The sequence below is a fragment of the Hymenobacter lucidus genome (assembly GCF_020447265.1).
GTDB classification, from domain to species: Bacteria; Bacteroidota; Bacteroidia; order Cytophagales; family Hymenobacteraceae; genus Hymenobacter; species Hymenobacter lucidus.
Genome location: NZ_JAJADR010000003.1, coordinates 345,540 through 576,225 on the forward strand (window position 1 = coordinate 345,540; position 230,686 = coordinate 576,225).

The following is a 230,686-nucleotide window of genomic DNA, read 5'->3' on the forward strand; positions in this document are numbered from 1 at the left end:
AGCGCAAATACCTGCACAGCTACAAGGAGCTGGCCGCTGCCTAGCAGCCCAAATTGAGTAAGTAAGGAAAGAGTGAAAGGCAAAAAGGCCGCCGTCATTGCTGACGGCGGCCTTTTTGCCTTTCACTCTTTCTCCTTTTTTGCTCTACTCTTTACTCTTATTCTTATTTTCTTACACCAGCTCCAGACTGTGGCTCAGGGCTTGATAGTCGCCGCGGAGAGCTTCCACGCCGTGGCGCACCGCGCTGGAGAAGGTGCCCACCTGCCGGCGCGTAAACGTCGAAATATCGATGCCGCGCTGCCGGAGCGAGTACTTGGCCGCAATGGGATACACGTGGTGCATCACGTCCATGTTGCGGATAAAAAACTGCTGCACCTCGGCCACCTGTTCCTGCAGCTGGGGCTGGTCGTAGTTGTCGCAGAGCCACACAATCAGCTCGGGGAAGAAGTTGCCCTGAATGCAGGACAAGCCTGCCGCCCCGGCCCGCAACGACTCCACCGCGTGGCCCATGTAGGCATCGTAGAGGCCGAAGGGGTGGCCCTGGGCGGCGGCCAGCTTGGCCCGCACCTGAGTCATATCGAGGCAGGTATCCTTGTGGTAAATCACGCGGCCGGTGTGCACAAACTGGCCCAGCTGCTCGGCCGAGAGCAGACGCTTGTAGGGCTCGGGGCACTCGTAGAAGCCCAGCGGAATGCCCGGCGTCCAGTCGAGCAGCCGAAATACCCGCTCGTTGAAGACGGCATCCGACTCACTCTGGGTTGCCAGCAGCCCGGTGATGACGATGACAGCCTCGGTGCCTGCCTCGTACACTTGCTTCACGAAATCGGCCTGCTCGGTGAGGCTGCCGGCGAAGGTGCCGGTGGCTACCACGGGCACCGCGCCGCCCACTACGTCCACGATATGGCGGATGCTTTGCAGGCGCTCCTGGGCGCTGAGCTCGAACATCTCGCTCGACAAACAATTGGCAAACAGCCCGGACGCACCGGCGCGTAAGTACAGCTCCGTCAGGCGCGTCAGCGCCGGGTAGTCGATTTGCCCATCGTTTTGAAAAGGCATGAGCATGACCGGGACAAATCCTTTGCGTGATTTTTCCATCTTCTTAAATCCAGACTTGATAGGCAGATATGACAGCCACAACGGGCTGCTTCGGGGCCGTTTAGGGGCGGCTAATACACGGAATGTTCGGCTGATTTCAGAGCTTCCTTCGCCTCAACTTTCGAGCGGCGCAGGCGCGTGAGTACCAGGCCCACCAGGAATATCGTGAGCGTGCCGACCACGATAATCATACTCTTGTGCAGCGGGTTGCGGAACGTGGCTAGCTCGTCGGGCAGCTTACCCGAAAACGTCATCCAGAGAATAACCAGCACCCCGATGATGGTGGCCGTGAGGGCCTCGTGGTTGCCGGTTTGGCGGCTGATGACGCCCAGCAGGAACAAGCCCAGCATGCCCGCGGCGAAGATGCCCGACAGCTCCCACCACACGTCCAGCACGCTTTTCACGCCAATCATGGCAATACCGGTGCCCATGCCCAGCAGGCCCACTACCACTGTGCCCAGATGCAGCACGCGCATGGTTTGGCGCATGTTCAGGTTGGGCTTGAAATACCGCTCGTAGATGTCGGCGGTAAACACGGTGGCCGAGGCGTTCATACCCGAGCTGATGGTGCTCATAGCCGCCGACAAGATGGCCGATACAATGAGCCCCACGAAGCCCGTCGGAATCTTGGTGACCATAAAGTGGGGCATTACTTTGTCGCCGTAGTCGGCAGGCAGCAGCTGGGCGGCGGCCTGGCTGATCTGGGCGGCAGTGGCGGTAAGGGGCAGCTTCTCGGCGGCCACTTTCAGCTTCACGGCCTCGATGAGCTCGGGGTGCACCTGGTAGTAGGCAAACAGCGCCGAGCCGATGACGAAGAACAAGAGCGAAGCCGGCAGATACAGCCACACGCACAGCCAGATAGACTTCGAAGCCTGCTTGGCCGAGGCCGCCGTGTGGTAGCGCTGCACGTAGTTCTGGTCGACGCCGAAGTTGTTGAGATTAATAAAGAAGCCGTAGAGCAGCACCACCCAAAACGTGGATTGGGTAAAATCCGGCAGGAAACCGCCCAGGCTGAACTTGTCGTGCTGCTGGCCGATGGCTACCACGTTGGGCAGGCCGCCGGGCATGTTCTGGATAATCAAATACAGAATCAGCAGGGCCCCGAAGGTCTTGATGACGCCCTGCACCACCTCAGTCCAAATAACGGCCTCAATGCCGCCCAGCACGGTATAGACGATGATGCAGATGCCGGTGCAGAGCATAATCATCTCCATCGAGAAGCCGGTGAGAGCCTGCAGCGTGAGGGCAATGCCGAAGAAAATGGAGCCGATGCGGGCCAGCTGCGTGAGCAGAAAACACACCACGGCGTAGGTGCGCGCCCAGCTTCCGAAACGGTGTTCGAGGTGCGTATAGGCCGATATTTCGCCGGTGCTACGGTAAAATGGTACGAAGTAGCGCGCCGCCACCCAGGCCGCCAGCGGCATGGAAAGGCTGAAGACAAAGGCATTCCAGTTGGTGCCAAACGCCTTGCCCGGCACGCCCAGAAACGTGTTGCTGCTCAGAAAAGTAGCGTAAATACTCAGCCCGATAGCCCAGCCCGGAATGGAGCCCGAGGCGCTGGAATATTGCTCCGGATTCACGTTTTTCCGGGCGAAGTACACCCCCACGGCTATCATGGCCAGCAGGTAAAAAGCAATAATGGTCAGATCGAGAACCCGCAGATTGTTCATGGGACAAACATTGCCAAAATGCCGCGAAATCTCGCCTCTTCTTTCAGTTGAAAACCTGATAGCAAATGTATTAGCCAGCGCGCCCGGGTACGTGTATCATCTTCCCCTACTATTGTAGCATCTTGACTTTTGGGGAGTTAATTGTTAGGGAAAGAACTTCATGTCGAGCAAAGCGAGACATCTCGCGTGCAATAGTATTGTCCTGCTGCGCTTGTCGAAGCATCTCTCCCGCAGTAGCAACTCATTGACTTTGACGGAGAAGATGCTTCGACAAGCGTAGCAGGACATGCTTTTCCATGACGTTCTGTTTCCAACAACATCAGCCCGCGAGATTCCTCGACAAGCTCGGAATGACGTTCTTTCTTAACAATCAACAATCAACAACCACCCTACTGCACTTCCAGGCCCGAGACACTCAGGCCGGCCGCGTCTACGGCCGTGATGCGTACCCGGTAGCTGCCCGCATTAATCATTGTGCCGGTGGAGGAGGCCAGGTAATTCCACTTGCCGGGCTTGGAGGGCAGCAGCTCCACGGCCTCTTCGCGCAGCTGCGTGCCGTCGGCGGCCAACAGCGTGAGCCGGGCCCGGAGCGGCCGGGTCAGCTGGTTGGCGTAGCGCACCGTGAGGGAATAAGTGTCGGCCACGCCCACCTGGATGGTCCACTCCACGGCTCCGCCAGCAGCTTCTTTGAACGTGAGGCTTTCTTTGGTATGCACGGTTTCCTTCACTACGCCCGGCCCCGAAACCCGGGCCGTGGCCGGCTTATAGCCCGTTATGGCTTTCAGATCATAGGCCGGCTCGATGGTGGTAGCGCGGCCGGCAGCCACTAGATATGGCCCGCCCGTGCCCAGCTCTACAACTGCGCCGGCCGCAAACCGGCGCCGAAACACGCGGAAAATCCGGCCGCCGCCTTCGTTGGTGCTGAGCGTCGTTTTGGTGTCTTCGTATTCCTTTAGCCAGGCCGGAGCTGTCTTTTGGGTTTCATTCAGGCTGACATACACATCGGCGGCAGTTGTGACCCGAAAACTGGCCGCCGGCTTCGTGGAGGCAGTGGCCAGCTGGTGCGGCATCTGCAGCCACTCGGCCCCGTAGAGCGCCGAGGGCAAGGCACTAAAAGCCACCGGCGAATCGGAGTAGGCCGGGTTGCCGGTATCAAGCCAGGTTTGGGCCGAATACTGCGTAGCGGCAGCCGGATTGGCTACGCGCAGGTCGCTGATGACCGATGGCGGCGCGGCGGCGGGCCTGATACCGGCATCGAGGCTGGCAATAGCAATGGCCGAAATCAGAGCCTGGCCCGAGGCAATGTGCGGAAACGATACCACCAGCTGGCCGTCCGTTACGCGCACTTTCACCGTTTTCTTCAACGCCTGGTCGTGGCCGGCTTCCCGCCAGATGTCGAGGTCTTTGAGCACGGTTTCGTTGTTCACCGCCACATCAAACAGTCGCCAGCCAGTGCAGTCCATTCCGCCACCGGTGCCCAGCCAGGGCTCGGCGAAATACAGCTCCACCAAATACTCGCCATCGGCCACCGGGAAAGTGTAGCGCAGCTTCTCGCGGCCGTAGCGGAAGCTCTGAAACAGAGGCCAATCGGTAGTACCGCGAATGGGGTCAAAGGTGCGGCGCTGACTGGCGAAGAAGGGCGAGAGGCCGGCAAAGTCCCGCGTCCACGACTCCGAGCCCCAGGTTTCGGGGCCGGTGCGGGGCTGGTCGGGCAGCCACTGGCTGCCGTGGCGGTCCTGGTAGGCCGGGCCGCCGCAGTTCACGCGGTAGAGGTAGTTGTAGCCAGCTTGCGGGGCAGTAATAGGCTGCGCACCGGTCAGCAGCTGAGCGAAGTTCGGCGCTTGGGGCAGGTGGTGCAGCACGATGACGTCCTGGGCCACGGCTTTCCCCGCCACGTAGCCCACGGCGTAGAGCACGTTGTAGCGCACCTGGGCTTTATCCCACTGAAAATGCGTGCCGATACCCTGGCGGGTGCGGCGGCCGAGCGAGGCGTTGTTCACGTCATTGAACAGCTCCACTTCGTCGCAGTTCGAGTACACAATCAGGCTGTCCTTTCGGCCGGGCGTCAGCCACCGGTCGGGCCAGGTATGGGAGTTGATGTACACCATCGGTTCGGTGGCCTTGGGCGCGTAGTTGGCCCGGAACATATAAAATGCGTCCGTGGGCTCTTCCCAGGGCGTGAGCAGGCCTTTGTAGTTCACCGGCCCGATGCGGTCCAGCTCCCGCTGCCCTTCGCCGCCCTGCACCCGGCCGGGGTTGTCGTGTGAGGTCAGCAGCCAGAAAAAGTGGCCGGCGGTTTTGTCGCGGGCCGATTCGGCCAGCCGCACTTTCAGCTCCATAAGCTGGGTAAACCGGTCTTCGCTGAACGGGCCGGAGTTCAAAGCGGGCGGACCTTCGCGGTGCAAGTCGAGGGTGCGCCAAGCGCCGTACTCGCCGATGAGCACCTGCCGCTCCACGTCGGCCGCGTACAGGTTCGGGTCGCCGCCGTAGGTGCCGGTCCAGTTCTGGGGCACGTCCCAATCGGTGCCCTGGCCGCCGTTGCAGGTTGTTACTTTTCGCTCGCGCGAGGCCGTGGGGTCGAGCTGGCGGATGAGGGCGGTGCATTCCCGGGCAAAGTCGGCGGGCAGCGTGCTTTCGTTTTCTAGCCCCCAGAGCACCACCGACGGACTATTGCGCCGCTCCTTCACCCACTCGGTGAGCAGGGTTTTGAAATTCTGGCGAAACTGGGGCGTATCGTACCAGACGTGGGCTGCCAGCTGGGGCCACCACAGCCAGCCCAGCGAGTCCCAGTTGGCCTGGTAGCGCAGGTTGTGGGGCTGATGGGCATCCCGAAAAGCGTTGAAGCCGGCGGCGCGCATCTGCTGCACCCGGGTGCGCACCTGGGCGGCCGAAAAGGCGTGGCTCTGGCCCAACAGGTGCTCATACTCCGCAATTCCATTGATAAAAACCGGCTGCCCATTGAGCAAAAACTGCTTCTGCCCCGCCGCTGCCGCCCGGCCAATCGGCCAGCTGATCCAACGGATACCATAAGGCGTTTCCAGCGCATCCACGGCCCCTTTGCCCAAGCTGATGCGCGTTACGAGTCGGTACAGGTACGGGTCGGCCAGGTTCCACAAGTGCGGCTGGCTCAGCTGGGGCAGCTGCTGCTTTACCTCTGCCGTCTGGCCCGCCGCCAGCTTCTGCCGGCTCTGAACTTCGGTCACTACCCGGCCCTGCCGATCAAGGAGTTGGTTGACGATGCTGAGCGTCTGGGCTTTGGGGCCGTAGTTTTTTACTTCCGTCGTCACCTGCAGCCGCGCGGCCTGGGCCGTCAGCGTCGAATCGGCCCAGACGTGCACGCCGAAGGGCTCGATGCGCACGGCGCTGGTGGTGACCAGCGTAACGGGCCGGAAGATGCCCAGCGGTTGGGAGCCTTCGGAAAATCCGCGCTCCTCGGAGCAGCCGCCGCACACCCAGGGCAAATCCTGAATACCGGCCGGGTGGTCGGCGCGCACGGCCAGCACGTTGGGTTTCCCATCGGGCCGCAAGGCGTCGGTTACGTCGAGCGTGAAGGTAGTGCGGCCGCCGGCGTGGCTACCCACGAGCTGGCCGTTCAGCCACACGGTGGCGTAGGAGCCCACGCCTTCGAAAAACAGAAAGCTGCGCTGCCCGTTTTTGCGGGGCGCAGCACTAAAGGTTTTGCGGTACCAGGCGTAGCCGTGGCGGTTGCCGTGGCGCTGGCGACGGTAGCCCTCATAGGCGTCCCAGTTGTGGGGCACGGCCACGGTTTGCCAGCTTTGGTCGTTGAACTCCGGCTGTTCGAAGCCGCTGTAAGCCCGCTGGTTCCGGTCATCAGCGGCCGTGCGCCAGCCATCAGTCAGCGCAGTTTCGGTACGTAGTGCCGATTGGCCCGAAACGGCGGTAGCGGCCAGCAACAGCGGCCACAGGTAGAATATCAGGCGCAATGGGTTTGGCATGGAGAAAGAATTCTGTTTTGACAAAACGTCGTGCTGAACGCCGCCAAAGTAGCCTGATGGTTGCTCGTCGGTTTTACAGCGGCTGCAATTGCCTATTGAGCTGGTAAGTTTTTCCGGCTTTGGTGGCCAGACTCACCTTCTTGTCCGCGTAGCGCACCTCGCACGGGCGGCCGGCTTCCGAGGCTATTTCCACCTGCTCCAGCTCACCGTTGCGCCAACGCAGGTTCACGACGAAGCCGCCCCGGGCGCGCAGGCCGCGCACTTCGCCGCTGGGCCAGGCTTTGGGCAGGGCGGGCAGCAGCTCGAGGTAGCCTGCGTGGCTTTGCAGCAGCATTTCGGCCATGCCGGCCGCGCCGCCGAAATTGCCGTCGATTTGGAAGGGCGGGTGGGCATCGAACAGGTTTTTGTAGACCCCACCCTGCTCACTGCCGGTGGCATTGTCGGCGGGGGAAAGCAGCTTTTCCAAGATGCGCAGGGCATGGTCACCGTCGCGGAACCGGGCCCAGAGGTTGACTTTCCAGGCCAGACTCCAGCCGGTGCCTTCGTCGCCGCGCTGCAGCAGCGAGGTGCGGGCCGCCTGCAGCATTTTGGGGTCAGCCGCCGGGGTAATTTCGGTGCCGGGAAATACGCCCCACAGGTGCGACACGTGGCGGTGAGTATCGGCCGGATCGTCCTTGTCTTCCAGCCACTCCTGCAGTTGGCCGTGCTTGCCAATCTGGTTGGGAGCCAATTGGCGGGCTTTTTCAGTCAGCACCTGCTGAAAATCAGCGTCTACGCCCAGCACCTGGGCGGCGGCGGTAGTGTTGCGAAACAGCTCCCGGATAATTTGGTGGTCCATGGTGGGGCCGGCCACCAGGCCGCCGTGCTCGGGCGAGTTAGACGGCGTACTGATCAGCCAGCCGGTGCGCTCATCCTTCACCAGAAAGTCGACGAAAAACTCGGCCGCCGCTTTCATTACCGGGTATTCGCGGCGCAAAAATGCCTGATCCTGCGTGAACTGGTAATGCTCCCACACCGGCTGCGTGAGCCAGGCTGCACCCGTTACCCAGATGCCGTGGTTGGCGGCGTTGATGGGCGCCGTGCCGCGCCACAAGTCGGTGTTGTGGTGCAGCACCCAGCCGCGGGCATTGTAGTGCTCCTTGGCCGTACTCTTTCCCTCATCGGCGGCCTCGTTAATCAAGCTGAACAGCGGCGTGGCGCAGGCCGACAAGCCCAGCATTTCGGCCGGCCAGTAGTTCATCTGCAGGTTAATGTTGGTGGTGTACTTGCTGCCCCACGAAGGCGTGAGCGACTCATTCCAAAGGCCCTGCAAATTGGCCGGCTGCCCACCCGCCCGCGACGAGGAAATGAGCAGATAGCGCCCATACTGCATATACAACGCCAGCAGCGCGGGGTCGGTGGCGGGGCTGAACTGCCGGATGCGGGCGTCGGTAAACAGCTTTTCGCCCGGGGTGTGGCCTAGGTCGATGCTGAACATGTTGAAGAGTTGCTGGTAGTCCCGAACATGCTCGGCCTTCAACGACTCGTAGCTTTTGCCGGCCACTTTTTTCATGGCTTCGGCGGCCCGCTTTTCCGGGTTGGCGGCGGCGTCCTGGTAAGTATTGAAGCTGGTAGCTGCCGTGAGGTAGAGCGTTACTTCGTCGGCATTTTCTACTTGCAGCTGGCCGTCGGTTACCGTCACGCGGCCGCCTTTGGTTTTCACCCGCAGGTAGCTCACGCCGCGCAGCCCTCCGTCGCGCACCTGCACGGCCAAAGCCAGCGTGTGGTCGTCGACGCGGTAGGTTCTGAAGTTTTTATGGGGGCTGTGCAGCCGGGCCGAGAAGGTGATTTTGCCCTTTCCCGCCGCCGATAAGCGTGATACGACGGCCTGGTGGGGCGCGCTGGCAAAATACTCCCGAATGAAAGGCACATCGTTGTGCTTGTACTGCGTCAGGGCCACGGCTTGGCCGATGTCGAGCTGGCGCTGATACTGCGTCACGCCGCTAGTGTGGGGGAAATCCAGCAGCAAATCCCCGAACGGCTGGTACGACGCCTGGTAGCTGGGCGCCAGCGGCGGCTCCTGATCCTGCACCCAATACTGCCACGCCGGATTCAGAGCCACACCGGTTTCGGGGGCAGCCCCTTCGGGATACACGACGAATACCGGCTGCTGCTCCTTGACCCCAATCAGGCCACCCTTATCCGCGTAGTTGAGTACCTGGATGCTCAGCTCGTTGCGGCCCGGCCGGAGCGCGGCGGCCGGCACCCGGTAGCGCCGCTTCTTGCTGATGCCTTCGTCGGTGCCCACCAGCTGGCCGTTTACGTAGGTTACATCCTGGTCGCGGATGCGGCCCAGGCTGAGCATGAGGTCTTTCCCGGCCCAGGCGGCGGGCAGCTCGAAGCTGGTTTTGAACCAGACCACGCCGTCCATTCCTTCCAGGCCCAGCCCGGCGCTTTCCCAGCCATTGGGCGTGGGCACCGCCAGCGGCTGCCAGCCAGGCGCGGCCGTAGCTTGTGCCACGCTCACAGCCCGAATTTTCTGCAGCCAGGCGGCTTTTTCGGCGGCGTAGGTTTCCTCATGGTCGCGCAGGCCCATGAAGTGCTGCTCGGCCAGCTGCTCAGCCTCGGCCCGCCGGCCCTGGGCCAGCAGCTGCCGGATCTGGGGCAGATATTGCGCGGCTCCCGGCCGGGCATAGGTCCGCGGGCGGCCGGTCCAGAGTGTGGCCTCGTTGAATTGCAGCCGCTCGTGTTCTGCGCCGCCAAAAATCATGGCGCCCATTCGGCCATTGCCGATGGGCAGCGCATCGGTCCACTTCTCGGCCGGCTGACTGTACCAGAGCTTCAGCGGCGCCTGTTGCTGTTGGGCCACGCCGGATCTGATGGTCAGCCAGCTGAGAAGCAGAAGAAACACGAGGCGCGGGTGAAGCATTTTGGGGTTTTTAGGGCTAAGGCTAGTCGAGTTCCCCTCCTTCCTTCAAGGAGGGGTGGCCGAAGGCTGGGGTGGTTTGCTAGAGCTAGAAAATTAGAATTAGTTAATCATTCAACTAAACAACGATTGACCACCCCGCCCTTCGGGCACCCCTTCTTAAAGGAAGGAGGGAAACTCGACTAGCTTTCTAGTTCTAGTCTTTCTTCAATTCACCACTACTTTTTCCTTCACCGCTGCCTCCTGCACCACCGGATTTTTCACGGCTTTGAAGTGGTTGTTTTGCAGCACGATGTTGCGGGTTTTGGCGCCTTTGAGCGTGAGAAACGTCTCGGTGCCGGGCGTGGGGAAGGAGTTGTACATAAACGCGTCTTCCACATTGGTCAGCTCGACGAGCGACGTGGTAGTGGCGGGCATTTGGCTGCGCAGGCCGTCGAGGCGCAGCTCCCGCACGTTTTCGGCGCGCAGGGCCGGGCCGGTTTGCGGGTTTATCTGCACGTTGTGGAAGGCAATGTTGCGCGCTTCCTTCACCGTAAAGCCTTGTTTGGCGTCGATGTTGATATTGCTGAACGTGACGTTTTCGATGGGCATTTCGGCCAGGCCATTCAGCAGGCCGGCCTGGTTGCCCTCGGCCGTGATGTTGCTGAAGTGAATGTTGCGGAAACGCGGTGTGCGCTCCGACACGGGCTCTTGGGGCGCGTTGGCGTACTGCATATCGAGCACGATGACCTGCTCACGGATGTTTTTCATCACCACGTTATCCACCCGGATATCCTCCACGACGCCACCCCGGCCGCGGGCCGTTTTGATGCGGATGCCCCGGTCGGTGCCGTCGAAGATGCAGTTGCTGATGGTAATTTTCTTCACCCCACCCGACATTTCCGAGCCAATAACCACGCCGCCGTGCCCGCTGAGCATGGTGCAGTTGGTAATGGTGTAATTCTCGGCCGGCACGTTCATCTGCCGCCCCGCGCGGTCCTTGCCCGATTTGATGGTGATGCAGTCGTCGCCGACGCTGATGTGGCAGTCGGAAATGTGCACGTTGCGGCAGGATTCGGGGTTGATGCCGTCGGTATTCGGCGACTTGGGGTTGTTGATGGTAACGCCCGTAATGGTCACGTTTTCGCAGAACTCGGGGTTCACCGTCCAGAACGGGGAGTTGCGGATGGTGATGCCCTCGATGCGCACATTCTTGCAGTACATAGGCTGGATGAAGGGCGGCCGCAGAAAGCCCCGCTCCACCACGCCGGGCAAATCGGGCTTGAGAATGTTCTGGTTGAGGCGGAAAAACTCCTGCTGCCACTTCGAATCCTGGCTTTTGCGCGACTGACCCTCGGCGTAGTCCCACCACTTCTTGCCCTGCCCGTCGATAGTTCCCCGGCCCTTAATCGTGATATTCTCGGCCTTGTAGGCATAGAACAGCGGCGAGAAGCTCATCACGTCGGTGCCCTCGTAGCGCGACTGGACCATGGGCAGGTAGTCGTCGAAATTGTCGCTGAAGTAAAGCACAGCCCCGGCTTCGATGTCGATGGTGATGTTGCTGCGAAGATGAATAGGGCCAGTACGGTACTTGCCGGCCGGAAAATACACCGTGCCGCCCCCGGCTTTACTGGCGGCGGCAATGGCTTTTTCAATGGCGGCCGTGGCCAGCTTCGTGCTGTCGTTGCGGGCCCCGTACTTAAGCACGTTGTAGGACTGCTGGGCGTGGGCGGCGGAGGTAGTCAGCAGTAAGAATAGCAACGCTAGCAGACGGAGCGCCTCACCCCCCGGCCGCATCTGCTTGAAGCGCAGAGTCTCCGCAGGAAAGGGGGAGCCTGACGATTCGTTTACAACGGTTATAGCAGCTTTTGTCATTGAAGCAGGTACTTTATGTGCAATCATTGAACGCACCCCTCTCCTTTTTCGGAGACTCTGCGCATAAAGCAGATGCGCCGGGGGTGAGGTGCCCACTCGCCCTACAGCTTGGCTGTAACGCGCTGGAGCTTATCGGCCCGGCCGATTTCCTTGCCGTCGGCAAAGATGCGCAGGCCTTGGCCCTTGCCGTATTTCTGGCCGGTTTTGTCCCAGAGCACCGTGAGCTGGCGGCCGTGGTAGCGCACCTGGTCGAGGCAGAAGTAGTCCCACTGGCCCTGGGGCACGAGGGGAAATACTTCCACCACGTTGTCGGGGCGGGGCTTGAGGCCCACGAGGCCGGTAATGATGAGGTCGGCGAAGCCCGAGTGGTTGTAGTAGCTGCTACGCGGATTGTCGCCTTTGAGCCACTCGCCGTTCTTTTCATCCTGATACTCACCCAGGTAGGGCACGCCGTTTTTCTGGTGCGAAAGGGCATATTTGCGCAGCTCGTCGTAGTACACCTGGGCGCTCATGCCGTCGTGGTGCTTGTACTCGGTGAGCAGGTTGGCCAGGCCCTTCAGGGTTTGGGTGGTGGCGTAGGGCCACACCGCGCCGTCCCACTCGCAGCCGTGGCCCGAGCCGTGGGTACGGAAACCCGGGGCGCGCCGCTCGGCCGTGGTCAGGCCCCAGGGCGCTTTGAAGCCGCCTTCATCGGTGAGCTGCTCCCACTGCTTGGCGTACTTGGGCTTGTCGGCGGGCAGGGAGAAGTACCACGGGATGTAGCCCAGCTCCTCGCGCCACTCGCAGAGGCCGCCTTTCTCGTATTGCACCTTGAAAAACGCGGCTTTTTCGTCCCACAACGTGCGTTGCACGTCAGTGCGGAGCTGCTTGGCTTTGGCGGCGTACTTGCGTTGCAGCGTGTCGTTTTTGGTCAGCTTGGCCATGGCCGTCAGGGCTTTAGCGTTGCCGTACATATAGCTATTGATGGTGGGGCGCACGTTTTTCACCTTCCGGCCGCCGCTGATGGATTCTTCCATGGCGTCCTTCACGTCGTACTGCCAGAACATGCCAGAAGGCAGCATCCGCTCCTTTTCCCAGAGCCGGTAATCGACATTGAGAGCGGGCAAAAGCTCCTGCACCTGCTGCTTGTTTTGCTGCACCAGATACAGGCTGTACACCGCGTCTTGGAGCCAGCTGCTGAAGCCGTGGAGCTTAGGCGCGGCGCGCTTGGCATCGGCAAACAGCCAGAACCGGGTGTACTGGTCGATGTACTGCGGGTCGTGAAGCCAACGGCCTTCGTTGAGGTGGTGGCCCAGGGCGCTGCTGATGGTGTTGTGGCTGCCGGCGTGCTTCATCGGGGTGATGAACTCGGTGAAGACGAAGCCGTCGGGCGTCTGCTTGAGGTGCTTGCGGTAGGTCCACCAGCGGTAGTAGTAGGTTTGCTGCAGGGCCGAATCGGGACACTCAAACAGCGGCACCTGCTGCGCCAGCCAGTCGGCGGCCCGCTCGTTGGGTATGTGGTTCACTACTGTTTCCTGGTCCATGCTATTAAACCAAGCCACGCTGCTGCGCAGCTTGTCGGTACTCAGCACGAAGGGCGCGGGCTGCTGGGCGCGGGCCAGGCCGGCGCTGCAGAGCAGGCCGAGAAAAAGGAAAAAGCCGATGGCGGGAATTTTCATAGGGAATTTTCAGCGCGGTTATTCAAACAGCCAGTCTACTTCCTTCACTGGCCCGCCGGCGGCGCCTATGCCCGCATTGTACGTCGGCAGCGGCTGCTTGGCGTCCACGAAGCCCAGAATCAGGCAGGTGCCCCGGCTTAGGTTGAGCGTGTGCGTGCCGGGCTTGAAGGAAAAGGTATGCACGTTGACCGGCGGCTGCCCGGCCACCGCCACCGCGTTGGCAATTTTGATATCAGCCTGGCCATAGTCGTTGGCGCTGGCGTCGATTTCGAGCTGGGGCGCGGGCAGGTAGCGCGGGTTTTTCTGGTTGAAATAGCCTACCAACAGCTGCACGGGCCGGGTGGTAGTGAAGCGTACTTCCGTGCCGTCTTTCAGCTGCCGCGCCTGGCTCAGCCGCAGGCCTTTCAGCCCCGCCAACTCGGGCGCCAGGGCCGAAATTGCAGTGGTGGTATCGGCAAAAACGGGCTGCCCGGCTTTGAGCGGGTAGGTGCCGGCTTTGGTGAGCAGCGTTACTGGTGCGTTGATCAGCGCCTTTTTCTTCTGCACTGCGGGCACGATGCGCACCTGCTTGAGCGAGTCGAGGTTGTGGCGCAGGTTGGCCAGTTCCTTTTGGTAAACCGGCAGCATTTCGGCCCAGGTTATGTAGGTGGCATCCACGCCGCGCATCGGAATTTTGCGCTGGGCGGTTTGCATGCTGTTGGCGTAGAGGTAGGTGTCCTTGGTTAGCGCCACCATGCGCTGCCAGTGCTGCACGCTGCGGGCCAGCAGCGGCACGGCCGCCTCCAGGTCGGCCAGGTTGCGCGAGTGTTTGTAGCGCAGCGCCAGCAGCGCGGCCTGCACTTTATCGGCGTAGAAATTGGCCAGCGCGTCCTGGCAGTACATGTCGTTTTTGAGGCGGGCAAACTCGGCCTGGTTTTTCGTTACGGAGGGCGCGGCCCGCTCGATGGCCGCCACGGCGGCGCGGCCGTGGGCCACCACTTCGGCCGCCACCTGGGGCGGGGTTTCGCCGATGTGCGGCAGGCCCTTGGCTTCCTTTTCGGCGTATTCAATAATCATCTCCCCTTCCGGCGCTTCCGACTCGTAGAGCAAGGTAAACAGCCCGTAGCGCTTAGGGTTGATAAGCTGCGTCATCAGCATGCCCAGGGTCAGGGTCTGGCGGTTGCCGTCGGTGATGCCGTAGCGGCGCAGCAGCTTGGGCTCAATTTCGCCGGCCTGCTCGTAGGCTTCCAGCACCTGCTTGCCGGCCGCTACATCGGTGCCGTACATCGAGCCCAGCTGCTGGCCCCAGTAGTCGATTTCGGCGGGCCGGGGCCGGTCGGCGTGCCAGGCGTAGCGCGACCAGGCCTTGTACCACAGCCAGTCCCTATCGACTTGCAAGAGGCGCTCGGGGGTTTTGTCGGCGGTGTAGGGCCAGTCCCAGTACGAGGCTTGCGGGTAGAGGTGCAGACCGTTGGCGCCGTATGTGTTGTGCATGGCCTGCACCGATTTCTGGATAAAATCTGCCGAGCCGTAGCGGAACGGCTCCAGGTTGGCCAGGATATGCACGTTCTCAATGTGCACCGAATTCATGCCGCTGAGCGTGCGGTGCAACTCGGCCCAGGAGCCGCGCGGGGTGTAGGTCGTCAGGGCCTCGCCGTTGAATTTGGCCTCGGTATACAGGTTTTTGTAGAGCGGCAGCGCGGCTTTTATCACGCTCGGCGCGTCGGTGTCGTGGGCCCGGAGTACGATGGGCGGCAGCTCAGTTTGGCCCAGGGCCTTGAGGCCGTCCTGCACGCCGGGAATGATGGTTTTGGTAAACCAGTCGATATCGTCCTGGCCCACGCCTTCCATGGCTTCGCCCAGGGCCACCATCAAACCCACGTTGGGGTATTTCTCCACGAAGGCCGCAATGGACTTGCGCGTATAGTCGCTCAGCAGGGGCGTAATGGGCCGGGCGCGGTCCTGGGTTTTAATGCCGTGGTGCTCGGCAAAGGGCTTGGAGACGATGATGTTATAAAACATCTGAATCACCCAGATGCCGCGCTTATCGGCCTCCTCGGTCAGGAAACGGTACATTTCCTCGTTCTTCTTAAACGTCGCGTCGTCTACTTCCACCGCGTAGGGGTAGTCCTTGAGGCGCACCAGGGACGCAAACGGGTGGCCGTTCCAGAGGTAGAGCGAGTTCATGCGGTTGTCGGCCAGCATGTCGAGGTATTTCACCCACAGCGCCTTATCGTAGAGCCAGGGAAACACCTCGGGCGTGTAGGGATATTCGTACACGGTGCGGCCGGGCAGATAATATGGCTTCTGCACCCCGATGCAGGCCCCGCGCAGCACCATTTCGGGCTGGTCCGTCAGGCTGATTTGCTCCCCGATTTTTCCCTGGCGCTGCACCTGCTCGGCCAGCTCCAGGCAGCCATAGAGCGCGCCGGTATTGTCGGCCCCGCTGATAAGAATCGTGTTTTTATCGGCCGAAACGATGGAAAATCCCTCTTTACCGGGTGCTTTGGCCGCTGCAGCGTGGTAGGCGGTGGCGGCCTGGGTCAGGAGCGCGTCGGTGGCGCGGCCGATGATGATGGAGTTGGGGCGGCTGGTTTTGGTCTGCTCTGTAATGGTGGTCTGGTAGCCCGCAGCCCGCAGGGCAGTGGCCAGCCGCTCGGCGCCGTAGCGCAGGCGGGGCGCGGCGTTTTTGGGCAGCACGATGGTGCGCGAGTCCGGCTTCGGAGCCGCGCCGGCCGCACCCACAAAACCCAGCAGCACGCCGAGCAGGAAACAACTTGTAAGAAGGTATTTCCGCAGGCAGTGGCTCATGGGGGGGGGCTTGGTTGGGGTGGTTTTACAGCTCACCAAAGTTACTGGCGCCCACCTCCCGCACCTTATACCATCTTCTCCGGCTCTTATAGCATGTTGCCATCGGCCACGACAGCCACCAAATCCAGTTCTACAGAGAGGTGGTCGGGATTTCCCAAGCTGAAGCGCGGCTTGGCAACCCGTGGGATACGCAGGGGCAGCGTTAACCTTTCCGCCCGCCAGAGCCGAATTTCACCCCTCCCGCCCCGGCTACTTATATATGGTGTGCCGGCCGGCCCGGGTCGGGTCTGCCGCCGGAGCCAAATCACCTCTGCCGGGCGCGTATTTCGGCCCCGACAAGCCGATTACGAAGCACAACCGGCCCGAATGATAACATCCTACACAGGGTCGAAAAAATGGTATAGGTAGCGGCTCCTTTTGTCTTGTTATTTAGCTGCGGTTAAAACCCCACCGACCCCATGAAAAAATACGCTGGTTCTCTTCTCGGTTTGGCCGTCGTTTTGTCGGCCCACCACGCGGCAATGGCGCAGTATCCGCAAATTCCGGCCGACGTGCAGAAGGCCAGCAAGGAAATGATGGACGAGGCCCTGCGCCAGTCCGATATTGCCTGGGCTAAGGCCTACCCCATCATTCAGCGCGACAACCAAAACGGCAAGCCCTACATTCCGTGGGCGGCCCGGCCCATCGATTTGCCCCAGTCGCCGGTGCCCGCCTTTCCGGGCGCGGAAGGTGGCGGCGCATATTCCTTCGGGGGCCGGGGCGGCAAGGTATACGTGGTAACCAGCCTCGACGACCGGGGCCCGGGCACGCTGCGCGAGGCCTGTGAGCAGGGCGGGGCCCGCACCATCGTCTTCAACGTGGCCGGTATCATCCGCCTGAAAAGCCCGCTGATTATCCGCGCCCCTTACATCACCATTGCGGGCCAGACCGCCCCCGGCGACGGAGTGTGCGTGGCCGGCGAGTCGGTGTGGATTAATACCCACGACGTGATTATCCGCTACATGCGCTTCCGCCGGGGCGAAACCAACGTGGGCCGCCGCGACGACGCCATCGGCGGCAACCCCATCGGCAACATCATGATTGACCACGTCTCGGCTTCGTGGGGGCTCGACGAGAATATGTCGATGTACCGGCACATGTACAACGACAGCACCGGCATTGCCGAGCAGAAGCTGGGCACGGTGAACATCACGATTCAGAACTCGATTTTCTCGGAGTCGCTCGACACCTGGAACCACGCCTTTGGCAGCACGCTGGGCGGCGAGAATTGCACGTTTATGCGCAACCTCTGGGCCGATAACGCGGGCCGCAACCCCTCCATCGGCTGGAACGGCATCTTCAACTTTGCCAATAACGTGATGTTCAACTGGGTGCACCGCTCTACCGACGGCGGCGACTACCGGGCCATGTACAACATCATCAACAACTACTACAAGCCCGGCCCGCTCACGTCGAAAACCGCGCCGGTAGGCTACCGCATTCTCAAGCCCGAGTCAGGCCGCAGCAAGCTCAAGTACCAGGTCTACGGCCGGGCCTACGTGAATGGCAACATTATGGAAGGCAACGAGAAGGTGACCAAGGACAACTGGGACGGCGGCGTACAGGTGGAAGAGCTGGCCAACGCCGGCCCCTACACCGCCGACATGCGCGTAAATGCGCCGCTGCCCATGCCCAACATCACCATTATGCCCGCCGAAAAAGCCTTCGGCTACGTGCTCGAAAACGCCGGCGCCACCCTGCCCAAGCGCGACCCGGTGGATACGCGCATCGTGAAGCAGGTGCGCACCGGTAAAATCGAGTACCTGGAAGGCGTGAAGCTGCCCGAAACCCAGTTCAAGCACCGCCGCCTCCCCATCGACTCCTATAAGCAAGGCATCATTACCGACATCAGCCAGGTGGGCGGCTACCCCACCTACGCCGGCCAGCCTTACCAGGACACGGACAAGGACGGCATGCCCGACCAGTACGAGAAGAAGAACAAGCTTAACCCCAACGACGCCTCCGACGCCAGCAAATTAGCCGGCAAGGACGGCTACACCAACATCGAAGTCTACCTCAACAGCGTGGTGCCGGTAAAGGAAGTGAAGCCGTCGTGAGCGGGGCCTTACGGGCGCCTCACCCCCTAGCCCCCTCTCCGAAAAAGAGAGGAGGGACTAGTTGTAGAGCATATAGCTCAGGCTGTTCCTTTAATTTTGCCTACCAAACAGCATGAGCAGCTAATAAATAGGTAAGGGAGTAGCGATACTCATGTGTAAAGTAGGGTATGCATACGCTCGGCTCCCCCTCTCCTTTTCGGAGAGGGGGCCGGGGGGTGAGGCGCCCACCAGAACAATTTCTTTCAACGCTACCCTGTTGCGCCCAGTGCCCACTCCCCGCCTCCTGCCCACCCTGCTCCTGCTAGTAGCAACCAGCACCGCACTGGCGCAGGGCAGCAAGCCGCCCAAAAAGCCGGTTCCGCCCCCACCCGTAGTCGCCGACAAAGAAGGCAAGCTCATCTACGCCCCCGACTCGCTGGGCAACCGGATTCCGGACTTCTCCTACTGTGGCTACCGCGCCGGCGAGCAGGCCATTCCGCTGGTAGCGGTTAAGGTGCTTGTACCGGCCCAGGCCGGCGACGCCACGGCCCGCATTCAGGCCGCACTAGATTATGTGGCCAAGCTGCCGCTGGGCAAAGACGGATTCCGGGGGGCAGTGCTGCTGGGCAACGGCCGGCACGAGGTAGCCGGCCGCCTGCTCATCCGCGCTTCGGGCGTGGTGTTGCGCGGCAGCGGCATGGGCGACGACGGCACGACTATTATCGGCACCGGCTACAGCCGGGAAAATCTGCTAACCCTGGCCGGCCGCAACGACCGGCAGCTGGCAGCCGCCCAGCCCGTTACCGACAGCTACGTACCGGTTAATGCCCGCGTGCTGCATGTTGCTACGCCGGGCGCCTTCAAAGTCGGGGACCGGGTGCGGGTGCAGCGCCCCAGCACGGCCGCCTGGATTCAGACGCTGGGCACCCAAAGCTTCGGCGGCGGCGAGTCGGCGCTGGGCTGGAAACCCGGCCAGCGTGACCTGTTCTGGGACCGGCAGGTGGTGGCCGTCGATGCCAACGATATTACGCTGGACGCTCCTATTACTACCGCATTAGACCAGAAGTACGGCGGCGGCACCGTGGCGCGCACCACCTGGCCGGGCCTGATTTCGCAGGTCGGCGTGGAGAACCTGCGACTAGAAGCGTCGGTGGCGGCAGGCAACCCCAAGGACGAGGACCACCGTTGGATGGCCGTGGTGCTGGACAACGTGCAGGACGCCTGGGTGCGGCAGGTTGCATTTCGGCACTTTGCCGGCTCGGCGGTATTGGCCCACGAAACCACCCGCCGCCTTACCGTGGAAGACTGCATTTCGACCGAGCCCGTATCGGAAATCGGTGGGGAGCGGCGCAATACCTTTATGACCAAGGGCCAGCAGGGTTTGTTTCAGCGGCTCTATGCCGAGTCGGGCTACCACGATTTTGCCGTGGGCTACTGCGCCGCCGGCCCCAACGCCTTCGTGCAGTGCGAGGCCGAAGATGCCTACAGCTTCAGCGGCGCCATCGACAGCTGGGCTTCGGGCACTTTGTTCGACATTGTGAAAGAGTACGGCCAGGCCCTGCGCTTCGGCAACCGGGAGCAGGACGGGCAGGGCGCCGGCTGGGCCGCGGCCAACAGCGTGTTCTGGCAGTGCACCGCCGCCCGCGTGGACTGCTACCAGCCGCCCACGGCTCAAAACTGGGCTTTTGGCACTTGGGCGCAGTTTGCCGGCAATGGGCACTGGGACCAATCCAACGAGCACATCAAACCCCGCAGCCTCTACTACGCCCAACTCCAGGACCGCCTCGGGGCCGGCGTAGCCAGCCGCGCCGGGCTGCTGCCCATTTCCACTGAAGCCTCCAGCAGCCCACCCGTGGCGGTGGCCCAGGAGCTGACGAAGCTCTCGGTGCAGCCCGCGCCTACCCTACTGGCCTTTATCCAGGCCGCTGCGAGTCGCCAGCCGATTGCCACCCAAACCACCGCGCCGAGTATTGATAAGCTGAAAGTGAAGCCGGCCCCGAAACCTGCTTACGCCGCGCCGCTCCAGGTTTCGCGCGGCGTGCTGGTGCGCGGCAACTCCCTCGTAACGGGCCGCCGCCAGGACGTGCCCTGGTGGAATGGCAGCGCCCGGCCCCACGGCCTGCGCAGCCCCAAAGCCCACATTACGCGCTTCGTGCCCGGGATGAGCGGCCCGGGCCTTACGGATGATTTGCCGGAAATGACCGATTCGCTACGCCTCGACAACGTGGTGGCGCTCAGCCATAACTACGGTCTGTGGTACGACCGGCGCCGCGACGACCACGAGCGGATCAAGCGCATGGATGGGGAGGTATGGGCCCCGTTCTACGAGCTTCCCTTCGCCCGCAGCGGGCAGGGCACCGCCTGGGACGGCCTCAGCCGCTACGACCTGACCAAGTACAACAAGTGGTACTGGAGCCGCCTGGCCGAGTTTGCCGACTTGGCCGACCAGAAAAGCCTCGTACTGCTCAATCAGCACTATTTTCAGCACAACATCATCGAGGCCGGGGCGCACTACGCCGACTTCCCCTGGCGCCCGGTCAACAACATCAACGGCACCGGCTTCCCCGAGCCCGCACCCTACGCCGGCGACAAACGGATTTTCATGGCCGAGCAGTTTTATGACGTGACGGATGCCACGCGCCGGCCGCTGCACCGGGCCTACATCCGGCAGTGCCTCAATAACTTCGTGGGCAAAACCGGCGTCATTCACCTCATCGGGGCCGAATACACCGGACCGCTGAGCTTCGTGCAGTTCTGGCTCGACACCATCAAGGAGTGGGAAACGGAAACCGGGCAACCAGCCACCATTGCCCTGAGCACCACCAAAGATGTGCAGGACGCCATCCTGGCCGACCCCGCCCGCGCCGCCGTGGTCGACGTTATTGACATCAACTACTGGCACTACCAGGCCGACGGTAGCGCCTACGCCCCACTGGGCGGCCAGAATCTGGCCCCGCGCCAGCATGCACGCCTGCTCAAGCCCAAGCGCAGCTCCTTCGAGCAGGTGTACCGGGCCGTGCGCGAATACCGCCAGCAGTTTCCCGGCAAAGCCGTGCTCTACTCGGCCGACGGCTCCGACGCCTTCGGTTGGGCTGTTCTGCTAGCCGGCGGCTCGTTGGCTAGCGTGCCCCGCGTGGCCGATGCCCGCTTTGCCGCCGCCGTGGCCGGTATGATACCGCTCGATTTGCCCGGCAAGCCCGCCAGCCAGTGGGCCCTGAGTGACGGCAAAGCTGGTCTGCTGGTGTACCGCGAAGGCCCCGCCCCACTCCAGCTCGACTTATCGGCCTTGAAAGGCACGTTTGCCGTGCGGCGCATTAACCCCAAAACCGGCCAGGTCACCGACGCGAAAGAAACCGTGAAAGCCGGGCAGTTGGTAACCCTGCCGGCCGGCGCGGTCGGGGCCGAAGTAATTTGGCTGCTGAAGAAATAACGATGAAAACCGGACTATTTGCCCTGCTGCTGACGCTGAGCGGTGCTTTTTCGGCGCAAGCCACAGTCATGCTGCCCCGCGTGCTGGGCCACAACATGGTGTTGCAACGCAGCCAGCCCGTGCCCATCTGGGGTACGGCCGCGCCGGGCGAAGCCGTGGTGGTGCAGTTTGCCGGCCAGCAGTTACGCACCGCCGCCGATGCCGCCGGGCACTGGCGCGTAACGCTGCAGCCGCTGCGCGCCTCAGCTACTGGGGCTGAGCTGGTGGTTGCCGGCTCGAGTACCATCCGACTGCGCAACGTGCTGGTGGGTGAGGTGTGGCTGTGCTCGGGCCAGTCGAACATGGAGTACACGATGCGCAAGAACAGCAAAGTCACGATTCCCGCCACTGAGGACGCCGGACCGCTGACGGAGCTGGCGCGCGCCCACAACCCGGCGCTGCGCATTTTCCTGGTAAACCGCAAGGAGCTGGTGAAGCCCGACTCGCTGCACCGGGGCTGGAGTGTGGCCCAGGATTCGGCGCTTCGCTCGTTTTCGGCCCCGGCTTATTTCTTTGCTAAAGAGCTCTATGAGCACCTGAAAGTGCCGGTGGGCGTTATTTCCTCGGCTATTCCCGGCAGCCGCATCGAGCCCTGGATTGCGGAGGAAGCCTTCCGCCAGGATTCGTATTATGCCAACCAGAAAGTAGACGGCGACCCGGGCAAGTTCTACGAGCCGATGATCCGGCCGCTGGCGCCATTTGCGGTGCGCGGCTTCCTATGGTACCAGGGCGAGTCGAACTGCTTTCTGGGCGAAACCACCACCTACACTCACAAGCTCCAAACGCTAATTCAGAACTGGCGCGCGACTTGGCAAAACGAGGAGCTGCCGTTCTACTTCGTGCAGCTGGCCCCGTTCAAATATTCCGAGTCGAAAGACCCCAAAGTGCCGCTGACGCCCGAAACGCTGCCCCAGTTTCGGGAAGCCCAGGCGGCCGTGCTGCAGGTGTCCCACACAGGACTGATTGTGACTACCGACCTCGTTACCAAGCTCGACGATATTCACCCACCCTACAAGTGGAAAATCGGGCAGCGGCTGGCCTGGCTGGCCCTTTCCGACACCTACCGGCACCGGAACGTAGCCGGCCAGGGACCGGTATTTCGCAGTCTGGCGGTGAAGAAGAATAAAGCCGTAGTTTCCTTCCAGCCTTTCAAAAGCCGCTTGGTCAGCAAAGATGGAAAGCCGCTCACCGACTTCGAAATTGCCGGGCCTGACGGCGTGTTCGTGCCCGCGCAGGCCCGCATCCGAGGCCGGCGCGTGGTGGTGGCAGCGGCCGGTGTGCCACAGCCGGTGGCGGTGCGCTTTGGCTGGCACGAAGCGGCTACGCCCAATTTATTCTCAGCCGCCGGTCTGCCCGCCCGTCCGTTTCGCACAGCTGTGCCGGCGGTAGTAAGTAGTCACTAACCTGATATATAGATGAGCCACTTGCTGTTTTCCCGTCGGCAGTTTCTTCAGGCCGGCTCGGTGCTGGCGGCCGGCTTGCTGCTGCCTGATCTAGCCGCTGCCTGGCCCGGCAAAAAGCTGACCTACAAGATTGCCGTCGTGGATCTGATGATTCTGAAGCGGCAAAAGCTGGGCGCGCTGCCGCTGACCAAGGAAATCGGGGCCGATGGGGTGGAAGTGGACATGGGCGGCCTGGGCCTGCGCGACACCTTCGACAACCAGCTGGCCAATCCCGAAATCCGCCAGCAGTTTCTGGCCAAGGCCCGAGAGCTGAACCTGGAAATCTGCTCGTTGGCCATGACGGGCTTCTACGCCCAGTCGTTTGCAACCCGCCCCACCTACCAGCGCATGGTGCAGGATTGCCTCGACACGATGAAGCTCATGAACGTGAAAGTGGCCTTTCTGCCGCTCGGTACCCAAGGCGACCTGGCCCAGAATCCGGAGCTGCGCCCCGCCATTGTGGAACGGCTAAAAGTAGTGGGGCGCCTAGCCGAAAAGGCCGGCGTGGTGGTGGGCATTGAAACGGCCCTCGACGCGGCCGGCGAAGTAGAGCTGCTGCGCGAAATCGGCTCGAAGCACATCCAGATCTACTTTAACTTCTCCAACCCCCTCAAGGCCGGGCGCGACCTGCACGCCGAGCTCAGAACCCTGGGCCGCAAGCGCATCTGCCAGATGCACTGTACCGACGAAGACGGCGTGTGGCTGCAGAATAACACCCGCCTGGATATGCGCAAAGTGAAGCAGACCCTGGCCGACATGAACTGGGAAGGCTGGCTGGTGATTGAACGGTCCCGCGACGCCAACGACGCCCGCAACGTGCGGAAGAATTTCGGGGCCAATGCTGCCTACCTAAAGTCCATTTTTCAGGCCGGCTAAAAGTGGGCCGGCAGCTGGCGCAGATTACGCTTGCGGCGGCCGAACACCGGCGCAGAAGTGCTTTACTGCGGAGCTTACCCAACGGCGGCTGTACTGCTCAAAACGCCCTTTCGGCGCAACTGGCCCATACTTTGGCTAAAGCGCTGAAACGCACATGCTAATATTGTATAATAAGTTGGCTAAAAGCTGGAGATACGCCCTGTAGAGACTATGTAAATTGCTTCACCTTTAAGCAGTTACAAACTCACCCATGCAGCCCTCCTTCCGCCGATTTTTGTTAGCCGGGTTTTTAGCCACCGCCCCCTGCGGCTGGGCGCTGGCCCAAACGGCGACGACAGCAGCCCAACCCGCCGAAACCAAGGAAGCAGCCTACACCCGCGCCATCACCGAGCGGGCGGCCAAAATCGTGGAGAAGCTCGGTATTCCGGAGCCCACCAAAGCCGGGCAGGTCCGCGACATTATTGCCGACCAGTACCGGGCGCTGAACGAAATTCACGAGCAGCAGAAAACCCAACTAAGCGCCCTCAAGGCCCAGCCCAAAACCGAGGCCACCGCCGCCGAAATGAAGCTGGTGGAAGACAAAACCACCGCCGCGCTGGCCAAGCTGCACATCAAGTACCTGCGCAAGCTCAACCAAAAGCTCACGCCGGCCCAGGTAGACCAGGTGAAGGACGGCATGACCTACAGCGTGCTGCCCAACACGATGCGCGCCTACCGGGAAATGCTGCCCAGCCTGACCGATGCCCAGTACGCCCAGATGCTGGCCTGGCTGACCGAAGCCCGCGAAAAAGCCATGGATGCCGGCACCTCGGAGCAGAAACATGCCTGGTTTGGCAAGTACAAAGGCAAAATCAACAACTACCTCTCGGCCGCCGGCATCGACATGAACCAGGCCGGCAAAGACTGGCAGGCCCGCATAGCGCGCGAAAAAGCCGACGCGCAGAAGTAGCCTAGGCCAGGCACATTTCCCGGTAATTCCCTGAGCACGCGTTTTCCCACCAACCCATTGCTATGACCCGTCGTCTACTCCTACCCACCTGTTCACCCGGCCTGCGCCACGGCTCGGCCTACACGCTGCTGCTGAGCGCCTTGCTCAGCGCCGGCCCCGCCTGCGCGGCCCCGGCCGCCGCTGCCCCGCCTGCCGCCCGGGCCACCGCGCCCTTCTTCATGAACGTGACCGGCACGGTGCGCGACACGAAGGGCGAAGGAATTCCGGGCGTGAGCGTGGTACTGAAAGGCACTACCACCGGCACCACCACCGATGCCAAGGGTGTGTTTCGCATCAACCTGCCCACCGGCAACGAGGTCCTCGTGCTCAGCTCTATCGGCTTCAAGAAGGTGGAAATAACCGTGGGCGGGCGCAGCAACGTGGACGTGACGCTGGAAGACGAAACCTCGGCCCTGAGCGAGGTAGTGGTAGTAGGCTACGGCACGCAGTCGAAGGTAAGCCTGACGGGCGCGGTGGCCAGCGTGGATATGAAAGCCATTGAGGAGCTGCCCGTGGGCAGCCTTTCCACGGCGCTGGTGGGCCAGAACCCCGGCGTGAGCGTGAGCGGCGGCACGGGCCGCCCCGGCGACAAAGGCCAGATTACGGTGCGCAACCCGATTATTCTGACCAAGGACGGCGGTACCACCCGCCCGCTCTACGTTATCGACAACGTGGTACGGACCGAGGAAGACTTCAACCTGCTCGATCAGTCGGAGGTAGAAGCCATTTCGGTGCTCAAGGACGCGGCGGCCGCCATTTACGGGGCCCGTTCCAACCAGGGCGTGGTGGTAGTAGCTACCAAGCGCGGCAAAGCCGGTCCGCCCAAATTCTCCTACAGCGGCTCGGTGGGCCAGGCCGACGCGGTGCGGCTGCCCACCATGATGAATGGCGTAGAGCAGGCCTCCTACCTCAACGACTACAACTTCTACCGGGGCCGGGCCGCTACCGACGCGTCTATCTACACGCCCGACGAGCTGGAGTATTTCGGGCGGAACAACTTCGACTGGCTGCGCGAGGCCTGGAAGCCGGCCACCGTGACGCGCCACGCTCTGAACGTGAGCGGCGGCACCGACCGGGCCACGTTCTTCGCCGGCATGTCGTACAACTACCAGAACGCCAACCTCGACAACATCAACGCCAACAAGTGGACGTTCCGGGCTAGCACCGACGTGAACGTGGCCAAGGGCCTGAAGGCGGGCCTCTCGCTCAGCGGCGACTTGTACCAGAAGCGGATGTACTACCTGAAGGTGGGCGGCGAAAACGCCGAAAACGACGTCCGCTCGCTGATGACGACGCCCATGTTCAACCAGCCCTACGTGAATGGGCTGCCGGTGCAGCTGGGCGCCAACCTGGACTTCAGCTCGTTCCACTTTTTCGAGATTCAGAAGTCCGACAACTATAGCTCTCAGCGCAACACCGGCCTGAACGTAACGGCCAACATCGACTACGAGCTGCCGTTCATCAAGGGCCTGAAAGCCCGCATGCTGTATAGCCGCACGATGGACAACAACTTCGGCAAGCAGTACGGCACCCGCATTCCGGTGTACCAGTTTGCCATGCTGGGCGAGCATAAGCACATCTACGGCGGCGCCGTTACCAAGCAGAACTTCATCAACAACGGCGACATCGTGCGCCTGGTGCCCAGCTACACCAGCAGCTACCAGCTGAACGGCTACCTGAACTACGACCGGCAGTTTGGCCGCCACCAGGTGTCGGCGCTGGCCTTCTTCGAGCAGTCGGAAACGTTCTTCGACGAGGCCGAAACCTACAAAACCAGTCCCATTCCCGGCGCCATCGACAACGTGCGCTTCGCCACGGGCAGCACCTATTCCTACGAAAGCCAGTCCGAATCGGGCATTCTGTCCTACGCCGGCCGCCTCAACTACAACTTCGCCAGCAAGTACTTTCTGGAGCTGGCCGTGCGCTACGACGGTTCCACCAACTTCGCCCCGGAGTACCGTTGGGGTCTGTTTCCCTCGCTGTCGGCCGGCTGGATTCTGTCGGAGGAGAAATTCTTTCCCGTCACGCCCCAGATCAGCTTCCTGAAGCTGCGCGGCTCGGTGGGTATGCTGGGCGGCGACGCCACCCGGGCCTACAACTGGCAGGAAAACTACAAGATTGAAACCGGCAAGGGCGCCGTATTCGGCGGCAACTCCGACCGTACCCTGACGGCCACGCCCAACAACGCGCTGGCCAACCGCGCCGCCCGCTGGGACGACAACACCAAGTACAACGTGGGCATCGATGCCCGCTTCCTGAAAGATCACCTCACGTTTACGGCTGATGGTTTCTACGACCACCGCTACAACATGCTCACGGCCCTCACGGCCTCGGCCCCGCTGCTGATTGGGGCGGCGCTGCCGTCGGAGAACTTCTCGACCGTGGACGGCTTCGGCTACGAAGTGTCGTTGGGCTACAACGGCAACATCACCAAGGACTGGTCGTTCCGCCTGAACTCGTTTTTCTCCTGGAATGATAACAAGCAGATCAAGGTGGACGTGGAGCCCGGCAAAATCGGCCAGTGGGACGACCCCACGGGCCACTCCACCGACCGGGGCGTGGTGGGCTACAAGTACCAAGGCATGTTCCGGACTCAGGACGATGTGGCCAAGTACCTGGAAACCTACCCTAACTACACCCTGTTTGGCGACGCGCCCAAGCCCGGCATGCTCTACTACCAAGACATTCGCGGCCCCAAGGACGCTTCCGGCCAGTACACCGCCCCTGATGGCAAAATCACCGAGGACGACCAGACCTACCTGACCAAGAAGGAAAGCAACCACTACGGCCTGGGCCTCAACCCGAGCATGACCTACAAGGGACTGAGCCTGCAGATGACAATGGGCATCTCGTTTGGCGGCCAGGCCACGGTGGAAAGCGCCGCTCGCAAAGCCGCTACCGCTACCTCCAACCGGCCCGAGTTCTGGACCGACCACTGGACCCCGGACAACCCGAACGCTGCTTACCCCGCGCCCTTCACTAGCAACAGCTACGACCGCACCTCGGAGTTCTGGTTTAGAAGCTCTACCTCGGTGGGTATCCGCAACGCGACTATTTCCTACAGCCTGCCCACCACACTCACCGGCCGCGCCGGTATCAGCAGCGTGAAAGTGTACCTGGTGGCCGTAAACGCCGTCAACTTTTACAATCCCTTCAGCTACAAAGTGTACAGCGGGGCCTTTGATTCCTACCCCACCCTGCGCTCGTTGTCGCTGGGTCTGAACGTTGGCTTCTAATCGTTGGATGACATGAAATTCCCTCGCATCACCACCCTCCTCGCCTGCTGCGCCTGGCTCATGCTCACGGGCTGCAAAGACACGCTGGACAAAATGGACCTGAGCGCCGCTAGCGAAGATTTGATCTTCCAGGATGAGTCGCTGGCCAACCTGAACCTGAGCTACATCTACGACCAGAACCTGCCCACCTGGTTCGGCATTTCCGGCACGGGTTTCGGGGCTACCAACCCCAGCATTCTGTCCGACGAAGTGTATGGCGAAAGTATCTTCCTGGAAGGTACCGTGCAGCAAAACAGCGTAGTCGACTTCGGCACCACCCTCGATGCCAAGAACAACTACGGCAAAATTCGCACGATTAACACCTTCCTGAAGGCCGTCAACAACTCGCCCCTGCCCAAGGAAGCCAAAGACCGGCTTCGGTCGCAGGCGCTGTTTTTCCGGGCCTGGCGCTACTTCGACTTCGTGCGCCTCTACGGCGGCGTACCGCTGGTGCTCGACCCGCTGCAGGCAGTAGGGGTAGAAGCCAAAGCCGCCGCCTACCTGCCGCGCAATAGTACCACAGCTACCTTCAACCAGATTGTGGCCGACCTGGACACGGCCATTGCCTACCTGCCCGGCAAGTGGGCCAGCCCTTCTACCGACTGGGGCCGCATCCATAAAGGAGCCGCCGCCGCCTTCAAGGCCCGGGTGCTGCTCTACGCGGCCAGCCCCCAGTATACCGCCGACGACGCGGCCAAGTGGCAGGCTGCTTTTGCCGCCAGCCAGCAGGCCAAAGCTATTCTCACGGCCAACAGCTTTGGCCTGCACGCCTCCTTCGACCAGCTCTGGTTTGAGGAAGCCAGCAACAAGGAAGCGGTATTGGTAACGGGCTTCAACACGGCCGCCGCCGACCCGCTCAAGAAGAATAGCAGCTACGACAACGGCTCCCGGCCGGCCTACACCGGTACCGGCGGCGGCGCCAACCAGCCTACCTGGGAGCTGGCCAAAGCCTTCCCGATGCTGGACGGCAAGAAGCCCGGCGAATCGACGAAATACGCCTATTCCGATAAGCTGTTCTACAAAAACCGGGACCCGCGCTTCGGCAAAACCATTGCCTACAACGGCGCCCTGTGGCCTCTGAACGGCAACGCGAACTACCGGCTCTGGACCTACTACAAAGGCAGCACCACCACCGAGCCCACCAACAGCCCCAGCCGCACCGGGTTCTACGCCCGCAAGGCCGTGGATGTGCGCCTGGCCGCCAGCCAGGCCCAGTACGCCGGCACCGACTGGATTGAAATTCGCTATGCCGAAGTGCTGTTGAACCTGGCCGAAAGCGCCTGCGGCGTGGGCAACCTCACCGAGGCCTACACCCAGCTCAAGGCCCTGCGGCAGCGGGCCGGCATCGAAGCCGGTGATGGCAACTACGGCCTGCAGGCCGGCATGAGCCGCAGCCAGATGTTCGACGCCATTCTCTACGAGCGGCAGATTGAGCTGGCCCTGGAAGGCAAGCGGTTCTGGGATTTGCGGCGCTGGAAAAAGCTGGAAAGTGTCCTCAACACTACGGTAAAGCGCCGGACCGGCATTACGCTCACGCTGACGGCCAACGCCCCCGCCGATTTTGCCACCACCCGCGAAAGTATGGACATCGACCAGGCGTATAACTACTTCACGTTTGCCACCAAAGTGCTCGACACGCGCTACGCCCTGAACTGGAAGCCCGAGTACTACTTCTTCGCCCTGCCCCAGCAGGCCATCGACAACAACCCGACCCTGCTGCAAACCAAAGGCTGGGGCGGCAATTTCGACCCGCTGCAATAGCGCAACAGCATACCAATAACTACCCATTTTCGCGGCTGCCCCACACACCAGTCGTTGCAAATCAGGAAGCCGGCCGCGGCGTGGGAACTGCGGCCGGTTCCGCAAGGCCTACTGGAGAGGGGCCGATTTGTAGCGGCTGGTACCCGGCTGCCACCATTAAGCGGGTATCATTTTCGAGGCGTTGCCGGCAGTCAGATTTCTGGCTGCCGGCAACGCCTCGGCCGTTGTAAGAATACCTGGGGCCCGTGGCGAAGAATGGGTATTTTGCCGCCGCTATGAACCGCTTCGACCGAATTACCGCCATTCTGATTCAGCTGCAGGCCCGGCGCGTGGTGAAAGGCCCCGAGTTGGCCCAGCGTTACGCGGTAAGCCTGCGCACCATCTACCGCGACCTGCGCACCCTTGAAGAAGCCGGCGTGCCGCTCTGCGGCGAGGCGGGCGTGGGCTATTCCCTGGCCGAAGGCTACCGGTTGCCGCCGGTCATGTTTTCGCGGGAGGAAGCCACGGCCCTGCTTACGGCCGAAAAGCTGGCCAGCCAGCTCACCGACGCCCACACGGCCCACATCAGTGGGGCGGCTATGGACAAGCTGCGCGCCGTGCTGCGCCGCACCGACCGTGACTACCTGGAAGAACTGAGTCCGCGCATCACCATCCTGAATACCGGCCGCCACCACACCACGCCGCACCCGCCGGCTGCCAACCTGCACCAGCGCCTGCTCACGGCCATTGCCGAAACTCGCGTAGTAAGCATCGACTACCGGGCCGGCTACCAGGGTACGCCCACCCAGCGCGAGCTGGAGCCCATCGGGGTGTATTTCGGCTTCTACTGGCACGTGGTGGGCTTCTGCCGTCTGCGCCAGGAGTTCCGCGACTTCCGCCTCGACCGAATCGTGGACCTGCACCTGCGCGACGAGCAGTTTGCGCCCCGCCCCGACACGCTGCAGTCGTACTGGGCGCAGCAGGACCGGCGGCGGCCTACGCTGCCGGCCGTGGTGCGCTTTGTCCCGGCGGCCCTGTCGCGCGTGCACGAAACCAAGTACCACTTTGGCGCGGCCCGGGAGCTGACGACTACCACTGGTGAAGTGGAAATCACCTTTCTACCCGCCTGCTTCAACTCTCTGGCCCGTTGGCTGCTGCTGTTTGCCGGACAGGCTACCGTTGTGTCGCCGCCCGAGCTGCGACAGCAGCTGCGGGAGCTGGCCCGGGAGGCTTACGTGTGCTTCGGCGCAGCCGACTAAGCTGGCGGGAACCTGGATAAACTTTCTGAAAAATACTGCGCCCCTGCTGACATAGGGCTGTCAGTGGGCGGCGCTAGGTTTGAGACATCATTCATCCCAAACCTATTTCCTGTATGTTGACGGCCACTCTTGCCCCCATTGCCCAAACCCTGCTGCCCGAACTTGACCACGAATTGCTGCTGACCCGCCGCATGCTGGCGCGCCTGCCCGAAGAGCAGTTTGGCTGGCAGCCTCACCCCAAATCGATGACGCTGGGCCACTTGGCCAGCCATGTGGCCGACCTGCTCGGCGGCATCGACACCACGCTCAAAACCACCGAGCTGGACCTGGCTACCTACGACAACCCTACTCCCGATGCCAGCAGCCGGGCCGAGTTGCTGGAGCGCCTGACGGACAATGGCGTGGCGGCCAGCACGGCACTAAGCAACGCAGCGGCCGAAGACTTCGACGTACTCTGGACGCTGCGCTACGGCGAGCAGGTGATTCTGAGCCAGTCGCGGGCCGACATCATGCGCCACCTCATCAGCCACATGATTCACCACCGGGGCCAGCTCAGCGTGTACCTGCGCCTTCTCGACGTGCCCGTGCCCTACATCTACGGTCCTTCGGCCGATGAGGCGACGGAAAACTAAGGCGGACGTTTTTTCCGTTTCTGGTACATACCAAACCGCCCGGCTATGCTATAGTCGGGCGGTTCTGTGCGGGGGTGAATTGAGAGTTATGCTCCGCCGCCGTGCGTGATGGGCAGGGCGAGGCGCTCCACGGTTTCGCCTTCGAAGTCGAATTCGATAAGCACGGCGGGTTCGTCGCCTACCACCCAGCCGTCGTGGCCCGGCTCGATGGCTACGGCCTGCGGGGCCACAAACGCATCGGTGGTACCATCGGCATACTGAATCGTAATCTGGCCCTGAGCCAGGAAGCCCACGTGTGCGTGCATGCACAGCGGCGTGCCCACCACCGCCTTCAGATCTTTGGACCAGCGGAAGCCCACCGGATAAATGATGCGCTTTACCCGCGCGGCCCCGGTCCGCACTACATCAACCATTAACCCGCCTATTTCGCGGTGCTCGGTGTTTTTCATGGGCTGCAACAATACGTTGGCTTGGTTCATGGCGTAGCGGGTTGGGGTAAACGAATGAGAGTGAAACGGGCCGACGAAGCCTTGGCTAAATATAGAAGTTTGGCGCATACTGGCTCGGCTGACCGACAGTGAGCGGCACCGCTAAAAGCGCCACAGGCTCCCGCAGAAGCGGGAGCCTGTGGGATATTGCTACCCTTGTGGGCCGCAGGGCATATACCTCGGCCTACTGGGCCTGCCGGGCCGCCCGCAGCCAGGCCTGGGCCTCATCGGCATTACCAAAGGTTTTCATCTGAAAATAGGTACCGATGCTGGTGTGCATGGTCTGCGCCGACAACGCGGCCAAAGACTCGGGGCTGACGACGTGGGCAAAATGGGTGAGGCCGCCGGCAATGGCGCGGGGCGTCCAGGCAGTGGCAATCCACTCCACGGCATGGTCCCAGGGGCCTACCACCAGCGTATTATCGTTCAGTAGGTACGGGCAGCCGGCCTGTTGCAGCACTTCCAGGCAGGCATTGGCGCCGGTTACGATGCCAGCATGGGTCTGGTAGCCAATCCAGTTGTTGTAGACCAAGTGCTTTTCCGCGTTGTATTCTATGGTTAGATAGACCTTACCGAAAGCATTGCTGATTTCTTTTTTCATTGCCCGCAAGATACCATTCTGCTGAGCTATTCGGCTACGCCGACAGCACTATATGTTGGCTTGCTGATGCCTCAACCCCACCCCACAACGTTGGAAATTGAGCTTAACCGGAGCAGTGCTGTACTACGCCGCGGGCCCGGCCCTTGCCTGCATGCAACTGGCTGACTACTATTCACCACTTACAAAAAAGCCCCGCTCCGGTACCGGAGCGGGGCTTTTTTGTAAGTGGTGAATAAGCAGGCGTTATTTCTTAACGACTGGCACTACGCTTACCACGGCATTGGCGGGCAGTGGTATTTCGCGGGAGGTTTGGAATTCGGGGGCCTTGTCGGCCTGCTCTTCCACTTTGCGCTGCACGATGCGCAGCAAACGGCCGCCCACGTTCATTACGGCTAGGTCGTAGCTGGTGCCCGAGCCGGCATCGTAGCTGCGGAAACCCATGAGCATGTCACTGGGGAAGCCGGCCAGCTTGGCTTTTTCCTTGTCCACTACATCCGGCTTGCCACCGAACTGCCCCAGGTCGATGTCCTGGTCCTTGGCACCTTTGAGCAGCAGATGGGTGCTGGTTTTGCGGTCTTCGGCGGGCTTGAAGCGGAAGCCCACGCTCACGTTGGCGGTGGTGCTGGCGGCTGGTGCAGCGGCCGCCGGAGCAGCGGCCGCTACCGTGGTATCAGCGGCGGCAGGGGCAGCAACGGCAGTATCGGCAGCGGCGGGGGCATCTGTAGTAGTGGTGCCGGGCTGCTCGGTGGCGGGCGGCGTTTGGTTGCAGCCGCTCACGAGTAGTACGGCGGCGAGCAGGGTCAGCGGAACGAGTTTCATCGAATGTGAGGCAATAAACGGGGAACAGAAAATCGGTTTGGAAGGATAAGAATACGCATTATTGCCGGGCAATGCACTGCGCTGGGCCGGCCAAACTTGTATTTTTCTTTGCTCACCGGTTATTTCGGCAGCAACGCAGCTACCTCTTTCACCCGCCGAAACCGCAGCATATTGCCCCTGGCCGTATAGCTCAGCGTCAGCACGGTGGGCGAAACATCGACGACGCTATAGCACAGCGGCTCGTTGCACCGCATATCCACCACGCTCAGGTACTCCCCTTTAGGCACCGTGTGGGCCGGCAGCGTGGCACAGGTAGCGGCGCAGGTATCCGTTACCTGCACCTGCAGCAGATCATCGTCGGCGCTGGTGCCGCTGGTCGCGTAGCGCATCGTCAGGCTATTGCCTTTCACAATCCAGAATTCCCGCTTATCGTCCACTGACTGCCACTTGCCCTGCAGCTGGGCCAGCGAAATGCGCAGATCGGGCAGCAGCGGCGTGGCTCTGTTTACGACGGGCTTAGAGGATAGACGGGCGTGTTTGGCGCCTTTTTTCTGGGCCAAAGTGGGCAAACTCAATAGGCAGAGCAAAGCCAATAACAGGGAATACGAGTACTTTATCAAAGCCAAAATCGGGGTTAAAACGGTCAACATTAAGACATAAAGCGAAGCCTTGCGCTACGAAATACTTCCGGGGCAGCGTTTTTCCGGGGCAGCGTTTTACAACGGGTGAGCGTCGTTGTTGGAGCTGGCTCCGGGGTCGGTCAGATCCTCGTTGCTGGTGGGCTGGCCGTCGTCGGGCGTGGTGTCGGTGGCTACGTCTTCCCGGTCGGCGGGCTCGGGCGCGGCCGGGGTAGCAGCAACTGCCGGGGAAGCCGGGGCCACCGGCGCGGGGTCGGGGCCGGGGTCGGTGGGGCCGGGCTGGGGCTCGGGCTTGTCTTTGGGGCCGGGAATGGTACGCGGGTCGGATGTGGGGGCGGCGGTTTTCATAGCTATGATACGGGAAGCAAGGGTGAAAGACGGCGGCGCAGTCGTGGCTGAGCTATCAACGTAAGTGCCGGCGCTTAGTTGAGCTTGCCGGTGATGGCTGTTTTCGGCTGCAGCTTGGCTTCCTTGCCGGCTCACGTTATACTTGCTGCGGTAGCTAAGTGCCGGGCTTTTGCGTATCTCCCGGTACTTCCGCCCCAAACCCAAGCCGCAGGCCTGTGCCGCGCACCCGGAATCAGTGGCCTGCCTTATGAAATCGTTGCTTTTCCGGCGCATCCTGCCGGCCGGACTCTTGTTGTTGCTCCTGGTGCTGGGCCTGGCCGCCTGGCTGCTGGGCACGCGCTGGGGTAAGCAGCAGTTGGAGCAGTGGGTACGGGTGCAGCTCACGCGCAACTCGGAGCTGGTGCTGGCACCCTTCGACGTCACGATTTCGCCCTGGCGCGACTTTCCCCACCTCACCGCTTCCATCCGTCATATCAGCCTGACGGACACCTCCTTTCGGGAGCAGCACCCAGTGTTGCGCGTGGGCCGCGCCGATATGCGCCTGGAGCTGAGCAGCCTGTTGCGTAAGCAGCTGCGCATCACCCGGCTCACGGTCTGGAATGTCGATTTTCTGGAGCGCGTCGATTCGCTGGGCCGCAGCTGGGGCCTGCACGGCAAGCGCCGCCACACCAGCAAAGGCGCCGGCCCACCCCTCGACGTGGCCCTGGACTCCCTGCTGGTGTACAACTTCCGCATCCAAACCCGCAACGACTTTGCCCACAGCGCCTTTGGGGCCGAGGTGCAACGGGGCCGGCTTTCGGCCACCATCAGCCAGGGCGTGCTGCGGGCCCATGGCACGCTGGCCGGCGAGCTGAACTACCTGCGCAACAGCCGGGGCACGCTGTTTCAGAATAAACCCGTGTGGGCCGCCGTGAATTACGAGCTGGTTTTCAAGAAGCGTCAGGGTACGCTGCGCAACACCCGGGCCACGCTCAACGGCGACACCATCCGCATTCAGGGCTCCCACACCACCATTGCCAACCAGCCGGGCACAGAACTCAACTTCCAGTTCGACGGGCAGCAGCCGTTGATGGAAGTGCTGCACGCGGCCCTGCCCCCTACCGTGCTGCCCTTCATCAAAGGGGCTACCAGTCCCAGCAAGGCCCGCATCCACTACACTATTTCGGGCCTCACCAGCCCCACTACCCGCCCCCGCAACATCCTGACCTTTAAGCTGCGCCGCGCCAGCCTGCGCTGGCCCGACGCCGCCCGCCACATCAACCACTGGGATTTGCAGGCTACCTACGACAACGGCCCGGCCCACAACTCCACCACCACCGAGCTGTCGGTGCAGCACTGCCGGCTCTACTCCTCGGCAGGCCGGCTAAACGTGGCCCTGCGCATCCGCGACTTCACCAAGCCCTTCGTGAGTGGGCGTTTCCGGGGGCGCACCGAGCTGCCCCAACTGGCGGCCGTGCTGGCGCCCGGCCAGTGGCGGGCCCGCCACGGCACGGCCGAAATGGACATCCGACTGCACGGCCTGCTACCCCCCACCGACGATGGCACCACTCTGCTGACCGAGCCGCAAAAGAGTTTGTCGGTGCGGGGCTCCATTGCGCTGCGCAACGCCTCGTTTCTGGTACTCGACCGCCAGGCCGACTTCTCCGAGCTGAATGTGCGCCTCGGACTGCAGGACTCCGTCTGGACCCTTTCCCAGGCCTCGGGCGTACTTGACCGGATGCGGTTTCAGGCCTCGGCTACCACCGTCAACCTCTTCGACTACCTCACTGGCCAGCGCCTGGCCATGCAGGTCACAGGCAATTTCGCGGTGGATGAGCTGCGCGTGCAGCGGCTGCGCGAACTACTGCGCCCCCCAACGGCCACCAGTCGCCTGGTAGCCCGGCAGCGGGCAGCAGCAGCATCCACGAAGATTGCCACACTCGGCGGCAGCCTGATTCCGCCGGGCGTGCGGCTACACGTGGGCCTACGCTGCAACCGCCTGATACTGGCCGCCGATACGCTGCAGCAGCTGGCCGCCACCGTGCTCCACGACGGCCAGCGGGTGGAGTTGCAGCGCCTGGCCGTGCGCGTGTGGGATGCCGATGTGCGCGGCCGGGTGTCGTGGCCCACCGATACGCTGCAGCAGGTGGCGCCTATTCAGTTCGACTTAGGCGTGCATTTCGATACGATAAACTACCGCCGACTGGTAGCCCGCCTTTCCCGCCCGCCCAAGCGCGCGGCCAACGCCCCGGCGAGTCCGGCCCTGCGGGAACTGCTGTTGGCGGCCAACGGTCAGCTCACCTGCGACATTACCACACTACAGCTTAATGGGGGCGAAAACCTGCGCAGCCTGCAGTTCCAGCTGTTCAAGAAAGGCCCCGAGCTGCGCCTGCCAGCCCTCGATTTTGCCACTACCCGCGGCGGCTCGGGCCATGCCTCGGTGGTGGTGCAGCTGGCCGGCATCCAGCTCACGGCCGCCGACGTCGACCTGAACCTGCATTACTCCACCCTCGATATTCAACGCCTGCTGCTGCTGCTGGCTAGCCTCAACCCGGAAGACAAAACCGTGCCCCTGCCCCAGAGCCGGATTGCCCGGCGGGCCGAGCGCCGGGCCCGTCGGCAGCAGACGGAAGGTGGCTCTATTCTTACCAACGGCATCCTGCGGGCCGTGGTACGGGTACGGGCCGACCGGGTAAACTACGGCGCCGTGCGGGGCCGCAGCTTCGAGCTGCTCTCCCACCTGCGCGACGGCGCGGCCCGGGTCGACAACTGCTCGTTGCGCGCTTTCCAGGGCCTGGTGGAGCTGCGGGGCGGCATGCTGCTCAACGTGGACCGCCAGCACCACCCGCTGCACGTGCAGATGCGGCTGCAGGACGTGGACCTGTCGGATCTGTTTTCGGCCGGCACCTCCATTGGCCTCACCGTGCCCGACCGGAAGAACATCAAAGGCACGATGCGCTGCGCCACCGACCTGCACACCGACCTGGATTCGACCTTTCTGCCCCGCCTCGACCAAACCCTGGGCTACCTCAAAGCCGACCTGCGCGACCTGGAGCTGCTCAATGTGGAGGCCCTCTCGCAGGTACTGAAATTTATGCGCGCCGAGCGGACCAATCACCTGTTTTTCGAGCCGTTCAGCAGCCAATTTCTGCTCAATCGGGGCCAGCTGCTAATTCCAGACCTGGACCTGAACAGCAACCTGAGCAACCTGGAAGTCAGTGGCTCTTATTTTCTGGATGGCCGCGCCAACCTCTACGTGGGCCTCAACCCGATGCAGGCCCTGTTTGGCGACAATGAGAAGCGCATCGAGCGAATTCAGCAGAGCGAGCCGCTACGCCGCCCCAACCACCGGCTAACCTATATCAACCTGCAGCGCCCGGCCGCCGGCAGCCGCTACTCCGTGCGCCTGTTTAAGGGCCAGGAGCAGCGCGAGCAGCAAGCCCTGCTGCGCCGGCAAATGCGCGAACTGCTCATCACCCAGGGCCTCGATACCACGCTGCGCCTGCTGCGCTGAAGCCATTTTTGCCGCCCGCCATGCAGAAGTATAGCGAAGCATCTTGTGTGGTGTCGTTGTTGAAAAAAGAACCTCATTCCGAGTTTGCCGGGGAATCTCGCGTGCTGACGTTGTTGGGACCAGAACATGCTGCTCACTCTATCGGCCGCTTGTCGATGCATCTTGCGTGCATTACCATTGCACGCGAGATGTCTCGCTAAGGCTCGACATGACAGGCTTTTTGCCTTAATCCACTGCTTTACTCTATAATGACTGAACCTGAAATCCTTGTTATCGGAGCCGGGGCCGCGGGGCTGCTGGCGGCCCGGGAGCTAAGCCGCGCCGGCCGCCACGTGCTGGTACTCGAAGCCCGCCCTCGAATCGGAGGCCGGATTCATACGTTCAACGGCGCGGGCTTCAGTGGCCCCACCGAAGCCGGGGCCGAGTTTTTGCACGGCGAAGTAGCTCTCACCCGGGAGCTGCTACAGGAAATTGGGGTAGCCACTCACGACACAGCCGGCACTACCTACGAAGTGGAAAACGGCTTGCTACAGACGGCGGAAAGCTTTCTGGCTGAGATGCCCTTGCTACTGGCAAAGCTTCATGCCCTGCCCCACGACCTGCCGCTGGCCGATTTTCTGACCAAATATTTCTCCGAAGACGAACACCAGCCACTGCGCGAAACCGTTACGCGCTTTGCCGAAGGCTACGATGCCGCCGATGCCCGCCGCGCCAGCTCCTTTGCCCTGCGCGACGAGTGGTCGGGCGGCGGGGCCGAAGACTCGCCCCGGCCCGCGGGCGGCTACGGGCCACTTATCCACCATCTGGCCCAGCAGGTGCAGGCTGCGGGCGGCGTTGTTCAGCTCTCCACTATTGTGCAGCAAATCCGGTGGCGACGCGGGCGGGTAGAACTCCGTTGCGACCAGAACCGGCGCTACTCAGCCGCGCAGGTGCTGCTTACGGTGCCGCTAGGTGTGCTACAGGCCGAAGCTGGCACGCCCGGCCACCTGGCATTTGAGCCCGAGTTGCCGGCGCCGCGCGCCGCGGCGGCAGCCCTGGGATTTGGCCCGGTTATCAAGATTCTGCTCGAATTCCGAACTAGTTTCTGGCAGTATACCGGCCCCGAAATCCGCAATGCCGCGCCTGAGTTGGGGTTTCTCTTTTCCGATGCGGCCGTGCCAACCTGGTGGAGCCAGCTGCCCGAGGAACGACCATTGCTCACCGGCTGGGTGGCCGGCCCCGCTGCCGATGCGCTTCGTAACGCCACCGATGAAGAAGTATTCACCCAAAGCCTGGCGGCGCTGGCCTACCTGTTTGGCGCTACTGCTGAGTTTCTGCACAGTCAGCTGGTAACCTGGCGCGTCGTCAACTGGGGGGCCGACCCATTTGCCCGCGGAGCCTACGCCTACGCCACCGTCGACTCGGCCGCGGCCCGCCGGGAGCTGGCCCGGCCGCTGGACGATACGCTGTTTTTTGCCGGGGAAGGGCTCTACGAGGGCCCGGCAATGGGCACCGTGGAAGCCGCCTTGGTAAGCGGGCAGCAAGCGGCACGGCAGCTGCTGGCCGCCTCCCGAACGCTGTAGAGATGCATAGTTGCGTCTCCTCGTTGAACGATTGTCGGTTGGGATTAAAGCAACGTCAACAACGAGTGAGACGCAACTATGCGTCTCACTCGTTGTTGACGTTGCTTTTCTCAGGTCACATTTTACAGGACATATTCGGACCATAAGCCCAGCTTGAATTGTAGCTAACCCACACAAAACAGGACTCTTACCCTACCCTGTTCACAGCCGTGGTTTTTCGGGGCGGGTGGCTTTTTTTCTGGCGCGAAAGCCCGGACATTTGCCTTCTTGTCTCCTCTCAATTTCCACCTGCAATGCAACACGCTTACCGCCGTGCCCGCCGCTGGCTACTCGTCACGGCCCTGTATTTGAGTGCTCCTACCCTGCTTTTCGCCTGGGGAACCTGGGGTCATGAGCGCGTCAACCGCGCCGCCGTGCTGGCCCTACCGCCGGCTTTGCGCACGTTCTTCTACAACCACGTCGACTTCATGGTGCAGGAATCGGTGGTGCCCGATCTGCGCAAGTACACCCTCAGCGACAAAGCCGAAGGCCCGCGCCATTTCATCGACCTGGAAGACTACGGCGACCAGACCCAAATACCCCAGACTTCGCAGGAAGCCTACGCCAAGTACGAACCGGCTTTCCTCGATAAAAACGGCCGCCTGCCCTGGTTTATTCAGGACATGTTGGGCAAGCTGACCCAGGCCATGAAAAACGGCCGCAAGGAAGACATCCTCTTCATTGCCGCCGACCTGGGCCACTACCTCGGCGACGCTACCCAGCCTCTGCACACCTCCCAGAACCACGACGGCCAGCTCACCGGCCAGAAGGGCATTCACGCCTTTTACGAGTCGCAGATGGTGGAGAAGTTCGGCAAAGACTACAACTTCAAGCTCAAGGAGCCCCAGCTGATTCAGGACCCGGTGGCCGAAACCTGGCGCATCATTGCCCAGGCCCACGCCTCGGCCGATACACTGCTCACCATCGAGAAAAAGCTGCAAACGGAGATGGGCACGACCAATATGCTGGAAGTAGACGCTCAGGGCCAGCCGAAAAAGAACGTCTTCAACAGCAATATCCGCACAGCGGCCTACACCGCCGGCTTCCACGCCGCCCTCAAGCGCATGGAAGAGCGGCAGCTGCGCATTGCGGCCCAGGCCGCGGCCAACTACTGGTACACAGCCTGGGTGAATGCCGGCAAGCCCGACCTTACCAAGCTCGACACCGAATATACGACCCGCAGCAGCCAGGCCAACCTGAAAGAGGAGCTGCGCCTGCTCCAGACCGGCAAGCTGGTCGACTTTTCCTCGTTTATGGAGTTCTAGAATCCTGCCGTAGCGGGTAGCGCCAAGCTACTTTCGCCACGCTCAAAGCCTGTTTGCTCCGCCTGATTTTGGGCGTTGCAAACAGGCTTTTTGCTGGGCTTTACCTTTTGGTAAGTGTTTACTCACTTCCGGCGTCCAAATTATCTTTCGCCTGATTTCCATAATCTTAACTATCGGAACCGATTGCGCGGCATATCACAAACGTTTGCATCGTTTTTCTACTAAGCAGGTGCTTTTCAAGGCATTGCTACGCTTGATTCGACCTCTATTTTTAGCACCGGAGAGTGGTATAATAGCACTTTTACTATTCTCCCAGGCCTTTCTATCATCTAACCCCTACTCTCTTCCCACATGAGTAAACACCGACCCATTCTGTTATCAGCCGCCGTGCTGCTACTGGCCAGTGCCGCCACTGTGCGCGGCCAAAACACGCCCGTGGTGCAGCAGGCCGAAGCCGGCACGCTGGGCGCCGACTGGACTAGCCCCACCCAGGCCGGCGTGCAGTACGTTTCCGTGGTGCCCACGGCCACTATTGCCAGCCAGAACCCCGGCACGGCCGCCCGCGTCATCACCTACAGCGTCACCTTTCTCGGGGCCGGCACCTACGACCTCTACGCCCGGGTACGGGTGGGCGCGGCAGCCGCCAACGACGACAGCTTCTACTACGGCAACGGCTTCGGCACCAAGTCGCCCACCGACGACAACGACTGGATTACCATCAACCAAGTAGCCGGCGTGGGCTACACTACCGGCTCTCAGGCGGTAGACGGGGCCGGTTCGGCCCAGAGCGGCGTGTGGAAGTGGGTGAACATGTCGAAGATTGGCGGCGCCGAAACCCCGATTTCCTTTACCGTGCCCGCCAACAGCCTCACCCAGACGTTCCAGCTCGGTGCCCGCGAAGACGGCTTCGACATCGACAAAGTGGTGTTTGGAGCCACGGGGCTGTATTTCACCGTCACCAACCTCGACAACGGCCAGCAGGGCTCCGTCAATCCGCCGCCCCCGCCTTTCACGCCGGTAGGCCCGCCCATGGCTACGGGCAAGCCCAAGTTTCTGGGCGGTGTGTACAGCACCCCGCAGCTACCCAACTTCACGGCCTACTGGAACCAGGTGGTACCCGAAAATGCCGGCAAGTGGGGCTCAGTGGAGGCCACCCGCGACGTGATGAACTGGACCGAGTTGGACGCGGCGTATAACCTGGCCCGAACCAACGGCTACCCCTTCCGCATGCACGTCCTGACCTGGGGTAGCCAGCAGCCCACTTGGATTGAAACCCTGCCTGCCGCCGAGCAGCTGGCCGAAATCCGGCAGTGGTATGCCGCCGTGGCCCAGCGCTACCCCACTATCGACTTTCTGGAAGTAGTAAACGAGCCCACCCACCAGCCCCCGAATACCACTGGCGGCGGCGGCAACTACATCAACGCCCTGGGCGGCAGCGGCACTACCGGCTGGGATTGGGTCATCACTTCCTTCCAGCTGGCCCGGCAGTATTTCCCTACCACCAAGCTGATGCTGAACGACTACAGCGTGGAAAACACGGCGGCTAGTGCCCAGCGCTACCTCGACATCGTGAACCTGCTCAAAGCCCGCAACCTTATCGACGCGGTGGGCATTCAGGGCCACGCCTTTTCCACGCGGGGCCTGCCGGTAGCCAACCTGACGACTAACCTGAACACGCTGGCCTCGGCCGGATTGCCGCTCTACATCACCGAACTGGATATCGACGGCGTGAATGCTCAGAGCCAGCTCGACGACCAAGTGCAGCTAACCGAATACCAGCGCGTATTTCCCGCCTTCTGGGAGCATCCGGCCGTGAAAGGTGTTACGCTGTGGGGCTACCGGCCCGGCCACTGGCGCACTGCCCAGGGCGCTCAGCTAGTCAACGAGGACAACACCGAGCGTACTGCAATGGTGTGGCTCAAAAACTACGTGAAGACCACCGTGCTGGGCACCGCCAAAGCTGATAACGCCGCCGTAAGTCTGTGCCCCAACCCGGTAACGAGTGGCTATTTCACCCTGAAAGGCACGGATAATCTTACCACAATTCGGGTGGTGGATATTCGGGGCCAGCTACTGCGCGAAATAGCTCTTCGCAACCAGGCTTCCGTTGATGTAAAGCTGGATTTACGGCCCGGCATGTACGTTTTGCAGCTCTTGGATGGCAAAACCATTTCATCAAAGAAACTGGTTGTTGAATAAATCAGTTAGCCTCTTTTTTAAAACCACTGCACTAATTTCTATTTAACCAGCACAAAAACATATAATTAATGCGCTGATTTTTTCAGCAGAAATAGCCGTGCAAATTGCTTTGCACGGCTATTCTATTTTTCAGCGTCTCTTAATTACAGCAGCTCAATTCCGGCGGCGGCCAATTCCTGGCGGACGGCATCGGGCCAGATGCTGACCTGCACCTCCCCGATGTGGGCTTTGCGCAGCATAAACATGCACACCCGCGACTGGCCAATGCCGCCCCCGATACTCTGCGGCAGACCGTCGGCGAGCAGCAGGCTGTGGAAGTGCAGGTCTTTGCGCTCGGGGCAGCCGCGCAGCTCCAGCTGCCGCGTCAGGGCCGCTTTATCTACCCGGATACCCATCGACGACACTTCGAAAGCCGTTTCCAGTACCGGGTTCCACAGCACGATGTCGCCGTTCAGGCCGTAGTGGCCGGCTTCGTTCTGGGTGCTCCAGTCGTCGTAATCGGGGGCGCGGCCGTCGTGGGCTTCGCCATGGCTCAGTTCCCCACCAATGCCGATGAGGAAAATAGCGCCGTACTGCTTGGCGGCTTTGTGCTCGCGCTGCTTGGGCGTGAGCTCGGGGTACTGCTTCAGCAGGTCTTCGGCGTAGATGAAGGTAATAGCTTCGGGCAGCACTGGCTCAATCTCGGGATATTGCTCAGCTATCTGCTGTTCAACGACTTTCAGCGCAGTATAGATTTTTTCTACCGTGCTTTTCAGAAACGGAATCGTGCGCTGCTCGGGGGCAATGTGCTTTTCCCAGTCCCACTGATCCACGTAGATGGAATGAATTGGCGAGTAATCTTCGTCGGGACGCAGGGCGCGCATATCGGTCAGCAGGCCCTTGCCCGCCTCGATGCCGAGCTCCTGCAGGCGCAGCCGCTTCCACTTGGCCAGCGAGTGAACTACCACGGCGCGGCGCTCATCGAGGGCCTTTACCGGAAAATGCACGGGGCGCTCAATGCCGTTCAGGTCGTCGTTGATGCCAGTGCCATCGAGTACGGCAATGGGCGACGATACTTTCGTGAGGCTAAGCTGGCGGCTCAGCTCCCGGGCGAAGGAATCCTTGACGAAACCAATAGCTTCTTCGGTCTTCAGTAGGTCGGCAGGCGTTAGCAAGCGGGAGGTGGTGAGGGTAGTTTCCATCTGTAAAAAAGGGGGTGAAATGAGTTGATTCGGTGGAGCTTCAGGACGGTAAAGGCAATAAGGTGCCGGCCGCCTGAAAGGCAGTTTTTATTTTCGAGAAATTCCCGTTTGGGTGGAAAAGGCAAAAAAAAAGCCTTCCGAATCACGGAAGGCTTTAATTCAATTGTTGTTCTTTTTTCCTTTATATGAACAACAGCCTTCCAATCACGAACAAATTATTGTTCGAGTTATTATTGAAAAGCACGTTGTTGAAAAGTTGCATGACTTGCGCTGGGTGACTTCGTGTTGCCAAATAGGAAATTAAAATTTAAATTTCCAAATCCAGCTCGGTATTTAAATGCATATTTTTTTACTCGCTTAAATTCTACTAACAATTGTTAGTGGCAAGAAACGCGGTTTCCGGCTAACCAGTCAATCCTTCGCGCAGCTCGCGCACGGCCTCACTCATATAGGTGGGCACCTCAGCTTCGGGCAGCAGCAACCGGAGTAAGCGCAGGTATTTGGCCCGGCCTTCTTCCAGCATAGTGAGCGGCACCTCCACCGTAAACAGACTGAAGGGCTCCACTTTCTGCACGCCTACCAGCAGAAACCGGTCGGCCTGCAGGGCATCGAGGTAGAAGGCGGCCTGCCGGTCGTAGTCGTAGCCGCTGCACTGAGCCAGGAAGTGGTTGTAGTCGCGGGCCATCGTAGTTTTAAAGTCGATGATGGTGTAGCCGCGGTCGGTGTTGGGCGCTACCAAATCAGCGCGCAGCTTGCAGACGGTGCTGGTCGTGGGCTCAGTGAAGATGCAGCTGGGCTCGGGCGTGCCGTTTAGCAGCAGCTCATTCAGGTACGGGTCTTGCTTGACGCCATCCACCATCCACCAAATGAGCGTGTCGTTGATGCCGGGCAGGCCAGGCTCGTAGAGTTCGGGCTCCAGCAGCGCCGTGTGGAAGGCCGTGCCCAGGCCCAGCGCCCCACTGGCGGAACTTGGCTTCTGGTAGCGGCCATTGAGGGCATCGCGCAGGCGCGACAGGTCGGAGTTGGCCACGGCGGGCAGGGCGCGGTAGTCGTCGTAGGGCAGCCGCAGCAGATCGGGCCGGCGGAAAGGGTCAGGTAGAGGCATAGATACCAGGCAACAATCGGAACAGCAGCATTGTCTCCGCTTACCTACGATATTTTGCAAAGTAGAGTAACTATTGGACTCCGACTTTGCTTGGCCAATGCCAGCCCGAACTGTTGCAGGATGAGCCAGCAAACTTACCCTACTGCAACCCCTTCAGCATTTTATAAAAGGCTTCAGCGTACGTATCACTGATGGGAATAATTTGGTCGACAATCTGAATCCGGTTTTTCTCGATGTGGTCAATCTTGTGGATGGCAACCAGAAAGGACCGGTGTACCCGGGCAAAATCCTGGGCGGGCAGCAGCTCTTCCAGTTTGGCAAAGCTCAGGAGCGTCATAATTTTCTCTTCGGTGGTATGGATTCGTAAGTAGTCTTTCATGCCTTCCACGAAGAGAATGTCGCGAGTAGCTACTTTCTGAACACGGTGGCCCACCTTGAGAAAAATATACTCCGGCTCTGGCTTGGTTTCCACTTTTTCTTCCTTCTTTTCCAGAAACTGCCGGGGGCTTTGCTCCTGGTACAGGCGCAGTACCGCTTTATAGAACCGCTCGAATGTGAAGGGCTTCAACAAGTAGTCCTTCACCTCCAGGTCGTAGGCCTTCAGCGCGTACTGGTCGTAGGCGGTAGTGAGAATAATCATCGGTTTGGGATTCAGCATCGGAATGAAGCTGAGCCCATCCAGGTCCGGCATGTTGATATCCAGAAACAGCAGGTCGGGCTGGTCTTCGGCCAAATGAGCGGCGGCTTCCAAGGGACTCACAAAGGTGCCTTTCAACGCCAGGAAAGACACTTTTTGGATGTACTCTTCTAGTATTTCCTGGGCCAGATACTCGTCCTCAATGATGTAGCAGGTAAGCTTGTCTTTCATAAGCCGGTGCATGTAGACCGTGAATGGTAAGGTTGACGGTGAAGGTGTCGGCAGTATTCTGAATGGTGAGCGTGTGCTGCTCAGGATACAATAAAGCCAACCTTTTCCGCACGTTGGGCAGGCCAATGCCACCGGGTTCCTCCAGTGGGTTAGCCGACTTTTTTGCTATTGGGTTCTGTACGCTGAAGGCCAGGGCGTCTTCTTTTACCTCCACGCTTACTTTCAGGTCGCCGGGTTCCAGGCGGGCGGGGCTGTGCTTGTAGGCGTTTTCCAGCAGGTGAATGAACAGCAGAGGAGCAACGAAGCAGGAGGCCGTATCCCCCGCTATTTGCAGGTCGACCACCGGGCTGTTTTTGTAGCGTAGCTGCTGCAAACTCACATAATCCCGCAAGTAATCCATCTCCCGGGCCAGTGGCACCGTGGCCGCGTTAGACTCATATATCATATAGCGCATCAACGAGGCCAGCTGCATAACGGCTTCCGGGGCGGCCGGGGCCTGTTTGTACACCAGCGTGTGAATGTTGTTGAGGGTATTGAACAGGAAATGCGGGTTAATCTGCGACTTCAGGTAATACAGCTCGGCTTCTATGGCCTGCTTTTCCAGCTGCTCCTTCTGGATGGTATTGAGCACCAACGTCTCCGTAACCCGGGCCAGCCAACTCAGAAAGAGAAAGATGGGGACCGTCGCAATCAGGTGCATCATGTAACTCCCAAAATCAAACGGCTTTTGGTGGAACTGCAAAAACGGCAAAGGTCCCGTCAGCACAATTGCCGCTAGCTTGAACCAGTAGTCTCTTCCTTTCCTCTGGCCGGCGTACTGGGTTAATAAGTAGAAATGCGCGTAAAAAACGTACAAACAGGTTGCTATAAACCCCGCGGTGGTGCTACGCCAGTAGGCATCGGCGTCATTGCTCAGCTGCAAGACGACCAACAAGGTGAACAGGACCCAAACGACCAGGTGAATCAGCCAGAAGATTTTTTTGACGCGCTCCATAGCACAAAGGTGGGTTTTCTGGTCCTACTCCGGCCAGCGTTTCGACCAGTTGGGAAGGCTACTCTACGAGCGGCGAAAAGGAGCCTGCCAGTGCTTTGGCAGAAGCAAAACCATCTTTGGTCGAATACTTCCCCGCATCAGCATATCGGTTTTCGCGGTTCGGTTGGGCAGTAATTGCTTCGCAGTGAAATACAGAAAGCAGGCATCGGTGTAGGTGCCTGCTTTTCCTCATGCGAAACGATTCACCGAAGCCAAACCGATAAAATGGGAAAGCACCCCTTGGGCCTAGCCATCCGCAACGTCTCCAAAAGATATGCGAATGGCGTGCAGGCATTGCAGAATGTATCACTGGATATTCCGCCGGGCATGTATGGGCTGCTGGGTCCCAACGGCGCGGGCAAGTCCACGCTCATGCGCACCCTGGCCACCCTGCAGGAGCCCGATGCGGGCAGCATCTTGTTGGGCGACATCGACGTGGTACACCAGAAGGAAGCGGTGCGCCAAACGCTGGGCTACCTGCCCCAGGAGTTCGGGGTGTACCCCAAAGCCAGCGCCGAAGAGCTGCTGGACTATTTCGCGGTGCTCAAAGGCATTACCAACCGGACTGTGCGCCGGGCAACCACCGAGGCCCTGCTCAAGCAAACCAACCTCTGGGACAAGCGCCAGCAGAAGCTGGGGGGCTACTCCGGCGGCATGAAGCAACGTTTCGGCGTGGCAGTGGCCCTGCTGGGCAACCCCCAACTGCTCATTGTAGACGAGCCCACGGCGGGCCTGGACCCAGCCGAGCGGGTCCGTTTCCTCAATCTGCTAAGCGAACTAGGGGAAAACAGCGTCGTGATTCTCTCCACCCATATCGTGGAAGATGTCGCGGAGCTATGCACCAATATGGCCATCATCAACAAAGGTCAGATTCTGCTGGAAGCCCAGCCCCTGGAAGCCGTGGCCGCGCTCAAAGGCCGCATTTGGCGTAAACTGACCGATAAAACTACCCTGCCGGCGCTGGAGCAGGAATACCGGGTTATTTCGGCCAAACTACTGAGCGGCCGTACCCTGGTGCATGCCTACAGCCAGGATAGGCCCGGCAACGGGTTTGAGCCGGTGGAGCCGGACCTGGAGGACGTCTATTTCAGTGCCATGACGGGCTGCTTCAGCCAAGCTAGCCAGCAGCCGAAAGCGGAGGAAATAGCGTTATGAAGCTCCAACGAATTTTTGCGCTGGAATTCGGCTACCAGTTCCGTCGGGTTGCCACCTGGCTCTACTTCGGAGTGCTCTTGGCCATCGCCTTTTTGATTGTCATTGCCAACTTTGCCTCCGATGCGCGGGACGGGTATTTTCTACTCAACGCGCCCATCGTCATTGCGGCAGTCGCGGTTATATGCAGCGTGAAGTGGCTGCTGGTGGGCGCCTCCGTGGCAGGCGATGCCGCCGCCCGCGACGTGCAGACCCGCATGCATTTGCTTACGTACACGGCTCCAACCGACAAAGGTGCTTATCTGGGCGGGCGGTTTCTGGCCGCCTTTGCGCTGAATGTTATTTTGCTACTGGCCATTCCGGTGGGCATTGTGCTGGCCATGCATTTTGCCGGGGTCGAGGCCGAGATTCTGGGGCCGTTCCGGGCGGCGGCCTACCTGACGACCTTTTTCTACATCCTGTTGCCCAACGCTTTTTTTGCAACGGCCATTCAGTTCTCGCTGGCGGCGCTCAGCCGCCGGGCCATGGCCAGTTACCTGGCCGGGGCAGTGCTGTTCGCGGCGGCCTACCTAGTTGGGCAGGGCTTACAGGATGCGGGCGAATGGGGCAATCTGATTGACCCCACGGGTTTCACCCCGGTGCTGAGCCACCTGTCGAACGACTGGAGCCCACTGGAGAAAAGCACGCGTCTGTTTCTGCTGGAGGGCTCCTTTCTGACCAACCGCCTCCTGTGGCTCGGCATTTCACTGAGCCTGCTGACGTTTACCTACTTCCGGTTTCAATTCATTCTACCCGAAACCAGCCAAAAACGAAAGCCTGGTAAACAGCCCAAGCCAGAGGCGGTAGCCTCCCGGGAGCCGCTGAGCTGGGAAGCCGGGGGAATACTGCCGCCGGCCACCGGAACCTATGGCTGGGCCACACAGCTGCGCCAGTTGCGCCTTATCACCTGGCACTCGTTTTTGCACCTTGCCAAAAGCAAGGCCGGGCTTTCCCTGCTGGCCGCGCTGGCCCTGGTGGTGGGAGTAATTATACCTGCCAACCTGGAGGGCCGAGGTGAGCCCCTGCTGCCCCGAACCGACTTTGTGCTGGATTATCTGACCGCGCCCCTTGCGCAACCGGAGCGTTTCTGGAGTATCATTGCCCTGCTCACCATCTTCTACGCCGGCGAGCTGGTGTGGCGGGAACGGGATGCGGGCCTGAATGAAATTGCTAACGCGGCGCCGGTGCCGGAATGGGTGCTGTTTCTGAGCCGGTTTCTGGCGTTGAGCCTAGTGCTGGTGGGGTGGCTGGCCTTCCTGATGATGGCCGGAATAGGGGCGCAAACGGGCATCGGCGGTGCTACTCCCGAAATCGGGCTCTATCTGCAAATTCTCTTCGGACTGCAGTTAGTGGATTGCCTGCTCTTTGCCCTGCTGGCGCTGCTGGTACACGTGCTGGTCAATCAGAAATTCGTGGGCCACTTGGTGGCGCTGTTAGCTTATGGCTTTATTGCATTTGCTCCGAAACTGGGCATTGAGCACAAGTTGCTTCTATTTGGCACCAGTCCGAATTGGACGTATACCAGTATGGCTGGCTTCGGGCCCACGCTGGCACCCTGGCTGTGGTTCAAGTTTTACTGGATAGCCTGGGCACTGCTGCTGGCGGTAGTGGCGGCACTTTTCTGGGTGCGAGGCCGGGAAGGCCGTTTTGCCATGCGGCTCCAACTGGCCCGCCAGCGCTTCACGGGTGCCACCGCTGGGGTTTCGGCGGCGGCCGGGGCGGGCATCCTGTTGTGTGGCAGCTTTATCTTCTACAACACCAACGTGTTGCATGACTACACCAGCGCCGCAGAGGCAACGGCGCAACGGGCTGCCTACGAGCAGCGCTACCGCCGGTACCTGCACCTACCCCAGCCCCTGCTAACCGGCGTAAAACTGCAGGTTGAAATATATCCTCAGAAACGGGCAGTGGAAATACAGGGCACTTACCTGCTCGTGAATAACAGCCCGGCGCCCATCGACTCCATTCATCTGGCTACGGGAGCCGGCGTTGAAACCACTGCAATTCATTTTGACCAACCGGCCAAGCAAATTCATCTGGACGCGGTGCATGGCTACCGTATTTACGCCCTGGCGCACTCCCTCCGCCCCGACGACTCGCTGCGCCTGAGCTTTCAGGTAGACCATCGAGCAAGTGGCTTTTCCAACAGCGGAGCCGACGCGCAGGTGCTGGCCAACGGCAGCAGCTTCCGGAACCTGGAGTGGCTGCCAGTCCTCGGGTACCAGCCCTACCGGGAGCTGGACGAGTCCGGCGCCCGCAAAGCGTATGGCCTGACCCCGCGGCCCGCCACCTACTCGCTCTACGACGTAGCGGCCCGCCGTTATGCCCCGTTTCCCGAGCAAATCAGCTTTGAAGCCATTGTGGGTACCGATGCCGACCAGATGGTGGTAGCACCGGGCACCTTGCGCCGGACCTGGACCACAGCGGGCCGCCGCTACTTCCACTATGCCACAGATGCGCCCATCCGGAATGAATACACCTTTTTCTCGGCCAACTACGCAGTACAGGAAGGCAAGTGGCGCAACCCGTCGGCTAGCTCGCAACAAGAGGTTACCATCCAGATTTACTACCCTCCTGGGCTCACGCAAAACCTGGCACGGATGGTCCGCAGCGCCCAGGCGTCGCTAGACTATTACGCCAAACAGTTTGGGCCCTATCCGCACCGGCAGCTCCGCTTTGTGGCCCATGCCAGCTACGCCTTTGGCCACCACGCCGCGCCCATTGATATCACGGCAGAAGAAGGCTTTTTCCTGCTGAACCCGAAGGCGGATGAGCGGGGGTTCGACCTGGTGACGGCCGTGGTAGCACACGAGGTGGCCCACCAGTGGTGGGGCAACCAGCTCAAGCAAGCCTACGTGGAGGGCGCTGGCCTCATTACCGAAAGCCTGGCCTGGTACTCGGCTATGGGCGTACTGGAAGATAATTACGGGCCGGCGCACCTACAGGCGCTCCTGAGTTTCCTACGTGAAGAGAATGAAACCCCGCGCACCCGCGCCGCCTTGCCACTACTGCAGGCCGACGACTGGTACCAGAATTACCGCAAAGGCCCCCTGGCACTGTACACGCTGAGCCAATACATGGGCCGGGACCGGGTAAACCGGGCCCTCCGGCAGTTGTTGGCGCACCACCGCCCCGGCACGCTGCCCCGGCCTACTTCCTTGGACCTCCACCAGGAGTTGCAGACAGTCACGCCGGACTCGCTGCAACCGCTGCTGCACGACCTGTTTGAGGCCAACACTTTTTGGGAGTTGACGACGGAAACTGCCACCGCCCACCAGACTACAGCAGGCCCCTGGCAGGTCACGCTCACGCTACAGGCCAGCAAGCTGGCAGTGGATAGCGCCGGCACCGAGACCAAGCTACCGATGAAGGAATGGGTGGAAATCGGGGTTTTCGCCCCTGCCGAGGCAGGAAAGGTGACAGGCAAGCAGCTCTATCTGCATAAGCACCTTATCAAATCCGGCAAGCAAACAATTGTGCTGACGCTACCCGACCGACCCGCTAAAGTAGGCCTTGACCCACGCCAGTTGTTGATTGATTGGAAGGTAGAGGATAATTTCAAAGTAGTGAAGTAAACAAAGCGCCACCAGGATTAGTCGAAAGAGGGTATTGAAATGCCAGGCGCAACGTCTATCGTTTCAGTACCCCCTTTCGCCATTGCTGAAATCAGAAGTGCGTGTCTTGACGCAAGTAGCTAGTTTCAACTCATTGATAGCAGCTGAATACACACTCATTGCTTACTAGGCATACGTCTGTTTATGGCCTCCTAAATCATCATCTGTAAGATCTCAGCATCATCTTGGCTCCGTCAGCAGAGTCAGCCTCTGGATGGGTCATTACCCGTTTTTTATAACATTTGTCCTTTGTATTAGCGTTTCCTGAGCTCACTACCACCCAAACCGGGAACACCTCTTGCATCTTGCATCCATACTTTTGCTTTACCAACCCAAATGGAATATAGCCAACCCACCACCTACGGGACTATCTTAGTCGACTATGAAAATTTCTATTATTATTTCAAAAACAACTACCCTAGTCTACCCGATCCACAGGAGTGCGTTCTGGAGGCCATTCGGGGGCTGCGAGAGTATCTGCGGAAGGAGTTGAAAATAGAGCCAATCATCTTGAATGCGTATGCCGATTTTGAACGCATTGGTCCGGCTGCACAATTAGGAGACCTTTATTTGCTCGGCGCAAACACGCGCAATGTGCTTGGAACCCAGCACAAAAATGCCGCCGACATGCAGCTGTGCATCGATGCGTTAGAAGTTCTCTATACCCGATCCGATATTCAGACATTCGTGTTCATGGCCGGCGACCGGGACTATATTCCCGTGATACAGCATCTGCGGCGCCAAGCTCGGCGAGTTGTAGTCGTGGGCTTTCGGGATTCCACCTCGGGGGGGACTTACTCCAGATTATCGGAGAGAATAGCCTCATCGATCCGCAGCTGTTACTCTCGTCGGCGCGCCGGGAAGCCTTGAAAGTATTGCGTCGTCCAACTTCTGCTGCACAAGCGCTAACTACGAAAGCCCAGGCCACAACCCCGGTGCAGGAGGGGCTAGTCACTAGCCAATCGGTGGTGAGCCCCGCCTTCCAGCCGGTTCGACCGCTCACTGATGGCGCTGTGCTGCGCTGTCTGCGCTTTCTGCTGGAGGAAGCGCAAGCCTATAGCGCACAGGAAGTTTGGCTGACGCCATTCTTTCGCAAGCTAGCCGAGGAGATGAATGAGCTAGCTGAACCCGAGCGGCGCACGCTGGTGAGTGAGCTACAGAGTGCCGGCTGTATCCGCATCGAGAAGCGTGAAGCGCAGCCACATCCTTTTTCGGTTATTATAGTCAATTACAGTCACCCGGATGTGCAAAAGCAGGGGGAGCTTTCCGGGTCAGAGGAGTGACGTAGACTAGTGCTCAAGGCCGTCGAGAACCACAAAGAGCACCAATGATTATCTCACCCCAGTGCCCGAGCATAGGTCATATTTACCGGCTTACCGCGGTTTGCTGCCCTGCATTTCCCGTTGGCGCATGGGCATAGCGTCAATCGTCGTAAAAAGAGAGGACGGGGTTACCGGCTCGGTTTCGCGGCGCTTGGAGCCCCCATCTTTCCCCAACAGCACCAGCGTGAAGCCAGTGGGTGAAACACGGAGCGTTTCGGTGAGGTAGTTACGGTCGGCCGCCGACAAAGCAGTGAACAGTACTTCGCGTACCAGCAGCTCGCGCGCTTCAAGGCCGGGAGGGTCAGTGGCCAGTAGTTGCCGCTGGCGCCGCAACGCGGCGTTGTCGGAGGTAGGCGCACAGAGCAGCAGCACGCGTTTCTGCCAGCGGCTGGCCTTCAGCGAGGCCGCCAAGGATCCACCTGACTGGGCATTTACGACAGTAGACCAGAGAAAGAAGCCACTCAGCACGAGCAGCCCGCGCAAGGCAGAAGGGCACATAGTCGAATGGGATGACAAACGAATCTGTAACGTGGCACGCGGCTGATAAGATATACCCCAGCGTTTTGCCGTACGCGCTACGGCATCTACAACAAAAACGAGGGACGCCGGCAGCAGAGTACGAGTGGGCGGGCATCAAAAAGCCAAGGACTGATTCTAACTACCCGGGGCTGGGGAAGCGTTGAGCTAATCTTGGTTGGCAGCCCGTTGATAGACTGATATACCAGCCGGTTCTTACTTGGCGGGCGCTACGCCGGTGAGGGTTTGCACGATGGGTTGGATGGTGCCGTCCGGGTTGTAGCGCAGGTAGTCCACGCAGATGGAGCGCCGGTAGCTGCCGCCGGTGGGCAGGGCACCGTTGTGGTAGAAGAAGTAGCTCTTGTCCTTGTAGTCGGTGATGCCGGGGTGCGTGGTAAAGCTGTTGGGCACATTTTCCTGAATAATTCCGCGGTACGTCCAGGGACCAGTGGCGCTGGTGGCCGTGCAATACTCTATCATTTCGGGCTTGGTGCCGGCGCTGGCGTACACGAGGTAGTACAGCTTTTTGCGCTTGTACACCCAAGGGCCTTCGATGTAGTTTTTGGGCGTAATGACGTTGATGGGGCCGGCCAGCTCGGTCATGTTGTCCTTGAGCTTTACCCAGCGGCAGCTTAAGTTGCCCCAGTACATGTACACTTGCTTGTCATCGTCCACGAAAACCGTAGGGTCAATGTCGTCCCAGGCGTGGGGCTTGTCCTTGGTCATCTCATTCACAATGAGCGCCTTGCCAATAGCATCCTTGAACGGCCCAGTAGGCCGATCCGACACGGCTACCCCGATGGCTGCGCCGCCTTGGCTGTTGTCGTCTTTCTTATGGAACGTAGACACAAACCAGTAGAACTTGCCATTGTGGTAGATGCACTGCGCCGCATACGCATCACCGGTAGCCCAGGCAAACGTGCGCGGTGAGAGGCGCATGCCGTAATCTTTCCAGTGCACCATATCGGTGGTGGAATAGATACGCCAGTCGGGCATTTTGTAGTTGGTTTCCTGCACCGAAGCTGTATCGTGGCCGGCGTAGAGAAACAGCGTGTCGCGGTATACCAGCGGCGCCGGGTCGGCTGTGAATACGTCTTTGATAATCGGGTTTTGCGCCTGCGAAGGCAGGTAGGCCACCAGGGTAAGCGGGGCTATAAGCCAGGTCTTTTTCATAGGGGTCAGGTAGTGGATGGGAATACTATATAGGCTCGTTAGGGCCGCGCGGCTGGTGAACCGCCTAAAATAGACGTTGGGCAAAGAGGTATAAATCGTGGCGCCACACGGGCCAGGTATGGCCGCCGGGGTACTCACTGTACACGTACTTGATGCCCAGCTCATCCATCTTGGCCCGCATTACCTTGTTGTTGGCGTAGGCAATGTCTTCGGGCCCGCCCATCGAGAGCCACAGCTGCTTCAGGTTGGTATTGATGGTGCCGGCATTGGCTTTCATAAACGCATACTGCGGATCGGATAAGGCTGCATTATTGGCAAAGAAGCCCGAGCTAAATACTCCTAGATGGGCAAACATATCCGTGTTCTTGATGCCGGCGTAGAGCGTTTGAAGGCCACCCATGGATAGGCCTGCCAGAGCCCTATTATTAGCCCCCGCCGCCACCCGGTAGTTGCTTTCCACTACCGGTAACACGGTTTGCTTCAGCTCGTCTTCAAAGCGTTTCAGCGTACCCTCGTTGAAGCCCGCTAGGCCACCCGGGCCACCCATGTTGCCGTCTAGCATCACCACGAGCATGGGTTTGGCTTTTTTGTCGGCAATCAGGTTGTCCAGAATCACGTCGGTTTTGCCTTGCTTGGCCCAGCCGGTCTCGTCTTCGCCGCCGCCGTGCAGCAGGTACAGCACCGGGTATTTAGTGGCAGTATTGGCATCGTATCCAGCTGGCGTGTACACGAAAAACCGCCGCCAGGAGTTGGTGACTTTCGAGAAGTACCGCCGCTCCCGCACCTCGCCGTGGGGCACGTCGCGCAGGGCGTAAAAGCTGGTGCCGCGGCCCGGAATCTCGATGCCGCTGGCCATACGGCCCATGCCGTAAAAGGTGTCGCTGGCCGGGTCGGCCACGGGCAGACCGTCGAGCACCAGGGAGTAGTAGTGCAGGCCCCGGCTCAGCGTGTCGGTGGTCACGGTCCAGGTGCCGCTGCTGTCCTTCACCATGTCGTACTTGCGGCCCAGGTCGAGTTGGGCCTGCTGCACGCCGGGAGCTTTCAGACGAAACACGGCGCGGTTATCGGGCAGAATTTGGGGGTACTTGGCGTTGCGCACGTTGGTAGCGGCCGGTGCGCCCAGCACCGTGTAAGTAGGCAGCGCCGCCACATCGACGGGCTTGAAGAGGAACTGCGAGAACATATACAGCCCGTTTTTCCAGACCTTAAAGTCGTGCCCACCAGCCTCTAGGTAGTACACGTGCGGCACCCGGTGCTCGTAGAGGTAGTCGTGGGTGCGCTGGCTGATGGGCAGCAGGCCGTCCTGGTCGCCGCACGAAATCCAGAGCAGCTTGAGCTGCTTGGTGGCTTTGGCGGGGTCAGGCACTAGCTGCTCGGGTAGTTTAGTGTTGGGAGCCGACGAGAAGCCCCCTACCCAGGCAAACTTATCAAGGTTACCCAGCCCGAAGTTCAGCGACTGCCCCCCTCCCATCGACAGGCCAGCTACAGCCCGGTTCTCGCGGTTCTTAAGCGCCGGATACGTCTTCTCGATGTAGGGAATGAGGTCGGTCAGTAAGTCTTTCTCGAAATTGGCAAACGCGGCTACCTTATCCGGCCCGTAGATATTGCCAACGGGTCTGTCATCTTTCATGGCCCGGCCGTTGGGCATCACCACCAGCATAGGTTTGAGCTTGCCCGCCGCGTACAGGTTATCCAAAATCACCTGCGGACGCCCTCCTTTGAGCCACTCTTTTTCGTCACCGCCAATGCCGTGCAGCAGGTAGAGCACCGAGTACTTTTTCCGTTTGGAATACCCCGGCGGGGTGTACACTAGCGCCTTCCGCACTGTTCCCACGGTTTTCGAGGTGTAGCTGATGCTGTCTATTCTGCCAGCGGCAATACCGGCCGTGGGCTGGTCGAAGCCCTTAGGAGCTTCCATGGCCATTTTTTGGGCAAACGCGCTGCTCACACTCAGCACCACAACACTCAGGATGGCGGGGACTATGTTTCTCATACCTTGGATAATGGCCTAGCAGGCCAGATAATTGGTGGGAATATCAGACGGTTTGCAAGCGAGCAGCTTCTTTACCCCTTAGTCAAACTTGACCCAGTCAATAGCCACGGGAGTATTTGTTTTGGAGGAAACGACCAATGCATGGGTGCCGGGCTTAAAGGCTGATACAGGTGCTTTCACCTCCTGCCACTGGCTGCCTTTCGGCACGGTTACTTGGGCTAGCATCGGGCCCGTGACCCCGTCGGTGCGCAGCTGCACCGTGGCGCCTGCGGCGGCCTGCACGCGTAGCGTCACTGTTTTGAGGGCCTGTTTGCCAAAGGCTACACCGTTGTACTGCACCCAGCCCTGATTATCGGCCAACACGGTTTTCCAGCCTTGGAAGGTGTTGGCCGTATCCAGAAAGGCAATGGAAACGCCGCGGCTGCTCAGGCGGCTGTAGCGGTCTAGCTGTATTTTCTGGCGGGCGTCGGTGAGGCCTACGCCGCGCAGGGTGGGCACCACTTTGCGGATGGCCCCATCAGGCTCGAAAAACAGGCTGTCCATGCGAACCGAGCGGTTTTTGTCAAAGTTAGGCGACAAGTCATTGTGGTGATAGAACAAGTACCATTGGTTCTTGAGCTCCAGCAGGGAGTGGTGGTTGGTCCAGCAGCCGGTCGGCGACTCGTCCATGATGACGCCCTTCACCGTGAACGGGCCTAGGGGGCTGGTGCTGGTGGCGTATTCGAGGCGCTCCGTCTTGTTCTCCACGTGCGGATACGTGAGGTAGTAGATGCCCTTGCGCTCAAACACATACGGTCCTTCTTTCAGGCCTTTAGTGGGCAGCTCGCCCAGCGTAACGGGCTCCGAGGCCAGCTCCAGCATGTTGGGCTTGAGCTTGGCGGCGTAGATCTCGCCCTGCGACCAGTATAAGTAGGCCTGCCCATCCTTGTCAATCAGCACATTAGGGTCGATGCCGCGCACGCCCTTGATGGGCTGGGGCTCCGGCACGAAGGGGCCGGTGGGCTTATCGGCCACGGCCACCCCTACCGTGAAGCCCTTGATGCTGGTGGTATCCTTGGGAGTTGTGGGGAAGTAGAAATAGTACTTGCCGTTGCGCGCAATGCAGTCGGGGGCCCACATGCTGTAGCTGTTGGGCTTCACCCAGGGCACTTTGTTTTGCGTGACGATGACGCCGTGGTCGGTCCAATCGGTGAGGTTAGCGGACGAAAACACGTGATAGTCCTCCATCACAAACCAGCCGGCCCGCCCCCGGCCGGGTGCGGCCGGAATATCGTGCGAGGGATACACGTACACCCGGCCATTGAACACCCGCGCCGTGGGGTCGGCCGTAAACTGATTGGTAATAAATGGGTTCTGAGCCTGCGCAGCGCTTCCCAGCAGGAAGGCCAGTCCGCTCAACAAATACGGCAGCTTAAGATATAGCATGGGGCTAGTGGTTTACTTGGTTCCGGTAATGGTATCCGCAATGCGGAAATAGTCGAAGTCAGCGTAGCCGCCGGCCGTCTTGGTGGCATAGTTGAACAGCCCAAACCGGTAGCCCATAAAATGCGGCAGCGTGTAGGCCATCTTGAGCGGTGCCCCAATGGCCTTCCAGGCTTTCCCGTCGAGGCTATAGTAAAACGTGGCCACGTCCTTGCGCTCCGTAAAGTCACATTCCGCCTTGAAATAGACGGTGTTCTGCGTGAGCGGCAGGCGTTGCAGCTCCACGGGCTTTTCCGTTTCGGCGCTAACCATGACGATAGACTTCGCGCCGTTGCGGTAGTCCACTCCCACCAGGCCGTACCGTTTTTGCAGCAGGGCTAAGCCAGCAAAATCCCCCTCCTTGAGGTGCGACACATCCAGGGCGGTGGTGCCAGCACAGGTGGGCCCGAAGGTGCGCTGCGTGAGGGTATTGCGGGCCAGCAGGAACGTGGTGTCTACGCGGCCGGTTTTCAGGCGCAGGTAGCCTGCCCGGTCAGTGAGCGACCAGAGCGAGTTTTCGGGATTGTGGTTCCACTGCCACACCAGCGGCAGTGCGGGCTCACCCTTTCGCCGACTAAACTCATCTGAGGCTACTAGGCCAGGTATCAGGCCTTTGCTGGGCGGTAAGGGCAGTGTTTGGGGCACCTTGCCGGCCGGGCTACCCAGCACCGGCCAGCCATCAATCCACGTCACGGGGACCAGGTACGGGATGCGGCCCACGGCGCCGTAGTCGCGGAACAGGTAGGAAAACCACTGGCCATCGGGCGTGTCGATGAGGCCGCCCTGCGCTACGCCCAGGTCTTGCAGCGCCACCCGACCTTCGTAGGGCCCCGTGAGTTTGTCGGCGCGGTGCACCACCACGGTGCGCATGCCGTCCTTGGGCCACACAATATTGAAGAGGTAGTACTTGCCCTTGATTTTGAACAGCTGGGAGCCTTCCGCTGGCAGATTAATGTTGGGGCCGGCTGGGGCGCTGGCATTTTCAATCAGCACCTGCTCCGTGGCCCCGGGCTTCACACCGGAGGCATCGGCCCTCAGTTCAATCAGGCGCAGCTTGCCGGCACCATACACCAGGTACACGCGGCCATCGTCGTCAAAAAACAAGGAATGGTCGTGGTAGCTGGGCTTAAACGACGCGACTTTCCAGGGGCCTTTTTCGATATTCTTGGTGGAATACACGTAGGTTTTGCCGGTCGTTTGAGCGAAGGTCGAAACGTAGTACGTGCCCTGGTGAAACCGCAGGCTGCTCGCCCACGAGCCCCGGCCGTAGGTGCTCTTGCCGTTGCGGAGCGTCAGTTCAGGGAGACTCCCCAGCGTGTCGGAGGCATAGCCGACCAGCTGCCAGTTCACCAAGTCCGTAGACTTCATAATGGGCACGCCCGGACTCATGTGCATGGTGGTGCTGCTCATGTAGTAGGTCTTGCCCACCCGAATCATGGCCATATCCGGCACATCGGCGAAGATGACCGGGTTTTGCGCCTGCTTCACTTGCGCAGCGAGCGGCAAAACAGCAGTTGTGGCAAAGACTAATCCGAGGACAAAAGCACTTCGCTTTAGGGAGTAAGGCATGGCGGGAATTACCGGGGCAAGTGGGTTAGTGGCGAGGCGCATGCTCAGAAACTAGGGCTGGACGACAAAGCCGCCCCGCGCCGGGAGCGTCACGCTGATGGTGGAGCCGGCCACAGCCTGGGTGCTGAAGCTGCGGTTGGTGGCGCCATCGGTGATGAGGGTGCCCTTTTGCAGGCCTAGCTGGCTGAGGTCGAGTTGGATGGTTTTGGGGGCGTCGGTACCGTTGATGCCGGCCACGTACCAGGCGCCGCCGGGTGCCTGGCGGGCCAGCACGGCGTACTGGCCGGGGTAGCCCGCCAGAAACTTAACATCGGCCCAGCGTGGGGGGAGCTTCTTCACAAAGTCTTGCACGTAGGCCGGCTGCGCGGCCATACCCTCGGGCACCTCTGCGTAGTGCTGAATGCCCGACTGAAACAGCACCGACAAGGCCAGCTCAAACGCATTGGAGGTGCGGCGCTGCTTGCCCCTGATTTCGGAAAACGCCATGGGCGTGAAGTCCATCGGGCCCACCGCGTTGCGGGTGAAGGGCAGTACGGCGCAGTGCGTGGGTTCCTGGTCGGTGTTGGCCTGGTCGAAGGTCAGGAACTCGAAGCCGCGCACGGCTTCCATCGTCATCAGGTTGGGGTAGGTACGGTTCCAGCCCCTGGGAATAGTGGCGCCATGAAAGTTAACCAGCAACCCGGCTTGGGCCGCATCGGTGAGCAGGTCGTGGTAGTAATTCATAAACGACTGCCCATCCCCACCGAAAAAGTCGATTTTTACCCCCACAACTCCCATTTGCTTGATGCGGGCAAATTCCTTGCGGCGGCTTTCGGCCTCAAATAGCACATTGGTGGGAGTTTGCGGCGCCTCGTTCCAGCGGCCATTGGAGTTATACCACACCAACAGGCCGACATTTTTGCTGCGGGCGTACTGGGCCAGCTCCTGCATTTTGTCGTAGCCAATCTGCTTGTCCCAGAGGGCGTCGACGAGGCAGTAGCCCCAGCCCATGCCAGCCGAATAGTCGATGAAGCGGCGCTGCACATCGTAGGTGGTCTTATCGTCGCCGAGCAACACCCACGACCACGACGACTTACCGGGTGCAGCAGGCAAAGCAGCCGACTGGGCCGGCGCACTCACGTCAGTAGTCAGCGTTGATTCCACGATGGGCCGCAGCGAGTTGCCCACCACCAGCACGCGCCAGGGTGTACGCCACGGCAGCCGGCTTTCGGGCAGCAGCGCGGCCTCGAGCGTGGTGCGCTCCGGGGCCTGCGGAAAGGCAATGCTGTATTCCGCATCGGGTGCGGTGTGGGCCAGGTGGGTGCCGCTGTAGGTACGCCCCATGCCGGCCTCCGTGAGCAGCATCCAGTGCCCGCCTACTTCAAACAGCGCCGGAAACGACCACCCCTGCCCTATTGTAGAGGGCGTGCCGGCCGCAATACCACGTTGGTAGTACTCCTCATACGAGGGCTGCGTATTGGCAAAACCAGTCTGGGCTTTAGCGTGCGGGTGCAGCCAGCCTTTGGCACTGGTCGGCAAGTGAAACGTAGTGGCTTCCGCCGAAATGCGCTGCACTTCCTGGCTGTTGCCTTCCACCACGTACTGAAACGCTACCCCATCGTCGGATACCTGAAACACCACGCTCAACTGCGGCCCATTGCCTTGGCGCTGGAAGTGCACCACGCGCCGGTTAGCCCGGTAGCGGCAGTTGGCCCGCTTGTCGGTGGCAAGCTGGTAGTCATCAGTTACGGTAGTTTGCTTGTCGGCTTTCGTCAGCGTGAGGCCCTGCGTGAGGTCGGCGCTGGCCAGCTGCAGGCCCAGGCGCGAGGGGCGCAGCAGCTCGGCCTGCCAGTAGCGCACGGCGTAGGTTGGCTGGCCCTGGGGAGTTATATCTACGGTTACCTGCACCGCCCCATCGGGACTAGCAATACGGATGGGCTGGGCGGCCTGAGCCGCGGCGAGTGGTAGCACGAGCAGGCAAATGAGAGGGTATAGTCGCATAAAAGGAGGATGAAAGCGTAGCTAGCAGGCCGCGGATTACTTCTTATACATGGGGTCGTGCCCCTCGTACTTCAGCCACTTGAAGGAGGCGGTGTTGGTGGTAGGCTGCCCGGCCGATGTGCCGTACATGCCGTAGAGGCAACCGATAAAGCCTCCTGCTACCTGCGTGCTCAGGAAGCGCGCATCTACCTTGTCTTTCAGCACCGTATAGTTCTTGCCATCCTCCGAAAAGCGGAAGCTGTAGGTGTCACCGTCGGCATTGATGCGCAGCTGCACCTTGCCGGCCGCCGCCTTCAGAGGCGCTTTTGCCAACAATTCCGGGTTCTTAGCGTCAGTTGTGCTCTTGAGAAGCTGAACAACCGGCTTGCCATTCTCGACCGATTTGCAGAGGTAGTAGAAGTGCTTCTCATCCTGAAACGCTACTAGGCCGGCCGTTTCATTCGCCGCCTTAGCCGCAAAGGTCAGCTCGGTTTCGGCGCTGCCATACATATGCTGCTGGCGCTTGCCGATAAAGGCCGGGTTGCCGGTTTCGGCAACGGTTTCGGGCTTCAGCTTCAGGGTGAGGCCTTTCGCCTTGCTCAGGGAGAAATTGGTGCTATCCACGGTGCGCAGGAACAACAGCGCCGGGTCCAGTTGCTTCTCGAAGGTGAGCGTGTAGCCAAAGTTGCCGCTCTGGGGCCGGGCGCCGGGCTGCTTCACCTCGGGGAAGTTGGCTTTGTAGCTGTATTGTACGCCAGCAGGCCCCGGGTCCATGACGGGCCACTCGTCTTTCCACACCACAGGCACAATAAAAGTCTCGCGTCCCGTATTGTAGAAATTCCCCTCGTAGGGTCGCACGGCTAGGAAAATGGCGTAGGTCTTCCCATCCGGCCCTTCCACAAACTGCGCGTGCCCGGCCGAGGTGATAGGGTCTTTGCGGTCTTTGGGCAACTCGCGTTGCGAGAGGATGGGGTTTTTCTCGTAAGGCACAAACGGTCCTAGCGGCGCCTTGCTGCGGAATACCACCTCCGTGTGGTTCACCGACGTACCACCCTCCGCGGCATAGAGGTAGTACCAGTCGCCGCGCTTCATCAGGTGCGGGCCTTCAATCCAGACGGGCTTCTTGCTCAAGTCCACGCCCCCATTCACCACAATTTTGGCTTCGCCCACGGTCTGCAGCGTTTTTGGGTTCAGCTCAATCATCTTGATGGAGCGGTGCCCGTCGTAGAGTGGCTTGTTATCCGGCGGGTCGCTGTTGTAGATGACGTAGGCCTTGTCGCCCTCGAAATACAGCGAGGGGTCGATGCCCTTCACTTCGGGCAGGAAAATAGGGTCGCTCCAGGGGCCGGCAGGGTTCTTGGCCGTCACTACGAAATTGCCCTTGTGGTCAATCAGCGTGCAGGTGACGTAGAACGTGCCGTTGTGGTAGTCAATGGCCGGGGCAAACAACCCGCGGGTCATCCGGTCGCCCAGAAAGTTCATCTGTGAGGGCCGGCTGATGACGTTACCCACCTGCTGCCAGTTTTTGAGGTCCCGGCTGTGCATCACCGGGATGCCGGGAAAGTAGGAAAACGTGGAATTCACCAGGTAGTATTCCGGCCCCACCTTCACGATGCTGGGGTCCGGGTAGAAGCCGGTCAGGATGGGATTAACCAAGTCAATCGATTGTGCAAACAGCCCCGCGTTTTGCAGCAGTAAGGTGGCCACGACAGCCAAGAGTTTTTTCATGTGCGTTACTTTCATGCTTGTCGAGCGAAGATACATTTTGCGGGCTGTATATGCAGCCCTTGGCCTCTACGCTTCATTATCTGGGATTATCATCGGTTCTGGTTGCGGCCCGCCGGCCTGGGACTGTGCACTCACCAGAAAGCCGGCCCCCACCTTGAAGAAGGCAGGAACCGGCTTTTTTGGAGCTCTCAGGAGTTAGTAGCCGGGGTTTTGCGCCAGCTTCCAGGTTTGCGCATCATTGAGAGAAATGGGCAGCAAGGGTGTAGGATTCACCGACGTTTCCCTGGCGATGTGCGACATGGCCCGGGCCCGGACATCAGCCGGCAGAACGCCCATGTAGCGGCCCGTACGAATCAAATCCCACAGCCGCAGCGACTCTTCCCCGAACTCCACCCGGCGCTCGTGCCAGATGGCGTTCAGCAGGGCTTGGCCCGACAGCCCGCCGGCCAGGTCGGGCAAGGTACCGGCGGGGGTGTTGGCCGGTTCGTAGGCCAGGGAGCCCAGCGTGGTGCCTGGCGGCCGGGTCGAGTTGCGGGCCCGCTGCCGCACCTGGTTGACCAGCGCTACTGCCTCGGAGGGTTTGTTGAGCTGGGCGGCAGCCTCGGCTTTCATCAGCAGAATGTCGGCGTAGCGCAGCTTACGAATGTTCTGCGGGCCCGACTCCGGGGCGTTGGGGGCTATAATGGCCGCCTTGCGGTTGAAATAGCCCGTGGCATTCTGCGTCAGGTCCACGGGGTTGAGGATGCCCAGCACGATGTCGTTGTTCTTGATGACGGTGACTTCCCGGCGCGGGTCATTGGGCTCAAACTCGTCGACCAGGTTCTGCGTGGGGTTGTTGAAGCCGTAGCCGAAGGTTTTGCGATTGTTCTGAAAAATGTTGCTGGTGGTGCCCACCGAGATGGGGCCGTAGCCGTCGTTGGAAGTGGCAAACTGAATTTCGAACAGCGACTCGCTGCTATTCTCCCCTATTTCCTGGTGAATGGCCGCGTAGTTGGCCAGCAGGCTGTACTGGCCAGAGGTGATGACGGTGCTCGTTAGGTCGTACACTTCCTGCCAGGTGTGGTTGTTGCCATTCACGGTGCCCAGCTGGTACATGATAACGCGGGCCAGGTAGCCGTTGGCCGCGCCCTTGGTGGCCCGGCCGTTGTCGGCGGCGGCATAGGCCGTTTTCTCGGGCAGCAAAGCAGCCGCGGCCTTCAGGTCCTTTTCGATGAATGCGTAGGTCTGGGCAATGGTGGCGCGGGTTACGTTGGGCGCCTCGGTGGGCGTCACGGCTTTCTCAAACAGCGGCACCCCGCCAAAGCCCTTCACTAGGTTGAAGTAGAAATACGCCCGCAGAAACAGGGCTTCGCCCTTCAGGCGTGCTTTCAGGCCCGAGTCGATGGTGCCCGCGTCGATGTTGTTAATGACCGTATTAGCCCGGGCAATGCCCGTAAAGCTGTGCACCCACAGCGTGGTCACGGGTGGGTTGGAGGGCGGAATGTTCCAGGTTTTGAGCTCAATCAGGGACAGGAAGTCGCTGGGCGAGCTGCCGCCTTTTTCGGCATCATCGGTCATCAGGTCCCCAAACATCCATTCGTAGGTCTGGGCCACGTACTGGCCGGTGGGGTCGCCCCACTTGGGGCCCTGGTCCCAGGCGGCCACGTCGTACACCGCATTAACGGCCTGCACGGCATTGGTCGGGTCCCGGAACAGGTTGTCTTGGGTGGTAGTGCCCAGAGGCTCCTTGTCCAGAAAGTCGGAGCAGCCCGGAGCTACTGCGCAGGTAAGCAGCAGGCCGAGCAAGAAGGTGGCGCGGGTGGGTTTCATAGAAAGCAGGTAGGACATAGGAAATTAGAACTGCAGGTTGAAGCCCAGGCGGTAGGTGCGGGCCTGCGGGTAATTGCCGTAGTCCACGCCGTAGGCCAGGGGGTTGTTGTAGAATGCCGAGGTCGATATCTCGGGGTCGTAGCCCGTGTACTTGGTGAGAGTAAACACGTTATCAACCGAAACGAACACCCGGGCGCCGGTTACCTTCACTTTGCCCAGCAACGACTGGGGCAAGGTATAGCCCAGCTCCATGTTGCGGGCGCGCAGGTAGCTGGCATCTTCCACGTAGCGGCTGCTCATCCGGTCATTGCCGTTGGTGTCGGTCGAGGTCACGCGGGGTTGGTTGCTATTGGGGTTGCTGGGGGTCCAGCGGTCCATGCGGCTGGCGTAGAAGTTGCTCCACACGCCCACAAAGTCAGCCGACTTATTCAGGTTGAAGGCCGCCCCGTTCAGGGCTTCGGCGCCCTCTACCCCGTAGAGCAATACCTTGAAATCGAGGCCCGAATAGCTTAGGCTCAGCGAGCCGCCGTAGCTAAAGTCGGGGGTGGCGCTGCCTAGGTACGTGTTGTCGGCGGCCGTAATTACGCCGTCGCCGTTGGTATCCTGGTAGCGCACGTCGCCGGGTTGGGCGCCGGGCTGCACCAGGGTGCCGTTGGAGTTTTTATACGCATCAATCTCGCCCTGATTGTGAAACACGCCCTGGGCCTGCAGGCCGTAGAAAAACGCAATTTCGCGGCCTACATCGGTGAGGGTAGTGTTGTTGATTTGGGTAAGCACGTTGCCGCTGGCAATGGGACTAGCCCCGCCCAGGCTGGTTACGACGTTGTTGATTTTGGTGAAGTTCAGCCCCACATTGTACTGAAGCTTGCCCAGCTCGTTGCGGTAGTTCAGAGCTAGTTCCAGGCCGCGGTTGCGCAGGGCGCCCACGTTGGCGCTGGCCGGGGCCTGCCCCACGTAGTCGGGCACGGGCAGCAGGGCAATCATGTCCTGGGTGCGGCGCTCAAAGTAGTCGGCCGTCAACGTCAGGCGGCTGTCGAAAAACTCGGCATCCAGCCCCACGTCGGTAGTAATGGCCGTTTCCCACTTCAGGTCCGGGTTATTGATCTGGCTGATGGCCAGACCGGGCGCGGCCACGCCGTTAAAGGAGTAGGTCTGGTTGTTGCTGGCCACCGAGGCATAGCCGTAGTTGGGAGCCGCGTTCTGGTTGCCCACCTGGCCGTAGCTGGCCCGCAGCTTCAGCACCGACAGGTAGCTGATATCCTTGAGAAACTGCTCGTTGGAGATATTCCAGGCCGCACCCACCGACGGAAAGTAACCCTTGCGCACGGGCCCCAGAAACTTCGAGGTCTGGTCCAGGCGCAAAGTACCCGTCACCAGGTACCGGTCCCGGAAATTGTAGTTGACACGGCCGAAGTACGAGGACAGGCTCCCGTCGTACTGGGAGCTACGCACCACGTTGCCGGTGCTGCGCGAGGCCGACGCGTACTGCAGCGAGGCATCGGCCGGCACGTTGAAAGCCGTGATGGAAATGCCATTACCGTAGCCGCGTTGGGCTTCCTGGCCCAGAGTAGCCGAGAAGGTGCTGTTGTCGGCGAAGGTCTTGGTGTAGTTGGCGTAGTTCGACCACACCCACGAGACATTCTCGTTGCGTGTTTCAATCAGCGCGCTCTGGGCCCGCTGGTCGACCGGGCCGATGTAGTACTGCGGCTGGTATACCTTGGGGTGGTTGTTGAAATAGTTGATGCCAAACGTGGAGCGAAACGAGAGACCCTTGAACAACTCTACATCGAGGTAGCTGCTGCTGAACAGGTTGTTGTTCTGTATTTTGTTCAGCTTTTGCTCGTCGAGGTAGCGCGGCACGTTCAGGGCGTTGCGCGTGATATTGTCCTCATTGTAGGTGCCGTTGGGGCCGAACGGGTTGAGAACCGGGTTCGTCTGCAGGGCATATTGCAGCACCAGATAGGGCTGCGAGCCGCCCTGACCGTCGCCGCTGCCCGTCTGGTTGTTGTTGGTAAACGTGGCCGCCACGCCAGCCTTGATGCGCTTGGTGAGCACAATGTCGTCATTGACCCGAATCACGTACTTTTTGAAGCCCGAATTCTTGATGATGCCGTCCTGCTGAAAGTAGCTGCCGCTCACCAGGTAGCGGTTTTGCTCGGTGCCGCCCGAGGCCGACAAGCTGTAGTTAGTAATCAGGCCCTTCTGCGTCACCAGGTCTTGGTAGTCGACGCCTTCGGCGTTAGTAGCAATGGCCTGCTGCAGCAGCGGGGCGTAGTCAGGCAGGGCTTTGCCGGCGTTGGTGAAGGCCTCCAGCACGAGCGTCGAGTACTGGGCCGCCGTGGTCAGGGGCAGCGTGCGCCGAATCTGCTGGAAGCCCGTGTAGCCCGACAGGTTGAACTGCGTGGCGCCGGCCTTGCCGTGTTTGGTAGTGATGAGCACAACGCCGTTGGCCCCGCGCGAGCCGTAGATGGCCGTAGCCGAGGCATCCTTCAAAATCTCCGTCGATTCGATGTCGGCAGGCAGCAAAAAGCCAATATCGCTGGTCTGAATGCCGTCTACCACATACAGCGGGTCGCTGTTGTTGATAGTACCCACGCCCCGCACCCGAATGCGGGTGCCCGAGCCGGGTTGCCCGCTGTTGGAGGTCACCTCCACGCCGGCCACGCGGCCCTGCAAGGCCTGCACGGGGTCGGAAGTGGCCACTTGGGTCAGCTGGGTTCCGCTCACGGAAGCCACCGAGCCCGTCAGGTCACTTTTGCGGGCCGTGCCGTAGCCAATGACCACTACTTCGCTCAGGGCCTGCTTGTCTTCGCTCAGCGTCACGCTCAGGGAGGTAGTGGCTCCCGTTACGGGCACCTCCTGGCGGGAGTAGCCCACGAAGCTAAATACCAGTACGCTGTTCTCGGGAGCTTGCAACGTAAAGCTCCCGTCCTGGCTGGTGCCGGTGCCAATGGCCGTTCCTTTCACGACCACCGTCACGCCGGGTATACCGTCTCCTTTCGCATCGACCACCCGCCCGGAAACTGTGACGTCCTGGCTACCGGAATCGTTTGCGGAACTGAGCCGGGAAGATGCGCGTAGAACCACGCGCTTGTTGGCTACTTCATACTGAATCTTGAGCGGCGCCAACACTTCGTCCAGCACGGCCAGCAACGGCGCGTCCTGGGCGTTAATAGTCACTTTGCGGTCGGCACCTACTAGCTGCTGGCTGTACACAAACCGGATATTGGCCTGCCGGGCAATCTGATTGAGGGTTTCCTTTATCGTTTGTGCCTCTACCTGCAGGGTTATCTTTTGCTCAAGTACTCCTTGCATCAAGACCAGGCGCGATGCCGCAGTGCCCTCAGCAACGGGACGCGCGCTTGCTGCTGCTGCCGGCAAGCATACCATTGCCGTTTGCAGCAGGATAGCCTTCACCGCTGACCGGGCAGGCGGTGGAAACTGTACAGTTTTTTTCATGGAAAAGTAGATTGTGGGAATTTGAAAAAGACGGGAGCAGAGGAAGTTATCTTCGCAATCGATTGAGTTAGTTGACAGCAGTGCTTAAGTGCTTATCCGATAGCCCGGTGCCAGACTCGTGGGTGTAACTGCTGGCCGCGCCTAACCGCCTAGCTGGCCTTGGCAACCCTCACTGTGAATGATAATATTCGCGTCGGAAAGCGTGTAGTAGGCACCCAACGACTTGCACAACAAGCCCAGCTTTTCAAACAAAGGCTCGTCGTAGAAGGTGATGCTGACAGTGCAGTTGGCCAGCTTAGCCTTGTCATACACAATGGCAACGCCGTAGGCTTTTTCCAGCGCCCCCAGCACTTCGGCCACGGGCCGCGCCTCAAATTCGAAGGGCTGGGGCGCCAGCACCACCGGCCGGTCTACCAGCTCCTTCTTCAGCCGCCGCCGAGCCGCCGAGTACACCACCTGCTGGTTGGGCAGCAGCAGCACTCCCAGGGCCGCCGGGTGCGCGGGCGAGGCATCGAGCTGCGCGCCCTCCCGGGCCTGAACGGCCACCTTGCCTTCCAGCACTGCTACCGAAGCATCCTGGCCGGCTGTGTAGGCTTTCACGCGGAAGCTGGTGCCGAGCACAGTCGTAACCACCTGTTTGGTGAACACCAGAAAGGGCCGCCGGGGATTTTTGCTGACCTGAAAAAAGGCTTCGCCCTCAAGGTGTACTTCCCGGCGGGCACCCGCCAGGGCCGTGCGGTAGCGCAGGCTGCTGCCCGGGTGCAGGCTGATGCGGCTGCTGTCGGGTAGCCGGAAGTACTGGACCTGCCGGGTCTGGTTGGTTTGCTGCAGCCACCCGTCCACAGAAGCCACCGGGGTGCGTTGGGCGGGCACCGGCAACCGGTTGGTCGTCAGCATCAGCAGGCCAATGCTAACTGCAAGCAGCACCAGGGCCGCGGCCCAGCGCAACGGCGACGATTGCCACATCGGCACCACCCGAGGCTCGGGCTTGGCTGGGCGCCGGTTTTGCATCAGCCGCGCCCAGATGGCCTGTTCCACCTCTGCCTGGTTTTGGGCACGCAAGGCTGGTCCTTCCGCTTGTTCCAGCTGGTTGTACCAGTGCTCGACCAATCCCTGTTCCTCGGGCGTACACTGACCGATGAGGTAGCGTTGGAGCAGCTTGTGAAATTCGGATTCCGTCACGGGGCGATGGGTTTGGCGGGTTGCTGACTAGGAAGTCACCCAAGCCGCCGATTACCCTCAACCTAACCGCATTTATTTTTCACGCACGCAGCATACCCCAGCTAATCATTTTACTGACAGCCGTTTATTTATTTTATAAAAAATAAAAAAGGCCACAGCAACGACAGAAAATGGCGCAGGTAGTGTCGCATTAGCTTGAGCGACTTCCGCAGGTGATACTCCACCGTTTTCTCCGACAAGTTCACGCGCACCGAGATTTCAGGGATGGTATATTGCTCCAACCGGCTCAAGCGAAAGACCTCCTGGGTTTTTTCGGAAAGGTGCTGCATGCCCGCGGCCAGCGCCTCGTTCAGGTCATTGTGTGCCACGGTTGCTTCCGTGCCCGTGTCGGCATTGGATTGGTTGAGGCGGCAGAAAAGCTCGTAGCTCGTGCGGACCTTTTCCGATTTTATGTAGTTGATGATGCGGTAGCGAATGGCCGAAAATAAGTAGTGGCTCAGTTGCTGAATGTGAGCGTCGCTGCGTTTGCTCCACAGGGTTTCGAACAGATCCTGCACCAGCTCCTCGGCAACCTCTCTATTTTTCAACTTCCCGTAGGCTAGGTTGAAGAGTTGATAACTGTACCGTTTATATAGCTCTTCAAAAGCTGTTTCGTCGTCCGCCTGCATTGCCTCAAGCAAGGCCGCATCCGGCCGGGAAGCATCATTTGGTAGAGCGGCAGACTTCACGTGAATTAAAAATTAGCAGATACTACAAGTAGTAGCGAATATACAATTGAATACCAATTAATTCCACTGGTAAGGTCTTCCGCACCTCTGCCACTTGCCGGGGTTGCTGCAATTGTAAGTGGTAATGCCGCTCTACAATAAAATGTTTTATCTATTGCTGCTTTACAGGCCCTAATCCAAAATCCAGTATGTATGGTGCTCTTCCACAGTAGGCTTGGTGGCTTGCAGGGCGCTGTCTCAGGGCTCCTTTACTAGCTTACCTGAGACAGTTCAACGGCTTTATTAGTTGCTAAATCGTTGGCGCAACGGCACCGTTTGCTTTCAACGCCTCCTCGAGGCCGGCTCCACCGGGCTATTTTTGCACAAGCAGAACCAGCTTAGCCAGCTGCCGGTAAAGGGTATGGGATAGGAGCCAAAAACGCGTCACGGCTTTGTCAGTGAACTCCTCTCCGCCTTGCATCTTCCTGCTACAAACACAGGAACGGGCCCAAACTTCCGCAACAGCCACGACCGTTTGACTGAACCGCATCTTGTCAGGGGTTGCATAACTATAAACTGGTTTTAGTTGCCATAACAGAAGAAATACGCATGCTTCCTCTATCTGCTTTACCTAGACTACCTCACCATTGTTGCTGGATGTTAGTTGAACCATTACCTTCAGCGGCATGAGACAACCACTCTATTCCGCTGCTGTGCTGCTCGCCGGCCTCCTTTCAAGTACATCTAGTATGGGACAGGCACCCACGAAGCAATGGGATAAAACCTATGGCGGGAATCGGGAGGACCGCCCTTACGTGCTTCGCGTAACAGCCGATGGAGGCTCCATTATTGGCGGCAGCTCGGACTCTACCCCTAGTGGAGACAAGACGGAGAATAGCATTAACTCCGACGTATGGGTTCTCAAACTGGATGCTGCGGGTAACAAAATATGGGACCGTACTGTGGGAACAAGTTCTCCCGATAACTTCCAGACCCTTTGCCAAGCCAGTGATGGCGGCTATGTACTAGCGGCCAACTCGAACGGCAACGCTCTTGGGGATAAGACCCAGCCCAGCAAAGGAGGCCTTGATATGTGGATCATCAAGCTTGATGCAAACGGGACCAAGCTGTGGGACAAGGTATATGGCGGTACTTCCCACGATGTGGTGACAAAGATGGTCCCAACCCCCGATGGGGGCTTTCTATTGTGTGGCTATTCCGAATCGGGTATCAGCGGCGATAAAACCGAGGCCACTAAAGGAGGTATGGATTTCTGGGTAGTTCGGATTGACGCCAACGGGACCAAACTCTGGGACAAGACCTACGGTGGTAGCGGCTACGAAGAACTACGGGGAGCTGCCTTGACCAGCGACGGGGGCTTCGTGGTATGTGGAGGATCTGTCTCGGGCATCAGCGGCGATAAGAGCCAGGGGACCCGTGGCGGAGTTGATTTCTGGGTTCTTAAGCTCGATGCGGCTGGCACAAAGCAATGGGACCGAACCATCGGTACGGGTGGCGATGAACAGGCTTTGGATATAAAGCAGACCGCTGACGGCGGGTATGTGATGCTTGGTAATACGGGTGCTGGAATCAGTGGCGATAAAACCCAGCCGAGTAAGGGCGCTTATGATGCATGGGTTGTAAAAATCGATGCTTCAGGCAATCTACTATGGGATAGATCATTAGGGGGACTGGAGGAAGATGGAGCCTCTTCACTCCTTGTTGCTAGTGACGGTGGCATTCTGGTCTATGCTAACTCAAACTCTAGTACCAGCGGTGATAAAACGCAGGACAGCAAGGGCTCTTACGACCTCTGGCTAGTCAAACTCGCGTCAGGAGGTGCCACCCAGTGGGATCTGACGCTGGGAGGCTCCGCTAGAGACTTTGCAACGACTGGAGAAGGCATGCAAGTAACTCCGGATGGCGGATTGCTCCTGACCGGCCAGAGTTATTCACCCGTTAGTGGCGATAAGACGCATCCTAATCGTGGAGATAGTGATTATTGGATCATGAAGCTTGGCAGCGCTATAACGGGCACTCGGCCAGCACTCGCCGACCAAAAGGTGGGCGTCTACCCTAACCCGGCCAAGAATTACATATTACTACACCTTGCGGACCACACTCCGCGCACGGGCCTGCGCCTTGCCCTGCTCGATGCGCAGGGCCGCACCGTGTATAGGCAGCCTGTGGCTACCACTACCAGCACGCAGGTGCCCATCGCCGTCGGCCAGCACCCACCTGGCGTGTACTTGCTGCGTTTGGAGGGCCCTGATGGGTATGTGGCCACGCAGCGCGTGGTACTGGAGTAGCTTCTGAATAGGAATCACCTACTATGCCTTCCGCGTCCTGTCAAAAAACGTGAACCGGCATGAGTTTCGCAAACTCCTGTGCCTCCAAAAAACGTAGTTAAAAAAGGCCCCGAAAAACGCTGTTTTCGGGGCCTTTTGCGTGGGTGGGAAACCCCTCCAAGAAAGGACGATTTCATTGAACACGAGGACTTTACTCTGTTCTGTGCTTAGATACTCCATACTTTGCTACAAACTCCTTCGCATCCCGCAAATTTTCAGGGTACTGCACATAGTTTCCGAACTTAGTGGTGGCCCATTCCGGAAAATGGCCCGGGGCGAGGTGCTCGTAACAATAGCCGTGCTCTACTAGGTAGCGAGCGGTTGCCCATTTGTTCTCTTCACGTTTTTTAGGCGGCCGAAAGCGGTGGGGCAACACCACCAATTCAGCCCCGTAATCCGTGCACCGTACTGGACCTGTGGCACCATAAGGCACATTAACCGCTTTGCGGCAATCGAAGCACACGTGTTTAGCTCCCATAAACAAACGTAACGCTCGTTTACTTGAACATAGTGTTCAGTGAAACGAGCGAAAAGTTTATTCATTAGCTGTAAAATGGTGCGAAAGGGACATGCACACCGTCACTAACAGGCACTCCCTCCACCGCATCGTCTGATCCTGCTTACTCCACGGGGGCAGCGTTCTGGCTCGTGGTACCCCGAAAGGTCACCTTGTCAATATTCATCAACTCTTCCGACGTGGTACCGGAAAACCGCAGGATAACGTCGTGTACGCCGGTAATCTTGGTCAGGCGGCAGGAGGCGGTCGTCCACACCTCGGCTCCTGCGGTAGTAGGAATGCTACAGTTACCGACGGCCTCTCCCGCTACGTTGTCCAGCACAATCTCGATAGTTGATCCTTTGCGGATACTGGCTACCTGGGCTACAAACGTGAGGGCACCCGCGTCACCGAAATCCACGTTGGCAAACTGGATGTAGTCGAAGTTATTGCAGGAGGTAACGTACGATTCACCCGTCGCCGCCCGGGCTACGCGCGTACCCGCCGACTTGGTGGCCGCCTCGGCCTCTAGGACGGAGTAAGCACTATTTTTTGCGCCCACTACGGCCACCACCGAACCAGCCGGAGTCGGTTTTGGGGGCAAGGCCGGCGGAGCAGAACCAGCATCGCCACGGACCACGATGTGAAGGCCTTTTTTGCCGATTCTGCCGTTCCACTGCACCGCCAGTTCTTTGGCGTACCCCGTGCCGGTGCGCGCAAACGGATAGCGTTTGTCGTTGATTGTCACCGTTACATTTTGCCCGAAATTATCGGCTAGATGCAGCGTGCTTACCGCCACCGGCTTATCCGTTTCTACGACAATGCCCTGGTTTTGAAAGTACTGCCCGCTTTCGGTGCAGCTGACCGTGCCATAGCCTTCCGGCGAGACAAACAAGGCCTTTTCCAGGCGGTGGTTGACCTCGGCTGGCAGCACGGGGGTAATCCAAAGTTCCTTGGTGCGTTGGTCGCGGTGATACCCCGTAATGTCGTAGTAGTTGCGCCACAGGGCCGGCATGCTGATATATTGGTTGCCACTGCGGTAATTGGTGGCAACCGGCTTTTCTTCCTGGATGTCCGGCAGAATGTTAAGCGGGTGGTCAAACACTAGGTTGCGGTTCCGATACTGCCGGGTATAGGCATCTTTCTGCATGACGCTCCATTGGTTTACGCGGCGGGTGTTGAGCAACAAGCCGGCGTGGTGCACCAGAATGTAGGGCGTCCACTCATCGTAGGTTCCCTTGGCGTTGCTGAGCCCGTTGTAATAGGGATGGTAGTAACTGTCCAGCTTTGCTAACACGAAGTCCGTCTGTTCGGCACTCCAGATTTCGCCTAGTTTCAGGTGCAGCGCCAGCCATTGCCCGCCGAAGTAGGATTCGCTGTGTTTGCCCAGCTTGAAATTTGCTTCGTTCAGGTATCGGGCCGCAAATGAGCTCACGACGGTATCGTAGGCCCGCTGATAGGTAGCGGCCAGCGCATCTTCCTTTTTTTCCTTCGCCAAGATCGTCATTACCTTATAGGCCACGGCCGATAGGTTTGCGTTGAACGGATTCGGGTCTCCACCCGCATCGTAGGAGTTTTCGGAGTGCGTGAAGGTGTAGGGATATTCCTTGCTGCCGTATTGCGCTACCTGGTCGAGAATGCGCTGCCCCGCCTTTTGCAGATAAGGCCACAGAAACTCAAACTGGGCCCGGTCACCGGTCAGCTGGTAGAGCTCGTAGGTCGATACAATCATGGCGCAGTTCAAGTCGACCCACTTGTCAATTTTCCGATAGTCGGTATGCTCGGTGTCGTCCCAGCTAACCAGCACCGAGCGTTTTTCCCGGACCGGTCCCACGTCCATTTTGTTGAAATCATGGTGAATCTGGCCGTTCTTCATTTGGGTGCGTGCCCAGTAGCGCAACTCCTGCCACGCGTAGAACGGCACCAATTGGCCAATAATCTGCCGGGCGTGCCACATCTGGTCCATGGTCCCAAAGCATGTCCACTGGCCTTCGGCAAAGGCCACCCGCCCGTCCTTTTTGTACATGGAGTTGGTCGAGAGGTTGACCAGCGTATTCAGCGTTTGATTTTTTAGCCAATCGGGCAGGTTCGACGCCCGCAGGCGGCTCACTAGCTGCTCAGCACTGGTGTGCAGCTGCTCGAACTGCGCCAGGCCCTGGGTAGCCACGGCCACCGGTGTTTGATACAGGTTCTTGTAGTAGGCAATATCCGGATCGGTGTGGTCGTACCAAGCCAGTACGAAGCGTATCGTCTTGGTTTCGTTGGCGGCCAGCTCCACTCGTACCGCCACTTTGCCCTGACTACTGCTCCCGGCGGTAGTACACCGGCCACTGGTGAGAAACTCCTGCTCCGTCCCGTCGCCCGTGCTAACAATGGCCTTCCGGTCCTGGCTGGCTGCCAGCACAGCCCAGGATTTACTAGCCATGCCTTTTCCCGCCAGATAGGAAAAGGCATCTGGGCCCGAGTCCCACTGCAAGGCCAGCGCGGCGGTGGCCGCCGTTGCGGCCGTATTCGTCAGCCGTACCTCATAAAAGGCATACGGCAAGCTCATGTTGTCATAGCGACGGTTATCCAGGGGTGAAAATCCCGTCAGGTTTACCTGAATATTGTTTAGCAGGCCGAAGTTTACCTGGTGCAGCGGCCAGATAGCATCGTCATCAGGCCGACCATTTACGGTGTGGGCCTTGAGCGTTTCAACCGCTTGAGTGGTACCGGCGCGCTGCGAAAAGAATTGAAAACGCGTATTGCTAACCGGCTTGAAATCATAGGCATCGGCCGGGGGCTGCGTCATGGCGGCAAATTCACCAGTCGCCGCGTTGAATTTTACCGCCCCCGCCCCGAAGCCCCCAAGTGGAGTGCCGGTAGTGCCGTTCACCCTACTTTGCCCTAGGGCAGGCGCCGTAAAGGCGTTGATGCCGAGAAAAAGCAGGTAGCAAAACAGGGTGTGTAGGCGAGTAGCACCGGAGGTAGTCTGGTTCATATCTTAAGTAGTAGGAGCATCAAAGTGGGTCACTGGCAGTAATTTTTCGCCGAGCGCCCCGACTGATTTTACAATCCTGCTTGGCAGGGAATAAGCACTGAAATGGGCAGCCCTGCCAGATGCTGGATGCGGCATCCTACAAGACTGCCCAAGGCGGCGTCGCAAGGTTCCCACTCCCTGGCGCCCGCCAGTATCATAGCGGACTAATAGCCGAAGTTCTGCTTTAATCCCGGGGTGGTATCTAGGATACTTTGCGAGTAAGGAAACAACTCGTCGCCCGTGCCCGACACGTAAAAAGTAGCCAGCCCATCAGCAGTGGCGGCGTTTACGGATTGTCGCCAGTTCACACGCTTGGCAGCATACGTTCCCCCGCCCACCGTCACGTTGAAGGTAGTAGCCGTGCTCGGAGCGGGCCGGTAGAGTGAGCGGGCATAGCGCAACTGCTCAGGGCCCGTGTTGTATTCGTACAGATACTGGGGCAGGCCGGCGTACGCGCCAGTACCGGCCCCAAAAGCCAATAGATTGGCTTTGGCCTCAGCAATTTTGGCACCTAGCAAGTTCCAGCGGATCAGGTCATACTTGCGGATACCTTCACCCCCGAACTCCAGTAGGCGCTCCTTTACTAGTGTGTTGAAGAATGCCGTTTGCGAACCGACCTGACCCGCAGGAAGGGCCTGGTAGCGGGCAGCTGGAAAGGCGCGGCGGCGCACTTCCTCCAACGCCTGCACGGGCGTAGTACCATTGTATGCCGTGCTGGGGCCAGCCAACTCATTCTGGGCTTCGGCAAACATGAGCAGCACGTCGGCAAAACGAATGACTGGCCAGTTCATGCCCAGGTTCTGGATACTGCCCGACAGCAGCGGCACGCGCCAGTCGCGGCGCCACTTGCCGTCATAAATGCCATTGGCCGGTACACTGACCAGCGTATTTGGAGCCGCGTCGACGGAACGGTACAGGGTACAGGTTACGTCGCGGCGGGTATCGGTAGAGTCGAAGGCGTAGAAGTAGGTGGGCAGCAGGATGATGCCCCCACCCGACTGCCCCCAGCGTGACTGCGCCGAGAAGCGGGGTCCGTTGTTGTAGCCCAGCTTGCTGTCGGAGGCCGCTGAGCCCGAGCCCATGGCTATTTCAAACATGATTTCGCCGTGCTGCGTGTCGAACTTCAGCTCGTTAATGTTGCGCCAGATCTGCTCAAAGCTGGGATTGAGCCGGTGCTGCGTGCGGTTTTGCAGGAGCGTATCGCACTCGGCCCGCGCAATCTCGTAGGCACTCCGGTAGTCGGCAGGGCGCTCCATGGCTCCGTTTTCCGAATTGGAGCGGTAGCCGCCACGGTACAGGGCAATGCGCGCCCGTAGCGCCTTGGCCGCGCCTTTGGTGAACCGCTCGTAGGCGTTATAATCGGCCTGATTGCGCCAGGGCAAGTAACGCGAAGCCAGCGCCAGGTCGGTCAGCAGCTGGTCGTAGATGGTGTTGCGGGGCACGTTGGACAACGTCAGATCGCCGCTTGTAGGCGTGGGCGTAAACCGGATGGGCACATCGCCCCAGTGGCGGGCCAGATCCAGGGCATACATGGCCCGCAGGCACAGGGCCTCGCCCAGCATGCGCCGCAACTGCTGCTTTTCCTGCGGCGTGCCGTTGGTAAACAGCGGCATCCGAGGAATCTGCTCGATGCAGATGTTGGCCCGCTCCATGCCCTGGTACATGGTCGTAAACTGGGTTACGATGCCGGTCGTGCCGCGCGTCATGCGGTAGCGGTTCACGTCGCGGCCGCCGCCGTCGGGCGCGCCGGGGCGGTTCTGGCCCTCGTCGGTATCGTAGCCGAAGCCGGAGAAGGCCACGCCGTAGCCACTGTCGCCGGAAAGCGGGTCATACCCGCCAATCAGCACGCTGTTCACGTTGGCAATGCTGCTGAAGGTAGCTTCGTTGGTGTATGTGGAGGCTGGCAGGGCATCCAGGTAATCTTGGCAGGAAAACGTGCCGGCTAGGCTGGTCACGATAGCCGCCGCCAGCGCCGGGCGAAATAGAAGGCGTTGTAGGGTCAACATCACGGGTGGGAGTGGCTTAGAGAGAAAGGTTAAGACCGAACAGGTAGGCGCGGCTGCGCGGGTAGGCCGCGTAGTCGACGCCGGGCGTGAGCGGGGTGCCGCGCCGGGTGTTTACCTCGGGGTCGTAGCCGGAGTAATTGGTGAGCGTGTAGAGGTTGTTCACCGTCACGTAGAAGCGCAGCTGCTGCACTTTAGCCCGCGTGGTCAGGACTTTGGGCAGGGTGTAGCCCACGGTCAGGTTGTTGATGCGCAGAAACGAGCCGTCCTCAACGGCCCAGGAGTGCAGCAGGTACCGGCCCCGGGTAGGCGCCCAGATCTGGGCATCCTTGTTCAGCTCGCGCAGCTGGTCGGGGTTGGTTACCACCTGGCCCTCGGCGTTGATGCTGCGCCACCGGTCCCGCATCAGGCCCAGCACGTTCTGGTTGGGCAGGTAGGCGCTGGTGTACTCGATGCGGTTGGCATTGTAGATGTCGTTGCCATACACGAAGTTGAGGAACACGCTGGCATCGAAGCCCTTGTAGGCAAACTGCTGGTTCAGGCCGCCCGTAAACTTGGGCGCAGCCTGCCCGATAACGGTGCGGTCGTCGGTGTTCACCAATCCGTCGCCGTTGATGTCCTTGAACTTCATCTCGCCGGGCGCCGGTGTGCCAATGGCGCTGTTGTTGGGCACGTCCTTGTTCAGGGTGTAGCTCCAGGTGCCGTTGGCCGCCTGGGTGAAGGTGAAGTCATCCACCGTGTAGAACCCCTTGCGGCCGTTGTCGAAGTCGGTGATGTAGCCGTACATCTGCCCTACGGGCTGGCCGGGAGCCACCCAGTAATCGGTGCCCGTGTCCCGGGTCCAGTCAGCATTGATGCCGGGCAGGTAAGGCTGGCCACCCAGACTTTCCACCCGGTTGCGGTTGAAGGCCAAATTGCCGGTAACAGTCCAGTTAAAATCCGGCGTCCGGACGGCCGTGCCGGTCAACTGAAACTCCAGGCCGCGGTTGCTGGTCTCCCCGATGTTGCGCTGCTGCGAAGTGTAGCCGTTAATGGGCGAAATCGGCTGGGGCAGCAGCAGGTCATAGGTAGTGTTGAAGTAAGCATCGGCCGTAAACTGGATGCGGTTGTCGAACAGGGCCAGGTCTAGGCCCAGGTTACGCGAAAGGGTGTTTTCCCACACCAGGCCGCTGTTGGGCAGGGCCGGCGAGGCCAGGCCGGGCACGCGGCCGTCATTTTCGGCGTATTCGATACCACTGGGGCTAAAGAAGCGCAGGTACAGACCATTGCCAATGCGGTTGTTGCCGGCCAGGCCGTAGCTCAGGCGCAGCTTCAGGTCGTTCACGGCTGTGAGCGGCTGCATGAAGTTCTCGCGGGAAATCCGCCAGGCCGCCGACGCAGCCGGAAAATAGCCCCAGCGCTTGTCGGCGGCAAACCGACTCGATCCGTCGGCTCGGAACGTGGCCGTCAGCAGGTACTTGTCGTCGTAGCTGTAGTTGACGCGGCTGAAGCCCGAGAGCAGGCGGTTGGGGTTGTCGCTGGTGGTGGGCGCCGCTTGAATGTAGCCCGCGGGGGCCTGGGCCTGGTTGAAGCTGGAAAACGCGCTTTCCGGGGTGATGTCGGTGGGCAGGTAGGCCGTGCTGATGTTGAGCGTGCTGGCCTGGGTGTAATATACCTCGTGGCCCAGCAGGGCATCGACGTGGTGCTTACCGAAATTGTTGTTGTAGCTCAGTACGTTGGAGTTGTTAATCGTCAGCTGCTGACCGGTATTGAGGGCCGCCGTGGGCTTGCCGCCCAGGCCGCGGGCCGCGCTGGAGTTCTTGTTGTTGAATATCTCGCCGCGGGTATTCAAGTAGTCTACGCCCACAGACGAGCGCAGTGATAAGGCCTTGAAGAAGGTGTACTGGGCGTAGGACGTCGCGTTAGCGAGCCGGCTCTTGCTGCGGCGGTACTCGGCCTCGGCCACCACTACCGGGTTTACCAAGCCGCTGCTGCCGCCGCTGAGGAAATAGTATTCTTCGTCGGGTTCGGTGGGGTCGATGGCCACGCCGGTACCCAGGTTGTTGATAAAGGGGCGGTACTGTACCGAGTTACGCAGGCGCGAGGAGCTGCCCAGCCCGCCGCTGGCCGTACCCGCGCCGAGGGTGGCCTGGTCGTTGGCCCGCACGTTGAGGCCCAGGCGTAGCTTGTCGTTGGCCTTGTGGTCAAAGCGGAAGTTGAGCAGACGGCGGTTGAAGTCCGAATTCACCTGAATGCCCTGCTCACGGTTGTAGGTCAGGCTCAGGGCAAACGTGGTACCCTTACTGCCGCCCGACACTGACAGGTTGTGCGTCTGTTGGAAGGCGTCGCGGCCGAATACTTCCTTCTGCCAATCCGTAAACGGCGACTGCCGGGCCCGGGCCAGTGTATCGCCGGTGAAGTCGCGGGAGCCATAGGCATTTTTGAAGATGGCCAAATCTCCGCTGTTGCGGGCAGCGCGCTCGTACTGAAAGTCCAGATACTCGCCGGGCTTGAGCACATCCAATGTTTTACCGATGCGGCGCACCCCGGCAAAGCCGTTGTAGGTAACCACGGTGCGCCCCTCGAAGCCCTTTTTAGTGGTTATAATCACGACGCCGTTGGCACCCCGAGCCCCGTAAATAGCCGTGGCCGCCGCGTCCTTCAGCACGTCGACCGACTGAATATCCTGGGGAGAAATGACGTTCAGCGCGTTTTCCAGCTGAATGCCGTCTACTATGTACAGCGGCGAGTTGTCCTGGGTGATGGACGTGCCGCCGCGCACCAGAATGCGAAAATCCGACCCCGGCTGACCTTCCGACGTCGTAATCTGCACGCCCGCCAGGCGGCCAGTCAGGGCTTCGGCGGTGGAGTTCACCGGCGTGTCCTTAATCTGCTTGGCACTCACCGACGACACCGAGCCGGTCAGAGCTTCCCGCGGCACCTCCTGGTAGCCGATAACGACCACGTCCTCCAGCTGCTTGTTGTCGGCTTCCAGGGCAATCTGCACGGCGGTCTGGCCGCTGCCCACGGTTATGCTCTGGGCAATAAAGCCGATGGAGCTGATGTTGAGCACCACCCCGCCGGAGCCGGCCGGCAGCACCAGGCTAAAGCGGCCGGAGGCGTCGGTGCTGGCTCCCATATTGGTGCCTTTCACGACCACCGTGGCCCCTGGCAACGGCTGTTTATCGGCCGTCACGGTACCCTGAATGGTACGGGCCTGCTGGGCCTGGGCCGAAAGAATCGGCACGCTAAGCCCGAGCACGAGAAAGGGTAATTGCTTTATCATACGAGTTGCACGAGGGGAATTTTGGATGGAACAGGCGCAAAAGGGCGTGGACGCTGCCAGTTGAGCGTCCACGCCCGGCGGCTCTGATTATTGCTTGCTGATCGGGGTGGTGAACTGCTCCGTGGCCGTGGAATAGCGCAGCACGTACTGGCCACTGCTCAGCCCTTCCAGGTTCACCAGCGTCTGGCGCGAGCCGGCAGCGCAGGGCTGCACCCGCACCCGTTGCCCGAGGAGGGTATAAATGGCCACCTCCGCAACGCCGGCCGCGGCCGGGTGCGTGAGCGTGAGCTGGTCGGCCACGGGGTTCGGATACACTTGCAGGGCACCGCTACGGGCCTTCTGGGTGCTGGTCACCACGCCGGCTTCGCCCCGGATAATAACGTTGCGCAGGGTAGCAAAGCGCGTGGCCGCGGACGTAGAGCCGCAGCTGAAATACAGGCGGAAAGTGAGCCGCTGGCCCGGCTGCAGCGTAACACCCGCGGCACCGGCCAGCGCCAAGCGGTAGGTGCTCAGGGCGCCGGTGGTAAAAATGGGCGTCGTGAAGCCGCCGTTGGCCGTGCTGAGCAACGTGCCGGCCGGTCCCCGGCCGCCGGTTACGTCGGCCGAATCGGTGGCAAAGCCGCTGCGGGACCAAACCAGTGCCAGCTTGGTGTTGCTGGTCGAGCCGGTCACGAAGGCATCGAGCAGCACGGAATCGACGCGTACGGTGGTGCCGGCAGTGCCGGTTACGGTGAACTGCTCGTAGTACGTGCGGTTCAGGTTGGAGCCGTTGCCCCCGTTCGACGACAGCCAGGAGCCGGTGGCAATGGGCGCAAACGCCTGGCCGTAGCGGGCCGAGTAGGGCGGAATCGTGGCCGTAGCCGAGCCATCGGACAGCACAAACTTGCGGAACGTGGGCGTGCTGGCTACGAGGCGGGCCGAGCGCACGGCCACGCTGTCCTGGTTGTTACGCGTCATGGGCCACCACTGCAGGTTAGCCGACTGCGGCAGGGCCGCGGCCTGGGTGGTGCCCGTTACCGGCAGGCTGGTGGCTACGGCGCCGGTGCTGGTCAGGGTAAGGTTGCCGCTGTAGGTACCCACGCTGGCCGCATTCAGCCGCACGCTGATGGGCGTGCTGGCCACCGCGCCGGTGCTGGTGGGCGTGAGGGTAAGCGGGGCAGTGCTGGAAAACCAGGTGCTGCCATCGGCCGATACCTGGAAATTCGCCGGGGGCGTGATGATGAGGCCCGCCGTCAGGTTTTCACCTATTACCTGAAACCGCTGCGCGGCTGAGGGCTGGCCCCCACCCTGCAGAAAGCTTTGCAGCGCCCCGGTTACGGTAACGGTGGGCGTGCTCGAAATCTGGAGCGTATCGGTGAGGTGCGTGGCCAGGCCGGTTTTGCTGGCCTGCACGTAGTAGAAGTACGAGTTGCCGGGCGTCGGAATGGCATCGGTCGTTGCGAAGTTTACGTCAGTGGCATTGGCAGCGGTAGTCGTGTACAGCGGCGCGTAGGTGCCGCGGCGCGTGGTGCTGCGAAACACCTGGTACTGCACGCCGGCAATGGGCCAGCTGGCGTTCCAGCTCAGGGCCGTGGGCGTGGTAGCGGCGCCCTTTACCCCCATAAAGTTGGCTACGGCAATGCTGGCCGGCTGGCTGGGACAGAAGTTGGCGTAGGCAGCGCAGGGGTTCCAGTCGCCGAGCACGGCGGTGCGCGAGTACAGGGCCGTATCGGCCTCGGTCAGCTGCTTCGACCACGGCACGCGCTGGCTCACATCCACCAGGTTGCCGCTCACGTCGCGGCTCTTGTACTCGGCGTAGGTGATGACGCTGGTGTTGGTGCCGGCATCCCAGGCGCTCCAGCCCTCGGGCTTGATGATGTTCGGGCCCATTACGGCCGAAATCCACACGACTTTATTATGGGCCGGGGTGGGGTTCGGCGTGCCCGAGTTCTGCCAGGGCCGGCCCATCGTGTAGGTCGTCAGGCCGCGGTTGGCCGGGATGTAGCACTTGCGGAACACGTAGCCGTAGGTCTGCCCCTGGGGCGTATTAGCGGCCGTGATGTAGCCGCCGTTGCCGCCGTCGCGCCGGGTTTTAGGGTAAATAATGCAGCCTTCAAACAGGGCCCGGGCTCCGCCGAAAATGAAGTCCACGGTGCCGTCGATGTAGCAGTCCTTGAAGTACTGGCGGCCGCTGCCGTTGGTCAGCACCGTATCCTGGCCGCCCAGGAAGCGGCAATTCTTAAACGCGGCGCGGTCGGCACTCACGTTGATGGCCAAAGCCTGGGGCGAATCACCGGTGGTATTCTCGAAGGTGATGTTCAGGGCCGAGAAGTCGGTGGCATTAATGGTTACCGAGGCCGAGTTGGACGTGCCAAAGGTGCCACCGGCCGGGTTGGGCTTGCCCGAGAAGTCGTCGTAGGTCAGGATGGTGTTGGCTACGCTCTGGCCGATGAGCTGCAGAAACGGCTTGTTGCTCGGCACACTGATCTTCTCCTTGTACTTGCCGTTTTTGATGTAGATGGTGTAGGCCGTGGTGCGGGCCGTAGGCGCCGCGTCGATGGCGGCCTGCACTGTGCGGAAGGCGCCCGAACCATCTTTGGCCACTATGGCGTCGTACGTTTGGGCCCGGGCCACGAAGGCCAGCAGCAGCAGCAGCAGGGTCGCGGCAAGGCGCGAGAGTTGGGAATACACGTGCTTCATAAGGGTAGGAATTGGGTAGGAATTGGGTAGGAATTGGGTAGGAAAAGGAATGCGGGTCCGAGCGGCTTTTTTGGGAAGGCCGCGGGCAGAGAATTCGACGATGGTTGGCGCTTAGTCGCGCAGCAGCTTGCTGGTCAGCTGGCCGGCGCTGCTGGTGTAGCGCACCAGGTAGAGGCCGGCGGGCAGCGTTGCCAAAGGCAGGCGCGTTTCGGCAGTGCCGGCGGCGGCTGGCAGGCAAGCCACGCGGCGGCCGTCGTGGGTAAAGATTTCCAGTAACCCAGCGCGGTTGGTACTCGGGTGCGTAATGGTGGCCTCGTGCCGGGCCGGGTTCGGATACACTTCCAGGCCGACGGCCGGCTTCGCTTTGCTGGCACCTAGCACCACGGTGGTCAGGCTATTAAGATAACTCTCTAACATGGTATACCCCTGGGCATCCCGCTGGTTGCGGTCAGCGGCATTGTTGGGGTTCAGGCCCCGGGTTGTTTCCCAGGTGTCGGGCATACCGTCGTGGTCGGTATCCGTGGGGGCCGGGCCGCAGGTGAGCACCGGCCAGGCCGTCTGGGAGGTGGTGTAGGGCGTGCCGTGGGGGTAGCCGCCCTGCACATCTATGAGGCCGCCGGTGCGGTTGCGCACGTCATTCACGATTCGCTGATCCAGTGCGTCGCGGGCGGGCAGCACGCAGCCGGCCTGGGCCAATACGGCGTTGTAGGCCTCCTGCGCGGTTTGGGTCGGCACGGCCAGCGCGGCAAATGGTGTGGTCACCTTAATGCGGACCGTATCGGCGCGCGGAGCGCTGCCGGGTGCCACGCCCAGCCAGTTGTTGCTGCTCACTCTGGGGTAGCCGTCCACGTAGTTGCCGCTCATGTACACCTGCGGAAACGGCAGCGCGGCGTTGTAGAAGGGGTACATAATCATGGACTTGATGGCCACGCCGCTGGTGCTGCCCGAGGAGGTAGCCGGTCCGGATTTGTAATAGTTATTCACCATGTTGTAATAGCCGCCCTCGCCGCCATTGGTGCTGTAGGAGCCCCAGTCGTAGATAACGTTGTTGCGAAAGTCGCCCTTCTCGGCGCCGGGCACGGACGGCGTCAGGCCGCCGCTGCCCGAAAAGCGCGGCATGCGCCCTTTGCAATGGGCGACCAGATTGTGGTGAAACGAGCCGTTGCGGGCCCCCCACACCCCGCCGTAGCCGTGCTGCTCGAAATCGGTGTCGCCTTCTTCGAAGTGGTAGGAATAGTTCAGCGGCTCACTCACCAGGTTCCACTGCAAGGTGGTGCTGTCGCCCTGGTAAAAGCTGAAGGCCTCATCCGTGCTCCAGCTCATGGAGCAATGGTCGATAATGGTCTTGACGTTATAGCGCCCACCAAAGGCGTCATCGTCGCCGCTGCCGGGCACTTTCCCCGCGTTCTGGTACCGGTCGCCGAGGCGGAAACGCATAAACCGCACGATGACGTTGTTGCCGTTCACGGATACTTCCTGATCGGCCAGGCAGATTCCTTCACCCGGGGCTGTCTGGCCCGCCACGGTGGTATTGGCCGGAATGCGTAGGCCGGAGGTCAGGTGAATCGTGCCGCACACGCGAAAAACCACCGTGCGGTGGGGTGCGGCCGTAGCCGATTGGCTCAGGGCGTAGCGCAACGTACCCGGCGTGTTGGTATCGGCCAGCGAGGTCACTTCAAATACAGTGGTGGGCACTGCTAGCGTCCCACGGCCACCAGAAGTGTATTTGCCCGCACCCTCGGCTCCGGGAAAGGCTACGAGCCGTTGCGCAGCTCCGGTGTGCGTTAGTAAAAGTGCCGTAGCGCTGGCCAGCAAGCCGAAAGCTCTCGGAAAAAGCGCCGTAACGCCACGAGTAAAGGTTCGCATTATAGGGGATTTGGGTGGGGAAGGGAATGGCGAGGCAGGAGGCCGATTGTAGCGTTTCATAAACACTTCAATCGATTAGATGATGTAAGGTGAATAGTACTTTGCTAATTCCCAAGCTATACACATAAATAAGTATCGGTATCGTTACCGGGAACGTTCCCGAACCAATAAATCAGCAGCATAGACCAGCAGTCTGTCATTCATAACTGACAATATCTCCTGCTAAAGCACAATTGTCCTTCGAAAAGAAATATCTCACAATCAGATTAATTGTATTAAATATTTGATTAACAGCTCATTAATAGTTTACGAAACAATTAACTATAGGTGTATGACTTGTTAAAGCGCAATGCCGTTTACTTCGGAGCACTTTTGGTAAAATAGCTACTACCGGAAACGATACCGAATAGCACACAATTAACATTAATCCTTACCTTTCAGCCGGAAATGCTATTTGCTTCGCCTCAGAAGCGGAATTACCTGATTTCACGCAATGCATTATTCTTTCCTTCAGCAGCTTTTTCCTGCTATTCTCCCAACTGTTCCGACTTCCTGGCGTCAATGGAGTACAGCGTTGCTTCTGGCCGCGTTGTTTTCCCATGGGGCAGTGGCGCAGTCAAGCTCCACGCCTTCGAAAGTGTGGGTGCCGGATCTGGGCAATGGCACCTACAAAAACCCGGTGCTGTACGCCGACTACTCCGACCCCGACGTGGTGCGCGTGGGCGACGACTTCTACCTCACCTCATCGAGCTTTAATGCCGTGCCCGGCCTGCAGATTCTGCACTCCAAGGACCTGGTCAACTGGACAATTATCGGGGCCGTATTTCAGGAGCAGCCCCCGCTGGCGCGCTACCGCGACGTGCAGCACGGCAACGGCGTGTGGGCCCCGGCCATTCGCTACCACAACAAGGAATTCTACATCTACTACCCCGACCCGGACCTGGGTATCTTCGTGACCAAGGCCAAAAACCCGGCCGGGCCGTGGTCGGCGCCGGTGTGCGTGAAGGAAGCCAAGGGCTGGATTGACCCCTGCCCGCTCTGGGACAAAGACGGCAAAGCCTACCTCGTGCACGGCTTTGCTGGCAGCCGGGCCGGCATCAAAACCATTCTGGCGGTGAGCTCCATGAGCCCCGACGGGCAGCGCCTTATCGGGCCCGACGCGCTGGTTTTCGACGGCCATGCCGCCCACCCAACCTTGGAAGGGCCGAAATTTTACCAGCGCCACGGCTACTACTACATCTTCGCGCCGGCCGGCGGGGTGCCCACGGGCTGGCAGCTGGTATTGCGCTCCAAAAACGTGTACGGCCCTTACGAGGAGAAAATCGTGATGGACCAGGGCAAAACGCCCATCAACGGCCCGCACCAGGGCGCCTGGGTCGATACTGATACCGGGGAGGACTGGTTTCTGCACTTCCAGGACCAGGGGCCCTACGGCCGGGTGGTGCACTTGCAGCCCATGAGCTGGAAAAACGACTGGCCCGTCATTGGCGAAGACCCCGACGGTGACGGCAAAGGCCAGCCGGTGCTCACGTACCGCAAGCCCAGAGTCAGGGCCAAAGCCCAGCCCCTGGCCACGCCCGCCACGTCCGACGAGTTCAGCACCAACCAGCTCGGCCTGCAGTGGCAGTGGCACGCGAATCCGCAGGACTACTGGGCCTACCTCAACGGCCCCCAGGGCTATCTGCGGCTGTATTCAGTGGCCTTGCCCGAAGGCTTCAAAAACTACTGGCAGGTGCCCAACCTGCTCTTGCAAAAGCTGCCCGCCGAGGCGTTTACGGCTACCACCAAGCTTACTTTTAATTCCCGCATTGAGGGCGAAAAAGTGGGGCTGCTGATAATGGGCCTCGATTACGCCTACCTCTCGCTCAGCAACCAGGGCGGCAAGCTCCAACTGAGCCAAACTGTGTGCGCCGACGCCGACAAGGGCAAACCCGAAACCACCTCGGCCCCGGTGGAAATGCCGGCCGCCCAGGCCAAGCAGCCCATTTATCTGCGCGTGGCGGTGAAAGCCGGAGCCAAGTGCCAGTTCAGCTATAGCTTCGACGGCCAGAGGTTCCAGCCCCTGGGTACCGAGTTTCAGGCCCGGGAAGGCAAGTGGATTGGGGCCAAAGTCGGCCTGTTCTGCTCGCGCACGGCCCGGTTCAACGACTCCGGTAACGCCGACATCGACTGGTTCCGCATCGAGTAAAGCGGCCGCCGGCCCCTACCCTTTCCCCTGTTTTCCACCCTTACTACTCACGCTATGCTGCTCCTCGGAATAGATCTGGGAACCTCGTCCGTCAAGGTTTCCGTCGTGGATGCCGCCACCCGGCAGTGCCTGGCCTCGGTCAGCTACCCCGACGTGGAGCGGGAAATTACGGCCCGGCAGCCGGGCTGGGCCGAGCAGGACCCGCGCCAGTGGTGGCTCGACGTGCGCCAGGCCATTCTGCAGGCCCACGCCACCCAGGCCTATGATCCACAGGCAATTGGCGCCATCGGCATTGCCTACCAGATGCACGGCCTGGTGGTCGTGGATGAGCACCGGCACGTGCTGCGCGACGCCATCATCTGGTGCGACAGTCGAGCCGTACCCCACGGCGCGGAGGCTTTCGAGGCCATTGGTCCGGAGCGCAGCCTGGCCCACCTGCTCAACTCGCCCGGCAACTTCACCGCCGCCAAGCTGGCCTGGGTGAAAGCCCACGAGCCCGACGTCTACGCCCGCATTGCCCAGGTGCTGCTGCCCGGCGACTTTCTGGCGTTGCAGCTCACGGGCGCGGCCACGACCAGCATTTCGGCCTTGTCGGAAGGCATCTTCTGGGACTTTGCCGAGCAGGAGCTGTCGGAGGATGTGTTCCGCTTCTTCGGCTTCGACAAAAACCTGATTCCGCCGGTGCAGCCCGTCTTTACCGCCCACGGCGCGGTGCTGGCCGCCGTGGCCGAGGAGCTGGGCCTGCGGCCGGGCATTCCGGTAACCTACAAGGCCGGCGACCAGCCCAACAACGCCCTGTCGTTGGGGGTGCTGGAGCCGGGTGAAGTGGCGGCCACGGCTGGCACCTCGGGCGTGATTTACGCCGTCACCGACCAGCTGTTCGTCGATGCCCAGTCACGGGTGAATGCCTTTGCCCACGTCAACCACACCGCCGACCAGCCCCGCCTGGGCGTGCTGCTGTGCATCAACGGCACCGGCAGCCTCAACCGCTGGATGAAAAGCGTGGCCGGGCCCCAGCTGAGCTACCCCGAGATGAACGAGCGGGCCGCTATCGTGCCCGCCGGCGCCGACGGCCTGCTGTGTTTACCCTTCGGCAATGGTGTGGAGCGGATGCTGGCTAACGAGCCGGTGGGCGCCCATCTGCATAACATCGACCTGAATGTGCACACGCCCGGCCACCTGCTGCGGGCCGCCCAGGAAGGCGTGGCCTTTGCCTTCCGCTATGGCCTGGACATTATGCGCGAAAACGGCCTGCACCCCACCGTGGTAAAGGCCGGCAAAACCAACATGTTCCTGAGCCCGGTTTTCGCCCAGGCCTTTGCCAATGCCACCGGCCTCACTGTGGAGCTCTACCAAACCGACGGCAGCGTGGGCGCGGCCCTCGGCGCCGGCATCGGTGCCGAAGTGTACGCTACGCCCGCCGAGGCCTTTGCCCGCATGGAGCGCCTCCAAACCATTGCCCCCGACGGCGAAACAGCTATTTACGAAGCCGCTTACCAGCAGTGGAAAGAACTGTTGCTGAGCCGGCTACAGTCGGGCAAAAAACTGGCCGCTCAACCAAGAGAAGGTGATGCTCCATCTGGCGTCCGCTTTGTCGAGGCATTTCTACCGCAGCAGTAATCAATACCTGTTACAACGTCAGCCCACGACATGCTGCCTCCGCATGACCGGTACAACCAATCAAGAACGAACCCTTTTAAAACACCCCGCATATGAGCCTCCTCACGAGCGAAAAGACCCTGTTCTCCAGCATTCCCGACATCAAGTTTGAAGGGCTGGAATCCGACAACCCGCTGGCCTTCCGCTGGTACGACGCCGGGCGCGTGGTAGCCGGCAAGCCCATGAAGGACTGGCTACGCTTTGCCGGCGCCTACTGGCACTCCTTCAACGGCAACGGCGCTGACCCTTTCGGCGAGCCGACCCACCTATTTCCCTGGGATTCGGAGCGCGACCCTATCACCGCCGCCAAAGCCAAGATGGATGCCGCCTTTGAGTTTCTGACCAAGCTCAGCCTACCCTACTACTGCTTCCACGACGTGGACGTGGTGGACTACACCAACGACGTGGCCGATAACGAGCGGCGCCTGCAGACGATGGTGGAATACGCCCGGCAAAAGCAGCAGGAAACCGGCCTGAAGCTGCTCTGGGGCACAGCCAATCTGTTTTCCCACCGCCGCTACATGAACGGCGCGGCCACCAACCCCGATTTCCACGTGCTGGCCCACGGCGGTGCCCAGGTAAAAGCCGCCCTCGATGCCACCATTGCGCTGGGCGGTGAGAACTACGTATTCTGGGGTGGCCGGGAAGGCTACATGACGCTGCTCAACACCAATATGCAGCGCGAGCAGGAGCACTTCGCCAAATTCCTGCACACCTGCAAGGACTACGCCCGCCGCAACGGCTTCACCGGCAACTTCTTCATCGAACCCAAGCCGATGGAGCCCACCAAGCACCAGTACGACTACGACGCGGCCACCGTCATCGGCTTTTTGCGCCAGCACGGCCTGCAGGACGATTTCAAGCTGAACCTGGAAGTAAACCACGCCACGCTGGCCGGCCACACCTTCCAGCACGAGCTGCAGGTGGCCGCCGATGCCGGCATGCTGGGCTCCATGGACGCTAACCGCGGCGACTACCAGAACGGCTGGGACACCGACCAGTTCCCCAACGACATCTACGAGCTGACCGAGGCCATGCTGGTGGTGCTCGAAGCCGGCGGTTTGCAGGGCGGTGGCATCAACTTCGACGCCAAAATCCGCCGCAACTCCACCGACGTGCAGGATTTGTTCCACGCCCACGTGGGCGGCATGGACCTCTTCGCCCGGGCCCTGATTACGGCCGACAACATCCTGCAGAAGTCGGACTACAAGCAGATCCGGCAGCAGCGCTACGCTTCCTACGATTCGGGCGTGGGCCAGGCTTTCGAGCAGGGCCAGCTCACCCTAGAGCAGCTGCGCGACTACGCCGCCGAGAACGGCGAGCCGGCCACTATCAGCGGCAAGCAGGAGTACCTGGAAAATATCATCAACCGCTTCATTTAAGTTGTGTGTACGGTATAGCCCGTCATGCAGAGTGCAGCGCAACATAACGGGCTGTACCTAACAACGGCAGCCGCCTATCGAAGACCTCACAGCTTTCCGCATCATTCGAAAAGTTGTGAGGTCGTTCTTTGCCCCAGCCTTTACGCTCCCCCGAACGCGCCCGGTCCTCCCGCCTCACTCCACCTGGCGGCCGTTCTTTCCCCTGTTCTTATGACCCTTCTTCCCTCCTTTCTGCGCCGCGTGCTGCTGGCTGGTCTGTGCAGCCTTACCCTGAGTGCCCAGGCCCAAACCGAACCCGGCCGCTTCGTACAGAACTTATCCGGCCAGGACTGGCGCCTATGGCTGGACCCGGCCGCGCCCTGGGTGCAGGACCGACTGTATGCCTCGCCCGTAGACGTGGCGCGGCTGCCAGTACACCCGCCCACCGGCGGCTGGGTGGCCCTGGCCAAAAACGAGGGCAAAACCGTGCATCTGCCTGCTACCGTGGAGCAGTTCCACTGGGGGCAGAACGGCAATTTGTTTGGGCTGAGCGGCAATTACCTGGGCGTGTCGTGGTTTACGACCCGGCTGGCGGTGCCCGCCGCGCTGCAGGGGCAGCGGGTGGTGCTGCGTTTCGAGAGCGTGCGGTTTCGGGCCGAGGTGTTCGTGAATCAACAGCTGGCCGGCTACGACTTGATCAGCGGCACACCCTTTGAAATCGACGTCACCAAGCTGGTGCGCTACGGGCAGGACAACGAGTTGGCCGTGCGCATCACCGACCCCAACGGCAACTTCGACTGGCGCGATTCCCAGAACTTTATGTGGGGCAGCTACCGCACCCAGCCCACCCACGGCTTCGGCGGTATCACGGGCAAGGTGGAGCTGGTGGCCACGCCGCCGGTATTCGTGCAGGATGTGTACGTGCAGAATAAGCCCGCCCTGCGCGAGGTAGACGTGCAGGTAACTACCAATAACCAAACTGGCCAGCCCAGCAGCGGTACCCTGCGCCTGGAAGTAAAAGAACACGGCGGCACCCAAAAAACGGTGTTCACCCAGGACGTAGCCCTGGCGCAACTGCCCACGGGCCCGAGTACCAAAACCGTGACCGTGAAGGTGCCCGAGGCCAAGCTCTGGAGCGTGGAAAGCCCGAATCTGTACGAGGTAACGGCCACCTGGACCAGTGCTGACCGCAAGAGCGACACTTACCGGCAGCGCTTCGGGTTTCGCTGGTTTGAGGTCCGCGACGTGGCCGGCGGCGACCGGCAGTTTTTCCTCAACGGCAAGCGCATTGTGCTGCGCACGGCCATATCCTGGGGCTTTTGGCCGGTGAACGGCATTGCCCCGAGCAACGCGCTGGCCCGCAAGCAGGTGGAAACGGCCAAGGCGCTGGGGCTGAACATGCTCAACTTTCACCGCACCATCGGCCAAACCAACGTGCTTGACTACGCCGACGAGCTGGGTTTGCTCTACTTTGAGGAGCCGGGCGGCAACCAGTACCCGGCCAACCTGATGAACGCCACCGACTCGTTGGGTAAAAAGCAGGCGGACTTCTACCTGACGGCCCGCACCGAGAAAGTGCTACGCATGGTGCGCCGCGACCGGAGCCACCCTTCGCTTATCATCTACAACTTCCACAACGAGCGGGGCGCCCCACCCGAGCCCCAGGACCGTACCGAGATGAGCGCCGCCCATCAGCTCGACCCCACCCGCCTGCTCACCTACAACTCCTCCAACGGCGACCCCACGCTCAAGCCCAACCCGCGCTTTAAGCTGCACCTGCGCCCCTACGACCAGCAGTTTTACGACTACGGCTGGTTTGACCAGCACCACGCCGGCGGCCCCGGCGTGTACAACAACGCCTTATACTCAGGGCCCAACAAGTACCTGCGTTATACTGACCACAAGGACGAAATCATCTACTGGGGCGAGGACGGGGCCATCGGCACGCCGCCGCGCCTGCAGCTGATCCGGGACGAAATCCTGAAAGCCGGTAAGGACATCGGCTGGGAAAGCACCAGCTACCTGCAGTGGTACGACGCCTACGACCAATTCCTGACCAACACGCCCGGCTTCCGAGCCGCCTTCCCTACCGTGGATGCCCTTACCACGGCCATGGGCAACACGGCCTACTACTACCAGGGCCGCACCATCGAGAATATCCGCCTCAACAACACCACCGACGGCTACGCCGTAAACGGTTGGGAGAGCATGATGCTGGAAAATCACTCCGGCATCGTGGACAATTACCGCAACCCCAAGGGCGATGTGCAGCTTATTGCCCGCTACAACCGCCCCGTGTACGTGGCCGTGAAGCTGCCCCGCAAAGTGCTGGGCGTGGGCGACACCTGCCGCGCCGACTTTCACCTCATCAACGAAGTTGACCTCAAAGGCAAGTACAAGCTGCGCGTGCAGGCCACCGACGAGCAGGGCAGGGTAGTATTCACTAAAACCGTAGCGGTAAAAGCCACTGGCGGTACCAGATACGGCGAGCTGCTCGTGACCGGGCTGCCCATCGTGCCGGCCAGTGCGGGCTACACCACCGTGCGCGCCGAGCTGCTGCGCGGCACCACCGCCGTAGCCTCGGGCGACGACCAGCTCTACGCCGTGCGCCTGAACACGGCCGGTATTTCCGCCCAGGGCATGGTGGCCGATACCAGCGGCGTGCTCAGCGGCTACCTCAAATCGGTTGGTGTCAACTCATTTAAAGAATTCAAATCGGGGCGGCCGGTGGGCGACTACCTCCTCGTGGGGGCCTTCAACCCGCAGCAAACCGGCAACCCGCTGGTCACCGACATTCTGGAGTGGGTAAACGAGGGCCACACGCTCATTGTGGTGGGTAACATCGACAAGTGGGCTACGCATTTGGGCCGCAAGGAAGTGGTGGATTACCGTGGCTTCAAGGAGCTGGGTACCAGCTGGTACGGCGGCAATTACTTCGTCAAAAGCCACCCGCTGTTTGCCGGCCTGCCCCAGAACTGCGTCTTCAACTGGGAATACCAGTGCTTTGCCACCTACGACCGGAGCCGTCTGGGCCTGCGCCTGTTCAACGGCGAAACCATCGTGGGCTGCGTGTCCGACCACAAAAAGGAAGTCTACTCGGCCCTGAGCGTGGTGCCCCACGGCCGGGGACGCATCATCCTCTGCGCCCTGGATATGTTCTCGACCCTGCGCGGGGTGAAAGCCAGCAACAAGGCCGAGGGCGACGGAGAAAACGCCGCCCTGACTTCTCTGGATACCTCGCGCGGCAACCGGGCTAACCTGGTGGGCCAGCAACTGCTGCTGAACATGTTGCGCTGGTCGGCGGCCCAGCCTTAGTCGGCTCAGAGCCCGGGCGGTGGGCCGTTGATAGCCTGGGCAGCGAAAGCCGGCTGCCCGTAAAGCGAGGAGCCGCGCACCACGAGCTTGGGCTTGAGCACGATGCGCTGCCCGGTAAACGTGTCAGAACGTTTTTGCAGCTGCAGAAACAGATGCACCGCCGCCTCTCCCATTCTTTCCCCCTGCTGGTCGACCGACGTGAGCTGGGGCTTGACCATGGTCGTGAACGGCTCGTTGCTAAAGCCGGCCAGAGCCATGTCCTGGGGCACCCGGATACCACGCTCCTCCAGTACCTGTAACGCGCCGGCAGCGGCAAAGTCGTAGGCGGCAAAGACGGCATCGGGGCGGATGCGGCCGTCGAGCAGCTGGCGCATGGCGGCAGCCCCGGCTTTTTCCCGGGAATTGGCTAGGGGCACCACTAGCTGCTCGTCGTAGGGCAGACCGTGGGCCAGCAGGGCATCGTGGTAGGCCTTGTGCCGATTATAGGTGATGTTCAAATGCTGGGGACCGGCCAAGTGGGCAATGCGGCGGCAGCCCTGCCCGATGAGGTGCTCCATGAGCTGGTAGGCACCCCGGTAGTCGTCGGCTACCACCCCGCACACGTTCGGCATCTCGGGCATCCGGTCGAAAAACACCAGCGGAATTCCTTTGCGGCGCACCTGCTCGAAATGGTCGTAGTCGCGGGTGGTGTTGGACATCGACACGAGTACGCCGTCCACCTGGGCCTTGAGCAGGGCTTTGATGTGGGCCACCTCCCGGCCCACCTCCTCGCTCGACTGGCAGATCATCACGTTGAAGCCTGCTTGGCTGGCTAGGCGCTCAATGCCGTGCACCACGGCCGGAAAAAAAGCGCCGTTGATGTGGGGCACAATCACGCCCAGGATGTTACTGCGGCCACTGCGTAGGGAGGCGGCCATGCTGTTGGGCTGGTAGTTCAGCTTCTCGGCCAGAGCCCACACCTGCGCCTTGGTCGCGTCGCTGACGTCGGAGGCATTGTTCAGGGCCCGGGAAATGGTGGAAACCGATAACCCCAACTCCGCCGCCAGGTCGTGAATGGAAATTCGTTTATTGCCTTTGGCCATGATTGTCGCTCCAGATTTCGACGCGCGTCCTGACCCTGGGGGCAGAGTGACCCGTGGTAGCAGGTCTCTGTAGCGTTGGGTAAGCGCGTCGATCAACTGAGCACAGTGGCCCTTGCCAGAACTACGCGTAGCCGCTCGTCGTCAGCGAAGCTACACCGTTTACGCGGATGCCTAAAATTTTAGCTCCGTAAATACGACTCCAGAGGTATATCCTGAAGCAGGAAGCCGGTCAGGCAGAACGTTAGCCCGGGAAGCTCCTGTTCTTCGGTAAAGCGAATTGGTCAGGACGCGTAGTAATCGGCTCATGATAGAAAAACAGAGGCGGACCTAGATGTCGCTCCGTAGGCCAGCGGCATCAGGCAGACTGTGGTGCCGCGCACCCGCAAGGAACAGGTGCCGGAAGTCAGTGGTTTAACACCCTGTCTAATTCCCAACCGGGGCATTGCGTAGGCTCCCATACCACTTGCTTCCTGCTCATGGCACCACTCCCTGCCTCGGTCGGCTCTGGCCTCTGGGTACAAGCTAGAATACGCCCTGCCTCTCTTTCTCGTCGGCACCTCTCCTCGTTCAAGCGCTGCTCTAAGTAATCTGCAGCGCCTCTGCAACACTCATTTGCTTGGCCGTTCCTCGCTTACCATCGTGGAGCTTCAACAGCATCCGCGGGCAAGGGAAGTTAGCATTCTCAGTATTCCCGGTCTAGTCAAAAAGCGCCCTGGTCTCACTGGCCACCTTGACGGTGACCTGTCCGATGCGGGCCGCGCGCCGCTGGCTGCTGGGGGCTGAATAGGCAGCCCGAATGCACAGGCCCGGGGAGACCTTGCCCCGCCGGCGCCTGTGCTTTTTACAAAATCGCTGGTCGCGCGGGGGCTACGTTATGAGGCCTCAATAAAGGCCAGCATGTCGGCGTTGATCGTCGCGGCTTCGGTAGCGGGCATGCCGTGGGGAAAGCCGGGGTAGGAAATCAGTTGGCCGTGTTGCAGCAGTTTAATGGACTTGGCACCGCTGATGGCAAAGGGCACGATTTGGTCATCCTCGCCGTGGAGTACTAGCACCGGCAGGTCCACGCTTTTGAGGTCGTCAGTGAAATCGGTTTCCGAGAAGGCCGCAATGCCAAAGTAGTGCGCATTGGCTCCACCGCTCATGCCCTGCCGCCACCAGTTGTCACGAATGCCCTGCTTCACTTGTGCCCCCTCGCGGTTGTAGCCGTAGAACGGGAGCGTGAACTCCTGAAAGTACTGCGCGCGGTTGGTGGCCGTGCCTTCACGAATTTCATCAAATACGGACATGGGCACGCCGTCGGGATTGGCGGGCGTTTGTAGCATCAATGGCGTAACGGCACTGATGAGCACCACTTTGGCCACGCGGCCTTTGGCAGCGCGGGCAGCATAGCGGATGGCGACGCCCCCTCCCGTCGAGTGACCAATGTGGACGGCATTGTGCAGATCGAGGTGGTCAGCTAGCTCCAGGATATCGGCCACATAGGTATCCATGTCGTGGCCGGTTGCGGTTTGTGACGAGCGGCCATGTCCCCGGCGGTCAGCTGCAATAACCCGGTAGCCCTTGTTCAAGAAAAACATCAGTTGGGCGTCCCAGTCATCGCTCGATAGCGGCCACCCGTGGTGGAATACGAGCGGCTGGCCCGTGCCCCAGTCCTTGTAGTAGATTTCAGTTCCGTCCTTTACTGTGACTTTTGGCATACCTCGTTGCTTTAAAGTGAGTTGAACAATAAAAAAATCAAAAAGGAATCGATTCTTCGCAGAGCCCAGTAGTAGAAGGCGTACGTCCTGCTGTGGCTGCTCTCGGGCGAAGGCCGCGCCCAGGCCGGGGCAAGCATCCAGGGGCCCTCATCATCAGCCGCCAGAGGCCAGGCGCTGCGCAATATACTGGCTTAGCTCGACGCTACCTAGTAGGGTACCGGCCGGTAGGCTACCCTGCCTTTGCCGCTAGTATCTGCTCCTGGTGAGGTTGAGTACCTCGTCTTTGCCAATGGCGGGTAGTTCGTTGCCCAATCACACCTTGGGTGAGTACCAGTACAGCACACGGCAAACTGCTGCCCAAAGGCCCAGTCATCATTGAGAACTGCTCAATGAGTACCCCTGCCTGACCAGATGAACAGGTCTGCTATTGGCTTCAAATGTAGAAGGCCCCGGGCAGGATAAAAGGGAACGCAGGCAGAGATTACAGAAACTTCATACTGGCGTAATACATCGACAAACTAGTTGAACCGGATATAGGGGGCTCCTGCCTTCTGGCTTCAGGAGAATCAGCGGCTGCTTTGGCCACCTGCTGTAGCGCCTCGGTGGTGGCTTGGCTATCACTCTTACATCCTGTAAGTACTACGCCTGTACCGATCAGGCTGAAAAGAAGCTGTCTCATGGTAATAAGTGGTTAGCGCCGCCGGCGCGTGAGCGTGCTCGAATCGCCGGGGGACATGGTGGGCAAGACTGACGAAGCGGAAGGAGCCGAAGCGCCGCCGGCTGACCCGCTGGGGCCACTACTTCTTTTATCTGGGCCAAAACCCATTTTGCGACCCAGCGCGCCACTGGCCCCACCGCCGTAGGCACCGGGGAACACGCCGCCGCCTACGGCGCCGGCCGCACCGGCCACCGCCCCACTGAACACCCGAAAGCTTTCGGACCGGGCAACCTTCGGTCGGGTCCATCGACGCGCTGGAAGAAACGCAGGTGCTGCTGTGGTCGAAAGAGAACTGGGACCGGGTGAAACGGGAAGTACCGGCTTTCAACGCCCTGGAGAATCAGTTGGCGGGCTGTAACCTCGACGCCCAGGTGAACCGGCTTTACGCGGCTATCAGCCATACCGCCGAAGAGCGTTACCACGCCTTTGTGGCGGCCTTTCCGGATTTCTACCGGCGCATGCCCCTACACATGATTGCCTCGTACTTGGGCGTATCACGCGAAACGCTCAGCCGCATCCGCAAGCACACCGGGTTATACTAACTACTGCACAGGGGCGAAGCGAATGCCGGTTAGCTCTTCGGATAAGGCCCACAGCCGTTGCGCCGCGCCGGCATCGACGGCATAGGGCATGACGCCGGCGGACTGCACGCCTTGGGAGAATCCCTCCCCAGGCGCTAAGCGGGCTACATCCACGTCCTCGCAGTACACCCCGCCGAGGTCGTTCAGCAAGGGGCTCGTCGCGCACCACACCGTGGTAGCGGCCCCCTGCGGAATGGTTTTCAGCGCGGCAATAACTTCCGGCACCTCCTGGCCCTGGGCATCGTAGAAGCCGAACTGCTGTAGTATTTCCAGGGGAGTTTCGCGCAGCAGCTCGATGCCCCAGATATTGCCTGGGTGCAGCGCGTACGCCCGCACGCCCGCGGCTTTGGCCCGATTGTCCAGTTCCAGGGCAAACAGGTTGAGCGCAGTTTTGGACTGCCCGTAGGCCCCCATAGTTTCGTATTCCCGGTGCTCGAAGTTGGGGGCATCAAAGTGCACGGGGCCAAAGTGGTGCCCCAGCGAAGAGACGTTGACCACCCGGGCCCCGTGGGCCTGCTGGAGCGCCGGCCACAGCCGCGCCGTTAGCTGGAAGGGCGCCAGGTAGTTGGTAGCCAGCTGCGACTCCATCCCGCGGCTATTCCGGCGCAGCGGCACGAACATGATGCCCGCGTTGTGGATGAGCAGGTGCAGCGGCCGGCCCGAGGCCAGGAAGCTTGCGGCAAAGGCGTCGATGGAATCCGGCTCCAGCAGATCCAGTTCGGCCAATTCTACATTAGCCACGCCCTTCAGGTTTTCCCGGGCCTTGCCCAGGCTGCGGGCCGGCACGATGACGGTGGCGCCGGCCGCGGCCAGCGTTTTGGTGGTTTCCAGGCCAATGCCCGTGTACCCGCCCGTGACGATGGCCACTTTGCCGGCCAGGCTCACGCCCTGAAGGACCTCGCTGGCCGTGGAGGTGGCCGTGAATCCCGAGCCGATGGGCGCTTGCAGCGCGCCGTTGTTATTGTTCTGTTCCATGATGTTCAATGATGTGTGTTGTTGGATATTAAAGCCCGTAAATGCCGCCGGAAACGGCTATTTTCTCCCCCGTAATCCAGGCCGCATCTTCCGACGCCAGAAACACGGCCACTTTCGCTATGTCCTCCGGCTGCCCCGTGCGGCCCAGGGGCGTCGTGGCCACCAGGCGGGTTTCCGCCTCGCTGCCGATAAAGCCGCCGCTGCGCGAGCCTTCCGTGTCCACCACGCCCGGCAAAATTGAGTTGATGCGGATGTTGCGGCCGCTGAATTCCTTCGACAAGGCCGTGGTCAGGGCATCCAGCGCAGCCTTGGACGCCGAATACACCGCCCCGGTGGGCAGCGGTGTTCTACCGGCCTCGGAGCTGATGTTGATGATGGTGCCGCCGGCCGCGCCAAATAGCTTCAACGACTCCTGAATGGTGAGAATGGCCCCCAGCACGTTGAGGTTGAAGTGCTGCTGGAACGTTTCCCGGGACACGTCTTCAATCGGTTCGTACAGGCACACTCCCGCGTTGTTGACCAGGATATCCAGGCGGCCGAGGGCCTGCTCGGTTTCCTGAAACAGCCGGCGTACTTCGGCTTCCTGCGACACGTCGGCTTGCACGGCCAAAGCGGTGCCACCCTGGGCGGTAATGGCCTGCACCACGCGGTCGGCTCCGTCCTTGCTGGCGGCGTAGTTCACCACCACCTTGGCGCCTTCGGCGGCATACAAGGTGGCAATAGCCGCGCCGATGCCCTTGGAGGCCCCGGTAACGACGGCGACTTTGTTCTGTAACTTGTTCATGGTTGGTTGAGAAATTGACCTCTCTGCCCGGTTCGCTGGGTCGGGAGATGATTAAGAAGCCTTCAGGCTTAGCGAAAGGTGGGCGGGTGAAGCGAGTCAATTGGGCCGCAGCAGGTAGAATGAACCTGCGCAGTTGCCCAGCCAAGTTTTCGCCGGATGACTTCCCCCTTGGCGCGGCCATTTGATAAGGCAAAATTGGCATGGTACCAGGGGCAAAACGAGGACATTTGTCACCGAATTCGCCGCTCTCGCGGCGGGCGCTTGGGTACCAGATTCCGCCGTTCCTTCGGCTGGCTCGGATAGGCGCGAAATGAAAAGTCCTTCCGAGGGGAAGGCCCGTGTAGATGGTCTGTTTACCAGCATAAAAGACCAATCAGCAGAAGCGGCCGACTGCGCTGCGTGGCACCTGCGGCTGGGCAGCTGCTCACGAGACTATGCTAAAGGTGTCTGGGGCCTACAACTTGAAAATGCTACTCAAACACGGGTCACAACTCGCAACTAGCCAAACCCCGCTGCCGGAGCAGTTGCTGCGCCCAGCTGTCTGGTCACATAAGTAGCTGACGTGGGGCTGGACAACGGGCTGCACTATCCCAAGCCGGTGGTAGCTGTTGCAGAACTCGGCGTAACAAACTGAAAAGTCAATTGAGCGGGCACCAAGTGAATGAAATGGTGCGTGAAGCGCTATTTCCGGGCTGCTATAAATTCCCACAACCTATTGGCGCGGCCTAACCCGAGTTCTGCAACAGCTACAGTCCTTTCGCTTTTCGGATAAGAACCGTTCTTCCTGAATGATAGGGTCGCCTAACGGACGCGGTTGCTCAGCCGCAATGCCATCCGACAAGGTGAAGTCGTGGTGCCCCTAGCATGTTGATGTGTTCGTGTAGCAGGTGCGAAAGCTAGATGGCTTGGCCCAACTCCGGCGGTTCGGCTAATATCTGGCATTGTTTTCAGCGCTTGCTGCTGGCAGCGCGTGAGCACATTGGACACTAGGCCACGGGCACCCTGTCTATCTTCCATGCCCCGCAACAGCACTGGCTTAGTATGATGCTCGGCAGGTGGACACTATCGCGACGGTCGGCAAAATCGGCTTGCGTATGGCTGATGACACTCTGGGCGGTATCCACGGCCAGACTGCAGAGGTAATTCAGGGCCCGAGCCTTGCTCGGTTTGACCGACACGCGTGCATCGGGGTCTGTCGTACTGTAGTGGGTCTTATTACTAAATAAGCGCGCTTTGCTGTGGGTCGAGCCGAATGCCCCGGCGACGGTCTGGAGCTTGGCTTGACGAAGACCACCGGGTCGAGCGAGGGCTGGCCCGTGTGGCTGTGGAGCGCTGTTGTCTCTTCGTAAAGAAAACCCCAGTCGACCAACTCAGCCAGCTGGCGGTACAAGTTATGAGGCGGGACTCGCTCGGAGAGCCGAAAGTGGGTCACGGCTTTGTCAGTGACATCTTTCTTGCCTTGCATCCTACTGCTACGAAGTCAGCAACTTGCAGGCCAATACTTCTGCAACAGCCACAAGCGTCATTCTCTCCCTTGAAAATCACCTTCTGCCCAGTTTTGCGCAGTGGCAATCTGCCATTATCAACTACTTACCACTGACCGACCAACAGACTTCCTACGAGTGGTTGGCGCCCCCAGAATCAAAGTGGGTAATCTAGCACGTCTCAAGTTCCGGGACCAGAGTTGATTTTCACAGGCCGCACGTGCCGCTGCTGTTTTTGGCCGGCTGCGCCAACCGAATTATGCTGGCTAGACTCAACCGCGCCAACTCCCGACGCTATATCACACAGGATACGTTACCGACCATTACGAGCTGTCGGGCCGCAGCCATGCCCTGCTGGGCCAACCCACAGAGCGCGAAGATACAGCCTATGTACCGCCATGGTAACGAAGCTGAGGTAGTGCTCTTTCGCTGAACACTATGCAGAAAGGGCAAATACAGCCTTAATTAGCTGCCCTAGCTCAACTGCGCCCAATAAGCCAGCCAGAACCATTTTAACACGCTACCGGTTACAAAACATTAACCCATGCGCATGGGTTTAGAACATTGCGTACCTTTGTCTCCTATGGATACCAAGTCCCTCGTCAAATTAGCCAAGTCGCTGAGCGACCCCACCCGTCTTCGCTTGTTGCAGGAAATTGCAAAGGGGGAAATTACGGTGTGTGCTGACTTGTTTCAATACGTGCCCATCAGCCAACCTTCGATGTCCCAGCACCTCAAAGCCCTGGCAGATGCGGGCTTGATTGAGTCGCACAAAGAAGGCCGCAATATGTGCATGTCCATCAATGCGGAAAAGCTGAAGGAGTTGGAAGACTTCCTGCAACTGCTTAAGCCGGCTGCTGTTAAAGCTTAATGAATCCCGTGGCCCGCTGGCGTTATCGTCAGCGGTTTTTACGTATTTAAAACATTATTGATTGCTTATGCATTTATGGGTGGTACCTTTGCTGCAACTTCGCACGAAGGGTGCCCGCTGCCAACACGCGCCTTTGCCCGGGCTTTTTTTTGCTTTGTTACATAATCCCATGCTTATCAGACAATGTATTAGAGCCAATTAGTATCCTTCCAACGCACCTAACACTTCCACTCACTTCCCTTCTCTGGGCCGCTTCTTTTCATGAAACTATCTTCTCTTTTAGCCGGCAGCGTGCTGCTGGCGAGCTGCGCGGAGCATCAAGCCCCGCAACAGGCCCTGGCCCCGCCGGCCCTACCGGTACAAGCCCTGCATACCGGCACCGAAACCACCTACCAGGATTACCCGGCCTCCATTGAGGGCGTCGTCAACGTGGAGATTCGGCCGCAGGTAGCGGGAATGCTGGAGCGCATCTTGGTGGATGAGGGCGCGGCGGTACGGAAAGGCCAGCCCCTGTTCAAAATCAACGACGCGCCCTTCCGCGAGCAGTTGAACAACGCGCTGGCCGCCCAGCAGGCGGCAGCCGGGGCCGTGGTCAGTGCCCAAGTAGAAGTCGACCGCTTTGCCCCGCTGGTGCAGAACAAGGTTGTGTCGGAGGTACAGTTGCAAACGGCGCAGGCGGCCCTCACCGTGGCCCAGGCCAACCTGCAGCGGGCCAAGGCCGCCGTCAACAGCGCCCGCATCAACCTGGGCTACACCACAATTACTGCACCAGTGAGCGGCTACCTGGGGCGGCTGCAAACCAAGCAAGGCAGCTTGGTGGGTCCCATCGATGCCCAGGCCCTGACGCAGCTCTCCGACGTGCACGAGGTGCACACCTACTTCGCGCTGGGCGAGGACGACTTCATCACCTTCCGCAACCAGTACGCGGGCCGCACCTTGCAGGAAAAGCTCCAACACCTGCCCCCAGTGGCCCTGGTGCTTTCCGACCAAAGCACCTACCCGACGCGGGGCAAGGTGGATGTGGTGGCCGGGCAATTTGACCGCACCACGGGCTCGGTCACGCTGCGCGCCACTTTCCCCAACGCCGACGGCCTGCTGCGCTCGGGCAACACAGGCACCATCCGCCTGGCCCTGCCGCACCCCAACGTGCTGCTGGTGCCGGCTGCGGCCACCGTCGAGATGCAAGATAAGGTGTTTGTGTACGCCGTCGGCGACAGCAACCGCGTCCGTCGCCGGGCCATTACCATTCAGGGCAAGAATGGCGCGAATTACCTGGTGAGCGAGGGCGTGAAAAACGGCGACCGGATTGTGCTGCAGGGCGTGGACCACTTGCAGGAAGGCCAAATCATTCAGCCCACCGCGCCGGCTCCGGCCAGCGTCAGCCTCACCACGGGCAAGGCCGCGGCTTCCTCTACTTTGTAATAAGCTACTCGTCTCATGTTTAAGGTATTTATTGAGCGGCCCGTCCTCTCCACCGTCATCTCCATTTTGCTGGTGATTGTGGGGGCGCTGGCTTTGTGGAAGCTGCCCATTCAGCAGTTTCCCGACATTGCGCCCCCCGCCGTGCAGGTCACGGCGCTCTACCCCGGCGCCAACGCCGAAACCCTGCTGCGCTCGGTGGCGCCCTCGCTGGAAGAAGCCATCAACGGCGTGGAGCACATGGTATACATGAACTCGACGGCCAGCAACGACGGCTCGCTGGTGATTAGCGTCAACTTCCAGCTGGGCACCGACCCCGACCAGGCGGCCGTGAACGTGCAAAACCGCGTGGCCCAGGCCACCAGCCAGCTGCCCGCCGAGGTGGTGCAGCAGGGCGTGACCGTGGCCAAGCAGCAGAACAGCTTCGTGATGCTGCTCAACCTCTATTCGGACGACGCGAAGCAATACGACCAGACGTTTCTGGACAATTACGCCCAAATCAACCTGGTGCCCGAGCTCAAGCGCATTCCGGGCGTGGGCTCGACGGTGCTGTTCGGGGGCAACCGCGCCTACTCCATGCGCATCTGGCTGAAGCCGGCCCAGCTGGCCAGCTACAACCTCACCCCGGGCGAGGTGATGGCCGCCATTCAGGACAAGAACCTGGAGGCCGCCCCCGGCCGCCTGGGCGAAAGCAGCCAGGAAGCGTTTGAGTACGTCATCAAGTACAAGGGCAAGCGCAGCCAGCCCCTGGACTACGAAAACATGATTATCCGGGCCAACGCCGACGGCTCGATGCTGCGCCTCAAGGACGTGGCGCGGGTCGAGTTGGGCTCGGCCTCCTACAACAGCAACGTCCGCATTTCGGGCAAGCCGGGCATCAACATCGGCGTGTTTCAGGCCGCCGGCTCCAACGCCAACGAGCTGCAGATTGCCGTGGGCAAGGTGATGAAAAAGCTAGAAAAGAACCTGCCCGCCGGCGTGAAGCAGCAAACGATGTACAGCACCAAAGTGGCGCTGGACTTGTCCATCGAGCAGGTCGAACACACCCTGGTCGAGGCCTTCATCCTGGTGTTCCTAGTCGTGTTCATCTTCCTGCAGGACTTCCGCTCCACGCTGATTCCGGCCATTGCCGTGCCGGTGGCCATCGTGGGCACGTTCTTCTTCATGCAGCTGATGGGCTTTACTATCAACCTGCTCACCCTCTTTGCCCTGGTGCTGGCCATTGGCATCGTGGTCGACGACGCCATTGTGGTCGTCGAGGCCGTGCACAGCAAGCTGGAAGAAGGTACCCACTCGGTGAAAGAAGCCACCACCAGCGCCATGAGCGAGATTACGGGGGCCATTATTTCTATTACCCTGGTCATGGCCGCCGTTTTTTTGCCGGTGGGCTTTCTGGAAGGCTCGACGGGCGTGTTCTACCGGCAGTTTGCCTTCACCATGGCCATTGCCATCGTCATCTCGGCCGTGAACGCGCTGACCCTGAGCCCGGCGCTGGCGGCGCTCTTTCTCAAGCACACCCCGCACGACCACGACGACGAGCACCCCGCGCCCAGCACATTTAAGACGCGCTTTTTTGCGGGCTTCAACCGCAGCTTTGAGCGGCTGACCGCCCGCTACGTGGGCAGCATCCGGTTTCTGGTGCGCCACAAGTGGGTGGGGCTGAGCGGCCTGGTGCTGGTGGTGGTGCTCACCGGCTGGCTGGCCAAGCGCACGCCCACGGGCTTCATCCCATCCGAAGACCAGGGCTTTATCGCCATTTCGATGGCGCTGCCGGCCGGCTCGTCGCTGGACCGCTCCAACCACATTGCCCAGGAGATTGAGCAGCAGCTGCAAGCCATGCCGGCCGTGGATAAAATCAACCTGCTCAGCGGCTTCAACATTCTGACTTCCTCCAGCAGCTCCTCGGCTCTTACGCTGTTCGTCATCCTGAAGCCCACGAAGGAGCGGGGGGCGGTGCAGGACATCAACGCCATCATGGCGACGATGCGCGAGAAGGCGGCCACCATCAAAGGAGCCGATACCTTCGTGTTTACCACGCCCACCGTGCCGGGCTTCGGCAACGTGGAGGGGCTGGAAGTGGTGCTGCAGGACCGCACCGGCGGCTCGCTGCCCAAGCTCGGGCAGGTGGGCCGGGAATTCATCGGCGAGCTGATGAAGCAGCCGGCCATCGGGGTGGCCTTCACCTCGTTCCGGGCCGACTACCCGCAACTGGAAGCCGAGGTAGACGAAGTGAAAGCCGCCCAGCTGGGCGTGAGCGTAAAAGCGGTGCTGCAAACCATGCAGGCGTACTTCGGCAGCGCCCAGGCCTCGGACTTCAACCGCTTTGGCAAGTACTACCGCGTCATTGTGCAGGCTGACCAGGCCAACCGCGCCGACCCCACGGCCCTGAACGGGGCCTTCGTGAAAAACGACCGGGGCGAGATGGTGCCCCTGCGCACGCTGGTGCGCCTCAAGCGGGTGTTCGGCCCCGAGACGGCCTCGCGCTTCAACCTTTTCAACTCGCTCACCATCAACGCGACGCCCAAGCCGGGCTACAGCTCCGGCGACGCCATCAAGGCCGTGGAGGCGGTGGCGGAGAAGCACCTGCCCTCGGGCTTCACCTACGAGTATTCGGGCCTGACGCGCGAGGAAATTTCCTCGGGCAGCCAGTCCACGGTCGTGTTCCTGATGTGTATCGTGTTTGTGTACTTCCTGCTGGCGGCCCAGTACGAGAGCTACATTCTGCCGTTTGCCGTGCTGCTCTCGCTGCCGGCGGGCATCTTCGGGGTGTTCGCGGCCATTGGCCTGGCGGGCATCACCAACAACATCTACGTGCAGGTGGCCCTGATTATGCTCATCGGCCTGCTGGCTAAAAACGCCATCCTCATCGTGGAGTTTGCCTTGCAGCGCCGCCACGCGGGCGAGCCGCTGGTGCGGGCCGCCCTCAACGCCTCGGCCTCGCGCCTGCGCCCCATCCTCATGACCTCGCTGGCCTTCGTGGCCGGCATGCTGCCCATGATGGGGGCGCAGGGCCCCTCGGCCCTGGGCAACCATTCCATCAGCATCGCGGCCGCGGGCGGCATGCTCACGGGCGTGGTGCTGGGCTTGTTCCTCATCCCGCTGCTGTTTGTGATTTTTCAACGCTTGAACGAGCGCCTCAGTGGCACGTCTCAGCCCGCCCCGGCCAAGCCGGCCCGGGTGCCGGCCCACGCCACGGTTAGCTAACATCCATGACTACTCTTAAGAATACCCCCCGGCGCCGCCTGGCGCTGGGGCTGGCTACCCTGCTGGTCGTTGCCTCCTGCAACGTGGCCAAGAACATTCCGCTGCCCACGCTGCCGCTGCCCGCCACCTACCGCACGGCCCCCACCGCCGATACGGCCTCCATCGCGGGCCTGCCGTGGCGGAGCTTCTTTACCGAGCCCGCCTTGCAGCAACTGCTCGACAGCGCCACCGTGCGCAACAACGACCTGCAGCTGGCCCTGCGCAACATCGCCTCGGCCGAGGCCACCCTCAAGCAGGCGCGCTGGGGCAATATCCCTGCCGTGAGCTTGCAGGCGGGCGTGACCACCAACCGTCCGTCGGGCAACAGCCTGAACGGCATTTCCCTCAGTCAATTCCTGGGCACCAAGCACATTGAGGACTACAACCTGGCGGCGGCCGTGAGCTGGGAAGCCGACATCTGGGGCAAAATTCGCAACCGCACGGCCGAGGCCGGGGCCGCCTACCTGCAGAGCCAGGAAGCACGCAAAGCCGTGCAAACCCAGGTGGTGGCCCAGGTAGCCCAGGGCTACTACAACCTCTTGCTGCTAGATACCCAGCTGGCCGTGGCCCGGCGCAACTTCGCCCTCACGGACAGCACCTTGCGCTTTACCCGGCTGCAGTTCACGGCCGGCCTGGTCACGGCGCTGGCTGTGCAGCAGGTGGAGGCCCAGCGCCTGCTGGCGGCCGGCCTTATCCCGCAGTTTGAGCAAGGCATCACGGTACAGGAAAACGCGCTGAGCATCCTAGCCGGGCGCCTGCCGGGCGGCATTAGCCGCAGCGGCAACCTGCTGGCGTTGCAAGTGCCGGTGGTGGCGGCGGCCGGTGTGCCGGCAGCCCTGCTGGCCCGGCGGCCCGATGTGCGCACCGCCGAGCTGGCCCTCGACCGGGCCAACGCCGCCGTGGGCTACACCAAAGCCGCGCTCTACCCCACGCTCTCCATCACGGCCCAGGGCGGCCTCAACGCCTTTCAGGCCAGCAACTGGTTTACCGTGCCGGCCTCCCTGTTCGGGACGGCGTTTGCGGGGCTGGCGCAGCCGCTGTTGCAGCGGCGCGCCCTGCGCACGCAGTACGAACTGGCCCAGCTAGACCGCGAGCGCACCGTCATTCAGTTCCGGCAGCAGGTGCTGGTAGCAGTGGGCGAAGTCTCCGACGCCCTGGGGCAGGTAGCGCGCACCCAAACCCAGCAAACCATTGCCACCGACCGCGTGCGGGCGTTGCGCCTGGCCACCACCAGCGCCGGCCAGCTCTTCCGCAGCGGCCTGGCCAGCTACCTCGAAGTCATTACGGCCCAGAGCAACGCCCTGCAAAGCGAGCTGGAGCTAGCCTCCTTGAAGCGCAGCCAGCTGGAAGCCAACGTGGAGCTGTACCGGGCCGTGGGCGGCGGCTGGCAGTAATAAGCCTTTATCCGGTCTACTCGCCCTCCCTCCTTCGACCAGCGAATGCTAGGCAACATCCTTCTATTCCCACCCCAATTCCCATGGATACCAAGTCCCTCGTCAAGCTAGCCAAGTCGCTGAGCGACCCGAACCGCCTGCGCATGTTGCAGGAGATTGCGCGGGCGCAGCGGCTGGGATGCGCCAATCTGTATGAGTTTGTGCCCATCAGTCAGCCCTCCATGTCGCAGCACGTGAAGGCCTTGGTTGATGCAGGGCTGGTGAATTCGTGCAAGGAGGGCCGCAACATGTACCTAACTATCAACACGGAAAAGCTGCAGGAGCTAGAAAGCTTTCTGCAGTTGCTGAAGATGAGCTAGCTCTTTTGCTGCAAGTCACTGCTTAACCATGCGTTTCCAAGCCGGACCGAAGCAAGGCCTCGACGGGAAACGATAAACCACTCTATCCCCATCCCATGAAAATCGGAATCATTGGTACCGGCCCTGTCGGCGGCTCCCTCGCCAAAAACCTGTCCGCCCTCGGCCACCAAGTGAAAGTGACCAACACCCGCCAGCCGGCCGAACTGGTCCGCAAAGCCCAGGAATTGGGGGCTAGCCCCGCCACCCTGCAAGAGGTGGTGCAGGACGTCGACCTCGTTTTTATCGCCGTGCCTTTCAAGGTACTTAATGAGTTTCCCAAAGACCTGTTCCGGTCGTTGCCTCCCGAGGTAATTGTGGTGGATACCGGCAACTACTACCCCTTCCGGGACGATAAAATCGAGGCGCTGGAGCAGGGCCAGCCGGAGAGCGTGCTGGCGGCCGAGCAACTGGGTCGTCCCACTCTGAAAGCCTTCAATAACCTGCTGGCCGAAACGATTGCCAGCGGCGGTACCGCGCCCGGCACGCCCGGCCGCATTGCCCTTTCCATTGCGGGCGACGATGCGCGCGCCAAGCAAGTCCTATCCGACCTCTGCAACGCCCTCGGCTTCGACGTGGTGGACGGGGGTAGCCTGGCCGACTCGTGGCGGCAGCAGCCCGGCACCCCGGCCTACTGCACCGAACTCACGGCCTCGGAGCTGACCCAGGCCCTGGCCAACGCCGTGCCCGGCAAAGCCCCGCAGATACGCGACCAGATTATCTCGGAGCTGCTGCAACGCGCAGCGTGGCCTACGCGCGAAGAAGTAGTGGCCGGCAACCGCGCCCAGCAGCTAGGTAAGGCTTAGCCAGTCGAGGCCCTACCAACTGAATACAACTTCAATACAAACTCACATGGAAAACCAGCAACACCCGACCGTCCTTGTTTTGGGCGCCAGTGGCACTATCGGCCGTCAAGTGGTAAAAGACCTGGAAGGTCAAGCCGTCAACGTACGCATCACGTCGCGCAACCAAGAGACAGTGGAACAGCTTCGCCGCGAAGGCAAAGACTGCCACTACCTGGACCTGGATGACCCCAGAACCTTCGCACTGGCGCTTGCCGGGGTGGACCGGGTGTTTCTGCTAACCGGCTACACGGTGGCCATGCTCACGCAAAGCAAAACCCTGGTGGATGCGGCCAAAAAAGCCGGCGTCCGCCATATCGTGCACGTGGGCGTGTTCGCGGAGTGGGACACGACCGATGCGCACTTTGCCTGGCACCAGCTGATTGAAAAGTACATCGAGGCCAGCGGCATCGCCTGGACCCACCTTCATCCAAACATGTTCATGGAGGTATTCACCGGGGTGTACATCCCGAAGAATCTAACCTACACCAGCTACTGGGACGATAGACGAGTCGGCTATATAGCCTCCAGTGACATTGCGGCGGTGGCCGCCAAAGCTCTCGTCGATGGGCCAAAGCGGCACGGCGGTCAGCACTACTGGCTAAGTGTGGAAACCTTCAACGGCCAAGAAATTGCGGCGCTGTTGAGCGAGGTGACCGGCCTAAAAATAAAGCACGAAGACAAAGGGCTGGAAGGCTTTAAAGAGCTGATTCAAACGTTGCTGGCCAATGGGGCGGAGAGCTGGTACGCCAAGGCCAACATTGACTTTGTGACGCAGATGCTCGACGGCAGAATGTCTTACATGTCCATGGTGCAAAACGATATTCCCTACGTGCTCGGCAGACCGGCCAAGACCCTTCGGGAATTTCTGGAGGAGCATAAAGCGGCGATTGTGGCGTCAGCAAAGGCCCTGTAAAGGACATGCAGGTGCTGCATAGCATCGGCCGGGCCCTAGGCTTGCGCAGAAGATTCTGCCGGGGCGAAAGCACGCATTCATACTTCAAGTGATGAACAATAGAAAAACGTTAAAGCTGGCCGCCGTCATCGATGGGCCGGGATGGAATTTTTCCTCCTGGCGCCACCCCGCCATGCCCGCCGACGCCGGCGAAAACATCGATTTCTTCATTCAACAGGCGCAGCTGGCGGAGCAGGCCAAGTTCGAAACCCTGTTTTTGTACGACGTGAGCCACGTCGGCCCCGGCAACATCCCGTACTACCTGAGCATGTTCGAGGGCGGGACGCTCATGTCGGCCCTGGCCATGAAAACGGAGCGCATCGGCCTCTCGCTGACGGCTTCTACCTCCTACACCGACCCCTACAACCTGGCCCGGCAGGTCTTATCCTTGGACAAACTCAGCAAGGGTCGAGCCTCGTTGAATGCCATCACTTCCAACCCGGGCGGGATGGTAAACTTCAGCCGGGGCCACCTGGGCAAAGCCGACCAGTACCCCATGCACGAGGAGTTTCTGGAAATTCTGCTGAGCCTGTGGGACACGTACGAGGACGACGCCTTTCCCCGCGATAAGGAAAGCGGCGTCTTCCTGAACCCGCGCAAGATGCACCCCATCAACTACCGCGGAAAGTACTTCTCCGTGGATGGCCCGCTGAATCTGAGCCGCTCGGTGCAGGGCCGGCCGGTGTTGTACATGGCCGGCAGTTCACCCACCTTCGTGGACCTGGCCACATCCTACACCGACGGCGTCTTCATGGCGGGCAGTTCCTTCGAAGAAACAGTATTGCTCGCCAATGCGCTGACCGCGAAGCTGGTTGAAAAAGGCCGGCAGCCGGCAGACTTCGTGCGCTCAGTGGCGCAAAACCCCATCGTGGGCCGCACCGATGCTGAGGCCTACGCGAAGTACCAGGCAATCCGCGCCCTAGGTCCTTATTCGCACCGACCGGTTCCCTTATTCATGGGCTCCGCCGAACGCATTGCCAACGAGATACAGAAGTGGTATGAGGCCGGAGCAATCGATATGCTGATGGTTCAGCAAGACCATCCGTATGGGATACAGGACTTTATCGAGCTGGTGGTGCCCATTTTGCAGGAACGTGGCCTCTTTCATACGGAGTACGAGGCCGAAACCCTGCGGGGAAATCTCGGCCTGTCGAAACCCGCGTTCCGAACCATTTAACCCACGCTTCCCTTCTCTTTCCTGCTATTCAAGCCGCTGGACGGCCAACCCCAGCGGCCACTAATCTAAAGAAGCCATGCCTACGCCTGTTCACGAGTCCAGCCGCCCAGAAAAGCCGCCGGTCGCCTATTCCATCCTAGACCTAGCCATCGTGTCGCAAGGCCGCACGATACAACAAACCCTCCACGACTCCCTGGCCTTAGCCCAGGAAGCCGAAGCACATGGCTACCAACGGTACTGGCTGGCCGAGCACCACAATTCCGATAATATCGGCAGCAGTGCCACCTCTTTGCTCATTGGTTACGTCGCCGAAAACACGGCCACCATTCGCGTGGGCTCAGGTGGCATCATGCTGCCCAATCACTCACCCTTGATTGTGGCCGAGCAGTTCGGCACGCTGGCGCATTTGTACCCCAACCGCATCGATTTGGGCCTGGGCAGAGCCGCCGGTACCGACTCGCAAACCGCGCAGGCCATCCGCTCGGATTTCATGCAGGCGGCCCACTCTTTCCCCCGCGAAGTCGGAAAAATCCAGGAGTACTTTTCGCCGACAAACAAGCACGCCGCCGTTCGGGCCCCGGTGGCCGAGGGCACCGACGTGCCCCTGTACATTCTGGGTTCCAGCACCGACAGCGCGCATTTGGCGGCCAAGCTGGGCTTGCCGTACGCGTTTGCCAGCCACTTTGCCTCCACCCACCTGCTCGACGCTTTGCGGATTTACCGCGCAGAGTTTAAGCCGTCGGCGGCGCTGAGCCAACCGTATACCATCGTAGCCATCAACGCCTACGTGGCCGATACCGACGAAGAAGCCCAACGACAGTTCACGAGCGTTATCCGGATGTTTGTCGGAATGTTGACGGGGAGAACGAAAGAGCCCATGCAGCCGCCGACTGACATGACCGAAGAACTGCAAGAAATGTGGCAGCACCCTGCCGTCTACCAAATGCTCAAGTACTCCTTCGTCGGCAGCAAGCAAACCGTCAAGCAACAGCTGCAAGCATTTCTGGTCGAAACGCAGGCCGATGAACTCATCACCGCTTCCAGTATGTACGCGCTAGAGGACCGTCTCAAATCCATCCGGTTGTTTGGAGAAATTATGAGGGAGTTAAATGAGCACAGCTGACAGGCAACAGGGGATTCAACGCCGCCTTATGAGAGTCTGCCTAGCCCCTTCTTGCACCCGACAAGGAGCGAATGAGAGGATGTTCACGAAGCAGTAACTTGCTTTAACCGAACAACGATGCAAGAGCTAATCCAAGGCCTATGAGCATCAGTACGGCATGCGACATGGTGTCCCAATTGCTGCCGGAGTCCATGACAACACCAAACAGTGGCTTGACCGGGGCGGCGCTGAAGCTGGGAGTATCGGATGAGAATAGGTACTCAGGGCAAGCTCTATAAATAGAGTTGCGCAGCCCCGGGTGAGCGAAAAAACGTGGTTTCAGGCTTAGTCCCGGGCCAGAACCCGCATTCGGACAGCCGGCAGCTGAGCATTCTGGCTATCAGCGCTCAAGCAGAATGTCTACCCCCAGAATCACCAGGTCTACCCGGCCTTTCAACGTCTGGTCGATGAAGGGCGTGTTCTGGGATTTCGATTTCATGAATTCCCGCGTGAAGGTTGTTTCCGCTTCAGTATCGAACAAGACGCACTCGGCTTGTTGGCCGACTTCGATGGCGGCTACTGGCAGGCCCATCAGGCGGCGGGGCTCCGCCGAATAGCGCTTCACCACCAGGTCCCACCCGAACTTTCCGGGCTCCACGAAGTGGTGGTAGAGCGAAACCAGGGCTGTATCCAGGCCGGTGATGCCGTTGGGCGCGCTGATAAAATCCTGGGCTTTTTCGAACGGCGTGTGCGGCGCGTGGTCGGTGGCAATGAGGTCGAATACGCCTTCTTTGAGCCCTTCGAGCAGGGCATCGCAATCCGCCTGGGTCCGCAGCGGCGGATTCATCTTATAGTTCGTGTCGTAGTCGCCGATGTGCTCGTCGGTGAACATCAGGTGGTGCGGAGCCACTTCGGCTGTGACTTTCACATCGCCGCGGGATTTCCACCAGCGGATGGTTTCCATGCCGAGCTTGCTGGACACGTGCTGAATGTGCACGTGCGCACCCGCCGCCCGGGCCAGGCGGATGTCGCGGTCGATGATGATTTCCTCCGCGCAGGCCGGCGAGCCCTTGATGCCGAGCCGGTAGCTCATTACCCCTTCGTTGAGGGCGCGTGGGCCAGCCAGTTCTGGTACCTCGCAGTGGCTGGCGAAAAACATCCCAAACTCAGTGGCATACTGCATTGCCCGCAGCAGCACGGCCGGGTCGGCGGTGGTGTCCCCGTCGTCGGTGAGCATCTTGACCCCGAGTCCGCGCATGCCTTCGATTTCCGCCAGTTCCTTGCCCTCGCGGTTCTTGGTGACGCAGCCGGAAGTGTACACCGGAATGCGGGACCGGTGCTTGGCATTTTCCAGCACGGTAGCTATTGCGGTGGCTGAGTCGAGGGCCGGGCGGGTGTTCGGCATCATCACCACGCCGGTAATGCCGCCGTTGATGGCCGCTTCGCTCCCCGTAGTGATAGTCTCCTTATTCTCAAATCCAGGGGCGCGGAAATGAACGTGGGCATCAAACATGCCAGGCATCAGAATCCGGCCTCGCGCGTCGATGACGCGGGCCCCCTCTGGAGGGGCGAGGCTTTTGCCGATGTTCTGAATTATTCCTTCGACAATCAGGACATCACTCTCGATAAGCACGGGTGAATTTTCAGAGGCGATGCGGGCGTTTTGAAGGAGAAGCATGGGTGGAGGAGTGCTGTAAACCGGCAAGGAGTGTGGGGCTATTCGGACTGTTGAACAAGAAAATACACGGGCGAACCAACCGCCGCGTTCGGCATTTAGGGTGTAACCACCGGCGAGCTGGCTCGCTGCGGAGCAGCATACGCTTCCTGCCGTGGGAATTCCCCGCCCGGCGTGAGCCAGTCGAGCACGGCCATGCGAACGGAGATGCCGTTTTCGACCTGGTTGGTGATGAGGCTGCGCTCGTAGTCCATCACGGCGTCGCACAGCTCGACTCCCCGGTTCACGGGGCCGGGGTGCATGATGTAAAGGCCCTTGTCGCTGATTTCCGCCAGCCGGTCGTTGGTAATGCCGTAGACCCGGTGGTATTCGCGGACGCTGGGGAAAAACTGCACGTCCTGGCGCTCCATCTGTACGCGGAGCAGGTACACCACATCGGGTGCCCAGGCCATAGCCGCCTCGTAGTCGGTGAAGCGGTGGATACTTTCCGGCACGTACTTGGGCACCAGTGAGCCCGGACCGAGGTAGGCCACCTCGACACCCAGCTTTTGCAGCAGCGTGCTGGTCGAGCGCGCGACGCGGGAATGGAGAATATCGCCGATGATGAGGACTTTTTTGCCCCGGGGGTCGGGAAATTTTTCCTTGATAGTGAATGCGTCCAGCAGGGCCTGGGTGGGGTGTTCGTGCGCCCCGTCGCCGGCATTGATGACCGACGCCGTGGTTTGGCGGGCAATCATGCCGGGTAGGCCGGGGTGACTATGACGGACGACGATGTAGTCGGTGCGCATGGCCTGGAGCGTCTCGATGGTTTCGCGCACCGACTCCCCCTTGGTGATGGAGGAATGGGCGACGTCAAAGTTCGTGACCTCCGCCGAGAGGCGTTTGGCCGCGACCTCGAAGGAGGAGTGCGTGCGGGTGCTGGCCTCGTAGAAGAGCATGAGCACGGACTTGCCCTCGAGGGCGGGGATTTTTTTCACCGAGCGGGTGAACAGTTTTTTAAAGGACGTGGATTGGTCGAGCAAGAACTCGATTTCCTCACGGTGAAGGGATGCAATGTCGAGCAGGTCTTTGCGTGCCATACCGAAGCCAATAAATTGATTACTTGTTGATTAGGGAGATACGTGTAAGACTACCTGGTTTAGATGGGCTTACAGCGCGCCTGAATTAAGAGGTATGAATAGTCAGTCCCCGGGGCGGAAGCCAACGAACTCCACGGACATAAAAAAACCGTTTCGGAATCCGAAACGGTGGCGGGGCAACACCCAGAAAGAACAACGGAAATGCCAGCGGCAAAATGGGGAAAACCGATGGTAGCGAAGACCTTCCGGTCCCCTCGCGGTTCCCTGTCGAGCAGGGTCCCGCGCTTCATCAACAGGTGTTTTGGTTGAAGCATAACGCAAAACTACGGAATTGTTAAGCCAAGCAATTCATTGGTAATGTTAAGTTTTTTTTGAGCCGTTTTTCTCAAATTTTATTTCCGACCTAACGCCCTAAACCACGCTCTTTTTGCCTTCCATTTCACCATCAAAAAAAATTATGGCTTGTGTAACCCATTGCTTCGCAAGCACAATTCACCTTAACTTTAGCTCTTTATTCCGCAGGCTCAGCTGGCGGTCTACTGCTTTTCGGTGGCAAACAGCCCATGAAGTACTCGGTATTTCATGGGCTGCTTCGTTTTCGGTCGGCACCATTGGTTTCAATTACGCTACCGCTTCAACCGCATATAAGAAAGGCCTTCGCGAGAAAATCAACCATTTCTAGCACACTGCTCCCTGCGTGCCAATGCCTTATCCGGCTCACGAGCGCCGAGCCTTTGTAAGTAAAGTCCGTGTAGAGCTGCACCAGCAACGCACCCGCTGCTAGTTTTGCCTGCGCATCGGCCGCCGAGCGAATGCCACCAGCGCCGATAGGAGGTAGCGAATTGCCTCGGGGGTCTGCGCCCGTAGCGGCCACCCGGAAATAAAGGTAGTGGATGCCTACTTTATGGCAGATGGACAAATCGCCGTATCGCCGCCGTTGTGCGGGCACTGCCGTGGAGTACTTGTTCCATAGATGCGGGCGAAATTCCAGCCCGGAAAACACACCATCACTCCTTGGGGCTATACACCTAGACTCTCGGACTGTACATTTCACTGTACAAAAAGAAGGCTATAAAGCAGAAAAGCCCCTAACTTGATAGCTAGAGGCTTTTCTAAGAGGAAAGTGGTGATCCCGCTGGGATTCGAACCCAGGACCCGTACATTAAAAGTGTACTGCTCTACCAGCTGAGCTACAGAATCGCTTATTTGCAGTCGAGAACTATCTTCCCTGATTGCGGATGCAAAAGTAGAAGCGCCCGTTTAAACTTCCAAACCCTTTGCTTAAAAAGCTCTTCTTTTTTTTATCTTTCTGTGTACTTTTTTGTCAAGAAGTTAGCAGTCAAACTACTAGCCCTGTTGTTCAACAAGCTGATTCCTTGTTTGCAATGGGGCGATACGAAGCATCTTATCCACTGTACCGCCAGGGGCTGCGCCAAGGACTTACCTCATCCCGCATGTTGTTGCGCATGGCTTATATACAGGAAGGCCTGGGCCATTACCCGGCAGCGCTTTATTATTTGAGCTTGGCGCAACGCCGAAAGCCCACGTATGCTACATGGCGCAAAATGACCGAGCTGGCCCAGAGCAACCGATTGACAGGCTACTCCGATACTTGGAAATCGAGCCTGCTGATTACGTTTCGGCGCTACTACTATTCCGTGCTACAGGGGCTACTGATTGGGGCCGTGCTAGTGGGCGTGCTGCTTTTGGTACGGTACCGGGCCAGCCGGGCGTGGTGGCTGACGTACGGCATTTACTTGGCCGCGGTGGCCTTTTACCTCAACCTTTTGGGTGCCAGCCCAGTGGGCCTGGTAGCTCGCCCCCACGCGGCGCTAATGGCCGGACCTAGTGCGGGAGCGGCCTGGCTGACCACGGCTCGGGCCGGTGACCGGCTGCTGGTGCGCGGCCGACAGGATATCTGGTACCGCGTGGAATGGCGCAATCGGGATGCTTACATCCGCCGCAATGACCTGCTACTGCTGCAATAACGATTACCTAGTTATAAAACGCAAAAAGCCCTGACGCACAATGCATCAGGGCTTTTTCGTAAAAAGTGCTACTAGCTATTTAACCGGCGAGCCTTCTTCCTTGCGAAAATGGTTCAGCACCAGCTTATCAGCCAAGCCGGGCAGCCACTTATTAAGGAACACGGTGAGCTTGCCCTGCGCGGTTAATACCATGTCGCGGCGGCGCTGCTGCACGGCCCGCAGCAGGTGCTGGGCCACTTCCTCACTGGTCATCATCTGGCCTTCGTCGCGCGGCGACTCGCCTTGGGACGAGCCGTCGGCGGCCAAGGCTGTGTGGCGGATATTGGAAGCCGTGAAGCCGGGGCATGCTACCAATACGTGTACGCCCTGGGGCAGCAATTCGGTGCGCAATGCTTCCAGAAAGCCCTGCATGGCAAACTTGGAGGCCGAATACCCCGTGCGCCCTGGCAGTCCGCGGTAGCCGGCAATGCTGGAAATGCCCACGATAGAGCCTTTAGAATTCAGCAGATGCGGCAGCGCGAACTTGGTAGTGTAGACGGTGCCGAAGAAGTTGGTTTGCATCAACCGCTGAATCACGCTCAGATCAGCATCCTGGAACATGGCCCGCATGGAAATGCCGGCGTTGTTGATGAGCACATCGAGGCGGCCGAAGGCGGCAATGGTTTCGGCCACGGCCCGCTCGGAATCGGCCTCCACGCCCACGTCGGCGCGCACGGTGCGGTGCGCAATGCCGTGGCGGGCCAGCTCTTCGCCGGTAGCTGCCAAGCGGGCTTCATCACGCCCCGTTACAACTACCTGGGCCCCGGCCTGGCCGAAAATCAGCGCGCAGGCCCGTCCGATACCGGAGGTAGCCCCCGTGATAAGCACCACTTTGCCTTTCATATCTAGCGTTTAATTTTGGATGATTGCCGGACCGGACTCAGCCGTCGACACCGGGCCAAAATTACGCCTTTTTGGCGTTTGACGACATTTTTCGGGCTTCCATTTAAACGCAGGGATATCCGCTTAGGCTATTTCCGGAATTGGATTTAGTCGCTACATTTAGGGACGGAAACAACCTTTCTTTTCCGGGTGGCTTATATGATGCAAATTCTACGTACGTGGCGCAGTGCGCCGGCTTTCTGGGGTTCTTTTCTGCTGGCGCCGCTGCTGAGTGTGCCGGCCTTTGCCCAGTGCCCGGCGGCCACCTCGGCCTGCACGCCGGGCGGAGCCCCCACGAGCAACTATGCTTTTGGCATGGGCATCCTGAACGTGACGCTCGGCTCCATCAACAATACGACGGCCGGCGTGAGTGAAGGCTACCGCGACTATTCCTGCACCGGCGGCGCGGCTCTGACAGTGGGCACCGATTATGCCATTACGGTGCGCACCAATGCCAACGCCGACGAAAACGTGCGGGTATGGATTGACCTCAACAACGACGGCACCCTGAACCCCACGACAGAGCTGGTCTTTAGTTCGGGAGCCAAACGGGTGCATACCGGTACGGTGCGCCTACCGGCTGGCACCACGCTGGCCACCCGCCTGCGGATGCGCGTAGCAGCCGACTACATCAACGCGCCGATACCGACGCCCTGCTCCACGCCCCAGTATTCGCAGACCGAGGACTACGCCGTAACGGCCACGGCCAGCTCAACGGCGCCCGTAGCTGAATTTGTGGCCGACCAGACCCTGACCTGCTCGGGCTGCGTGCAGTTTACCGACCAAAGCCAGAACTCGCCGACCTCGTGGACTTGGAACTTTGGCGACAACACGCCCACCAGCAACCTACAAAGTCCCAGCCACTGCTACACCACGGCCGGCACTTACACCGTGACGCTGACGGCCACCAACGCAGCCGGGGCCACTACCCGCACCCGCACCAATTATATCACCTACAACTCGGCAGTGCCGGTGGCGGCCAGCTGCACGCCCAACACGGCCGCTTTCTGCTGCGGCTACGGCATCACGCAGTTTACGCTGGGCACGCTCAGTAAGAACTCCGTGAATGGGCAGGCCGGCTACGAGGACTTTACCTGCGCCAGTCGGGTAGATCTGACCGAAGGCAACTCCTACCCCGTGAGCGTGACTACGGGCCCCAATAGCGCCCAGGACACGCGCATCTGGCTGGATTTGAACAACGACGGCACCTTCAGCAGCACCGAGCTGCTCTTTACCGCCCTGAACCGGACCAACCCCACCGGCACCATTGCTATTCCGGCTTCGGCCGTAAAAAACCAGCCGCTGCGCCTGCGCGTGATTTCCGATTACGTGGGTGCCCCGGCCGGCCCCTGCGCCGAGCCCCAACTGGGCCAGGCCGAAGATTACACCGTAACCGTGAAGCCCAATATCAGCGCGCCGGCGGCCAACTTCTCGTCGAACTACGTGCCTACCACCTGCGTGAATCCGGTGCAGTTTACGGACCTGAGCCAGAACGCCCCGACCTCATGGCTCTGGAATTTCGGCGACAACACCACCAGCCCCCTGCAGAACCCCAGCCACCAGTACACAACCTCCGGCACCTACACCGTGACGCTGACGGCCAGCAACGCCTTTGGCCAAAGCACCATTTCGCGGGCCAGCTACCTGACCGTATCAGTGCCCTGCGTGACCTACTGCGCTTCGAGCGGGCTGAACAACAACGTGTGGCTGACCAGCGTGACTGTGACCGGGCCCTCGACTTCCTTTACGAATCCGTCGGCGGCCGACGTGGGCGGCTACGGCAACTATATCGACAAGACCATCGGACTGCGCCAGGGCCAGAGCTACACGCTGGCTACTGTCGTCAACCAGAACTTCCAGCGCACTACGTCGATGTGGCTGGACCTGAACCGCAACGGCGTGTTTGATACCAACGAGCTGCTGGTGAACGGCACTTCCAACCTGAATTCGTCCAATACCTTTACCATCCCGAACACCGCTGGCGTGGTGGGCTTTACCCGGATGCGGGTACTGACACGGGCCAACACCAACCAGGCCCAGGCCTGCCTGCTCAACCAAATCAACTCCGAAACCGAAGACTACTCCGTCCGGATTGACCTGATTACCAGCACCGCCGAGGAGCGGCAACTACCGTCGCTGAGTGTTTTCCCGAACCCGACGCCCAACGGCATCGTGCAATTGCGCCTGGCCGATGCCGCCGCAACCGGCATTTATTCGGTGGCGGTGCATAACGTACTCGGAGCCAAGCTGCTGACCACTACGCTGCGCCTGAGCCCGGCCGCCGATGCCCGCCTGGATCTGACCACGCTGCCCCGGGGCCTGTATTTGCTGCGTCTAACCGACGTCAGCGGCCAGACCGCCATCCGGCGCGTGCAGCGCGACTAGCCGCGCCTTTTATCCCGACCCCTCTTTCCCTCCCGGTAGCCCGCTATGGCCTAGCGGGCTACGCATTTTCTTTACCGCCCCTATATGCGAACAACTTTACTGCGCAGCTTACTGCTACTGCTATTCCTGGTGGGCCTGCGGGCTGCCCCGGCTACGGCTTCCCACCTGGTGGGCGGCGAAATGAATTACAAGTACCTCGACGCCAATGGCTCGGCAGGTACGCCCTTCCGCTACCGCATCACGGTGCTGCTCTACATCAACTGGGAATGCACCAATACCAATGATGTTTCCAACGTGCCCGACGGCCGTTGCAACATCTTTGTCAACATTTATAACAAGCAGAACGGGTTGCGCCTCAACAGCGGCCAGTTTGCTCAGAACTTCAACTGCGCCCAGGTAACCTGTGCCGGCCGCCCCAACCAGACCGATACGCAGCCCCAGGGCTCTTACCGGCTGCCACGGGTATCGAACCCCTCCATTACGCCGCCGCTGCCGGGTGGCTGCACGCTGCCCGGCGGGCCGCCGCCGCCCGTGCGCCTGTGCCGCTACGAGGCCATCGTGGAGCTGCCCGTGTCGTTCGACGGCTACTACGTGGTGTATACCGACGGCACGCGCAACCGCTCCATCAACAACCTGCTGCAGCCCGACAACCAGAACCAGACCATATTCGTGGATATGGCCCCGCCGCTGCTGCCCAACACCTCCCCTACTTTCTCAGATACGGCCGTTGTCGTTATCTGCCAGGGCGACACGAGCATCGTGGTGAATAACGCGGTAGACGTAGACGGTGACCGGCTGATTTACTCGTTCAGCACGCCTTACAATATTCCCGGCGCCCTCGGTGGCCCACCACCCACTACGTTTACCCCGCCCCCGCCCAGTGTGACGTATAATACGGGCTTCTCAGCCACCGCGCCTTTTGGGCCGGGCGCCGGCAACTACGCCTTTCTGAATGCCAGCAACGGCCTGAGTCGCTACGCCACCTCGCAGCAGGGTCGGTATGTAGTGGCCGTGGAAGTCAAGGAGTTTCGTAAGATTAACGGCAATGAGGTATTGATTGGCTCGACCCGGCGCGAAATTCAGCTGGTCTCGCGCCAGTGTCAGCCCAATCAGTCGCCGCAGTTTACGGCTGGCACGCTGGCCAACAAGACCTTCACTATTGAGGAAGGCGAAACCCTCAACTTCAACCTGGCCGCCACCGACCCCGACGGCAACCCCATTAACCTGCGGGTAAACAGCGTGCTACTCGACGGCTCCGGGCCGTTTGATGCCAGCTTTAGCGGCAGCCAGGGCGTGGTGCAGCCCAGCAACCCAACCGGCACCGTAACCATCACCGGCACGGGTGGCAGCGTCAGTGGGCTTTTCAGCTTCAACTCCCGCTGCGGCAATGCCCGCAGCACCCTCTACGACGTGGTAGTAACGGCCACCGACCAGGCCTGCGGGGCCAAGAGCGTTGCCGATATTTTCCAGATTCGGGTAAACCGGGCGGCGGGTCCCACCAGCATCAGTGGCGACGGGGTTATCTGCGACCAGACCCAGGTGCGGGCCTACACGGCCGGCGGGGCCACCCCGGCTTCTTACCTGTGGAAAGTGAAGGGCGGCGCCATTCAGGGTTCCAACTCGGCCAGCTCGGTACAGGTGCGCTGGAATACCACCGGTGCGGGCCGTGTCACGCTCCAGGGCGTATCCACACTGGGCTGCCCTTCCGACTCGGTAGCGCGGGACATTGACATCCGGCCGGCCAGTGCTTTGGCCGTAACGCCCACCAACGCCACTATCTGCCTCGGCGGTTCTACCACGCTGACGGCCAGCGGGGCAGCCAGCTACACCTGGACGGGCGGCAACCAGACCTTCACCGGCCCCACCATTACCGTAGCCCCGACCCAGACTACCACCTATACCGTAACCAGCACCGACGGTGTGTGTACTACCTCGCGCCAAGTAACCGTGACGGTAAACCAGACGGCCGTAGCCAATGCCGGGGATGACCTGACGACCTGCTCGGGTGAAGCCAAAACACTGGGTACGGCCGCGCTGACGGGCTACACCTACCAGTGGAGCCCGGCCGCCGGCCTGAGCAGCCCGACGGCTGCCCAACCAACCTTCCTGCAAACCAACACCGGCACCACGGCCCAGCAGTTTACCTATACCGTAACGGCCACCACGGCCCAGGGGTGCACCGCTACCGACGTGGTAGTGGTGACCTTGAGCCCGGCCGCCGTAGCCAACGCGGGAGCCGCCAAAACCATCTGTTCGGGCGGCTCGACCACCATTGGCACGGCCCCCGACGGCCTCGCCGGCCGCACCTACCAGTGGAGCCCGGCCACCGGCCTGAGCGACCCGACTGCCGCTTCGCCCACGGTGACGCTCACTAATACTGGCACGGCCCCGCTTGTGGTCCGCTACACACTCACAGTATCTACCAACCAACTGTGCTCAACCAGCGCCGGCGTGGACGTGACGGTGAATCCGGCCGCGGTTGCCAACGCCGGCAACGACGTGGTAACCTGCTCGGGCGATTCGAAAGTCTTAGGCTCTACCGCGCTGACGGGCTACACCTACCAATGGAGCCCCGCTACTGGGCTAAGCTCGGCTACCGTGGCCCAGCCGACGTTCCTGCAAACCAACACCGGTACCACGGCTCAGCAGTTTACCTATACCCTGACCGCTACTACCGCCGAGGGCTGTACGGCTACCGATGTCGTCGTGGTAACGCTCAATCCGGCCGCCGTGGCCGATGCCGGTACCAGCAAGACCTTCTGCTCGGGCGGTTCGGCTCTACTTGGTAATGCGGCCAGCGCCGTGGCGGGTAGCTCCTACCTCTGGAGCCCCAGCACTGGCCTGAGCGACCCAACGGCCGTTGCGCCGACCGTAACGCTGACCAACACGACCTCGGCCCCAATTACCGTCACCTACACGCTGCGCGTAACCACCGGCCCCGGCTGCGTGGATACCAAAACGGTGACGGTAACGGTAAACCCGGCCTCAGTTGCCAACGCCGGTAATGACGTGGCAACCTGCTCGGGTGAGGCCAAAGTCCTGGGCTCAGCGGCCTTAACCGGCTACACCTACCAGTGGAGCCCAGCCACCGGCCTGAGCAGCACCAGCGTGGCCCAGCCCACCTTCCTCCTGACCAATACCGGCACCACCGCCCAGCAGTTTACCTACACGCTCACGGCTACCACGGCCCAGGGCTGCACGGCTACTGATGTCGTCGTCGTGACGCTGAACCCGGCCGCCGTGGCTGATGCGGGTACGAACAGGACGTTCTGCTCGGGCGGCTCGGCCGTGCTGGGCAATGCGGCCAGTGCCGTGGCCGGCAGCTCCTACCTCTGGAGCCCAGCTACCGGCCTGAGCTCGGCTACCGCAGTGGCACCCACCGTAACGCTGACCAACACGACCTCGGCCCCGATTACGACGACGTATACCTTGCGCGTAACCACCAATCAGGGCTGCGTAGACACCAAAACGGTAACGGTAACGGTGAACCCCGCAGCCGTTGCCAACGCCGGTAACGACCTGGTAACCTGCTCGGGTGAGCCGAAAGTGCTGGGCTCTGCCGCGCTGACGGGCTACACCTACCAGTGGAGCCCAGCTACCGGGCTGAGCAGCACTACTGCTGCCCAGCCAACGTTCCTGCAAACCAATACCGGCACTACTCCTCAGCAGTTTACCTACACCCTGACCGCTACTACCGCTGAAGGCTGCACCGCTACCGACCTGGTAGTAATAACCCTGAACCCGGCCGCCGTGGCCAACGCGGGAATTGACGCGGCGCTCTGCGACAGTAAAAAAGTAACGCTGGGCACGCCGGGCCTCACGGGCTACTCCTACCAGTGGAGCCCGGCTACCGACCTGAGCAGCGCCACCGCCGCCCGCCCCGAGCTGACGGCCGTAAATACCACTCAGAGCCCCATTACCCGCACCTACACCCTCACGGCCACTACCGCTCAGGGCTGCACCAGCACCGACCAGGTGGTAGTTACCATCAACCCCCGGCCCTTGGTCGATAATATCCAGGGCACGGCTTCCGTGTGCCCTACCATTCAGGGCGTGGTGTACAGCATCGTGAATCCGCGAAGCACCGAATATCGCTGGACGGTGGTGGGCGGCACCATTACCAGCGGCGACGGGACGGCCAGCATTACCGTGAACTGGGGCGCGGCCAATGCCAATGCCAGCGTGCAGGCCTTTGCCCGCAACCAGTTCCAGTGCGACTCCGACCCAGTTACGTTCCCCGTCGTTATCAACCAGCGCCTGGATACCGAAACTCCGAAAGGCCCGGCCAGCGTGTGCCTCGCCAACGGCCCCTATACCTACTCGGTACTGCCCACCACGGGCTCTATCTACGCCTGGCAGATTACGGGCGGCACCCAGATCAGCACCGGGCCCGGCTCGGTGCTGGTGCAGTGGAATGGCCCCGGCACGGGTACGGTTACCGTCACGGAAACCAGCAACCCCAACGGCGGCCCCATCACCTGCTTCGGCCAGAGCCAGCCGCTGAGCGTGACCATCCTGCCCTCACCGGCCGCCAACCTGGCCCTGGCCGGCCCCGACCGGGTGTGCGCCGGCAGCACGCTGAGCTACTCCCTACCCGGCGCGGCAACGGGCTCCACGTTCCAGTTTACCCTCGACGGCGCCACGATAAGCAACACGGGCAATACAGTTTCCTTCCTGGCCCCGGCTCCCGGCACCCACATCCTGACCGTGAAGGAAACCAACGCCAGTGCCTGCGCCGGCCCGGTCTTCACCAAGACGTTCACTGTTGATCCGCTGCCGACGGCGGTGACGATTACCGGTCCGGCCAGCATCTGCCCCGGCCCTGCTGGCTTTGGCACGCAGCAGTATTCAGTAACGAATACGCCGGGCTCGACCTACGCCTGGACCGTGACGGGCGGCACTATTGTGAGCGGTAACGGCACCAGCGCCATTGTGGTGAGCTTCCCGGCCGGCTTCGCAGCCCGCACCGTAGCCGTAGTTCAAAGCTCCAGCTTCGGCTGCGCCGGGCCGCTGGCTACGCTTACCGTGCGCCCCGACAACGTGAGCGTGGCGTTGCGGGCGGCCTCAGTAGTGCCCGGCGACCGGAGCATCACTGTGAGCCTGAGCGTACCCGATAACGTGGGCAACACCAGCCAGGTCCGGATTCTACGGCGCGATGCCGGCACTACCGCCACCTTCGCCGTGGTAGGCAACGCGGCCAATACCGCTCCTACCTTCACCGATACCAGCGTGGATGCCGACGCCAAAGCCTACGACTACCGCGTGGAGCTGCTCAACAACTGCGGCACCACGCTGGCCAGTCAGGAGCACACCACCATCCGGACCACGGCTACGGCTACCGAAGGCAGCAAAGACGGCCGCCAGGAAGGCACGGTGAAGGTGAGCTGGAATGCCTACAAAGGCTTTACGGTGAAAGAATATCAGCTCTTCCGCACGGCCGGCACCGCCCCCGCCCAGCTCGTCACCACTGTATCGGGCAGCACCCTGGAGCAGGAATTCGCCAGCAGCTCGGCCGGCTTCGACCAGTGTTTCCGGGTAGTGGCCGTGAGCACCGACGCCGGCCCGGCGGCCGTAACGGCGGCTTCCAACGATGCCTGCGTCAACTTCGCCAACGACCTGGTGTTCTACAACATCATCACCCCGAATAACGACGGCGTTAACGACGCGTTTGTCGTTCGCAACCTTGGCCTGTACTCCGATTACACGATGAGCTTCTACAACCGCTGGGGCAAGGAAGTGTACAAAACCAACAGCTACGCCAACAACTGGAAGGCCGAAGAACAGCCCGCCGGCGTGTACTACTACCTGCTCAAGCTCAATAGCGGCCAGTCGTACAAAGGCTGGTTTGAGGTAGTCAAGTAAGCCCGCCAACCGCCGCTCACCGCAGGCCCTCCGGATTCCGGGGGGCCTGCTTTCGTTTCGGCCCCGGCAGGCCCGCAGCAAAATCCCGGCGGATTTCACCTAAAATCCCGGCGGATTTTGTCGGAAGTCCCGGCGGATGTTGCCGCAAGCCGGCCGGGACTTCCGGGCCGGCCACGGCCAAGTCCACAAAATCCGCGGCAGCGGGTTAATCGGCCCGAATCCGTGGTTACCTTTGCCCCCGTGAGGAAATCAGTAAAAAACATTCCGGCGGAATTGCTCCGCGAAGTCGAAATTACCGACATGGTGGCCGAGGGCAAGTGCCTGGTACGCCGCGACAATCTGGTCATCTTCGTGACGGGCGTGGCGCCCGGCGACGTGGTGGATCTGCGCGTGGTGAAGGCCAAGAAGAGCTTCCTAGAAGCCGTAGCCACGAAGTTTCACAAGTATTCCGACCTGCGGGTGGAGCCCTTTTGCCAGCACTTCGGCACCTGCGGGGGCTGCAAGTGGCAGCACCTGGGCTACGATACCCAACTCAAGTTCAAGCAGCAGCAGGTGCAGGACAACCTCCAGCGCATCGGCAAAGTGGCCCTGCCCGAGATTGAGCCCATTCAGCACTCGCCCGGCCGCACTTACTACCGCAACAAGCTCGAATACACCTTCAGCCACAATGGCTGGCTGACCAACGAGCAGATTCAGGCCGGCGAGGAAATCGAGCGGCGGGTGCTGGGCTTCCACACGCCCAACCGCTTCGACAAGATCATCGACGTGCAGCACTGCTGGCTGCAGCCCGAGCCGAGCAACGAAATCCGGCTGGCCGTGCGCAACTACGCCCACGAGCACAATCTGCCCTTCAACAACCTCGTCACTCAGGAAGGCTTTCTGCGCAACCTCATCATCCGGACGGCCAATACCGGCGACCTTATGGTGATTCTGCAGTGCTACTACGCCCACGACGCCCTGATTCCGCTGCTGGATTTTCTGGCCGCCAAGTTCCCGAACATCACGTCGCTCAACTACGTGCTCAACGACAAGGGCAACGAAACCTTCCACGACCTGGACGTGGTTTGCTACAAAGGGGAGCCCTACATCCATGAGGAAATGGAAGGGCTGCGCTTCCGTGTGGGGCCGAAATCGTTCTACCAAACCAACTCGGAAGGCGCCTACAACCTGTATAAGCTCACCCGCGAGTTTGCCGGCCTCACCGGCACCGAGCTGGTGTACGACCTCTACACCGGCGCCGGCACCATTGCCAACTTCGTAGCCCGCCAGGCCCGGCACGTGGTGGGCGTGGAGTATGTGGAATCGGCGGTGAAGGATGCTTACCTGAACTCGGAAATCAACAACGTAACCAACACCGAGTTCTACGCCGGTGACATGAAGGACGTGCTCAACGCCGAGTTCATCCAGAAGCACGGCCGCCCCGACGTGGTCATCACCGACCCGCCCCGGGCCGGCATGCACCCCGACGTAGTGGCCCGCCTACTCGAAATGCGCGCCCCCCGCATCGTCTATGTCAGCTGCAACCCCGCCACCCAGGCCCGGGACTTGGAGATGCTCGACGAGGCCTATAAAGTAGTGCGCGTGCGGCCGGTGGATATGTTCCCCCACACCCACCACGTGGAGAATGTAGTGCTGCTGGAGCTGAAGTAAGGCTCCCCCTGATATTCCATGGGACTTGACATCACCCTAGCTAGAATTGTCGGCGGTGAAGTCAATGAAGCTGATTACTTTCTTGCAGACGAGTCACCCGAGTTGCAGCCCTTTTTTCATCACCTTATACGCACGAAACATTTTGCCTATGAGGATGAAGAATTTGATGCGGAAGTATATTTCCTAGAGGACTTAGCTTATCAGCGGAAAGGAGTCGTAGCCGCTTTCTACAACGATTTTGCGAACGATGTATGTTTAACCCGTCAGCATGAGGTTGACCGGATGTTAACTTATGTTGACGAAAAACATAAAGCTGATTTTGACAATTTCTTCGTCAAGCAATTTAAGGAAGGTCAAACAGTTGTCATTATCAGCTGGTAAACACATTTTGTATCATGGACTACGCCAACGACCCTGAACTGAACGGCAAATACCTCGGCACCATCACCAAGGACTTCGCCGCCGTGTCCGATACCATCATGGAAGCCTCGTCGCAGGTGCGCAAGATGGACATTTCCAAATACCCGATTTTTGTCTTTGCGCGCCAGGAAGTGCCCATCGGCAGCCTGCTGGTAAATGCCGACGACGCCGGGCTGGAGTGGCACGTCTTTGCCTCGTTTCTGGAGCTATTCGTGCAGCAGGGCATCATCGGAGCCGAGGGCATCGAAGCCTTCCAGCAAACCTACAAGGACCCCAACGAGTACTGCTGCCTGTTCGTACTCGACGAGGAGTTCACCAATTTCGTCTTCGTACCGTACCCGGAAGACTAGGCACTGTTAAGGCTTAGCAGATTTAACTTCTGTGAATTAAAACAGCAAAGGCCATCCGGTTACGGGTGGCCTTTGCTGTTTTAATCAAGCTTGACATTGCTAAAAGTGCTGCCAGCCCTGGGCTTTCAGCGGAATGGGCTGACCCTGCTTGGTTACCAGATTTACCCCGTCGCTCTTCTCGGTGATGTGGCCGATGATGGTGATGTCGGGGTGGTTTTTGATTTTGTCGTGGTCGGTGAGCGGGATGGTGAAAAGCAACTCATAGTCTTCACCGCCGTTGAGCATGCACATGATGGGGTCGAGGTTGAACTCATTGGCCACTTCCAGCATGGGGTTGGCCGCCGGCAGGTTCTCCGAAAACACCCGCGCCCCGGTGCCCGACTGCTGGCAGAGGTGCAGCACTTCCGAAGCCAGCCCGTCCGATACGTCAATCATGCTAGTGGGCACCACGCCCAGGTCGCGCAGCTCGTGAATCACGTCCATGCGGGCCTCGGGGCGCAGCTGGCGCTGCAATACGTAGGGGTACTTTTCCAGCTCGGGCTGCATGTCAGGGTCGGCGGTCCAGGCCGCTTTTTCGCGCTCCAGCACCTGCAAACCCAGAAAAGCCCCGCCCAGGTCGCCGGTGACGCAGAGCAAGTCGTTGGGGCGGGCTCCGCTGCGGCGCACGGCCTGCCCGCTCGGCACCTGCCCCATAGCGGTGATGCTGATGGTAAGGCCACCCCGGCTGGCGGTGGTGTCGCCGCCCACCAGGTCCACGTTGTAGGCCTCGCAGGCCAGGCGCATGCCTTCGTAGAGCTCATCAATGGCCTCCACCGAGTAGCGGCTCCCAATGGCCAGACCTACTACAATCTGGGTCGGCACGGCGTTCATGGCGGCAATATCCGACACGTTGACGGCTACGGCCTTATAGCCCACGTGCTTGAGGGGGCAAAACGTGAGGTCGAAATGCACGCCTTCCACCAGCAAATCGGTGCTGACTACCAGGTCGTGGCCGGCTTCGGGGGCCAGGATGGCCGCGTCGTCGCCGATGCCGAGGCGGGTGCTAGGCTGGCGCAGGGTTACGGTTTGCTGAATTCGGCGGATCAGGCCAAACTCGCCGAGGTTTTCCAAAGGGGTGATGTCACTCATGGCGCAAAAGTACGGTACGGGAAGGATAGGATGCAGCAACAGGTACGGATTTGCGGAGTATAGCGCCCAGGTAAAACCCGCGGGTGGGCAAGTTGCTTTACGATTTGGCCGGGGCCGGCCGCTCCTGTTGCAGGCGGGGGCCAACTTATTCCGCCCGTAAGCTGTTACTTGCCACTTATGCCGGACTTCGCCCCGTATACCTACACCTCTGAGCTGTACGAAAGCCCGGCCCTGACGAGCAGCGTGGCGCTGAACTGGCCCGGGGTGCGCCTGGAGCGCTACCGCCTGCAACCCATGAAACTGCCCGCCCACAGCCACGAGCACCACTTGCTGCTCGTGCACCAGGGCGCCCAGCCCGTAGTGGCCAGCCGCCGCACCGGCTCCCGCGTGGAGGCTGACCGGTTCCGGAGCGGCGACGTAGGTTTGTACCCCGGCGGCGAGTACGGCCCGTTTGGCTGGGACAGTCCGGTAGATATCATTCAGGTGCACCTCGATGCGCAGGCGCTGGAAACCCGAGCCCGCCGCGACCTGGACCTGAGCTACTTTGCGCTGCAGGAGCGGTTTCGCTGTGAAGATGGGCTGCTAGTACAGCTGAGCCAGCAACTGCTGGCCGCCACCGGCCGGGCCCATACGCTGGGCCAGCTCTACGCCGAGTCGCTGGTGACGACGCTCTGCTACCACCTCATCGAGCACCACGCCACGTTTGAGCGCCGCCTGGCCGATGGCGCCGGAGGCCGGCTGCCGGCGGTGGTGCTGGCTCGTGTAGATGCTTACCTGGAGGCTCACGCCGAAGCGCCCGTTACGCTGGAAGTGTTGGCCGGCCTGGCCAATCTGAGCGTATTTCACTTTGCCCGCCGCTTCAAGCACACCACCGGCCGTGCGCCTTACCAATACGTGCTGGAGTGGAAAATAGGGCGGGCGCGGGCTCTGCTGCGGGCCGGCGAGCTGCCGGTAGCCGCCATCGGCGACGCGCTGGGCTTTGCCTCGCCGGCTCATTTTGCGGCGGCATTTAAACGGGCTGTGGGTGTGAGCCCCCGGGCATTTCAGCAAGGATAGGCGGCCCGCCAAAAAGCAAGAATACGTAGGTAAAGCGCAAGAATCAGGCATCCGGCTGAGTAGTGTTGGAGGACCTTTGAGGCAGTTAAAGCCGCTGTAAAACGGCGGCGTCTCATCCTCATTCCCTCCTTATATGGACTCTCTTATTGTAATAGCCGGTGCTACCGGCGACTTGGGCGGCCGCATTGTAACCACCTTGCAGCAGCGCGGGGCCACCGTGCGGGCCCTGGTGCGGCCCGAAACCAACCCCGCCAAAGTTGAGCACTTAACCCAGTTCGGCGTCGAGGTGCAGCGCGTGGCGTTTGCCGACCACGCGGCTCTCACCCGCGCCTGCGCCGGGGCCAGCTGCGTGGTGTCGGTGCTGGCGGGCCTGCGCGAGGTCATCGTGGACGCCCAAACGCAGCTACTCAATGCGGCCGTGGCCGCTGGTGTGCCCCGCTTTATCCCCTCCGACTTTGCCAGCGACTACACCCAGCAGGCTCCGGGCCTGAACCGCAACTTCGACCTGCGCCGCGAGTTCCAAGCCGGCCTCGACCAGGCGCCTATTGCCGCCACTTCCATCCTCAACGGAGCCTTTGCCGAAGTACTGACCTACAACATTCCGCTGCTCGATTTCCAGCAGCAGCAGGTGGGCTACTGGGAAGATGCCGACTGGCGGATCGACTTCACCACCATGAACGACACGGCTGCTTTCGCCGCCGCCGCGGCCCTGGACCCGGCCACTCCCCGCTTCCTGCGCATTGCTAGCTTCCAGCCCACTCCCCGCGAACTGGTTACAGTGGCCGAACAGGCCGGCCGGGGGCAGTTTGCACTGGTGCGCCTGGGCTCCCGGGCCGATTTGGCGGTGGCCATCCAGCACCGTCGGACGGCCAACCCCGCTGGCGAGCAGCAGCTCTACGCCGACTGGCAGCAGATGCAATACCTGCTCAGCATGTTCAGCGTGCAGAATACTCCCCTCGACAACGGCCGCTACCCGGACCTGACTTGGACCAATCCTGTCACCTTTCTAACCGCTTAACGCCGTGCAAACCACCTCTTCTACTTCCCTCCTGGGTGCCTACTCCGACGAGGAGCTCGTGAAGCACCTGCCGGGCTTTACCAACCACTATGCCACCGTCAACGGCGTACGCCTGCACTACGTGGAAGGCGGCAGCGGCCCGGCCCTGGTGTGCCTGCCGGGTTGGCCCCAGACCTGGTACTCCTACCACCCCATTGCCGCGGAGCTGGCCCGGCACCACTGGGTTATCATCGTCGATATCCGGGGCATGGGCAGCTCTGAGAAGCCTGCCGCGGGCTACGACAAGAAGACCATGGCCCGGGATATTTACGAACTACTGCGTCACCTGGGAGTGGAAAAAGCGTCGTTTCTGGGGCACGACATTGGCGGCATGGTGGCCAGCAGCTTTGGCTTCAACTACCCGGAATCTACGGAGAAGCTGATTCTGGCCGACGGAGCCCACCCCAATGAAGGTATGCGGCAGATGCCCCTGCTACCGGCCCCCGGCGCTTTTACCGATAAGATGAACGGGCAGCAGCCTTATGTTTGGTGGATGGCCTTCAACCAGGTAAAAGAGCTGCCCGAGCAGCTGCTGGCCGGGCGGTTTCAGTACCTGCTCGACTACCTCTTCCGCTACGTGATGCTGGACGAGAGCCGGATGGCGGCCTTCGACCGGGCGGTGTACGCGGCCGTTTACAATCAACCCGAAAATATTCGGGCGGCCAACGCCTGGTACCAAGCCCTGGAACATGATATTGCCGACGCCAGCACCTACGGCCGCCTCCCAATGCCGGTGCTGGGCATTGGGAGCTGTGTGTCGTACAGCTACCTGCAAATGAGCCTGCCCTATATGGCCGAGAATGTCGAGGTGGTTGGCATCCTGGACAGTGGCCACTATATGTTCGAGGAAAAACCCGCGCAAGTGCTGGCGGCCGTGCTGGGCTTCCTGCACCCGTCAGCCAGCTAATAGGCGCTGGCCGGGCACAGTGGCCTGCTGCGGCTACTACGCCCGGCCAGCATCTTGTTTTCGGGCAATATTTCCTGCCAGTCCGTGGCCCTTCTGCCTGATTCCGCAGCGGGTTTTCCCGGTTTGCCTGACAGTACCCGAAGCGCTGAAACTGACTTTGCGCTTCACCCGCCTGCCTGGCTCCCGTAAATTCCGCTCAACTTCATCGACCACGGAATATTTTAGGGATTTTTGACGTTTTTGCCGCTATGAAACTCTTCCTGCCGATGGCGTTGCTCGTACTCCTGAGCAACCTGAACTCCTGCAAAACCGACCGTTCCAACAAGGTAATTGACCCCGTATCCCCCGCCGCCGCCAAAGCCCAACTCGACGTGCTGCGTGACTCCGTGGACAGCCGCTGGAGCAAAATGACGGCCAGCGACGACGCCAAGATCAAAGCCACCGGCCAGGTATTACGGGCCCTAGAAAGCCAGCCCGGCGCCGATAAGGCCCAGCTTAAAGCCCTGGCCCGCGCCAACGACCAGCTCAAAGCCCGCCGCTACGACCAGCAAAGCATGAGCGTTTCGGCACAGATTGACGCCTACGATACGGCCCAGGATTCGGTACTGCGGGCGGTATATAATCTGGCCCAGCCCGCCGCCGGCCAACCCGATGCCACCGTGCAGCAGCTCACCAACGACATCCAAACTGCCGACGGCCAGGTGGTAGGCTACCGCGTGAACTACGACCGGGCCGCTAAGCAGTTCAACAATTACATCCAGCTCCACCAGGACGCGCTACACAAGCTCGGCGGCAAATACACCCAACTCCAGCCTTTGCCACTATTTGAGCTAAAGGAGTAATTACGGGCGTTTTTTCGGCTGTCATCCTGAGCGAAGCAAAGGAGCTTCCTCAAATGCCCCACTATAGCTTGTGTCAACGCAAAAAAGCCCTTTACCGCACCAACAGTAAAGGGCTTTTTCATGTTAAATTGAGTGTATCACTCGGGCGAGGAATGTCCTTCGCTTCGCTCAGGATGACAGCCGAAGTGCCTACAGCTTTGCCATTTCCTCCCGCACGAAATCGGCCAGGGTGCGTAGGTACTCGGTGCTGAAGTCGAAGCGGATGCCGGCGGCGGCGTAGATTTCACCGATGGGCGCGGTGTAGCCCAGGGCCAAAGCGCGCTTATAGGCTTCGAGGCCCTGCTGCGGGTTCTGGCGGAAGTTGCGCCACACGGCAATGGCGCCGAGCTGGGCCATGGCGTACTCGATGTAGTAGAAGGGCACTTCGTAGAGGTGCAGCTGCTTCTGCCACAGGTAAGGCTTGTAGTCTTCCAGGCCCTTCCAGCTCACGGTGCGCTGGTTAAACTCGTCAAACGTTTTCGTCCACTGGGCGTGACGCTCAGCTTCGCTGTGCTCAGGGTTTTCGTAGATCCAATGCTGAAATTTGTCGATGGTAGCCACCCAGGGAAAGGTTTCAAGCACGCTTTCGAGGTGGGTTTTCTTGGCCCGGCGCAGCTCGTCGGCATCGGGGAAGAACAGGTCCCACTGGTCCATCGAAATCAGCTCCATGCTCATCGAAGCCAGCTCGGCCACCTCGGACGGCGGGTGCTTGTCGGCCGACAGCGGCAAGGAGCGCGTCAGGAAAGAATGCACCGCGTGGCCGCCCTCGTGCAGCATCGTAATCACGTCGCGCAACGAGGAAGTGGCGTTCATGAAGATAAACGGCACGCCGGTTTCATCCAGTGGGTAGTTGTAGCCGCCCGGCGCCTTACCCTTCCGCGACTCCAGGTCGAGGTGGCCCATCTGGCGCATCGTTTTCAGGCAGTCGCCCAGGTAGGGGTCGAGGCGCTGAAACACGGTAATGGTCTTTTCCAGCAGCTCCTCGCCGGTTTCGAAGGGCCGCAGCGGGGCTTTGCCAGTCACGTCCACGTCGAGGTCCCAGGGGCGCAGCTCGGCCAGCTCTAGGTCCTGGCGGCGCTCCAGGTCGATGTCGTCAATCAGGGGCACCACGGTTTCCCGGATGGCGCGGTGGAAGGCGAAGCAGTCTTCGGCGGTGTAGTCGAAGCGGCCCAGCGCGGCAAACATATAGTCGCGGAAGTTGGGAAAATCCGCGTTGCGGGCCATTTGGTGGCGTAGCGTTACCAGGTCGGTAAAGAGCTGGTCGAGGGGCTGGGAATCCTGGAGGCGACGCTGCTGCACGGCGCGGTAGGCCTGCTCCCGCACGGCGCGGTCGGGGCTTTTGAGTCGGTCGGAAGCGCGGGGCAGGGTCATTTCCTCGCCGTCGAGGGTCACCGTCATGGCGCCCACGGTGGCGGCGTACTGCTGCTGCTTGGTGCTGATTTCGGTCTTGAGCGGAATGTTCTCGGGCCGGTAGATTTCCAGCGCCTGCCGCACCGAGCGCACGAAGATGCGGTAGCGCTGTGGGTCGAGGCCGCCCAGAAACTCCGACTCCATCATCTTCTCGTTGAGGGCGTGGTCGTAGGGCGCCACGTTGGGCTCAATCTCGCTCACGAAGTATTGAAACGAGTCGGCCCGCTCCTGGTCCTGCGTGTCGCAGGTCATGCGAATGTAGCGCCAAGCTAGATCTTCGCTCAACACGCTTTCCAGCTCCGAACGGTCGAGCAACCAGCGCTCCAGCTCCTGGGCCGAGCCGATTTGCCGGTCGCGCAGCTCGATGAAATAGGGTTCCAGTGATTCCCAGTCGGTTACGGAAAACGACTCGGGCAGATACTGACGCGGCGGGCGCTGCGTATCGGTGGCCGAAGCCAAGGCAGTTTCGGGGGCGGTATTCATCATGAATAGCAAGATACGACGTCGAAAGACGAAACAAGGTAAGCTAAACTACAGACAGCAGCGGCCAGCGGCAAGAGGAGAAAAATCAACGCCAGAAATCTTTGCCGGTGCGCAACCTTGTTTCTACGCGTCACCCGGGAAAGTCGTTGACTTATATCAGCCAGAAAATGTTGCGAATTACAACCGGGCCGGGTCGGGAAAGTTGGGTGGCCGGGAGATAAATAGTCAGGAAACACGGGTAGGTCATGTCGATCAGTGGGAGACATCTCGCGTGCAATAGTAGAATGAGTTACCATTGCACGCGAGATGTCTCCCGCTGGTCGACATGACGTTCTTTTTCCAACAACTGCCAACAACATCAGCACGCGAGATTCCCCGGCTTCGCTCGGAATGACGTTCTGTTATCGTTCTGCGCTTAGTCGATTTCGATGACGACGCCGCTGGTAACGGGGTGGCCTACGCAGATCAGCACGTAGCCCTGCTTCATTTCCGAGTCGGAAAGGCCTTCGCGCTCATCGAGGTGTACTTTGCCCGAGAGGCACTTGCCGCGGCAGGCAGTGCAGAGGCCGGCCTGGCAGCTGTAGGGCAGGTCGATATCCTGGTCGAGGGCAGCTTCCAGGATAGTCTGGCTAGGCTTTACCTCGATTTCATATTCGGCCCCTTCATAGTGAATGGTCACGGTGTGGGCCGTGATTTTATCATCGGTTGCGTCCGATACGTCGCCGTGGCCGTTGGGCTGGCCGGCGGCAGCTTCGATGGTTTCGGCGGCGGCCACGAAACTCTCGCGCTGAATGCGGGCGGCGGGCACGCCCAGCAGCTCGATGGCGGCGCGGGCCTCGCTCATCATGCCCTCGGGGCCGCAGAGGTAATATTCAGCCTGCTGGGCCGGAAACTGGTGGCGCTGCTCCAGAATACGCAGCAGCATGGTGCGGTTCAGCCGACCAGTGTGGCGGTGGCCCGACGTAGGATTGGTGGGCTGGCTGAACACGTGCTCGACCTGCACCCGGCCGCCCGACTGCGCCTCCAGCTGCTGGAGTTGCTGGCGGAAGATGACCGATTCCTCGTTGCGGTTGCCGTACACGAGCAGTACGTGGCTCTGGGGCTCGTCGCGCACCACGGCTTTGAGAATCGACATGAGCGGGGTGATACCGCTGCCGGCGCCCACCAGCACGATGGAGCGGGCGGCTTTGGGGCTGGTTTTCAGGGTGAAGTTGCCCAGCGGGGCCATTACTTCCAGCTGTTGGCCCACGCGCACGGTATCGAGCAGGTAGTTGCTGACCAGGCCGCCGCTCACACGCTTCACCGTTACGGACAGACGGGGTGCTTCGGAAGGCGTGCTGCTGAGCGAATAGGCGCGGCGCTCCTTTTTGCCGCCGGGGCCGCAGGGCAGAATCAGGGTCAGGAACTGGCCCGGCTCACAAGCCACGGGCTGGCGGTCGGGCCGTTCGAGGTGAATGGTAGCGGCATCGGACGTTTCGTGGGTGATTTCCACGACGTTAAGCATCAGGTACGGGCTGCTCATCGGGGGAGAAACTTCGGAGATTGGAAAGGAGAATTCTAAGAAAACCGGGGCGTTTCCGCTACGGGCGTGCAAAGTACGGTAAATGGGGCGGCTTGGTCGGCATACCGGAAGGCTTTAGCTTGCGGGCCGGCTTATCTCCCATTCCGAAACAACAACTTTGCCTATGTCTGGTTCTCCCCTCGCCGCCCTGCTCGAACGTCATCAGCACGAGTTCGGGCCCGTTTTGCCCGTCGATTTGAACGCGCCCGAAGTGGCCCGCCTCGATTTCACCGCCGCCAACCCCATTCTGGCCGAGGCCGACCTGCGCGACACAGCCGCTTTCGAAGCCCTGGTGGGCCAGCTGCTGGAAGCCCAGAACGCGCTGATTGGTGTGGGCGGCTACCTCGAAAACCGCGTTATCTACCGTCGCAGCCCCGGCCACTTCGGCGACCCTACCCTGCAGGCCCGCTCCTTGCACCTGGGCGTGGATGTGTGGCTGCGGGCCGGCACGCCGGTACTCGCGCCCCTGGAGGCCGTGGTGCACAGCGTAGCCGACAACGACAACTTCGGCGACTACGGCCCCACCGTTATTCTGCAGCATCAGCTCGAAGACACCACATTTTACACGCTCTACGGCCACCTGGGCCGGGCCGAAGTGGCGCTGCTGCGCCCCGGCATGACGCTGGAAAAGGGCGAGAAATTCGCCGAAGTAGGCCCCCACCCCGAAAACGGCGACTGGCCGCCCCACCTCCACTTCCAGGTTATTGCCAATATGCTGGGCCGCGAAGGCGACTTCCCCGGCGTGGCCGTGCCCGAGCAGCAAGCAGAGTGGGCCGCCCTTTGCCCCAACCCAAACCTGATTCTGCAAAGCCAGGTATTGCAGTAACGCGCGTCTTATAAGCCCGTCCTGCTGAGCCCCGCGAAGCATCACTCCCGCAGTAGTAATCAGACTTACGATTGCATGCGAGATGCTTCGCGGGGCTCAGCAGGACGGGCTTTATTTATTTGTACCAACTCCTATACCCGTTGGGCCTGGGGTTTAAGCGAAGTCAAATCAGCAATTTTGACGGGCTGGCCGCTGTCGATGCTTTTGCGGGCGGCAATGCCGATGAGCACGGCCAGGGCCCCGTCGCGGCTGCGGGCGGCCTGGCGGAATGGGTCTTGGCCATCCGGCGCAAATATCTGCTTGCGCAACCGCACGTCACCGCCGCCGTGGCCCTCTTCGGTGTTCGGAATCCGGAGCAGCTCGCGCTTGCCAAAGTTGGTAGTTACCTGAATTTCATCGAACGGCTCCATTTCCCAGGTCTGCTTTTCCTTGATCCAGGCGTCAATTTTGCCTTTTGTACCATTAAAGGAAATGCGGTAGCCCTCGTAGGGCGAGTAGGTGGTGAGCGAATAGCTGACCTGCACGTTGTTGACGTACTTGATCTGCACGGCCATCTTGTCGAAGATATCCACGTCCTCGCGCCACACGCAGCCGTCCCGGTGGTAGCCGTCGTACTTCTCGTTGTCGACGTAAATCTTGGTTAGGCGCTCATCCTTGGTAATATCCCAGTAGAACTGGCACTTATCCTTGTGCGGGCAGGGCCGACAGTGGGTGTGGCGGAAGGCGTTGTTTTTGCCGTAGAAGTTGAGCTGCCCGTTGCCGTACACCGACTCCGGGTCGGAATCGAGCCACCAGTTAAGCAAATCGAAGTGGTGAGAAGCCTTATGCACGAGCAGCGAACCGCTGTTTTCGCGGCGGCGGTGCCAGCGCCGGAAGTAGTCGGCGCCGTGATGCACGTCGAGGTACCAGTGGAAGTCGGCCGAGGTAACGTCGCCAATGACGCCAGAGCGCAACAATTCGTAGATTTTCTGGCGGTGGGGCGAGTAGCGGTAGTTAAAGGTCACCATCACCTTCTTGCCCGTCCGCCGCTCAGCCTGCAGAATGGCCTCGCACTTCTGCTCATCGGTGGTCATGGGCTTTTCCGTCACGATATCAGCCCCGTATTCCATGCCTTTGATGATAAACGTATCGTGGGTGGCGTCCACGGTGGTCACAATCAGCAGCTCGGGCTTGGTCTGCTTCATCATCTGGTCGAAGTCGGTGAAGGTGGGGCACTTCACGCCCAGCATCTTCTTGCCCGTCGCCACCCGGCCCGGATTGATGTCGCAGAGGCCCACAAACTCGATCTGGTCGCCAAATTCCTTGAGCACGGAAGTGCCCCACATGCCCAGGCCACGGTGCCCAGTGCCTACCATAGCCACTCGTTTGCGGGAGCCGGCCAGGGCGGCGGCCAGGGCGTTATCGGTGAGCAAAGTGCCGGCCAGCGCCGTGCCGGTCGTTTGGAGAAAGGTTCTGCGAAGCATGGGAATTGGCGTTAGAAAGGGCGAGAAATAGCGGCATAGCGAACTGGTCAGGCCCAATAGCCGCCGTCGGCGGGCAGGCAGCAGGCAGTCCAATCAGCTTATTAAGCTGCCGGTATTTCTCCTTATTGTAAAGCAACCCGGCTTTTATATCTATGCAATCGTTCCCGGCAACGTTGCCACGCTACGCGTTAGCACAAGCAGGAATTCAGTTGCCGGCTGTCGTGGCAATTAGCGTGGGAATTCCTGGCATAAAGGCCTGTTTTTAGCACCGGCAGCAGCAGTTCCGTACTTTCGGCCGACTTACGCATTCCCGTAAAACCAGTGCATATCGGCTGGATCATACTATAACCCAATCAGAAAACCCAGCTTATGACAACGGAGCTCCAATGGGCGGTGCTGCTCAGCATTCTGGGGCCCGGCATGGTGTGGAGCGTGCGGGCCGGCAAGCTCACGTGGGCCGGAGCACTTACTGGCGGCTTGCTCGGCGTGCTGATTTTTCTGGGAGCCGGCTTCTGGGGTGTGGGGCTGCTGGCCTTGTTCTTCCTGCTGGGCACACTGGCCTCGGCCTGGAAAGTAGCCGAGAAGCGCCGGCTGGGCGTGGCCGAAGAAAACAAGGGCCGGCGCACGGCGGGCCAGGCCCTGTCCAATGCCGGCGTAGCGGCCCTGTGCGGCTTGTTGGCGTGGGCTTTTCCCGAACACAGCGGACTTTTTCAGCTGATGCTGGCCGGCAGCTTCGCGGCCGCCACCGCCGATACGCTGTCGTCGGAACTGGGCAACATCTACGGCCGCCGCTACTACAATGCGTGGACGTTCAAACCCGATACCCGGGGCTTAAATGGCGTAATAAGTTTAGAAGGAACCTTGCTGGGACTGGCTGGCAGCACGCTAATAGCGGCGGTTTACTGCTTGGGCGTAGGCTGGCACCGGGGCTTTTTCTGGCTACTGGTGGCCGGCACCGTGGGCAATCTGGCCGATTCGCTGCTGGGCGCCACGGTAGAGCGGCGGCACTACGTGTCCAACAATGCCGTCAACACCCTGAATACTGCCGTGGGCGCCCAGACGGCCGCGCTTCTCTACTGGCTTTTCTGAGTAGCCAGCGGCCCCGAAACTAGTCGAACTTGATGGCCGCCACCGGACGAATCCGGGAAATCAAATACGTGGGGATCAGCACGGCCAGCAGCGACGTGAGGAAAGTTGCCACGTTGAGCACTACTACCATCGTGAAGTCCCAGTAAATCGGCACGCGGTCCATGTAGTAGTTCTCGGGGTCGAGCGGAATGGGGTGGAAAAAGTACTGAATGGCGCAGAAGCCCAGCCCCACCAGGTTGCCATACACCATACCGCGCAGCGTGAGGCTAAGGCCGCGGTAGAAGAACATGCTCCGGATCTGATTGTCGGTGGCACCCATGGCCTTGAGTACGCCAATCATGTTGGTGCGCTCCAGAATCATGATGAAAATGGTGGCTACCATGTTGAAGGTAGCCACGAAGATAATCAGGATCAGGAAGATGACCACGTTACGGTTCAGCAGCTTGAGCCAGTCGAAAAGCTGGGCGTACTGGTCCGTGATTTTGTCCAGCTTGAGGTCGTAGCGCAGGTTTTCGTACATATTGTCCGAAACCGGGTCAAGCTGGTTGAAGTCTTTGAGTACCACTTCTACACCGCCCACCAGGGAGTCGGGCCAGGCGTTCAGCTCCCGGATCTGGCGAATGTCGCCGATGATATAGACCTCGTCAAACTCATCGAGGCCGGTCTGGTAGATGCCGCGCACGTTGAATTTGCGCACCCGGGGTGGGTTCTGAATGAAGTAGAACAGGGCCTCATCCCCTACTTTCAACCGCAGCTTATCGGCCACCTTGCGGCTGAGCAGAATATCGTTGCTGGCCGCCGAATCGGGGAAAGCCAGGAATTTGCCGGCCACCAGGTTTTCGCGCATCGGCGAAATACCATCTTTTTCGTCGATGCCTTTCAGCACCACGCCCAGCACTTCTTCCTTGGTCTTGATGATGGCCGTTTTGCGGGCAAACGACTGGGTCGACTTCACCTGCTTGAAGCGGTGTAAGTCCTTGATCAGACGCGGCCCACCGATGGGCTCTACCTCCAGCGAGTTGTTGGTGTCGTACTTGCTGACCTGCAGGTGAGCCCCGAAGGAAAAGATCTTGCTTTGAATCTCGTTGCGGAAGCCTTCCAGAATGGCAAACGACACAATCATGACGGCCACACCCAGCGCAATGCTGATAATGGCTATTTTTGTCACCGACGAGGTAAAAGACCCTATGTCGGCTCCGTCAATCTTATTGGATATGTACCGCGAGATGTTCACTGCCGTAAAGCTACGCGTCTACGTTCAGTTTCCTAGCTTCGTTTCCTGATGGCCTCTTCTATCTTCTGCAGCCTGCTCAGCCTGACGCTGTTTGTGGGCAACTGTACTCCCTCGCCGGCCCGCGTCGCCAGCAGCACGCCCCCAGCCGTTCAGCCGGTGGGTTCGACTGCCACGCCCGTGCCGGCCGGCCTGCAGATGGGCGCGGCCCAGTTCGGCAAATACCTGCCCCAGCTGCAGGGCAAGCGCGTGGGCCTGGTCGTCAACCAGACGTCCCTGGTGGGCCGCACCCACCTCGTGGATACGCTGCTTACCCAGGGCGTGGCGGTGAAGGCCATTTTCGCGCCCGAGCACGGCTTCCGGGGCGAAGAAGCCGATGGGGCTACCATCAAGGACGGGCGCGACACCCGCAGCGGCCTGCCAGTGAAGTCGCTCTACGGCAAGAGCAAGAAGCCTTCGGTGGAAATGCTGGCCGACGTGGACGTGCTTATTTTCGATATTCAGGACGTGGGCGTGCGGTTTTACACCTTTATCAGCACGATGCACTACGTGATGGAAGCTGCCGCCGAGCAGGGCAAAACCGTCATCGTACTCGACCGGCCCAACCCCAACGGTTTTTACGTGGATGGCCCGGTGCTGGAGCCCGCGCACAAGTCGTTTGTGGGCATGCACCCGATTCCGGTGGTACACGGCCTGACGGTGGGCGAATTGGCCCAGATGATAAACGGCGAAAAATGGCTGGCCGGCGGCAAGCAGTGCGCCCTTACGGTGGTACCGGTGCTGGGCTACACCCACGATACGCGCTACGAGCTGCCCGTGCGGCCTTCGCCCAACCTGCCCAACGCCCACGCGGTGCTGCTTTACCCCACCATCTGCCTATTTGAGGGCACCAACGTAAGTGTGGGCCGCGGTACGGATGCGCCGTTTGAGCAAATCGGGGCGCCCACCCAGCCGGCTTCGCGGCCCCATAGCTTCACACCCCGCCCTACTACCGGCTCGCCCCAACCGCCGCTAAACGGGCAGAAATGCTACGGCCAGGACCTGCGGAAGCTGTCGGCGGCCGAGTCCGGCGGCTTCACCCTGCGCTACCTCATCGACTTTTATAAGCAGAGCACGGCCAAGGACAAGTTTTTCGGTAAGTATTTCGAGCAGCTCACCGGCACAAATTCCCTGCGGGAAATGGTAGTGGCCGGCAAGTCGGAAAAGGAAATTCGCAAGGCCTGGGAGCCGGCGCTGGGTCAGTATAAGGTGATGCGCAAGAAGTATCTGCTGTACCCAGATTTTAAATAACACGCTGCTTGTGCAGACGACCTTAGCCCGCAGAGGGCATGGTGGTAGCGCTGAAGACGCAGAGTCGTTCTACACTACCACCGTGCCCTCTGCGGGCTCAAAACACCCGAACGAATGCTGAAAATAATCTTTATGGGCACGCCCGAGTTTGCCGTGCCCACCCTCGAAACGCTGGTTGCCTGGCCAGGGGCCGAAGTCGTGGCCGTTATTACGGCACCCGATAAGCCGGCGGGGCGCGGGCGGCAGCTGGCCGAGTCGGCGGTGAAGCAGGCGGCGGTGGCCCACGGCATTCCGGTGCTGCAGCCCACGAATCTGAAGTCGCCCGAGTTTCAGGCGGAGCTGCGCACCCACGCGGCCGATTTGCAGGTGGTGGTGGCCTTCCGGATGCTGCCCGAGGCGGTATGGAACATGCCGCGGCTGGGTTCCATCAACATTCACGCCTCGCTCCTGCCCCAGTACCGCGGGGCGGCACCCATCAACTGGGCCCTGATTCAGGGCGAAAAGCAAACCGGCGTCACTTCGTTTTTCCTGCAGCACGAAATTGACACCGGCAACCTGATTTTCCAGGACGTGGTGCCCATTGCCGACGAAGACGACTTCGGCGCATTGTACGAAAAGCTCAAAGCCGCCGGAGCCGGGCTGGCGTTGCGCACCGTGCAGGCCATTGCCGACAGCACGGCGCCCAGCATTCCGCAAGCTATGGACCAGGAGCTGAAATCTGCGCCTAAAATCCAGAAGGAAACCGGCCGCCTCGACGTGCAGCAGCCCGCCGCAGCGCTGGTAAACCTGGTGCGGGGCCTTTCCCCGGTGCCCACGGCTTTCACCCAGCTCCCTGATGGCCGCACGCTCAAGATTTTCCGCGCCAAAGCTCTGCTGGAAGAGGCCGCCGCGCCCGGCACCTGGACTACCGATGGCCGTACGTATCTGCGCCTGCACACCGGCCAGGGCCAGCTCGATTTGCTTGATGTGCAGCTCGAAGGCAAGAAACGGATGCCGGTCGTGGAGTTTCTGCGCGGCTTCAACAGTGCCACTCTCAACCCCGCCACCGTATGATAGCCTTAGTAGTAGCCGTGGCCGATAATGGAGTTATCGGGCGCGACAACCAGCTGATCTGGCATTTGCCCGATGATCTGAAGCACTTCAAGAACATCACGCTGAACCACCCGATTATCATGGGGCGGCGCACTTTCGAAGCCATTGGCCGGCCCTTGCCCAAGCGGCGCAACATTGTAGTAACGCGCCAGGCCGACTGGCAGGCCGAGGGATGCGAAGTGGCTTTTTCGGTGCCCGACGCGCTGGAAACGGCCCGCGCCACCGACGAGCAGATTTTCGTCATTGGCGGCGGTGAAATTTACCGCCAGGCCCTGCCCGCCGCCGATACCGTGTATCTGACTGAGGTGCACCACGACTTCGAGGGCGACGTAGTATTCCCGGATTTGTCGCCGGGCGAGTGGCGCGAGGAAACCCGGGAGCGGCACGAGCCCGACGAGAAGCATGCCTACGCCTTTAGCTTCGTGACGCTGCGGCGGCGGTAGCGGCTGGCTCCGCAGCAGTGGCGGGCGATAGTGGCGCAGTGAGTTTTGCAGGCCGGAAGAATGTGTCGTAGAGCCACTGCGCCAGCCGAATGCCCGGCAGATCGACAAGGCGGTACATGGCCCAGGATACCAGTCCGAGCACGGGCAGCGTGGCCAGCACCGTCAGCAGCACACTAAGGCCGTAGCTGAAGCGGGCCTGCAACGCCAGAAACACGACGCTGGAAAACGAGCCCAGCACTAAAAAGTGCAGCAGGTAGAGCGAAAACGAAACCATCCCCAGTCCCCGCAGCCAACGGGAACTCAGGATGCGCTGCAGCCCCGGCAGCGCAAAAACGCCGAGCAGCAGCAGGGCCGCCCCCATCAGGTGCCAGAGCTGAATGGCCCGCTCATTGCCCAACCAATCGGGCTGCAGAAACCCGTAGATAGTATCATCCACCCGGATAAGCTCGGCCGTGGGGTACGAGCCGAAAAACACGGCGGCCAGCAGCAACAGAATCCCGACCCAAAGGCCCGGCGCCGTTTTGAACAAGGCCCCATGGTGGCGTCGGTCGTTGATCCAGACGCCCAGAATAAAGCCGGCGTAGTAGAAGTTCAATTCCGACCAGCTCAGCAGCAGCAACGCCACCACGTACACGGCCGTGCGGTGCCGCACCGCGCCAAATAGGGCCAGCAGCGCAAATACGATGAAGGAGCCGAACAGTTCGATGCTCAGCGTCCAGAATACCGGATTGTAGATTGACTCGCCACCCAGCGGAATTCCTACCACGAAGTCGTGTAGAATCTGGTGCCAGCCGGGCATTTCGGCCCAGTATTCGCCGAAGCGCTGGGCCCCGGTTATTTCGGCCACCTCCGAATTGCGGTAGGCCCCGAGGCCCCACAGTGCCAGCGCTACAGCAGCCGTAAACAGCACGGGCAGCATCAGGCGCACGTAGCGGCGGCAAGCTTGGGACCGAAGTACTTCCAGTTGACCAGTACGCCAGAATTTTTCGCTGAGCACTAAGCCGCTGAGCACGAAAAACAGGCAGACGGCGAAGTTGCCGCCAATCAGAATGCTGGCCGGACTGCTGGCCAGCGCTATTTCCACGCCCCCGCCCAGCCTTGCCGAATACGGGTCGCCGGAGAGCAGCGTGGGGTAGAAAAAGCCGGCGAGGTGATGCACCACCACCACGGCAGCGGCCAAGCCGCGCAGGCCGTCGAGGTGGCTCAGCGTGTGCTGACTAAGGGTTTGGGGAGTCGACATCAACCAGGCCGGATTTTAAGGATACTGCTGCAAAGTAAAAGAGGCAGCCGGACTTGGCTGCCTCTTTCAGGGAAAAGACTTAGGCAAAGAACTAGCGCAGGAGCACGAGCTTGCCCCAGCCATTCTTGAAGGCTTGGTCGGCGGCGGTGGTGCGCCGCTCAAACTGGCTGGTCGGATCGTCCAGCACTACCCGGTACAAGTAAGTGCCATTGGCCAGCCGGTCGCCATACTCGTCGGTGCCGTCCCAGGCATATTCCGTAATGTTGTTGCCAATGCGCAGGGTTCCTAACTCGCTCATCATGATTTGGCGCACCACCTTACCCGTGAGCGTCATAATCTGGATCTTCATATTGCGCGGCACCTCGGCCCCCGTCAGGGTGAAGACAAACCGGGCCTTATGAATGATGGGGTTGGGGTAGGGAAATACGTTGGTGATGGTCGAAGCATTGATGACTTCGAAAGCCACCTTATAGTTTTCCGCTCCCGCCGTACGGCCCGTCGCATCGCGCCCTTGTACTTCCAGCGTATACTGCCCGTCGAGCAGCGGCGTAGCCTGGCCGGGCTCGAAGTCGATGCGGGCCGTGCCTTTGACCGGATCAGTGGTGAAGATGACGTTGGCCGCATTCAGGTTAATCTTCTGGGGAGTACCGTTGCGAGGCGTCAGCACCAGGTCGAAAGCACTGCGGTCGGTGATGGGGCGCAGCTTATCCTCATCAGTGAGTACAACCGAGATAATAGGGCGAGGTGAAACGATGTCGCCGTTGAGGATGCGCTGGCCATCAAATGCCACATCCAGCACCGGTGGCACTCCCCGGTCTTCTATTTTGAAGCTCGGAATCGTCAGATCGTTGTTGAAATAATACAGCTCAGGCAGGCGGCGGCCACTCTTGTTGATGTTCAGCGTGACAGAGCCACTGATGTCGCCGTAGAGTTTCAACGTACTGACCTCAGCATCAAATGCCACTGTCCCATTGGCACCCAATGGTGGCAAGTCGATTTCCGTCGTTGACTCGGTAGTACTGCTACGAAGCGTAAACCGAGCCTTCAGCGGCGTACCGAACGGCAGGCCCGATACGTTCTGGAAAATAACCGGCACCCTAACAAATCCGCTGTCTGCCGCCTGCTTGGCCAAGGCCGTCGGGTCGTAGGCAGTGGGCGTCTTGGCCACTACCGAGTCGCGCCGAACAATGCCTTCCGGCATGCCTTTATACGTCACCAACAGCTGTTTTACCTGAGGGGCGGTCCGCTGGGCAGTATCGCGCAACGTCAGCACCAGTTGCAGGTACGGATAGGTTTTGGCCGGAACACCTGCCAGCGAGAAGCCCTTGTTGGCCCCGATGCCGGCACTGGTGCTTGGTACAGTAGCATACAGCTCTTTCGATACTCCCAGGGTATCGATACCCACCACGCGCAAGGTGTAGCTGTCGGAGGCTTCGGTGCGAATCGTATGGTACAGTGTTGTCCATTCCTGGGCCGGCCCAATCCGGGTTGAGGTCACAACCCCACTGCCACCTTTGGTACCGATAGTACCCGTGAGCGTAATGATTTGCTCGGCGCGCGGTACAGAACTGCTCAAATCGGCCGTGCGCTCTACGGCAGCCTGCGCGCCGGGGCCTTTCTGCCCGATAAAGGCGAAGGGGTCACCGTCCTGTAGCTGGGTTATTTTCTGCGAGCCCAAAGCCGCAAGAGCCGCTTTCAGCGGGGCTGAGAAGGAAGAGAAATTTACTTTATTGACTGAAAGCAGCGTGACGTAGGCCCCACGGGGTACGTTATTCAGCAGGTTTAAAAGCTGCTGCTGACGGGCCGGGGAGTTGATGTTGTCGGTGGCAGAGGCGGCGAAATGATAGAACCGATTGGGCGCCGTACCACAGGAATCATACGTGCCGCTTATCGTGCGCAACGACTTTAGTGAGCTGCCATCAAACACGCTTACTAAGATATTGGGCACCGTTACGCCGCAGTCCAGCACCGATACCTGGTCAGTGCCAATCTGGAGGCCGTAGGAATCCCGGAACGTAACCCCACCAGTACCGCCGCCCTGGGTTTGGAGGGTAAGGCTCTGGCTGATATCGGCAAAGGCCCATTTCCCGGCGGGAGCTGTTACGTCTACCCGCCGCCGCTCATCGCGCTGAAACTGCCCGTGGTGGCTTTGCGACCAGCCTCCCGGGCTGTTGTTGATGACGCGGAACGAGCTTACTACCCACTCTTCGTTCTCATCGTCCGAAAGCTTGGTTTCGAACCGCATGCGCCAGTACCATACCACACTGTCGCGGCCGGTTACTACGGGCAGGGTCGGCCGCCAGTCGGCTAGCAGCGGAGCCTCAATTCTGGTGGTGCGGCGGTAAGTGCTGTTGAAGGCCAGCGTGGTGTCCAGCTCGACCAGAAACGCGCGCTTGGGGCCATTGGGGTTGTTGGTTTGCCCCACCAGACGTGGCTTGTTAGTAGCTACAATGGCGAATTCCGGCGGATTCAGCAGGGTAATTCCATCCCGCAGAAACACGAAGCTGGTAGTGGCCTGGTTGTTTGTCTCGTTCGATTCGTCTACCCGGTTCTGGTAGTCCAGCGTAACGGTAAACTGGTTGTTGCCAAATGAGTTGCCGGAGTTAGCCAAGACCAACTCGTAGGTAGTATCGTGCAGCGGCTGGGCCAGGTTGGTGAAGGTGTAGGTAGTATCGGGCCGCAGCGGCAGCGTGGTCGGGTCATATATCCGCTTCACCGAAATATCCACTTTGTCGGTTGTTACTTTACCCGGGTTGCGCACCTGCACCAGCAGCTTAAACTGCCGCGAGTTGGTACGCACGGGGTCGGCCCCTACCGGCGCCACCGTAATAGGCGTTGCGCCAAAAGCAAAATCCGGCTTGGCGGGTGAAAACAGGCGCACGGCCGGGTCTCCGTGCCAGATGGTGTTCATCAGCGTAGAATGCCCCAGGTAGCTATTCAGGGCACCGCTTTGCAGCCGGCGGCTCACTTCGTTGTATACTTCAGCCACGGGCTTGCCGTACCACGCGGGGTCGTTCAGCAGGAGCTGAAAGGTGAGCTTCTGAATGGTGTGAATCTGGTCTTCGAAGCCGAAGCTGGATTCCGACATAAAGCCGATAAGTCCTTTTTTGGGAACCAACAGCCAGTCTTCGGCATACAGCGCCGTACGCACGGAGTACGTATTGCCCGCCGCGCAGCCATTGACAAACATGACCGGGTATTTATTGCGGTTGTTGTAGCCTTTGGCCGGGTTGGTACGAATGTTTCCTAGCCCCAACGAGAGTTCCTCGATAGAGCCGTGGCCGAAATACGTAATGATGGCCAAGCCCGCGTTCAACTCACTGGCAATGTTGATTTCTTCCGGCAGGCCGGTCGTCGTCCGCGCGTAGGTGCGTACCACCCGCCCGGCAAACAGCGGACTCTCAATCTGACGCTTGTATTCGTTCAGGTAGCCGCCAAATCGGTCAAACTCGTACGCTTCCTGGCCTCCACCCACATTCAGGGCATTTTTGCGCCACGCCAAATCCGGTGCATCGGGTTGGTTGATTACCACCTCGTGCTCCACTAGCTTGTTGAGGTAGTTAAGAACTTCCCGAGACGTTTGCGCCGCAATACGGCCAGTCGCCATTCGGGCCGTCACGTCGTCACGCTGCCAGTCGGCGGTGAAAAAGGCTTCGGAGGCTCCTCGGGTACTGGCCGGCACCAAGTCACGCACTGTAGCCGAATAGCCCTGCTGATTTTTCCGGTGGTACACCCCTGAATAGCCAGCTTCGCCAGTCTGTAAGCCTTTGCCCAGCAGCAGCAACGACTTGGGACGGCTATTGGTGAGCATAAACAGTGCAAATTGGCGGATGGCCAGCGCCGACTTCTCCCCGTAGTGAAACTGGTCGTAGAGCCTGTCGGTGGTAACGACCAGCGTATCGTAGCGACCGCCAGCCGTGGAGGCGCGGTATTTGGCATATTCGCGCACCGGGTTCAGCGTGTCGCCGGCGGGCTTCATCAGCGCCTGGTGGGTTACAATAAGAAAGTTGTGCGCTGCCGGCGAGATGTTGCGGAACCGCACAGGCACTGCCGCCAATGGCGCTATGGCCTTTGCCTCATCAACCAGCCACAGATTGCGCTGCGTGCTGCCCGGCCGGGCACTCGGAAACACGTAGCCCCGCCGAGTACCGGTTTCGGCCCGGCCTTCTACCCGCTGCACATTGTAAGGGTCCGTTACGTCGAAGCCCCGCACGGTAGCTGGCAGATTGTCGAGGGAGTAATAAGCCGGCGCACTGCCCAGCGTCGAATCGTTGTGGAAGCGCAGGGCACCCCGACTGGCGTTCCAGGCACTTGGCTGGGAATGCGAAATTGCACTGGAAATAATACTAATTCGTTCACCCACCTTCTGCTTGTCGGCCTCGAAGTGCACGACTACCTTTCCGCTGGCATCAATGTCGGTAACAAGCAAAGGGTAAGAGAAAGTCTGTAGCTCATAGTTCTCGAACACTCTGGTAGGGCCCAGCGCCCGTTCTACGCCGTTGGGTTGCACTACATACAGTGTTACCCGATGGGTGGCTTTGTTGGCCCCCATCATTTTCACGTAGAGGTGCGGCACCCGGCCCGAGGCGACATGGTTCTGCAACGAATCGTAGGCTTTGCTAGTGAAGTCATCAAAGGCGCCCGAGGAAAAACCTTCCCCCTGTTCAGCCCAGGGCTGAAACACATTCACTTGCAGATCTACGTCTATATACTTGGTGCTCTCAATAAACTGGCGTTCGTAGATCCAGTACGGGTGTGCCCCGCCTACCGGCGCTGGGTTCACCTGCTCCATACGCTTGCGGCCCGTTGCCGTAGAGGCTACTGTTAGAAAATAGGCGGCCGTATCGGTGTACATACTGTACAGCTTCTGGTAGTGGTCGGCCGGGGTTTTGTACATCCCTACATCCAGGGCCCCATCGTTGCGCTGGCCGTAGAACTCGATGAAAGTGGAAGCATCCAGCGTTGTCGGGCTGTTGCCGCCTACATAAATAGCCACTTCCCGCCCCCGGCGCCAGAGCTGAAACCGGCTTGGATCAGCACTGGTGATGCCGGCCTGCCTGAGGTAGGTATAATCGAGGCGGTGGAGTCCGTCGCGGGTAACCCGAATTTTATAATACTGTTGAGCGGGCACAATCCACTCGTTGCCATAGGGCCCCGACTGTGCCGTAGCGTAGGTATCGGTCAGTAGTACTATTCCCAGCAGCAAGGCGCACCATCGCAGCAGGGAGTAAAGTTGGTAGGGGTGTGTCATAGCAGATATACTGGCAATGAAAATACCGGCCGCCTGATGGCAGGCCGGTCGGGTAGTTTGGTTACTTGAAGCCGTAGCCGAGCGAGACAATTACGGAGTTGGTAGAGCCTTGGTCGCCTACTTTCTCGATGGCCAGCCGCGACAACGCCATATCTAGGCGCAGGCCGCTGAAGGCTACGCCCACGCCCAGGCTGGGCTGGGGCCGCCAGCCACCTTTGCCGTCGAAGGATTTGGCCGCATCTATTTTCTGAATGTTGCTTACCCCGCCGCGCAGAAAAATCAGGTTCTTGTAGCCCAGTTCCAGCCCGGCCTTGGGGTCGATGCTGATGGCGTCGCTCGATACCAGCGTATTGCGCTTGCCGTCGGTGGTCATTTCTAAGTCTACGGCAACGAGGGCCGTAATCTGGCCGGGCAGCTTCACGCTGCGGCCCACGCCCAGAATAAACCGGGGTAGGGTAATTTCGGTGGTGTTGCTCGGAATCGAGTCCTGGGAGGAAGCAATGCCCTCAAATTCTTCCGAGTTGATGGACCACGCGTTGAACGTAGTGGTAATGTCGCGGGCCATGAGGCCCAACTGCCAGCCCTTGTGCTCATACTGCAGGCCTGCGTCGATGCCGAAGCCCCAGGCGTTGGCAAACTTGCCCACGTTGCGGTAGATAATCTTGCCATTGCCGGCCAGCTTCAGGCCTTCGATAGCGCCTATTTTGCGGGCGTACGACAGCAACAAGGCATAGTCGGCCACGGAGAAATAAGTAATTCGGTCGTAGGAAATCTGGCCGTATTCGTTCACCAGGGCGCGGGTATCGGCAATGTTGTCGACCCCCACGCGGATGAGACTGGCCCCGATGGCGCTTTTATCGTCGAGGGGCATGGAAAAGGCCGCGTAATCATTCTTGACGATGCCCGAAAACAGCTCCGAGTGCATCAGCACTGCGTCATACTTAGCTTTCTGGTTGAGCAGCCCGGCCGGGTTCCAGTAGCCGGCGGTGGCATCATTGGCCAGGCTCACCTGCACGTTGCCCATGCCCAGGGCCCGGCCCCCTACCCCAATGTTGAGAAAGTCGTTGCTGTACTTGGGCGTCAGGTCTTTGGTTTGGGCAGTGCCCGTCGTGGCCAGTCCCAAGCTCAGGCCGGCCCCCAGCAGCGCGGGGGCAATTCGAGAAAAGTGCAGCATAGAGGTGTAATGAATAAAAACGGGGTTTTTCCGCAGCAGCAACGCAAGATACTTATTAATAGTGCGCTGTCGAATTCGGGCTTGGGCCGCCGCTTGCCGCCGGGGCAGTGAAATAGGGGCTCCGGTTCTGCAAACGCGGTTTTGTTCCCCACTATCTACCGTAACTCAGCCTCGTTTTGGATTGGAGCCGACGCATATTTCTGCTTGATCTGGACCTATGTAATACCCAGTACTAAAATTATTTTCACTAGTACCTTGCGTCGCATAGTACCTTCTATTATCTTTGTTTCATTCTTCACCGATTTCTGCCACAGCCCATGAAAGTAGAGAACACCCAAGTGCAGATGCGGAAGGGCATCCTGGAGTTCTGCATCCTGGAAATCATTGCCCGCGGCGAGGTGTATGCGTCAGACATGCTGGAGGAGCTAACCGCCGCCCGCATGATTGTAGTGGAAGGCACGCTTTATCCACTGCTGACGCGCCTCAAAAATGCCGGCTTGCTTGATTATACCTGGAAAGAGTCCACCTCCGGGCCGCCCCGCAAGTACTACACCCTCACCCAGGACGGTCAGGAATTCCTGCACCAGCTGCGCCTGACCTGGGAGGAAGTGCAGGACTCCATCCGCATCATCCGCCAGAAACCTCACCTCAATGGCGCCGCAACCCCAATGCCCTAGCGGCACCTAATTGGCCCGGACCATTCCTTCATTCGAGTTACTCTTGATTTGCAGCACTGAGATGAAAAAGAATATCAGCATTAACCTCCAAGGCCTCATCTTCCACATCGAAGAAGATGGCTACGACGTGCTCAGCCGCTACCTGGCCGAAGTAAGGGCACATTTTTCCGGCTACCGGGGGCACGAGGAAATCGTGGCCGACATCGAAGCCCGGATTGCCGAGCTGTTTGCCGCCCGCACTTCTTCCACCAAGCAGGTCATCACGCTGGAGGATGTGCAGGAAATGGTCGGCAAAATGGGCCGCGTGAGCGACTTCCAAAGCGCCGATGAGGCCGAGGAAGAGGAAGAAGCCCTGGCCGGTGGCCCCGAGGTGTATACCAATTACGCCAAGGCAGGCAACGCCGCCACCGCCGATGCCACCACCGATACGGAGCCCAAGCGCCTGTACCGCGACATGGCCAACCGCAAAATTGCCGGGGTAGCCGCCGGTATTGCCCGCTACTTCGCCGTCAATCCGCTCTGGATCCGACTGGGCTTCCTGGCCTTCCTCATCTTCCCGCCCATTGCCTTCGACAACCACGGCAACGACTTCGGCGGCAACATTGCCGGCTTCTCGCTGATTGCCTACGTCATTCTCTGGATTGCACTGCCCAAACGCTACGACGGCATTGCCGGCGACGACGACCCGACGTTCAAAAAGCTCTACCGCGACACCGACAACGGTAAAGTCGGCGGGGTTTCGGCCGGTTTGTCGGCCTACTTCAAGGTGGATGTGGTACTGATCCGGGTGCTGTTTGTGGCCTTCGTCTTTGCCGGCGGCTTCGCCATCCCACTCTACATCATCCTCTGGATATTGCTGCCCGAGGCCAAGACCGTGTCGGATCGGATGCGGATGCGCGGCGACGCCCTCACGCTGTCCAGCATCGACAGCAACGTGCGCAACAACTCGTATGAGGAAGGCCCCGATTCGGCCAACAACCGTCCGGTGGGCACTTTCCTGGAGAATTTCTTCCGCAATGTGCGGCCCCTGCTGAACTTCGTGGGCTCCATCCTGCGCATCTTCATCGGTGTGATGATGACCATCGTCGGCTTCGGCATCCTGCTGGCCCTGCTTATTGCCCTGCTCATTGGCCTGGGCCTGATTCCCGAAACCCAGAACTTCGTGATGGGCGACGTGCCGGCCTACGTGCTGATGAACGGCATCCCCGACTGGGCACTGCTGGCCTTCTTCCTGATGGCCGCCATTCCGCCCCTGGCCATGATGCTGGCCGGCCTGGGCCTGCTGCTGCGCCGCTCCATTCTGAGCCGCACCGCCGGCCTTACGCTCTTCGGCCTCTGGCTGCTTGGTGTAGTAGGCTCATCCATTGCCGGCGCCCAGATCAGCCGTAATTTCCAGGAAGAAGCCCAAGTGGTGCAAACCCAGCGCTTTCCCGCCCTGAGCACGGCTCCCGGCCTCTATCTGGATGCCCGCCGCGTCGACCGTCCGTCTGACCAGTGGGTGGACGTGGAGCTGGCCGCGGCCGACAGCGGCGCGGCCGTGCAGGTCGACAAAACCTTCTCGGCCACCGGCCCTTCGGAGGAAGAAGCCCGGCAAATGGCCGTCAGCTCGGTGGCCTACACCGTGCGGCAGAGCAACGACACCACGCTGCAGTTTGATGACCACTTCACCTACCGCTCGGGGGCCAAATACCGCGACCAGCACGTGAACCTGCTGGTGCATCTGCCCCGCAACAAGACGTTCCGCATCAGTGAGAAATTTGCCCGCCTGCTCGATGACGACAACTTCTACAACGACCAGCGCCCCAACGACCCCGAGCAGCATAGTTACCGCCTGCGCGGTAGCCGCCTGGAGTGCGTGAGCTGCACCAGCGGCGACCTGGAGGACAGCTTCGGCAGCGACTTCGACGATGAAGACGATGAGGCCGCCGACAGCACCGATGCTACCGTCAACCTCGATACCGACGAAGGCAGCTACCGGATTCGCGTTGACACCGACGATGACGAGGACGGTAACCCCAACATTGACATTGACATCGATGACAAAGGCTTCTCCTCCGACCCTGGCCGTTACGGCTCGGGCCGGCGCACCTTTAACCTGGGCAACTTCCGCACAGTAAAGGCCAGCGGTGCTTACCGCGTGTTTGTTCGCAAGGGGGCCAGCTTTAAGGTAGAAGCCGCTGGTGATGACCGCGACCTGAGCAACCTGCGAGTGGAAAACAATGGCGGTGAACTGATTATTTACAGCCGCAACCGGAATTTTTCCTTCCGGAATTTCCGCAACAACCGCCCCGTGCTGATTCGGGTGCAGATGCCCGACCTGACCGGCCTCGATTTGAACGGCGCCTGCCAGGCCAACGTGGCCGGTTTCTCGGGCCAGGCCCTGAGCGTACAGCAGTCGGGGGCCAGCCATGCTACCCTGAACGTAAACGTGCCGCGTCTGGACCTCGATATGAGCGGGGCCTGCAAAACCAACTTGCGCGGCAGAGCCAACGAGCTGAACATAGAAGGCACCGGCGCCTGCCAGGTGCAGGCCCTGCGCATGACGACCCAGAATGCTGACGTTGATCTGACGGGCATGAGCAAAGCCCGCATCCAGGTGGCCAACCAGCTGCGGGCCGATCTGAGCGGTGCCAGCCGGGTAGAATACACCGGCTCGCCCGACAAGGTGCAGAAGGAGCTGTCGGGTTCTTCCCGCGTTACGCGCCTCACTACCAGTTCCGACGAGGAATAGCCGATGTGCCCTACCGGGAATACTTTACTGAAAGCTGAATTTCTACCCTGCCGAGGCCTGGCTTCACCCGGGCCTCATGCGGCCGGTCCTACCTTTGACCAGCACCCAGGAAATAGTAATGCCGGCCAGGCAACCCTTGGGTTCTGGCCGGCATCTTTACCGCAACAACACGAGCAAACAGGTTTACTTATTGGTGAGTGAAAGGGTGAACCGGAGGAAGTCCTTTAGCCTGGCCGAGCTGCAACAGGTAGGCAAAGGCTTCCTCAAACTCGTTGCGCACCTTGCCATCCAGAATGGCTTCCAGTACCGCGTCTTTTAACTCGCCCACTTCGCGGGAAGGCTTCAAGCCGAAGGCTTCCATAATGACTTCCCCAGTAATGACGGGCTTGAAGTTGCGCAGGTGGTCTTTCGATTCTACTTCTCTCAGCTTCTCTTCCACCAGCCCGAAGTTGCGCAAATAGAGCTCTTTGCGCTGGTGGTCTTTGCTTGTAATATCGGCTCGGCACAGGAGCATCAGCCGGTCAATGTCGTCGCCGGCCTCGAACAGCAGGCGGCGCACGGCCGAGTCGGTCACGGTTTCCTTTACCAGGGCAATGGGGCGTAGGTGCAGGCGCACGAGCTTTTGCACCATGCGCATCTCCTCCCCCAGCGGCAGTTTCAGGTCGGTGAAAATACCGGGTACCCAGCGCGCGCCTTTGTCTTCGTGGCCGTGAAACGTCCAGCCCACGTTGGGGAAATACCGCTTGGTGGCCGGTTTGGCAATGTCGTGGAGAATAGCCGCCCAGCGCAGCCACAGGTCACCGCCGGCGTCCACCACGTTGTCGAGCACCTGCAGGGTATGGTAAAAGTTGTCCTTATGGGCGTGCTTGCCCACTTTCTCCACGCCGTAGAGCAGGGCCATCTTCGGGAAGATGAGCTGCAGCAGGCCGGTCTGAAACAGCAGCTTGAAGCCGTAGCTGGGCTTGGCGGCCTTGATAATCTTGTTCAGCTCGTCGGTAATGCGCTCCTGCGACACGATTTTGATGCGGTCCTTATTGCGGGCAATGGCATCGTAGGTGTCGGGCTCAATGTCGAAGTTGAGCTGGGTGGCAAAGCGCACAGCCCGCATCATGCGCAGCGGGTCATCGGAAAAGGTGATATCGGGGTCGAGCGGGGTGCGGATGATTTTCTGCTGCAGGTCGCGCATGCCCTCGTAGCGGTCTACGAGCGTGCCGAAGTCCTGGGGGTTGAGGCTCAGCGCCAGGGCGTTGATGGTAAAGTCGCGGCGGGCCAGGTCTTCCTCCAGCGTGCCGGCCTCCACTTCCGGCTTGCGGCTCTCGGCCCGGTAGCTTTCCTTGCGGGCACCCACAAATTCCAGCTCCACGGTTTCGGTGGGCAGCATAGCCGTGCCGAAGTTCTTGAACACCGTGACGCGCGGCTTGCCCGGCAGCTTGCGCCCCACGGCCTGGGCCAGCTTGATTCCGTCGCCCACGCACACCACGTCCACGTCCTTGCTGGGCCGCACCAGGGCCAAATCCCGCACGAAGCCGCCAATAACGTAAGCCGGATACCCCAGCTCACCGGCCGCCTCGGCAATGGTACGGAACAATGGATTCTCGGGAAGCTGGGGAGTATTCATGCGCAATGCTGACGGTCAAACGGCCGCAAAGGTAATGTGCTAATGTGGGGAATGTGCTGATGTGCTAAAAACGTGTCCTTGCAAGGCGGAGCCGAAGTAACCCGTCCTCTGAGATATGCTAAGTGTTCTAAACTGAAAAGCCCTTTCTCGTTGCTAACGGGAAAGGGCTTTCCGGTAAAAGAACGGGGCGTACTACGCAGAGGATGGATGACTTCGCACTGCTCGCAAGGACACGGTGGTTATCAGCACATTCCCCGCATTAGCACCTTAACTCCGTACCACTTCCAAGCCGCCATCGGGCAGCACCCGCACTACTGTCGAGGGCTGGGCGGCAGTCTGGTCGTCCTGCCGCCAGCTCACCACGTAGTCGGCGGCCCGCACGATGGCCGGGTTTACCTCGGCGTATGTAGCAGCGGTAGGCTCACCACTGATGTTGGCCGAGGTTGAAACCAGGCCGTGGCCCAGGCGGCGCACTACTTTGTAAGTAAACTCATCGTGGAGCACCACGCGCAGCCCTATAGTACCGTCGGGGGCCAACAGGTTGGGCGCCAGGTGGCGGCTGCCGGCTACTATATAGGTGGTGGGCCGCTCCTGGCTGGCCAGCAGCTCGGCCAAGTTGGGCGGCACCACCTGCGCATACTTGGCAAACATTTCCTCGTCGGCCACCAGCACAATCATGCCTTTTTCGGCGGGCCGACTTTTTATCTTGTAGAGCTGCTCCACGGCCGGCGGCACCTCGGCGTCGCAGCCTAAGCCCCACACCGTGTCGGTCGGGTACAGAATTACTTGCTGGAGCAGCAGCGCATCCACGGCGGCATCTACTTCCTGGCGAAAGAAATTACTACTCATTGTCTTACTCATGGTTGGTGGGGCTGATACTCTGGCAAAGCTCTACCAATACGCCTGCCGCGCTTTTCGGGTGCACGAAGCATACCAGCTTGTTGTCGGCCCCGCGCTTGGGCTCCTCGTTCAGCAGCACGAAGCCTTCCTGCCGCAGCCGCTGCATTTCGGCCCGGATATCGGCTACCTCGAAGGCCACGTGGTGAATTCCCTCCGGTTTCTTGCCTAGGTATTTGGTAATGGCGCTATCGGGCGAGGTGCCGGCCAGCAGCTCAATTTTGGCGCCGCCCACCTGAAAAAACACGGTATCAACGGCTTCACTGGCGACGTGCTCCTTCTTATAAGGCGGCTGTCCGAGCAGGGTCGTATACAGGGCTGTGGCGGCTTCAAGGTCGTGCACGGCCAGACCAAGGTGTTCCAGATTGGTAAACATGAAAGTTGGGGTGGGAAGCTGATGGACGCTATTTGGAATATATCTACTTTTGTGGGAGCAAAGTAAAACCAGTTCGCTGGTTTTCGTGTTCTACCTGCGAATCATTCTCCACTGGGATTCGCCTGGTTTCTCTGGTTTTTCGCTGATTTACATACTCCGAGCCATGCTCAAACTACCTATTTACCTCGACAACAACGCCACTACTCCCCTGGATCCGCGCGTGTTGGAGGCCATGATGCCTTATCTGACCGAGGTATTCGGCAACGCCGCGTCCCGCAACCATCCCTTCGGCTGGGCTGCCGAAGAAGCTGTGGATTACGCCCGGGAGCAGATTGCCTCGCTCATCAACTGCGACCCAAAGGAAATCATTTTCACTTCGGGAGCTACCGAGTCCGACAATCTAGGCATCAAAGGGGTGTTTGAGATGTATGCCCAAAAAGGCAACCACATCATCACGGCTACCACCGAGCACAAAGCTGTACTCGATACTTGCAAGCACATCGAGAAACTCGGCGGCCGGGTTACGTATCTGCCCGTGAATGAGGAAGGCCTCATCAGCCTCGCCGAGCTGGAAGCGGCCATGACGCCCCAAACCGTGTTGGTTACCATCATGTACGGCAACAACGAAACCGGCACCATTCAGCCGATTCGTGAAATTGCCGCCATTGCCCACAAGCACGGCGCGCTGTTCATGACCGACGGCACCCAGGCCGTGGGTAAAATTCCGGTTGACGTTATTGCCGACGGTATCGACCTGATGGCCTTCACAGCCCACAAAATGTATGGCCCCAAAGGTGTAGGCGCGCTGTATGTGCGTCGCAAAAACCCGCGGGTGAAAGTAACAGCCCAGATGGACGGTGGCGGCCACGAGCGTGGTATGCGCTCCGGCACCCTGAACGTACCCGGCATTGTGGGCTTGGGCAAGGCATGCGAGCTGGCCCGCCTCGAAATGGCCGCCGACACGGCCCGCCTGAGCGCCATGCGCGACCGGCTGGAGCGTGAGCTGCTGACGCTGGAAGAAAGCTACGTGAATGGCTCACGCGAGCATCGCCTGCCCCACGTGACCAACATCTCCTTTAAATACGTGGAAGGCGAAGGCCTGATGATGGGCGTGAAAGACTTGGCAGTTTCGTCGGGTTCGGCCTGTACGTCGGCCTCCCTGGAGCCGTCCTACGTGCTGAAGGCCTTGGGTCTGAGCGACGATCTGGCCCATAGCTCCCTGCGCTTCGGCCTGAGCCGCTTTACCACCGACGAGCAAATCGATTACGCCATCGGCCACGTAAAAGAGGCTGTTACCAAACTCCGCGAAATGTCGCCCCTGTGGGAGATGTTCAAGGAAGGTATCGACCTCAGCAAAATTGAGTGGGCTGAACATTGATTCAGGGCTTGAGGGTCGGCGGGTGGGAGTTTAAGAAGTAAATCCTCCTAATACCGCTCCCTCTTATCCTCCTACCATCATACCCTAATAACCTAAAACAAAGCCATGGCTTACTCCGATAAAGTAATCGACCACTACAGCAACCCCCGCAACGTGGGTACACTCGATAAAAGCAAGAAGAACGTAGGTACCGGCTTGGTTGGTGCCCCTGAGTGCGGCGACGTAATGCGCCTGCAGATTGAGGTCGACGAGGTAACTAATACCATCACCGATGCCAAGTTCAAGACCTTCGGCTGCGGCTCGGCTATTGCCTCTTCGTCGTTGGCTACCGAGTGGCTGAAAGGCAAAACCGTAGACGAGGCCCTGGCCATCGACAACATGGAGATTGTAGAAGAGTTGGCTTTACCGCCCGTAAAAATTCACTGCTCGGTGCTGGCGGAAGACGCCATCAAGTCGGCCATCAACGACTACCGCGTGAAAAACGGTATGCCCGCGCTGGAAGAAGCCAAGTCGCACCACTAATGGATTATTGATTGCTGGTAGTTGATTGTTGCCGTTCTAAACCGCAGCCAATCAACAACCAGCAATCAACAATCAACTTTCTCTAGATGGAAGTTTCGCCCGATATCCACGTCGAGAGCAGCCGGATTCAGAAACAGATTGAGGATCATCTGGGCCTGGGTGCCGGCACACTGTTGTTTGAGTTTCGCCAGCTGGACAACCTAGTGCGGCTGGATTTGATTACGGTCAATCCGCGCCACCACCAGAGCTTTCTGTTCCGCTACGAGGAAGGCTACGACAAGCTCGACGCGCTGCGCAAGATGCTGGCCTATGTGAAGAACTTCCGGGATACGGAAAGCTCCTACACGATTCAGTGGCGCACTCGCGGCGACAAAGAGCTGCAGACTTCCTACTTCCGGGCCCACAACGCCTACGAAGCCCTCGACAAACTGTATTACGGGCGCGACCTAAACACTATTACGGTGTTTAGTGTTGTCCTCAACCCTTCTTCGTAAACAGGACGCGCTGCCGGGCTACGCCGAAAAGGCACTCTTTTCTGCGCTGTTCTGTTTAATAGCTGCATCCTTCCTTTTTTCTACCGCTTGCCATGATTACCGTTTCTGACAAAGCCAAGGATAAAGTTGAGCGTCTGATGTCGGATGCTCAACTCGATGAAACCTACCGCCTCCGTGCTTCCGTAGCTGGCGGTGGCTGCTCGGGCCTGTCGTACAAGCTAGACTTCGACAACGAAGTGAAGCCCATGGATCAGGAATTTGAGGATAAAGGCGTACGGGTAGTAGTTGACATGAAAAGCTTCCTGTACCTGGCCGGCACCCAGCTCGATTTTTCGGATGGGCTCAACGGCAAAGGCTTTTACTTTGATAATCCCAACGCCTCGCGTACCTGCGGCTGTGGCGAGAGTTTCTCCGTGTAGCTCAGTACGACAAGCATAAAAAAGGGGCCTCTTCCAATGGAAGAGGCCCCTTTTTTATGCTTGTCGTACTCCTATCGACGTACAAACCGTTGGGTAGCCCGGTCGCGGCCGGTACCGGTTTCCAGCAGGTAGCTGCCTTCGGTGAGCCGCTGTACATCTACCGCACCATTGGAAGGCACAGTGCCTTGCATGAGAATCTGGCCCAGCGAATTCAGGATGCGGTATGGAGTGCCAGCCGCCGACATCGGCAGGTTCAGCAGTTCGTAAGTAGGGCTCGGGTAAATGGCCTCCACTATGGCCCGCACCACCCGCACGGGAGAGTACGAATCACTACCGTTGGTATCCACCTGCCGCAGCCGGTAGTAGGTTTCGCCGGCTAAGGGCCCTGTATCCTTTGCGCTATAGCTGGTGGCTTTATTGCTGGTGCCGCTGCCGCTCACTGTGCTGATGGTAGTGAACTTCTGTCCATCGGGACTACGCTGCACTTCAAACCGGTCGTTGTTCTTTTCGCTGGCCGTGGCCCACTTCAGCAGCACGGCGTTGTTTTGCCGGATAACATCGAACGCCGTAAGCTCTACCGGTAGCGGACTATCACTCCCGATTGTCACGTCATCGATATAAAGTGCCGTCTTGCCGTTGGCCACCAACGTAACGCGCACCTGAATCTGGGTGATGGCCGCGCCAAAGTTAATTCGGGCCGTAGAAAGGCCGGCAGTACCCGTTAACGCTACTGATTGCCCACTCCCGGTAAGGTCAGTTTGTGAGGTAGCGTTAGTCAGCGTGGGTGATGTTGAGTTCACAGTAGCTGAGGCAATTCCGGTAGCGTTGTAGCTGAATACCGACCCGTTGTTTTGGCCGTTTATCTGCAGAGTCGGAACAAAAGTAGCGGAGCCGTTATAGGCAATACTTATCAGGAAGTTAGCCGAGCTGTTATCAATACCGCCATTATTGTTGGTTTGGTAAGAGGCTAGCCGAAGACTGAAGAAGTTAGAGGAAGAGCCCGTAGCAAACGTCGTGTTGTTGAACGTTACAACTGAGGTGGCGGCGGCCCCACCGTTGCCCGTATTGTTGACGACGCCCAACGCCTGGGTTCCTTCGCTATAGACATTACTCGTTTTGGGGGCAGCATTGGTGTTGGTGGTCGTTGCCGATGCGAAAGTCCCTGTTGATAATACTCCAGGATCATCCACGGCGCGCGTGTAGAGTAGTTCGTCCTGACCCTCAACGGTTTCAAAACCCTGCTGCAGTCGAAAAGACTGAGCCCGTACTACTAGCGGACTAAGCAGTAGTCCGGCAAGTAACAGATGTGTTGCAGCATTTTTCTTCATACGTCGGTGTGTTAGAACTCAGTGTGGGATGAAACAGGGTCAGCGTAGCACTAGTAACTCGCCCATTGTTCTGGTTATCAGCAGAGCGTTTTATTAGCATTAGCAATATATAAAAATACTAGGCTAGAGTACCAAAATCCCTCAAACAACATACAATTGCCGCTATATAAAAGAGCTTCCCCGCCAAGACAGGGAAGCTCTGTACAAATTCCAGCCGTAGTATACCAATTGTAGTGCGTTGCGGCAGTTTAATGCTTCACCACTTTTCGGGTGATGCGGGCAGTTCCTTCGCCAATGTATACTAGATAGGTACCCGGCGCCAGCACCCGCATATCTACCTGATTAGCAGCGTTGAGCTTACTTGTAAACAACACCCGGCCCGCCAGATCCGTAACCTGAACCAGTGTTTCGCCCACTTCCGTTTGCGGCAGCTGCACCGTCAGCACATCCTGCACTGGATTGGGGAACAGCTGTACTTCACTAGCGGCCTGTACGGCCACCACAGGCGAGTAAGCTGCCTTACCATCCGTGTCCACCTGCTGCAGGCGGTAGTAAGCCAACTGGCGGGCAGGCTGTAGGTCGGTGGCGGTATAGTGCTGTAGCCGGGTGCTTTGCCCTTGGGCAGCCACCACTACTACTTTACTGAAATCCTTGCCATTTACGCTACGCTGTACCTCAAAATGGGCACTGTTCTGCTCCAGAGCCGTCGTCCAACGGATAGCGACGCTGGCTGACTGCCGCTCGGCAGTGAAGCTGGCCAAGGATACGGGCAACACCACCGGAGAGCTGGGCGCAAAAGCAATACCCCGAAATGCCTGATTGGTGGGAGCCGTGGCAAGCGAGGTCAGCGTGGTAGTGGCCGGAGCCACGTTGTAGGCTACATTGTCGAGTACGGTGTACAGATTGGACGCATTGGCCGCAAAGAGCCGGATGCCATTGGCCACGCGCGAGGCGGCCAGCCCCCGCAGGCCGGTACCGCCGCTGATAGTAGCCCCATTTTGCACCCAGGTGCTGCCCACCAGGGAGTATTTCCGGATACCGGAGCCACCGTCGGCCACATATACTACATCAGGTCCCGCCACGGCATCGGTCAGATCGAAGAACACAAATCCATAGGCATCCGTTGCCGTTAGGCCCGCCATGAGCGTAGAAGCCTGGCTACCGGTGGTAGGCACGCCGGTGCCAACGGTATTTACCCCGATGTTACTGCCCGAAGCAGAAGTCATGTAGAGCTGATCGAAATAGATGGCTGCCTGCCGGGTATTAGCCGGTGTCCCGCTCAGTTGCGTAGACGTTCCGGTGCTGCCCAGCGCCACGTAGCGCGAGCCGCCGCTGGCAATATTGGCCGCACTGCCCGAGCCGTTGCCAGCCGTCCAGAAGCCGGAGCCATCGGTGGTTACCGCCGAGCGAATATCACCACCCAGGTACCCGTCGTTGATAAGGGTCGAGGTATTAACCACACCATTGAAATCAACCAGGCCTACCACCCGCTCGACTCCGGTGGCCGTGGCAACACTGGTCGTACCCGGAGCGGCATTGAAGCCAGCCAGGGAAATGTACTGCCGGTTGGGCGACAGAGTTACGGTACCGTTCGTGGATGAAGAGCCATTGGCGGTGAGGGCAAAGTTGCTGCCCACAGCTGAGGTTGGCAGCGCAATGCTGCGTACCAACGTTCCGCTAGGCGTATATTCATCAATAAATACCGGCGCAGCAGCTGAGGTCAGAGCGGCACTGCCATCCCCTACTCGCACCAGAGCCAGATTACCGGGGGTAAAGGGCGTGCCCACCGGCGGCTCCGTTGCGTTGCCGGTTACCGCTACCGGGGCCGACAAAGCGCCGCTGGTATTGCTGATGGTAGCGTTGGTAGTGCCGGCGGTAGCGGGAGCCGTGAAGCGCACCCGCACCGTTTGATTGACACTGCCGGTGGCACTAGCTGTAAGCGTAGCCGTGGCAACGTAGCTGCTGCCGCCATCAATGGAAAAGGTAACGCTGGCATTGTTGCTGCTGACATTCACCGAAGCATTAGCCGCCAAGTTGCTGCCTTCCAGCTGGTAGTTGCGCACGGTGCTCTGCCCGATAGTGGCATCCAGTGTCAGAGCATTGGGAGTGGCAGTGAGCGTAGCTACCGGAGCAGTTACCGTGACAAGCACCTCGTTGCTGGTAACGGACCCACAGGCTGCAAAAGTTGAAACAACGGTTACGTAGTAGCTGCCCGCAGTCGGGAAATTGGGGGTGTAACTGGTACCGGTAGCCCCGGCAATGGCCGTGGTGCTGCCATTGGAAACGGCCGAGTAGTACCACTGGCGCGTGATGGCAGCGGGCGTCTCAGTGGCTGTCAGGGGTGCTCCGTTGGTGTTGGTTATCAGATTTTGGGTAGTGGCCGGAGCCACCGCTACAGTCGGCGCATTCACCAGCGTAAAGGCGGCCGAGGCCGTACCTATCGTAGTAGGGTCGTTGGCAACTATACGCAGCTTATAGCCGGTGCCGCTGACGGTGCCGGCCGGAATCGTGATGCTGGCCGTAACAGCAGTGCCGTTGGCAGCATTATCCGCTACGGTGCCCACTACTACCGGACTAGCAAAGGAACCGGCCGCGTTGGAGAGCTGCACGGTAAAGTCATTCGTAGCGGCGAAGGTACCGGAGGGGGTAAACTCCACAGCTACTGTAGAAGCCGAAGTGCTGCAAAAGCTCGTACCAGTAAAAGTTGGAGCAGTTATGGCCGTACCGGAACCCCCGAAATCGGTAATAGAAATATCGTCGATGTTGAGGCGTGGGTCATTCCCAATCGTGCCGCCAACGTGGCGTACCCGCAGGCGGATGTTGCCAGCCACGTTTACCGTAAAGGCCGTGGCGCTGAGCGTACCATTGACTGGGGTTGTGGCTCCGTTGTAGGCCGTAAAGGTAGCCCCGTCGTCATCGGAGACATCAATGGCATACGACGAAGTGGCATCGGAGCCGTAGGAAGCCGCATTGATTGTTACAATTCCGGCCCCGTTGGCCTTGTTAAAGGTCATATAAATCGAACCGCCCCGCAGTCGGGCCGCCTTGGTGCCGTTCTTTTTGTCATTTGCCAGGTTGCCTACCGCTGCCTGATCGAACGTCCAGACCCCATTGGCAGTAGTAACAGGACCACTGGCATAACTCGTTTTTATTGGTGTCGCAGTTTCAAAGTCCTCGAAAAATCCGCTGGGAGGCGTGCTGGTCGTAAAGGTCTGGTCAGGGCCGTAAGTCGTGCCAAACTCGCTGATAACGTAAGCGGCCACGAAGTAGATGGTGCCGGGGGTGAGGCCCGGCAGGCTGCTGGTGAAGGTGCCCGTGGTGCCAGTAGCCGTTACCTGCCCTACGCCGCTGCCGCCAATGCGGGGAGCAGCTGCGGTACCATATACAACGCCGCGCCCGGTGATGGTAGCGTTGTTGCCCGTAATAGTGCCACCCGAAGTAGCGGAAGTAGTTGTAATGGCCGAAGCTGCCGTGGTAGCTACGCCTGGTGCGGCCGTGACGGTGAAGGTGCCGGCAGCATAGGTGGTAGTACCATCAGAAAGCACTACCGCGGCGGCGCCAACAGGAGTACCCGCGGCCACAGTAGCCGTTACGGCGGTAGCAGTAGCCGATACGTTGGTAGCAGCCACTCCACCGAACGTGACGCTGGTAATCGTGTTCAGGTTGGTGCCCGAAATAGTGACGCTGGTACCAACGGGGCCGATAGTGGGGTTGAGCCCCGTAATGGCCGGAGGGGGCGTCAGCGTTGTTACATTCAGGGCTACCGGATTGGCTTGCAGATTCGGCGTTGCGTCTTCGGCTACTACATACACGGTATATGCCGTGCTGCCGGCCAGCCCGGTGATGCTGGCCGTAGCGGCGGTATTGCTGCTGGGATTGGCAAAGCTGCCTCTTATAGTGACAGTCGTGCCACTGGCATCCTGCCCGGCTTTCACCTGAGCGGCCGTGGGGGCAGCCGCGCCACTCAGCAATACCACATAGTAGGTGCGGCCTACCTCATCAATAGTAGACGACAGCGTAAAGCCACTGACCGTGGTGCCCGAAATACTCGGTGAGCCGGTAGCAAAGGAAGGTGGTATAACATCACCGCCCGCCAGCGTGGTTACATCCACTTTGGTAGCTACCGTCTGCGTGTTGGGAGTGGGGGCAACATTGTCTTCCGCCACGAAGTACACGTCGTAATTGGTACCGGCTGCAAGCCCGGTTACGGCGCTGCTGCCTTCCACGTCTGCCGCAGTAGTAATGGTGGCGCTGGCTAATGGCGTACCGCCGCCATTGCTTTGTCCGGCCTTCACTTCGGCCACCGTCGGAGCTGTAGCGTTATTGGCTACTACCACGAAGTATGTTTTACCGGCTTCGTTGAGTTTGGTCAGTGCCGTAAAGCCACTGGCCGTAGTGCTGGCCGTAGTTGGGTAGCCCGTGGGGAAAATCGGCGCAGCAGCATCGGTTCCGCTCAGCTTCAGGTTGTCGATACGGTTGTTGCTGGTAGCAGCAGTAGAGCCGCTGAGCGTGATGCGGACTTTAAAATTGGGGTTGTCATCGGCGGCAGCAATTGCCGCAAAGCTTACCGTTTGCAGCCCAAAGCTCCCGGGGATAGAAAGGGAAGCAATGTTGGTATAGTTTGTCCCATCAGTCGAATACTCAACCGTGTGCGTCGTAAATCCGGTCGAGGTCCGCTGGGCGGCATAAGTTAGTGTGGGGTCAGCATAGCCAACAGTTGAGACGTTCAGAACTATTGCTTTCCCATTATTGGCATTTGAGGTGCCTCCTTGCGGGGAAAAGCTCAAACCTGCCCCGGCAGTTCCCTCAACATTCACAGTGCTGCCCGCAAAAGCATCCAAAGACGCCGTGATGTTATGCGTGAGCAGCCCGGAACCAATGTCCGCGGGTAAAGAAGTAGCCCATCTGGGCGAAGTTGCTGACGTGGGTGTGTTGAAGTTCCAGTAGTGAATCGTGCTTTGTCCCCGCCCTACCAGCGGAAACAACATCAGCAAAAACAAAACTGACCACGACGCAAGGCGAAGTGGTCGAGAAAGAGTACATGTTGTACGCATGCAGTAGGCTGCTAAAGTCGTGAATATGAGGTGAGCAATGTAGCCATTAAAGTAGAGATGGTTCAACACTTTGTCCTACTCATTCCTTGTTATGAAATAGTTACCTTAAATACTGAAAACAAAAAAGGCCTCCCAATTACTGGGAGGCCTTTTTATAAGAGAATGGTACCGTTAGTTCTTAATCAGCTTGCGGCTCACTTTCGCGTCGCCTTCGCCAACTACGATAATGTAGGTACCAGCTTCCAGACCCTGGGTGTTCAACTCACCCTGGCTGCCCAGACGAGTTTCCCGAATCTGACGGCCCGTCAGGTCAGTGATGCGAACTAGCAAACCTTCCGTTGAGCCCGAAGGCAACGCTACGGTCACTACATCGCTACCCTGCGTTGGGTTTGGATATACGCTTACGTCGGTGAGCTTAGCTTTTACCACTACAGCTTTCGAATAAGATACCGTACCATCCGTGTCAATCTGCTTCAGGCGGTAGTAAGAAATACCGGCCAAAGGCTTGGTATCTACCGCTTCGTAGGAAGTACGGATAGTCGAGCTGCCAGCACCTTCTTTGTAAAGCACCGTCTTGAAGTTCTTGGCATCAGCGCTACGCTCTACCTCGAAACCACGGTTGTTGATTTCGCTGGCAGTAGTCCAGTTCAGTACTACCGTGTTGTCACGCAGCTTGGCGCTGAAGGCTACCAGCTCTACGGGCAGCGGGTTCTGCGGCTCGTTGTTTGGCACGCGGTAGTTTTCTGCGTTCAGTACACCGTCGTTGTTGAACTCGAAGGCGAAGAAGTAGTAAGTCAGAGCCGGATCCAGGTTGCTCACCGTGAAGTTATCGGAAGCGGCGCTGAACACTACGTACGTGTTAGAAGACGCTTCGATAGCCGTGCCGCTACCAAACTGGTAAGCGCCATTCACCGTGGTGCCGGGGTTGAAGTTCTGCTTATCGCGGGGGAACAGGCTCGTTGGCAATTGCGGGTAAGTAGTGCTGGCAATTACCAAGCGGTTCTGACCATAGCTCGTACCCGATGGCGGGTTCTGCAAGTTGAAGGTAATGGTGGCCGAAGAACCGTTACGAACGATAGAAGCCGTCGACTGTACCGTAGGCTCGGTAGCAATAGAGAAGCCCGAAGTACGACCGAAGCCGCTGGTCAGAGCGAAGGGGCTGCCACCGAAGAAGCTGGCGTTCTGGAACAGCAATTCCTGAGCAGCATTACCAACACGAGTAGGAGCATAACGCACCAGTACGTTGCGGGTAAAGTTACCGTCGGCGTTTGGCGTAATGGTGGCCGTCTTCACGTAGGTAGTGCCGTTGTCCAGCGAGAACTCGAACTGAGGAATCTGAGTCGGGTTACGCGTTGGGTCGTTGGCATCCGGGGGGAAGCTAACCGTTACATCACCGGCGAGCAGGAAGCCATCCAGACGTACGCTGGTCGGCGACGAGGTGGTACCTTTCACGATGTTATCGGGGAAAGCACCGATACCACGGTCCAGGCGAATCGTTGGCTCACTAATACCCGTTACCGATACGTCGAAGTCAGGTGCTGGAGCACTGGAGTTCCGAATGTTGGCGCTTACCGTCACGGCGTTTACACCGGGAATGAAGCGAACAAAAATCTCACGCTGGGTTACGTTACCTTGTCCATCAGGAGCAAACGAAAGCTGCGACGAATAAGGACCGTTGGCAGAAGTAGCTACTTCAAAGTAAGCAGCATTCGGCCCAATGGGCTGAACAACCAGTGGATCAATCAGGTTGGTACCGGCCAACAGGTACGACTGAGGAGCCGACTGCGTGGTGGGGCGGGTAACGAAGGTAAATTCGTTGCCGTTGGGGTTCGACACCGAGATGTCAGAAATACCGCCGCTGGTGTTGGTAGCCGTTACCGATACTGCCGTTGGGGTAGCGCCGGTGCTGGTTACAGCAATACTTTCATTGAAATTGCCTTGGGCTACAAGGGCTACCAGACGAACCTCAATTACTTGTGCGACAACCGTACCACCAACGGGGTTGATAGTGAGTGGGCTCGAAGAGAACGTACCACCAGCCGAGGCATTACGAATCTGGATGTTGCTGATGCTAGGCGTCAGCACAATCGGATTGGTCAGGTCGGTACCGCTTACTTCGAAACGCTGGACGCTGGTACCACCACTGCTAGTTACAGTGCCAAAGTTGATAGAGCCCGGGTCAGCCAATACAACCGGAGAACCCGAAGTAGGCGTACCCTCACCCGTTACCCGAACAAGCTGGTTAGTTGCGTTGGTCGAAGAAACGATGATGTCACTGGCGTACGTCTGTACTGCCGTGGGGTAAAAACGCACGTCTACCGTCGTATTAGCCAGCGTACCGTTGGTAGGCGTCAGCGTAATAGCGCTGGTCGAGAAGGAGTTGGTACCAGTCCGGATACGGAAGCCGGTCGGAGGCGTGATGGTTACGGGGCCTTGCAGAGCGCTGCCGCTCACAACAAATGAGCGAATAGCAGTGCTAGCCGCACCCACCGTTACCTGACCAAAGTCGGCCAAGGTTGAAGGAGTAGCGCTCAACACGGGGGGAGGCAACGTGCCCGTACCTGATACACCTACGTTTATGGTCGTAGCACCTGGGCTGGCTACCGTTACGTTGCCGTTATAGGTTTGAGCAGCCGTAGGCAGAAACTGAATGTAAATCGTCGTGGGCGAAACCGTACCGCTTACCGGCGTCAGGCTCAACGATGAAGTAAAGGTCGTGTTGTTGGTGCTCACCAAATAACCGGCAGGAGCCGTCACGGTGATAGGGCCCGTCAGGGAAGTACCCGATACCGAAGTAGTCTGGGATGCCGATGGAGTGTTTACCACTTGGTTACCAAAAGCGCGGGCAGTAGGATCAGCAAAAACCGTTGGTGTACCAGCAATGCGGGTACCGGTCAGGTTGAAGAAAACACTGCGAACCTCATCATAAGTGAAGTCCAGCGTGCGGTTGATAACCGTATTGGGTGTGCCTGCTACAGGACGGAAACGAGCATATATAGTCGTGTTGATATCACCAGTAGCATTTGGCAGAATATCAAAGGCAGTACCACTGAAGGTGACATTGTCACGGCTAATTTCGTAGCTGGTACCAGGGCTGCCAATGGAAACCGTCACAGGACCCGTAAGGCGGGAACCAACAACAGTATACGACTTGGCTGGCGAGAACGAGCCAACGGCCACCGAACCGAAGTTCTGTGGATCAGCGTTGTCAGAAGGCGTGACGGTAAACGACTGAGCTCGTCCTACAAACGGCAATGCCAGCAGCAGCAGCAGGAAAAACCGCAAGTGCGGCTTCTGTACCCACTGCAGGGCACTCTTGTAAGTGTTTTTCATAGTATGTTCAGGTAAGGGTTACGAAAGAAAAAATGGAGAATGGTAAACGGTTCGGGGCTATGGCCTAAACTCAACGTCATTACGGCATAACCTGGAAAATAGATTACTAAATTTCACAGGTTGCATAGAATTTTTTTGTGAAAAAAAGGGACCATAGTATTTTCCAAAATCGTTGTCTGTGTCCATATTTCGTGCCAAAGGCGACGATTGACGAAGGTTCACACGATATTAACTCCCCTGGCCCGCATGTATTCAAATTTAACTTTATAGTTAAATTATAGTATTCCACTAAATATACATTTAACATGATATTGCCTTTGATGCCGCAAAGTTGCATCATTTTCTGTATATATGAAGCATCGGCTCCCAAGGAAACTCATAGGACATTGCGAGGTAAAGTCAGTAGCCAAAAGCTATTATTACTGGGCTAACTGAAAATGATAGCCGGCTTCATACAATCATACCTACGAAGAGGTTCGACGTTAGCGACATTAATTTGGGACCAATCCCTCATGTGTTTAACAGCCAGCTATATGATTAGTCACCCCTGCTTTTATATACTATACGATATATAACAAAACATCAGGCTCGCGGCTCCCGATTGACCAAAGCCAATTGAGAGCCGCGAGCCTGACAGCACGCAACTAGAAATAGAATGTGTTATTACTTCCAGTCTGGGAAAGATGCGTTTTGAAATAAACGGGTGCGGTTACGACCGTCCAAATCCATTGTCCATATTTCTGGTGCCGACTGGTTGTCATTACTCATATTAACAAATATTACTTTAGCCCCGTCTGGTGAAAACCTGGGGAAGAGGTCGTTAGTACCAGCGGGCTTACCATTATTTGTAGTTGAGCCGGAAGGGGCGGCCGATAAATCAACTGTTCCGGTACCGTCGGGGCGCTGCATTATAATATGAGCGTTAAGTTGGCGGCCGTTGGCATTCTCGTAACCGTCTAAATCGCGGCTATATAATAGCATGCGGCCGTCAATACTAAACGAAGGCGAATCGAGACGACCGGGCAGGTTTCCCAGTACCTGCGTCAGGCCGGTACCGTCTGCATTCAGGGTATAGAGTTCGGAATCATACGGATTGGAGCCAACAGTTTGCACCAGTATCTTATTGCCCTGGGCGGTCCAGTCACACTCGCGGAAATGGCGGCCGTTGGGCGCGGTAGCCAGCTGCACCAGCCCGGTACCATCCCGATTGATGCGCCAGAGCTTGTCGTAGCTGGCATAGATGAGCTGTGACCCATCGGGCGACCAGTGGTAGCCAATGCCAAAGTTGTTGTAGCCTTCTACCGGCACCATATCCGGCGTAATCTGCCGCTGATCCGAGCCGTCCCGATTCATAGTGTAAAGCTGATAGCGCCCGGTAGCATTGGAAGTATAGGCTATGCGAGTACGCACGGGGCTCAACTGGGGGGCAGTTTCAATAAAGGCTGAGTTGGTCAGGCGCAGCAGGCTGCCCCCGGCGTTATCCGACGAATAGATATCGGTGTTGCCATTCACTTGGCGGGCGTACAAGAAGCGGTTGTCGGGCAGCGGGCCGGTTTGGAAGCTCCACACGTCGCCTCGCACAGTTTCGCCGGCCTTGTCCCGCACCGTTACCTGCCAGAAGTAAGTGGTATTATACTTCAGGTCGGTAACGGCCACGGCCGTGTCCCGGGCACTGGTCAGCAGCTGCCGCCGGTCGATGGAGTTGCTTTCAAACAATATCACATCCGACTTCAGCGAGTCGGTTTTGTCGGGGTCGGTTACGCGCCAGCGCAGCGTGAGGTTGATAGGCTGACTGCTCGCTCTATCGGCCGGGCTAGGATTCGACGGCGCATTGGGTCGGCGGTTGGAGCCGCTGGCTTTTTCCAAAGGAATTCGCACCGCAGTCAGAATTCCCTCGTCTACCTGCACATTTACATTTTCGGTTTTGTAGTCCGTTTTCTTCACCGAAATGGCATATTTGCCCGTCACCACATTGGGCAGGTAAAATTTACCTTCGGCATCGGTAGTAAAGGACGAGGTAGCCGGGTTCGTCGTTATGACGGCATTGGCCAGTGGGGCATTGTTACTACTGGCATCCAGCACAATGCCTTCCAGGGAACCATAGCGCACCGGCTCAATTGTATCATCTTCACAAGCCAATAACACCTGCCCTAGCAATAGTATCAGCAACAGGCGGCAGACAGGGCGCAGAGAGAGGAGCATAAACGAAAAGGAATGGGCGGGAAAGAACGGAGAAGAGCGGCGCACAGCGTTTAAAGCTTATTTCAGGCGGTTTCAGGGGCGGCTACCGGGCTGATGAACCAGAGAATCCTGAGCAACCAGGGTGCCCTGCAGATCCAGCACCCGCAGCTGCACCCGGTAAAAATCAGCGGGAGCTACGTTGATGGTGGTCTGCGACAAAGTAGCTGTCTGCTGCGGGGCTACCGTAAAGTTGCCGGACTGCGCGTTGCGGGAAGTACCGGACTTGCCCTTTTTATCGGTCAGCAGCTCGTAGCGCAAAGTCAGGGGCTGAGTGCCGGCATTCTGGCAGTGTCCAATGAGGGTTAACTTGTCGCCCTCCAGCCGCGACTCCAACTGGGCCCGACAGCCTGCTTCGTGCGCCGCCAGCCGCCCCTGCCAGAGCATAGCCCAGAACGGCAGCACAGTAATAATCCAATGAATTTTCATAGCTAAGTAGTTAAGAATCTACTGAAAGCGAAATAATACAACCCCGAAACAGGGCACTAAAAAACTCCGATTGGCAGAACCAAATCGGAGTTTTTCTTAGCTCAAAGAATCAAGGCTGGGTAGCCACCCGGCCCTGCTCAATGATGATCTTGATACCGTTACCTTTCATCGTAACCTCGTAGCCAGGCGTAGTGCTGCCGGTTTCGCGCTGAATCAGATTGTTGTTGTTGCCCATTTGCTCCACGCTGTAGCGCCGCTCATCCACGTTGAGTTGCTGGTCAACCCGGTTGCCATTGCCCCGCTGTGTGATGTCCGACTCAGTATTATAGCCATTCACCTCACTGGCGGCCACGTTGTTGGCGCCCGACTGCGTAATGGTAACCCGGCCGCCAGCGCCATTCTGCAGGATGGCGGCTGCGTTGCCCATCCCATTCTGGCTGATGATGGCCGCATTGCCCCGCCCCACTCCTATCATGTGCTGGTCGATGCTGGCTTGGTTGAGCGAGCCTTGCTGCTGCAGCGTAGCCTGGTTGGTAAGCAAAGTAGCCTCTGTGGCGTTACCCGATTCGTTGCTTAGCTGCTGCACCAGCAGTTGGCCAGTACTGGTATCCTCAGGGTCGCGGCCCGACTGGGCTTGCACCTGCTGGCCGCTCAAGCAGAGCAGAACCAGCACGTTGGTAATAAGTGCTATTCTCATAGGTGTAGAAGAGTAAATGCCGGTTGAAAAAGAAGATAGATAAATACCAATGAGCCGTATGAGCGGTGAAACGCGCATATCAGCGCTATAAAAATAAGGTTATTTTTTAATAATAAAATACAAATAAATAATTTATTTATCCTCTAACGACAAAGAGCATCCGGCAACTGCTAGTTGCCCGGATGCCCTTCGTCGTGTGCCTATAGTTGCACAGTTCGCAGCCCGGTTATGGGTGGTTCTGCTTTACTACGCTGGTGTTGTTGTTGCCCGTCTGAGTTACGTCACTGCTGTTGGAGCTGGCTCCCTGCCAAGTGTCGGCCTGGTTGCCCACACCGGTCTGAATCTGCCGGGCATAGTGGCCGTCGCCATCCTGGTCGATGTAGGCGCGGTTGCCGACACCGCCGATGCTGTTGCCTTGCGTCTGGATGGCAATGTTCAGGTTGCCTTCCTGCTCGATGGTAGCCCGCTGGTTGTCGCCGTTCTGCGCCTGGGTGGCTTTGTTGGTGTTGCCCAGCTGGTTGATGGAAGCCACGCTGCGGAAGCTGCCGTCGTAGTTGCCGCCCTGGGTTTGGGTGGCTTCGTTAAAGGAGCCGTTCTGAATGGCGGTGGCCCGGTTTTCAACGCCGCGCTGGTCTTGGCTGCTCTTGTTGTAGTTGCCGGTCTGGTCGATGGTGGCCTTATTGTCGTTCGTACCGTAGCCCGAGGCGGCGTCGTGCTGTATCTGCCGGGCTTCGTTGTAGTCGCCGCCCACCTGCCGTACCGTAGCCTCGTTGCGGCTACCGTCGCGCTGCTCCTGATACGAGGTGCTGTGGCCGCTCAGCTGCGTGGCCGTGGCCTTGTTGCGCTGTCCAATCTGGAGCTGGGTGGCCGTGTTACCATCGTCGCTAGGCGTTCCGTCGCCCTGGGTTACGGTAGCCTCGTTGCGCGAGCCGTACTGCGACTGAGTCGATTTGTTGTCGTCGCCCCGCTGGCTGGTAGCAGCCGTGTTCAGGGTGTTGCCGTAGCCGGCAGCGGCATCCTGGGTCTGGGTCAACTGGTTGTTGTTGCCATTTTGAATACCTGTGGCTGTACTGAAGCTGCCCGACTGCGTGACGGTGCCGCCGTTGCCGTTGCCACTCTGCGACAACGACTGTGTGTTATTCTGAGCATGAGCGGCGCCTGCTACCAGCAGAGCGGCCGTTAGTAAACCGAAGTTTTTCATGGGAAAAGGAAATAAATACTGTTGAGGAATAGATGGTTGTAACAGGTAAGCGCGAAGGCCTGTGGCCCCTACCAGTGGGGGCAGCTCCGAACTCAGGATAGCACCTCCCGAATCAATTGATTGCCGGAGGTGCTATCTGAGTCAGTACAGGGGGAAGTCAGATAGCCGAGCCCGAAACTAGGGGTGGTTCTGCTTCACAACGCTGGTATTCAGGTTGCCCGTCTGGGTCACGTCACTGCTGTTGCTGCTCATGCCCTGATAGGTATCGGCTTGGTTGCCTACGCCGAGTTGGGTCTGCCGGGCATAGTGGCCGCCAGCATCATCCTGGTCGATATAGGCGCGGTTGCCGGGCAGCACCAGGTCAGTGCCGGCACTCTGGTTCTGAATAGCGGTGCTTCCGTTGCCCGACTGCTCAATCTTGGCATCCTGGTAGTCGTACTGCTGCGTCTGGGAAGCAATGTTGCTGTTGCCGATCTGCTCGATGGAAGCCGTCGAGAACCAGCTGCTCGAAGGATTGGTGCCCTGCGACTGGCTAGCCTGGTTGGAGTTACCCAACTGATAGATGCTTGCTTTGTCGCTCAGACCCCGCTGATACTGGGTAGCGGAGTTGCCCGAGCCGAGCTGGGTTATATAGCCTTGCTGCGAGCTGCCAATCTGGGTTTGGGTAGCCGTGTTGCCTTCGCTGGAGCTCTGGAACACTTCCCCGATATGGTCGCTGCCCGTCTGGGTCTGGGTAGAGGTGTTGGCCCCGCTCAACTGCTCGGCCTTGGCGCTGTTCCGGTCGCCCGACTGCGTTTGAGTAGCCGTGTTGCCATTGTCCAGCGGAATACCGTCGCCCTGCTTGATATAGGCCGTGTTGGAGTTACCGGTCTGCGTCTGAGTCGACGTCTGGTTATTGCCGCGCTGCAGCGACGTAGCCGAGTTCGAAGCGCCACCCGATTGGGTTTGCGTCAGGGCGTTGTTGTTGCCCAGCTGGGTGCCAACGGCCGAGCTGGAGCTACCTGATTGCGTAACGGTTACGGCATTAGAATTACCCGTGGACGTTGAAGATTGAGTGTTATTCTGGGCATAGGTCGTGCCGGCAACCAATAGTGATGCCGCGAGGAAAGAAAGCTTTTTCATGAGTGGGACTTAATAAGGTTGAAGAAGGGGGATGAAGAAACTAGCACTTAAGCATTATTAACTATTCCCTCCGGAGGAATTACACAAATCTATATGGAAATAATTAAAATACAAGAACACTCAATTAAAATTGTTAAATTATTTATTTACTTAGTTATATAATATTCATTATACCCCGCAAATAACGAAAGCACTATTGCTAGTGCTTTCGTTATCAACTGCTTATAACTATCCCGATGCCGTTAAGGAATCAGGCGGCTTTGGGGTGTGGTAGTGGCACGCCCCAGATAGAACACCAAGCCCGCTTTAGCAGCCCAAAACGAGTCGTTGTATTTACCCAACTTTATATGATCAAGCTTATCGGTCATATAATAGTGATTATCAACACCTAAGCTTATTCCAAAATTATTATTGGGCAGAAACTCAACGCCCAAGCCAGTGGTAATATGCCCCAGTACCAAGCGCATATCCGAGGAACGATTACGTGAGGTGATGCCCGCGCCGGCGAGTAGGTATGGCGTGAACCGGTCGCGGGGAAAGAGCCGGTACAGGCCGCAGAGCTCAGCGTAATTAAAAGTTTCGCGGTAAAAGTCGCCCGCTGCCAGCTCGAACCGCCCAATGTTAATGGCGGCCGAAAGCTTATTGTCGGCGGCTCGGGCGTAGCGGATGGTCAGTTCACCTCCGCCCCGTAGCTGCGGGCTGCTGAAGTCGCCGTTGTAGCGCACCGTAGCCGCGCTTAGGCCCAGGCCCAGCGTGCCCCGGCGGTCCTGCTGCACCCGGCCCAGCACGTCGATATCTTGGTTTTCGCGCTTTTCCTGCTGGTAAGCTACCATAGCGGGCCCGTTGCGGTCGGCTTCGTTTTGTGGTACCCAAAGCCGCTCCTGAATGCCTTCGAACACCAAAGCTTCTACGGCTTTCTCAATGGCTTCCTTCACAGCCATTTCGGTGGGTTCATTATAGGTAAAGCCGGTTTCGGTTTCGAGCAGGCGCTTAAAATCCACAAACCGGAACAGGCTGGCATCGACCTGCTGCGAGAGGATGGTTTTGGAGGTGTACACGGTTTTGAGAATTTCGCCGGTACTGGTGCTAATAGCCCGCAGGTACACCGTTACCCGGTCTTGCCGGTACTGGCCCGAGGCCCCGGCCCCGAAGTAGCGCAGACCCGCGCCGCCGGTTATCATGTTGGCATCATAGGAAATAATGCCGCCCTCCAGAATGATACCGGCAAAGAGCAGTGAGGGTAGCATGGGCTGGCGCTGCCCGGTTTGCTCCTGGTACTCGGCCCGGCTCGAGCGGATAATTTTGCGCTCATTAAGCAGGTTGCCCAAGTTTTCACGCTCGATGGGGTTAAACCAGCGCGACTCTTCCAAGGCCCGCAGCAGAATGCTGGTGCCGCCCTGGGTAATGGCCGTCGAGAAGCTGGAGCCGTTCTGACTGGGCTTGTACTGCCCGGTCTGGTCTCGAAACTTGTAGACGGCCGCTACAATCCGTTCCCGGGGCTGGGGCAGGCGGCGCAGCTCCTGGCTGGCCCGGATATCGGCGCCGAGTCGGGCCTTTTCGGCCGTGAAGGGTTGGTGAAAGTACGGGGCGCAGCCAGCCACCCCGCCCACTGCCAGCAACGCCAGCAGCAAACGACGACAAATAGCAAGAAGCATGGGTGGGACGAAAAAGGCTGGTTAGAAGTAGGGAATCGTGACGGTGGTCTGGTTTCCCGTGTTCGAGTCGGTTATCTGCACCGAGAAGCCGCCGCTAGTGGGCACTACATTAATGTTATAGGCGCCTACCGAATAGCTACCCTCCTGCAGGCCCTGACTCTGGCTACCCAACTGGTTGCCAATCAGGCGCTGGGCCAGCTGACCCAGAATCTGCTGGTTCAGGTTTTGCTCAAACTGCTTGAGTGGGTCCTGCTGGAAGGGGTTGCTGGAAGTGGAAGTAGCTGGGTCGGCAATGGTATTCTGGGCCTGGGCCGAACTGAGCATCCAGGCATAGTTGAAAGTGTTGCCGCCCCCAAAAGAAGGGTTTTTGGGCTCGTAGACGAAGTCCTGGGCGGCGGCCTGACGAGTACCGAGCAGCCCCAGGGCCAGCAGCAGCACCCAGCGGAGTAGGGCTTGATTCATAGCAGATGAATAGGATGTGGGAGTTGATAGGTCAAAAAACTTCGGTGGGCTGCCGGCCGCCGTGCTGTTCCAAGTTGCGACTATCGTTGCGGGATCTTACCAGAAAGTCGGTGGCAACTTCGGAAGCATAGGTGGCCGTTTCCTCAATAACTTCGGCCTTGGGCTGCAGTGGCAGCTCCAGCAGTTCGTTTTCGTTGACCTCCACCGAAATCAGCGTGCTGGTACCTCGGGCCGGCTTTTCATGAATGATAATGGTAAAGTCGCCCGCTTCTGCCGGGGCCTCCCACAGGCTGTAGAAGGCGTCGTAGAAATCGTGGCCGACCTTGGTAATCGTCTGGTCCATTACCAGGCCCTCGATTTCGGTAGGCCGAAAGCGGCGGCGCTGGTTGTTCACCTGGCTGCTGTCTTTGCTGGTAGCTTTAAGCAAAAGCTGTAAGGCTTCCTCCAGCTTTTTGGCCGGTAGCGGCGCGGCTTCCGACTCTTTCTGCACCCCGGTTTTACCAGCGGCGGGCTGCTGCTGGGCATAGCTGTTAGTAGAAGCCAGTACGAAAAGCAGCCAGCAGCCCAGCCCCATCATCCAGGGCCGCCACCACAGCGTCATCAGTACGTGGGGGGAAGGCTGTTTGGAAGTAGAAACTCGGTTTTTTGCCACTGAGACACGATTCTTCATAGCAATAAGGGCGTTGGTAGAAAGGAAAAAAGGAGAGAAATGCTCAAAGCACATGAAAAAGCCATGTCTGACTCATCAACCTATTTTGCGGAATAAACTTAATTCTTTAAAAGAATAATCCAAAGACAATCAACTTATTTTTATAAAAAAATTTAATGAAATGTTTATATAAAATAAAAATATTGCGCCTACTGTTCGTCAGGCGGCAATTCGTTCTACTTCAGATGCTGACAGCAACTAATACAGCCCATCAGGAAGGCAGAGAATCAAGTCAGGCGGGGAATTACAGCACACTAAAGCAGCCCTGAACGAAGCTCAAGAGCCTGGCAGCTCGAAAAGAATGGGAAATTAGCCCAGAATATGCGGGACGAATTCCGAAAGGTTGGTAATAACCCCTGTTTCGCGCCGGAAGCTGATGGCACACGCCTCCCCGGCCCAGAACACGCCGGCCTGGTACTGCCGGTTTTGGGCATCGCGCGGCAGTTCGGCCCAGCGCTGCCGTACCTGGGGCTGATGGCTAAAGTCGCCGGGCTGCTCGTGCCGCAGCTGGCCCGCTTCTATTTCGGTTACGTTCTGGCCTTCGCGGCCCAGCAGCGGCTTGCGCACGTAGCGGCCCGTCAGGTCTTCCAGGGAAGCCTCCAACAGTAAAGGGTGATGCGGATACACCTGCCAGAGCCAAGCCAGCAAACCTTTACTCTGGAACAAGAGAGAATAAGCCGGATTGGCAATAATTACGTCCCGGCTTTGCAGCAGCTGGCTGAGGTCGGCGGTGAGTTCGGGCTCTTCCTCGGCCAGTATTTCCCAGGGCACCAGCTTGAACACAAAGCCGAAGCGCACCCATTCGCCGGGCGCGGTTTCGGCCCACACGCCCCGCTCCTCCCCGGCTACTGCTACCTGCATAGCATCTACCGGGCACACGTGTACCCGGCCGAAACCGGCGGCGCGGGCGGCTTCGGCTATTACGGCGCAGTTGGCTTCGTCTTCGGCGCTGCCGGGCAGGTATACCAGCAGCAAGGTGCTGTCGAGGTCAGAATTGAGACTTTGCCAGTGGCTTAGCTGTGCCTCCAACCCTTCAAACAGCCCGTTGGCCTGCCGGTCTTCGTCGTCCTGGTCGGCCGCTACCAGGCTGGCCCACTGCACCACGGCGGTTTCCGGAATGCTGGTGGCTGTGTCGGCGTTGAACTCGATGAGCTTAGGCCCTTCGGGGGTGCTAGCTAAGTCGAAGCGGCCATAGAGGTGCCAGTGCCGGTCGTCGTTCCAGGAGTGGCGCACAGCAGCCCACAGGTTTGGCGGAATGGCCAGCAGCTGCAGCAGGTCGTCGGGCACAGCATCCGGAATGGCGCGCACCATCATGTCGTAGAGCGTATCGGCGGCGGCCAGCAGGGCATCGGCTTCGGCTTCGGGCAGCAGCACGGCTTCGCGGGCCACGTAGTTTTCGCAGGCTTCCTCCACGGCCCATTCCCAGCCCAGGGCCCGTACGGCTGGCCCCACATTGCCAGCCAGGGGCAAGAGTTGAATCGTGTTCATAGCGCTAGTAATGGGTGAGAATCAGCCGCCGAAGCCCCGGGAGCCACTGCGGCTGCCAAAGCCGCTGCTGCGGCTAGCCCGGGGGCCACTGCTGCGCACGGCCGAGCGGTAAACTGACGTGCTGGGCCGGATGCCGGAACTGCGGGCGTTGGAAGTGCTGCTAAAGCCCCGCCCGAAGAAGCCCCGCCCCTGCTGCCGCTCATTCTCGACCCGCTGCCGCCACGCGCCGTTGTTCTGCACCACCCCAGGGTTGGCGTAGTAGCCCGTGTTGGGCGTCATAAACCGACCGGCCATGTAGCCGATACTGCTCCACATGAGCACGTCCATCATGCCGGAGTGGCCCACCCGGTTTTCGGGGTACTGGCGGCTGTAGTCCTGCATCTGGCGCTGCAAAGCCGCCCCCTGCAGCGTATCCACCTTGCCGTCGTGGTGGCGCATAATAGCGGCTACTTCTTCTTTGCCAGCCGGCCGCTCCGCCGTTATTTTCCACTTGCCGGGCTCAGTTTCGGTCATTTCGGTAATAACGCCTTCCGAGTAGCTGCCCTCGTTGCCGCTGCCCCACTCCTGTTGCCCGCCGTTACCGGAGCCAGAATCGGAGGAGCAGGCGGGCAATACACCGAGGCCCAGACTGGCGGCCGCGGCGGCCAGCAGCACATTGCGGCGCCAGTCGCCCAGACGGTAATAGTTCTTTTTCATAGCGGTGGGCTGGAAACGGATGAGTGGCTGGTTGGAAAGAGAAGCGTAGGAAATATAAGGTCTTCTGGCCGATTATATAAGTTGCACGCCGGCAAACTGAACGCTACTCCCATAACGGATAATGCTCCAGATGCACTTCTTGGCCGAAGAAGATGCGGGTACTTTCCTCGAACGAGCGGGTGAAGTCGGACACGTAGAACTGGTGGCGGGGTGGTGTTTTGGATGCCTGGGCGGCTAATCCGTTCTGCTCCAGGTAGGCTTTTACGTGGCTGGCCACTACATCGGAGGCGTCGAGCACGGCCACTTCATTCTGGTAGTAAGCCTTGATCTGGTCCTGAATGAGCGGGTAGTGGGTGCAAGCCAGCACCAGCGCCTCAATGCCTTCCAGCATCGGCTGGGCCAGGTACGAGCTGATGATATTTTCGCTGATGGTGTTGTTGAAAAAGCCTTCCTCCACCATCGGAGCCAGCAGAGGCGTAGCCAGTGAGCGGAGCTCTACGCCCTGGTCGAGGTCGTCAATCTTCTTCTTATAAACGTTGGAATTGACGGTCTGCTTAGTGCCAATGAGGCCTACGGTGCGCCCAGCGTAGGTTGCGCCCACGTGGGCCACAATGGGGTCAATAACGTTGAGCACCCGCGCCTTGGAGCCTACGTACTCGCGCACTAGCTCGTAGGCGGCGGCCGAAGCCGAATTGCAGGCAATTAGGATAACTTTGCAGTGCTGCTTGAGCAGCAGGTCGCAGATTTTGACGCTGTAGGCCTGAATGGCGGCCGTCGATTTGTCGCCGTAGGGCAGGTGGGCCGTGTCGCCAAAATATACGAGCTGCTCGTGGGGCAGCACCCGGTTGACGGCCCGGGCCACAGTGAGGCCGCCGATGCCGCTGTCGAACACGCCGATGGGGCGGCTGCTGAGGTCGGGTGAAGAGGAGGAATGTGCCATACCGGGCGAAGGTAAGGGCTTTTTGGCAGCCAGCCGGGCGGTTGAATAAATCCAGCGCAGTGCAAATTATTCCCTTAAAGTTCTATATTACGTCCCTCTCTCCCGCCTACCGTTACGCTCATGAGTAAAATTCTGGAAGAAATCGACCGGGCCCTCGTTGCTTTCGATTACGCCCACGGCCGCCCCATTGCCATCGAGCTGGGCGAGCGGAAATATACCCAGCTCGTGCTCGACGTGGCCCACCAGCACAGCGCCGGCGGCACGCTAACAACCAATACCGGCCGGCCGCTGGCGTACAAAGGCCTCGAAATCCTGCGCGACGACCGGAATATGGATCGGGTACGGGTTATTTAGCCTGAACCACGGATTTTTAGGATTGGCTGGATTGGTCAGATTTTTTACACAGTGCGGGTTTTCAGCTAAAATCAGCGACGACGAAGCTTAAACGCTTATTTGCGCGCTCCTTCTGGCTTCTGGCTTTTAGCGCCGTACCTTTGCGGCATGAATCTGCTTTCCGGGGAAAACCTCTCAAAAAACTACGCTGACCGCTGGCTCTTTCGTGAGTTGGGCTTTGGTCTGAACTTAGGGCAGCGCGTGGCGCTGGTCGGTATCAACGGTACCGGCAAAACCACTTTGCTGCGCATTCTGGCTGGCCTTGAGCAACCCGATACGGGTTCGGTAAGTGTGCGCAAGGGCATTCGGGTGGCCTTTTTGGGCCAGCAGCCGGTGTTCGACGAGAATATGACGGTGGAAGAAACCATCTTCGCCAGCCAGAATGATACGCTGGCTGCCATCCGCGACTACGAGCACGTAGTAAACGACCCAAACCACAAATCCGACGATTTGCAGCGGGTGATGGAGCAGATGGACGCCCTGAACGCCTGGGACTACGAGGCGCAGGTAAAGCAGATTCTGGGCCGCCTGGGCATTCTGGGCGAGTTGCTGGAGCGCAAGGTAAGCATGCTTTCGGGCGGGCAGCGCAAGCGCGTAGCCCTGGCCCGCGTGCTCATTGAAGAGCCCGAAGTGCTGATCCTCGACGAGCCTACCAACCACTTGGACCTCGACACCATTGAGTGGCTGGAAGGCCGCCTGGCCTCGCCTTCGCTCACGCTGCTGATGGTAACTCACGACCGGTATTTCCTGGATAAAGTCGCCAACGAAATCGTGGAGATGGACCAGGGCCGCGTACACCGCTACCAAGGCAACTACTCCTACTTCGTAGAAAAAAAGGCTGAGCGCGAGCAGATTGAGGTAGCCGAAGTGGAAAAGGCCCGCAACCTGCTCCGCAAGGAGCTCGACTGGATGCGCCGCCAGCCCCAGGCCCGCGGCACCAAGCAGAAAGCCCGCATCGACGCCTTCTACGAAACTCAGGAAAAGGCCAAAACCAAAATCAGTGGTCCACAGCTGGAGCTGAGCGTGAAAACGACGCGCCAGGGTGGTAAAATCATCGAAGTAGAGCACCTGCACAAGCAATTCGGCAACAACGTGGTGCTCGACGACTTCAGCTACGTGTTCAAGAAAAAGGACCGTATCGGTCTGATCGGGCCCAACGGCGCGGGCAAGTCGACACTGATGAACATGCTGACCGGCAAGCTCCAGCCCGACTCCGGCACCGTGGATGCGGGCCAGACCACCGTATTTGGCTACTACACTCAGACCGAGTTGGAGTTCGACGAGAGCCAGCGCGTAATCGACATCGTGAAGGAAGTGGCCGAAGTAGTGGAAATGGCTAACGGCGAAGTCGTGACGGCCTCGCAGTTTCTGCAGCACTTCCAGTTTCCGCCGGCCCAGCAGTATACGATGGTAAGCAAGCTGAGCGGGGGCGAAAAGCGCCGTCTGCAGCTGCTGCGCGTGCTGATCAAGAACCCCAACTTCCTAATTCTGGATGAGCCCACCAACGACCTGGACATCATCACGCTCAACATCCTGGAAGACTTCCTGCTGAACTTCAGCGGCTGCCTGCTCATCGTGTCTCACGACCGGTACTTCATGGATGCCCTCGTGGAGCACGTATTCGTGCTGGAGCCCGGTGGCAAGATCCGGCAGTTCCCCGGCAACTACACCGACTACCGCGAGTGGCAGAAGGAGCACCAGGCCGAGGAATACGCCCGCGAGAAGGCCCAGACGGCCAAAGCCGCCGCCGGGGTGGCACCGTCGGCCGCGCCCGTTGCCGCAGCTCCCGTAGCCACGGCTACTTCTGCCCCCAAGCGCAAGGCTACGTTTGCCGAGAAAAAGGAGTACGAAACCCTCGAAAAGGACATCGAGAAGCTAGAAACCCGCAAACTGCAACTCATTGAGCAGCTCAACGCCGGCACCGGCTCGCACAAAGAGCTGGCCGACTGGGCCGCCGAGCTGAAGCAAACCGACAAAGACCTCGACAGCAAAGGCGAGCGGTGGTTGGAGCTGGCCGACCTGGTCTAAGCACTGTACTGATTCATGAAAAAGCCCCGTCAGGATTCTGACGGGGCTTTTTCGTTGCTTTCTACGCTCTCACTGCACTACGTTGGGGTGCTGAATATATCTAAACGAGGGTTGGATAAATAACGAATCACGCTTCGGATTGGCTCTACCCGGCCAACATCCGACGACTCACCAAGCTAGCTTAGCATAGCGTATTAGGCAGTTCCGGATTGCTAAAAAAAATGGCGCAAACACCCCTGCAGTTTGTCGCATTTAACCACCTTACAGGGTGGATTTGGCGCGTACTTTTACCATGTACTCACTTAACCAACCCTCACATGGCAACTAATATCTTTGTCAATCTGCCCGTCAAAGACCTGAACGCTTCGGTGGCTTTTTTCACCCAGCTAGGGTTTAGCTTCAATCCCCAGATGGCCGACGAAAGGGGCACCTGCATGGTCATCAGCGACACTATCAACGTGATGCTGCTGGTAGAGCCGTTTTTCCAGACGTTCACGGGCAAGCCGCTGGTCGATGCTCATCAGGCCAACGAATTCATTATCTGTCTATCGGTCGACAGCCGCACTGAGGTTGACCGTATCGCTGACGCGGCTCTGGCTGCCGGGGGGCAATCCGTAGCGCAGCAGCCGGAAAACGAAATGGAATTCATGTACGACCGTAACTTCCAGGACCTCGACGGCCACCTCTGGAATGTGATGTACATGGATCCTACCTTCGCCCAACAGACGTCTCCGGCCGAAGCCGCTGCGCAATAACTGCTACGAGCGTTCGGCCTACACTCTCGCACCTTCCCCCGTTGCTTGCCACCCACTGCCGTGCCCTTCGCTTCTAGGGGCGCAACGGCTGCGGGGAATAATTACTTGCCTCACTCAAACAGAAGCCCCGGCCCTAAACGCCTTGAATCTTCACCCAAAACGCAGATGCCCTTCCGGCCATATGAACGGAAGGGCATTTGCGTTTGGATAGTTACCTAGCTGGTTTACCGCTTTTCAAACGGGATGAGCCCGCAAAAAAGAGGCTTGGCATCACTTGGGGAAGTCGGAAAAGGCTTGGGCAAGGACATGCAGGGTTCTGACGGGACTTTTTTTGAGTTGCTTACTCCCTGGTGGCGGGGGCTGCCGGCGGAACGGGTACTACTCCGGCAGGTGGCAAGGGCTGCGCCGCTACTACCGGTCGGGGCGGAGTGGTGGGCTGGTATTGCACTTTCTTACGCTCCTGGTCAAAGTCGAACAACAAAGTTCGCTCCCCGACGGGCATGCCCACGCGCAGCAGCAAGGTCTGGTCGTAGCTAGGGAAGCTCACGTAGCCGCGGGACAGCTCGCCGGGCTTCAGGATGTGCTTGCGCAGCACTTTAACTTCCCAATAGCTCTTTTCCAGCACCGTTTGGTCGGCCTTCACGGCATGGGCCATGTGCTGATCCTCAGCCATCACGGCGTTGTTGATGTGCTGTTCCTCGCGCCGGGCCAGCTCGGCCTGCTTTTCCTGCTCGGTACCCTTGGGCGTGTCAATCACCTCAGTAATAGACGCGGCCATGTCCATCCACTCCAGGAAGCTGATGCCATTGGCCTTGCGAGCTTCGTAGTTGATCTTGTTGGTCAGCGCCTGAATGCGGTGTTCGGGGTCGATGGCATATACCTGGGCGGGTACATAGGGCACGTTAGCATTCATTTTCACCGCATTGCGCTTGGCCGTTTTCTTGTCCATCATCACGGGCATGTAATAAAACGTGCCTGGGTTGACGGCCAGCTCTCTGTTCGAGCCGTTACGGATTTCCACCTCAAACACGAGATTCTTATCGCGTAGGTGGGCGTAGCAAAGCTGCACCTCCACGCTGTCGAAGTTGGTGCTCATCGACGGACGCCCGTCGGTCCACTCACTGTCGGGCTGCCGAGGCTTTACGGTCAGATAATGCGAGGGGCCGCAGCTGGCTAGCGTGCCCAGGGCCAATAGGGTTGCCAACGCACCCTGATGCAGAGAATAACGCAGGTTCATAATGCAAAATAGTAGCTATAGAGGCTAGAGCCTTTCAGACGGGAAATGGTGGCAGCCGCACCCGTTTTTTTTTGGTGCCGGCTGCCGGGCCAAACATAAGCAGCCGGAGTCAAAAAACACCACACGTTGCTATCCTTCATGCAGTTCGGCTGGCAGCTCAAATTGCCCGTTGGAACTCGCCGTAAAGGCCAGCACCCGCAGAATGGCCGCCTGCGGAATCGGGCCGAAAACGTGGGCAAAAGCCTCGTTGCGGGCCGCCATCCACTCCCGCTCCACGCGCACTCCAGCCTCGGTTAGCCGGTCTTCGGCTATTTCCAGCAGCAGCACCTCGGGGCAGCCGGCGTAGTAACGGCGGGCCGTTTCCAGAATCTGGTGCTTTTCGGAGCAGTGAATAAAGCCTTCGGCAGCCAGGTCGGCACTGGCAAAAAAGCCGGTTTGTTGAGCCGATTTCCAGTCCGCCGGGTCGGCAATTCGGTAGATGCGGGGTAAAGAGCTCATGGTACCCAGAAAAAGCAGGGCTTCCGTTCGGTTCCGCTTCGGCTGCTACTCAGTGGTAACCGGCAAAGCGGAATTCCGAACGGAAGCCCATTCAGCAATCAAAACTTATTTTTCGGCGGCCTTACGCCTTCCACACCTCTTTGCGCACGTTTTTGCCAACCGACAAAATCAGGCGCGTGGGGTTGGGTACCAGCACGAGGCGGGCTTCTTTACCGGGAAATTCGTCGGAATCGACCCAGACGCCTTCCTTGTGCGAGGGCAGGTAGCCCGTGTCGCCTTTGATATCGTTGGGCAGGTAGGCCGTGGGCAGCAGCACATCCGTGTCGGGGCAGAGCTGCTCGTGTACTTTCTCTAATACTGATTCCAGATACTGGCCGTATTCGTCGTTAAAATCGTCTTCCAGTTCGTGTAGTTCTTCCTCCACGTCGTCGTAGCGGGCATCGTCGTAGGTCAGCTTGTGCAGCTCCTGCTTTTTTTCGATCAGCGCAACGAGGGCCTGGTTGAGTTCCTCCTTATTCATAGCTACGGGGAAAAAAGGGTTAATGCACAAAGGTGCGTAGGATTCTGCAATTGTACGCACCAAAACCCGCAAACGCCAAGCCGTTGCAGCACGAATAGCAGCACCAACTGCGCGGTTTGTGTTCCGGCCATTACCAGTGCCGGCCCCGTATTGGAACGAATTGCGGCAAAGCCGTATTTTTACCCGAACAACGCCCTTCCCACCCGAAACCTTACTCTCCTACTGCCATGCAAACCATGACTTCGCCTGAAGTGCAGGCCCACCCCGCCCACGACTTCCTGCCCCTGAAAGGCACCGACTACGTGGAATTCTACGTCGGCAATGCCAAGCAGGCAGCGTACTTCTACCAAGCTGCTTTCGGCTTCGAGCTGGTGGCCTACGCCGGCCCCGAAACCGGCCTGCGCGACCGGGCCAGCTACGTGTTGCAGCAGGGTAAAATCCGCTTCGTGCTCACCACCTCCCTGCTGCCCGACTCCGACATTATGCGCCACGTAGCCCAGCACGGCGACGGCGTGAAGGTAATGGCCCTCTGGGTGGACGATGCCCGCAAGTCGTGGGAAGAAACCACCAAGCGCGGCGCCAAGTCGGCTTTCGAGCCTTATACCATCGAGGATGAGTTTGGCAGCGTCACGCTCTCGGGCATTCATACCTACGGCGAGAGCATACACACCTTCGTAGAGCGCACCAACTATAGCGGTGCGTTCATGCCCGGCTTCGTGGCCAAATCGGGCCTGGTGCCGCAGCCTGCACCAGTGGGCCTGCTGCACGTCGACCACTGCGTGGGCAACGTGGGCTGGGGCGAGATGAACCAGTGGGTGAAGTTTTACGAGGACGTGATGGGCTTCAAGCTGCTGCTCACCTTCGACGATGAGGATATCAGCACCGAGTATTCGGCTTTGATGTCGAAAGTGGTTTCGAACGGCAACGGCTACGTCAAATTCCCTATCAACGAGCCTGCCGAGGGCAAGAAAAAGTCGCAGATTGAGGAATACCTTGACTACTACCACTCGGCTGGCGTGCAGCACATTGCCATTGCCACCAACGATATCCGGGCTACCGTAACTGAGCTGCGCCGCCGCGGCGTGGAGTTTCTCTCGGTACCCGGTACTTACTATGAGGACCTGCTGGAGCGCATCGGCGCCATCGACGAGGACCTGGAATCGTTGAAAGAGCTGAACCTGCTCGTCGACCGGGATGAGGAAGGCTACCTGCTCCAGATTTTTACCAAGCCCGTGGAAGACCGGCCCACGGTATTCTTTGAAATCATTCAGCGCAAAGGTGCCAAGAGCTTCGGCAAAGGCAACTTCAAGGCCCTGTTTGAAAGCATCGAGCGGGAGCAAGCACTACGCGGCAACCTGTAACAGCTGTCGTCTTCGCAGGTAGAAACGCTCTTTTACCGGAAAGCCCTAACGCCTGAGCAGGCGTTAGGGCTTTTCACGTAAGGCCGCTGAGCCCATTTCAGGGGGCGGATTGCTGCGCGCCTCGCAAGGACATTAAAAAAACCTCTTTTCTTTACGCTCGTTCTGTTACCCGCACAACTTACCATTCCCATTCATGGCCCTGACCTCCGACATCCAAGCCAAAATCAACACCTGGCTTTCCGGCAACTACGACTCCGATACCAAAGCCAACATCCAGCAGCTGCTCGACGCCGGCGACGAAGAAACCCTGAACGACGCCTTCTACCGCGACCTGGAGTTTGGTACCGGCGGGCTACGCGGTATTATGGGCAACGGCTCGAACCGCATGAACCGCTACACGCTGGGCATGGCTACCCAGGGTTTGTGCAACTACCTGCTCCAGTCGTTCCCGAACCAGGAAATCAAGGTGGCGCTGGCCCACGACTCGCGCAACAACAGCCGCGAGTTTGCCCGCATTGCGGCTGGTATCTTCTCGGCCAACGGTATTACGGCCTACCTTTTCAACGAGCTGCGCCCCACGCCCGAGCTGTCGTTTGCCATCCGGCACCTGGGCTGCCAGAGCGGCTGCGTGATTACGGCTTCGCACAACCCCAAGGAGTACAACGGCTACAAAGTATACTGGCAGGACGGCTCCCAGGTGGTAGCCCCCCACGATAAGAACATCATTGCCGAAGTCAACGCCATTCAGAGCGTAGACGAGGTGAAGTTTCAGGCCGATGAGTCGCGCATTCACCTCATCGGTGAGGAGCTGGACGCGGCCTATCTGGCCCAGGTAAAAAATCTGAGCATCAACCCCGCCGCCATTCAGCGCCAGCACGACCTCAAAATCGTGTACACGCCCCTGCACGGTACGGGTATTACGCTCGTACCCAAGGCACTGGCTCAACTGGGCTTTACCAACGTGAGCATCGTGGAAGGTCAGGCCACGCCCGATGGCAACTTCCCCACGGTACTGTCGCCGAATCCTGAGGAAAAGGTAGCTATGCAGATGGCCCTCGACCAGGCCCGGGCGCAGGATGCCGACCTCGTTATTGCCACCGACCCCGATGCCGACCGGGTGGGTATGGCCGTGAAAGACAACAAGGGCGAATGGGTGCTGGTAAACGGCAACCAGACGGCCGCCCTACTCACGCACTACCTGCTCTCGGCCCGCCATAAAGCTGGCAAAATGACCGATAAGGATTTTATCGTCTACACTATCGTAACCAGCGACGTGCTCGGCGACATTGCCCACGCCCACCGTGTGAAGGCCTACCAGACGCTGACCGGCTTCAAGTACATTGCCGGCATCATTCGGGACTTGGAAGGCCAGGAAAACTACATCGGCGGCGGCGAGGAAAGCTATGGCTACATGATCGGCTCGTTTGTGCGCGACAAAGACGCTATTTCGGCCTGCGCTCTGGTTGCCGAAATGGCCGCCGTGGCCAAAGACAACGGCCAGACGCTCTACCAGGCCATGATTGACATGTACGTTACCTACGGCCTCTACAAGGAAGACCTGATTTCGCTGACCAAGAAAGGCCAGCGCGGGGCCGAGGAAATCCAGGAAATGATGGCCGGCCTGCGGGCCAACCCGCCCCGCACCATTGCCGGCCTGCCCGTAGTGGAGATGCGCGACTACAAAACCGGCGTTATCCGCAATCTGCACACTGGCGAGGAAAGCGCCACCGGCCTGGAAAGCTCCAACGTACTCCAGTTTATCTTGGCCGACGGCAGCAAGGTGTCGGCCCGCCCCTCGGGCACCGAGCCCAAAATCAAGTTCTACTTCAGCGTCAAGCAGCCCCTCAAGTCCCACGTCGATTTTGACCTGGCCGACAAGCTGGCCGGCGAGAAGATTGCCGCCATCATCGAGGACATGCAGCTGCGGTAAACTGCCAAGCCCTTTAACCCAACAAAAAAGCCCGGCTCGTCCGGGCTTTTTTGTTTTTACTCTCCTCTCCTACCCGCCAGTGAGAAGCATCGCAGAGACGGTGTGAATGAAGCCAGAGATGCCGTTAACCATCACAGAGACGGCGTGAACGAAGGCAGAGACGCCGTGAAGCAGCGCAGAAGCAACGTGAATGACCGTAGAGACGCCGTGAAGCATCGCAGGGACACTGTGAAGGACAGCAGAGAGGGCGGCAACGACGGCAGGGAGTGCGTAAACGACGCCCTCACTGCTTCTAAGGCCGTTGCTTGCTTAGCTTTACAGCATCATGCCGCCCGTGGCTTCGAGGCGCTGGCCGTTGAGCCACCGGGCGGCATCGGTGCAGAGGAAGGCCACGATGCCCCCGATGTCGTCGGGCTCGGCCACGCGGCCCAAGGCCGTAATCTGGGCCACGTAGGCGCGGATTTCCGGCGTATCCGTCATGGCGCCGCCCCCGAATACGGCTCCGGGCGCTACCACATTGGCGGCAATGCCCCGGCTGCCCAGCTCTAGGGCTAGATAGCGGGTGAATACTTCCACCGCGCCTTTCATGCTGGCGTAGGCCGAGCTCCCGGCGAAGGCAACCCGCGTGGTACCGGAAGAAATATTGATAACCCGGCCACCGTCGCGCAGGAGCGGCAACGCCTGTTGCGTGAGGAAGTACACGCCCTTGAAGTGGATGTTGAGCATCTCGTCGAACTGCGCCTCGGTAGTCTCGGCAATAGGGGCCGTGAGGCTGGTGCCGGCGTTGTTGATCAGAAAGTCGAACCGGTCGGTGCCGAAGGTATCGGCGAGGGCCGTGGTAACTTGAGCGAAGAACGTAGCAAACGTGCTGATGTCGGCCGCGTTCAGTGGCAGGGCCACGGCGCGGCGGCCCAGGGCTTCGATTTCGGCTACCACCGCGGCGGCTTCGGCCTGCTGGCTGCGGTAGGTCAGGATAACGTCGATGCCCTGCTGGGCCAGCTTCAGGGCCATGTCTTTGCCCAAGCCCCGGCTGCCGCCGGTTACCAGGGCTATTTTGGAAGTACTCATAATCGGAGGTTTGTGGTGTTAATGGAACACGACAAAGGTCCCCCGCCCCGCCCCCGGCACTATTGTAGGCACCAATCAGCTTCTTGTATAAATCAATCTAACACGGCTTCCAGCGTGCGAAAAGCGCCGGGACTTACGGCAGCGTAGCGGCGGAAGAAGTGTGAGAAGTGTGCTACATCGACGAAGCCCAGGCAGTCGGCAATTTCCCAGAGCGTCCAGTCGGTGTCACGCAGCAGCACCTTGGCCTCCTGGGCCAGCCGCCCGCCAATGAGGTCGGAGGTGGTACGGCCGGTGCTGTCCTTGAGCACCTTGTTGAGGTGGTTGACGTGCACGGCCAAGTGGTCGGCAAAGTCCTTGGCCGTGCGCAGCTGCACGCGCTGCTGGGGGTTGGCCAGCGGAAACTGCCGCTCCAGCAGTTCCACGAAGCGCGAGGAAAGCCGGGCCGCCGCCGAGTGGGCCGGGTGCAACCTAGTTGACGGCTGCCGCTTCTGCCCCAGGTGCAACAGCTCCAGTACGTAGGCCCGCAGCAGGTCGTACTTATGGGCGTAATCGGAGGCTAACTCCTCGTGTATCCGGGCAAACAGGGCGGCTACCTGCGCGGCTTCGGCTGGCGTGAGCTGAAATACGGGGTAGCCCTCGGCCCGGAACAGGGGCAGCTCGTCGGGGGCCAGACCGCCGAGTACGGGCAGCAGGAACTCGGCGGTGAAGAAGCAGAAATGCCCCTGCTGCGTCTCGGCCGGCAGCCATTGAAACGGCACCTTGGGCGTCGAAAACACCAGGGCGTCGGGGGCAATATCGATGGTTTGGTCGGCGTATTCGGCGCGGCTGTGGCTACGCAGGAAGCTGATCTTGTAGAACGAGCGGCAGGCGTAGGGCGGGGCGGGCTGCGCGGGCGCCGATTCCCAGAGGTGGGCTATATCAAAGGCGTTGAAGTGGCCCACTTCGCGCTGAATGCCCGTGGGAAGCAGTGGGCCCAGGTCAAGGCCCAAGCAGGCAGTAAACTCCTGGTAGCTGGTGCTGAGGGCGGCGGTTGTCATAGCTGGGCAGTGCTTGTAGGATTCAAAGCACTGCAACCCACCCGGGAGTAGAAAGTTTGCCGCCTCCCACTCTACACCGGTACTGCCAGCCCCCTGCCGCCCAGAACGATGTAGAGACGCATACTTGCGTCTCAATCATTGCTGAGGTTGTTACGGCGCGCTGCGTCATCGTTCAACGAGGAGACGCAAGTATGCGTCTCTACATCGTTCTCCGACTCACCCAAACAGCTTCTAAGCGGTGTGAATGATGTTCTAAGCAGCGTGAAGCATCTCCTAAGCACTGAGGATGATCTGCGAAGCGGTAACAACGACTCACTAAGCACCGTGCATGATGTTCTAAGCGGTGTGAATGACCTCCTAAGTACTTCCCATATCACAGGAGCCCGGCAACGACGTTGCCGGGCTCCTTTCTTTCTACAGACTGAATAGCCCGGTCTAAAACACGAAGTTGAACGAGGCCTGGCCCAGAATACCGCGCAGGTCGCGGCTGCGGCTGTCGAGGGGCACGAAGTAGCTGGCTTTGGTATCGAGCAGAATGTGGCGCGTCTTGACCAGCTCCACGCCCAGGCCCAGGTTCAGGTTCGGGATAAACTGGTTTTCCTCGTCGTTATTCCGGTTCAGAATAAAGCCGCCCACCTGGTAGCTGGTGTAGAGGTTCATGAATTTGCGGCGGCCCCGGCCGAAGTTGCGCGGGTAAAAGTCCTGACCGAAGTTGATGACGAACAGCTCATTCACAAATTCGCCGTCGGTGGTGTTCTTCGTCACGGGCTTATACACGCCCAGGTTGAAGTAGCTCTTGCCGCGGGTAAACAGGTATTTGATGGCGTAGCCCTGGTAGGCCGAAGCGGTACGGTCGGCCGCCGGGTTGTCGAGGCGTAGGTAGCTGTACTCTACGCCGGGCATATTCACGAAGCTGACCTTGCGGTTGCCCGTCGGAAAGGTTACCTCATCGTAGAGGCGCAACGACACGTAGGCCTGCCCCTGGTGGCTCACGATGCTTTGCTGGCGCTGGCGCAGCCGCCGCAGGCTGCTTTCGTGGCGCTCCACGTCATCGAGCAGCTTCTGGCGCTCGGAGGCTTCGAGGCGGGTATTGCGCAGCTCCTTTTCCAGCCGGTCTTTGTCGGCGGCTTCGGTCTGCTCCTCGGCTTGCAGCTCCTGCAGGCGCGAAGTCAGGTTGTGGGCGTTGAGGTTGTTTTCCAGCACGAAGCCCAGCTCGGCGGCCAGCGAGTCGAGGCGGGGCAGGTAGCGCGTGGGCAGGGCAAATTCGGCCGTGAGCTGGTCGGGCGTTTCCTCCTGCTTCTGCACCCGCACTGCCCGCTGGGTAATAAAGGCTTTCAGCGAAGTGCGGGCCTCCGCAAATTTGGTGACGCCTACCGTCAGGCGCTTCTGGGTTTCAAACAGCTCCTGGTCGTCGCCCGATTGGGCCTGGGCGGCCAGCCCACACAAACTCAGAAACAAAGCAGCGGCCGTCTGGCGGCACAACAGGAATTTAGGCAACAGATGCATAGAACTCGTCCTTTGGATTCAACCTACCAATCAGCGGTAAGCCGGGGCAAGTTGCGCCTTATTCAGCAAGCACTATATAAAAACGGCCAACAAAAAGACGCTTTTACGGACTTTTTAAGCCAAACACAACTTGCATCACTCATCTGAATTTCAGATACATACAAATACAAAATCAGACTCTACTAATTTTAAAAACAGCTGCAATTAGCAAACCCACAGCTATGGTAATGGTGCAATGGCAACCGTCCGAACACGGTTTTATATAATATTTTTACTATATTAAATAGTGCGGCGGCGTTGTGAGTTGATTTCAGGATGCAGGCGGCACCCCACTTAACCCCATTGTCCTATGAAACGCACCTGCTGCCTACTCCTGCTACTCGTTTGCGCCTGCTCGGCGACGGTGGCCCAAAAGACGGCCGGCAAGATGCCCGCCAACGCCGAAAAAACGAAAGCCGAGCTGATCCAGCTCGACCGGGACTGGGGCGCCGCCACGGTAACCAACGACCTGGATTTCGTGAAGAGCCTCGTAGCCGATGACTGCCTCTTTACCGAAGCCGACGGCATGGTAGCCACTAAAGCCGAGATGATTAAGGACATGGAATCGGGCAAGTCCAAGACGGCCTCCAACCAGCCCACCGAATATAACGTGCGCCTCTACGGTCCCGATATGGCCGTAATTCGGCATAACATCACGACCACCGGCACCGAAAACGGCAAGGACGTCAGTGGGGAATATCGGCGCATGCACGTGCTGGTGCGCCGCGAGGGCCGCTGGGTCGTTGTCGACAGCCAGTCGGTGCGCGTGGGGCCAGTGGCCGTAGCCACCAAATAGTAGCCGTTTCCGGCAAGGCCGCGGCGGAAGTAGCGGGGCAAAACGGCTTGGTTATTCCCGCCGCGTGCGGGTACCCAGAATCAGAAGAATCAGGAACAGGAAGCCGGTGATACCCAGGCTCCACCAAGTGATAAGCGGAATACCGTGCGCATAGCGCATTTCCGGCGAGTAGCGGCCCAGCAAACTTAAACCCGAAAACAGCAGAAACGCCACCGCAATCAGGGCAATAATGGTGCGCGACACGAGCTGGTCGGCGGTGCGCATCAGGGCCTGGTAGCCGCTCAGCTCCACTTTCAGGCGCAGGTCGCCGCGCGAGACTTTGCGCATAATCTGGCGCACATCGGCGGGCAGGGTCTGAATGAGGGCCAGCAGCTGGGTGCCGGTGTACTGGGCCTCGCTCATGATATTTTCGGGCGAATACTGCTCGGCAATAATCTTGGCGCCGTAGGGCCGCACAAACTCGAAGGTGTTGAAGTTGGGGTGCAGCACCTTGCCAATGCCCTCCAGAATCACCAGAGCCCGCAGAATCAGGAATACCGCGCCGGGCACCTGCAGCTTGTAGTCGTAGATGATGGTTTGGAGTTGGTCGGCCAGGTCGCTCATGCTCATCTCCTTCACGTCGAGCATGGCAAAATCCTCAATCAGGTTGCTGAGGTCGGCTTCGAAGGTGCGCATATCCGGAATGTCGGCCGTGAGGGCTAGCCGCCGGAAGTTCAGGGCCATGCTGCGCGCATCCTGCCGGGCCATGCCGATAAAGACGCCCGCAAAGGCATATTTCTGCTGCTTGGTGAGCTTGCCCACCATCCCGAAGTCGATGAGCACCAGCGTGCCGTCGGGGCGCACCAGCACGTTGCCTGGGTGCGGGTCGGCGTGGAAGATGCCAAACTCGAATATCTGGGTCAGGTAGATATCCATGCCGGTTTCGGCCACCTTCTCCGGGCTTAGCCCCCACTCCAGCAGTTGCCGCTTGTCGGTAATCTTGCAGCCGCTGACGAACTCGATAACCAGGATTTTGGCCGTGGACAGCTCCCGGTAAGGCTTCGGGATGGAAAACGTTTCGTACGCCTCGTAGAGCTTGCGAAACTGCTCCATGCTGCGGGCCTCGGAGGTGTAGTCGAGCTCCTTCATCATGCTCCGCTCGAAGGCATCCACAATGTCCTGCGGGTTGCTCAGGCCGTGGTTGCGCAGAAAGCCGGCCGTGAGGCGCACCAGCTCGTGCAGCAAGCTCAGGTCGGTGCGTACTTTTTCCTGCACGTCGGGGCGCTGCACCTTCACCACTACGTCTTCGCCCGTGAGCAGCCGCGCCCGATGCACCTGCCCGATGCTGGCCGAGCCCAGTGGCTTTTCCTCAAACTCGCTGAACACCTCCGCAATGGGCTGGCCCAACTCCCGCTCGATTATCTGGCGGGCCACCTGCACGTCGAAGGGCGGCACGTCGCTCTGCAGCTTCTGAAACTCGTCAATCAGGGCCTCAGGCAACAGGTCAGGCCGGTTGCTCATAGCCTGAGCCAGCTTGATAAAGGTGGGGCCAAGCTCCTCAATCACCATCCGGACCCGCTCCCAGCGGCTGGTTTCAAACACCGGCCGCTCGGCGTGCTGCCACGATAAGCGGCGCTTCTGGGTAACGAGGCGGCGCAGGGCCGTGCTGGTCACCACATCCTCAAACCCGTAGCGCACTAGCACCTCCACTACCTGCCGGATGCGGCCCAGATTGGAAATCGTGTTTTTGAACATGCGGTGGCGGTGGGGAAAGGACAGGTTTGGAAATGCAAAATAAGCGCTGCACCTCAGCAATGCCCGCCGTAGCACAAAAAAGCCAGCGCCCCGCTAACGTGGACGCTGGCTTTTCCGGAAAAACAAAGCTGAATTAAGCAGCCGACGTGTCGGTGCCGCCAGCCGGAGCGGCAGGCGTAGCCTTCTTGGCGGCCGGCTTACTGGCCGACGACGATTTGGCGGCACCCGCTTTGGCGGCGGCCGATTTCTGGGCGGTGCCGGCGGCGCTGCTTACTTTATCGGCGGCTTTCTTGGTAGCACCGGCGGCTTTGGCCGTGGCGCTCGAAGCAGGCTTGGCGGCCGGCTTGGCGCTGCTTTTGGCCGACGAAGCCGTGGCGGCCGACGACTTAGAGCCACCTTTTACACTGCGCTTCAGCTCTTCCACATCAGAGTTTGAGGCTACGCCCACGCTCTTCATGAGCTTGGAGGCAATGCTGCTGAACTGCTGCTCGAGCTCCTTACGCTTGGTTTCGGAGTTCTTTTTCAAGTCGTCCATGATTTTCTTCCCCTCCTGCTCCGACAGCTTGCTCTCTTTTACCAGGGCGTCGATGGTGGTTTGCACCCGGTCACTGGTCAGCGACACGAAGCCGACACCGGCATTGATGAATTTCTTAAATAAATCTTCCATGGTGCGAAACGGTTAAAAAGAGTTGAGGTGAATGGGAAAAACAACGCTAAAATCTCGTCAGGCAGGAAAAGTAGTATGCAAGCCGACTATTTTCGACAAACCTACAAAAACATAGCTATATAGTTGGTGGTGAGGAGAAATATTTTCCCGCCGCTCGTTCATACAGGCTATTTCTGTGGTTTATTGAGGTCAAAAGCAAGATGCTCTATGGCCGGCAGAATACTTCTGCACCTTAGAGCCGGGCCCGTAGCCGAGACGCGGAATTTACTTTGGCAGCAGGCCGGCGCACATCCCGCAGGAGTTGAGCCGCCGCTTCCTGCGCCGCCCAGATGCTGTGGGTGAAGGCCGCCGCTTTGTCCAGCGCTTCGCGGGCTTCGGGCAGTAAGCGCCAGAACAGATGCCACCAGTGCACGAGCCCCGAAAAGGCCTGCAGCGTTACCGGCACACCCGCTTTTTTGGCTTTGACCGCAAATTTCACCACGTCGTCGTAGAGCACTTCCGCGTCGGAGGTTTGCAGCAGCAGCGGCGGCAAATCGTGCAGATCGGCTTGCACCGGCGACACGAGCGGGGCCGTCAGGGGCATTTCGGCGGCGTAGAGGCCGCCCCAGCCCCGGATGGCTAGGGCTTCGAGCAGTTGAAGTTCCTCATCGGCTACGCGCCGGATGGTGCCGGTGGGCAGCACCAGATCGGACCAAGGCGAGAGGCCAATGGCGGCAGCAGGCAGCGGCTCCTTCCCGTCGCGCAGGGCTACCAGCAGAGCCAGCACCAAGCCGCCCCCGGCCGAGTCGCCGGCCAGGATGATGTCGTGGGGGTGGTAGCCTTCGCGCAACAGCCAGCGGTAAGCCAGCAGCGCATCATCGAGGGCGGCCGGGAAGGGAAAGTCGGGAGCTTTGCGGTAGTCGACGGCCAGGGCGTGCATGCCGCAGCGCTGGGCCAGCGTGCCCACCAGGCTGCGGTGGGTGTTGAGGGAGCCCAGCACGTAGCCGCCCCCATGCAGATACAGCAGCACCCGGCGCGGATTGGCTTTTTCGGGGCGAATCCATTCGGCGGCCATGCCTTCGAGCCGGATGCTTTCTAGGTGGACGCCCCAAGGCAAAAACTGGAACAGGCTGCCGACTTCCAGCGTGAGGCGCATGGCCGCAATGCTGGGCTGGCGGCGGGCCAGTGGCGCAGTGGCGGCTGTCAGGAATTGTTTGAGGAGCAAATGCTGGGGGGAAGGCATTTGATGGCGGGAATGAGGAGCTGGGAAATAGAAGCGGGACGGAACCGCGCCGGCGGGCGTAGTATTCTGGCAGGCACAAACGCAGCTAAAGCCGCGGCACACTGGTAAGTTATTGTCTTTTACTGACTGAGCCAGAACAGGTTTCGGGAATCGTGCCCGATTTATACTTTATAGCTTTTGCGTCACACTTTTTTGCCCAGCCGATGACCTTTGTAGCCCCGGATGGCAATGGGAATCCAGCCCAGAATGGGAATAAAAAAGCTGATGGTAAACGGGTTGCGCCAGATCATGCGCAGCCAACTACCGGGGCTGGTCAGGTTGAGGTTGATGTCGCGCTTGCCTTTTTCGGTGTACTGCTTTTCGAACTCGGTGAAGACGGCGGGCCAGGCGAAGGGCAGGAAAAAGGGGAAGTAGCGCCAGTTCTGCCGGATGCGCTGCCACATTTCGGCCCAGCGGTAGGGCTGCTTGCCGTGTTGGCGCACGGCGGCGTCCATTTCGAGCTGCATACGGGTGCGTACCTGATTGGAGAGGTCCTCGTATTCGGCGCGGCTCAGCTCGTCGTGGGCTTTATCGGTGAGCTCATAGGGCTTGATGCGGGTGCCCAGCACAAAGGTGAGCCGGGCGGGGTAAGCCATGTAGAAAAACCAGGGCTGCAGCAGCACCATCAGAATGATAGGCCCGATGGGAATAAAGGGGATGCCGATTTTCTTGCTCAGGTTGTTGACCCAGTCCCAGCTGTAGGTGTAAGGGTTGAGGTACTCGCCATTGATAGTGTAGAAGGGAATAATATCGGTGCGGTGCTGGATGCCGAGGCGCAGCATGCTGGTAGCCAGGCGCTGCAGCTGGTACTTACGGTTGAACCCCTTACCGATGCCGGGCACGCCCTCGGGGTACAGCATCAGGTTGTGGTCGTTGTAGTACATCATCGTCTCGAAGTTCAGCGTGGTGGCATCCACGCAGCCGCAGCGCTTCCAGAAATCACGCACCAGAAACGGATTCATCAGGGCCGACTGGGAGAGCATGGGCGCCGACAGCGGGCGGGGTAAGCCCTTCAGGTTGGGCAGCTTGCGCCACAGGTGCGACAAGGCCACCATGGCATCCCAGGGGAAGGCCATGCCCGAGTGGTTGGAGGCAAAAATCAGCGGCTTGTCGGGGTTGTTGCGCTCGGGGTAGTCGTCGAAGCCTACCAGCTCAGAGCGAAACCAGACCCGGTCGAGCAGCTGCAGAATGTTCTTATCGAGCTGCCAGACAAACTCTTCGTCGAAGTAATCAGAATAGATGTGCTGGTTGGCCCGGATTTCGGGCGGCGGAGTAGGCAGCGCGGGCGAAGGGGCCGTGGGCATCAGGTAAAAACGAGCGAGAAGATGGGTGGCAAGGGGAAGGTCGGGCTTCTAAGGTAGAAAAATATACGGTTGGGCGGCCCAAGCGGGATGTATTGCCTGATTGACCGTCGTGCTGCGCCTGGCAACGTCAGCGCGCGAAATGCTTCGACTTCGCGTAGCATCACGTTCTAGTTAACTGCTCAAATCTCCCGCTTCAGCTGCACTTGGGTGGTAGCCAATTCGCCATCGGCGTGGCGTACAATCAGCAGGATCTTACGGCCGTCGGCGGAGTGCAGGATGCGGCTGATCTGGGTCAGGGAAAAGGCGCTGGCCGGCATCAGATTAATGGAGAGTATCTCGTCGTTGGCCTGCAGGCCGGCTTTGGCAGCAGGCGAACCTGGCTGAACCTGAGTAATTACGTAGCGACGGTAATCGGAACCGGTGGCCAGCAGGTCCATGCCGCACATGTCGTGCTCGAAAGGCTCCCGATAGAGCATGTTGGGCCGTAGCAGCAGGTAATTGTGGGTGTAGTTGATAACGATGTCGAAGCGCTTAAGCAGCTCAAACCCAATATTGCCATTACGCGGGACTTCCGCCCGCATGGCTACATCGGTAGAATCGGGGAAGGAAGTAAGCAGGTAATTGAGCTGGTAGCGGCCCAGTTGCAGGCCCGACACACGGCCCAGATAGCCATTGATAAAGCCATTGAGGCCCTTGCCCAATTGGGAACGAAGCCGCTTGGGTGGCAGTTGCAGCTGGCGACTGGAGGTCGTTTCGATGGACAGTGCATGGCCGGCCCCGGTATCGAGAATAAGCTTGAGGGGCAGCTGCAGGGAATCGGTGACCTGCACCTGAGTGGTCAGGTACGGTTTGTTGCCTTCCAGATCGAGCGACATTCTCGTCCAGCGCCGGCCGCGGGGCTGGGTATAGGTAGCCGGGTCATGAAAAATCAACAGGCTTTCCGAGGGCCTCACTTCCACCACGAAGCTGTGAAACACATCGGAGCCCAGAATACCGTGAATGGGCATGCCCACGTAGCCTGATAGGTTGAGAATATCTTCCGAAAGCGTGAGAAACAGCATGGACGTGGCCACCATGCCGGGCAGTTCCACCCGCACGCTGTCGGTTTCGGAGGCTTCCAGCGGCGCTTCGTTGCCGGCCCCAGCCACCCGAAAGCTGCGCCCCACGCGCAGCTTTAGCTCGGAGCGTAGGGCGGGGTCGGTGATGAGGGAAGTACCGACGCCCGTATCGAGCAGAAAGTTGTAGGGACCCTGCCCATTCAGCAGCGCATTGACGATGATAAGGTTACGCTCCAGCTCAAAGCGAAATTTCACTTTATGAGCCTTGGCCTTCACGAAGCGAAACGGCCCCACACCCTGGGCTGTGGCCACCGGGCCAGTACACCAGAATGCCAGTATAAGCAGCAAAATTCTCCAACGCAGCCCGTGTAGGCTACGGCAGCTGAACTTATATGCGGCAGAACGGGACATGGCAAAGGTATGGCGGCCTGGTAATATAGCAAAAAATCCGCCTCGTCGTATACGCCGCCGGTATGGTTATTCCAAGCTCCCCCAGAGCTCTTGACTACCATAGTGCAGCTGCCCCTGCCGGATGGTGAGCGGGGCTGCTATGTTGTTGGTATAAAGCTGGCCGGTGCCCAGACCCTGGGGAAAATCGGCGGGGGCAAACCGGGCCGCAAACTGGCTGACGGCATTGAGCCCGATATTGGATTCGAGGGCCGAAGTGAGCCACCAGCGGATGCCACGCGCCTCGGCCAGTGCTATCCAGTGCCGGGCAGCGGCTAGGCCGCCCAGCAGCGTCGGCTTGAGAATGATATAGGCCGGCCGAACTTGGTTGAGCAGGGCTTCCTGCCGGGCGGGGTCGGTTACGCCAATCAGCTCTTCATCCAGCGCCACCGGCACCGGCGACTCCCGGCACACGGCGGCCATAGCGTCCCATTGTCCCGCTGCTATTGGCTGCTCGATGGAGTGCAGCTCAAACTGAGCCAACTGCCGTAGCCGGTCCAGGGCTTCGGCGGGAGCAAAAGCACCGTTGGCATCGACGCGCAGCGTAAGTTGCTCGGGGCCCGCCACCGCCCTGATTTCCGCCAGCAGCCGTAGCTCAGTAGCAAAGTCGATGCCCCCGATTTTGAGTTTCAGGCAGGAATAGCCCTCGGCCAGCTTTTTCTGAATCTGTTCCCGCATAAAGGCCGCGTCGCCCATCCAGACCAGCCCGTTGATGGGAATACTAGTTTCGCCCCGGCTGAAGAGCGTATCATAGAGCATGCGGCGGCCGCCCTGCTCCCAGTCAAGGGTAGCGGTTTCAAGAGCAAAGCGCAGGGCGGGTAGCTCAGCGGCCACCAAAGCCGGAGCTTCGGCCGAGGGCAGCTCCGCCAACTGAAGCTGGTTGAAATACTGGCAGAAGTCGGCAATGCGGGTTTCCGTGTCGGGGCCGTAGTCGGGGCTGAGGCCGGCCAGGGGCGCGGCCTCGCCGATGCCTACCCGACCGGGGTGGGCGGTATCGGTTAGGTAGAGATAGTATACGTGGTGCTCGGTAATGGCGCCACGGGAAGTGCGGGCCGGGAAGCTGAAGTGCAGAATGCGTTTGGAATACGAGAGGTGCAGCATGGGGCAGCGAGAGGCTGGTGGACGGGCTAAGTAACAGAGAACTTGCCCGATTGGCGGCTAGGGGCCGAAAAAGAACAAGCCTTCGTGCAGAACACGAAGGCTTGTCGGCTTAAATGCGACCTATGAAGGCCGCGGCTACTTCAGATGGAAACTTATCGGGTGGCACCGCCCTGGTTGCTCCGTCCGCGACTTGCCTGGCCCCCCTTACGGCCGGCTGCACGGGCTTCCTCTGAAGTAAATCGGTGGCCACGGCCGCTTTCGTGCGATGCTTTACCGCCTTCACTGGCAATGCGGCGCTGCTCGGCCGGATCCATGGCGGCAAAGCCCCGCAGGCTCTTGCCGGCCGGAGTAGTTTTGCTGGTCGTGCTGCGCCCGTTGGAGCGGCCGGCTTCGGCCTGACGAGTGGAGCTGGTGCGAGTAGTTGCGTTGTTCGTAATCATAGTTCTGCAGGGTTTGGGAGGACGTGGATGAAACCTGCCCTTTTAACGGCCGGCCTTTAGCAAGGATAGGCATTCCAGGCTCTAATTCAGCGCGTAACACCCAAAATACCAACTACTACTGACGAGCTATGCGTACTTAAATTACTGCCGCGCGATAAGTACCCATTCGCCTCTGATGTGCCCCTGTTCATGTCGTTTTTCAGGTCTTCAACCGTATAAATCCCGAACCATAAAAAGCCGCCGCAAACCCGTTCCTGCTTTTCCGGTTACCTTTCTACGCCCTTCCTCTCTCTCCTGATATGACTTCTGCCTCTCTCCTTACGGCCACGCCCCTTGCCGCGGCCACCGATGTGCTGCTGACCCGCTACCAGGCCGTGCGCCACCAGACCGAAGCCCTCTGTCGCCCACTGCTGCCCGAAGACACTGTGGTGCAGCCCGTCATCGACGTGAGCCCGCCCAAGTGGCACCTGGCCCATACCACGTGGTTTTTCGAGACGTTTCTGCTGGCCCAGTTTCAGCCCGGCTACCAGGTTTTCCATCCCGACTACGCCTTTCTGTTCAACTCTTATTACAACTCGCTGGGCAGCCGCGTAAACCGCGCCGACCGGGGCACTCTGTCGCGCCCGGCCTTGGATGACGTGTATGCCTACCGCGCCCACGTAGATGAACGGATGCGGGAGCTGCTACTGAGCCAAGCAGCACAAGCCGAGGACTTTGCGAGCCTGCTGGAGCTAGGTTTGCAGCACGAGCAGCAGCACCAGGAGCTGCTCGTGACGGACATCAAGTACATTCTTAGCACCAGCCCATTGGCCCCGGCCTATTTGCCGGCTTCGTCCGACTCGCAGGAAGTTTCCCGGCCGCTGCCGGCTGCGGCCTGGCTGCCGGTGGCGGGCGGTATTCACCGTATCGGCTACGAGGGCGCAGGCTTCTGCTTCGATAACGAGCAGGCCCCGCACGAAACGTACGTAGCTGATTTCGAGCTGCAAAACCGCCTGGTAACCAACGCCGACTACCTGCGCTTTATCGAGGCCGGGGGCTACGCCGACTTCCGCTACTGGCTGGGTGAAGGCTGGGAGCTGGTGCAACAGCAGCAATGGGCCGCACCGCTCTACTGGGTGCAAAAGCCCGCGGGCTGGTTCCGCTTCACCCACCACGGTCTGCTGCCGCTCGACTTGGCGGCCCCGGTCACGCACGTCAGCTTTTACGAGGCCGATGCCTACGCTCACTGGGCTGGGGCGCGGCTGCCTACCGAGCAGGAATGGGAAATTGCGGCCCGGCAGTTTCGGCCTGAGGCAGCCGCCGGCACTTTCCTGGAAAGCCGGAGTTTCGATCCGCAGCCCCTGCCCGCCGATGCCGACCCCACGCAGTGCCACCAGCTGCTCGGCGACGTTTGGGAATGGACGTACTCGGCCTACCACCCCTACCCCGGCTACGAGCGAGCGGCCGGCGCGCTGGGCGAATACAATGGCAAGTTTATGCTCAACCAGCTGGTGCTGCGCGGCGGCTCCTGTGCCACGCCCGAAAGCCACATCCGCCTGACGTACCGCAACTTCTTCCACGCCGATAAGCGCTGGCAGTTCACCGGTATCCGGCTAGCTCGTTAGCCCGGTTTCCCTTCGAATTCCTCTCTCCTCTTACCCACCGTTTCCTCTCCATGTCTGCTCCTACTCTCACTCCGGCGGTTTCCTCCGACCTGGCCCGGCACGTTGCCCAGGGCCTGAGCCGCTCGCCTAAAACCTTGTCGTCGATGTACTTCTACGACGACGAAGGCAGCCGGCTTTTCCAGCAGATTATGGCTCTGCCCGAGTATTACCCGACCCGCACCGAGTTTGATCTGCTCGAGGCGCACCAGGTTGCCATTGGGGCCGCCCTACGCCCGAGCACACCCGACGAGCCGTTTTTTTTGCTGGAGCTGGGCGCCGGCGACGGGCTAAAAACCAAGATATTGCTGCGTCACCTGCTCGAAACTGGAGCCAATTTCACCTATGTGCCGGTTGATATTTCGGGTGCCGCGCTGGAGGGGCTAGTGGCCAGCCTGAGCCAGGAGTTGCCCACGCTGCAAGTCGAGCCCCAGGTAACGGACTACGCCACGGCCCTCACGCTGATGGCCTCCCGGCCCGGTCGCAAAGCCGTGCTGTTTCTGGGCTCCAACATCGGCAACTTCCTGCCCGCTGACCGGCGCGACTTCCTCAGTAAGCTGGCCCACCCCCTCACGGCCAACGACCGGCTCCTCATCGGCTTTGACCTACAGAAGGACCCGCGCCAGATTCGGGCCGCCTACGACGACACGCAGGGCGTAACGGCGGCTTTCAACCTGAACCTGCTGACCCGCCTGAACCGGGAGCTAGGCGCCGACTTTGAGCTGGATTACTGGCAGCACTACACCGATTATGACCCGCTCAGTGGGGCCGTGCGCTCTTTTCTGGTGAGCACCCGGCAGCAGCAGGTGCGGGTGGAAGCGTTGCAGCAAAGCTTTGATTTCAACGCCTGGGAGGTTATTCACACCGAAAACTCCTACAAATTTACCCGCACCCTCATTGGGCAGCTGGCTGCCGAAGCCGGCTTGGCCGTGCAGCATTTCTTCACCGATACCCACGACTATTTTGCCGACGTCGTGCTGGCTCCTCAGTCGTAGCATTGCAGCACGGATGATGTCTTCCTTTCCCGATCTTATCAGTTTGGCCTCGGGGTACGGTCATTTTTTGCCGCCCCCGGTAGCCCTCCAACGAGCCACTGAAGCTTTGCAGGCCGGCGCGTTGCCCCTAAGCTCCATCGAGGGGCTGCCGGGCTTGCGCGCCGCCATTGCCGGGCGTTATCAGCAACGCGGCGGCACAGTGCAGCCAGAACAGGTAGTAGTGACGGCCGGGGCCAAACCGGCCCTGTTTGCTTTGTTCAAAGCCCTGCTGCGGCCCGGCGACGAAGTGCTGCTACCGACACCCAACTGGTTTGGTTTTGCGGGCTTGGTGGAAAAAGCCGGCGGCACGCTCCGCACCCTGCCCCTGGATCCAGCCACCGATTATGCATTGGAACCGGCCGCGCTGCAGGCCGCCCTCACGCCCCGTACCCGCATTCTGCTGCTGAGCAACCCCAACAACCCGACCGGCCGCATCTACACCCGGGCCGAGCTGGCCGCTGTGCTGCAAATCACCCGGCAGTGGCCCAACCTGCTGGTGCTTTCCGATGAAATCTACGACGGTATCAGTTTCGACCCCGAACCGGTAACTTCCCTGTTGGAATTTGCAGACCCGCTCAATCAGCACCTAGTAGTCAGTGGGTATTCTAAGTCGCTGGCCCTTATTGGCTGGAGCGTGGGCTACCTAGTGGCTCCGGCCGCCGTAGCCCGGCAGTGTGCGGCCTGGCAGTTTGCCACTACAGCGGCCGTAGCGGCTCTGTCGCAGGTGGCGGCCCAGGCGGCTACTGAAAACGCGGCAGCTGTTAGCCAGGAGCTGTGCACCGGGCTGGCCGCCAACCGGGAGCTGATGGGTACCGCGCTGGCGGCCCTGCCCGGGGTGAGCAGCGCTATGCCGGCCGGCACCTACTACGCCTTCCCCGACTTCCGAAAGCACCTAAACTCGGCGCTGGAGCCGGCAGCGGCTTCGGCCGAGCTGGTAGCACGGCTGCGGGCGGGCGGCGTGGAGGTAGTGGATGGCAGCAGTTGCAGAGCCCCGGGCTTTTTCCGGCTTTCCTACGCCGTACCCGAGCCGCTGCTGCGCGAGGCGCTGCGCCGCGTGGCGGCCGTGCTGGCCGGGTTGTAGGTCGCCATTTTCCGGTTTGTTGGCCGGCGGCCGGGGTGGGTGTCGTACCTTTGCGCCTCGTTTTCCCCTGCCCTATGCCACTTGCCTCGATTCGCCCGCACATCAAACCCACCTTACTACTGGCCTACCCGGTGGTATTGAGCCAACTGGGCCACATTATGGTGAGCGTGTGCGACAGTGTGATGGTGGGCCAGACCGGCAAAATACCGCTGGCGGCCGTGTCGTTGGGTGTCAGCGTCAACACGGTGGTCATGATTTTCGGTATGGGCATCTCCTTTGCCATTACGCCGCTGGTAGCCGCCGCCGACGGCAAGCGCGACGTGCCGGCCCTGGGCCGCCTGCTCACCGGCGGGGTGTGGCTCAGTGCCGTAGCCGGACTCTTGCTGGCCGGGGTGGGTTTTCTGGTGGCTCCGTTTCTGAAGTACCTCGACCAGCCCGCCGAGGTAGTAGCCCTGGCCGCGCCCTGGGTGCGGGTGCTGTTCGTGTCGCTGCTGCCACTCATGATTTTTCAGGGCTTCAAGCAGTTTGCCGAAGGACTGGGCCTCACCCGCCAAGCCATGACGCTGTCGATCTTGGCCAACGTGGTAAACGCGCTGCTGTGCTACCTACTGATTTTCGGTCACTTCGGGGCCCCCAAGCTGGGTATGATGGGCGCCGCCTGGGCCACGCTCGTCGCCCGTATTCTGATGGCCGGGTTCATGGCTACCTACGTGCTGCGGGCCCAGCGGCTGGCTCCCTACCGCGCCGCGGCCACCCACTGGCTCCGGCCCGATGGCGCTACTATTCGCCGTTTGCTGGGTTTGGGGGCGCCTATCGGGGTGCAGATGATGTTCGAAATGGGCGCGTTCAGCTTCTCGGCCATTATGATTGGGTGGCTGGGTGCTACTTCGCTGGCCGCCCACCAAATTGCCATCAATGTGGCCTCCGTTACCTACATGGCGGCTAGCGGCATCGGCGCGGCGGCTACCATCCGGGTTGGTAATTTTCGGGGACACGGCGACGCCTACGGAGCCCGGCAGGCGGGCTTTACGGCCTACCTTATCACCTTCCTGTTTATGAGCACCATGGCGCTGCTGCTCATCGTGGGCCGTGGCCTGATTCCACACTTCTACAACCACGACCCACAGGTAGTAGCCCAGGCCTCCCTACTGCTGCTCATTGCCGCCCTGTTCCAGATTTCGGACGGCCTGCAGGTGGTGGGGCTGGGGGCGTTGCGCGGGTTGGAAGACGTTAAAATTCCTTCTATCGTGTCGTTGCTGGCCTATTGGGCCATTGCGCTGCCCTTCGGCTACTGGCTCGGCTTCCACCGGGGCCTGGGCGCTACCGGCGTCTGGATTGGCCTACTTACTGGTCTTTCGTTGGTGGCGGGTATGTTGCTCTGGCGCTTCCGCCAGCACAGTGCGGCCTTGGCTGCTCCGGTTCCGGCCTCGTTGGCCAGCCGCTAGTTAGCAGCGGCGGTTCAGGTATTTTCAGCTAATTCGGAATTGAAAAGTGGCGGAAACAGTTTGTTTTCTGCGGCCTATCTTGCTGGCCTAAAATTGAATTTTACCGCCTTTTTCATGCTTTTCCTTTCTTACATCCTGTCCCTGCTGCTTTTGCTGCCGACTTCCTCCACCCTACCCGAAACGCGGGCGGCGGATACGAAGCCTCCGGGTGAGAAAATCCCGTGGTCGGCTACGCGCCGCCTGACTTGGGCCGACTTTAAAAGCAAGCCCCAGCCCATTGAGCAGATGGCCGCCCTGACGGCCGCCACCATTGATGCTCAGATCGGCTGCAAGGACTACGTGTTTGAAGCCGACGTGAAGGCCGTATTCATTCCCAGCGAGTCGTGGGTGCGCGACCCGGCCAAGGCCTCCCCGGCCCTGCTGCGCCACGAGCAGCTCCATTTCGACCTCACCGAGCTACACGCCCGCATGATGCGCCAGAAGCTCAGCATTCTTAAGTTCGATTGTGAGCATCTGCAGCCGGCGTTTCAAAACTTATCTAACGCTACTTTTTCGGCCTGGAAGCGCGAAACGGCCCGCTACGACCAGGAAACCAACCACAGCCTGAACGCGGCCAAGCAGCTCTACTGGGAAACGCAGGTGCAGCAGCGCCTAGCCTTGTTGGAGAAGTTTGCGTCCAAGCCATAAGCAACAGTGCGGACGAAGAGACGCTGTTCTGTGCTAAGTTGCGGCTATGAACCCTGCACCTCCTATTTCCTGGGCCGACTTTGAGCGCGTCGATATGCGCGTGGGTACTATTCTCGAAGCCCGCGAGTTTCCCCAGGCCCGTAAGCCTGCCTACCAACTGCTAATTGATTTGGGGCCCGAAATTGGCCAAAAACGCTCCAGCGCCCAGATTACCCACCATTATTCTCCGGCCAGCCTCGTGGGGCGGCAGGTGCTGTGCGTGGTCAACTTTCCGGTGAAGCAAATTGGGCCGTTTCGCTCGGAGGTGCTGGTAACCGGGGCCCCTGACGCCGCGGGCCACATCGTACTCACGACTCTGGCCGGCCCCGTGCCCAACGGCAGCCGGCTGGCCTAAGTCAGTCAGTAGCTATGGCGCCGGCGGACTTTGCAGCTTAATCTTGCGCATAGCAAGGCTGTCGAGCACGATGCCGTACATTTCGTCGAGGTCTTTGTCGTGCACGGCATAGTAGCGGTAGCTCTGCCAGAAGGCCGAGTCGGTTACCTCGTAACGCCAGAACATAGCTTTCTGGAGCTGATTGAACAATGCCTGCGCCGAGTCGGCCCGGAGCTGCGCCCCTTCCACGCGGCTTTCGTTCAGGTGCACCTCTACCAGCATCTGAATCATTTTCTCCTTGGGCAGCAACGATGGCGGCGGCACAGCCTCTTCGGGCCGCTGGCAGGCGGCCAGCAACACGCTCAGAATCAAGGCCAGGCAGATAGGTAGCTTTTTCACGCTCGCAAAGTTAGGAGGAACCCGTAGTTTAGCTGAAATGAATTCACCGGCCGCCACTCCTTTCCAACAACTTGTCCGGAAGCTCCGGCAGATGGAAATTCGCATTCTGAAGGCGGCCGACGCCCAGTTGCAGGGCGATTTTCATTCCGTTTTTAAAGGCACCGGCCTCGAATTTGACGATGTGCGCCTCTACCAGTACGGCGACGAGGTGCGGGCCATCGACTGGGCCGTATCCAGCAAGGGCCACGGCACTTTCGTGAAAACCTACAAGGAAGAACGGGAACAGTCGGTTTTATTGCTGCTCGACGTGAGTGCCTCCCAACAAGTTGGGGCCGAAGGCCGCCGCAAATTGGATGTGGGTCGTGAAATATGCGGTATTCTGGCTTTGGCTGCCGCCCGTCAGGATGCCCAGCTCGGCATTTTGGCTTTTTCCAGCCAAAAGGAAATGTACCTGGCCCCCGGCAAAGGCATCCGGCATGCCTACACGCTCATCAAGCGGCTGTTTGAGTTGGAGCCTCGCTCCCGCCAAACGGCCGTCGGCACCGGTATTAAGCAGGCCCTGGGGCTGCTCAAGCGCCGCAGTATTATCCTGCTCATCTCCGATTTCATCGACACCAACTACGAGCGGGAGCTGACGATGCTGGCCCGTAAGCACGATTTGATTGTGCTGCAGCTGCTCGACAAGCGGGAACAGGAATTTCCACCCCTGGGCATCGTGCCGCTGCTCGACCAGGAAACCGGCCGCACGGTGTGGGTCAATACCTCGGCTGAGGCATTTCGGAAGCGGTACCGGGCCACCTACGAGCAAAACCGGGAGCAGATCGGCCAGATCTGCCGCCGCCACCGCACCGAATACCTGTCCATTGCCACCGATACCGATTTTGTGCCGCAGCTGGTGCGGCTATTCCGGCGGCGTAATCAGCGGGGCGGCCGGGCGTAGGATGCGGCAGGCCACTACACTTTTTTCCGGGCTCCTGCTGGCGCTGCTCGGGGCCGGCGCGGCCGCAGCCGCTACTGCCGAACCCACGCAGGAGCCACAGGGTCACTTTCTGCGGCCTACCACGCTCGTGGGCAAAATAGTAGACTACGAGCTGAGCTATACCCACGCACCCGATCGGGAGGTTATCTTCCCCGACTCCACGGCTGAGTTTAAGCCCTTCGAGTACGTGGGCAAAACCTTCTACCCCACCCGCACCCGCGGCGGCCAGAGCCTCGACCGTTCCGTGTACCACCTGCGCACGTTTGCCCTCGATTCGGTACAAAGCTTGAGCTTGCCCGTGACGCTGCTGCAGGGCAACGACACGCTGACGGTACGCAGTACCACGGCCACAGTGCGGCTGCAGCGCACGGCCGCAGCTACGGCTACGGGTGCAGAAGCACCGGTACTGCGCCAGAATACCACGCCGCTGCCGGTGCCTACGCAGTTCAACTACCCCTATTGGTTGGCGGGTGCGGGGCTGCTGGGGCTGCTATTGGTCAGCTTGTTTCTGGGCTTCCGGCGACATTTGCGCAAGCGCTACCAGCGCTACCGCCTGCGCAAAAACCACGTGTATTTTCTGGCTCAATACGCCCGCCACATCGAGCGTTTTACGCTCTCCCGCTCCCTTACCAACATGGAGCGCGCTATTACTCTCTGGAAAAACTACCTTACCGGCCTCGAAGACAACACTATCAGCAGCCTGACCACCAGGGAAATAGTAGCGCACTATGAAAACGACCACGACGTAAAAACGGCGCTGCACATCACCGACCGGGTCATCTACGGCAACCAGTTCAGCGAGGAAGAAGCCGAAACCGATATGGCCTTCGAATTGCTGCGCAACTTCGCCGAGCGCCGCTACGACTTGGTAGCGGCCAGCTTACGGGCGTAACTTGCCCATTCGCTTCTCCTAATTTTCCCGCATGAATCAGCTCTGGCAACGCTTCCTGGCCCCTGTTCTAGACGGGCTGCGCTATGCCACGCTCACGAGCTACACCTGGCAGCAGCCGCGCCTGCTGCTGCTCATCTTCCTGATTCCGCTCCTGTTCGTCGTGCGCTGGCTGCTGGTGCACCGCCGCCGGCCCCGCCTGGGTGTGGCTTTCGTGGCTGGCCAGCTGCGCCACGACTACAGCGCCATGCTGCGCTTCCTGCCCGACGTTGTGCTGGGACTGAGTCTGGCTTTCGGCATCGTGGCCCTGGCCCGCCCCCAGCGCACCGACGAGCGGGTGGTGCAAACCGGCCAGGGCATCGACATTCTGCTGCTCGTGGATGTGTCGTCGTCGATGGAGCTACAGGACTTGCAGCCCAACCGCCTGGAGGCCGCCAAGCGCGTGGCCCGGGAGTTTATCGACGGCCGCACTGGCGACCGGATCGGCCTGGTCGTCTTTGCCGGAGATGCTTACTCGCTGGCCCCGCTCACGACCGACTACGAGTTGCTGCGCGAAAACCTGCAGAGCCTCAAGCTGGGCATGATTGCCAACGACGGCACGGCCATCGGTACGGCCCTGGGCGTGGCCACCAACCGCCTGCGTGACTCGCGCAGCCGCACCAAGGTCTGCATCCTAATTTCGGATGGCGAGAATACCGCTGGCAGCCTCGACCCGCTCACGGCCGCCCAACTGGCTCACGCGTTTGGCGTCAAGATTTACACCATTGGGCTGGGCAAAGATGGCTTCGTGCCCTACGGCAAAGACGAAACCGGCCGCCCGCGCTTCGTAGAAACCCAGCTCGACGAAACCACCATGCGCCAGCTCGCCCAGGCCGGCGACGGGCAGTTTTTCCGGGCCACCGACAACGGCGTCCTGCGCGGCGTATTCCGCCGCATCGACCAGTACGAAAAGTCCGAAATAAAGCAGACCCGGTACCGCAACACCAAAGACTATTACCGCATTTACCTGTTCTGGTGCGTAGGCCTGTGGCTATTGTGGCTGGGCCTGAAAAACACTTTCCTCACCAACTCTCTGGAAGACTGATTTTTAATGTGGTGAATGTGAGAAATGTGCTGAGGTGCTAATTAATGTCAGAAGGTGGCGGTTCAGCGCTGCATATTTCCATCTTAACACATTACGGCATTGACTCACATTCGCACATTAAAAATCGTTAGCACATTCCCCACATTAGCATATTACAAGAATGTCTGTTGCCGATAACCTCCGCTACTTTGAAAACCAGCTGCAGGGCACCCGCGCCCGGCTGGTAGCCGTTACCAAAACCCACCCGGTAGAGCGGCTGCAGGAAGCTTACGATGCCGGAGCCCGCCTGTTTGGCGAAAACAAGGTGCAGGAAATGGTAGCCAAGCAGCCTGAGCTGCCCGCTGATATTGAGTGGCACCTTATCGGGCATCTGCAAACCAACAAGGTGAAATACATAGCCCCGTTTGTGCACACCATTCAGAGCGTCGACAGCCTGAAGCTGCTGCAGGAAATCGAGAAACAGGCCGCTAAGCATACTCGTGTCATCGAATGCCTGCTGCAGTTTCACGTCGCCGAAGAAGAAACCAAATCCGGCCTGTCCCTGGCCGAGGCCGAGGAAATGCTGCAGTCGGACGCCTACCAGGCCATGCGCCACGTGCGGGTGACGGGCGTAATGGGCATTGCCACCAACACCACCGACGAAGCCCAGTTGCGCCGGGAATTTGCCGAACTGCGCGGCTATTTCGAGCTGCTGCAAACCCGCTATTTTGCCCAGCAGCCGGCTTTCCGGGAAATATCGATGGGTATGAGCTCCGACTACCAGCTGGCCCTGGCCGAAGGCAGCACGTTGATTCGCGTCGGCAGCGCTATTTTTGGGGCCCGCAATTATGGGACGGTGGAGAGCTGAATTGTTGACATAAGACCGTCATGTCGAGCAGCGGGAAACATCTTGCGTGCTGACGTTGCCACAGTAATTTGATTACCACTGCATGCAAGATTCCTCCGCAAGTTCGGAATGACGTTCTGTCTACTCAAACTTCCCTGAAAACACAATCAACCTTCAACAATCACCAATTATCTGATGACTGCTCGACTTATTATTCAACTCGCAGCGCTGCTCGGCGGCCTGGGCGTGGGCATCGGGGCTTTCGGAGCGCACGGGCTGCGCAAGATGCTGGAAGCCTCCGGCCGCTTCGACACCTTCGAAACCGCCGTGCGCTACCAGTTCTACCACGCGCTGGCGCTGCTGGCTGTAGGTATACTGCTGGCCCTCCGCCCCGATCTGAAAGGTTTGGGTACCACGGCTTGGCTGTGGCTGGGCGGCGTTATCATCTTTAGCGGCTCGCTCTACACACTTTGCTTCACTGGCATCACCAAGCTCGGAGCCGTAGCGCCGCTGGGCGGCCTGCTGCTCATTGCCGGCTGGATCAGCTTGTTGCTGGCCGCCCGGCAGGTGTGAGGTTAATGTGCGAATGTGGTTGAATGTGCTGATGTGCTAATCGTCTGTCCTTGCGAGGCGTAAGCCATTCCGCGCCTCAAGCGGCGGCAATCCGTCCTCTGCGCAGGTAGTCACGCACTTTTATCAGAAAGCCCTTTCCTGTAACAACAGGAAAGGGCTTTTCGCGTGTACCGCGAAGTTCCACTTCGCGGTACACGGCTCCGGCATTAAAGCTTGTCAGGGAAAGATGCCCGGCACATTTCAGCGGACGGGTTGACGCCGCTTGATGCGCGGAATGCCCGCGTCCTCGCAATGACACGCATCCAGTCACAAAAAAAGGGCGTTTCGCAGCTGCGAAACGCCCTTTTTTTACATCTCTAAGTGATGCTTACGACGACTTGCGCTTGGCTTTGATCTTGTTGTCGCCAATCTTGGATTTTTGCTTGGCGTCCTTCTCGTCCATCACGCCGTTGGTCTTCGACTCCACGGTCATCGTGGGCGAGGCGTTGGCCGCGGCGGCGTCTCTTACCTCACCCACCAACGATACCATGGCGTTGCCGCCAGCCGAGTTAGACTCCACGGTCAGCACTTTATTCTGCACGCCCATTTTGCCGGCGCTGTTGAACTTGGCCGAGATAGTGCCGGTTTTGCCAGGCATAATCGGGTCCTTGGTCCACTCGGGGGTGGTGCAGCCGCAGCTTACACCGATGTTGGAAATAATCAGTGGCTGGGTGCCAACGTTTTTGAACTTGAAAGTATGGTCTACCACGTCGCCCTGCTTGATGGGGCCGAACTCATACTTCACTTCTTCAAACTGAATCTGCGGGCCAGCTACTTTCTCCTGCGCGTTGGCCGGCTTTACAGCTGCCGACTGCGCCTGAGCGGCCAGGCCCGCCATGGAAAGCGACAAAGCCAGAATGAGTGCTTTTTTCATGGGGTAATTGTGTTAGTAAGTTGAGGTCAACAAATTTAAGAGTTTCGGGGTGTGAGCCAACTATCCTGCCAACTTTCACGCCCCGCCTGTTCCGGTTTCAACCCACAACCTGCTACTTCTGTATGAGGTTCCGATGAAGTGGCAAAAGACTAGCTGCCGGCCAGCCGGCCATTAGCTCTTAAACTCCTTGGAATAAGGAAATTGACGCGAAGCTTTGCGCATAATGGTCGTCACGATGGTATTCGTGTCGCTGCCGAAGCCGCGCGACAACGACTTGTCGTATTTCCAGAGCAGCTCGCCGGTGGCGCCGTCGTTGATGTTGATCATCAGCTTGCCCGTGTTAGTGGGGCCGCTCATGCCTACGAGCATCGTCATGGCTACAGCGGCGCCGCCCGACATGGGCTGGGTGCTGGTGAAGGTGCCGGAAATGATGCCATCCACCCCCAAGAACTTGGCCAGCTGCTCGGGCGTGAAGGTAGCTACGGTAGCGGGCGTAACGCCGTTCTGGGCCAGAATAGCGTTGGTGCGGGCGGGGTCCTGCACTTCCACGGTCATGTCATTCTCGGCTTTACGCTTCAGGAAATACGAGTGCAGAGCGCTTTGCACGTCGAGGCCTTCGCGCTGCTCCATCTTGGCCACACCCTCGGGGCCGCCGTTTTTGGTTACCTCGTTCGGCCGCAGCTGCAACGTCACCACGAAAGGCATTACAGCCAGGGTTTTGTGGCCTTTAGCCAGCGTACTGAATTTGGGGCTCGTGTAGATTTCGCGGGTTTGGGCCGAAGCACCAGTGACCGTCAGCAGCACACACAGGGCGGCCAGGAGTAAGCTTTTCATAACAGGAAAAAGATGGGGTTTGTTAAATGAATTTGTTGGCAAGCTACAGAATGCCAGCCGCCTCCACAATCCCCAATGTATGTGATTTACCCACTACTTAATAGTCCTTTTCCACGGGCGCATCGCCCACCAGCTTCTGGTTGAAGTTGAGCAAAAACAGACGGTCGGAGGCGCGGGTGACGGCTGTGTAGAGCCAGCGCGCAAACTCGCTGTTCACCATCTCATCCTTTAGAAAGCCGTGGTCGACGAACACGGCCTGCCACTGCCCGCCCTGGGCTTTGTGACAAGTGAGGGCGTAGGCAAATTTCACCTGCAACGCATTGAGGTAGGGGTCTTTGCGCAGGGCCGCACTCTTGTCCTTCTTGGTGGTGAGGTGGGCGTAATCCTCGGAAATAATCTTGTAGAGCTCATTGCTACGGTCGGCGGGCAGAGCCGGGCTTTCGGTGTGCAGCGTGTCGAGCATCAGCTTCACTTCCTGCTCCTCCTCGTCGGGGTAGTCCACGAACCGCACGCGGGCATCGGCAAAGCGGAAGCCGAACTCATCCTGCCGCCGCACAATCTTAGTGACCTGCACGAAGTCGCCGTTGGCCAGAAAGCCCATTTCCGAATCTTTGGGCAGCCAGAAATAGTTGTTGCGCACCACCATCAGGTAGTCGCCGGCCTCAATTTCCTCCTCGGCATCAAACAAGGTGCGCCGAATCATCTGGTTGTAGAGGTTGGCGTTTTTGTTGGAGCGGCAGATGATGGTCGTGTTTTCGTGCCCGAAATTCTTGTAGGCCCAGCGCAAGCCGTCTTCGAGCTTATCACCACCCACGCGGAAAATATCGGGGTAGCCTTTGGTAAAAAACTGGATGTGGGGCGCTTCCTGGCGCAATTCCTCGCGCAAAGCCGTGGCGTTCATCAAGATGCCCGACTCCTCGGCCTGGCGCATTACCTGGCGCAGCTCCACGCCATCCACCTTGGCCTTAAAGCGGTGGGCGAGCAGCTCGGGGTCGAGGGCGGGCGACAGGAGCTGGCCCACCGGCGGCAGCTGGGCCGTGTCGCCGATGACGAGCAGCTTGTTGCTGGGCTTTTCAAACACGTAACCCATCAGGTCGTCGAGCAGGCCATTTTCGCCGAACGACTTCTCGTCGGAAATCATCGAGGCCTCGTCCACGATGTAGAGCGTGTCGGTGGTGCGGTTGGGCTGGCGCTGAAATGAGAGGCTTTGGGAGGGCGTGCCGGAGGTCTGGCGGTAGATTTTCTTATGAATGGTGCTGGCCGCTACGCCCGAATAGGCGCTCATCACCTTGGCGGCGCGGCCGGTGGGGGCCATCAGGGTGTATTTACGCTGCATGCGGTGCAGCCACTGCACCAGGGCACTGACCACGGTGGTTTTGCCCGTACCGGCGTAGCCGCGCAGCACGAACACCTTGCGGCCCGGCAAATCATCTTTCAGGAACTCATCGAGCTTACGAAACAGCGTGGCCTGATCCTGGGTGGGTTCGAAGGCAAAATAGTCGCGGACAGACGGGGTACGAACAGAAAGCATAGAGGGAAAAAAGGTAAGCGCGCCACGAGGGCCGTTTAATCGAGCCGGGCCGGATTGACCTCACTCAGTATCTGGTGCAAGAACACCATTTCGGACTTAGAAAGTCCCGCCCGGCGCGCACTATCCAGTGCCGTGGCCCGAAAACTTTTCAGGGCCTGCTCCCGATTATCGGTAGCAAACAAATCGGCACTCAGGCCCCAAATCAGCTGGTGCCGAAGCAACGATGCGGGGTGTTGGTGCAGGTACCTGACCAGCAGGGTAAACTGCTGCTCCCAGATGTGGGCCGCCGCCGCATCTACCGCCTCCGTCACGTATCCGTCGCTGATGCAGGCCACCGAATCCAGTTTTTGCAGCGCCGCCAGCGACTTGTGCTGCGTAGCGGCCAGCTGCAGACTGTCGATGTAATCCAGAATTTTATCGTTGGCCGGTACTAGCACTGGTTCGGGCGCCGCAGCAACAGGTTCGGGCGGGGTTTGAAGTGGCTTTTCCTGGCCGCAGCTCACCAGGGAAAGGGCAAAGAGAAAGGACGCTGCTTTCGCAGCTATAACCGCACTTTTAGGTAAAAAGAGTCGGGGGTTATCCTGAAGCATAAACTGGAATTAGTGCAGGCCATGAACCTGAACCAGCTGTTGCATTTTTGCTAAAATCTCGGCCATTGGCCGTTGGAAGCGAAGCCACTCAAGCCAATAGCCATCATTGCACATATACAGCAAAGATGCCTCGATTTGATGTACGAGAGTTTCATCTACCGCATTTACTGCATCAAATATTTGCACTAACGGTAAAGCACCAGATTGATGAGGCTGAATGAAAGCAACCACGGCACCGGTTAAGGAAAAATTCCAATGCCTAGCAATACTATCTGCCTGATCTGAAGAACAAGCTGGTATAATATTCACCCCAAAGGTGTGTCTATTAAGTCGAATTAAGGACAGTTACCCTAATTCACGGGCTAATGAGTCATGCTCAGCATAGTAAGATAGCAGCACAATAGAATTGCCTGTACAAGCCCACTGCACCATATCCGCAACGAATGCAGACCACGCTGCGGAGCCTTCCTCTTCTCCAACAGCACCTATTCTGATACTATTTCCGCTCAGCTGCTCTATTAGCATCTGTCATTGCTTGCTGCGGCTCTACTACGGCCATGGTAGCCGAGGCCTTGGCTATCAGCACATCGTCGCACCACACCTCGGCTTCGCAGAAATGCAGGCGGCGGCCGGGTTTCAGCACCCAGCCCACGGCCCGCAGTGTGTGGCCGATGCCGGGGCGCAGATACGTCGTTTTCAGCTCGGCCGTGACCACGCCGGTGCCGTCGGGTACGAGCGTAACGGCGGCAAAGCCGGCGGCTAAGTCGGCCATAGTGGCTACCAGGCCGCCGTGGGCAAACCCCAGGTTCTGGTGGTGCTGCTGCTCTAGCTGCAGCTCGGCTACCACCCGGCCGGGCTCAATGGTAGTCAGGTCGGCGCCGATGAGGTGCATAAAATGCTGGCGCTCCAGCTTGCGGCGGATACGGACTTCAAGAGTTTCGACGTTTACTTCCGGATTCAGGGTACTGCTCATGGCGCAAAGGTACGCAGGGCGCAGACGGTAGCCGCAATCCGCCAGCTTGCGTATCTTCCCGCCGCGGCCTTTCACAAACCGGCTTCCGCTTATGACAACACTGGAATATTTGGTAGCCGGGGGCCTGGGACTGGCCCTGGCTGCGTGCAGCGGCTTTCGGGTATTTGTACCGCTGCTGGCCGCTAATCTGGCTTACCTCACCGGCTTTATGGCGCCCTCGCCAGGCTTCGCGTGGCTGGGTACCTGGGCCGCTTTCGGGGTGCTGGCTACCGCTACTGTGGCCGAAATGCTGGCTTACTACGTGCCCGTCATCGACAACGTGCTGGACACGATTACGACGCCTGCCTCCTTTATTGCTGGCACCCTGCTGATGACCTCCGCCCTGCCCGACCTCGACCCGGTGGTGCGCTGGGGGCTGGGCGTACTGGTGGGCGGCGGCACGGCCGGCATGGTGCAGAGCGGTACGGCGCTGCTGCGGGCCGGCTCCACGGCCACCACGGCCGGCTTCGGCAACCCGATTCTGGCCACGCTGGAAAACTTTCTGGCCATTGTCGGTTCTCTGCTGGGGTTATTTCTGCCGCTTATCATGGCCGGCTTGGTAATCGTGCTGCTGCTGTATCTGGCGGGCCGGTTCCGGCGGCTGATTTTCCGCCGCCCCACGCCTCCTGCCAATTCCTAACTCCTGTTGCGCAACTCACATATGTCAACGTCAAGCTCGACACCCGATACGCTTTCCGATTCGCTTCTGCAGGCCTACACCGGCCAGGTGCGGGTGCGGGTCTGCGGCCTGCTGATTCATCAGGGTGCCATGCTGCTCGCCGCGCACCGGGGCATGGTAACCGGGGGCGCGCCGTTCTGGTCGCCGCCCGGGGGCGGGTGGCAGTTCGGCGAAACAATTCAGGAATGTCTGCGCCGCGAGTTTCGGGAAGAAACCGGTTTGGAAGTAACAGTGGGCCGCTTCCTGCACCTGCACGAGTTCAAAACCGACTCGTTACAGGCGCTGGAGCTGTTTTTCGAGGTAAAGCTGGTGGATGAGCACGCCACACCCACCCTGGGCTCCGACCCCGAGCACGCGCCCGAGGCCCAGTTGCTCACGGAGCTGGCGTTTCTCACGCCCCGGCAGTTGGGCGAGCTGCTGCCGACCCAGCTTCACCCGATTCTGCGCCACGTCATCAGCCCCGACGACGTGTTTATTCCCTACGTGCTGTTTCAGTAAGCTTACTACCACGCTCCGAAAGGCACTAGCCGGTTCGGAGGCCTTTCGTACCTTTAACGGCCCTATTGCCGCTTTTTGCTCGTCCTGCCGTGTCTTCCACCCCTTTGCCTGCCGCCACCTTGCCTTTGCCCGCCCCGCCCGTTGCTTTGCAGTCGCTGCGCGACGAAACGCTGGAATCAGCGGCGCCGGCCGCCTGCAACCTCTACCTCACGGCCGGGGCCAATGGCCTGCGCCTGGGCGTGGCCGACATTCGCCGCAATAAGTTTGTGGCCCTGGAAGACTACCCGGTAAACCCCGAAGCCTCCTGGGCTGAGCAGTTTCAGGCCCTGGCCGCTGAGCACGATTTGCTGGGCCAGACCAACTGGAATCAGGTGCGGCTGGCCGTCCAGAACCGCCACTTCACGCTACTGCCGGCCCCGCTGTTTCGCCCCGGCGACGAAGCTGCCTACCTGCGCCTGCACCACACCGTGGATGCGGACCAAGAGTCCGTGGGGCGCTACATGCATTCCAGCATGGAGCTGGTCAGCGTCTTTGCTGCCGAACGGGCCCTGGTACGCTGGTTTCAGGCTACGTATCCTACCGGCCGGGTTCTGCACCAGACCAGTGCGCTACTCGAAGGCATCATTCACCAGAGCGAAGTAGCCGCCCCGCGCCGACTTTACCTGAGTTTGGGCCACCAGGAAGTCACCATCGTGGCCGTGCGCGACAAGCGCCTGGAATTCTGCAACGTCTTCAGTTTCGCCACGCCCGAGGATCTGATTTACTACACCATCCTGGTAATGCAGGAGTTGCAGCTCAACCCTGACCAGGACGCCGTTGTGGTGTGGGGCGACCTAATGCACGACTCCGAGCTGTTTACCATTCTGCGCAAGTACATCCGCAACATCCGCTTCGGCAACCGTCCCTTTGACCTGGCCTATAGCTACCGGCTGAATGACGTGTTCGAGTACCGCTACTTCGAGCTCTACAGCCTGCACCTGTGCGAGTAGCCTAGCCCTCCTTGTGTTACTGCGAGGCGCAGCCGGTGGCAATCCGCCCTCTATGCAGTATGACCTGATTTTTACCAAAAAGCCCTTTCCCGTACAACGAGAAAGGGCTTTCCACTTAAGGGGCTTAGTACATTTCAGAAGACGGATTGCCTCAGCGGCTCGCAATGACAGCAGTTTTTACCACCTTCGCAGCACCAAAACTCAACTTCCGCGACGCATGAAGCGCATTGCTCTTTTCCCCGGCTCCTTTGACCCGTTTACCAATGGCCACCTCGACGTGGTACGGCGCGGGGCAGTGCTCTTCGACGAAATCATTATTGCCATCGGCAACAACAGCAGCAAGAGCCGCTACCTGCCCGTAGAGCAGATGGTGGGCATGATTGAGGACGTGTTCCGGGACGAGCCGCGCGTATCGGTGCAAACCTACAAAGGCCTCACCGCCGACTTTGCCCGCACCGTCGGGGCCAATTTTCTGCTGCGCGGCCTGCGGAACACCACCGATTTCGAGTACGAAAACACCATTGCTCAGGCCAACCGCCACATGAATCCGGACCTGGAAACCGTGTTTCTGATTACCTCACCGGCTCTGGCCGCCATTAGCAGCACTATCATCCGCGAAATTCACCGCTTCGGCGGCAACGTCGACGACTTTGTGCCTTTTGCGCTGCCCGCCTACGAGGCCCCAGCCGGCAGCTAGCAACAAACGCGTCATTCCGAGCTTGCCGGGGAATCTCGCGTGCAACAGTACACAGATTACCCTGGCAACATCAGTACGCGAGATGTCTCGCGCTGCTCGGCATGATTGTCTTTATTGCAGTTAGCGGCGCGACACCATGCGCACGCCCGATATGGCTTGCGTGTTTTTAGGGTCGGGCACGGGCAGCACGATGTACTCCGGGGCCGTCATTACCAAGTTGCCGCGGCGCATCAGCTCATCTTCATCCGAACCGATGAGTACCATGTCCAGCACCTTGCGCGACTTGGCGTTGAAGGTGACGACGATAGTGGAGCCGCTTTTCTCGAACGTGTTGATCCAGTCGGCTCCTTTCGTGCTCTTCATCTGCTCGGCCGTGGGTTCCAGGCCGATGGGCTCGTCTTTGCTTTCGAGCGGTGTGCCCAACGCCCGGCGCACCTGGTCGATATTTTTACCCACTAACGAGGGCAAATCGAGCTGACTAGGGTTGGCGGCCGTGCCCTGTTCGGTTTTGGGGGCACTGTTTTCGGAAGCATTCTGGCTGCCGGTGCACGCGGCAACTCCGCTCAGCAACAATACGAAAGGCAAGTAGCGGAACGGGCGCATAAGCAAAAGTTCGGGTTAGATTATTTTTCCTTGGCTGATTCTTTCGTCGGCTCCGTGCCGGACGTCTCACCCAGATAGTGGCGCACGACCAGCGCAATGGAGGCGTAAGCTTCGTCGAGCACAGCCAGGGCCTCCTGGGGCATCATCCAGCGTACTTCCTCGATGTACTCTTCGGCCTGCGGCTTCATCAGTGAGTCGTCGGTACAGCTCATGATGTACCAATTCGTTTTTTTCAGAATTTTGTTGCCGTTGTAGGCGTAGGAATGCCAGGTGCTGGGCAGTGCTTCGCCCATTTCCACCTTGATGTTGCACTCCTCTTCCACCTCGCGCAGGGCGCCCAGGCCGGGGTCTTCCTCTTTTTTGAGTTTGCCCTTGGGCAAATCCCACTTGCCGAGGCGGTAAATCATCAGCACCATGCCATCCTTCACCACGAGGCCGCCGGCGGCCTTCACGATGCGGAACTGGTCTTTGAGGTGCAGAATGAGTCGCTTCTTCTTGCGGGCCAGCAGCGTCAGGGACTTCAGCTTCTTGAGCTTCTTGACCTCCATAAGCCGCAAAATCCGGTCGATGAAGGGGTCCGTGACGTCGCGCACCAGCACGTCGCCGATCAGATCCTTGGAGCTGAACTCATCCTCCGCGTTCAGAATCAGGTCGTAGCGGTGCTTGTATATCTTCTCGCTGTTCTTTTTAATGATCAGCGGAATATCGTTGATGAAGACGTTCATCGCAGGGTAATCAGAGGGGCAGAAATGAGGAAGTAGCTCCGGGGTCGGTTGCAAAACACAACATAAATATTGGCAAACGGAAATCCCTGAAGGATGGGCAAGATACGGGATGCAGCCGGTTCTGTTGCCGGGCCGTAGCCCAACAGTGATTTTAACAAGCCGGATTCGTCGTAAGCCTCAGACAGGCCCTACTTTTACGCAGTAATGAAAAAAATCGGTTTACTTTCGGACACCCACAGCTACTGGGATGCGCGCATCCTGCACTACCTCGCCGGCTGCGACGAAATCTGGCACGCCGGCGACTTCGGCACGGCTGCCGTAATCGAAGCCCTGGAGGCCGTAGCGCCCCTGCGCGGCGTGTATGGCAACATCGATGGCCGCGACGTGCGCCTGAGTCAGCCCTTGGTGCAACGCTTCGACGTAGAGGGCCTGCGGGTACTTATGACGCACATTGGGGGCTACCCCGGCCACTACTCCCCTGCTGCCCGCGCTCTGCTCACTGAGGAGCGGCCCGGCCTGTTTATTTCCGGCCACTCCCACATTCTCAAAGTAATGCCCGACCCCAAGCTGGGCCTGCTGCACCTAAACCCCGGCGCGGCCGGCATGCACGGTTTCCACAAAGTCCGGACAATGCTGCGCTTCGAGGTAGCCAATGGCAAAGTGCAGCAGCTGCAGGCCATTGAGCTGGGGCCACGAGCGGCCGGGCGAGGGGAATAAAAAAAGCATGTCCTTGCGAGACGCAGCCGTGGCAAGGACGTGTAAAAATAAAAAAGCGCCTCCTTCCTGGGAAAGAGGCGCTTTTTCAAATCTATAGAAGCCAACCGACTCGGGTGGCAAGCCTATTTAGAGGGCAATTTCCGGTTTGGGATGCTCGCCTTCCTGGCCGTCTTCGTTTACGGGCTTGGTTACGGCTTCAGCATCGTCAAATGCTTCGGCATTGGCCTGGGTCGTAGCGGTTTTAGCTGCGGGAGCAGCTTTGGCTTCGGTGGCTACTGGAGCAGCGCCGCCGTTGAAGCGGGACTTCAGTTCATCAAGGTCCACGTTCTTTAGAACGGGGGTCAAAAGCAGTTGCTTGATGATGCGCTGCTTGTTATTGGCACGCGCAATGTTCTTGCGGTGCTTCCGCTTCAGTCGGGTGACGCTCATATCCGGGTCGGTTAAAGTCTTTTTGTAAAGGAGGGGCAAAAGTAAGTCTTATTTTTGAATCGGGAAACAGTTGTTGCTTCTTCCTTGTCATTCCGTTTTTACTTTGCTCCCCTACTATGGCTGAACCTGTTATTGATTTACGCTCTGATACCGTCACGCGGCCCACGGCGGCCATGCTCGACGCTATGCTCCGTGCCCCCGTCGGCGACGACGTGTACGGCGAAGACCCCACGGTGCGGGCCCTGGAAGAATCTTCCGCCGCTCTATTCGGCCTGGAAGACGGGCTGTTCTGCCCCTCCGGCACCATGACCAACCAGATTGCCATCAAGGCCCACACCGAGCCGCTGAGCGAGGTAATTTGTGAGCAGACGGCCCACGTTTACCTCTGGGAAGTGGGTGGCATTGCCTTCCACTCGGGGGCATCGGTGGCCCTGCTGCCAGGCGACCGGGGCCGCGTGACGGCCGCGCAGGTGGAAGCCGCCATCCGGCAGCCCGACAACGTGCATTACCCCACCTCCAGCCTCATCTGCCTGGAAAACACCAGCAACCGGGGCGGCGGCAGCTGTTACTCACTCGATGCCATTGCCAGCATTGCCGAAGTAGCCCGGCGCCGCGGCCTGGCCCTGCACCTCGACGGGGCCCGCATCTTCAACGCGCTGGTAGCTACGGGCCAAAGCGCCGCCGATTACGGCCAGTACTTCGACTCGATTTCAGTGTGCCTGTCGAAAGGGCTGGGCGCGCCGGTGGGCTCGGTGCTGCTGGGCAGCAAGGCCTTCATCCACAAGTGCCGCCGTATCCGCAAGGTGATGGGCGGGGGCATGCGGCAGGCCGGCATTCTGGCGGCGGCGGGTATTTATGCCCTGGAGCACAACGTGGAACGCCTGGCCGACGACCACCGCCGCGCCCGGGAGCTGGGTGCTACGCTGGCTGCGCAGCCCTATGTAGCCGAGGTGCTGCCCACCGAAACCAACCTCGTTATTTTCCGTCTCACCGAGGAAATGCGGGCCGAAACCTTTCTGGCACACCTGGAGCAGCACGGTATCCGGGCTTCTTCGTTTGGCCCCCAGATGATTCGCTTCGTAACTCACCTCGACGTGGACGACACGATGGTAGAGCGGGTAAACCACGCGCTACAGGCCCTGAGCGTACCGGCCTAGAAACGGCAGGAAGTATTCTTCTACAGTAAGTTGACCGTCATGCCGAGTAAAGTCGAGGCATGACGGTCTTTTTCTGCGTCCTTGTTACTCAATCACGCCATTCCCTGCAACTTTACTGTCGTCGGCTTTGTCGGCCAGGTGCAGCACAACGAGGCCGGTAACAGCGGCCAGGAAGGAACCTAGAATGACGGCCAGCTTGGCCAGCGCAATCCGACTAGGGTCGGTGAAGGACAGGTTGGCCACGAAGATGGCCATGGTAAACCCGATGCCGGCCGTGAAGCCCAGACCCAGCAGCTTATACCACGTGACGCGCTCCGGCAGGCTCGAAATGCCGGCCTTTACCGTAAGCCAGGTGGCCCCGAAAATACCGAGCGGCTTGCCCAGCAGCAGCGCCAGCCCGATACCCAGCCCCAACGGGCTCAGCAGCTCCCCCACCGACTCGGCCGACAGCACAATGGCCGTGTTAGCCAGGGCGAAGACCGGCAGAATAAAGTAGCTGATGGGCTTGTGCAGCGCCGCTTCCAGCTTCTCGATGGCGTCGGTGGGAATGGTGAGGGCCAGCAATACCCCGGCAATGGTGGCATGAATCCCCGACTTGAGCACGCAGAACCACAAAGCCAGCCCCAGCAGAAAGTACAGCGGCAGCATGTTTACCTTCAGTCGGTTGAGCAGCGCCAGCCCCGCGAAAACACCGCCCGCCGCCAGCAGATACGGCAGGTGCAGCTCGGCGGTGTAGAAGAGCGCAATGATGAGCACCGCAATTAAATCGTCGATGATGGCCAGGGCGGTGAGAAACACGCGCAGGCCGGGCGGTATCTTTTCGCCCAGCAACGAAAGGATACCCAACGAAAAGGCAATATCGGTGGCTGTGGGCACGGCCCAGCCGTGGCTGGCGGGCGTGCCGGCATTGAAGGCCAGGTAGATGCCGGCCGGCACCACCACCCCACCCACGGCCGCCAGCATGGGCAGCAGCGCCTGCCGGAAATCGGTCAGCTCGCCGTAGAGCACCTCCCGCTTGATTTCCAGGCCGACGGAAAAGAAAAACACGACCATCAGGCCGTCATCGACCCAGTGTGCGGCAGTTTTTTCCAACGGCGGCCAGCCCAGCGGCATTTCCCAGAAATGCAGATAGGCGCCGCTCCAGCCCGAGTTGCTGATGAGCAGCGACACCACCGTAGCTAACAGCAGCAACAGCCCCGAAAGCTTGCCGCTTTCCGACAGCTCCCGGATCGGCCCAATTATTCTGCGTAATGGCATGGGGCAAAGCTAGCCATTCGAGCGACGAAGCAGCGCGGCCTTGCGTACACCTTACGACTCCAAACTAACTCCCATCTTTGCGCCCGGCGGCCAGCAGGGCATTTGCGGCCCGCATTAGTCCGCCATGTCGCGCTGCCTCCCGCTCTTGCTCCTATGAATCTGTTTGTTATCGGCGACGTTCACGGCTGCTACCATACCCTGGTGGAGCTTTTGCAGCACTGGCAGCCCCAGCAGGAGCTGCTCATCCAGGTGGGCGACCTGATGGACCGGGGCAATTTCGCGCCCGAAACCATTGGGCTGGCCATGAATTTGAGCGAGCAGTACCCGCAGCAGACGATTTTTTTGAAAGGCAACCACGAGGTCGGGATGCTGCGGCACTACGGAGCGCAGGGGCCCTACCCCAACTGGCTGCTGTGGGGTGGGCGCAACACGTTTGCCCAGTATGGGCACCGGCGCGAATTGCTTAAAACTCACCTGCCGTGGCTGGCCCAGCGGCCCTTGTTCTGGGAAAATGACCACGTATTCGTGAGCCACGCCGGCCTGGCCGATACGCCCGACCCGCTCGACGAAGACAACCCCGACGGTATTCTGTGGCGGCGCGGGCCACTGCGCAACATCGGCAAGCTCCAGGTTATCGGCCACACGCCCACCGACGATGCCCGGCCCGATTTCGACCCGGTAGCCTACGTGCTCAACCTCGACACCGGCGCCGTGTACGGCCGGGCCCTCACTGCCGCCCGCATTGCCCCCAACGGCGACATTCTGCAGATTTTTTCCGTCCCCACGCACCCCTCCGACAGTGACCGAGCCTGACCTGACTTCCACCGCCGACCCAGCAATGGCCGCCGCCCTTACCCACCTGCGCCAAGCCGACCCGGTGCTGGCCGGCATCATTGCCCGGGGCCGGCCCATTGCGCCCCGGCCCCACGAAGATTTGTACCTAGCATTGCTGCGCGCCATCGTCAGCCAGCAGATTTCGACCAAAGCGGCGGCGGCCATCTGGCGCAAGGTGCAGGCCCTGTTTCCGCCCGACGGCTACCCCGAGCCGGCCGCCCTGCTGCTGCTCACCGACGAGGACCTGCGGGCCGCCGGCATTTCGCGCCAGAAAGCCGGCTATCTGCGCGCCATTGCCGACTTCGCCCAGCGCGACCAGCTCGACCACGGCCACCTCAGCCAGCTCGAAGCCGAAGCCTTTACCCAGCACCTGACTCAGATCAAAGGTGTGGGCCGCTGGACGGCCCAGATGCTGCAGATGTTTGCCCTCGACCAGCCCGACGTGTTTCCCGAAGGTGACTTGGGCGTGCAGAACGCCATGCGCAAACACTACGGCCTCGAAGAAACCGGCCGCGCCCTACTGCGCCGCATGACAGAAATTGCCGAGCCCTGGCGGCCTTACCGCACGCTGGCCAGTAAGTATATGTGGCAGTCGTTGGACAATACACCTGACGAGTAAACTGGCGGTCCTAAGCGTCGACGTCGGGCTGGTTGCCGGCCCGCTTCTGGTCGCGGTAGGTTACCACCATGACCACGAAAATAGCCACAAAGGGCACGCAGAACCCGAACAG

At 59.7% G+C, this 230,686-nt stretch carries 171 protein-coding genes, 1 tRNA gene and 2 pseudogenes (2 of these 174 only partly in view); 80 read left to right on the forward strand and 94 right to left on the reverse strand.

Features of this window, described 5'->3' with window-relative positions:
- Positions 1-44 carry the final stretch of an AraC family transcriptional regulator gene (locus LGH74_RS12865; protein WP_226176343.1) on the forward strand. 850 nt of this gene lie to the left of the window's left edge, so the window shows 44 of its 894 coding nt (coding positions 851-894); the start codon falls outside the window, past its left edge; it ends in the stop codon at positions 42-44.
- Between the two features lie 127 nt (positions 45-171).
- On the opposite strand, the gene LGH74_RS12870 is transcribed toward LGH74_RS12865, so the two are convergent.
- The 7 genes from LGH74_RS12870 to LGH74_RS12900 all read right to left on the reverse strand — a co-directional run bounded on the left by LGH74_RS12870 (position 172) and on the right by LGH74_RS12900 (position 15,928).
- Positions 172-1,095 carry a dihydrodipicolinate synthase family protein gene (locus LGH74_RS12870; protein ID WP_226176345.1) on the reverse strand — a complete coding sequence of 308 codons (924 nt, stop codon included), beginning with the start codon at positions 1,093-1,095 and terminating at the stop codon, positions 172-174.
- 71 nt (positions 1,096-1,166) lie between these two features.
- On the reverse strand, positions 1,167-2,765 hold the full coding sequence (locus LGH74_RS12875; RefSeq protein WP_226176347.1) for a sodium:solute symporter family protein: 1,599 nt from the start codon (positions 2,763-2,765) through the stop codon (positions 1,167-1,169).
- 389 nt (positions 2,766-3,154) lie between these two features.
- Entirely contained in the window at positions 3,155-6,721 is a 3,567-nt protein-coding gene (locus tag LGH74_RS12880) for a malectin domain-containing carbohydrate-binding protein (RefSeq protein WP_226176349.1), read from the reverse strand.
- Positions 6,722-6,794: 73 nt separating this feature from the next.
- Positions 6,795-9,611, reverse strand: a complete 2,817-nt coding sequence (locus LGH74_RS12885) for a glycoside hydrolase family 95 protein (protein ID WP_226176350.1) — start codon at positions 9,609-9,611, stop codon at positions 6,795-6,797.
- A 222-nt stretch (positions 9,612-9,833) separates the two neighbouring features.
- Positions 9,834-11,366, reverse strand: coding sequence for a glycoside hydrolase family 28 protein (locus LGH74_RS12890; protein WP_226176351.1), 1,533 nt, complete (start codon positions 11,364-11,366; stop codon positions 9,834-9,836).
- 215 nt (positions 11,367-11,581) lie between these two features.
- A complete protein-coding gene (locus LGH74_RS12895) occupies positions 11,582-13,138 on the reverse strand; it encodes an MGH1-like glycoside hydrolase domain-containing protein (RefSeq protein ID WP_226176352.1) in 1,557 nt (518 codons plus the stop codon).
- 18 nt (positions 13,139-13,156) lie between these two features.
- Positions 13,157-15,928 (reverse strand): alpha-d-galacturonidase, encoded by a 2,772-nt coding sequence (locus LGH74_RS12900; RefSeq protein ID WP_226176353.1) that lies wholly within the window; start codon positions 15,926-15,928, stop codon positions 13,157-13,159.
- A 458-nt stretch (positions 15,929-16,386) separates the two neighbouring features.
- Here LGH74_RS12900 and LGH74_RS12905 point away from each other — a divergent pair, with 458 nt between their 5' ends.
- The 9 genes from LGH74_RS12905 to LGH74_RS12945 all read left to right on the forward strand — a co-directional run bounded on the left by LGH74_RS12905 (position 16,387) and on the right by LGH74_RS12945 (position 31,684).
- Positions 16,387-18,024, forward strand: a complete 1,638-nt coding sequence (locus LGH74_RS12905; RefSeq protein WP_226176354.1) for a pectate lyase family protein — start codon at positions 16,387-16,389, stop codon at positions 18,022-18,024.
- Between the two features lie 265 nt (positions 18,025-18,289).
- Entirely contained in the window at positions 18,290-21,433 is a 3,144-nt protein-coding gene (locus tag LGH74_RS12910) for a DUF6298 domain-containing protein (protein WP_226176355.1), read from the forward strand.
- 2 nt (positions 21,434-21,435) lie between these two features.
- Positions 21,436-22,875, forward strand: a complete 1,440-nt coding sequence (locus LGH74_RS12915; protein ID WP_226176356.1) for a sialate O-acetylesterase — start codon at positions 21,436-21,438, stop codon at positions 22,873-22,875.
- Positions 22,876-22,887: 12 nt separating this feature from the next.
- On the forward strand, positions 22,888-23,790 hold the full coding sequence (locus tag LGH74_RS12920) for a sugar phosphate isomerase/epimerase family protein (protein ID WP_226176357.1): 903 nt from the start codon (positions 22,888-22,890) through the stop codon (positions 23,788-23,790).
- Between the two features lie 250 nt (positions 23,791-24,040).
- Positions 24,041-24,739: a DUF3826 domain-containing protein gene (locus LGH74_RS12925; protein ID WP_226176358.1), complete on the forward strand. Its 699-nt coding sequence runs from the start codon at positions 24,041-24,043 to the stop codon at positions 24,737-24,739.
- Between the two features lie 62 nt (positions 24,740-24,801).
- Positions 24,802-28,014 carry a SusC/RagA family TonB-linked outer membrane protein gene (locus LGH74_RS12930; RefSeq protein ID WP_226176359.1) on the forward strand — a complete coding sequence of 1,071 codons (3,213 nt, stop codon included), beginning with the start codon at positions 24,802-24,804 and terminating at the stop codon, positions 28,012-28,014.
- 12 nt (positions 28,015-28,026) lie between these two features.
- Entirely contained in the window at positions 28,027-29,814 is a 1,788-nt protein-coding gene (locus LGH74_RS12935; RefSeq protein WP_226176360.1) for a RagB/SusD family nutrient uptake outer membrane protein, read from the forward strand.
- A gap of 275 nt (positions 29,815-30,089) precedes the next feature.
- Positions 30,090-31,052 (forward strand): helix-turn-helix transcriptional regulator, encoded by a 963-nt coding sequence (locus LGH74_RS12940; protein ID WP_226176361.1) that lies wholly within the window; start codon positions 30,090-30,092, stop codon positions 31,050-31,052.
- A 113-nt stretch (positions 31,053-31,165) separates the two neighbouring features.
- Positions 31,166-31,684: a DinB family protein gene (locus LGH74_RS12945; RefSeq protein ID WP_226176362.1), complete on the forward strand. Its 519-nt coding sequence runs from the start codon at positions 31,166-31,168 to the stop codon at positions 31,682-31,684.
- An 86-nt stretch (positions 31,685-31,770) separates the two neighbouring features.
- Here the strand turns inward: LGH74_RS12945 and LGH74_RS12950 are convergent, their stop codons facing one another.
- From LGH74_RS12950 to LGH74_RS12970, 5 genes are all read right to left on the reverse strand, one after another.
- Positions 31,771-32,241 carry a cupin domain-containing protein gene (locus tag LGH74_RS12950; RefSeq protein ID WP_226176363.1) on the reverse strand — a complete coding sequence of 157 codons (471 nt, stop codon included), beginning with the start codon at positions 32,239-32,241 and terminating at the stop codon, positions 31,771-31,773.
- A gap of 115 nt (positions 32,242-32,356) precedes the next feature.
- Positions 32,357-32,773, reverse strand: coding sequence for an STAS/SEC14 domain-containing protein (locus tag LGH74_RS12955; RefSeq protein ID WP_226176365.1), 417 nt, complete (start codon positions 32,771-32,773; stop codon positions 32,357-32,359).
- A 243-nt stretch (positions 32,774-33,016) separates the two neighbouring features.
- Complete coding sequence (locus LGH74_RS12960; RefSeq protein WP_226176367.1) at positions 33,017-33,592, reverse strand: hypothetical protein; 576 nt, start codon at positions 33,590-33,592, stop codon at positions 33,017-33,019.
- A gap of 119 nt (positions 33,593-33,711) precedes the next feature.
- On the reverse strand, positions 33,712-34,161 hold the full coding sequence (locus LGH74_RS12965; protein ID WP_226176368.1) for a hypothetical protein: 450 nt from the start codon (positions 34,159-34,161) through the stop codon (positions 33,712-33,714).
- Between the two features lie 147 nt (positions 34,162-34,308).
- On the reverse strand, positions 34,309-34,578 hold the full coding sequence (locus LGH74_RS12970; protein WP_226176369.1) for a hypothetical protein: 270 nt from the start codon (positions 34,576-34,578) through the stop codon (positions 34,309-34,311).
- Positions 34,579-34,825: 247 nt separating this feature from the next.
- Between LGH74_RS12970 and LGH74_RS12975 the strand changes: the two genes are divergently transcribed.
- The 4 genes from LGH74_RS12975 to LGH74_RS24890 all read left to right on the forward strand — a co-directional run bounded on the left by LGH74_RS12975 (position 34,826) and on the right by LGH74_RS24890 (position 43,136).
- Positions 34,826-38,071 (forward strand): AsmA-like C-terminal region-containing protein, encoded by a 3,246-nt coding sequence (locus LGH74_RS12975; protein ID WP_226176370.1) that lies wholly within the window; start codon positions 34,826-34,828, stop codon positions 38,069-38,071.
- Positions 38,072-38,319: 248 nt separating this feature from the next.
- Positions 38,320-39,633 carry a flavin monoamine oxidase family protein gene (locus LGH74_RS12980; protein ID WP_226176371.1) on the forward strand — a complete coding sequence of 438 codons (1,314 nt, stop codon included), beginning with the start codon at positions 38,320-38,322 and terminating at the stop codon, positions 39,631-39,633.
- 293 nt (positions 39,634-39,926) lie between these two features.
- A complete protein-coding gene (locus LGH74_RS12985; RefSeq protein ID WP_226176372.1) occupies positions 39,927-40,937 on the forward strand; it encodes a zinc dependent phospholipase C family protein in 1,011 nt (336 codons plus the stop codon).
- A 351-nt stretch (positions 40,938-41,288) separates the two neighbouring features.
- Positions 41,289-43,136: an endo-1,4-beta-xylanase gene (locus LGH74_RS24890; protein WP_262904631.1), complete on the forward strand. Its 1,848-nt coding sequence runs from the start codon at positions 41,289-41,291 to the stop codon at positions 43,134-43,136.
- A gap of 143 nt (positions 43,137-43,279) precedes the next feature.
- Here the strand turns inward: LGH74_RS24890 and asnA are convergent, their stop codons facing one another.
- The 4 genes from asnA to LGH74_RS13010 form a co-directional block, all read right to left on the reverse strand.
- Positions 43,280-44,317, reverse strand: coding sequence for an aspartate--ammonia ligase (asnA, locus tag LGH74_RS12995; RefSeq protein WP_226176373.1), 1,038 nt, complete (start codon positions 44,315-44,317; stop codon positions 43,280-43,282).
- A 403-nt stretch (positions 44,318-44,720) separates the two neighbouring features.
- On the reverse strand, positions 44,721-45,422 hold the full coding sequence (locus LGH74_RS13000; protein ID WP_226176374.1) for a PD-(D/E)XK nuclease-like domain-containing protein: 702 nt from the start codon (positions 45,420-45,422) through the stop codon (positions 44,721-44,723).
- Between the two features lie 139 nt (positions 45,423-45,561).
- Complete coding sequence (locus LGH74_RS13005; protein WP_226176375.1) at positions 45,562-46,290, reverse strand: LytR/AlgR family response regulator transcription factor; 729 nt, start codon at positions 46,288-46,290, stop codon at positions 45,562-45,564.
- Positions 46,259-46,993 carry a sensor histidine kinase gene (locus LGH74_RS13010; RefSeq protein ID WP_226176376.1) on the reverse strand — a complete coding sequence of 245 codons (735 nt, stop codon included), beginning with the start codon at positions 46,991-46,993 and terminating at the stop codon, positions 46,259-46,261. The genes LGH74_RS13005 and LGH74_RS13010 overlap by 32 nt, the downstream gene beginning before the upstream one ends.
- 570 nt (positions 46,994-47,563) lie before the next feature.
- On the opposite strand from LGH74_RS13010, the gene LGH74_RS13015 reads away from it, so the two are divergent.
- The 4 genes from LGH74_RS13015 (at position 47,564) to LGH74_RS13030 (ending at position 53,411) form a co-directional block, all read left to right on the forward strand.
- Positions 47,564-48,478 (forward strand): ABC transporter ATP-binding protein, encoded by a 915-nt coding sequence (locus tag LGH74_RS13015; protein ID WP_226176668.1) that lies wholly within the window; start codon positions 47,564-47,566, stop codon positions 48,476-48,478.
- On the forward strand, positions 48,475-52,089 hold the full coding sequence (locus LGH74_RS13020) for a M1 family aminopeptidase (RefSeq protein ID WP_226176377.1): 3,615 nt from the start codon (positions 48,475-48,477) through the stop codon (positions 52,087-52,089). The genes LGH74_RS13015 and LGH74_RS13020 overlap by 4 nt, the downstream gene beginning before the upstream one ends.
- Before the next feature lie 375 nt (positions 52,090-52,464).
- A complete protein-coding gene (locus tag LGH74_RS13025) occupies positions 52,465-52,998 on the forward strand; it encodes an NYN domain-containing protein (RefSeq protein WP_226176378.1) in 534 nt (177 codons plus the stop codon).
- The gene (locus LGH74_RS13030; protein WP_226176379.1) at positions 52,995-53,411 is read left to right on the forward strand and encodes a hypothetical protein; all 417 of its coding nucleotides are present in this window, start codon (positions 52,995-52,997) and stop codon (positions 53,409-53,411) included. The genes LGH74_RS13025 and LGH74_RS13030 overlap by 4 nt, the downstream gene beginning before the upstream one ends.
- Positions 53,412-53,501: 90 nt before the next feature.
- Here LGH74_RS13030 and LGH74_RS13035 read toward each other — a convergent pair whose 3' ends face one another.
- From LGH74_RS13035 to LGH74_RS13085, 11 genes are all read right to left on the reverse strand, one after another.
- Positions 53,502-53,948: a DUF4174 domain-containing protein gene (locus LGH74_RS13035; RefSeq protein ID WP_226176380.1), complete on the reverse strand. Its 447-nt coding sequence runs from the start codon at positions 53,946-53,948 to the stop codon at positions 53,502-53,504.
- A 234-nt stretch (positions 53,949-54,182) separates the two neighbouring features.
- Positions 54,183-55,139, reverse strand: a complete 957-nt coding sequence (locus tag LGH74_RS13040) for a glycoside hydrolase family 43 protein (RefSeq protein ID WP_226176381.1) — start codon at positions 55,137-55,139, stop codon at positions 54,183-54,185.
- Between the two features lie 64 nt (positions 55,140-55,203).
- Positions 55,204-57,132 carry an alpha/beta hydrolase-fold protein gene (locus LGH74_RS13045; RefSeq protein ID WP_226176383.1) on the reverse strand — a complete coding sequence of 643 codons (1,929 nt, stop codon included), beginning with the start codon at positions 57,130-57,132 and terminating at the stop codon, positions 55,204-55,206.
- Positions 57,133-57,210: 78 nt separating this feature from the next.
- Positions 57,211-58,557: a family 43 glycosylhydrolase gene (locus LGH74_RS13050; protein WP_226176384.1), complete on the reverse strand. Its 1,347-nt coding sequence runs from the start codon at positions 58,555-58,557 to the stop codon at positions 57,211-57,213.
- Between the two features lie 12 nt (positions 58,558-58,569).
- A complete protein-coding gene (locus LGH74_RS13055) occupies positions 58,570-60,162 on the reverse strand; it encodes a glycoside hydrolase family 43 protein (RefSeq protein ID WP_431357452.1) in 1,593 nt (530 codons plus the stop codon).
- A gap of 51 nt (positions 60,163-60,213) precedes the next feature.
- A complete protein-coding gene (locus LGH74_RS13060) occupies positions 60,214-62,142 on the reverse strand; it encodes a glycoside hydrolase family 97 protein (RefSeq protein WP_226176386.1) in 1,929 nt (642 codons plus the stop codon).
- A gap of 36 nt (positions 62,143-62,178) precedes the next feature.
- Entirely contained in the window at positions 62,179-63,849 is a 1,671-nt protein-coding gene (locus LGH74_RS13065) for a glycoside hydrolase family 43 protein (RefSeq protein ID WP_226176387.1), read from the reverse strand.
- Positions 63,850-64,044: 195 nt separating this feature from the next.
- Positions 64,045-65,658, reverse strand: coding sequence for a RagB/SusD family nutrient uptake outer membrane protein (locus LGH74_RS13070; protein ID WP_226176388.1), 1,614 nt, complete (start codon positions 65,656-65,658; stop codon positions 64,045-64,047).
- Between the two features lie 24 nt (positions 65,659-65,682).
- Positions 65,683-68,973 carry a TonB-dependent receptor gene (locus LGH74_RS13075; RefSeq protein ID WP_226176389.1) on the reverse strand — a complete coding sequence of 1,097 codons (3,291 nt, stop codon included), beginning with the start codon at positions 68,971-68,973 and terminating at the stop codon, positions 65,683-65,685.
- A 285-nt stretch (positions 68,974-69,258) separates the two neighbouring features.
- Positions 69,259-70,299 carry a FecR family protein gene (locus tag LGH74_RS13080; RefSeq protein ID WP_226176390.1) on the reverse strand — a complete coding sequence of 347 codons (1,041 nt, stop codon included), beginning with the start codon at positions 70,297-70,299 and terminating at the stop codon, positions 69,259-69,261.
- Between the two features lie 128 nt (positions 70,300-70,427).
- Positions 70,428-71,027 carry an RNA polymerase sigma factor gene (locus LGH74_RS13085; RefSeq protein WP_226176391.1) on the reverse strand — a complete coding sequence of 200 codons (600 nt, stop codon included), beginning with the start codon at positions 71,025-71,027 and terminating at the stop codon, positions 70,428-70,430.
- A 665-nt stretch (positions 71,028-71,692) separates the two neighbouring features.
- Here LGH74_RS13085 and LGH74_RS13090 point away from each other — a divergent pair.
- Positions 71,693-73,315: a T9SS type A sorting domain-containing protein gene (locus LGH74_RS13090; protein WP_226176393.1), complete on the forward strand. Its 1,623-nt coding sequence runs from the start codon at positions 71,693-71,695 to the stop codon at positions 73,313-73,315.
- 659 nt (positions 73,316-73,974) lie between these two features.
- On the opposite strand, the gene LGH74_RS13095 is transcribed toward LGH74_RS13090, so the two are convergent.
- The 5 genes from LGH74_RS13095 to LGH74_RS25105 form a co-directional block, all read right to left on the reverse strand.
- Complete coding sequence (locus LGH74_RS13095; RefSeq protein ID WP_226176395.1) at positions 73,975-76,830, reverse strand: carbohydrate-binding protein; 2,856 nt, start codon at positions 76,828-76,830, stop codon at positions 73,975-73,977.
- Between the two features lie 203 nt (positions 76,831-77,033).
- A complete protein-coding gene (locus LGH74_RS13100) occupies positions 77,034-78,875 on the reverse strand; it encodes a RagB/SusD family nutrient uptake outer membrane protein (RefSeq protein ID WP_226176397.1) in 1,842 nt (613 codons plus the stop codon).
- A 16-nt stretch (positions 78,876-78,891) separates the two neighbouring features.
- Entirely contained in the window at positions 78,892-82,137 is a 3,246-nt protein-coding gene (locus LGH74_RS13105; protein WP_226176398.1) for a SusC/RagA family TonB-linked outer membrane protein, read from the reverse strand.
- Between the two features lie 87 nt (positions 82,138-82,224).
- Positions 82,225-84,816, reverse strand: a complete 2,592-nt coding sequence (locus tag LGH74_RS13110) for a pectinesterase family protein (RefSeq protein ID WP_226176399.1) — start codon at positions 84,814-84,816, stop codon at positions 82,225-82,227.
- Between the two features lie 111 nt (positions 84,817-84,927).
- A complete protein-coding gene (locus tag LGH74_RS25105; protein WP_226176400.1) occupies positions 84,928-86,511 on the reverse strand; it encodes a T9SS type A sorting domain-containing protein in 1,584 nt (527 codons plus the stop codon).
- A 778-nt stretch (positions 86,512-87,289) separates the two neighbouring features.
- On the opposite strand from LGH74_RS25105, the gene LGH74_RS13120 reads away from it, so the two are divergent.
- From LGH74_RS13120 to LGH74_RS13135, 4 genes are all read left to right on the forward strand, one after another.
- The gene (locus LGH74_RS13120; protein ID WP_226176401.1) at positions 87,290-88,870 is read left to right on the forward strand and encodes a glycoside hydrolase family 43 protein; all 1,581 of its coding nucleotides are present in this window, start codon (positions 87,290-87,292) and stop codon (positions 88,868-88,870) included.
- A gap of 54 nt (positions 88,871-88,924) precedes the next feature.
- The gene (locus LGH74_RS13125) at positions 88,925-90,490 is read left to right on the forward strand and encodes a xylulokinase (RefSeq protein WP_226176402.1); all 1,566 of its coding nucleotides are present in this window, start codon (positions 88,925-88,927) and stop codon (positions 90,488-90,490) included.
- Positions 90,491-90,582: 92 nt separating this feature from the next.
- A complete protein-coding gene (gene xylA, locus LGH74_RS13130; protein WP_226176403.1) occupies positions 90,583-91,911 on the forward strand; it encodes a xylose isomerase in 1,329 nt (442 codons plus the stop codon).
- A gap of 210 nt (positions 91,912-92,121) precedes the next feature.
- The gene (locus LGH74_RS13135) at positions 92,122-95,205 is read left to right on the forward strand and encodes a glycoside hydrolase family 2 protein (protein WP_226176405.1); all 3,084 of its coding nucleotides are present in this window, start codon (positions 92,122-92,124) and stop codon (positions 95,203-95,205) included.
- Between the two features lie 5 nt (positions 95,206-95,210).
- Here LGH74_RS13135 and LGH74_RS13140 read toward each other — a convergent pair whose 3' ends face one another.
- On the reverse strand, positions 95,211-96,287 hold the full coding sequence (locus LGH74_RS13140) for a LacI family DNA-binding transcriptional regulator (protein ID WP_226176407.1): 1,077 nt from the start codon (positions 96,285-96,287) through the stop codon (positions 95,211-95,213).
- Between the two features lie 534 nt (positions 96,288-96,821).
- Between LGH74_RS13140 and LGH74_RS25215 the strand changes: the two genes are divergently transcribed.
- On the forward strand, positions 96,822-97,070 hold the full coding sequence (locus LGH74_RS25215; protein ID WP_226176669.1) for a circadian clock KaiB family protein: 249 nt from the start codon (positions 96,822-96,824) through the stop codon (positions 97,068-97,070).
- Between the two features lie 89 nt (positions 97,071-97,159).
- Here LGH74_RS25215 and LGH74_RS13150 read toward each other — a convergent pair whose 3' ends face one another.
- Complete coding sequence (locus LGH74_RS13150) at positions 97,160-97,984, reverse strand: alpha/beta fold hydrolase (protein WP_226176409.1); 825 nt, start codon at positions 97,982-97,984, stop codon at positions 97,160-97,162.
- Between the two features lie 481 nt (positions 97,985-98,465).
- On the reverse strand, positions 98,466-98,663 hold the full coding sequence (locus tag LGH74_RS13155) for a hypothetical protein (protein WP_226176411.1): 198 nt from the start codon (positions 98,661-98,663) through the stop codon (positions 98,466-98,468).
- Between the two features lie 341 nt (positions 98,664-99,004).
- On the opposite strand from LGH74_RS13155, the gene LGH74_RS13160 reads away from it, so the two are divergent.
- Entirely contained in the window at positions 99,005-99,244 is a 240-nt protein-coding gene (locus LGH74_RS13160; protein ID WP_226176413.1) for a cyclic nucleotide-binding domain-containing protein, read from the forward strand.
- Here the strand turns inward: LGH74_RS13160 and LGH74_RS13165 are convergent, their stop codons facing one another.
- The 4 genes and pseudogenes from LGH74_RS13165 to LGH74_RS25270 form a co-directional block, all read right to left on the reverse strand.
- Positions 99,245-100,258 carry an SDR family NAD(P)-dependent oxidoreductase gene (locus LGH74_RS13165; RefSeq protein ID WP_226176414.1) on the reverse strand — a complete coding sequence of 338 codons (1,014 nt, stop codon included), beginning with the start codon at positions 100,256-100,258 and terminating at the stop codon, positions 99,245-99,247. It lies immediately after the preceding gene.
- Positions 100,259-100,286: 28 nt separating this feature from the next.
- Entirely contained in the window at positions 100,287-101,042 is a 756-nt protein-coding gene (locus tag LGH74_RS13170; protein ID WP_226176415.1) for an SDR family NAD(P)-dependent oxidoreductase, read from the reverse strand.
- A 1,037-nt stretch (positions 101,043-102,079) separates the two neighbouring features.
- Positions 102,080-102,277: pseudogene (locus LGH74_RS25220) on the reverse strand (IS1182 family transposase); the annotation flags it as partial.
- The gene (locus LGH74_RS25270; protein WP_489146036.1) at positions 102,187-102,507 is read right to left on the reverse strand and encodes a transposase; all 321 of its coding nucleotides are present in this window, start codon (positions 102,505-102,507) and stop codon (positions 102,187-102,189) included. The pseudogene LGH74_RS25220 and the gene LGH74_RS25270, both read right to left, overlap by 91 nt.
- A 602-nt stretch (positions 102,508-103,109) precedes the next feature.
- On the opposite strand from LGH74_RS25270, the gene LGH74_RS13175 reads away from it, so the two are divergent.
- From LGH74_RS13175 to LGH74_RS13215, 9 genes and pseudogenes are all read left to right on the forward strand, one after another.
- A complete protein-coding gene (locus LGH74_RS13175) occupies positions 103,110-103,397 on the forward strand; it encodes an ArsR/SmtB family transcription factor (RefSeq protein WP_226176416.1) in 288 nt (95 codons plus the stop codon).
- Positions 103,398-103,658: 261 nt separating this feature from the next.
- Positions 103,659-104,819: an efflux RND transporter periplasmic adaptor subunit gene (locus LGH74_RS13180; RefSeq protein WP_226176417.1), complete on the forward strand. Its 1,161-nt coding sequence runs from the start codon at positions 103,659-103,661 to the stop codon at positions 104,817-104,819.
- Positions 104,820-104,834: 15 nt separating this feature from the next.
- Entirely contained in the window at positions 104,835-108,020 is a 3,186-nt protein-coding gene (locus LGH74_RS13185; RefSeq protein ID WP_226176418.1) for an efflux RND transporter permease subunit, read from the forward strand.
- Positions 108,021-108,025: 5 nt separating this feature from the next.
- Entirely contained in the window at positions 108,026-109,453 is a 1,428-nt protein-coding gene (locus tag LGH74_RS13190; RefSeq protein ID WP_226176419.1) for a TolC family protein, read from the forward strand.
- An 83-nt stretch (positions 109,454-109,536) separates the two neighbouring features.
- Positions 109,537-109,812 carry an ArsR/SmtB family transcription factor gene (locus LGH74_RS13195; protein ID WP_226176421.1) on the forward strand — a complete coding sequence of 92 codons (276 nt, stop codon included), beginning with the start codon at positions 109,537-109,539 and terminating at the stop codon, positions 109,810-109,812.
- Positions 109,813-109,904: 92 nt separating this feature from the next.
- A pseudogene (locus LGH74_RS13200) lies at positions 109,905-110,654 on the forward strand (NADPH-dependent F420 reductase); the annotation flags it as partial.
- 46 nt (positions 110,655-110,700) lie between these two features.
- Positions 110,701-111,606: an NmrA family NAD(P)-binding protein gene (locus LGH74_RS13205; RefSeq protein WP_226176424.1), complete on the forward strand. Its 906-nt coding sequence runs from the start codon at positions 110,701-110,703 to the stop codon at positions 111,604-111,606.
- A 91-nt stretch (positions 111,607-111,697) separates the two neighbouring features.
- The gene (locus tag LGH74_RS13210) at positions 111,698-112,822 is read left to right on the forward strand and encodes an LLM class flavin-dependent oxidoreductase (RefSeq protein WP_226176425.1); all 1,125 of its coding nucleotides are present in this window, start codon (positions 111,698-111,700) and stop codon (positions 112,820-112,822) included.
- A 76-nt stretch (positions 112,823-112,898) separates the two neighbouring features.
- Positions 112,899-113,945: an LLM class flavin-dependent oxidoreductase gene (locus LGH74_RS13215; RefSeq protein WP_226176426.1), complete on the forward strand. Its 1,047-nt coding sequence runs from the start codon at positions 112,899-112,901 to the stop codon at positions 113,943-113,945.
- A 379-nt stretch (positions 113,946-114,324) separates the two neighbouring features.
- On the opposite strand, the gene LGH74_RS13220 is transcribed toward LGH74_RS13215, so the two are convergent.
- From LGH74_RS13220 to LGH74_RS13235, 4 genes are all read right to left on the reverse strand, one after another.
- Positions 114,325-115,602: a dihydroorotase gene (locus tag LGH74_RS13220; RefSeq protein ID WP_226176427.1), complete on the reverse strand. Its 1,278-nt coding sequence runs from the start codon at positions 115,600-115,602 to the stop codon at positions 114,325-114,327.
- Positions 115,603-115,697: 95 nt separating this feature from the next.
- Entirely contained in the window at positions 115,698-116,678 is a 981-nt protein-coding gene (locus LGH74_RS13225; RefSeq protein WP_226176428.1) for an aspartate carbamoyltransferase catalytic subunit, read from the reverse strand.
- A gap of 634 nt (positions 116,679-117,312) precedes the next feature.
- Positions 117,313-117,732: a hypothetical protein gene (locus tag LGH74_RS13230; RefSeq protein WP_348532995.1), complete on the reverse strand. Its 420-nt coding sequence runs from the start codon at positions 117,730-117,732 to the stop codon at positions 117,313-117,315.
- 70 nt (positions 117,733-117,802) lie between these two features.
- Positions 117,803-117,878 (reverse strand) — tRNA-Lys (locus tag LGH74_RS13235).
- Between the two features lie 323 nt (positions 117,879-118,201).
- On the opposite strand from LGH74_RS13235, the gene LGH74_RS13240 reads away from it, so the two are divergent.
- The gene (locus tag LGH74_RS13240) at positions 118,202-118,666 is read left to right on the forward strand and encodes a hypothetical protein (protein WP_226176429.1); all 465 of its coding nucleotides are present in this window, start codon (positions 118,202-118,204) and stop codon (positions 118,664-118,666) included.
- Positions 118,667-118,741: 75 nt separating this feature from the next.
- On the opposite strand, the gene LGH74_RS13245 is transcribed toward LGH74_RS13240, so the two are convergent.
- Positions 118,742-119,548 carry an SDR family oxidoreductase gene (locus LGH74_RS13245; protein WP_226176430.1) on the reverse strand — a complete coding sequence of 269 codons (807 nt, stop codon included), beginning with the start codon at positions 119,546-119,548 and terminating at the stop codon, positions 118,742-118,744.
- 198 nt (positions 119,549-119,746) lie between these two features.
- On the opposite strand from LGH74_RS13245, the gene LGH74_RS13250 reads away from it, so the two are divergent.
- The 5 genes from LGH74_RS13250 to LGH74_RS13270 all read left to right on the forward strand — a co-directional run bounded on the left by LGH74_RS13250 (position 119,747) and on the right by LGH74_RS13270 (position 130,254).
- Positions 119,747-121,972 carry a GEVED domain-containing protein gene (locus LGH74_RS13250; protein ID WP_226176431.1) on the forward strand — a complete coding sequence of 742 codons (2,226 nt, stop codon included), beginning with the start codon at positions 119,747-119,749 and terminating at the stop codon, positions 121,970-121,972.
- An 84-nt stretch (positions 121,973-122,056) separates the two neighbouring features.
- The gene (locus LGH74_RS13255; protein ID WP_226176432.1) at positions 122,057-127,834 is read left to right on the forward strand and encodes a T9SS type B sorting domain-containing protein; all 5,778 of its coding nucleotides are present in this window, start codon (positions 122,057-122,059) and stop codon (positions 127,832-127,834) included.
- A 240-nt stretch (positions 127,835-128,074) separates the two neighbouring features.
- Positions 128,075-129,484, forward strand: a complete 1,410-nt coding sequence (gene rlmD, locus LGH74_RS13260) for a 23S rRNA (uracil(1939)-C(5))-methyltransferase RlmD (RefSeq protein ID WP_431357451.1) — start codon at positions 128,075-128,077, stop codon at positions 129,482-129,484.
- Positions 129,485-129,502: 18 nt separating this feature from the next.
- On the forward strand, positions 129,503-129,865 hold the full coding sequence (locus LGH74_RS13265) for a hypothetical protein (RefSeq protein ID WP_226176434.1): 363 nt from the start codon (positions 129,503-129,505) through the stop codon (positions 129,863-129,865).
- 14 nt (positions 129,866-129,879) lie between these two features.
- The gene (locus tag LGH74_RS13270; RefSeq protein ID WP_226176436.1) at positions 129,880-130,254 is read left to right on the forward strand and encodes a hypothetical protein; all 375 of its coding nucleotides are present in this window, start codon (positions 129,880-129,882) and stop codon (positions 130,252-130,254) included.
- Between the two features lie 99 nt (positions 130,255-130,353).
- Here LGH74_RS13270 and thiL read toward each other — a convergent pair whose 3' ends face one another.
- Complete coding sequence (gene thiL / locus LGH74_RS13275; protein WP_226176437.1) at positions 130,354-131,382, reverse strand: thiamine-phosphate kinase; 1,029 nt, start codon at positions 131,380-131,382, stop codon at positions 130,354-130,356.
- A gap of 177 nt (positions 131,383-131,559) precedes the next feature.
- Here thiL and LGH74_RS13280 point away from each other — a divergent pair, with 177 nt between their 5' ends.
- The 4 genes from LGH74_RS13280 (at position 131,560) to LGH74_RS13295 (ending at position 135,244) form a co-directional block, all read left to right on the forward strand.
- Positions 131,560-132,438 carry a helix-turn-helix transcriptional regulator gene (locus LGH74_RS13280; RefSeq protein ID WP_226176438.1) on the forward strand — a complete coding sequence of 293 codons (879 nt, stop codon included), beginning with the start codon at positions 131,560-131,562 and terminating at the stop codon, positions 132,436-132,438.
- 133 nt (positions 132,439-132,571) lie between these two features.
- Complete coding sequence (locus tag LGH74_RS13285; RefSeq protein WP_226176439.1) at positions 132,572-133,456, forward strand: NmrA family NAD(P)-binding protein; 885 nt, start codon at positions 132,572-132,574, stop codon at positions 133,454-133,456.
- A 4-nt stretch (positions 133,457-133,460) separates the two neighbouring features.
- Positions 133,461-134,402: an alpha/beta fold hydrolase gene (locus tag LGH74_RS13290; RefSeq protein WP_226176440.1), complete on the forward strand. Its 942-nt coding sequence runs from the start codon at positions 133,461-133,463 to the stop codon at positions 134,400-134,402.
- Positions 134,403-134,650: 248 nt separating this feature from the next.
- On the forward strand, positions 134,651-135,244 hold the full coding sequence (locus tag LGH74_RS13295; RefSeq protein ID WP_226176441.1) for a hypothetical protein: 594 nt from the start codon (positions 134,651-134,653) through the stop codon (positions 135,242-135,244).
- Between the two features lie 189 nt (positions 135,245-135,433).
- On the opposite strand, the gene LGH74_RS13300 is transcribed toward LGH74_RS13295, so the two are convergent.
- Positions 135,434-137,179: a M3 family oligoendopeptidase gene (locus LGH74_RS13300; protein WP_226176442.1), complete on the reverse strand. Its 1,746-nt coding sequence runs from the start codon at positions 137,177-137,179 to the stop codon at positions 135,434-135,436.
- A 412-nt stretch (positions 137,180-137,591) separates the two neighbouring features.
- Positions 137,592-138,698: a ferredoxin--NADP reductase gene (locus LGH74_RS13305; RefSeq protein ID WP_226176443.1), complete on the reverse strand. Its 1,107-nt coding sequence runs from the start codon at positions 138,696-138,698 to the stop codon at positions 137,592-137,594.
- 163 nt (positions 138,699-138,861) lie between these two features.
- Here LGH74_RS13305 and LGH74_RS13310 point away from each other — a divergent pair, with 163 nt between their 5' ends.
- Positions 138,862-139,563 carry a peptidoglycan DD-metalloendopeptidase family protein gene (locus LGH74_RS13310; protein WP_226176444.1) on the forward strand — a complete coding sequence of 234 codons (702 nt, stop codon included), beginning with the start codon at positions 138,862-138,864 and terminating at the stop codon, positions 139,561-139,563.
- 131 nt (positions 139,564-139,694) lie between these two features.
- On the opposite strand, the gene LGH74_RS13315 is transcribed toward LGH74_RS13310, so the two are convergent.
- Entirely contained in the window at positions 139,695-141,026 is a 1,332-nt protein-coding gene (locus LGH74_RS13315; RefSeq protein ID WP_226176446.1) for a Gfo/Idh/MocA family protein, read from the reverse strand.
- A gap of 369 nt (positions 141,027-141,395) precedes the next feature.
- Here LGH74_RS13315 and LGH74_RS13320 point away from each other — a divergent pair, with 369 nt between their 5' ends.
- The gene (locus tag LGH74_RS13320; protein ID WP_226176447.1) at positions 141,396-142,115 is read left to right on the forward strand and encodes a DUF92 domain-containing protein; all 720 of its coding nucleotides are present in this window, start codon (positions 141,396-141,398) and stop codon (positions 142,113-142,115) included.
- Positions 142,116-142,134: 19 nt separating this feature from the next.
- Here LGH74_RS13320 and LGH74_RS25110 read toward each other — a convergent pair whose 3' ends face one another.
- Positions 142,135-143,283 carry an ABC transporter permease gene (locus tag LGH74_RS25110; RefSeq protein ID WP_226176448.1) on the reverse strand — a complete coding sequence of 383 codons (1,149 nt, stop codon included), beginning with the start codon at positions 143,281-143,283 and terminating at the stop codon, positions 142,135-142,137.
- Positions 143,284-143,397: 114 nt separating this feature from the next.
- Here LGH74_RS25110 and LGH74_RS13330 point away from each other — a divergent pair, with 114 nt between their 5' ends.
- From LGH74_RS13330 to LGH74_RS13340, 3 genes are all read left to right on the forward strand, one after another.
- Positions 143,398-144,636 (forward strand): exo-beta-N-acetylmuramidase NamZ family protein, encoded by a 1,239-nt coding sequence (locus LGH74_RS13330; RefSeq protein WP_226176449.1) that lies wholly within the window; start codon positions 143,398-143,400, stop codon positions 144,634-144,636.
- A 114-nt stretch (positions 144,637-144,750) separates the two neighbouring features.
- Positions 144,751-145,689, forward strand: a complete 939-nt coding sequence (fmt, locus tag LGH74_RS13335) for a methionyl-tRNA formyltransferase (protein WP_226176450.1) — start codon at positions 144,751-144,753, stop codon at positions 145,687-145,689.
- Positions 145,686-146,171 carry a dihydrofolate reductase gene (locus LGH74_RS13340; protein WP_226176451.1) on the forward strand — a complete coding sequence of 162 codons (486 nt, stop codon included), beginning with the start codon at positions 145,686-145,688 and terminating at the stop codon, positions 146,169-146,171. Before fmt ends, LGH74_RS13340 begins: the two co-directional genes overlap by 4 nt.
- Here the strand turns inward: LGH74_RS13340 and LGH74_RS13345 are convergent.
- The 3 genes from LGH74_RS13345 to LGH74_RS13355 form a co-directional block, all read right to left on the reverse strand.
- Positions 146,143-147,411 (reverse strand): acyltransferase family protein, encoded by a 1,269-nt coding sequence (locus tag LGH74_RS13345; protein ID WP_226176452.1) that lies wholly within the window; start codon positions 147,409-147,411, stop codon positions 146,143-146,145. The two genes, LGH74_RS13340 and LGH74_RS13345, sit on opposite strands and share 29 nt — an antisense overlap.
- Positions 147,412-147,502: 91 nt before the next feature.
- Complete coding sequence (gene porU2, locus LGH74_RS13350) at positions 147,503-152,662, reverse strand: putative type IX secretion system sortase PorU2 (protein WP_226176453.1); 5,160 nt, start codon at positions 152,660-152,662, stop codon at positions 147,503-147,505.
- A gap of 61 nt (positions 152,663-152,723) precedes the next feature.
- Positions 152,724-153,836: a putative type IX sorting system protein PorV2 gene (locus LGH74_RS13355; protein WP_226176455.1), complete on the reverse strand. Its 1,113-nt coding sequence runs from the start codon at positions 153,834-153,836 to the stop codon at positions 152,724-152,726.
- 317 nt (positions 153,837-154,153) lie between these two features.
- Here LGH74_RS13355 and LGH74_RS13360 point away from each other — a divergent pair, with 317 nt between their 5' ends.
- Positions 154,154-154,513, forward strand: coding sequence for a PadR family transcriptional regulator (locus LGH74_RS13360; protein ID WP_226176457.1), 360 nt, complete (start codon positions 154,154-154,156; stop codon positions 154,511-154,513).
- Positions 154,514-154,574: 61 nt separating this feature from the next.
- Entirely contained in the window at positions 154,575-157,244 is a 2,670-nt protein-coding gene (locus LGH74_RS13365) for a GIN domain-containing protein (protein WP_226176459.1), read from the forward strand.
- Positions 157,245-157,431: 187 nt separating this feature from the next.
- On the opposite strand, the gene LGH74_RS13370 is transcribed toward LGH74_RS13365, so the two are convergent.
- The 3 genes from LGH74_RS13370 to mce form a co-directional block, all read right to left on the reverse strand.
- On the reverse strand, positions 157,432-158,862 hold the full coding sequence (locus LGH74_RS13370; protein WP_226176461.1) for a CCA tRNA nucleotidyltransferase: 1,431 nt from the start codon (positions 158,860-158,862) through the stop codon (positions 157,432-157,434).
- Between the two features lie 267 nt (positions 158,863-159,129).
- Positions 159,130-159,711 (reverse strand): L-threonylcarbamoyladenylate synthase, encoded by a 582-nt coding sequence (locus LGH74_RS13375; RefSeq protein ID WP_226176462.1) that lies wholly within the window; start codon positions 159,709-159,711, stop codon positions 159,130-159,132.
- Positions 159,712-159,715: 4 nt separating this feature from the next.
- On the reverse strand, positions 159,716-160,135 hold the full coding sequence (gene mce / locus LGH74_RS13380) for a methylmalonyl-CoA epimerase (RefSeq protein ID WP_226176463.1): 420 nt from the start codon (positions 160,133-160,135) through the stop codon (positions 159,716-159,718).
- Between the two features lie 163 nt (positions 160,136-160,298).
- On the opposite strand from mce, the gene LGH74_RS13385 reads away from it, so the two are divergent.
- The 4 genes from LGH74_RS13385 to LGH74_RS13400 all read left to right on the forward strand — a co-directional run bounded on the left by LGH74_RS13385 (position 160,299) and on the right by LGH74_RS13400 (position 162,948).
- Positions 160,299-161,513 (forward strand): IscS subfamily cysteine desulfurase, encoded by a 1,215-nt coding sequence (locus tag LGH74_RS13385; RefSeq protein WP_226176464.1) that lies wholly within the window; start codon positions 160,299-160,301, stop codon positions 161,511-161,513.
- A 105-nt stretch (positions 161,514-161,618) separates the two neighbouring features.
- Positions 161,619-162,035, forward strand: a complete 417-nt coding sequence (iscU, locus tag LGH74_RS13390; RefSeq protein WP_226176465.1) for a Fe-S cluster assembly scaffold IscU — start codon at positions 161,619-161,621, stop codon at positions 162,033-162,035.
- An 86-nt stretch (positions 162,036-162,121) separates the two neighbouring features.
- Complete coding sequence (locus LGH74_RS13395) at positions 162,122-162,529, forward strand: hypothetical protein (protein WP_226176466.1); 408 nt, start codon at positions 162,122-162,124, stop codon at positions 162,527-162,529.
- 92 nt (positions 162,530-162,621) lie between these two features.
- Positions 162,622-162,948, forward strand: a complete 327-nt coding sequence (locus LGH74_RS13400) for a HesB/IscA family protein (RefSeq protein WP_226176467.1) — start codon at positions 162,622-162,624, stop codon at positions 162,946-162,948.
- A gap of 71 nt (positions 162,949-163,019) precedes the next feature.
- On the opposite strand, the gene LGH74_RS13405 is transcribed toward LGH74_RS13400, so the two are convergent.
- The 14 genes from LGH74_RS13405 to murI form a co-directional block, all read right to left on the reverse strand.
- Positions 163,020-164,276, reverse strand: a complete 1,257-nt coding sequence (locus LGH74_RS13405; RefSeq protein ID WP_226176469.1) for a T9SS type A sorting domain-containing protein — start codon at positions 164,274-164,276, stop codon at positions 163,020-163,022.
- 248 nt (positions 164,277-164,524) lie between these two features.
- Entirely contained in the window at positions 164,525-169,063 is a 4,539-nt protein-coding gene (locus tag LGH74_RS13410) for a T9SS type A sorting domain-containing protein (protein ID WP_226176471.1), read from the reverse strand.
- A gap of 438 nt (positions 169,064-169,501) precedes the next feature.
- Positions 169,502-172,663 carry a T9SS type A sorting domain-containing protein gene (locus LGH74_RS13415; RefSeq protein WP_226176473.1) on the reverse strand — a complete coding sequence of 1,054 codons (3,162 nt, stop codon included), beginning with the start codon at positions 172,661-172,663 and terminating at the stop codon, positions 169,502-169,504.
- Positions 172,664-173,326: 663 nt separating this feature from the next.
- Positions 173,327-174,865, reverse strand: a complete 1,539-nt coding sequence (locus tag LGH74_RS13420) for a carboxypeptidase regulatory-like domain-containing protein (RefSeq protein WP_226176474.1) — start codon at positions 174,863-174,865, stop codon at positions 173,327-173,329.
- A 72-nt stretch (positions 174,866-174,937) separates the two neighbouring features.
- On the reverse strand, positions 174,938-175,330 hold the full coding sequence (gene csgH, locus LGH74_RS13425; RefSeq protein ID WP_226176475.1) for a curli-like amyloid fiber formation chaperone CsgH: 393 nt from the start codon (positions 175,328-175,330) through the stop codon (positions 174,938-174,940).
- 109 nt (positions 175,331-175,439) lie between these two features.
- Positions 175,440-176,027: a hypothetical protein gene (locus tag LGH74_RS13430; protein ID WP_226176476.1), complete on the reverse strand. Its 588-nt coding sequence runs from the start codon at positions 176,025-176,027 to the stop codon at positions 175,440-175,442.
- 226 nt (positions 176,028-176,253) lie between these two features.
- Positions 176,254-177,228 (reverse strand): hypothetical protein, encoded by a 975-nt coding sequence (locus tag LGH74_RS13435; RefSeq protein ID WP_226176477.1) that lies wholly within the window; start codon positions 177,226-177,228, stop codon positions 176,254-176,256.
- A gap of 177 nt (positions 177,229-177,405) precedes the next feature.
- The gene (locus LGH74_RS13440; protein ID WP_226176478.1) at positions 177,406-178,350 is read right to left on the reverse strand and encodes a serine-rich family protein; all 945 of its coding nucleotides are present in this window, start codon (positions 178,348-178,350) and stop codon (positions 177,406-177,408) included.
- Between the two features lie 242 nt (positions 178,351-178,592).
- Entirely contained in the window at positions 178,593-180,005 is a 1,413-nt protein-coding gene (locus tag LGH74_RS13445) for a CsgG/HfaB family protein (protein WP_226176479.1), read from the reverse strand.
- A gap of 21 nt (positions 180,006-180,026) precedes the next feature.
- Complete coding sequence (locus LGH74_RS13450; protein ID WP_226176481.1) at positions 180,027-180,467, reverse strand: curli assembly protein CsgF; 441 nt, start codon at positions 180,465-180,467, stop codon at positions 180,027-180,029.
- Positions 180,468-180,498: 31 nt separating this feature from the next.
- Complete coding sequence (locus LGH74_RS13455; RefSeq protein WP_226176483.1) at positions 180,499-181,137, reverse strand: CsgE family curli-type amyloid fiber assembly protein; 639 nt, start codon at positions 181,135-181,137, stop codon at positions 180,499-180,501.
- Positions 181,138-181,485: 348 nt separating this feature from the next.
- Positions 181,486-182,664, reverse strand: coding sequence for a glutathionylspermidine synthase family protein (locus LGH74_RS13460; RefSeq protein ID WP_226176484.1), 1,179 nt, complete (start codon positions 182,662-182,664; stop codon positions 181,486-181,488).
- Between the two features lie 21 nt (positions 182,665-182,685).
- The gene (locus LGH74_RS13465; RefSeq protein ID WP_226176485.1) at positions 182,686-183,360 is read right to left on the reverse strand and encodes a Cj0371 family chemotaxis-regulating polar lipoprotein; all 675 of its coding nucleotides are present in this window, start codon (positions 183,358-183,360) and stop codon (positions 182,686-182,688) included.
- A gap of 103 nt (positions 183,361-183,463) precedes the next feature.
- Positions 183,464-184,300, reverse strand: a complete 837-nt coding sequence (murI, locus tag LGH74_RS13470; protein WP_226176486.1) for a glutamate racemase — start codon at positions 184,298-184,300, stop codon at positions 183,464-183,466.
- A 120-nt stretch (positions 184,301-184,420) separates the two neighbouring features.
- On the opposite strand from murI, the gene LGH74_RS13475 reads away from it, so the two are divergent.
- The 3 genes from LGH74_RS13475 (at position 184,421) to LGH74_RS13485 (ending at position 187,476) form a co-directional block, all read left to right on the forward strand.
- The gene (locus LGH74_RS13475; RefSeq protein ID WP_226176487.1) at positions 184,421-184,654 is read left to right on the forward strand and encodes a hypothetical protein; all 234 of its coding nucleotides are present in this window, start codon (positions 184,421-184,423) and stop codon (positions 184,652-184,654) included.
- A gap of 147 nt (positions 184,655-184,801) precedes the next feature.
- Positions 184,802-186,721: an ABC-F family ATP-binding cassette domain-containing protein gene (locus LGH74_RS13480; RefSeq protein WP_226176488.1), complete on the forward strand. Its 1,920-nt coding sequence runs from the start codon at positions 184,802-184,804 to the stop codon at positions 186,719-186,721.
- A 317-nt stretch (positions 186,722-187,038) separates the two neighbouring features.
- Positions 187,039-187,476: a VOC family protein gene (locus tag LGH74_RS13485; protein ID WP_226176489.1), complete on the forward strand. Its 438-nt coding sequence runs from the start codon at positions 187,039-187,041 to the stop codon at positions 187,474-187,476.
- 340 nt (positions 187,477-187,816) lie between these two features.
- Here LGH74_RS13485 and LGH74_RS13490 read toward each other — a convergent pair whose 3' ends face one another.
- From LGH74_RS13490 to LGH74_RS13500, 3 genes are all read right to left on the reverse strand, one after another.
- Positions 187,817-188,713: a hypothetical protein gene (locus tag LGH74_RS13490; RefSeq protein ID WP_226176491.1), complete on the reverse strand. Its 897-nt coding sequence runs from the start codon at positions 188,711-188,713 to the stop codon at positions 187,817-187,819.
- Between the two features lie 129 nt (positions 188,714-188,842).
- On the reverse strand, positions 188,843-189,211 hold the full coding sequence (locus LGH74_RS13495) for a DUF952 domain-containing protein (protein ID WP_226176492.1): 369 nt from the start codon (positions 189,209-189,211) through the stop codon (positions 188,843-188,845).
- A gap of 121 nt (positions 189,212-189,332) precedes the next feature.
- The gene (locus tag LGH74_RS13500; protein WP_226176493.1) at positions 189,333-189,731 is read right to left on the reverse strand and encodes a hypothetical protein; all 399 of its coding nucleotides are present in this window, start codon (positions 189,729-189,731) and stop codon (positions 189,333-189,335) included.
- Between the two features lie 227 nt (positions 189,732-189,958).
- Between LGH74_RS13500 and hppD the strand changes: the two genes are divergently transcribed.
- Together hppD and LGH74_RS13510 are read left to right on the forward strand one after the other, a co-directional pair.
- On the forward strand, positions 189,959-191,092 hold the full coding sequence (gene hppD, locus LGH74_RS13505; RefSeq protein ID WP_226176494.1) for a 4-hydroxyphenylpyruvate dioxygenase: 1,134 nt from the start codon (positions 189,959-189,961) through the stop codon (positions 191,090-191,092).
- 193 nt (positions 191,093-191,285) lie between these two features.
- Positions 191,286-193,022, forward strand: coding sequence for a phospho-sugar mutase (locus tag LGH74_RS13510; RefSeq protein WP_226176495.1), 1,737 nt, complete (start codon positions 191,286-191,288; stop codon positions 193,020-193,022).
- A gap of 315 nt (positions 193,023-193,337) precedes the next feature.
- Here the strand turns inward: LGH74_RS13510 and LGH74_RS13515 are convergent, their stop codons facing one another.
- The 3 genes from LGH74_RS13515 to LGH74_RS13525 form a co-directional block, all read right to left on the reverse strand.
- Entirely contained in the window at positions 193,338-194,090 is a 753-nt protein-coding gene (locus tag LGH74_RS13515; protein ID WP_226176496.1) for an SDR family NAD(P)-dependent oxidoreductase, read from the reverse strand.
- Between the two features lie 92 nt (positions 194,091-194,182).
- The gene (locus LGH74_RS13520; RefSeq protein ID WP_226176497.1) at positions 194,183-195,127 is read right to left on the reverse strand and encodes a helix-turn-helix transcriptional regulator; all 945 of its coding nucleotides are present in this window, start codon (positions 195,125-195,127) and stop codon (positions 194,183-194,185) included.
- 435 nt (positions 195,128-195,562) lie between these two features.
- On the reverse strand, positions 195,563-196,633 hold the full coding sequence (locus LGH74_RS13525) for a hypothetical protein (protein WP_226176498.1): 1,071 nt from the start codon (positions 196,631-196,633) through the stop codon (positions 195,563-195,565).
- 349 nt (positions 196,634-196,982) lie between these two features.
- On the opposite strand from LGH74_RS13525, the gene LGH74_RS13530 reads away from it, so the two are divergent.
- The gene (locus LGH74_RS13530) at positions 196,983-197,468 is read left to right on the forward strand and encodes a nuclear transport factor 2 family protein (protein ID WP_226176500.1); all 486 of its coding nucleotides are present in this window, start codon (positions 196,983-196,985) and stop codon (positions 197,466-197,468) included.
- A 51-nt stretch (positions 197,469-197,519) separates the two neighbouring features.
- Here the strand turns inward: LGH74_RS13530 and LGH74_RS13535 are convergent, their stop codons facing one another.
- The 7 genes from LGH74_RS13535 to LGH74_RS13565 all read right to left on the reverse strand — a co-directional run bounded on the left by LGH74_RS13535 (position 197,520) and on the right by LGH74_RS13565 (position 205,480).
- Complete coding sequence (locus tag LGH74_RS13535) at positions 197,520-199,202, reverse strand: ABC1 kinase family protein (RefSeq protein ID WP_226176502.1); 1,683 nt, start codon at positions 199,200-199,202, stop codon at positions 197,520-197,522.
- 133 nt (positions 199,203-199,335) lie between these two features.
- Positions 199,336-199,869 (reverse strand): phasin family protein, encoded by a 534-nt coding sequence (locus LGH74_RS13540; protein WP_226176504.1) that lies wholly within the window; start codon positions 199,867-199,869, stop codon positions 199,336-199,338.
- 232 nt (positions 199,870-200,101) lie between these two features.
- Positions 200,102-201,073 carry an alpha/beta hydrolase fold domain-containing protein gene (locus LGH74_RS13545; protein ID WP_226176506.1) on the reverse strand — a complete coding sequence of 324 codons (972 nt, stop codon included), beginning with the start codon at positions 201,071-201,073 and terminating at the stop codon, positions 200,102-200,104.
- Positions 201,074-201,273: 200 nt separating this feature from the next.
- Positions 201,274-202,434, reverse strand: coding sequence for a lysophospholipid acyltransferase family protein (locus LGH74_RS13550; RefSeq protein WP_226176508.1), 1,161 nt, complete (start codon positions 202,432-202,434; stop codon positions 201,274-201,276).
- Between the two features lie 179 nt (positions 202,435-202,613).
- The gene (locus tag LGH74_RS13555; protein WP_226176510.1) at positions 202,614-203,804 is read right to left on the reverse strand and encodes an aspartyl protease family protein; all 1,191 of its coding nucleotides are present in this window, start codon (positions 203,802-203,804) and stop codon (positions 202,614-202,616) included.
- Positions 203,805-203,969: 165 nt separating this feature from the next.
- On the reverse strand, positions 203,970-205,040 hold the full coding sequence (gene menC, locus LGH74_RS13560) for an o-succinylbenzoate synthase (protein ID WP_226176511.1): 1,071 nt from the start codon (positions 205,038-205,040) through the stop codon (positions 203,970-203,972).
- A 152-nt stretch (positions 205,041-205,192) separates the two neighbouring features.
- Positions 205,193-205,480: a KGG domain-containing protein gene (locus LGH74_RS13565; protein WP_226176512.1), complete on the reverse strand. Its 288-nt coding sequence runs from the start codon at positions 205,478-205,480 to the stop codon at positions 205,193-205,195.
- 299 nt (positions 205,481-205,779) lie between these two features.
- On the opposite strand from LGH74_RS13565, the gene egtB reads away from it, so the two are divergent.
- From egtB to LGH74_RS13595, 6 genes are all read left to right on the forward strand, one after another.
- On the forward strand, positions 205,780-207,084 hold the full coding sequence (gene egtB, locus LGH74_RS13570; protein ID WP_226176513.1) for an ergothioneine biosynthesis protein EgtB: 1,305 nt from the start codon (positions 205,780-205,782) through the stop codon (positions 207,082-207,084).
- Positions 207,085-207,134: 50 nt separating this feature from the next.
- Positions 207,135-208,115 carry an L-histidine N(alpha)-methyltransferase gene (gene egtD, locus LGH74_RS13575; protein WP_226176514.1) on the forward strand — a complete coding sequence of 327 codons (981 nt, stop codon included), beginning with the start codon at positions 207,135-207,137 and terminating at the stop codon, positions 208,113-208,115.
- Positions 208,116-208,128: 13 nt separating this feature from the next.
- Positions 208,129-209,235, forward strand: coding sequence for a pyridoxal phosphate-dependent aminotransferase (locus LGH74_RS13580; protein WP_226176515.1), 1,107 nt, complete (start codon positions 208,129-208,131; stop codon positions 209,233-209,235).
- Between the two features lie 74 nt (positions 209,236-209,309).
- Positions 209,310-210,680, forward strand: a complete 1,371-nt coding sequence (locus LGH74_RS13585) for an MATE family efflux transporter (protein ID WP_226176516.1) — start codon at positions 209,310-209,312, stop codon at positions 210,678-210,680.
- Between the two features lie 114 nt (positions 210,681-210,794).
- Positions 210,795-211,367, forward strand: a complete 573-nt coding sequence (locus LGH74_RS13590) for a DUF922 domain-containing protein (RefSeq protein WP_226176517.1) — start codon at positions 210,795-210,797, stop codon at positions 211,365-211,367.
- 46 nt (positions 211,368-211,413) lie between these two features.
- On the forward strand, positions 211,414-211,761 hold the full coding sequence (locus tag LGH74_RS13595) for a tRNA-binding protein (protein WP_226176518.1): 348 nt from the start codon (positions 211,414-211,416) through the stop codon (positions 211,759-211,761).
- Between the two features lie 12 nt (positions 211,762-211,773).
- Here LGH74_RS13595 and LGH74_RS13600 read toward each other — a convergent pair whose 3' ends face one another.
- Positions 211,774-212,139: a DUF4296 domain-containing protein gene (locus LGH74_RS13600; protein ID WP_226176520.1), complete on the reverse strand. Its 366-nt coding sequence runs from the start codon at positions 212,137-212,139 to the stop codon at positions 211,774-211,776.
- Between the two features lie 91 nt (positions 212,140-212,230).
- On the opposite strand from LGH74_RS13600, the gene LGH74_RS13605 reads away from it, so the two are divergent.
- From LGH74_RS13605 to LGH74_RS13625, 5 genes are all read left to right on the forward strand, one after another.
- Positions 212,231-213,079 (forward strand): DUF58 domain-containing protein, encoded by an 849-nt coding sequence (locus tag LGH74_RS13605; RefSeq protein ID WP_226176522.1) that lies wholly within the window; start codon positions 212,231-212,233, stop codon positions 213,077-213,079.
- A gap of 1 nt (position 213,080) precedes the next feature.
- Positions 213,081-214,010 carry a hypothetical protein gene (locus LGH74_RS13610; RefSeq protein ID WP_226176523.1) on the forward strand — a complete coding sequence of 310 codons (930 nt, stop codon included), beginning with the start codon at positions 213,081-213,083 and terminating at the stop codon, positions 214,008-214,010.
- Between the two features lie 31 nt (positions 214,011-214,041).
- Complete coding sequence (locus LGH74_RS13615) at positions 214,042-215,091, forward strand: vWA domain-containing protein (protein WP_226176524.1); 1,050 nt, start codon at positions 214,042-214,044, stop codon at positions 215,089-215,091.
- Between the two features lie 160 nt (positions 215,092-215,251).
- Entirely contained in the window at positions 215,252-215,938 is a 687-nt protein-coding gene (locus tag LGH74_RS13620) for a YggS family pyridoxal phosphate-dependent enzyme (RefSeq protein WP_226176525.1), read from the forward strand.
- Positions 215,939-216,112: 174 nt separating this feature from the next.
- Positions 216,113-216,490 (forward strand): DUF423 domain-containing protein, encoded by a 378-nt coding sequence (locus tag LGH74_RS13625; protein ID WP_226176526.1) that lies wholly within the window; start codon positions 216,113-216,115, stop codon positions 216,488-216,490.
- 367 nt (positions 216,491-216,857) lie between these two features.
- Here the strand turns inward: LGH74_RS13625 and LGH74_RS13630 are convergent, their stop codons facing one another.
- From LGH74_RS13630 to LGH74_RS13655, 6 genes are all read right to left on the reverse strand, one after another.
- Positions 216,858-217,403 carry a DUF1573 domain-containing protein gene (locus tag LGH74_RS13630; protein WP_226176527.1) on the reverse strand — a complete coding sequence of 182 codons (546 nt, stop codon included), beginning with the start codon at positions 217,401-217,403 and terminating at the stop codon, positions 216,858-216,860.
- Positions 217,404-217,574: 171 nt separating this feature from the next.
- The gene (locus LGH74_RS13635) at positions 217,575-218,237 is read right to left on the reverse strand and encodes a DUF4136 domain-containing protein (RefSeq protein ID WP_226176528.1); all 663 of its coding nucleotides are present in this window, start codon (positions 218,235-218,237) and stop codon (positions 217,575-217,577) included.
- A 97-nt stretch (positions 218,238-218,334) separates the two neighbouring features.
- On the reverse strand, positions 218,335-219,768 hold the full coding sequence (locus tag LGH74_RS13640) for an ATP-dependent DNA helicase (protein ID WP_226176529.1): 1,434 nt from the start codon (positions 219,766-219,768) through the stop codon (positions 218,335-218,337).
- Positions 219,769-219,803: 35 nt separating this feature from the next.
- Positions 219,804-220,205, reverse strand: coding sequence for a hypothetical protein (locus tag LGH74_RS13645; RefSeq protein ID WP_226176530.1), 402 nt, complete (start codon positions 220,203-220,205; stop codon positions 219,804-219,806).
- A 162-nt stretch (positions 220,206-220,367) separates the two neighbouring features.
- Positions 220,368-220,667, reverse strand: a complete 300-nt coding sequence (locus LGH74_RS13650; protein ID WP_226176531.1) for a hypothetical protein — start codon at positions 220,665-220,667, stop codon at positions 220,368-220,370.
- 187 nt (positions 220,668-220,854) lie between these two features.
- Complete coding sequence (locus LGH74_RS13655; RefSeq protein ID WP_226176532.1) at positions 220,855-221,331, reverse strand: PaaI family thioesterase; 477 nt, start codon at positions 221,329-221,331, stop codon at positions 220,855-220,857.
- A 91-nt stretch (positions 221,332-221,422) separates the two neighbouring features.
- On the opposite strand from LGH74_RS13655, the gene LGH74_RS13660 reads away from it, so the two are divergent.
- The 4 genes from LGH74_RS13660 (at position 221,423) to coaD (ending at position 224,233) form a co-directional block, all read left to right on the forward strand.
- The gene (locus LGH74_RS13660; protein ID WP_226176534.1) at positions 221,423-222,010 is read left to right on the forward strand and encodes a DUF4126 domain-containing protein; all 588 of its coding nucleotides are present in this window, start codon (positions 221,423-221,425) and stop codon (positions 222,008-222,010) included.
- Between the two features lie 21 nt (positions 222,011-222,031).
- Positions 222,032-222,547, forward strand: a complete 516-nt coding sequence (locus tag LGH74_RS13665; protein WP_226176535.1) for an NUDIX domain-containing protein — start codon at positions 222,032-222,034, stop codon at positions 222,545-222,547.
- 89 nt (positions 222,548-222,636) lie between these two features.
- Positions 222,637-223,536: a DUF3822 family protein gene (locus LGH74_RS13670; protein WP_226176536.1), complete on the forward strand. Its 900-nt coding sequence runs from the start codon at positions 222,637-222,639 to the stop codon at positions 223,534-223,536.
- A gap of 217 nt (positions 223,537-223,753) precedes the next feature.
- Positions 223,754-224,233 (forward strand): pantetheine-phosphate adenylyltransferase, encoded by a 480-nt coding sequence (gene coaD / locus LGH74_RS13675; RefSeq protein WP_226176537.1) that lies wholly within the window; start codon positions 223,754-223,756, stop codon positions 224,231-224,233.
- Between the two features lie 120 nt (positions 224,234-224,353).
- Here the strand turns inward: coaD and LGH74_RS13680 are convergent, their stop codons facing one another.
- Positions 224,354-224,836 carry a hypothetical protein gene (locus tag LGH74_RS13680; protein ID WP_226176538.1) on the reverse strand — a complete coding sequence of 161 codons (483 nt, stop codon included), beginning with the start codon at positions 224,834-224,836 and terminating at the stop codon, positions 224,354-224,356.
- A 20-nt stretch (positions 224,837-224,856) separates the two neighbouring features.
- On the reverse strand, positions 224,857-225,561 hold the full coding sequence (locus LGH74_RS13685; protein ID WP_226176539.1) for an NUDIX hydrolase: 705 nt from the start codon (positions 225,559-225,561) through the stop codon (positions 224,857-224,859).
- A 204-nt stretch (positions 225,562-225,765) separates the two neighbouring features.
- Here LGH74_RS13685 and LGH74_RS13690 point away from each other — a divergent pair, with 204 nt between their 5' ends.
- Positions 225,766-226,278 (forward strand): metallophosphoesterase family protein, encoded by a 513-nt coding sequence (locus tag LGH74_RS13690; RefSeq protein ID WP_226176540.1) that lies wholly within the window; start codon positions 225,766-225,768, stop codon positions 226,276-226,278.
- 126 nt (positions 226,279-226,404) lie between these two features.
- Here LGH74_RS13690 and LGH74_RS13695 read toward each other — a convergent pair whose 3' ends face one another.
- A complete protein-coding gene (locus tag LGH74_RS13695) occupies positions 226,405-226,707 on the reverse strand; it encodes a hypothetical protein (RefSeq protein WP_226176541.1) in 303 nt (100 codons plus the stop codon).
- 116 nt (positions 226,708-226,823) lie between these two features.
- Between LGH74_RS13695 and ltaE the strand changes: the two genes are divergently transcribed.
- Positions 226,824-227,864, forward strand: coding sequence for a low-specificity L-threonine aldolase (ltaE, locus tag LGH74_RS13700; protein ID WP_226176543.1), 1,041 nt, complete (start codon positions 226,824-226,826; stop codon positions 227,862-227,864).
- 84 nt (positions 227,865-227,948) lie between these two features.
- On the opposite strand, the gene nhaA is transcribed toward ltaE, so the two are convergent.
- The gene (nhaA, locus tag LGH74_RS13705; RefSeq protein ID WP_226176544.1) at positions 227,949-229,121 is read right to left on the reverse strand and encodes a Na+/H+ antiporter NhaA; all 1,173 of its coding nucleotides are present in this window, start codon (positions 229,119-229,121) and stop codon (positions 227,949-227,951) included.
- A gap of 153 nt (positions 229,122-229,274) precedes the next feature.
- On the opposite strand from nhaA, the gene LGH74_RS13710 reads away from it, so the two are divergent.
- The gene (locus LGH74_RS13710; RefSeq protein WP_226176545.1) at positions 229,275-229,934 is read left to right on the forward strand and encodes a metallophosphoesterase family protein; all 660 of its coding nucleotides are present in this window, start codon (positions 229,275-229,277) and stop codon (positions 229,932-229,934) included.
- Entirely contained in the window at positions 229,921-230,574 is a 654-nt protein-coding gene (locus tag LGH74_RS13715) for a DNA-3-methyladenine glycosylase family protein (RefSeq protein ID WP_348532996.1), read from the forward strand. Before LGH74_RS13710 ends, LGH74_RS13715 begins: the two co-directional genes overlap by 14 nt.
- A 10-nt stretch (positions 230,575-230,584) precedes the next feature.
- Here LGH74_RS13715 and LGH74_RS13720 read toward each other — a convergent pair whose 3' ends face one another.
- Positions 230,585-230,686, reverse strand: partial view of a CHASE3 domain-containing protein gene (locus LGH74_RS13720; RefSeq protein WP_226176546.1) — the 3' portion only. It continues 105 nt past the right edge of the window; the window shows 102 of its 207 coding nt (coding positions 106-207); its start codon lies off the right edge, out of view — the gene reads right to left on this strand; the stop codon is at positions 230,585-230,587.

Coding starts and splice junctions, on each gene's coding strand:
- LGH74_RS12870 (WP_226176345.1), bottom strand. CDS start 1,095: ATGGAAAAATCACGCAAAGGATTTGTCCCGGTCATGCTCATGCCTTTT.
- LGH74_RS12875 (WP_226176347.1), bottom strand. CDS start 2,765: ATGAACAATCTGCGGGTTCTCGATCTGACCATTATTGCTTTTTACCTG.
- LGH74_RS12880 (WP_226176349.1), bottom strand. CDS start 6,721: ATGCCAAACCCATTGCGCCTGATATTCTACCTGTGGCCGCTGTTGCTG.
- LGH74_RS12895 (WP_226176352.1), bottom strand. CDS start 13,138: ATGAAAATTCCCGCCATCGGCTTTTTCCTTTTTCTCGGCCTGCTCTGC.
- LGH74_RS12900 (WP_226176353.1), bottom strand. CDS start 15,928: ATGAGCCACTGCCTGCGGAAATACCTTCTTACAAGTTGTTTCCTGCTC.
- LGH74_RS12905 (WP_226176354.1), top strand. CDS start 16,387: ATGAAAAAATACGCTGGTTCTCTTCTCGGTTTGGCCGTCGTTTTGTCG.
- LGH74_RS12915 (WP_226176356.1), top strand. CDS start 21,436: ATGAAAACCGGACTATTTGCCCTGCTGCTGACGCTGAGCGGTGCTTTT.
- LGH74_RS12920 (WP_226176357.1), top strand. CDS start 22,888: ATGAGCCACTTGCTGTTTTCCCGTCGGCAGTTTCTTCAGGCCGGCTCG.
- LGH74_RS12925 (WP_226176358.1), top strand. CDS start 24,041: ATGCAGCCCTCCTTCCGCCGATTTTTGTTAGCCGGGTTTTTAGCCACC.
- LGH74_RS12930 (WP_226176359.1), top strand. CDS start 24,802: ATGACCCGTCGTCTACTCCTACCCACCTGTTCACCCGGCCTGCGCCAC.
- LGH74_RS12935 (WP_226176360.1), top strand. CDS start 28,027: ATGAAATTCCCTCGCATCACCACCCTCCTCGCCTGCTGCGCCTGGCTC.
- LGH74_RS12940 (WP_226176361.1), top strand. CDS start 30,090: ATGAACCGCTTCGACCGAATTACCGCCATTCTGATTCAGCTGCAGGCC.
- LGH74_RS12945 (WP_226176362.1), top strand. CDS start 31,166: ATGTTGACGGCCACTCTTGCCCCCATTGCCCAAACCCTGCTGCCCGAA.
- LGH74_RS12950 (WP_226176363.1), bottom strand. CDS start 32,241: ATGCGCCAAACTTCTATATTTAGCCAAGGCTTCGTCGGCCCGTTTCAC.
- LGH74_RS12955 (WP_226176365.1), bottom strand. CDS start 32,773: ATGAAAAAAGAAATCAGCAATGCTTTCGGTAAGGTCTATCTAACCATA.
- LGH74_RS12960 (WP_226176367.1), bottom strand. CDS start 33,592: ATGAAACTCGTTCCGCTGACCCTGCTCGCCGCCGTACTACTCGTGAGC.
- LGH74_RS12970 (WP_226176369.1), bottom strand. CDS start 34,578: ATGAAAACCGCCGCCCCCACATCCGACCCGCGTACCATTCCCGGCCCC.
- LGH74_RS12975 (WP_226176370.1), top strand. CDS start 34,826: ATGAAATCGTTGCTTTTCCGGCGCATCCTGCCGGCCGGACTCTTGTTG.
- LGH74_RS12980 (WP_226176371.1), top strand. CDS start 38,320: ATGACTGAACCTGAAATCCTTGTTATCGGAGCCGGGGCCGCGGGGCTG.
- LGH74_RS12985 (WP_226176372.1), top strand. CDS start 39,927: ATGCAACACGCTTACCGCCGTGCCCGCCGCTGGCTACTCGTCACGGCC.
- LGH74_RS24890 (WP_262904631.1), top strand. CDS start 41,289: ATGAGTAAACACCGACCCATTCTGTTATCAGCCGCCGTGCTGCTACTG.
- asnA (WP_226176373.1), bottom strand. CDS start 44,317: ATGGAAACTACCCTCACCACCTCCCGCTTGCTAACGCCTGCCGACCTA.
- LGH74_RS13000 (WP_226176374.1), bottom strand. CDS start 45,422: ATGCCTCTACCTGACCCTTTCCGCCGGCCCGATCTGCTGCGGCTGCCC.
- LGH74_RS13005 (WP_226176375.1), bottom strand. CDS start 46,290: ATGAAAGACAAGCTTACCTGCTACATCATTGAGGACGAGTATCTGGCC.
- LGH74_RS13010 (WP_226176376.1), bottom strand. CDS start 46,993: ATGATGCACCTGATTGCGACGGTCCCCATCTTTCTCTTTCTGAGTTGG.
- LGH74_RS13020 (WP_226176377.1), top strand. CDS start 48,475: ATGAAGCTCCAACGAATTTTTGCGCTGGAATTCGGCTACCAGTTCCGT.
- LGH74_RS13025 (WP_226176378.1), top strand. CDS start 52,465: ATGGAATATAGCCAACCCACCACCTACGGGACTATCTTAGTCGACTAT.
- LGH74_RS13035 (WP_226176380.1), bottom strand. CDS start 53,948: ATGTGCCCTTCTGCCTTGCGCGGGCTGCTCGTGCTGAGTGGCTTCTTT.
- LGH74_RS13040 (WP_226176381.1), bottom strand. CDS start 55,139: ATGAAAAAGACCTGGCTTATAGCCCCGCTTACCCTGGTGGCCTACCTG.
- LGH74_RS13045 (WP_226176383.1), bottom strand. CDS start 57,132: ATGAGAAACATAGTCCCCGCCATCCTGAGTGTTGTGGTGCTGAGTGTG.
- LGH74_RS13050 (WP_226176384.1), bottom strand. CDS start 58,557: ATGCTATATCTTAAGCTGCCGTATTTGTTGAGCGGACTGGCCTTCCTG.
- LGH74_RS13055 (WP_431357452.1), bottom strand. CDS start 60,162: ATGCCTTACTCCCTAAAGCGAAGTGCTTTTGTCCTCGGATTAGTCTTT.
- LGH74_RS13060 (WP_226176386.1), bottom strand. CDS start 62,142: ATGCGACTATACCCTCTCATTTGCCTGCTCGTGCTACCACTCGCCGCG.
- LGH74_RS13065 (WP_226176387.1), bottom strand. CDS start 63,849: ATGAAAAAACTCTTGGCTGTCGTGGCCACCTTACTGCTGCAAAACGCG.
- LGH74_RS13070 (WP_226176388.1), bottom strand. CDS start 65,658: ATGAAACCCACCCGCGCCACCTTCTTGCTCGGCCTGCTGCTTACCTGC.
- LGH74_RS13075 (WP_226176389.1), bottom strand. CDS start 68,973: ATGCAAGGAGTACTTGAGCAAAAGATAACCCTGCAGGTAGAGGCACAA.
- LGH74_RS13090 (WP_226176393.1), top strand. CDS start 71,693: ATGAGACAACCACTCTATTCCGCTGCTGTGCTGCTCGCCGGCCTCCTT.
- LGH74_RS13095 (WP_226176395.1), bottom strand. CDS start 76,830: ATGAACCAGACTACCTCCGGTGCTACTCGCCTACACACCCTGTTTTGC.
- LGH74_RS13100 (WP_226176397.1), bottom strand. CDS start 78,875: ATGTTGACCCTACAACGCCTTCTATTTCGCCCGGCGCTGGCGGCGGCT.
- LGH74_RS13105 (WP_226176398.1), bottom strand. CDS start 82,137: ATGATAAAGCAATTACCCTTTCTCGTGCTCGGGCTTAGCGTGCCGATT.
- LGH74_RS13110 (WP_226176399.1), bottom strand. CDS start 84,816: ATGAAGCACGTGTATTCCCAACTCTCGCGCCTTGCCGCGACCCTGCTG.
- LGH74_RS13125 (WP_226176402.1), top strand. CDS start 88,925: ATGCTGCTCCTCGGAATAGATCTGGGAACCTCGTCCGTCAAGGTTTCC.
- xylA (WP_226176403.1), top strand. CDS start 90,583: ATGAGCCTCCTCACGAGCGAAAAGACCCTGTTCTCCAGCATTCCCGAC.
- LGH74_RS13135 (WP_226176405.1), top strand. CDS start 92,122: ATGACCCTTCTTCCCTCCTTTCTGCGCCGCGTGCTGCTGGCTGGTCTG.
- LGH74_RS13140 (WP_226176407.1), bottom strand. CDS start 96,287: ATGGCCAAAGGCAATAAACGAATTTCCATTCACGACCTGGCGGCGGAG.
- LGH74_RS13150 (WP_226176409.1), bottom strand. CDS start 97,984: ATGCCAAAAGTCACAGTAAAGGACGGAACTGAAATCTACTACAAGGAC.
- LGH74_RS13155 (WP_226176411.1), bottom strand. CDS start 98,663: ATGAGACAGCTTCTTTTCAGCCTGATCGGTACAGGCGTAGTACTTACA.
- LGH74_RS13165 (WP_226176414.1), bottom strand. CDS start 100,258: ATGGAACAGAACAATAACAACGGCGCGCTGCAAGCGCCCATCGGCTCG.
- LGH74_RS13170 (WP_226176415.1), bottom strand. CDS start 101,042: ATGAACAAGTTACAGAACAAAGTCGCCGTCGTTACCGGGGCCTCCAAG.
- LGH74_RS25270 (WP_489146036.1), bottom strand. CDS start 102,507: ATGCAAGGCAAGAAAGATGTCACTGACAAAGCCGTGACCCACTTTCGG.
- LGH74_RS13175 (WP_226176416.1), top strand. CDS start 103,110: ATGGATACCAAGTCCCTCGTCAAATTAGCCAAGTCGCTGAGCGACCCC.
- LGH74_RS13180 (WP_226176417.1), top strand. CDS start 103,659: ATGAAACTATCTTCTCTTTTAGCCGGCAGCGTGCTGCTGGCGAGCTGC.
- LGH74_RS13185 (WP_226176418.1), top strand. CDS start 104,835: ATGTTTAAGGTATTTATTGAGCGGCCCGTCCTCTCCACCGTCATCTCC.
- LGH74_RS13190 (WP_226176419.1), top strand. CDS start 108,026: ATGACTACTCTTAAGAATACCCCCCGGCGCCGCCTGGCGCTGGGGCTG.
- LGH74_RS13195 (WP_226176421.1), top strand. CDS start 109,537: ATGGATACCAAGTCCCTCGTCAAGCTAGCCAAGTCGCTGAGCGACCCG.
- LGH74_RS13205 (WP_226176424.1), top strand. CDS start 110,701: ATGGAAAACCAGCAACACCCGACCGTCCTTGTTTTGGGCGCCAGTGGC.
- LGH74_RS13210 (WP_226176425.1), top strand. CDS start 111,698: ATGAACAATAGAAAAACGTTAAAGCTGGCCGCCGTCATCGATGGGCCG.
- LGH74_RS13215 (WP_226176426.1), top strand. CDS start 112,899: ATGCCTACGCCTGTTCACGAGTCCAGCCGCCCAGAAAAGCCGCCGGTC.
- LGH74_RS13220 (WP_226176427.1), bottom strand. CDS start 115,602: ATGCTTCTCCTTCAAAACGCCCGCATCGCCTCTGAAAATTCACCCGTG.
- LGH74_RS13225 (WP_226176428.1), bottom strand. CDS start 116,678: ATGGCACGCAAAGACCTGCTCGACATTGCATCCCTTCACCGTGAGGAA.
- LGH74_RS13245 (WP_226176430.1), bottom strand. CDS start 119,548: ATGAAAGGCAAAGTGGTGCTTATCACGGGGGCTACCTCCGGTATCGGA.
- LGH74_RS13250 (WP_226176431.1), top strand. CDS start 119,747: ATGATGCAAATTCTACGTACGTGGCGCAGTGCGCCGGCTTTCTGGGGT.
- LGH74_RS13255 (WP_226176432.1), top strand. CDS start 122,057: ATGCGAACAACTTTACTGCGCAGCTTACTGCTACTGCTATTCCTGGTG.
- LGH74_RS13265 (WP_226176434.1), top strand. CDS start 129,503: ATGGGACTTGACATCACCCTAGCTAGAATTGTCGGCGGTGAAGTCAAT.
- LGH74_RS13270 (WP_226176436.1), top strand. CDS start 129,880: ATGGACTACGCCAACGACCCTGAACTGAACGGCAAATACCTCGGCACC.
- thiL (WP_226176437.1), bottom strand. CDS start 131,382: ATGAGTGACATCACCCCTTTGGAAAACCTCGGCGAGTTTGGCCTGATC.
- LGH74_RS13280 (WP_226176438.1), top strand. CDS start 131,560: ATGCCGGACTTCGCCCCGTATACCTACACCTCTGAGCTGTACGAAAGC.
- LGH74_RS13285 (WP_226176439.1), top strand. CDS start 132,572: ATGGACTCTCTTATTGTAATAGCCGGTGCTACCGGCGACTTGGGCGGC.
- LGH74_RS13295 (WP_226176441.1), top strand. CDS start 134,651: ATGAAACTCTTCCTGCCGATGGCGTTGCTCGTACTCCTGAGCAACCTG.
- LGH74_RS13300 (WP_226176442.1), bottom strand. CDS start 137,179: ATGATGAATACCGCCCCCGAAACTGCCTTGGCTTCGGCCACCGATACG.
- LGH74_RS13305 (WP_226176443.1), bottom strand. CDS start 138,698: ATGAGCAGCCCGTACCTGATGCTTAACGTCGTGGAAATCACCCACGAA.
- LGH74_RS13310 (WP_226176444.1), top strand. CDS start 138,862: ATGTCTGGTTCTCCCCTCGCCGCCCTGCTCGAACGTCATCAGCACGAG.
- LGH74_RS13315 (WP_226176446.1), bottom strand. CDS start 141,026: ATGCTTCGCAGAACCTTTCTCCAAACGACCGGCACGGCGCTGGCCGGC.
- LGH74_RS13320 (WP_226176447.1), top strand. CDS start 141,396: ATGACAACGGAGCTCCAATGGGCGGTGCTGCTCAGCATTCTGGGGCCC.
- LGH74_RS13330 (WP_226176449.1), top strand. CDS start 143,398: ATGGCCTCTTCTATCTTCTGCAGCCTGCTCAGCCTGACGCTGTTTGTG.
- fmt (WP_226176450.1), top strand. CDS start 144,751: ATGCTGAAAATAATCTTTATGGGCACGCCCGAGTTTGCCGTGCCCACC.
- LGH74_RS13340 (WP_226176451.1), top strand. CDS start 145,686: ATGATAGCCTTAGTAGTAGCCGTGGCCGATAATGGAGTTATCGGGCGC.
- LGH74_RS13345 (WP_226176452.1), bottom strand. CDS start 147,411: ATGTCGACTCCCCAAACCCTTAGTCAGCACACGCTGAGCCACCTCGAC.
- porU2 (WP_226176453.1), bottom strand. CDS start 152,662: ATGACACACCCCTACCAACTTTACTCCCTGCTGCGATGGTGCGCCTTG.
- LGH74_RS13355 (WP_226176455.1), bottom strand. CDS start 153,836: ATGCTGCACTTTTCTCGAATTGCCCCCGCGCTGCTGGGGGCCGGCCTG.
- LGH74_RS13360 (WP_226176457.1), top strand. CDS start 154,154: ATGAAAGTAGAGAACACCCAAGTGCAGATGCGGAAGGGCATCCTGGAG.
- LGH74_RS13365 (WP_226176459.1), top strand. CDS start 154,575: ATGAAAAAGAATATCAGCATTAACCTCCAAGGCCTCATCTTCCACATC.
- LGH74_RS13370 (WP_226176461.1), bottom strand. CDS start 158,862: ATGAATACTCCCCAGCTTCCCGAGAATCCATTGTTCCGTACCATTGCC.
- LGH74_RS13375 (WP_226176462.1), bottom strand. CDS start 159,711: ATGAGTAGTAATTTCTTTCGCCAGGAAGTAGATGCCGCCGTGGATGCG.
- mce (WP_226176463.1), bottom strand. CDS start 160,135: ATGTTTACCAATCTGGAACACCTTGGTCTGGCCGTGCACGACCTTGAA.
- LGH74_RS13385 (WP_226176464.1), top strand. CDS start 160,299: ATGCTCAAACTACCTATTTACCTCGACAACAACGCCACTACTCCCCTG.
- iscU (WP_226176465.1), top strand. CDS start 161,619: ATGGCTTACTCCGATAAAGTAATCGACCACTACAGCAACCCCCGCAAC.
- LGH74_RS13395 (WP_226176466.1), top strand. CDS start 162,122: ATGGAAGTTTCGCCCGATATCCACGTCGAGAGCAGCCGGATTCAGAAA.
- LGH74_RS13400 (WP_226176467.1), top strand. CDS start 162,622: ATGATTACCGTTTCTGACAAAGCCAAGGATAAAGTTGAGCGTCTGATG.
- LGH74_RS13405 (WP_226176469.1), bottom strand. CDS start 164,276: ATGAAGAAAAATGCTGCAACACATCTGTTACTTGCCGGACTACTGCTT.
- LGH74_RS13415 (WP_226176473.1), bottom strand. CDS start 172,663: ATGAAAAACACTTACAAGAGTGCCCTGCAGTGGGTACAGAAGCCGCAC.
- LGH74_RS13420 (WP_226176474.1), bottom strand. CDS start 174,865: ATGCTCCTCTCTCTGCGCCCTGTCTGCCGCCTGTTGCTGATACTATTG.
- csgH (WP_226176475.1), bottom strand. CDS start 175,330: ATGAAAATTCATTGGATTATTACTGTGCTGCCGTTCTGGGCTATGCTC.
- LGH74_RS13430 (WP_226176476.1), bottom strand. CDS start 176,027: ATGAGAATAGCACTTATTACCAACGTGCTGGTTCTGCTCTGCTTGAGC.
- LGH74_RS13435 (WP_226176477.1), bottom strand. CDS start 177,228: ATGAAAAACTTCGGTTTACTAACGGCCGCTCTGCTGGTAGCAGGCGCC.
- LGH74_RS13440 (WP_226176478.1), bottom strand. CDS start 178,350: ATGAAAAAGCTTTCTTTCCTCGCGGCATCACTATTGGTTGCCGGCACG.
- LGH74_RS13445 (WP_226176479.1), bottom strand. CDS start 180,005: ATGCTTCTTGCTATTTGTCGTCGTTTGCTGCTGGCGTTGCTGGCAGTG.
- LGH74_RS13450 (WP_226176481.1), bottom strand. CDS start 180,467: ATGAATCAAGCCCTACTCCGCTGGGTGCTGCTGCTGGCCCTGGGGCTG.
- LGH74_RS13455 (WP_226176483.1), bottom strand. CDS start 181,137: ATGAAGAATCGTGTCTCAGTGGCAAAAAACCGAGTTTCTACTTCCAAA.
- LGH74_RS13460 (WP_226176484.1), bottom strand. CDS start 182,664: ATGAACACGATTCAACTCTTGCCCCTGGCTGGCAATGTGGGGCCAGCC.
- LGH74_RS13465 (WP_226176485.1), bottom strand. CDS start 183,360: ATGAAAAAGAACTATTACCGTCTGGGCGACTGGCGCCGCAATGTGCTG.
- murI (WP_226176486.1), bottom strand. CDS start 184,300: ATGGCACATTCCTCCTCTTCACCCGACCTCAGCAGCCGCCCCATCGGC.
- LGH74_RS13475 (WP_226176487.1), top strand. CDS start 184,421: ATGAGTAAAATTCTGGAAGAAATCGACCGGGCCCTCGTTGCTTTCGAT.
- LGH74_RS13480 (WP_226176488.1), top strand. CDS start 184,802: ATGAATCTGCTTTCCGGGGAAAACCTCTCAAAAAACTACGCTGACCGC.
- LGH74_RS13485 (WP_226176489.1), top strand. CDS start 187,039: ATGGCAACTAATATCTTTGTCAATCTGCCCGTCAAAGACCTGAACGCT.
- LGH74_RS13490 (WP_226176491.1), bottom strand. CDS start 188,713: ATGAACCTGCGTTATTCTCTGCATCAGGGTGCGTTGGCAACCCTATTG.
- LGH74_RS13495 (WP_226176492.1), bottom strand. CDS start 189,211: ATGAGCTCTTTACCCCGCATCTACCGAATTGCCGACCCGGCGGACTGG.
- LGH74_RS13500 (WP_226176493.1), bottom strand. CDS start 189,731: ATGAATAAGGAGGAACTCAACCAGGCCCTCGTTGCGCTGATCGAAAAA.
- hppD (WP_226176494.1), top strand. CDS start 189,959: ATGCAAACCATGACTTCGCCTGAAGTGCAGGCCCACCCCGCCCACGAC.
- LGH74_RS13510 (WP_226176495.1), top strand. CDS start 191,286: ATGGCCCTGACCTCCGACATCCAAGCCAAAATCAACACCTGGCTTTCC.
- LGH74_RS13515 (WP_226176496.1), bottom strand. CDS start 194,090: ATGAGTACTTCCAAAATAGCCCTGGTAACCGGCGGCAGCCGGGGCTTG.
- LGH74_RS13520 (WP_226176497.1), bottom strand. CDS start 195,127: ATGACAACCGCCGCCCTCAGCACCAGCTACCAGGAGTTTACTGCCTGC.
- LGH74_RS13525 (WP_226176498.1), bottom strand. CDS start 196,633: ATGCATCTGTTGCCTAAATTCCTGTTGTGCCGCCAGACGGCCGCTGCT.
- LGH74_RS13530 (WP_226176500.1), top strand. CDS start 196,983: ATGAAACGCACCTGCTGCCTACTCCTGCTACTCGTTTGCGCCTGCTCG.
- LGH74_RS13535 (WP_226176502.1), bottom strand. CDS start 199,202: ATGTTCAAAAACACGATTTCCAATCTGGGCCGCATCCGGCAGGTAGTG.
- LGH74_RS13540 (WP_226176504.1), bottom strand. CDS start 199,869: ATGGAAGATTTATTTAAGAAATTCATCAATGCCGGTGTCGGCTTCGTG.
- LGH74_RS13550 (WP_226176508.1), bottom strand. CDS start 202,434: ATGCCCACGGCCCCTTCGCCCGCGCTGCCTACTCCGCCGCCCGAAATC.
- menC (WP_226176511.1), bottom strand. CDS start 205,040: ATGCTGCACCTCTCGTATTCCAAACGCATTCTGCACTTCAGCTTCCCG.
- LGH74_RS13565 (WP_226176512.1), bottom strand. CDS start 205,480: ATGATTACGAACAACGCAACTACTCGCACCAGCTCCACTCGTCAGGCC.
- egtB (WP_226176513.1), top strand. CDS start 205,780: ATGACTTCTGCCTCTCTCCTTACGGCCACGCCCCTTGCCGCGGCCACC.
- egtD (WP_226176514.1), top strand. CDS start 207,135: ATGTCTGCTCCTACTCTCACTCCGGCGGTTTCCTCCGACCTGGCCCGG.
- LGH74_RS13580 (WP_226176515.1), top strand. CDS start 208,129: ATGATGTCTTCCTTTCCCGATCTTATCAGTTTGGCCTCGGGGTACGGT.
- LGH74_RS13585 (WP_226176516.1), top strand. CDS start 209,310: ATGCCACTTGCCTCGATTCGCCCGCACATCAAACCCACCTTACTACTG.
- LGH74_RS13590 (WP_226176517.1), top strand. CDS start 210,795: ATGCTTTTCCTTTCTTACATCCTGTCCCTGCTGCTTTTGCTGCCGACT.
- LGH74_RS13595 (WP_226176518.1), top strand. CDS start 211,414: ATGAACCCTGCACCTCCTATTTCCTGGGCCGACTTTGAGCGCGTCGAT.
- LGH74_RS13605 (WP_226176522.1), top strand. CDS start 212,231: ATGGAAATTCGCATTCTGAAGGCGGCCGACGCCCAGTTGCAGGGCGAT.
- LGH74_RS13610 (WP_226176523.1), top strand. CDS start 213,081: ATGCGGCAGGCCACTACACTTTTTTCCGGGCTCCTGCTGGCGCTGCTC.
- LGH74_RS13615 (WP_226176524.1), top strand. CDS start 214,042: ATGAATCAGCTCTGGCAACGCTTCCTGGCCCCTGTTCTAGACGGGCTG.
- LGH74_RS13620 (WP_226176525.1), top strand. CDS start 215,252: ATGTCTGTTGCCGATAACCTCCGCTACTTTGAAAACCAGCTGCAGGGC.
- LGH74_RS13625 (WP_226176526.1), top strand. CDS start 216,113: ATGACTGCTCGACTTATTATTCAACTCGCAGCGCTGCTCGGCGGCCTG.
- LGH74_RS13630 (WP_226176527.1), bottom strand. CDS start 217,403: ATGAAAAAAGCACTCATTCTGGCTTTGTCGCTTTCCATGGCGGGCCTG.
- LGH74_RS13635 (WP_226176528.1), bottom strand. CDS start 218,237: ATGAAAAGCTTACTCCTGGCCGCCCTGTGTGTGCTGCTGACGGTCACT.
- LGH74_RS13640 (WP_226176529.1), bottom strand. CDS start 219,768: ATGCTTTCTGTTCGTACCCCGTCTGTCCGCGACTATTTTGCCTTCGAA.
- LGH74_RS13655 (WP_226176532.1), bottom strand. CDS start 221,331: ATGAGCAGTACCCTGAATCCGGAAGTAAACGTCGAAACTCTTGAAGTC.
- LGH74_RS13660 (WP_226176534.1), top strand. CDS start 221,423: ATGACAACACTGGAATATTTGGTAGCCGGGGGCCTGGGACTGGCCCTG.
- LGH74_RS13665 (WP_226176535.1), top strand. CDS start 222,032: ATGTCAACGTCAAGCTCGACACCCGATACGCTTTCCGATTCGCTTCTG.
- coaD (WP_226176537.1), top strand. CDS start 223,754: ATGAAGCGCATTGCTCTTTTCCCCGGCTCCTTTGACCCGTTTACCAAT.
- LGH74_RS13680 (WP_226176538.1), bottom strand. CDS start 224,836: ATGCGCCCGTTCCGCTACTTGCCTTTCGTATTGTTGCTGAGCGGAGTT.
- LGH74_RS13685 (WP_226176539.1), bottom strand. CDS start 225,561: ATGAACGTCTTCATCAACGATATTCCGCTGATCATTAAAAAGAACAGC.
- LGH74_RS13690 (WP_226176540.1), top strand. CDS start 225,766: ATGAAAAAAATCGGTTTACTTTCGGACACCCACAGCTACTGGGATGCG.
- LGH74_RS13695 (WP_226176541.1), bottom strand. CDS start 226,707: ATGAGCGTCACCCGACTGAAGCGGAAGCACCGCAAGAACATTGCGCGT.
- ltaE (WP_226176543.1), top strand. CDS start 226,824: ATGGCTGAACCTGTTATTGATTTACGCTCTGATACCGTCACGCGGCCC.
- nhaA (WP_226176544.1), bottom strand. CDS start 229,121: ATGCCATTACGCAGAATAATTGGGCCGATCCGGGAGCTGTCGGAAAGC.
- LGH74_RS13710 (WP_226176545.1), top strand. CDS start 229,275: ATGAATCTGTTTGTTATCGGCGACGTTCACGGCTGCTACCATACCCTG.